The following is a 218,885-nucleotide window of genomic DNA, read 5'->3' on the forward strand; positions in this document are numbered from 1 at the left end:
AAATACAAGTGAACAAAAAAACCTCTCAAAGGCTTTACAATGACCGCCTAAAAGGCCGATGAATAGAGCGTTCTGGAAAGGTCGGTTTTTTCTCCTCAGAGAAATTTTGCTAACACAGGAGAAAAAGTTTGCTCTCACAGGAGAGAATTTTTGCTCGCTCCATAGAGAACAAAAAAAACAAGAGAAAAACAGACTCAATAATACCCCAATTTCAAGAAAAAAATACCAGAAAAAGAAAATGAAATTATAATATTCTTAGGAAAATTATATAGATACAAAAGAGATGCAAGAAGGAATAATCAGGAATGTATTAGTAGAGCGTTTTCCTACCCTTGGCAGGGATAGTCTGTATCGAACCGTGCAAATATTGACAACAAATCAAAATCTGCGATAAAAAATAACTTTGTATGCAGGAGGGGTGTTCGTTTTCAAAAGACAAGAGAATAAAAGAGGAGAGTCCCTATAAATATGGAGAGGGAATAGAACAAGAGAGCGTCACAAACATACCCTACCCCCACAAAGTAAAAAGACTGAAAGGGCAAACAAAAGTCCAACGTATTAAAAAGCATTTGATTATGAGCAAGAAAGACTATTTACGTACACTATTTGCAATAGCAGTACTGCTATTGGAGGGGTACTTGCCAAATGTGTCTTATGCGCAGACACAAGAAACTCCTGTCATAACAATGACTACGAGCAGGAAGGCCGGAGAAAAAATCAGACTAGGAATCAGAAGTGAAGGGGAAATCCGCATTGAAAAGGTGGAAGAAGAGGCAGAAACGATGGGACAAAAAGAATACACCCTGACTCAAACAAGCGTTTCCATATATGGCGATATCAGAGAATTAGGCTGCAATTCCAATCAGTTGGCCTCTTTGGACGTAAGTAAGAATACGGGCCTAAGAAAACTGTCCTGCGTCGACAGCCAACCGACAGAATTGGATGTAAGCATGAATACAAAGCTCAAAGAGCTATGGTGCTTCTCTAACCAAATCAAAGGAGAAGCTATGACAAAGCTCATCGAAGGATTGACAAATTAGGATGGGAGAAGAAAGGGTCGGAGTATTGATAGTGATCAATAGTCGGGATACAGAGGAACAAAACATTTGCCTCGAGAGCGATGTGACTATAGCCAAGGAAAAGAACTGGATACGTCTATGACTTTAATGGAGATTCTAAAAACAAAAAAGAATACGAAGGAAGTACCAATGTAAAGCGCATCGCTAAAAAACAGTCGATAAACCTTTTTCCTAATCCGGCCCGAGAGTTCGTGTACATAGAAGGCTTGATGCCAGAAGAAGAAGAAGAAGAAGTGAGACTCTTTTCTTCGGACGGGGTACGGATCTGGTCCGCCAAAGCAAGTGAGACCGGACAGTTGAAACTCTCTCTCGAATCCCTTGCAGCAGGTACCTATATCATAAGGGCAGGCAAACGATCAGCTCGTCTCTTGGTCAAATAAGTCTCCAAGACATATTCTTTTGCCTCGGCATAAAAAGAGTAGCCGAGGTGACACAAATAAGCCCGAAAGCGTTTGGATGCGACTTTCGGGCCTATTTCGTTTCTCGACTTAGAGTCTATTGGGATTGTAACAGCGATCTCTTGCTCTTCTTCAAGAAATTTATAAACCCGTGCAACGGCCTCCATTTGCGTTGCATTCGCTGCCAAACAGAGTAGAAACAGTACCTTCGCAGAACGAGAGACCATTGCACAATACAGCTCTTGCTGCATTATTATAGACATCAGGGTTTGGTCGCGTGCCCAAAATGCGATCTCTACACCCTCATTCTCAATGGCTTGCAATTACCGTATTCTGCAAAATCAACAAAATAGCAAGTCTAATTACCGTTTGGGAGTCCGTACAAAAGTCTTTATATGTGTAATACAGCCTCATTTATAGAGATATTCGCTAAATTTGGGGTCATTAGATCGAATTCGAATATTGGGACAAATGCAAGGAATGTCGGATTTTCCCCTCTTCTACGCACCGGATGTAGCATCGACAGCCTCTCTACCAGAAACTGAGGTTGCTCACTGTTGCCGTGTACTGCGCCTTTCGGCCGGAGAAGAAATAGAGGTTACGGATGGACAAGGACATTTCTATCACGCACGACTGACACAAGTAGACAAACGAGGCTGCTCCCTGGAGCTTCTGCAAAAAAATCACTGGCAACCCTATTGGGGTGGACGAATTACCATAGCCATTGCTCCGACCAAGAATATGGATCGGATGGAATGGATGACAGAAAAGCTCGTTGAAATGGGGGTTGATACCATTGTTTTTATGCAAACGTCTCAATGCGAACGAAAACAGATACGTGCAGATAGGATAGAGCGTATCGCTGTCAGTGCCATGAAGCAATCGCTCAAAGCCTACCTTCCCCGGATAGAAGTAGGCCGACCATTCAGCGACTTTGTCCGAAGCCAGAGCTCATCTGACTCTTGTAGACTCATTGCCCACTGCTCATCACAGAAGGACTTACCCCAACGACTTCCGTTCCACAAACTATATAAGGGGCAAGAAGATGTAGTAGTCATGATTGGCCCGGAGGGAGACTTTTCCCTACAGGAAGTGCAAGAAGCCATTTCATTCGGCTTTGCTCCGCTCAGTTTGGGAGAAGCTCGCTTACGAACAGAAACAGCAGCCCTCTCTGCTTTGTCCTGGATACACGCAATACAACAAATGCGACAATAACCAAGCTAAAGACAACCAATCTCGTTTAGGATAAATAAAACAAAATGGAATCTAAGAAAGAAATTAAATTTAGCCTGATCTACCGCGATATGTGGCAATCGTCAGGCAAGTTTCAGCCACGAGCCGATCAATTGGCTCAAATAGCACCCCTGATTATTGAAATGGGGTGTTTCGCACGGGTCGAGACCAATGGAGGAGCATTCGAGCAAGTATGCCTCTTGGCCGGTAACAACCCTAACGAAGCTGTGCGAGCTTTTACCAAAGCATTCAACGAAGCCGGAATACAAACGCATATGCTGGACCGCGGTCTCAATGCCTTACGTATGTATCCAGTACCGGCCGACGTTCGCCGACTGATGTACAAGGTGAAGAAAGCGCAAGGAACTGATATTACTCGCATCTTCGACGGACTTAACGATGAACGGAACATCATCCCGTCTATCAAATATGCCTTGGAAGCGGGCATGATCCCACAGGCGACTCTGTGTATCACATACTCGCCTGTGCATACAGTAGAGTATTACACTGCTCTTGCCGATAAACTAATCGCAGCCGGAGCTCCCGAAATATGTCTCAAAGACATGGCTGGTATCGGTCGTCCTGCTTTCTTGGGTCGTCTGGTGAAAGAAATCAAAGCAAAACACCCTGATGTAATCATCGAATACCATGGCCACTCCGGGCCGGGCTTCTCTGTAGCCTCCATGCTCGAAGTTTGTGAAAACGGAGCCGACATCATCGATGTAGCCATGGAGCCAATCTCGTGGGGAAAGATCCATCCGGATGTTATCACCATACAGCAAATGCTGCGCGATGCAGGCTTCAAGGTGGCAGATATCAACATGAGTGCATATATGAAAGCTCGAGCTCTGACACAAAGCTTCATTGATGAATGGCTCGGATATTTCCAAGATTCAACGAACAAACATACATCCTCACTGCTCGTTGGTTGTGGTTTGCCAGGAGGTATGATGGGATCAATGATGGCTGACCTGAAAGGGGTGCATGCCGGTATCAATATGTATTTGCGCCAAAACAATCAGCCGGAACTAAGTGTAGACGACTTGCTTGTCCGTCTCTTTGAGGAGGTTGAATATGTTTGGCCTCGTCTGGGCTATCCTCCGCTGGTTACTCCATTTAGCCAGTATGTCAAAAACGTAGCATTGATGAATGTCTACAATATGATTCGAGGTGAAGGCCGTTGGCAGGCTATCGACCAAAACATCTGGGGTATGATCCTCGGAAAAAGTGGAAGACTACCGGGCAAGCTCGATCCGGAAATCATTGCTTTGGCAAAAGAAAAAGGATATGAGTTTACAGACGAAGATCCCCAAACCAACTACCCGGACGCCCTTGATGAATATCGCAAGGAAATGGATGAGAATGGTTGGGACTACGGCCGTGATGATGAAGAATTGTTCGAGCTTGCTATGCATGATCGTCAATACCGTGACTACAGAAGTGGCGTAGCAAAAGAACGCTTCGAGAATGATCTGGCCAAAGCCAAAGCCGATGCATTGGCAAAGAAAGGTTACAATGACGAGGATGTAAAGAAAGCCATGCGTGCCGGTGCACACCCCATTTGCGCCACAGCAAATGGATTCCTGCGTTGGGAAGTAGACCCCGCAGGTTCTATGGCACCTAATCCCGGTACTCGTTTCTTGACCAACCAGCCAATCTGCATTATCGAAACATCTGTGGGGTACATCGAAGAGATGCGTAGCAACTTCACGGGTAAGTTGATCGAAGTATGTGTTCCACAAGGGGCTGTTGTAAAGAAAGGTCAGGAGATTGCCTACATCAAGCCGGATGATAAAGAAGAGACCTACCGTGAGGAGGCTCCGAAATTCAAAAGAGTGGAGGAAATGGCCACTCCTCGCAAGCGTGTAGCTGCTCCGCCTAAGCATTATTGATACAGGTCTCATTTCAGTCAGACAACCTGAATAGAGATCGGCATCCATAAAAAAGGGAAGAGCCACAGACCGAAATTCGGTCTGTGGCTCTTCCCTTTTTTTGCTATATGAAGTCTCCTATTGCTCCAGTAACCCGATAAGTCCTGAGACTAAACCGACCAAAGAGACCAAGGCAAATATAATGGCAACAATGCGGTTAAACCAACGCAAACCTATAACGGAAATTCGATCTCTCAGTTTGCTTACCAAATGTGTAATGGCGTACCACCAACTCAAGGCTCCAATGGCAATCCCCAACATCACTATACAATAGCCCAAGAAAGCACTTAAGCCCTCAGGAACGATATTGAACCGAGTAAAAAGGGCAATGAAGAAGAGAATAATAAGGGGATTACTAAAAGTGAGAAAGAAAGAACTCACTATCGTACGCATATAATTGGGACTGGTATGCTCCTCTGTCTCCAGAATATCCAATGACGCACGAGAGCGATATAAATAGAAAGCGAAGCCCAGCATCAGGAAACTCCCCAAGAGCGTAAAAATGGGATTGTTGTCTTTCACAAAGCTCACCACGAAGCCTACTCCAAGGTAGGTGAGAGTAGCATACACCAAGTCACTCACAGCAGCACCGACTCCCGTCATTAAGCCTTCCTTGTAGCCCTTGTGCAGGGTTCGCTTAATACAAAGCACCCCTATCGGCCCCATGGGAGCGGATACAAGTATTCCAATTATGATGGCTTTAACTACCGTTGTAAGTATCATGCCGTCTCTGTCTCCTCGTCTTTCTTATTTAGACACTGATATTTGATAACCCAAACGCTTCTTCTTGTAATGTATGGAGAGTATATAATTGCCTTCTACGAACAAATCACCCAATTCCAAAACAGCCAACTGTGAGTGATAATGATTTTCATAGCAAAGCTCTCCCGCATAGTTATAAACACGTACTTGCATTTCGGGCTGTTTATCCGAAGAAGGGAGCTGTATCAAAGCTCTGGTTCCATCCCAGCGCACCTGCACATGTTCGGGATCTTTCAGTCCGCCTTCCTGACCGATAGGTTGTACCAGCAAATCAACCCAATAGCTCCCTTGATAGGGAGATTCGGTGTCTGTAGCCGGTATCCAGAGAGCTTCACTATTCTTGTGAAAAGCAGCCGAAGCACTGGTTGTCTGAGTTTTCAAGCGCAACACTGGCAGATCCATCGGTCTCATATCTGTAGTATTAAGACCACAGACAATCTCCAGGTTTCCATTCAAATCGAGATAATTTCCTCCATCAGAAGTCTCAATGGGGATAAAAAAGTCTATTGTATCAGTTACAGTGCGAGCACGAGGAGAGAACTCCTCCTGATTGGCATTGTAGCGAAGGTATTGCGGTTCCTTTACCTTATTGAAATACACCAACTGCTTGGGCTTACCCGGCTCTCCTGCATAAATACTCAGGTTGTAATCTTTGAAATCTCCCCAATTTTTGATCGGCTTCATTGGGGCTAATACAGCATAAGCTCCCAATATCCTCACTTTTGACGGGAAAGAGTAGACTGTACCCACCCCGAATATGGAAGTTCCCTCGAAAGCTGCATGCTCCAACTGGTCGCTGTGCAACGAATTGATAACTCGACTGATACGCACAGCCGGATGAGGAGCATAAGGATCATATCCCTGACAGTAAATAGCACCACTACCACTCTTGTCCAACTTATCCCTAAGGGAATGCAAAGGATTGCCCGTATCCGCATCCCAGCTTTTGTTCAAAGCCCAGAAAAAGTCGTTGTAAGGAGTTGGGCAATAAGAGCGACCACCCGAAAGGGCTCCAATGATCAAACCATTTCCATCGAACAGAGGAGCACCACTCGAACCGGGAGCAGTAGTGCCCATCTGCCATTGTTTGATATGCCAATGCACATCCCTCCAAGTATACTTCCCTGCATTGAAACTCTTCAGACTGATTGGGCTATCACTCCGACTATATCGCTTAACTGCTGCGAGAGGGTGATGAATAGTAGTATAAGGAGCAGGCGGTGTACCACTGATATTCCACCCGGCAAAATAAGGCTTATAAGCCGCAGGGATAGGCAAATCTTTTCCCTCTCTATCTTTGGGCAGACCTGTAATTCGCAGCAAACACATATCTCGCTTCTCATTAAAAGCGATCAGCTCTGCTCCACTAAGAGTGAGCTCTTCGGAGCCTCGGATAAACGATTTGGCCAAGGGGCTTTCAAAACCGAAGAAAAAGACTGTAGTACGAGCAATACGCGCTGACTCTCCCTCGATCCCAGTAAATGCAAAATTTCTATTATAGCAATGAGAGGCTGTCAAGACATAAGGAGTACCATCAGAAGCAGTGTTGTTGATCAAAGCACCACTACAAACGACACGCCCCTCCACAACCATTAGCAAAACAGAGCGTGATTGTTCGTTCACTTCCGGGTGGCCAGCTACATTCGGAGCACAATCCAGCCCCGAGAGTGTATGCCACGGCTCTCCGACATCATGGACCCTCAGCTGACTCAAATCCTTATATGCATGATTTAATTCAGTGATTTTCAGACGCATATTATCCGGCAACAACTTATCTGGGTTAGTTGGCCAACTACACTCAATTGTTATTTCATCCCCGGCGAGAGGTGCAACGGCCAATATACCGGAAGGATTGTTGTTCTGATCGGTATAAGCACCTTTAACACCAAAGGGAGTATAGACATACAATTCCGCTTCGGGAGGGAGTTGATACTCTCCAAAAAGGACATTCAGGCTATAAGCTCCATGACTCTTTAGCCTAAGGGTCCATACACTGCGATCTCCCACTTGCACTATACGCCCACTATTATCAGGGCTATAATCCAAAGACCTCCCAACAGCAAAAGGATAAGCTCCTCTCAACACGGAAGAGCTATAAGCTTCCTCCTGACGATAGATAGCAGCACTATCTATAGGAGGCAACTCTACACAAAAATCCGAAAAGCCGGTAGAGCGAAGCCTGAAAAACTGCTCAGACAAGCCCATGGGCATGCCTGCTCTCTCGATCTGCCCCCAAGCCCGGGGAATCGACAGAAAAGCGAGCCCCAACAGAATGGAGAAAAAGTATCGGTATAGTTTAGACATACGATTCCACTTGATTAACACAGCAAAGATACAAAATCCACCCCGAGGGCTTCAGGGTAACACAGCCCAAGTAAGAACATGGTTTTCAGGCAAATCGACATGTACCTCTATCTCTTGTGGCAAGTCCATACTCGGACAGTGTACAAAAAAAGGGAGAACTTGGCCTTGAAAAGCAGCTCTCAAAAAATCCACTCCTGTCAAATCTTTAAGGATAAAAGATTGAGACAAAGAGGCAGAAGCAGGGGCAATCAGCTTATACAAAGTCTCCTTGGCCGACCACAACATACAAGCAGCCAAATCAGGCGAAAAAGATTGGTGTACCGACTGTATCTCTCTGACAGAAGCGAACTTCGATATCACTTGCAAGCATTTGGAAGAAACGGGCTCGATGTCTATTCCATTCTGCGAAGGAGAGAGAGACAAAATCGCAGCTATAGCAGCACCCGTATGACTCAGACTGATATTCAGATTGGGGAAAAGAGGGAGGTAAGGAGCTCCATTCGGCTTGTGTGCCACTTCCAATTCTGAAGGTGGAACCCTCAAAACCGAAGACAGAAGAACCCGTAACTCTCGACGCTGATACGCCAATCGCTCAGGTCTTCGTATGGAACAAGTATCGATCCAACCCAATAAGGGAGTATCAAGAGGACAGTCGGAGAAGCACTGCCTCATACTGCACTCTCCAAGGATTGTTGAGATTTGCGATGTAACTTGACTTCTAATATGCGACGCTTATCCATGGATACAACCACAAAATGCCAGCCATTATAAGTCACTTCATCACCCGGAAGGGGCAAATCCTGTTTTATCTCCAGAACCAAGCCCCCGAGAGTATCGACCTCTTCGCCCAACTCACCAAAGGCATCCTCATCCAGCTGCAAGTAACGACGGACATCGCTCAGAGAGGTCTTTGCCTCAAACAGACAACTACCATCCGGATAGCGTGTATAGGGTAACTCCTCTTCATCATATTCATCGGTAATCTCTCCGACTATTTCTTCCAAAATATCTTCCATTGTGATGATTCCACTCGTGCCGCCAAATTCATCTACAACGATAGACATATGCACCTTGTTGGCACGAAGTTCCTCCAGCAAATCATCAATGCGCTTATTTTCCGGAACAAAATAGGCCGGCCGCATCAAGTTCTGCCATGCAAAAGAGGCATCCTTCTGACGATGCGGTATCAAGTCTTTGAGGTAAATGATTCCCTTGATATTATCCTCTGATTCTTCATAAACAGGGATACGTGAATAACCGGAAGAAACAGCAAATTCGAGCATTTTCTCAAAGTCCCAACTAATATCAATGTCTACCATGTCGATGCGCGGAACCATTACCTCGCTTGCTGTTTTGCTATAGAATTTGATAATCTCGCTGATCATAGCCTTCTCTTCTACGGCTGCGCTTCCGGTTGTCAGCTGCACAGCTTTAGACAGATCATCTACCGACAGATCATGCTGCGGACGGCCTTTTCGAGCATCAACGAGCTTTGCCGTAGAGCGTACCAGCAACCAACTTATCGGGTTAAGTATTTTGCGCACGATTCTCATCTTGGGGGCAGAAAAGCGAGAGAAATCCAATGGAGAACGTTGAGCATATACTTTAGGGATAATCTCTCCAAAAAGCAGCAATACAAGGGTAAGAGCAATTGTCTGCAGGATAAAACCAGCCATTGGGGAACGACTGAAATCGAATATGTTATTGACAGCATAAGTGCTGAGCATTACTACAGCCACATTGACGATATTATTCCCGATCAAGATACAAGCCAATAGTTCTTCGGGGTTACTCAAAAGCTGCTTCAACACTCTGTCTGCATCGGTTTTCTCTGCTTTGACTTCTGCTAAGTCGGCCGGTTTGATCGAAAAGAAAGCCACCTCCGAAGAAGACATATAGCCAGAAGCGATCAACAGCAAGACGACCAAGACCAATGCTATAGCCACCGGCACACTGATTGGAGAAACTTGTACTTGCGAAAAGATCTCGCCAAGCGATGAAAAAGAATCCAAAATATTCCTACTTAATAATATTTACAGCAAAGATATATAATTACGCCACCGTTCACTGTTCACTCCCTTTGGGGATCCGTGGGCTACTTTCGTTCTTCCGAGGATCATCGAAGAAACGTATTCTGTCTGCCACAATCTCAGTGACATAACGCTGCACCCCTCCCCTATCGACATAAGTCCGATAACGCAGCTTCCCCTCTACGTAGAGCATCGCACCGCGACGCACCCATTGCTCTACAAATCGAGCTGTATCTTGGTATGCCACGATGTTGTGCCATTCTGTACGCTCGGGCAATTGTGTCCCATCTGGGAGTTTAACCTCTCTCTCGGATGTTGCTAAAGAGAAATGAGCTACACAGGATTCTCTGTCGAAATACCTCACCTCCGGATCTTTTCCGACCAATCCCAAAAGAATCACCTTATTGATGGACATAGACCTTTTCTACCGAAAAAGATTTACAAAAAAAGATTGTCACATAGGCCAATACACAGAGCATGACCTATGAGACAACCTTCTATAAAAGCTCCGAATGGAGGATATCAATTTTGCTCTTTTTTGTAGGAAGAATTGAGAAACTTCACTACATCTTCGGTGATATCGTATGCGCTATCAGCATACAAAATACTTTCAACCCCTACTTTGGTGAGGATAAACTGATATTTTTTCGTCTTGTTGTACTCCGCCAAAGCCTCATTGAGCTGCTTATGCAGTTTTTCATTCGACTGCTGCTGCTTGAGTAAAAACTCCTGCGTCAATTTCGCTTCAAGGGTCTCTCCTTGCTGTTGCATAGCAAGGAGTTTCTGCTGCTCAGCCTCTATCGAAGCCTGACTGAGAAAAGCATTGGTACGACGCTTGCGGTCGAAATCTTCGGCTGCCTTTCGCAATGCATTGGCTTTTGACGTAAGCTGTTTACGATTGGCTTCAGCCTCTTTGGTCAGCTCTTCAGTGATATCCTTGTAGTACTGATATCGGGCATAGAGAGTATCCAAGCGGACGTATGCAATCCGAAGATCGGCCATCTTAGCGGTATCGTCCATCGGAGCTGCGGACGTCTGACATCCTCCCCGCGATCCACCACAGCCAAGAAGAGACAAAACGAAAGCCGCACACGCTGCTGACGAAATGAAATAATAAAGAAGTTTCTTAGTCATATATCGCAATCTGTTTTTTATTCCTGATTTATACGCTGTTGCAGACTCATACGCTCTTCTGCCTGCTGCATTTGGGAGCGGTGACATTGGATACCCTTTCGTCTCAGAGCCGGTACATCGCTTACGTGTCCGGTCGGGAAACTCCCTCCTTTCACAAAAAAGACCTTGACAGCCATCAGAAAAACCCCCAAGACTAACAAGAGTAAGGTAATAACAAGGACTATCAAGGTCGTCTTCATTCAAAATCCTATATTTGTACACTGCAAAGGTAGAACATAATACAATACGAAATCATACATCCTAAATCAGCATTGAAAATGAAGATGACAGATCTAAAGCCCACTATCCTGTGGCAATGCTTCGACGAGATTACCAAAGTACCTCGCCCCTCGAAGAAAGAAGAAAAAATAATCGCCTATCTGGAAGAGTTTGCCCGCAAACACAATATCGATTATTCCAAAGACCAAATCGGGAATATCGTGATGCGTAAGCCGGCTACTAAAGGGTACGAACATCTGGAAACCGTGATACTGCAGAGCCATATGGATATGGTTTGTGAGAAGAACTCCGACGTAGTACATGACTTTGAAAAAGACCCCATCCGCACAGTTGTAGACGGAGATTGGCTCAGAGCAGAAGGAACGACATTGGGAGCAGATAACGGCATAGGCTGTGCAGCTCAAATGGCTGTTCTTATCAGCAACGATATAGAGCATGGGCCTCTGGAATGTCTTTTCACCGTGGATGAAGAAACAGGACTTACCGGAGCACAAAATATCCAACCCGGATTCCTCTCAGGGAAAATCCTGCTCAACCTCGATAGTGAAGACGAAGGCGAAATGTTTATCGGATGTGCTGGAGGGAAAGACACTCAAGGGCTGTTTACGTACAAAAAGGAAGAGCTGCCTCAGGGCTATATCTTCCTAAAAGTGTCCGTAAGTGGCTTGCGTGGCGGCCACTCCGGAGGGGATATCCATCTGGGGTTGGGCAATGCCAACAAGCTACTGGCTCGCTTCCTGATGGAAGTAGACAAAGAAATGTCTTGGGTATTAAGTGAGATCAAGGGAGGGAACCTGCGCAATGCTATTGCTCGTGAGGCCTATGCTATAATCGGAATTGAGGCTGCCAAGAAAGAAACCGTACGAGTATTGCTCAATGAATTTTCCGCTGCGGTGGAAAACGAATTGTCAGCTGTAGAGCCGTCTGTCAAATTCTCTCTGGAAACTGCTGAAACTCCGGATTTCAAAATAGACTGTACAACCAAGCACAATCTACTATTGGCCCTCATTGTGTGCCCTCACGGAGTGTTGGGTATGAGTCACGAAATAGAAGGATTGGTAGAAACTTCGACCAACTTAGCCTCTGTGAAGATGATCGAAGACAATGGCATCTTGATTGGCACCAGCCAGAGAAGCTCTACCGAGAGTCTCAAAATAGCTGCCTGTGATCAGGTTGCTTCTACTTTCAGATTGGCAGGAGCCGAAGTGCGTCATTCCGATGGGTATCCCGGGTGGAAACCCAACCCCAACAGCAAGATCTTGCAAGCTGCGTCAGACACCTATGAAGAGATATTTGGCAAAAAACCGGCAATCAAAGCCATCCATGCTGGTCTGGAGTGTGGGCTCTTTCTGGATAAATACCCCTACTTAGATATGGTTTCTTTCGGCCCTACTCTGAGAGATGTGCACTCTCCGGCCGAACGCATCGAAATCAAAACCGTACAAATGTGGTGGGACCACCTGCTCCTACTGTTGAAGCGCATCCCATCTGCCAAGGCTTAATAAGCAGTTGAAACCTTAAAGCAGCGACAGCCCCATCGGATTAGAAAATACCGGTGGGGCTGTCATTTTTTCTTCCTCCATACTCCTCTTTCGGAGGTAGTAGCATATCGAGCAGTTGGATGACTTGACCAAGATCTGCAACCCAAGCACCAGAGGACTATTTTATGCCCCCAATAGACATGTTTTGTAAAATTTCGACCACAGAAAAACTCGGAAAAATAGTGAGAAAACAAGGCATATGTACAGGTGGATGTAATTCCTTTTTATATGTCTTATATGGGTCTCTCAAAACACCGATGAATAGGGCGTTCTGAAGGGGTCAAATTTTCCTCCTGAGAGAATTTTTGCTAACACAGGAGAGAGCAAATTTTTCCTCAGGAGAGAATTTTCGTTCTCTCCCGTGTTAGCAAAAAACCGCTCCAATCAGCGTCAAAAAAGAATAGGAAAACCTGGCAAAAAAGTCCTTGATCTGAGCAGAAAAGAAGCTCCAAGCAGAAAACACAAAAACATAAAAGCAAACAATATAATACACTATAAACTTTTGCTCTAAAGAGCCTTCCTTAAGGATTTAACAATGTTCGTACAACAGTCCCTCTCAGAGATTTGCTGCGGTCGTTTTGACAAAACAAAGAAACGACATACGGCAAAGAGATAAATTCTTTATCTTTGTCCTTTCCAAGGGTTTAGCTTGACTGGGTGTGTAAAAGCAGTTGGATAACCGCAGGATGTAATACAGAATAAATATTAATTACTAACCAGACTTCGATGGACAAAAAAAGAGTCTACACCTTCGGTAATGGGAAAGCCGAAGGAAAAGCAGATATGCGAAATCTGCTTGGTGGCAAAGGGGCCAACCTTGCCGAAATGAACCTTATAGGAGTGCCCGTACCTCCGGGATTTACTATTACGACAGAGGTATGTCAGGAATACTACGATCTGGGACGGGACCGTGTAGTAGAACTACTCAAGCCGGAAGTAGGAGAAGCAATCAAAAATATAGAGAGCCTGGTTAATGCCAAATTTGGTGATGTAGAAAACCCATTGCTGGTCTCTGTTCGTTCTGGTGCTCGCGCGTCTATGCCGGGTATGATGGATACCATTCTCAACCTCGGTCTGAACGACGAGGTCGTAGAGGGACTAATACGGAAGACAGGCAATGAGCGTTTCGTATGGGACTCTTACCGCCGCTTCGTACAAATGTACGGCGATGTGGTATTGGGAATGAAACCTGTGAACAAAGAAGATATAGATCCATTCGAGGAAATCATCGAGAAAGTGAAAGCCGAGAATGGAGTGAAGATGGACAACGAACTGACGGTAGAGAACCTCAAGGACTTGGTACGTCGTTTCAAGGCAGCCGTAAAAGCCCAGACCGGTCTTGACTTCCCCTCTTGTGCCTATGAGCAACTGTGGGGAGCCGTTATGGCCGTATTCAATTCATGGATGAACGAGCGTGCCATCCTCTATCGCAAAATGGAAGGAATCCCCGCAGAGTGGGGTACGGCCGTGAACGTGCAAGCAATGGTATTCGGAAATATGGGCGACACCTCCGCCACGGGAGTATGCTTCTCTCGTGACGCTGGTAATGGAGAAAACCTGTTCAACGGAGAATACCTGATCAATGCTCAGGGGGAAGACGTGGTAGCCGGTGTACGCACCCCACAAGAAATCACCGTGATAGGATCACGTCGTTGGGCAGAACGTGCCGGCATAAGCGAAGAAGAACGCAAGGCCAACTATCCTTCAATGGAAGAAGCAATGCCGGAAATCTATGCCGAGCTGAACCGCCTGCAACAAAAGCTTGAAGATCACTACCGTGATATGCAAGACATGGAGTTCACAGTACAAGAAGGTAAGCTGTGGTTCCTGCAAACACGTAACGGAAAACGTACGGGACGTGCCATGGTAAAGATTGCCATGGACTTGCTCAACGAAGGTGTCATCACGGAGCAGGAAGCTCTTCTCCGTGTAGAGCCTAACAAGCTGGATGAACTGCTGCACCCCGTATTTGACAAGAAAGCCCAATCCATGGCCAGAGTTCTGACCAAAGGTTTGCCGGCTTCTCCGGGAGCAGCCACCGGCCGTATTACATTCTTCGCAGAAGATGCAGCCAAGATGCACGAAGCAGGGAACCCTGTTATCCTCGTTCGTTTGGAAACCTCTCCGGAAGACTTGGCCGGTATGGCTGTTTCCGAAGGAATTCTCACAGCCAGAGGAGGTATGACTTCTCACGCAGCTGTGGTGGCTCGAGGTATGGGCAAATGCTGTGTATCAGGAGCTGGAGCTTTGATTGTAGACTACAAAGCTCGCACCGTAGAAGTGGATGGCACCGTGCTCAAGGAAGGCGACTGGCTCTCTCTTAATGGATCTACCGGTGAGGTGTACGAAGGCAAAGTAGAAACTAAGGCTGCCGACATGGACGATGACTTCGCTCGTCTGATGGAACTGGCTGATAAGTATTCACGACTGAAAGTGCGTACCAACGCCGATACACCTCAAGATGCAGCCGTAGCTCGCAAGTTCGGTGCTGTGGGTATCGGTCTGTGCCGTACAGAGCACATGTTCTTCGAAGGCGAAAAGATCAAAGCCATGCGCGAAATGATCCTCTCGGAAGATGCAGAGGGCCGCGTAAAAGCTTTGTCAAAAATCCTGCCGTATCAAAAAGAAGACTTCAAGGGTATATTCAAGGCTATGGATGGCTTCCCTGTTACCGTACGTTTGCTTGACCCTCCTTTGCATGAGTTTGTACCTCATGATCTGGCAGGGCAACAAGCTATGGCGGATCAAATGGGGGTTTCCATACAAAAGATACAACAACGTGTGGAGGCTCTCTGCGAAGCCAATCCTATGCTTGGGCATCGTGGTTGCCGTTTGGGGAACACCTACCCTGAAATTACCGAGATGCAGACTCGTGCTATCTTGACGGCTTGTCTGGAGCTCAAGCACGAGGGTGTGGTATGTCTGCCGGAAATCATGGTTCCACTCACTGGTATTCTGTATGAATTCCAAGAACAGGAAACTGTAATCCGCAACACGGCCGAAAAAGTGTTTACCGAAATGAATGATAGGATAGACTTCAAGGTAGGTACCATGATCGAGATTCCTCGTGCCGCCCTGACAGCCAACCGTATCGCTTCTCGTGCAGAGTTCTTCTCTTTCGGTACGAACGACCTCACTCAAATGACATTCGGCTATTCTCGCGATGACATTGCTTCGTTCCTGCCTATATATTTGGATAAGAAAATACTCAAGGTGGACCCCTTCCAAGTTCTCGACCAAAATGGAGTAGGCCAATTGGTACGTATGGCAACTGAGAAAGGACGCGATGTACGCCCCGATCTCAAGTGCGGTATCTGCGGTGAGCACGGAGGTGAACCCAGCTCTGTAAAATTCTGCCACAGAGTGGGTCTGAACTACGTATCCTGCTCTCCTTACCGTGTGCCTATCGCTCGCTTGGCTGCCGCACAGGCCGTATTGGAAGAAAGCAAATAAGAACTTTCTCTATCTAAACAAGAGGTAAAAGGGTATGCCGCAACTGATTTTGCGGTGTACCCTTTCTTCTTTTTCTGCTCAAATATCATCATCGAGGGCATCGCACAATATGACCAGGTATCGCCATGTGGGAACAGTTGAGCGAAATGGCTAACTTTCCGCTGCAATACGCAAGTCTGCACAAAATGATCATCAGAACAAAATTCAGCCCCCTGACAATAAGAATCGGGGTTCTATTCGTAGGGATACTCCAGCTTATGCTACTATGGAGCTACCCTCTCCGTCTCAAATCGCAGAATAGCCCAAAAGCCATCTCTATACTACAAGCAGAAGAAAGGAAACAACATTGCAGAATAGCCATGTTGGTCACCGAGCTAAGCAGTGGCAAGCGAATTGTAGATTATAGGCGCAATTGCCGTATGATACCCGCTTCTCTGACCAAACTCATCACAACAGCTTCGGCATTGCGTATCCATGGCCCCGAGGCTTGCTTCCGAACCGAAATAGGTTATACAGGCAGTATTCACAACAAAGAACTGTATGGAGACTTAGTCGTTCTCGGATCTGGAGACCCATCCATAGACAGCCACTATATAGCAGAGGACTCTATCCGCTTCAAAACTTTCGTATGCGAGACTGTATCTCGAGCCGGCATCACACGTATACGAGGCAAAATAATAGTGGATGCCTCTGTCTTCCGGCCGGCAGACAGCTCCTCATCCTGGTTGTACGAAGACTTGGGCGAATACTACGGAGCCTCTCTCTATGGCTTCAATATTCACGACAACCGAATAGATATATATCTGAGAAATGAGGGAAACAAGATACTCCTACACCATATGCAGCCGTCGGAAGTAGAGATCGAACTGATCAATGAGCTAAAACCGGGAGAAAAAAACAGCTGGCACATCAACGGAGCTCCGGGAGAAAAAAAACGCAGACTAAGGGGAACCTTATTGACGAAAGGGCGTCGGGAAATGCGCTGTATGATGGACATACCCGATCCCGCAGGCTATATAGCTACAGCTATCCGAAAGCAATTGCAAAAGGAGGGGGTAAAGATAGAGGGCCCCTCCGAAGCCAGGTATGATTATTTACCCGAATGGCATGGGTCGGTAAAGTCTTTGAGTTTCTACCACTCACGCTCATTAGAACAATTGGTGAGGGAGACAAACAGAAGAAGTATCAATCTCTGGGCCGAAGCCTTTATGAACTGTCTGGACGAAAATATCCCGAAAAGCTTTGACGGAGGCTATAATCGCCTCTTGCAATATTGGGAAACTGTAGACCAATTCGATCCCAAGCAAATAAGCCTTTTCGATGGTAGTGGTTTATCTCCCAAAAATCGCATCACTCCTAATTTGCTGGAAGTGGTCTTATTGGAAATGGGCAATCGCAAAAAAGCTGACAATGCAGTTTTCTACAACTCCCTCCCATTAGCCGGACAGGAAGGCTCCGTGCAACATTTCACAACACCTCAAAGCATGAAAGCCCGACTGAAGAGCGGCAGTATGTTCGGGGTACAAGGCTATGCCGGATATGCACAAATAGGCGGCAAAGATGTTACGATCGTTCTTCTTGCCAACGACTTTGTGAATGTTCAATCTATGAGAAAAACAATGCTGGAGGCTCTGCAAACACTGTCCGGAGAAACCGAGCAGCATAAAAAAAGCGACTCTTACCATAAAAGGAAGAGTCGCTCTACTAAGCAAAAGAAGTCTTGATCGGCGAATACTTGATATAGAGTATCAATTACTGGCTGATCTCATTCAGCTCAACCAGCTTATTGACAATAGCATAGATTGTCAAGCCACTGGTACTGTGTATCTCCAGTTTCTTCGCAATATTTCTCCGATGGGTAATGACCGTATGAATTGAAAGAAAGAGCGAATCGGCTATTTGTTTGTTGGTCATACCCTTCACGACACAAACAACAATCTCTTTCTCTCGAGTCGTAAGTGCTTGAGACTCCAGACCGGCCTCTCCAGATTCTACACTAAGTAGCTTATCAAGTATTTCGGACAATCGTTCCATACTATCGGAGATCAGAATCGAATCATCGTAGCCTTTGAGGAAAGAGCTATCGATATGAAAATCCAGCAAAGCCACCACCCGGATATGTCTGTCCGGTGTATAGCTGGGAGAAAGAGAAAGGCCAGATATAAGAGGATTGACAAACAAAATATCCACCCCTTGCAAAGAAAGTTGATCTATCACCTGGTCAATAGAATCAGTAATATCCAAGGTCTGTACCTTGTATCCCGACAATTTCTTCAGCATTGCCTCCAGACCCAATCGCAGCATTATATTAGGCTCGGCTATCGCAACTTTTAGGATAATAGGATTCATACATTCAGCCTTTCTTTGTCTGTTGCTCCATTATCTCCATAAGTGGTATGAAGATGTGGTCTTCGATAAAGTTGTGAGAAGCCAAATCTTCTTCACAAGAAAAGATATCGTGTAGCACACTGTTGAGTTCGTAACCACTCGGAGCTGGGTAGTATTTTATGATGATGGCCTTGAGTTCGGATATCTTGGCCTCTATCTGATCGTGTTTGCGACGGAAAATAGAGATTTTGTAGTGATCATCCCTCTCTCCTTTAGCCAAATGCTCGGCATAGGGGAATACAGTCTTCTCCTCGTAACTCATATGCTTGTTCACTTCCTCTACATAGTCGTCAAAAAACTTCCGAATCGCGAAAGCGACCTCTTGAGGACAATTGGATATCGCACTTACCAATTGCTGTCTGAGCAAAGGCAAACGGAAATTGAGGAAATAGTCATGCGCATTACGCAAATACGTAAGCAAGTCATTCATCGATATACTCTTAAGCTCCTCTTTCTTGGGCTTCTGTGGGATATTCGCCACTGCATTCAATATCGTGAGCAATGTAGGAGTATCGACATTGCTGCTCTGGCAAACCTCCCCTATTGTCTTTTCCCCAAATCCAAGATGTATACCGAAACGAGTAATAACAAGCAGTAAGTTGTAATGTGCACAAATCAAGTCGCTCATTTTGGTCTGTGCACTAAAAACTCGGGATAAAGGTTTGTTGGTCATCATTATTATGTTGTCAATGTTATTTGGCTGAAAACAAAAGTAAAGCCTTCTGCAGAAGCATCCTATCCCTCATTATGGGTATTTCCGTCTATCCTGTCGGAAGGCACTAACTCATTCTTACACATCACGTCCGGGGCGCAGAGCCTCGGCGTCATCGAAGCAAAGGATACTATTAACAATCGTTGCGGCCAGGTTGCTTCCTCCCTTTCGTCCTTCGACAATCACCTTCGGCACATCTCGGAAAGTCTTACACATATACTTCGACTCACAAACATGCACGAAACCGACAGGAGCTGCAACAATACCAGCCGGTTTGGCTTTTCCCTTTCGGATGATGGTACAAAGTTCGATCAAAGCAGTCGGAGCATTTCCAAAAACGAAAAGGGCATCAGGGTGCTCCTGTACAGCCAAACGAATACCTGCCTGTGTGCGAGTGATCCCTTCGGACTCGGCCATTTCCTTTACGGCCGGATCAGATAGATAACAGTGTACCTGCACCCCCAGCCTGTCCAAAGCTCCTTTACGTATACCACTCTGGACCATAGACACATCGGTAACGATATGCTTTATTGTCCCATCCGAAAACCCTCTATAGAGATGCTCTACTGCTCCAGGATCTGTATAGAGGACATCCTCCATGGCGAAGTCAGCTGTCGTATGAATACAGTGCAACAGAGGCCATTTGCGATCAATAGGGATATTAGGGTCTTTCAACTCAGCCTCAATGGTCCGGAAACTCTTGATCATAATATCCTGCCCTATCCCCTTGCTTTCGGTCTTGCTCTGCTGAGCAAAATAGCCTCTGGGAGTGATCATCTTGCCCGAAGAAGCGTAGGTCTGGCTATTGCCAATGATCACAACCGTAAACATATCCAATTCTTCCGGGTCAAGTTCGCCAAGAGTAGTGAGCACGACCGTCTCTTCCTCCCTTCCGGCCTGGCGCACATATCCCACTGGAGTAGAGGCAGAACGACTCGTGAGGAATATTTCTTGCAAACGATAGAATTGCCAGTAACGATCATGGCTCTTGGGGTTGTATATACAGGTCACAAAATCGGCTTCAGCTGCAGCCTTGATACGTTTCTCTATGGTGAGCCAGGGAGTGAGCAAGTCCGAGAGAGAGATAAGGCATAAGTCGTGCCCTATGGGGGCACCCAAGAGAGCTGCGGCCTTCTGGAAAGCAGAAATACCCGGCAGTGTCTCTATCTCGACCTGACAATCCATCTCCTCTCGCATCTCATACATCAACGGAGCCATGCCATAAATGCCGGAATCTCCCGAACTAATCACACAGACTTTTTTCCCTTCACGAGCTTTCTCCAGTGCAATTCGTGCACGCTCTCGCTCTTTCTTCATACCGGTATCGATGCATTCTCCACTCGACTTGAGGTGTTGCTGCACGAAACGGAAATAATACTTGTATCCGATCACCACATCGGCCTCGGCTATGGCCTGCATCACAGCCGGAGTCATATCTTCCACTCCTCCTGGACCCAGACCTACCACTAATATCTTGCTCATTATTATCCTATTGCTTTTCCTTTGTTTTTCCTATCAATACACAAATACTTCTCAAGCTGGGAAAGTATCATTCGACTTTGGCCCCAACTGCTATTCCATCTCGTTCCATCATGGCTTCGATAGAAGGTTTACGACCACGGAATGTTTCGTACAGCTCCATTGCATCACGCATATCTCCTTGCTCCAATATGCTGTGTCGGAAACGTTCGGCGACTTCCCTACTAAACAAGCCTTCCTCCTTGAATGCAGCAAAGGCATCTGCATCCAAGACTTCACTCCATTTATAGCCGTAATAACCGGCAGCATAGCCTCCGGAAAAGATGTGTCCGAACGAAGGACTCATCATTGTTTCCGGCGGAGAGGGGGGCAAGACAAGAGCCTTACTCCAGGCATCCTCCTCGTAGGTTTTGATGTCTAAATCACTCGGCAAATCCTGCTCAATAGTATGCCAAGCCATATCAAGATAACCGAATGAAAGCTGACGACAACAAGCATAAGCTGTGAGGAAATGACGTGAAGCCCTAAGTTTATCAAGCAACTCTATAGGGATTGGCTCTCCGGTTTGGTAATGCGCAGCAAAGCTATTGAGCCATTCGGGTTGAATAGCCCAATTCTCCATAAGTTGGGAGGGGAGTTCGACAAAATCTCTCACCACAGATGTACCGGAAAGAGAGCCAAAACGACAACGAGAGAACAGACCGTGCAGTGCATGTCCAAATTCATGCAAAAAGGTATTCACCTCACCTATCGTAAGCAATGAAGGCTTGTCCGGTGCAGGGGGAGTAAAGTTCATGACCAGTACGATGTGTGGACGATGGTCTTCTCCTTCGGCTGTGCGATACTGTTCTTGAAAATTATTCATCCAGGCTCCACTCTGCTTGCCTGCTCTTGGGAAGAAATCCGTATAAAAAAGGCCCAAATAAGAACCGTCAAAATCCTTTACCTCATAGGCTTTCACATCAGGGTGATAAACACTCACCGAAGAGGGACAGAAGCTAATACCATAGAGACGTTCGGCCAAGCCAAATACTCCTTCGATCACACGATTGAGGGGGAAATATGGGCGCAGCATCTCATCATCCAGCTCATAATATTTCTGCTTATATCTCTCTGCCCAGTAGGCCCAATCCCAGATATGGAGGCTCCCTTTTTCTATACCAGACTCTGCCGCCAGTTCCTCAATCTTTGCCACTTCTTCCCGAGCCGTGGGTTTATAGGCTGTAAGCAGTCGGTCCAGCAGAGCATATACATTGGCAGGCGTCTCAGCCATGCGATCCTTTAGCACCATTTGAGCAAAAGAGGGATAGCCCATGATCTGAGCTGTTCGACGCCTCAAATTGGCAATAGATATAATATGTGGCCTGTTGTCATATTCGTTGTCAGTGGCTCCCACAGTCATCCGTGCTATATACATTTGTCGCCTCAGTTCCGAGTTTGGGCAATGTTGCATAAATGGGCTGTAGGAGGGAGCAGTGAGATCGAATAGCCAACCTCCCTCGTTGCCCTTCTCCTTAGCCTTGTGATGTGCCGCGTCAAGCACGGTTTGTGGCATACCGGCCACATCTTCCGGATTAGTAATAAGGAGAGTAAAACGCTTCTCGTCTCTCAACGCATTCTGCCCGACTTGCAAGGTAAGCTTGCTCAATTCCTGAGCAATATCCCGCAACTCTTGTTTTTTCTCCTCCGGCAACAAGGCTCCGCTGTCTACAAAACCTTCGTAGCAACGTGTAAGCAACCTGTTCTCCTCATCCGTAAGCCCAAGACTTTCTCTCTGCTTGTAAATGGCCTCTATCCGGCGGAAAAGAAGTTCATTCAAGCTGATATAAGTGCTCAACTCTGTGAGTTTCGGCAGGATCTCCTCAGAAATGGCCATCAGATTGTCATTACTATCGGAGTGCAACAGATTGAAAAAGACCCCAGCTACACGCTCCATATCTTCACCACAGTTCTCCAATGCCAAAAGAGTATTGGCAAAAGTTGGTGGTTCCGGGTTTGTTATTATCCGGTCTATCTCAGCTCGCTTAAAACGAATTGCCTGTTCAAAAGCCGGCAAATAGTCCTCCTCTTGTATCCGATCAAACGGATACGATCCGTGCAATGTATCGAATGGAGCCAGAAGGATCGCTCCGGCCTTCTTTGCTCCGCAGTATGATTCTTTCAGATAATTCATCTGTTACCGTGTTTTTTATAATCGTAACACACTAGCCCCAAAGGTAGGTTGTTTGATCGAAGGGGCTATCTTTGCAATACTGAAATTTGAGCTGCGATTCCGTCCCGATGTAATTAAGAAAGCTTCGCTGCTCTAAGCAATCTAACTGAAAACAACCCTTCTTAGTTCGACAAAAGAACATCAACACAATAATTATAGTAGCTTAAGACATGACTTCAAGAGCAATTATCGACACGTATTCATTCGAAGATCAGACCGTTTTTGTCCGTGTAGACTTCAATGTCCCTCTGGACGAGAAATTCCGAATCACAGATGACACTCGTATGAGGGCCGCCCTCCCTACCCTCAACCGCATCCTGAAAGACAACGGTCGCGTCATTATCGCCTCGCATATGGGACGCCCCAAAGCTGTGGAAGAGAAATACTCCCTTGAGCACATTCGTCCGCATTTGGAAGAGCTTCTGGGCCGAGACGTGAAATTTGCAGCCTCAGCCGTTGGCGATGCCACCAAACAAATGGCTCATAGTCTGAAAAAAGGAGAAGTGCTGCTACTGGAGAATTTGCGCTTCTTTGAGGAAGAAGAAGGCAAACCTCGCAATCTGTCTACCGAAGTAACAGAAGAAGAAAAGAAACAAGCCAAGGCAATACTGAAAGAACGACAACTCCTCTTTGCCAAACAACTGGCAGACTTGGCTGATTGTTATGTCAATGATGCTTTCGGAACAGCGCACAGAGCGCATGCCTCTACTGCTGTAATGGCACAATACTTCGATGCTCAGCACAAAATGTTCGGCCTGCTCATGGAAAAAGAAGTGCAAGCCGTAGATCGTATTCTAAATCAAATAGAAAGACCTTTTACCGCAATCATGGGAGGCAGCAAAGTCTCCAGCAAAATCGAAATCATAGAAAACCTGCTTGGCAAAGTTGATTATCTGGTTCTCACCGGAGGGATGACCTATACTTTTTCCAAAGCTTTCGGAGGCAAAATAGGTAATTCGATTTGTGAAGATGACAAGTTGGATTTAGCCGTGGAAATAGTAGAGGAAGCCAAACAAAAAGGCGTAACATTGGTGCTGTCGGAAGATGCCAAAATTGCCGATGCCTTTGACAACAACGCCAATGTGGGGTATGCCGATAACAATAACATCCCAGACGGTTGGCAGGGTATGGACATAGGCCCGAAAACAACAGAACGAATAAAAGAGGTCATTGCTCAGTCGAAGACTATTCTTTGGAATGGTCCGACAGGAGTATTTGAATTTGACAACTTCTCCGGTGGTTCCAAAGCTGTAGCCGAGGCCATAGCACAGGCAACTCAAGCAGGAGCTTACTCTTTGGTTGGGGGAGGAGATAGCGTTGCCTGCGTAAACAAATTTGGACTGGCAAATCGCATGAGTTATGTTTCTACCGGTGGAGGGGCCCTTCTAGAAGCTATCGAAGGGAAAACTTTGCCCGGTGTTGCTGCCATCGAGAGTTAAGAAGAAAAGCCCCACTTTCAAATACATTCATTCCCTTCCAATCGTCATTTTGCTGTAATCCTACAAGACAAATACAACAACCATTCATACAAATTCTTTAGTCCCAATGAAAAAATTACCAATCAGTTTGCTATACCTCGGGATCATATTTTTGTACAGTTTGTGCATGGTACCGATGCAAACCCAAGCCCAAGTCAGTCTGGGTGGAACTCCAAAAAGCTTTGTAATGCAAAGAATAGCCTCGGCGGGCTTTAGCAACTCCGGAGAAGCCCAAGTAAGGTTGCTTCCCCTAAATAAAAATATTGAAGACCTTATCGAGCAAGGGAGCTGGGATGGGGAAAATATCTCCGCTCGCCCCTACGTGATCGGAGACTGTGTGCGCACAGATATTGACATGGCCAGTCAGGCTGAACAGTTCAGGCTGGAAGATGGGACATTGGTATATCGTCTCAAAATGAAATCTCCAGAAGCCAAGGCTGTCTACCCTACCTACAGCCGTTTCCTGATACCGAAAGGAGCCAAATTGTATGTCTATAACCCGGACAAATCTGTGTTGCATGGGGCTTATACCCACGAGAGCAACCCCCTAGGAGGATCTTTTGCCTCTATGCCCGTGAGTGGGGAAGATATCATACTGGAGTATGAGTCTAATGAAAGAGGTGATGCTCCCGAAATCATCGTTGATGGCCTTGTGCATATCTTCCGCGAACAAGTTGCCAAGATGATGGATGTAAACCCCGGGGAAGACACATCAGAGTATCCCACTTGCATGATAAATGCCAATTGTCCCGAAGGAGACGACTGGAGAGATCAGAAAGCCGGAATTGTACAGATCTTTATCGTGTATGACAATGGTTCAACGACTTCTTGCTCGGGAGCTCTTGTAAACAATACAAACCAAGACTTCACACCCTATATCCTTACAGCTTCGCACTGTGCCGGATCCGGCTCACACTTCCCAGTAAGTCAAGAATCATTGAACAAATGGATATTCACATTCCACTATGTCAAGCCGGATTGCTCCAATGCCTCCTCGGCCACATCTTATGGCAAAAGTATGGTGGGATGCTCCAAAGTGGCCTATTTACCTTCTGTGGGTCATTCCGATGGATTACTATTGAAACTCAATCAGGATATTCCGCTTGATTACCGCGTTTACTATAACGGTTGGGATCGCAGACGCACTCCTCCTGCGAAAGGAGTGAGTCTGCATCACCCAATGGCGGATGCCATGAAGATCTCTATCTTCTCTCAGAGACCCAACATTACCTATTTCCGAGATTTCTTCGGCGATGGTGCATCCAAGGCTCATTTTGAAGTGACTTTCAATACAGGTACTGAAGGGGGATCTTCCGGCTCATCTCTCTTTAATGAGAAAAAGTTGATTGTCGGCACACTCACCGGAGGAGGTGAGCCTTGTAAAAATCCGGCCCGGCAGGATTACTATGGACGATTACATGCTCATTGGGATTGGTTCAAAGAAGAAGGGAATGATGTGCAAATGGCAACATTCCTCGATCCCAAAGAGAATGGTAAGACAGAAATGCTGGAGGGCACTTATCGAGAGAACAAACAGTATTACGAGCCTGTCGCCAGAGTAATGGCTATACCGTCTGACAACAAAGGTAATAGGGTGAAAGTAATTTGGACGGCCCCTGTAGGCATGGATAAAAAGACAGTTGCGGAATACCAAATCAAGCGTAATGGCCAGAATCTGAACATCAAAGTTCCCCACGTACACGGCACAGAATATTACCAGTTTGAAGATCAATTCAATGCAAATGATGTGATCAATGGGATGACGGACTACCAAGTGAGGGCATTATACAAAGAAGGTGACAGCCCTGTAGAGACAGCTTGGTCTCCCATCGTAGCTGCATACACCTTGGCAAACAGAAAAGTTGCAGGAGTGAAAGTCTCGAAAGAGGGTGATAAAGTACATCTCAGTTGGAACAAGCCTATTCTCTGCGCTGAATGGTCAAAAATAGGATCTGGAAACGATATTGAGTTTAAGCCCTTGCCCGTAGAGTACAGACCGCAGGGAACTCACGACACTTGGCCTCTAACACAACTCACTTATCGTGAGAGCTGGCCTTTCAAGGGGATGCCGTTCCGTGCAGTAGGGAATCACAACCAACTATATGTAAACCAAGTAAGCATGCTGCCAACAAAGGCCGGTACGAATATCTACGCCTACCTATCAGCCTATGACCCTGCCTACGAAGAAGGCTACAAGCCTACTATCATCAAAACACGAGTACCTAATGACTGGCAACCCGGCCAATGGGTACCGATTATTCTTCCCGAACCTTTCGTTGTTGATCCCCTGGGAACCTTCTTTGTAGGCTTTGTTACCGACAATGAGCTGCCAACTCCTGCAGGCATCGCTTATGCCGAAGGCAGTCGAGATGAGTATGCCACAAGTGAATCAGCCCTATTCTGGAATCCGGACACAAATGATAAGGGGAAAGGATTTTATTCATTGGAGCATTCCAAAGTAAAAACTTTCGGAAAAAACTATATGGCTATTCGTTTGCTCATTACAAATAGCAGCAAAAAGTTGCAGCAACCCATTACCGATGTCGCTGCCGGTAGCAAGGGTCTGGCTGTTCTACCCATCATAAAAGGCTATCAGATAAGGCGAAATGGAGAAGTTGTGGCCGAAGTAAAGGAACTTACCTACACTTCCGACATCGCAGCCAAAGAGGAAGATAAATATGAAGTCTTTGCCATATACGAAACCGATCCGGCTGTTTATCTAAATCAAGCTCAGGCGCAAAACACATTTGTAGTCAGTGGAATCTGCCAAGGAGAAGGTAGTTTGGAGATAACAGGCTTCGAGAATCTTAACGAGGTGCCATACGGAACAACTCTCTCCGTAAAGGCCCAACCAAACAAAAGCAAAGGCTATACATTGGAATCTATCAAAGCCGGTAATGAAGATATTACACGCAAAAAATCTTTTGTGGTAAAGTCGGATGTTGTTGTGAAAGCAATTTTTGTCCAAAAAGGACATCAAGTGAAACTTCGCAGCAATGCTCTGGGGAAAATTGAAATTGCTGGCTACACAAACGATCAGCTCAAATCAGTTCCTACAGGTACAGAACTCACGGTACTCGCCAAGCCTCAAGCAGACAATATCAAGCTCTCAAAACTGACTGCCAATGGCGAAGACATAATGCAGAGCATGAAGTTTGTAGTCACTACAGATACAGAAATCATTGCAGAGTTTGCCAAGACTGAGGGAATCAATGATGTTAGGAAAACAGGAATACAACTCTATCCCAATCCGGCAGACGACTATGTGGAAATTTCCGGAGCCGACAAGAATGCAGAACTGTTGCTGATGGAGCTAAATGGACAGGTACTGCTCCGAAGCATGACAGATGCCAACGGAGCTGCACGTATCGACCTCACACAATTTGCTCCAGGCAGCTACTTGCTACAAGTCGGCAAGTTGTCTCACAAACTGGTCGTTCAGTGAGCTGACTTTGGAAAAACAAATTCAGTTGTGATTGAGGGGGCTTTCTTCTCCATCGCAAAAAGATAAGCAAACAACACGAGGGTACCGTCAAATATATTTTGGCGGTACTCTTTCTTTTTTGAAGATACACACGATAGGTCTCAAACGAATTCCCAGAGGGGTATTTCTCTTCGCTAAAACTAACACATTTTGTAAAAATACAGTCGCAGACAAAACGACAAAAAAGAAAAGAAAAGAGACTGTTGCAGACTAACAGATATACCCCTTTTTATACGTCTTGTATAGGTCTATCAAAACACCGATGAACAGGGCATTCTAAAGGGGTCAAAATTCTCTCAGGAGAGAATTTTTGCTAACACAGGAGAGAGCAATTTTTTTCTCAGGAGAGAATTTTCATTCTCTCCCGTGTTAATCAAAATCGGCTCCCATCAGCATCAAAAAAAGATCGGAAAAACCCAATAAAAAGCCCCCGATCCGAGCAGAAAATGCACCGCAAACAGAACACAATAAAACACAGAAAAAAGCACAAAGAAACACTCAAGGAAATATATCATAGGTTCCGGACAAGTCCGAAAAACGAAGTGGAAAACTTATGCATGATATAAAGAAGGTATTAACAACACGACAGCCTCATGATTGTGCAACTCTACCTATTATATAATAGGTGTATAAACACGAGCTCTTTCGTCCCTATTGTGATTGATTTATGGAAAGATTCTGGATTGAGAACAAAGCAAGTCTTCTTGATATGAGACTTTTTCCTGCTTTGAGGGAGAAGGTTTGGTCTTTTGAATATAATACATACCTTTGTGTCGCTTTGGTGAGCGTAGCGGTAACCACTGTTGCGTTGTAATAGGGAATCCGGTGAAAGTCCGGGACTGTCCCCTCAGCTGTAAGTTCGAAAAACAAGAAGCAGCAATCTCACCGGCCACTTCCGCGCCCCGGGTGTTTTTATCCCAGGCTCCGCTTTCAAGGAAGGAGGGAAGGCCGTTGCTATCTCGAACAAGTCAGAAAACCTGCCAAGGCAAGCAGCTCTCAGCAACTCGGGGTGAAGGGTAACGAGAGTGATGTTTTTTTAGTCAATACAAGACAAGAGTAGTCTATGCGCTTGGATACAAGTCGCAGTTGCGTTATGGCCGTTTGGGGCATAATGCGCTGTGGGATGTCGCAGCCTATAGAGAGTTTGAGGACAAGGTTAATGGCTGTCCGAAACTCTATCCCTTTTGAGGAAGAATCATTTTTCCTCACAGGTAGATTGTCCTTGTCACCCGGTCTCGATCGAACGATCTAAATCACTTTGTAATACGAATCAACAAAAAACAGTGCTATTATGATGACAAGTCAAGAGTACATTGAGAGCATGCGCAAACTCAACCTGAAGGTGTATTTCATGGGAGAGCGCATTGAGAACCCTGTTGATCACCCCATGATTCGTCCTTCACTCAACTCTGTGGCCATGACCTATGAGTTGGCTGAGAAGCCTGAATATCAAGAGGTGATGACCGCCATTTCCAATCTTACTGGCAAGCGTATCAATCGCTTTTGTCACTTGCATCAGTCTACCGAAGACCTCAAGAATAAGGTAAAGATGCAGCGTCTGCTCGGTCAGAAGACTGCTTCTTGCTTCCAACGCTGCGTAGGGATGGATGCTTTCAATGCAATCTACTCTACTACATATGAAATGGATCAGGAGCTTGGAACAAGCTACCACGCTCGTTTCGTAGAATATCTCAAATATGTTCAGGACAACGACCTCGTAGTAGACGGGGCAATGACTGACCCCAAAGGGGACCGTGGCCTATCTCCTTCTCAACAGGAAGACCCGGATATGTATCTGCATATCGTGGAAGTGCGCGAAGACGGTATTGTCGTACGTGGAGCCAAGGCTCACCAGACTGGAGCTGTCAATTCTCATGAGCACTTGATCATGCCTACTGTTGCCATGAAAGAAGGTGACAAGGATTATGCTGTTTCATTTGCCGTTCCCGGTGACACGGAAGGTCTGTTTATGATCTATGGTCGCCAGAGCTGTGACACTCGTAAGACAGAAGCCGGAGCCGAAATAGACCTCGGTAACCCCACATTCGGAGGACACGAAGCTTTGGTAGTATTCGACAATGTGTTTGTACCCAACGAACGCGTCTTCATGTGTAAGGAATACCAATATGCAGGTATGATGGTAGAACGATTTGCCGGCTATCATCGTCAAAGCTACGGAGGCTGCAAAGTGGGTGTGGGAGACGTGCTCATTGGAGCTGCTGCTTTGGCCGCCGAATACAACGGTGTGCCTAAAGTATCTCACATCAAGGACAAGTTGATAGAGATGATACATCTGAATGAAACACTCTACGCTTGCGGTATTGCTTGTTCTTCCGAAGGTAAACCTACTGCATCCGGTAACTATCTGATCGACTTGCTTCTGGCGAATGTTTGTAAGCAGAATGTTACACGTCTGCCATATGAGATTGCTCGCCTGGCCGAAGATATCGCTGGAGGTCTGATGGTAACCATGCCATCTGAGCAAGACCTGCGTGATCCGGAGCTTGGCCCAGTGGTGAAAAAGTATCTCAAGGGAGCTGTAGGAAAAGATACAACCAATAGAATGCGTATCCTGCGACTGATCGAGAATATGACATTGGGTACTGCAGCTGTCGGCTACCGTACGGAGTCTATGCACGGAGCCGGTTCTCCTCAAGCCCAACGCATCATGATTTCTCGTCAAGGCAACTTGGAAGCCAAGAAACAAATGGCAAGAGAGATTGCTCGCATTGATACCTCTTTGGATAAGTAATAATATTCAAAAACTCTTAAGATAGAAGACGATGACCCGAAAACTACCGACCGAATCGGAGATCAAGGAGGTGTTGGACCGTGATGTCCGGCCATCTCTGATGAATCATAGCGGAGACGTTCAGCTAAAATCTATCCGCCCAGATGGTACGGTAGTTGTGGAGTTTTTAGGTTCGTGTCGCTTTTGCCCCGCTGCCCTGGATACGTTGGAGTCCTTGATAGGGGGAGCCTTTGCCAATTCTTTTCCTCAGTCCAATCTCCGAGTCGTATTAGGCGGGGGGGTAAGCGATAGTCTTTTGAGTGAAGCCAAACGCCTGATGGGTAAGACGCATTGAAAAGTATGAAGAACTCGTATCAATCGAAAGTTGTTAGTGCCCTGGAGGCTGTAAAACACATCCCTAACGACAGCTTGGTAGTTATGGGACATGCTGCAGCCGTGCCTCAGCTTTGTTCACAAGCTATAGCCGATAATTATCAGCAATATTCCAATGTGCGCATTTACCACATGCTTTGCTTGGGCAATGCGCCATATACAGCCCCTGAGATGCAGGGGCATATCACTCATGTGACCAACTTTGTAGGAGGGAATACTCGCCAGGCCGTAGCCGAGGGTAGAGCAGACTTTTTCCCGGCCTTCTTCTATGATGTTCCTCGTTATTTCCGAAATGGTCTGTTGCCAGTGGATGTAGCGGTAATACAGGTCTCCGAACCTAATGAAGAAGGATACTGTAGCTTTGGTCTTTCTTGCGACTATACCAAGCCGGCTGCCGAGTGCGCCAAAATGGTTATTGCAGAGGTAAATAAGCAGATGCCTTTTGTCGGAGGGGACAACTTTATACACGTAGATCAGATAGATTACATCGTAGAGGCCGATTATCCTCTCTACGAAATTCCTTTGCCCAAAATAGGAGAGGTAGAGCAAGCTATCGGAGCCAATGTCGCTTCCTTGATTCCCGATGGAGCCACATTGCAGCTTGGTATAGGGGCAATCCCCGATGCCGTATTAGGTTTTTTGGGCGAAAAGAAAGATTTGGGTATTCACACAGAAATGTTTTCCGACGGGGTATTGCAGTTGGTAAAGGATGGTGTGATTACCAACCAGGTCAAGCCTATCCACAAGGGAAAGCTCACTGCTACATTCTTGATGGGGACAAAAGCCCTGTACGATTTTGTAGACCACAATCCCGATGTAGATCTTGCACCTGTAGATTGGGTGAACAACCCGACCACTGTCATGCAGCTCGACAAGATTATCAGCATCAATAGCTGTATTGAGGTAGACCTCATGGGGCAAGTAGCCAGTGAAACCATCGGTCTCACACAGTTCAGCGGTACCGGAGGTCAAGTCGATTACGTACGTGGCGCAGCAATGGCCGATCATGGGGTAAGCATTATGGCTATGCCTTCAACGGCAAAAAAAGGGACCACTTCCCGCATCGTTTCTCTTCTGGCTGCGGGTTCTGCTGTCACGACATCTCGCTGTGATGTAGACTACGTGGTTACCGAATACGGCATAGCACATCTGCGAGGAAAATCACTAAAAGAAAGAGCTAAAGCCCTCATTGCGGTGGCTCATCCCCAGTTCCGCTCGGATCTGGAAGCAGAGTTTGCCAAACGTTTCCCGATGGCCTGATGCAGATTTTAGATTCATGATATAAACCACATATTGATATGCAACTATTCAAGTTAGGTACAGTCATTCACGAATTTGACAATTTTGCCGAATTTGCCAAGGGGTTCAATCTCGGTGAGCGTGACTTGGTTATTACCAATGCTTTCCTCCACGAACCTTTCATGGCCAATCTCGGTCTGAAATGCAAGTTTGTGATGCAGGAGAAGTATGGTTTGGGTGAGCCAAACGACGAAATGATGAATGCCATCCTGCGGGATACCAAGGGTACTGACTTCGACCGTGTAATCGCTGTTGGCGGTGGTACGGTGATCGACATATCCAAATTGTTTGTGCTGAAAGGTTTGGGCGAAGACGTCCTCCCTGCTTTCGACAAGAAAATTCCTCTGGTGAAAGAGAAAGAATTGGTAATCATTCCTACAACCTCTGGTACAGGTAGTGAAGTAACCAATATCTCCATCGCCGAGATCAAGAGCCGTCATACCAAGATGGGCTTGGCTGATGATGCCATATTGGCCGATCATGCTGTGATCATTCCCGAATTGCTACGCGGTTTGCCTTTCAAGTTCTGGGCCGCCAGCTCTATCGATGCCCTCATTCATGCTGTGGAATCATATGTATCTCCTAAGGCTAACGTTTACACTCGTATGTGCAGCCTTACAGCCATGAATACCATATTAGATGTGTTCAAGGGCGTTGCTGCCAAAGGCGAAGAATACCGCTATGAAAGAATGGGAGATATGCTCATGGCTGCCAACATTGCCGGAATCGCATTTGGCAATGCCGGAGTAGGAGCCGTGCATGCTCTTTCTTACCCTCTGGGAGGTAACTACCATGTGCCACACGGAGAATCCAACTACCAGTTCTTTACGACTGTGTTCAAGGCCTATCAAGCCAAAAAACCTCAAGGATCAATTGTTGAGCTCAACGAAAAACTGGCTGCAGCATTAGGCTGTGAGGCTTCGGTTGTGTATGAGCGCATGGATGACTTGCTAGGTCGTTTGATTGCCAAGAAACCTCTTCGTGAGTATGGCATGAAGGACGAAGAAGTACGAGGATTTGCCGAAAGTGTTTTGCAAACTCAACAAAGATTGCTCAACAACAACTATGTGGAGCTGTCTGTAGATGAGATAGAGGCAATTTACCGCAGCCTGTTTTAAGTAAAAAATACGTATAAGATAGGAAAGAAAGCAAAGAGGGAAGGGAAACCTCCACCTCTTTGCTCCCCAAACCACGAAAGACTGGGGAGGAGTTCCTGGTGAACCTCTCCAAAGCATCTGAAAAAACCACACAGATGTGCTACCCGATGCTTGCGCCGGTGCAACGGTGTGAGTAAGAGTTCGCACCGGCCAAGCTCAGGTACAAAAGTCTGGATTTTATCATTGATCATCGATAAACCCAATACAAAAATCCTATTATGGAAATTCGTGAAATGATTGAGGCCGCACGTAAGGCCCAACAACTTTATCAAGCTCGCTTCGATCAGCAAGCTGTAGACTTGGTAGTACGCGCTGCCGCCAAAACAATTTATGACAATGCCGAGCTCTTGGCTCGTGAAGCCGTAGACGAAACTCAGATGGGTGTTTACGAGCACAAGGTCGCCAAAAACAGAAACAAATCTAAGGGAGTATGGTACAACCTTAGAGACAAAAAATCCATGGGCGTTCTCTCTATAGATGAGCGTACAGGGATGATAGAAATAGCCAAACCAATAGGCGTGGTTGCCGGTATAACGCCGATGACAAATCCGATCGTTACACCTATGAGCAAGATTATCTTTGCCCTGAAAACACGCAACGCGATAATCATCGCACCACACCCAAAGTCGAAGCGTTGTTCGGCCCACGCCATTGATTTAATACTTGAGGCAATAGCTCCTTTTGGTGTACCCGAAGGTATGGTACAGGTAATCCGTGAGCCGAGCATTGAGAAAACTCAAGAACTGATGTCCTTGGCCGACGTAGTAGTAGCTACTGGTGGTATGGCCATGGTACACTCTGCGTACTCTTCTGGTAAGCCTTCATTCGGTGTGGGAGCCGGTAACGTACAGGTTATCCTCGACCGTTTCATCGATTTCGATGACGCTGCAGAGAAAGTTATCACTGGTCGTTCTTTCGACAATGGTATCATTTGCTCAGGAGAGCAGTCTTTCATCTATCATAAAGATGACAAAGAAGAGGTGTTCCGTGCATTCCGTGCTCATGGAGCTTACTTCGTACCGGAAGAAGATAGAGACAAAGTGATCAACGCTATTTTCGAAAACGGCTCTATCGCTCGCGACATCGTAGGTAAGGGAGTGCAGGTGATCGCGAAAAAGGCAGGCATCACATGCCCCGAAGATACACGTGTGTTGGTTGTTGAAAGCCACGGATATGGTAAGGACGATATGGTGAGCAAAGAGAAGATGTGTCCGGTAATGGGAGCTTTCCCTTACAGCAACTTCGAAGAGGCTCTCAAGATCGCAAAAACCAACCTCTTCCTCGAAGGGAATGGTCACACAGCCGGTATTCACTCCAATAACCAAGCCAATATCATCAAGGCTGGTAGTGAAATCTCTGTAAGCCGTGTCATCGTGAATGCTCCTTGTGCAACTACTGCCGGAGGTTCTATCCAGAACGGTTTGGCCGTAACCAACACATTGGGCTGCGGATCTTGGGGTAACAACAGTATCTCTGAGAACTTCACATACAAGCATTTGCTGAATATCACACGTATAGCACCGATTTCCGCTCGAATCAAGGTGCCTACTGATCAAGATATCTGGGAGTACTAAAAACAGTTTCGCTCAGACTATAGATTTAATCCTAAACGAGAAGAGAGGGGTGATGAGAGATAAGCTCCACCCCCTCTCTATATTTTTAAGCTAATGGACTTTGGGTTGGGTGTACCGAGTCTTACACATCGGATTTTGAGCAAAAAATCTATCTATCCTGATAGTTGTTGTTGATCTTGGGTTCGTTTTTCTTGTGAAAACGTACCTTTGTCTACATACCGCTGTCGGGCTTTTTTGTTTCATTGCTATCCAGCTCGGATAATCCCTGCTCTTTGCGATATATTATTACTTCTCTACAACCTATCGAACGAGAAAGCCCTCTGAGTGGTTATGTAGAAAACCTCCTTGTATTCCGTCCCTGTTTTGAGGAATGACGCGGAACAGGTAGAGAATCGGGGAGTCATGTAAGCAAGCGACAATTACAATCTAAAACAACACAAATAGTAATGACGAAGAAAGTAGAAGTGAAGGATCTCCCCTATGTGGTGGTTCGCTTCAGCGGAGACTCCGGTGATGGGATGCAGCTCACTGGAACAATCTTCTCCGATCTCTCTGCCGTTTTGGGGAATACCATCTCGACCTTCCCCGATTTTCCAGCCGAGATACGAGCTCCTCAGGGTTCACTTGGAGGGGTATCTGGCTTTCAGGTGCAGATCGGTACCAACCAGGTAATGACTCCCGGAGACTTGGCCGATGTGCTCGTGGCAATGAATCCCGCAGCTCTCAAGGTTAATAGGAATCACCTCAAGGAACGCTCTATCATTATTATAGATAGCGACTCCTTTACTTCTAAAGACCTGGAAAAGGCTGAATACAAGACAGATGAGCCTTTTGAAGAAATCGGGCTGAATACACAGCAAGTAATCTCTGCTCCTATTTCGTCAATGGTTAAGGAGGGACTTGCAGAGTTTGGCTTGGATAATAAATCGGCCCTGCGATGCAAGAATATGTTTGCCTTGGGTCTGGTTTGTTGGTTGTTCAATCGTCCAATGGATCATGCTTTTGAGTATCTCAACAACAAATTCAAGAAAAAGGACGATATCCGTAAAGCCAACATTAAGGCTCTTACAGATGGTTTCAATTATGGAGCCAACACACATGCCTCTGTATCGACCTATCGCATCGAAGGGAAAAAACAACAAGCTGGTAGATACCTCGATGTCAATGGGAACAAGGCTACATCCTATGGTTTGATAGCAGCTTCCGAACGAGCTGGACTGAACCTCTTTTTAGGATCCTACCCTATCACCCCCGCTACAGATATTCTCCATGAGTTGGCTAAGCACAAGGCTCTTGGGGTAAAAACGGTTCAAGCCGAAGACGAGATTGCCGGTATTTGTACGGCTGTCGGAGCCTCTTTCGCAGGAAATTTGGCAGTAACCACAACTTCCGGTCCCGGTTTGGCTCTCAAGAGTGAGGCTATAGGTTTGGCTGTCATGGCCGAACTCCCATTGGTGATTGTGGATGTGATGCGCGGAGGACCTTCCACTGGTTTGCCCACCAAGAGTGAGCAAACCGACTTGCTACAAGCCCTGTACGGTCGCAATGGAGAGAGCCCTCTGCCTGTAGTTGCGGCTTCCACTCCTGCACAATGTTTTGAAGCAGCCTTCTGGGCTGCTAAGCTGGCTGTAGAACACATGACTCCGGTCATATTGCTGACGGACTCTTTTGTAGCAAACGGCTCTACAGCATGGCGTATACCGGACATGAGCTCCCTACCCTCTATCGAACCTAATTACGTGTCTAACTATAAGGAAGATCGGCCTTGGAAAGCTTATCGCCGTGATTCTGAATCGCAGGTTCGCTATTGGGCTATCCCAGGACAAGACGGTTACCAGCATCGTTTGGGTGGATTGGAAAAAGACTTTGATACAAGTGCCATCAGCACGCATCCAATGAACCACCAACTTATGGTACGCACCCGTCAGGCTAAGGTGGATTACATATCTAACAAAATCCCTGAATTGGAGGTACTGGGAGATGTTGAGGATGCCGATCTGCTCATCGTAGGCTGGGGAGGTACATATGGTCACCTCTATGCCGCCATGGAAGAGATGCGTCTTAATGGCAAGAAAGTTGCCTTGGCTCACTTCAACTTCATCAACCCCCTGCCTCGCAATGCAGCAGAGGTACTGCTCAAGTATAAGAAAGTTGTCGTAGCTGAACAGAATTTGGGTCAGTTTGCCATGTATCTGCGTTCTAAGGTGCCCGGCTTCAACCCAATGCAATTCAACAGAGTGAAAGGCCAGCCCTTCATTGTGGCTCGCTTAGTGGAGGAGTTTTCTAAGATGATAAATGAATAAAGCCATGCAAGAGAATACAAATCATACTGCTTGCCCTGTGTACGAAGCAAAGAATTTCAAAAATGAGCAGCTCGTGCGCTGGTGTCCCGGCTGTGGCGACCATGCCGTATTAGCGACTCTGCACAAAGCAATGGCTGAGGTTGGCATTGCCCCGCATAATACCGCCGTAATTTCGGGTATTGGCTGTTCTTCTCGTCTGCCATACTACATGAATACGTACGGATTCCATACAATTCATGGTCGTGGTGCAGCTATCGCCACCGGTGTTAAGACTGCAAATCCCGAGTTGAGTGTTTGGCTCACCACGGGAGACGGAGATAGTTTGGCAATCGGAGGTAACCATTTTATACATGCCATCCGTAGGAATATAGATATCAATATTGTCCTCTTCAACAACCGTATCTATGGTTTGACCAAGGGACAGTACTCTCCGACATCGGCCAGAGGCTTTGTTTCAAAAAGCTCACCCTACGGCACTGTGGAAGATCCTTTTATTCCGGCAGAGTTGGCCATGGGAGCCAGAGGTAACTTCTTTGCTCGAGGCATAGATGTGGATATGCGCAATCTTCAGGACTGCATGGTAGCTTCTGCCAAGCATAAGGGAGCAGCTGTTACAGAGGTCTTGGTAAACTGCGTCATCTTCAACAATGGAATCCACAAGACCATCACCGACAAAGATGTAAGAGACGACAGAACAATCTTACTGAAACATGGTGAGAAAATGATCTACGGAAAAGACAAGAACAAAGGGATTGTTCTTGATGGTCTAAAGCTCAAATCCGTGACCATGGGACAAGATGGCTATACTATGGATGATGTGTTGGTACACGACGCTCACGAGCCTTCCAACACGCTACATATGATGTTAGCCATGATGAATGGTGAGGAGTTGCCAATTGCTCTCGGAGTAATACGAGATGTAGAAGCTCCTACTTATGACGAATCGGTGACTAAGCAAATCGAAGAGGTTCGTGCAACCAATCCGGCACGCTGCCTGTTGGACGTATTGAATCGTGAATCTCACTGGGATGTCGCCGATTGAGCTTTTATAGAGAATCTCTCCGGCAAGAATTTTTGTCGGTCTGATATACTTTGGGAAGGGCTGTCTCATCAACTTGAGACAGCCTTTTTCGCTCTCCCTTCTTCCTCTCTTTCCTTCTTCCTCCCTCTTTCTTCATCCTGTTATCCTCCAAAAACACTAAAGCAGACTTTACAAAGACTAATCAAGGCTATTTGATTAGTCGCACGATTGGAATACTATGATGGAAACTTATTCAGCAAAAGGGATTACTTCGTAACCCCTCCAAAAGGCTCTTGAAATAGTTTTTTAGTTGGACTTTGCAGAATAAAACTATTGAGATTTAAGAGAAAATGAAGTATCGAGTATGCATCCTAAAAATCCGAATGTCGATAACAATGCAGCAAATGCTGTATTGTGCAGTGGCATGAAAAAACTTCGGAGAAGAAATCCTTGTAAGGATTTCTTCTCCGAAGTTTTTTATTCCCTCCGCTGATAGGGAAGGATGGTTTGTTCCTTTTTTATCTTACCAAAGCAAAAATAGAGTATTACAAACCATGCTCTCCCAAATAGCGCTCGGCCTCGATAGCGGCTTTACATCCCGACCCAGCAGCTGTGATAGCCTGCCTGTAAAGAGGGTCAGCCACATCTCCCGCAGCAAAAACCCCTGGAATATTGGTTCGGGGAGTAGCACCCAAAGTTTTGATGTAGCCTTGTTCGTCAAGCTCTATATAGTCTTTGAATACACTCACATTAGGAGTGTGTCCGATAGCAAGGAAGAATCCATCAATATTGATATCAACCATCTGTTCATCCGCTTCACCTTTACGCTTTACGAGATGAGCGCCTTCCACTCCATTTTCACCAAATAAGCCAACAGTATTATGCTCGAACAGAACTGTGATATTTTCTTTGTTCATCACTCTTTCCTGCATCACTTTGGATGCTCTCAAGAAAGGTTTGCGAACAATCAAGTATACATGTTCAGCGAGGGAAGACAGGTAGAGGGCTTCTTCGCAAGCTGTATCACCACCACCTACCACTGCTACTTTCTTCTTACGATAGAAGAAGCCATCGCAAGTTGCACAGGCAGAAACACCCATACCGGCATATTTGGCCTCATCTGGTAACCCCAAATATTTTGCCGAAGCTCCAGTGGCTATGATGAGCGTATCGCACTCTATTTCCTTTTCTCCATCTATTGTAAGCGAATACGGAGCTTTGGATAGATCGGTAGATGTCACAATCCCGGTTCTGAGATCGGCCCCAAAGCGAGCAGCCTGCTTGCGCAAATCTTCCATCAACTCCGTTCCCTGAGTTCCTTCGGGATAGCCGGGAAAGTTTTCTACCTCAGTGGTAGTTGTCAACTGCCCTCCGGGCTGAATTCCTTCGTAAAGCACAGGGTTGAGATTTGCTCTTGAAGCGTAAATGGCTGCCGTATATCCGGCCGGACCGGAACCTATAATAAGGCAGCGTACATGCTCTTTGCTCATATGATTATTGTTTTCTGTTATGTGATTATAAACTACGCTACTATAACCGGATAAAGGGAGGAAAAGTTATGCATCCCTCTCCTTTTGTTGGACTTAATTACTCCGATCAATCTATTATATCAAATCCGGTGTAGGGTCTGAGGACTTGAGGAATCACAATTCCTTCCGGAGTCTGGTTGTTCTCAAGCAATGCTGCAACAATACGAGGAAGCGCAAGAGCCGATCCATTCAATGTATGACACAGTACGGTACGCTTGTTTGCCTCATCCTTGTAGCGACACTTTAAGCGATTGGCCTGATAGCTTTCGAAGTTCGATACAGAGCTAACTTCTAACCAGCGATCTTGAGCAGCAGAATAGACCTCAAAGTCATAGGTCAGGGCGGATGTAAAACTCATATCTCCACCACATAATCGCAGAATACGCCAAGGTAACTCAAGAGCCTCCACCAAGGTCTGCACATAGGCTACCATTTCATCAAGACGCAGATAAGAACGCTCCGGATGCTCAATACAAACGATCTCTACCTTATCGAACTGATGCAGACGGTTAAGCCCTCTCACATCCTTACCATAAGAACCTGCCTCACGACGAAAACAAGCCGAGTAAGCCGTATTGCGAATAGGTAAATCACTCTCCTTGAGTATGACATCCCGGTAGATATTAGTCACAGGCACTTCTGCTGTCGGAATCAAGTACAAATTATCAATCCCGACATGATACATCTGCCCCTCTTTGTCTGGCAATTGTCCTGTACCATAGCCCGAAGCCTCATTAACTGCCAATGGAGGTTGTACCTCCAAGAAGCCTGCTTCGCGTGCCCGGTCGAGGAAAAAATTGATCAAGGCACGTTGCAACCGTGCTCCTTTTCCTTTGTAAACAGGGAAACCAGCTCCTGTTATTTTGACTCCCAATTCAAAATCGATAAGGTCATATTCTTTGCAAAGCTCCCAATGTGGTAACTTTTTCTTGGAAAGATCCGGCATTTGGCCTCCCGTTGCCACACAAAGATTATCTTCAGCTGAAGTTCCTTCGGGTACCAGATCACAGGGTAAGTTAGGTATTGTGAGCAAGATATCTGTTATCTGCGTCTCTATATGTACCAGCTCCTGCTCATTCTCTTTACATTCGGCTTTGAGTGTCGCCACGATAGATTTGGCGTCCTCGGCAGCTTGCTTGTTCCCTTGTTTAATCAAAAGACCGATCTCTGCAGCTTTCTTCTTCTGCAGCTGCAGAGAATCATCTACCTTCCTTTGGATACTCTTCCTTTTCTCATCGAGCTGCAAGACTGTACTAATCTGTTTTTGGGCATCAAATCGTTTGATAGCCAAACGTCTGATTACTTCTTCGGGCTGCTCGCTTATTTGCTTCAAGGTTAGCATATTACACTGATATTTTTACTTGCAAATTACATATTCGTCACAGCCAATCATCGAACTATGACAAAAGACAAAAGCGAACATCCGGAGGAGTATGAGCCTCGGAGGTTCGCTTTTCTTCTAATGAGATATGAGTCGCTCTCTGCTTATGCCTCCGCTTTCACAGAGACATATGAGCGGTTGTTTTTCTTGCGTGTAAATACCACAACTCCATCCACCAAGGCATAAAGAGTATGATCTTTACCCATACCTACATTTACACCCGGGTGATGCTGTGTACCACGCTGACGAACGAGGATATTACCTGCCTTTGCAAACTCGCCACCGAATAGTTTTACACCGAGGCGTTTGCTTTCTGATTCACGGCCGTTCTTAGAACTACCTACACCTTTTTTGTGTGCCATTGTCTGTTCGTTTCTTTGTGGTTAAAGTTATGCTACGACTTCTTTCACTCTCACTTCGGTAAATTGCTGACGGTGACCATTCAGCTTACGGTAGCCTTTTCTACGCTTTTTGTGGAATACCAACACCTTGTCTCCCTTCACAAGAGGAGAAAGGACTTCACATACCACCTTGGCGCCCTCAATCAGAGGAGTACCCACCTTCACAGCTCCGTCATTGTCTACCAACAGCACCTTGTCAAACTCAACTTCGGCTCCCAATTCAACACCTTTGATGTGATGAACAAAGAGACGACGTCCCTGCTCTACCTTAAACTGCTGTCCTTGCATTTCTACGATAACGTACATCTTTGCTTGTTATTCTGTAAGTTTTGCCCCGTAAGGTGAGACCCATTCGATCTACTTATCCTACCCTACACAGGATTTCGGGCACAAAGGTAGTATATAATTCTCGTCCTGCAATCTCGTTTCGGTAACGCTATCTTATTGAGCTTGCCAGCCCATTGCTGCTGCTCCAAGGATTGCAGCTTCATTCTCAGGAAGAGAAGAGCACAGGAGCTGCACCCCATCCTCATATATATGCAGCAGATTATCCTGCATCGCCTTGCGCATGGGAGCAAAGAGCAATTCTCCAGCTTTAGTCAGTCCTCCGAAAAGGATTATCGCTTCAGGATTAGAGTAGGCAACAAAGTTGGCAAGTGCTTCCCCCAATATGGTACCTGCTTCCTCAAAAACACGGTTTCCTAACTCATCTCCTTTCATTGCAGCTTCGTAGACATCCTTGGCCGTCAGCTGGCTAGTCTGTTGTAGAGACAGAAGGCTTCTCTCCTTGTAGCGAGAACTCTGTAAATATTCCCTTGCAGACATGGCCACAGCCGAGGCTGAGACATAGGCTTCAAGGCAGCCCCTACGACCGCAAGCACAAGGACGTCCCCCCGGACGCACAATCACATGCCCCAGCTCTCCCGCCAAAGCCTCTTTGCCATAGACTAATTCGCCATTAGAAACAATACCACTCCCAACACCTGTACCGAGGGTGATGAGGATAAAATCCTTCATTCCTCGAGCCGCTCCATAGATCATTTCTCCAATAGTCGCAGCATTGGCATCATTATTGAGCACCACAGGTATATCAGTCAACTTACGGGTAGCAACCGAAAGAGGAATACCATTAAGCCATGGCAAATTAGAGGCCTTATGAATCTTGCCTGTAAAGTAATTGGCGTTGGGGGCTCCGATACCTATACCACGAATGGCTGTCCGATCGACATTGGCATCTATAACTCTGTGGATGACATTCGACAAATCTTGAATATAAGTCTCTGCATGCTGATAGCTATTTGTCGCCAGTTGTTCTGTCTGCAGAATATGACCGTCTCGATCCACCAAGCCTATCGTAGTAGTAGTACCACCAATATCTACACCCACAACATATTGGGATGTCCGAGAGACAATTTCTGTATTACTCATAGTTTGTGCTTGTCTGAAACTGGGTTATCGAATATTGCCTTTATTCACGACTTTCCTCGTGCGCACACGTGGAGAAAAAATCTTGTTGTAAATCCAATTGATAAGGAGCCACAGACCTATTCCACTCAGTACCCCGGCTATTACATCTATTAGATAATGTGCCTGAATGTATACAGTGGCAATACAAAGACATATGTATATAGGCAAAAAGGCCCAAAAGAGCTTCCGTCCTCCTTTAGCACGATAAAAGAAAATCATCACAATGGTTGTAATACCCACATGACTAGAAGGGAAAGCGGCTGTTGGCCGTTCTCCAACATGTTGAGACATACTCACCAATCGGTAGAATATACCCTCTTTGTGCCCAGGCCCTGGCAATAATTCCGGGTGTGTGGCAAAGTAATTACCCACAGAAGGAAAAACACCATCATTTACTTGCTCCAATCCAATGGCAGGGAAGTAGTATTGTGGACCAGCTACAGGCAAGAATATATACACCAGATAGTAAATGAAGAAAGAGGCTATTATGACGAATGCGACTCTGTCTGCATTGGGATAGTCTACCGCTGTATAGAAAAGGGTAACCCCCACGAAAAGAGCAAAATAAAAGAAGTAGGAGAAGTGAATAATCTCGCTGAACCACCATTGAGGAAGGAGCTCATGAAGATAGAGTGCCGGCTGAGAATGGAAAAGGAACTGCTCTATCTCAGCAAAAATATGGTCATAATTACCGAAAAGAATGTGGAACTCATAGGTCTCCGGGTACCAGAAAGAAAGTAATAGCAGTTGAAAAAAGATACGCATCATCCAAGCCAGTTTGGATCGGGTACGCCGATAAACAAGGTATAAAAAGCTCATCCCCAGAATGATTTCACCCCTGTTAATGAGCATAAACTTAGCCTTGGGCAGCTGATCAAAAGAACAAAAGATGAGTATCGAAGTCACAAGGATATAAAAAAGACAGGCAATCTCTATGGATGCCAAAGCCCTGTGACTTTCGTTGATTGGCCTAAAGCAGGCCCGAAAAAAGGAGAGCAAAGGTTCCATGCTGTAGTTATCCGATGAAATTAGCTTTTCTATTTATCCCTTCTATTGTTCTTCAGGAGGTCTACCTATGCTTCTTTTTCTCGAAACTGCATCTTATACAATCCGGCATAGTAGCCATTAAGAGCCATCAAATCTCGGTGTGTGCCTTGCTCCACAATTTGTCCGTCACGCAGGGCGCAAATGATGTCAGCTCGCTGTACAGTGGAGAGTCTGTGGGCAATTACAATGGCGGTACGACCATTCATAAGCTTCTCCAAGGCTCCCTGTACAACCAGTTCTGAACTCGAATCCAAAGCAGAGGTCGCCTCGTCTAAAATTAGTATCGGAGGATTTTTGAGCACGGCTCTGGCAATACTTAGTCTTTGTCTTTGCCCTCCCGAGAGTTTAGAGCCTCGATCGCCAATATTGCTGTCGTACCTTTCCGGCATCTTTTCTACAAACTCTTGTACATTGGCTATCCGTGCTGCCTCTTCTATATCCCGCAGGTTCGCACTTGTCTGCCCAAAAGAGATATTGGCCTTTACGGAATCGTTGAAAAGAATTGCCTCTTGATTTACATTCCCCATCAGCTCCCTCAAGTCGTGGAGCTCAAACTTACGAATATCAGTATCATCTATGCAGATACTCCCCTTCTCGACATCATAAAAACGAGGCAATAGATCAACCAAAGTACTTTTGCCCGAGCCACTTTGACCCACCAATGCAACAGTCTTTCCTTTGGGTATCTCCAAGTTAATACCTCGTAGCACCCAATCTCCCTCAACAGAATATCTAAACCACACATCACGATAAGAGATCGATTGTGTGAATATGGGTTTTACCGGACATTCTGGTTCTGTGATTTCTGTTTTTGCCAATAAAATTTTGTCTATACGATCGAGAGAAGCCATCCCCTTCTGCACTGTATAAGCCGAACGACTCAAGTCTTTTGCAGGATTGATGAGTGAATAAAAAATAACCAAATAATAGATGAATACTGCTGCGTCTATTTCAGAACGATCTGCCAAGATGAGCGACCCTCCGTACCACAGCACAACGGCTATGGTAGCCGTCCCTAAAAACTCGCTCATCGGATGCGCCAACTGCTGACGGCTATACACCCGTATCAGAAGTGAACGGTAAGCATTATTAGCCTTGCGAAATCTTTCTCGAATTAGTGATTCCGCATTGAAAGCTTTCACAATCCGCAAACCGCTCAGAGTCTCCTCCACCATACTCATGAGCTGCCCCCAACGCTCTTGTCCTTCGTAACTTTTTCGCTTGAGGCTCTTCCCCACACGCCCCATCACAAAGCCTGCAATTGGCAATAAGACAAAGACAAAGCAAGTCAACTGCCAACTAATAGCGAGCATAGCAATAAGATATATGATGATGAGTATTGGATTTTTGAGTAAAGCATCAATGGAACTGATTACAGAACTCTCTATCTCACTCACATCTCCTGAAATACGAGCCAATATATCTCCCTTTCGCTCCTCCGAAAAGAAAGAAAGATCAAGCTGAGTAATTTTGTCATTGATCTGATCTCGAATATCGCGCACAACGCCTGTACGAAGAGGAATCACCGCATAGAGAGCCATGTAGGAGACACCTACTTTCAGCCCCGTCATGAGTACTAAACCGATAGCCAAGAAGACAAGTGTAGAAGAGGCTCCTTCGGTTCGTATCAATTCGCTCACATAATAAGAGAAGTTGTGTGAGAGCGCAGCTGTCCATTCTCTCCACCAAGCCAAAGACAAAGGACTGAACTCCGGTACTTGCTGCAAAGTTGTTACCTCTGCCTCTATGCGAAAAAGGATCTTAAGTATCGGCATAATCAGAGAAAAAGACAACAGGCTCAACACTGCTGCCAGAATATTGGAGATAACACTCCAAAGCACATACCATTTGTATGCCGGTACAAATCGCTTGATAAGTTGTATAAACTGCTTCACGGCTTTCCTGCTTGCTGTGTTATACTAAATGATGTGTATAAATGTCGAAGTAGGGTTGGATAATTCACATCAGCGATGTTTACGAAAAAAACCTTGCATCAGGGCGGCACAGTCCTGGGCCAAAATACCACTTTGGACTTGACAAGTCTTATGCAACAGTGGGGCTCGTCCAATCCGATTATACCCAAACTTATCCTCTGTCGCTCCATAAACCAACTTCCCGACCCTTGCCCATCCAATAGCCGCAGCACACATGGGGCAAGGTTCGACAGTTACATACAGGATGCAATTTGTAAGATATTTGCTACCAAGGTATTCACTCGCTGAAGTGATAGCCAACATCTCGGCATGGGCTGTCACATCTTTCAAAGCCTCCACTCGATTGTGTGCCCGACCAATTACTTTACCATTGCACACGACAATGGCTCCAATCGGGACTTCTTCTTCCCGAAGGGCCATATCGGCTTCCTCCAAGGCAAGCCGCATATACTGCTCATCGATGTTGTACTCTATCATTCTCTACTTCATCTCTTCCTCGCTGAACAGCATTGGGGCATTTTGTACAAAGCGAGAGAAAACCTCTTTCATGATAGTCTCTCTGAACCAACGCGCACGGTTGCTAACTCCAAAATCGGAACAATACTGACCTATGGCCTTCCATTCTTTGTCATTGAATAGCAGTCGTACTGCATGTTCACGCTTCATATATACCCTGTTTTTTCTTATCCTTTGCCTCCACGAGACCCGAGTCCTGCAAAAGTACTTAAATACTGCCATGGGAAAGAGACCGTACTGTTTGGGATAAACCTATACAGGAAAAGAGATTTTCTTGATTCATCCAGAATAGTTACGAATGAGGGAGGGGACGATCAGTGTTTTAGTTGTAATAAAAATAAAAGGGCGGCTTCTCATATTCCAGTAACAACTGATACAGATGCTCTCAAACGGAGATAACAAATGTGCATGCATTAGAGTAAAACAAAACTTGTTTGTAAATCAATTCTCCTTATATTCGCACCCAAATCGCCGTAGACAGGACGAAAAGCGAAGTTTTTGCTCAAAGCTTGCAATTCGGTACTGAGTAAAGGTTAAATCTTACTTCCTGATAGAATAGATTAGAAATGGAGATATTGACGATCGAGATTACTGATAGCAGTTTTGCTCTGTTTTTGAAATCTTCGGAAGAATTGACGCTTGGGTGATTGTGTTTGTTTTTTGAAGATGTCAAGCGAAAAGGATACTGAAAAAAGGAGTTTTCTCTTTCATTTTCTCTATCTTCGCAGTAGCAGCGGTATGCAAATCTCTCAGTTGAGCCAAACAGGGAAGACAGAATGGTGAGTGCATCCTCTGGGTATGAGTGTTTTATATAGAATCAAGTAAGTAATCAAGAAAGTTATAGTTTAAGTTAAACGCAAAAGGAAAGTCTATGAAAAGATTGACTCTATTCATCTTGTGCTTATGTATGAGCATAGGTTGGGCAGTAGCCCAGAATAGGACGGTGAAAGGTACCGTTATCTCTTCGGAAGATAACTTGCCGGTCATCGGGGCCAACGTGGTAGTAGTAGGCCAGACGACAATCGGTACAGTGACCGATTACGATGGCAACTTCACCCTCAGTGTTCCAGCTTCTGCAAAGCAGTTGCAAGTGTCCTACACCGGTCTGAAGACCGAAATTGTTGCCATTACCAACGACATGAAGATCACTCTGCACTCAGATGCTAAGGCCTTGGGTGATGTAGTAGTGGTTGGTTATGGTACGGGGCGTAAGATCAAGTCAGTAGCCGGGTCTATCGCCCGTGTATCAAGTGAGCAGCTCCAAGAAAAGCCAGTGGCAAACATCATGGATGCTTTGCAGGGACAAGTAGCCGGTATGAACATCGAAACCGGATCTGGGGACCCCAATGCTATTGCTAACGTACAGATCCACGGTACAGGTTCACTTGGAGCAAGCTCCTCACCTCTCTACATCGTAGATGGTGTGCAAACGACTCCTAGTGTGATTGCTTCTATGAATCCGAATGACTTCGAAAGCATCACGGTTCTTAAGGATGCCAATGCTACAGCAATCTTCGGTGCTCGTGCTGCTAACGGAGTTATTGTAATCACCACCAAGCGTGGTAAAAGTGGAGAAGCTTCTCGCCTGTCTGTAAGTACCCAGTATGGCATCTCTCAGTTGATCAACCGCGGTAATGTTGACGATGTAATGACAGGTCGAGAGTTGCTGACTTGGCAGGCTCGCCACGAACTATTCCGCGGAATTAAAGATCCAGACAAGTTGTTCCAACAGCTGAAGGCTGAAGGCTATGATGTCACCGAAACAGACTTTGATTGGCTAGATTTCTTCATGGGGAAAAACGCTCCTACAGTGCAAGCTGATGTTTCTATGGCTGGAGGTAGCGAAAAATCCAATTACTTCATCTCCCTCTCCTACTTTGACCAAGAAGGTATCTCTAGAGAGAGAGCTCGTTTTACAAAGTACAATGCTCGTATCAACTTCGAGTCTCGCATGAAGGACTGGCTCAAGATCGGTTTGAATGTAACCGGAGCTAACAACAAGTCAGAACAGAGTACTGGGTTCGGAAACGCTTTCTACAATGCTGGTACCTACGGAGCTATGCGTATGCCTCGTTATTATACTCCGTTAGATGAGAATGGGAATGTGAAGGTAGATCGATATACCCATACCTTCATGGCCCCCCTCTATTTTGCAGATTATTTCAATCTAAATGCTCCAGCTCACGGTGATGGCTATATCCTTGCGGCTAGTGGCTTTGCCCAATTGAATCCGATTAAGGGGCTAACCATAAAGTCTCTTGCAGGTGTGGATTTCAATGTAGATCGCTCCTCTGCATTCAATCTAGCTTCTGCTCGCTTAGGAGATGGTCTCGGTGGTAGGCGAGAAACCGTATCTCGTTCACGTCGCTATACACTAACCAATACAGCTGAATATAAACTCGACTTTGCTGAAAAGAACTTCTTGACGTTCTTGGCAGGACAAGAGTTTTTAGATTTCTGGGGAGATGCTTTCAGTGCAAGATCCAATGGTATGCTTGATGACCGTTTCATGCGTCTCGATCATGGCCAGCTCGGTGATTTCCTTTCTCGCCCATCTTCCAGTGAAGCTGCTTATGCCTATAACTCATACTTCGGTCGTGTCAACTATGATTACGAACACTTCTTCTACTTGGATGGATCTATTCGAAATGATGCCTCTTCTCGCTTTGGTAGCAAACATAGAAATGGTTGGTTCTACTCAGTAGGCTCAATGTTCGACTTCCATACCAAGTTTATGCCCAACAACGAGAAGGTATCCACCTTGCAACTCAAAGCAAGCTATGGTACTACTGGTAACTCTGAAATTGGCAACTATGCTCATCAGGCGTTACTGGGTGCTAACACCTACGATGGGAAATTGGGGTTGACTGTTGTCACAGCTGGCAATCCAGATTTAACATGGGAAACGCAAGAGAAGCTCAACGTGGGGGTTAATCTTGGTTTTATCCGTGATCGTATCACAGCAGAGGTAGATTTCTACATCCGTAATACTAAAGATATGCTCATGGATGTCCCCATGCCTTACGCCACTGGCTTTGGTTATCGCTACGAAAATGTGGGAGCTATGCGCAATATGGGTATAGACGTAACCTTCAACGCTAATTTGATTCAGACAAAGGATTGGCGCATTCACTTCAAGAAGACATTCAACTACAATCAGGAAGAAATTACAAGCCTATTTTATGGACTCCATGAGTATGAGATCCCTGGTTCTGGTATTCTCTACGAAGTAGGTAAACCCTCAGTGTTCTATACAGCCAAGTTTGCAGGCATAGACCCTGAAGATGGTCTTCCTATGTGGTACAAACCCGGCACGAACGAAAAAGTTAAGGAGTTTAATGATGTTCTCCTTAATCAAGCTACGGACTACCGAATTACCGCTCCTATCAATGGAGGGTTCTCTCTCAATGTTGCATGGCTCAAGACTGGTCTTAGTCTCCAAGCAGACTTCTCTTATGTACTGGGTAAATATTTGCTCAACAATGATAGATACTTCTTGGAAAACAACTCTGGTAGTGTTGCAACGAACCGTTCTCGTAAGTTGCTAAACGAATGGACTACAGAAAACAGACACACTGATGTACCTAAATTCGGGGCTCCTATGCAGTTTGATGATAGACTAGTTGAGAATGCTTCTTACTTGCGCATGAAGAACTTGCAGCTTTCTTATGCACTACCCAAATCTATTTTCTCAGAAAAGACAGTTCTCTCAGGTGCAAAGGTGTACGCAATGGCTCGTAACCTCTTTACAGTGACTAGCTTCACAGGGATGGATCCAGAGTCTCCTTCTCACATCACAAGGAACCAATTCCCTAACACCCGTCAATTTATGGCTGGCATGCAGCTCCAGTTCTAATCTCTCAAACAAATGAATAACACAATGAAAAAGATACTTTCAACCATAAGCGCAGGCTTGCTGTTGTTCGCTCTGTCTTCCTGTGACTTGACTCGCGATCCAGACGGTCGGATAGAACAAGGGCCGTTGGAGTCTTTCAAAGAAGTGACATTCTTGAGTGATGGTCTGTATTCGCACCTTCGCACAGCTGAGGTACCATTGAACACATCGTACAGTGATTATCAGACCGAGTATTATTACCGTACAAAATGGGATGGTGGTCAGCTCTTGGGTATCACTGAATGGGAAGAGTCTCGTATGCTTACAGACGATCACATCACCAACTATTTCGCTGTATATAGTGTGTTAAATATGCAGGCAAATTACTTCATTATGCGTGCACAGGAAGCTCTTGACAACACTGTAATAGCAAAAGCAGAAGAAATTCAGAAGACAAAGACTCTAATTGCGGAAGCCAAGGTAATGAAGGCCTTGGCTCTCTACCGACTAATGCTTCGTTTTGCAAAAGGTCCGTACAACCCAGCCACAGCTGCCCAGGAGATGGGCGTGTTCATCATGGATGGGTTCTCTCCTTTGGAAAAACCTGCGAGAGCAAGTAAGCTGGACAGCTACAATCATGCCATAAAACTTATTGATGAGGCCATTGCACTTGGTTTGAATGAAAAAGAGGATGCTCCCTACCATATCAATTTAGACTATGCCTATGCCCTCAAGGCACGTATCTATCTCCAGATGCGAGAATGGCAAAAAGCGGTTGATGCTGTAGGCAAATTCATTGACAAATATCCTCTGGTAGATACCCAAAAGATGAAGACTACGGGGGAAAAAGTAGAAGCACTTAGATCTACTTATGCCAAGGGTAGTTCAGAAAATGTGGTAACACTTTATGCTGATCCCAAGGTGGGTAGCTTCGGTCAATTCTATGGCTGGCTTTCAGGCTCTTGGCAACCAGTTGACGAACAAAACCCCGATCCTACAGATTTGCAGGAGTTCATTGTTCCAAATGCAGCTTTGTCTCAGTGGACAGTGGCTCTATACAAGGATGAAGACCTACGCAAGATTGCTTATGTAGGTGAGTATAAGATTTTGGCTCAATTACCGATCCACCTACTCACAAAGTATATGGGAGACCCTGCTCTTGACATAGACAAAAAACATACGTCACACCGTTGTCCTGTTAATCTATTCAACATTGCAGAGGCTTACCTGATTCGTGCAGAAGCTTATTTGGAAATGAATGATAAGTCAAAAGGAGAAACAGACCTCGAGACTTTGATGCTTTCTCGAGGTATAAATGAGGAGTTTGGCAGTCTCGAAAACTGCAAGCGCATCTTACGCGAAGAGCGTGCACGCGAATTGATCGGTGAGGGAATGCGTCTGAATGATATGCTTCGCTGGGGTGTTGATTTCAAAAGATCTGTTCCTCAAGACAAGATTGCGACTTATTCTCCGGAATCGTTGGTTAATGAGATAGCTGTTAGTGACAAGCGTTTCACTTGGGAATTCCCAAGGAATGACCGTCAGGCTAACCCGAACCTCCATGGCAAAGGAAACTGGGATTAAGTATAGGCCGTTTCTTTATCTCCATCTCTACCCGATAGAGAAGAAATAAAGTAACAATAAGGGGAGAGGGTGTTGCAATATTTTTTGCAACACCCTCTTTCTATCTTTTAGAAATCCTTCTACCCTCCTAAGTGATTATTATAGCAGGAATATACAGAAATATCTCTCCTTTTTCCAAGAATAGGGGGCCCTTCCTATCCAAAATATTTCGTAATATTGCGCCTGCGAATAAATTTTAAGTCTATAATACTATTACAATGAACAAGTTTTCAAAATCGTTAGTCGCTCTCGCTGCCGCTGCCGGACTGTTTCTGGCTCGACCATTGGATGCAATAGCCCAACGGGAGTTTGGAGGAAAGCCTCTGAGTTTGAGTCAGACCTCTCAAACAGGCTCCACCCTTCGGTCAATATCAGCCGAAGAGCAGGTGATAGATGTACCTCTAACTGTGAATTTGGATGATTATAAAGAATCAGCCAACTGGGAATCTGAAAATCATGGTACACCTCTTCGGGTAGGTATTGTCCTTGATATAGATATAGATTTTGCACGTGATGCACAGCGTGTAACCTTGGCAGATGGCTCCGTAATCTACAAGCTACATCTTCGTTCAGAAGGAGCAGTAGAACTCAGCCCCACGTATAAAGACTTTTTTATTCCCGAAGGAGGTAAGCTATACACCTACGATCCACAAGGTTTGCTGGTAAGAGGTGCCTATACGTACGAAACACACAAGAGAGGAGGGTATTTTGCCTCTGCCAATGTCCCCGGAGACGAGATTGTATTCGAGTATCAACCCAATGAAAAAGGAGAGATGCCCCGTATAGAGATAGAGGGGTTGATACACTATTTCCGCCACACGATGGATCTCAGGATTGGAGATTTAGAAGACCGATCTACTCCAGCTGAAGAAATAAATGTGAATTGTCCTCAAGGAGATGACTGGAAAGATCAAAAAGCAGGTGTATGCCAGATATTGATGGGAGGCTCGATTTGTACAGGAAACCTAATGAATAATACAAAGGGAGACTTCAAACCTCTTATTCTTTCTGCTGCGCACTGTGCCTCTATTACCGAAAATTTGGATATATCCGAATCTAAATTTGCACAATGGAAGTTTACTTTTCATTATGAGAAGCCTAGCTGTACCAATGCTCAATACAGCCAGACAGCTCTTACAAAATCTGTTGTCGGCTGCAAGAAACCTCTCGCCTTCCTGCCTCTCGTAGGGATGTCTGATGGTTTGTTACTTGAGCTTTTAGACGAAATACCAGAAGACTACCGTGTCTATTATAATGGTTGGAACAGACAAACAGGAATACCCTCTTCTGTGGTTGGCATTCATCATCCGGCCGGAGATGCTATGAAAATATCTCTGTTAGGGGAATCAGGAACAGAGCCTTCCTATACCACTTGGCACGAAGGGCTGAATGATGCCGGTGCCCCCAAAGCACACTTCTATTTCTCTTTTCAAGAAGGAAATACAGAAGGAGGCTCATCCGGATCTTCCCTATTCAACCAAAATAAGCTAGTAATAGGTACCCTCACCGGAGGTGGAGAACGAACTCAATTCTATGGGCGTCTGGATTTCCACTGGGATAAGTTTAAAGACAAAGGAACTTCTTACCAAATGGGTACTTTCTTGGATCCCATAAAGCAAGGAAAAGAAAGGTCTTTGGCAGGAACATTCCGAAATGATATGCAACCTCTTTATCCTATATCCAAGGTACAAGCTATGCCGACAAAGGAACCTGGGGAGTTCGTAATCGTTTGGAATGCCCCTTCCAGCGCCCAATATGCTGCAAGAAAATATGGAAACGAGAACGTTGTGTACAAATTATACCGAAATGGAGCGCGTGTACCAGGCCTTGAAGTACAAGAATCGGGGAAAAGCTCTTATTTCCTCAAGGATAAGCCAAAAGAATCCGACTTCAAAAATGGGAAAGTCTCTTACCATGTTCGTGTAGTATATTCTGGTCTTTCTGAGAACTCTGGTATCGTATACTTCGACTCAGACCCAGTGGCAGCAATGGCTATAACCCCCATTACATCTGTTACCCCAAATGTTGCAAAAGCTACAGGAGGAACCGAGGTTACATGGTCAGCTCCGGCTTTCAATCAGGAATGGACGAAGGTGGACTATACTCTTGGAGAAGATAACTTCAAATATCAAGAAGTACCAATGCCCTTTCTACGAAGGATAGATAACCAGCAATCTCAGCAAAAGAGATGTATTTTTGTCGAAAAATGGATGCCAGGTTATTTACCTGAATCTCTTGACGGACAAGGAGCTACGCCTCTGTATATCAAACAAATAAACTTCGTTCCGGCAAAAGCTGATCAAGACTTCGGTTTGTTTGTTGGCTACAATTACTCCCTCAGGAAAGACTCTGACCACAAAACAGTGGAAGAGAAGATTGAGAGTACCCCGGAGAATGTAGGAAAGTGGCAGAGTGTTATCCTAAAGAAACCTATGAAATTGGACTTGATGCAAACTCTATTAGTAGGTTTCACCACACATAACTTCCAGACTACCCAGCGTCCCTTGGTTAATCTGTTCCAAGGGAGTGGGGGCGATGGCATTTCAAAGATTAATTCCCCTCAAGCTCTTTACACGGGTTACAAAGTCTATGGTACGAACCATTATCAAGGCGAGCTTTTGGGGGGTGCCCTGTCTTCTACATACAATTATTTTGCACTAAAGTTGATTGTATCTTCGGATCCTACTCCTTTGACAGAGCCAATCACAGAGGTACAATATGGAGGATCTTTGCTGGCACATGTACCTGTGATAAAGGAGTATGTGGTGAAAAAGGATGGACAAGTACTTGAGACTTTGAAACCTAACCGATTCTCATATCTCGACAATAACAATCAGACCGGAACCGGAAACTATACAGTAGAAGTTGTGTACCACGACCTTTTCAAAAATGTTCCGAATCAGGAGATTACGAAGCAAAGTGAAACTTTTGTCTATCCAACAGAAGCGGATAATACCCTTTGGGTGAAGGGAGGCAATGCAATCTCCGTGATAGAGGTATTTTCTGCCAACGGAGTTCGGATACGTCAATGGATGGATGTTCGTTCAGATGTATCACTCGATATTTCTGACTTGTCCGCCGGCTCTTACATTGTTGTTTTGCATACCGATCAGGGTAAGCGCCAACAAAAGGTTACTAAGAAATAATCAGTACAACCTCTTTTTGTGAGGTAGAATTTTCTGGGTCAGCCTTGCTTCTCAACAAAAGAAGTAAGGCTGATCCTTTTTTATTATCTCTCTTTCAAAAGAAAGAAGGCTGTTGCATAACACAGCACTCACTGCACTATTCCCGACATTCGGGCTTGGTCATATACAACCCTCAGATCTCAATGTCTTCAAGATTACTGCATTCTGCAGAGTCAACAAAATGATAGGTTTAGTTGACATTTCGGAGCCCGTCCAAAGAGCTCTCAAGGCATATGCCTTGAGAGTGTTGCATGATATTATTATGAGATCCTTGCACAATAGAGCTCGCTATATTATCATCAATATTTAGCTTCGCTTGGATACCTAAAACGCAGGCTTTTCCTCAATTCTCAATCCCTTTCGATTGCCATATTCTTCAAATCCCGGCAAAAAGTCTATCTCAAAAGGACTTTTGATACTCATATAACAGTCTTGACTTGGGAAAGCAAGGCTTTTCGTATATTTTTGTGTCCGCAAGAGGAGTAGACCTCCTTGGGGTGGCTACAATTTAGCCTCAAGCAGTATTTTGCAATGAATGAGTAAAAACAATACCTAAAACAAACAATAAACTAACAAAAGCAGACATGAAGAAAATCTTCTTTGCGGTAGCCTTGTTTGCGAGCAGCATGACTTGCTTGCTGCATGCACAAGAGCCCGTATCCAGCAAGCCCGCCTCGAATGACGAGAATGTATTCACTACAGTGAAAGTACTGCCCTACACTTCCATCAAGGATCAAGCGAACTCCGGCACCTGCTGGTCTTATTCGGCTTTGGCCTTTGTTGAAAGCGAACTCCAGAGAATGGGTAAGGGAGAGTACGATCTGTCGGAAATGTTTGTAGTAAATCGCTCATACAAAGACAAAGGAGACAAGTATGTGCGTATGCACGGCAAGCTCAATTTTGGCCAAGGAGGTTCTTTCTATGATGTGATTTATGTGCTCAAACACTATGGCATCGTGCCGGAAGAGGCTATGCGTGGTCTCAACTACGGAACCACAAAGAATATGCACGGTGAAATATCTGCCACAGCACAAGCTTACCTGGATGCAATCATCAAAAATCCAAACGGCAAACTCTCTACGGCTTGGCGTAAGGGATACGATGCCATTATAGACACATATTTGGGTGAAGAGCCCGAAGAGTTTAGCTACAAAGGCAAGAAATATACCCCGAAGAGCTTTGCTCAATCCCTGGGCTTCAATGCCGATGATTACGTATCGCTGACCAGCTACACGCATCATCCGTTCTATTCACAGTTTCCTCTTGAGATAGAAGACAACTGGCGTTGGTCCTCCTGCTACAACCTTCCTATCAACGAATTCATGGAAGTAATGGATTATGCCATTGACAAGGGGTACTCAATCGCATGGGGTACAGACGTGAGCGAAGTAGGTTTCACCAGAGATGGTATCGGAGTTTTGGCCGATGTAGAAGCTATAGAAACGAAAGGATCCGATCAAGATCGCTGGGTAGGCCTGAGCCGTTCCGCCAAAAGAGAAGAGATAGCCAAGCTCGTGCGTCAAGCCGATTGTCCTGAAATAGAGCCTACTCAAGAATTCCGTCAGCAGGGCTATGACAACTATACCCTCACAGACGACCATGGGATGCAGATTGTAGGAAAGGCCGTAAATCAAAATGGTCGTCCTTTCTTCATCGTGAAAAACTCTTGGGGCGAATCCGGCAAGTACAATGGTATTTGGTATGCCAGTCGCAACTTTGTGGCCGGTCGTACAATGAATATCGTATTGCACAAAGATGCTTTGCCCAAAGCTATCGCCAAGAAACTTGGTATCAAGTAAAAGAGGATAGGTATTACCTCTCAAATAAGAAAGCCGTCTTGGAGTCTTCAACGATTCTCCGAGACGGCTTTTTTCTTAAATCGTGCTTACGAGAGAAAAGATCAAATCTGAGTAGCTCTCGATAATGCAGTGAGTGCTTATGGCTCCAGATTATGTATTATTTTGTTTATATTCACGCATTTCAATTTTCTTTCGTAAAGAGTGTTTCCGATCAAATTAAGAGCTTTTTGGCTGTGTTTCTCCTCTCCTTTTTGTCTCAATAGGAGTCATTTTTAATTGACACGGGAGAGAGCAAAAATTCTCTCCTGTGAGAAAAATATTTTTCTCCTGTGTTAGCAAAAATTCTCTCAGGAGAGAAATTCGGCCCTCTCAAAACGCCCTATTCATCGGCATTCTAAGAGTCTCCAAAAAGCTCCCAAAAAGCAGGTATATCCTCCAATCCATATGGCCACTCTTCCTTCTCTTTTTCCGCTTTTTTTTGCGAGTATATATTTACAAAACATATCTGTTCTAGGAGAAGGAGAAAAAAGCTTTTTAGAGACTGTGGGCTGAATAGGCCAAACCTCTTTCGATGCTGTTGTCTCGAAATAAGAGCATAGGCCTTTGCCAACATCAAAAATTTAGTTACCTTTGCGTCCGTAAATCAAGAACGGTATCTTGGCCGAGTGGTTAGGCAACGGTCTGCAAAACCGTCTACGGCGGTTCGAATCCGCCAGGTACCTCCAAATAAACTCCCGAAGCGCATAAATCAGCGGTTTTGGGAGTTTGTTCGTTTTTTGAAGAAGGCAAGTCCTCTTGATTAGCACTTGCTTTTTAATCCCATATTATGATGAATAAGCATATCAATTCACTCTTCCGTCCCAAGCTATTGGATGTATTTTCCTCCTATTCAGGGTCGCTTTTTGCCTCTGACTTGATGTCTGGACTTATTGTAGGAGTTGTAGCCCTACCCTTAGCTATTGCTTTCGGTATTGCCTCAGGGGTTTCGCCCGAAATAGGGCTACTGACAGCTGTTATCGGAGGGCTCTTGGTATCTCTGCTGGGTGGCTCCTCCGTACAGATCGGGGGGCCGACAGGAGCCTTTGTTGTGATTGTCTATGGCATCATACAACAACATGGCATAGACGGATTGATCTTGGCAACACTGATGGCTGGAGTAATGCTCTTACTAATGGGTTTGCTCAGGTTGGGTAACCTGATTAAGTTCATTCCTTACCCCATTGTGGTAGGATTTACGGCCGGCATCGCACTTACTATCTTCTCTACACAAATCAACGACCTTCTGGGCTTAGGCATAACATCCGTACCCGGAGACTTTTTAGGCAAATGGGCTGTCTATTTCCAGCACATAGGAGCTACAACTCCTATTGCCGTGGGTTTTAGTTTGGCAGCGATTATCTTGATAGTCTTCACTCCGAAGGTGACAAAGAAAATTCCAGGATCTCTTGTAGCTATCATACTCCTTACAATCATTGCTTATCTGCTTCGCTCCAAAGGCATCGGACAGATGGAAACGATCGGAGACCGCTTCGAGATCACGGCCTCTATCCCCAGTCCACATCTGCCACAGTTCTCTCTGGAAACTCTCAAAGAGCTTTTCCCCTCTGCCTTCACCATAGCTCTACTCGGAGCCATAGAGAGCTTATTATCCGCCAGCGTGGCAGATGGAATTACCGGAGACAGACACCGTTCCAACACCGAGTTGATAGCTCAGGGCGCAGCAAATATCGTGGTGCCATTTTTCGGAGGGATACCGGTAACAGGAGCCATTGCTCGTACAATGACTAATATCAACAATGGTGGGCGTACTCCCATTGCCGGAATTGTACATGCTGTGGTACTCCTCCTGATATTGCTTTTTTTGAGCCCTCTCATGGATTACATTCCCATGGCAGTACTAGCCGGGGTTCTGGTAATTGTTTCCTACAACATGAGTGGGTGGAGATCAGTCTGGAGTATCCTCAAGGGAGATCGTGGAGGCCGCATAGTGATGCTAACAACTTTCCTACTGACGGTACTGCTTGACCTCACCATAGCCATAGAGGTGGGTATACTACTCTCGATGCTTCTTCTGATGAAGCGTATCACCGAGACCACCAATATAGTGGTAAGCAAAGACAAAGTGCCCGTTGATCAAGACGGAGAATGGCCACAACATTTACAGGCAGAATCCGAACTGCACCTCCCCAAAGGAGTGGAGGTATACGAAATCAATGGCCCTTACTTTTTCGGGATAGCAAACCGGTTTGAAGAAGCCATGAATACCATTAAAGACACTCCTACAGTACGGATTGTACGTATGCGAAAAGTTCCTTTCATGGATAGCACGGCTGTACACAATCTACAGGGATTGATACGCAACTCTCAGAGCAAAGGAGTGGATGTAATACTGAGCGGAGTGCGTCCGGAAGTGCGAGAAACACTCAATGCAGCTGAAATAAGCCAACTGATCAAACCCGAATATATTTGCAGAGACATACATCAGGCCATACAGGTCGCTACCCAATTGGTAGAAGAAAAAAAGGTCTGAAGAAAGTTTCAAACATGAATATTTCGGAGCAGCACATAGATTTATTTCCTCTGGCAGAGCTGAAAGGGAAGGAGCATCCTCAACCGATCAGGCAACTCTGTGGCCTCTACCATGCGGCATTCGTGCGTGAAGAGCAGCGTCCGTGGGGGATGCTCCTCTCTCCCTCCAAGAAGCCATCTTCTTTCCGCCCCATGGCCATCTATCATGGAGATGAATTAGCAGGGCTTTGCAGTTATTGGGAGTTACCCTCCGGATGGCTATTTGTGGAACATATTGCCATATTTGCTCGTCACCGGAACAGAGGCCTTGGCAGCCTACTGCTATCCAAACTCCGATCCTTGGGTGAGCTTATCTTAGAAATAGAACCTCCAACTCTCTCTTCGCAGGCGAGACGCAGGCTGGAGTTCTATCAAAGAAACGGCTTCAAAACGATAGACAAATACTACCAACAACCCCCATACAGAGAAGGAGATGCCCCCACTCCTCTATGGCTACTCTCAACAGAGGCAATCGATCCGGAGTATATCAAGCAAGATCTCTACTCTCTGGTCTACGGACTGGCCCCCGACCGGCAAAAACAAGCATGAAAATAGGCAATATAGACTTGGGAGAAAAGCCTCTTCTGCTGGCTCCCATGGAGGATGTAACAGATTTGGCTTTCAGACATATGGCCAAAGAGTTTGGAGCAGATTTGGTGTACACAGAGTTCGTTGCAGCCGATGCTCTCATAAGAGATGTAGCCGGCAGTATACGCAAGATGCAAGTAGACGAAACAGAGCGTCCCGTAGCTATACAGATCTACGGACGGGATGTAGAGACTATGCGTCAGGCAGCTGAAATAGCAGCCACAGCTAAGCCGGATCTCATTGATATAAATTTCGGTTGTCCGGTAAAACGAGTAGCAGGCAAGGGAGCCGGGAGCGGTATACTCCGTACACCAGAGCTTATGCTGGATATAACTCGAGCTGTGGTGAAAGCTGTAAATCTCCCTGTCACTGTCAAGACCCGTCTGGGCTGGGATGCCTCTTCTATCATCATTGAGACGCTGGCCGAAGCCCTCCAAGACTGCGGTATTGCCGCACTCACCATTCATGGTCGAACGCGAGCACAGATGTATACCGGTTCGGCCGATTGGGCCCCTATCGGCCGGGTGAAAGCAAACAACAGGATACATATCCCAATCATCGGAAATGGAGACATCACCACTGCCGAAGAAGCAGCTGAAGCCTTTGATCACTATGGGGTAGATGCTGTAATGGTGGGTCGAGCTTCGATAGGTTGTCCTTGGATATTCTCCCAAATGAAGCACTATCTCAAGCACGGATGCCTACCGCCTCCTCTGCCTATGCAACAGGCTATCGAGATACTCAAGCAGTTGGTCAAAAACAATATCGCCAAACTGGGAGAAACCAAAGGTATTTTGCACTCCCGACGCCATATAGCCGTAAGTCCGATATTCAAGGGTATACCCAACTTCCGTCCGACACGTATTGCCATGCTGCGTGCAAGCACGGCCACAGAGCTTTTTGATCTTATGGATGGAATAGACATCGGTTAGAGGATCGTATTTAGCAGAATATATAGAGAGAAACAAAAGCGTGCAGTATTTCATTCAGACTATCATTTAGGGTGTAGAAAAGAAAAAATAAATCTATCCACCCTAAAAAGAATACCTGTCATGAAATCATTTATTTACCATCTGTTCGCCCTACCTATACTCCTAATAGGCCTGGCAGCCTGTAACAAAGACGATAATACGGAACTGGGGAAGGAACCAAACTCTCGTACCGTCTTGTCTCCCTGCAAGAAAACTATCGGAGAAAAACCGAAGAGCAATAATTACGATTTTCCGCAAGAGCTAATCACATTCTCCCCCCTCTCGTCCAAGCCTCAGCAAGAGTATTTCGTATACAATCATTTTGAACTTATGACACCCTGCGACTTAACTCGCCTTGACGTGAAAATACACACCAAAGGCAATAAGCTCTGGATTGAAGAAAAGATGCTGGACGGAGGGAATGTCAATTGTCTTTGCCCGAGAGATGTGGCCAAGATAGTACGCATCCCTGCCGGTGAGTATGAAATAATCCTCAATGAAAAAAGCCTGGGCACTCATCAATTGAGTAACACAGCCTCTACAATAATCAAGCTGGAAGATGTACAGCCCGTATTCGACATCAAATACATCCTGGGGGAACTCCCCTATCTCGGATTGACTGATAGGCCTTGGGTATTGGAGCATGTACGCATGGCAGAAAACATCATAGGAACCAGAGTCGAGTCGCCAAAAGAGAAAGATGGAGCACTAACTTTCGTAAACAAAACGGGCAAGTTTTTCTCCAAAGTGCACTATCTGACTACAGAAAAGGGAATCATACAAGCCAGACTCAAGGAAGATTTGTCTAAAGAGATGAAAGATGAGCTTATCCAGTTTATGCTTGGGAAAGGCTTCTCAATCTCGCCTACCACCCTCGAGGGGTACGACAAAACTTACATACACAATGCCTTCAAGGTTGCCATGCACTTCAAGAAGGATGGAGAAATACTTATCAATAAAAAGATCAGGATAGAGGGGACTCCGACAGAAAATTCTCAGCCAGTCTCCTTAGGGTTCGACAATCAACAAGCAAGGTATACAGAAGCTTGCAATGCAAAAGCCTGGAAGGACTTAGCCTCTTTGGCCGAGCTTTCTCCCAATGACAAAAACCTCATCTATAGCTACTACTCGATGATGCAACCTTGGGCAATGCTGCACAACGCGGCCAGCAATGATGGGATCCCGGAGATAGATTGCATCACAGCTATTCATCCTCCTCTGAACGAACAGTGGTACAATGAATATTGGGATTTGCTGAAAAGGAACTTCAATATCACCGATAGTGAGACAAGAATGAGTACAGCCAATACAATCTTCTCCTCTCATCTGGTCTCTCCCCTCCCCTCTTTCTTAGATGTATTGAAAGCCTACTACGACTGTGATCCACAGGTCGTGGACTTCTCTCAAAAGGAACAAACTGCGACACTCATCAACGAATGGGTCAAAGAGCATACTATGGAAATGATTCCCTCTTTCATATTGCCGGAAGAGCTCCAAGAGAATATGGTATCACTTCTCGTAAATGCTATCTACTTGAAAGCAAGTTGGAGTAAGGGATTGCACTTCGACGTTCAAAAGACTCAAGCCCGGCCTTTTGCCTCTCTCGGCAATATCCCGACAATGAATCAAAAAGCAGAGATGTGCTACTACCACTCTCAGCAAGGCTTTTCGTCTGTCTCCTTACCTCTCGGGAACGGCTCTTTCGAAGCTATATTCATCCTCCCAGACAATGGAGAATCCCCTCTTTCCATAGCTAAACAAATCGCAAATACCCCTCATCTTTCTCTATCCGGACACATGACGGAAGTAGATCTATATCTGCCTAAGTTCAAGGTGATAGCCTCATCTCCTCTAAATAAGATGTACAAAAGAGACCATGGCAAACTCTATAAGAAAGAGGGTTTATTCTTGCGAGGCTGGAATAACCCTAGATTTGTGGTATCGCAGGTGACTCAGAAGTGTATCGTATCAGTGGATGAAAAGGGGGCAGAAGCTGCTGCTGCAAGCGCAATAACAATAGAACCGACAGCTGTCGAACCACAAGATCCCATTACATTGCACTTCGACAGACCTTTCCTCTTTCTTATCAGGCATACGGAAAGTCAAATGCACCTCTTCTCTGGTATTATTTACAGACCAGAGTGGAAGTAACAGAAACCTGTTTTCAGTCCTTACTAACACACCAACTTTGCCAAGGGGTTATGTCATAAATGATTTTATGGCATAGCCTCTTTTTTGTCGAAACAGGTAAGTATAAGTTGAAGAAAGAGGTTTTACAGAAAAAAAGAAGAAAGGCAAGTGGAGATCAATCCATAAGAATGATATTCCGAATCCCATTGGCAATCACAAGCAGAATCAAGAAGGCTAATCCCCATGGAGGTATTCTCCTGCGATTCGGATGCCAGAACTCCGATCCTGAGAGCAGATAGAAAAGATAGAAAAGAGAAGAGAATAGTAAGTAAAAAGCAAAGAGCACAGCCAAGGGATTCATCTCTACAGCAGCAAACCAATCACCTTGGAGCAACAAGCGTAATGCACGCAAGGTACCACAACCGGGGCAAGGATAGCCCGTAAGCTGTCGGATGGGACAATGTAAAGGTTGGGACTCCCAAAAAAATATAACCGGCAACAGGCCTATGGGTAAAAACAAAAACCACCGCCTCCCCATGCGATGACATAGAGAAGCGATGGTCGAAAAAAATCTACCAGATCTGACGAACTTAGACATAAGACAAACAAAGCCCAGTGGTCAGAAATCCCGAATACCCTTTAGAGTAAGTTTATGGCCTCATGAATTCTCTTCATATTGGCTTCACGGGTAGCATCAGTAATCAAGAACAAATCGATAATAGCCCAAATACCACAGCCACCGAAAGTAAGCAGCTTAGCTACGCCGAGCCCCACTTGTCCGAGCATAAAACGATCTATACCGAGGGTTCCAGCAAAGATTGATACAATCAGCAACGTAGTAGGGTCTTTCATCTCTACTGCCTGAAGTTGAATGATCTGAGAATCACTCATATCTTCCAACCGCTTTCTCAAAGAAGGAATTTCATGTGAGGGTAAATACTTCGATACAGAAATGATGTACGCATTGAGCATATCAGAACTCATAATTTTTGTCATATTTGTGTCTTCCGGCTCCGGCGAAGACTTTTTACTATTGAGCTAAGAGAGTCGCGAAGCCACCTTCATATCAGCCGACCCTAATACTACACGAATGGAGGAAAGACCAATGCAATAGGACGCTCCCTTTTTTACTTCTTATCGGGAAAATACTTTTTAATTTCTGTTTGAGAGGCGGAGGTGATAATTATTTGACATCTCCATGGGGAGCGAAATTATACGATCCGATCTAAAGATACAAGTCTTTTAATACTTTCCCTTCGGAGTACACAAGAGACTACTGAAACAACATGCCCGAAGCAACTTCTTTGGCTCTTGCTTCTCCAGCCAACCGCTTCACGATAGCCAAAGCAAATGAGGCCGCAAAAGCTGGCCCCTTACCTGTGATGACATGGCCGTCTTCTGCCACTCCCTGTGTAGAAATACGAGCATCTATAAGACGCTCCTCAAAGCCGGGATAACAAGTCATCTCTCGTCCTTTCGAGATACCCAATGCCCCCAAAACCATGGGAGCAGCGCAGATTGCAGCCAAGAGACGACCTGCTTCATGCTGCCTAACCAGTGCTTCTCTCAATTTTACACAATCCATCAGATTGGCAGCTCCTGGCATTCCTCCAGGAAGAACAAGGCAGGCGGCATCGTCGAGAGTAACATCATTGATAAGAGTGTCGGCCTCAACAGCAACTTCATGTGCTCCAATCACCTTACGATCCGCATGTACAGATACTGTACATACGGGCAATTCTGCACGACGAAGGATGTCGATCACGGAGAGGGCTTCAATCTCTTCAAACCCGTTGGCTAAGAATACGAATACTTGATTCATGGCTAAATGTATTTTGTGGTTTTGTCTTTTTCTTTCTGCATCTCGGTTCCTCTATTCGGAACAAATCTCAACGCAAATCATAACGATAGGTAATAGTTCCTCGCTGATTCGGAGCATTCGATACGGCATTGAAGCGTGTACGCCTGGCTGCATCTCTGGCAGAAGAACGCATCCCTGCATCGGCAATATTCGTTCCAGCGGGATCAATCCATGCATTTACTACACCCCCCGAAGCATCCACTTCTATACCAACTCGAATGGTTCCTCGTATGGCACTGGCATAGGTGGGACGGACCGGTTGCCCTCCATTGCCAGCAATGGTGCGCCCACTGAGGGCATAGGAGTCACCACTACCATGTATACTGCCCTGGTTACCTATTCCCTTAACATCGGCTCCCTGACTTTCACTCTTATTTCGACCTCGTCCAAAAGCTCCTGCTACATCCTGCCCTATCTGCCGTTCGGCTCGTTTGCGAGCCTCTTCTGCCTGTTGGGCTCTTATGGCTTCTTGGCGAGCCTCTCGACGTCTGCGCTCAGCCTCCTCGGCAGCTCGCCTTCGTTCTACCTCGGCAGCATCAATCTTTGGGGCCTCATTCCGAGTCATTGTATTGATAGGAGGTTGCTTAACTCTGGCCCTTCGATGGCTCTTAGGTGATGTATTCTTGGAGGCAGATGGTGGCATAGGGGTTTCTTTCTCCTGCACATTCCCTCGTGCAGGCTCCTCTTGCCCCTGTGTCATCTCTGATGTTGTGCCATAATTGATGAGCACCAGCTCTACCAACTCGGTACGAGGAGGAGTGGAGGAAATATGTATCAACATCAGCACCCCCAAAGCCAAGGCATGCAACCCCAGCGTGACAAGAAGAGATACGATTCGCTGTCGATCAATGGATTTCATGGTGTTCCAACTTAATCACACTCCCTCGACTAAATGTCCGCGACCTTGGTTGCCAACATGATGCGCACGTTGGCTCTCGAAGCCAGCGTTACCACCTTTATCACCTCTTTGTATGGTACAGATTCATCTGCATAAATTGCCATATACACATCCGGATCTACAGCCTGATATTCGGCCAGTTTGGCCGGTATATCTTCGAACAAGATCTCTTCCTCTTGATGCTGACCGTAGGCTAAAAAATAGTGCAGGTCGGGTGTGAGGGTAAGGCGAAGCACCTCCTTACTTGCAGAAGCCTGCTTGTCAGAAGCCGGTAGATTAACCTTGATGATGTTGGGAACAACGAAAGTGGAGGTAATCATAAAAAAGATAAGCAGCAGGAAGATCACGTCTGTCATAGAAGCCATGCTGAAAGACGGGCTGCTGCCAGAACGTCTGCGCAGACTCATACTCGCTCATTGATTAAATCCATAAACTCCAAAGTCTTTGTCTCCATTTTGTTCACAACCTTGTCCGTGAGGGCAACTAAATAGTTATAGCCAAAAAGGACAATGATCCCCACAATAAGTCCTCCAACAGTCGTGACCAAAGCTTGGTAAATACCACCGGCTAACATGCTTATATCTGCCCCTCCGGCAGCAGCACTGGACATATTGTAGAAAGACTCTATCATACCCGTTACGGTACCCAAAAAGCCTATCATGGGAGCTACAGCAGCTATCGATGCTAGTACAGGCATTCCGTTCTCCAACTTACCAACCTCGATGTTCCCGACATTCTCTATCGCAACGAGAATATCGTTCATCGGACGCCCCAGTCGGCTCAATCCCTTCTCGATCATACGCGCAGAAGGAGTATTCGTACTCTGGCAAAGGTTAATAGCGGAGTCTAACTTCCCATCGTGGAGGTAGTCCTTTATACGTTCCATAAAGGCATCTCCCTCCTTACCGGCAGCATGTATCTGCAGCAACTTACGAACAAAGAGATAAATGGCTATTACAGACAGCGCAAGCAGGATATATATAATGGGACCTCCATATTGAGCCAACTCCCAGAAAGAGGGAGGCGATACGGGTTCTGCTGTGGCAGGAGAGGAAATTGTACGTACAATGGTATCTGTTACCGGGTTTTCTATTTGAAGCAATGGTATCATATGCCGTATATTCTGCGTTTAGGTGATATAATTTTCTTAAATGGCAAACAAGGAAGGGGATATGCCTTAGGCTTTCGCTTTCAGGCAGCTTAGATAAGCAGCAATTGTCCTCTCCAGCCCCATGTAGAGGGCATCGGCTATCAAAGCATGCCCTATGGAGACCTCTTCGAGCTGCCCGAGGGATTGGGCAAAGAAGGCAAGATTATCCAAATTCAAATCGTGACCGGCATTGACAGCCAACCCCAATTTGTGAGCATGGGCTGCGGCCTGCACAAAAGGAGCCACAGCAGTGTCTCTGTCTTGATGATAGGCCGAAGCATATGGCTCCGTATATAGCTCGATGCGATCCGTACCGGTCTCTCTGGCTGCAGAGATTGTAGGCAAAGAAGTGCCCACAAAGATTGATGTACGTACCCCTAAGCCATGAAAATGATCAATCAAAGATTTCAGGTGATCGAAATGTTTCTCCACATCCCAACCGGCATTACTTGTCAGCACTCCGGGTGCATCGGGCACCAGAGTTACCTGCGTGGGGTGTGCTCTCTCTATCAACTTGATAAAACGATCATCAGGATTTCCCTCGATATTAAATTCGGTAGTAAGATGTTCATTCAGCTCCAACACATCGCTATAACGAATATGTCTCTCGTCCGGTCTGGGGTGTACCGTGATTCCCTCCGCTCCGAACCGCTCGCAATCGAGCGCGACTTGTAACACATTGGGGACATCCCCTCCCCTGGCATTACGCAGTGTAGCTATTTTATTGACGTTTACACTCAGTCTTGTCATCGGTTTGATATATATTTGCTTGTCGCAAAGGTAGTTTATTATCGATACAAGATAAAACAGTTGGTATAGGCCTTATGGAAATAGCAGTTTTTGGGAGCCAACATAAAGTAGATCAGGCAGAAAACATCGTACACTTCATCTGTCAACTGTCCCAAATAGCCAAACTCAGTGTGGAGAGACAGTTCTATGGCTTCATCCGTCGTAGTCTGGGGCTCAAAATAGAATGCAATATCTTGGACGAAGAGACACTTCCTACAGCCAACTATGTGGTATCCATAGGAGGAGACGGCACATTCCTAAGAGCGGCCCGTTATATCGGAGCTACAGAAATACCTATCTGGGGGATCAACTCCGGCAGGCTGGGTTTCCTAACTGATGCCGACTGCTCAGAAGCTATTGGGCTTATTGATAAACTAGTAGAAGGTATATTTGAGTTGGAGAGCCGCTCCATTTTGCAGATCGAGGTAGGAGACCATTACATCGGCCATGCCCTCAACGAAGCTGCTATCATGAAACGGGAAACCGGCTCTATCATTACCATTGACACCTATCTCGGGGATGACTATCTGGCAGCCTACGATGCCGATGGCTTGATCATAGCCACACCAACCGGATCTACAGCCTATTCTCTCTCTGTCAATGGTCCTCTTATCATGCCTCACTCTCAAGATTTTGTTCTCTCCCCCATTGCTCCGCATACACTAAATATGCGTCCACTGGTAGTACCGGACAACACAATCATATCCATGACGGTGAGCTCTCGCAGCGACAGTTTCCTACTCTCTTTGGACGGCAAAGCTTCCCCTTTCGACTGTGGAGAGCCAATACGCATACGAAAAGCAGACTATAGTATCCGCCTGATGAAAGTTGCCAACCACTCCTTTGCCGACACCTTGCGCAAAAAATTGATGTGGGGAGCTGCCGTGCGCAGTTGAGCTATTGGCCCCAAGAGAGAGAGAGAGAGAGAGAAGAAAGAGAGCTTTCAATCCTTCTCGGATAGGCTCTTGTTCTTGCCCTGCATGGCCTTTTCTACAACAGGCTCAAGCTCCTTGAGTATCAAACGCCCCTGACGCTGATAACCCTCAACGGTAAAGTGCACCTTGTCAGCTCCATACAAACCTTCTTCGGTCCAGCGCAAAGCCCCATCATTTCCTCCCATCATTTCATGCAGATCAATGCACACGATGCCACGCTCCTGACAATAGCTGCGCATAGCTTTGGCCGCTTTGAGAGTATTGTCATTAGGCTCTACTTGAGTGCGGTAGACCGGCACACGGCGATAGCGAGCCTTCTTACCACGACCTCGACGCACTCTCTTACTACCAGCCTTGAGCCGAGTCGTCCGGAAGAAAGGAGGAGGAGTTGTGAATACAATTTGAGCCTGAGGACAATACTCCTGCAATAGTGTGACTAAGCGATCTAAAGAGGATAAGTAAACCTCCTCGTTGAAATTTCGCCCTGTACACTCATTGGTTCCCAAAGAAACGAGTACGATGTTTGGCCTAAGAGAGGCGAGCCCTTGCATATACACATCACTGGCATACTGATCCATCACAGCTCCATTAAGCCCAATTTCGTGGTAAAAGATTTTCCTTTTCTTGGTCTCTGTCAGCTCCAAGACAAAGCCACTGTAGCCGGTATCCTCTCCAAAGACCACTGTGGAGTTGGGGATGAGACGCAGAGAAGAAGTCGGGATGTCCAAGAGCAGCGTATCTACAACCATATCGCTCCGTTGCTGGGATGGCAGCAGGGTATAGCCGGTATTGCTTCCCGGTTTGAGAGGAGTCGCATGATAACTCCGATGCACATATACTCGATCGAACTGCTCCGTATTTTTCAGAGACAGAGAGAGATTGAAGTTTTGGGCAGCAGGACGCAGTAAAATACCGGATGGTCCCACGGCCTGTGGAGTTCTGTTCTGCTGTGTAATGAGTTTGTAGTGCCAACGAGACGGGCTAGCCTGCACACTGTAATCGGTTGGCTGATTGCTCCCATACAATTTGTAAGGGCTAATCCACCCACGTCCTGCCGATCCGAAGCGTTGTTGCAACTCTTTGCGTAAGAGCCCACTCATATGCCCGGCCTGCACATGACTATCTCCTATATGTACCAACACAAAGGCTTGATTACGAGAAGCTCCTATATCGAGTCTTGTGGTCGTATCATCAGACAGCATAGCAGCCTCGGATCTGCCGGCCCACAAACGAAGCCAACACTCCGGTAGGGCAAGAAGCCCTACAAGAAGACAAGAGATGATAAGTTTCCATCTATTCGATAGCATCATAGTATTTCTTCTCCAGTTCAAACGCACGTACAAAAGCTTCAGCAATCTTCTTGCCTCCGGCAAAACTGATATGCGTATAATCTTTGGCAGCCTGCCCCTGCGCAACCATGCGTACCATACTGCCATCCCCTCCCATTGCCAAAAAGGTATTCCAGAATACAATACCGCTGTCCATGGCGATACGCCGTTGGGCTGCGAGCAAACGATGAATGGCAGGCATTGTCACAAAACCCTCGGTACTCCTCTGTGCCCTATCCGATACCCCCATGAGCATAATGTCGGATCCGGGAAAACATTTCCTCAGATGTGCTACAACAGAGAGCATCTGCTTGTAATAATTGTCGTAATTGAGCTGTTTGGCATTAGCTACGTTAAGACCATATTGCAGCACAATCAGGTCATAAGGTCTGAGAGAACAAAGAGAAGATGAAGTAGCAACATCTATTTTACTTAAAGCCAAACCGCTATTTCCTCTGAGGGAGAAGTTATCTACGCTGATCCCATCGGAATGCTCTAAACTCATTCCCAAAATACTCAAGCCATCGGAGGCCGGCACCGAGAGGCGTACACGTTTGGTGTTCCCCTGCCAACGGTATTCACCTACTCCTCCTTCGGTGGGGCGCAGATCGACTACAACTGTACTATCCCCTACAGTTTTGAGAGAAACAGTAGAGCCTCTCTCTGCCTGATAATACAAAGAAATACGGGTAGCCATATGGATAGAAGAGCTATCACCCGGCAATTTGTAGCTCACGGAAGATCCTCCTTGCTGTGGCAAAAAGTAATATCCGGATAAATTGTGCTTTCCCTTGGAATGGAGCATATTCATCGTTTTCCAGCCGGAGAACTGGTGGGAGATAGTACTCCTAAAACCAGCTACCTGACTTGTAATAGGCATCCAGCCAACTCCTCCTCCTCCGTATTTGCGCTGGAGCATCTTCCTCAAATGAGCTGTAAATATGTCTCCCTCAATGAAAGAATCCCCAAGCACAGCTATACGTACAGGTCTGCCCAAAGAGCTACCGGATCTGAGTGAGGAGAAGAGTCTCTTAAGCCCCGTATGCGAAGGGCTGTAATCCTCAAACAAAGCCAGGGTAGAATCCGACGGATTTTGCTTCCGCAGATGCTGATAAACAGAATCTCTCATCGCCAAACTGTCTCGAACCGGAAAGCCGGCTTCTTCCTGCGGTTGACGTTCGGACTGCTTTCTGCGTCTCTCCATGAAATCTGCAGAAAGCATACTCTGCCGAGCCAATTCAGTTTGACTGCTATCATCCTCGACTCGTAAGTCGGACAATAAATCAACCTTTTTGATTTGCCATGAGCCGACTTGCTCGGGAAGGAAATACAACGCTACAGTGGCTAAGGCTACTACCAACAAGAGAAGCCAAAGGCGGAGCATATAGTTTTTTCTACGCATCTGTATATCCTACAACAAGAATGAAGTCCTGCGAATGTACACACAATCAAGAGAATAAATTCTCCTTAACGGGCAGCAATATACCCCTCTAAATGAAAGGAACTATTATCATGGTGTAGCATAGTCGCTACTCCATCTTCCGGTTTGTTCATATACCTTAAGTACATACTCTCCGCCCTCTAAGTCTCAAAGGTTTCGCATGGTTATTGCTTTCTGCGAAATCTCGCAAAGAAGACTATCCGCACCTCTTCCTTCCTCTGTTTTTATTGATAAAAAACTGCGCCGTCAGGAGAAAAAGCCCGAACGACGCAGCCAAACACATTAACAACAATCTTTTAGCCAAGAGCCGAAAGCCGGACTCGAACCGGCGACCTATTCATTACGAATGAATTGCTCTACCAACTGAGCTATTTCGGCAGCCACCCACAAAAAGGGGCACAAAAGGTACCCTCCCTGCAAGGCGGTTGCAAAGGTATTAACTATATTCTAATCTGCAAGCAATTCTGATATAAACTTGTCCAGCTCTTCACTATAGCCCTTGAGCAAGGGGTCATCTATACGTACGATAGCACCATCTATGAAAAGAAGCTCCTCTATCAAACTAAAATCATCATGGACCAACTGCACCGAGAAAGGCTGATCGAAACAAGATTGTTCAAAATACTCCTCCTGCTGCAAATCCTGCACAATACCTCTAAGTTGGCCTATAATCCGCTCATCCGGTTCAGTAGCTCCTTCCTCGATCCAGCTGAAAATCACCTTTGAGGCCAAGAGGCTGTCGCCATCGCCATACACTTGCAACTCCCCAGTGGCACGATCCACCTGCAAGAAGAGGTCGTGCAGCACCAAGGCTGACTGCTTGCTCTCCAGCATACTGGGGATTTGCCTAAAAAGATCCTTGATGATAGAGATTTCTTTTCCTTGTTCCATGCTTATTTCTGCCTTTTAGATATTTTTCAGTGCCTGTATGCTTTGCTCTATCGTGCGAATACGGGCTTCTGCATCGGCCTTTTTCTTGTTCTCCAACTCCACGACTGCCGCAGGGGCATTCTGCACAAATCGCTCATTGCTCAGCTTCTTCATCACCGAAGAAAGGAATTTTTGTTGATATTCCAAGTCGGCTTGGAGCTTAGCCAGCTCACCCTCTACATCCACAGACTTGGTGATGGGCAAAGCGTAATTCAACGTACCGACCAGAAAACTCACAGCTCCCTCCGAAGGATGCTCCATCGGACGTATTTCCGATAGATTAGCGAGCTTAGCGACAATACTATCCAAACAGCTGTCGTGTGCAGGCTCGACCTCCAATACCAATAATTCTTTTGGGGGGATATTCTTGCCAAGTCTCACAGAGCGTATGCCAGCTACAACCTCCAGCATATGGGCGAAGGAAACCAAAAAGGCTTCGTCCGGCTCGATTGGATCTGCGATCACGGCCTTCATAATGCTAATTTCTTTTGCCGAGGTATTGCCTTCGGAATTCAAATGCTGCCACACTTCCTCGGTAATGAAAGGCATAAATGGATGGAGCAACTCCAGAAGTTCTACAAAGAAAACTTTTGTTTCGGCCAATGTAGCCGAGTCGATCGGACTACCGTACGCCGGCTTCACAATCTCCAGGAAACGACCGGAGAAGTCATCCCAAAACAGCTTGTACAGCAGGGTCAAAGCCTCACTCAATCGGTACTTGGCAAACAGGTCTTCCAACTCTATTTTCACTGCATCGATACGCATCCGCATCCAACGGCAGCCCAGTAAAGCATATTCGGGCCTCGGTGTCTCATCCGATGATTGCCAAAGAGAAACCAGACGGAAAGCATTCCAAATCTTATTGCAAAAGTTTCGTCCCTGTTCACAAAGAGCCTCATCGAAGAAAATATCATTACCGGCCGGAGCTGCCATCATCATTCCCATGCGGACGCCATCCGCTCCATACTTGTCTATCAAATCCAGAGGATCGGGGGAGTTGCCCAAAGTTTTGGACATCTTACGTCCCTTATCATCCCGCACAATGCCCGTAAGATATACGTGTCTGAAAGGCATATCCCCCATGTATTCGTATCCGGCCATGATCATGCGAGCAACCCAGAAGAAGAGTATATCCGGGCCTGTTACCAAACAAGAGGTAGGATAGTAGTAGCGCAACTCTTCATTGGGTTCGCCGGGGACATGTCCGAAAACGGATATTGGCCAAAGCCACGAAGAAAACCATGTGTCGAGACTGTCTTCTTCCTGTCTCAAGTCAGAGATCTGCAAATCGGCCTTTCCTTGCTCACGGCGAGCCAACTCCAGAGCTTCCTCTGCCGTGGCAGCCACAACAAAGCTACCGTCCGGCAAATAATAGGCTGGGATACGATGTCCCCACCATAGCTGTCGACTGATACACCAATCCTTGATATTCTCCATCCAGTGGCGATAGGTGTTTTTGAACTTTGCCGGATGCAGCTGTATCTTATCGCTCATGACAGCCTCCAAAGCAGGGACAGCCATTTTTTGCATAGAGAGAAACCATTGCATGGAGAGCTTGGGTTCTATAGCCACATCGGTACGTTCGCTGTACCCTACCTTATTAGTGTAATCCTCTACTTTCTCCACCAAGCCCTCCGCTTGCAGATCTTCCACGATCTGCCGGCGCACGGCAAAGCGATCCATCCCTGCATACTTACCTCCGTATTCGTTGAGGGTGCCATTGTCATTGAATATGTCTATAGATGCCAGCCGGTGTTTTTGTCCAAGGTTGTAGTCATTGATATCATGGGCTGGCGTAACCTTGAGACAACCCGTCCCGAAGCTAATATCTACATATTCATCCTCGATAATGGGCACAGCTCTCCCTTGCCCTGGGACAATGACTTCTTTGCCTTTCAACCAACCGTATCGCTCATCGGTCGGGTTGATACACACAGCCGTATCGCCCATGATCGTTTCCGGTCTGGTAGTAGCCACCACAATGTATTTCTGAGGATCATCTTGCAAATGATAACGCAGGTAGTAGAGTTTGCCATGTGTCTCTTTGTAGACAACCTCTTCGTCGCTCAGAGCCGTAAGGGCTTGCGGATCCCAATTCACCACACGAACACCTCTATATATGAGTCCCTTGCGGTAGAGGTCTACAAAAACGTCTATTACCGATTGTGAACGCTCCTCATCCATAGTAAAAGCAGTACGGCTCCAATCGCAGGATGCTCCGAGACGCTTGAGTTGCTCCAAAATAATACCTCCGTGCGTGTGTGTCCAATCCCATACATGCTCCAGAAACTCCTCCCTGGTCAAGTCGGTTTTCTTGATACCCTGTGCAGCCAACTTGGCCACGACCTTGGCTTCCGTGGCAATTGAGGCATGATCTGTACCGGGTACCCACAGGGCATTGTAGCCTTTCATCCGAGCCCGGCGTACCAATATATCTTGTATGGTATTGTTCAACATATGCCCCATGTGCAAGACGCCTGTTACGTTGGGGGGAGGGATCACCAGGGAGAAGGCTGGCCGAGTATCCGGTTTAGACCCAAACAAATGATGCTCTTGCCAAAACTTATACCACTTATCCTCCACCTCTCGCGGTGTGTATTTAGAAGCTAATTCCATTGTTGATATGCCTTATATTAATGTAGACCCAGCCCGATCGTAGAGCTTTTCCGAGCAAAGGTAAGAACAAATGCAAAATGAGACAGTTACACGCCCCGGTAAAAAGCTGTTTCAGTAGCCTTCTGCCGGACTTTACAGAATGCAGCAATCAGGGAAAGACACTGATATGGAGAGTGAAGGGAACGTATTCCGGATAAGAATTCAAAATCCGAATGTCAACAACAGTGTAGTCAATGTGGCATGGAGCGAGGAGTTCATCTACTTTATTCTCGGTAGGTACAACCACAAAACAGTTACCACGGCTTTCACGGAGCATGACATGTAATGAATCGGCACAATGAAAGTATTAACACAAACACCACACAATTAAGGCGAGAACATTCTTTTATAAAGATCTAAGTGTCTCCTCTTTTTGATGCCAATAAACACCATTGAGGAGCAAAATAAAATTGTCTGGGGAGAGAGCGAAAATTCTCTCCTGAGAAAAAAATCGCTAGCTCCTGTGTTAGCAAAATTTCTCTCAGGAGAGAATTTCGACCCCTCCAGAACGCCCTATTCATCGGCATTTTGAGGAGAGGTAAAAAAGCTCTCAAAAAGCAATTTTATCTCTGTCTACCACTACAACTTTTTGTAATACTTATAGGCCAACCACGGACCAATCAGACGTGGAGCTTCCTTGGGTAAAGCAGCCCCTTGTGGCAGGTCGGTAAAATACTTGTCGATCACGACAGGTGCCGTAGAGTCGAACTCTCCTCTCTCTTTGGCGTTGCGCAGCAGGTGTTTCTTATTCTCCTTCAGCCACTGCCATTCAGAAAGAGTAAAACCAAATAGCTCGGCTTCACTACGCCAGGGAAAAGCCTTGTGCATCAGGGTATAGATCTTTCCCCAATAAAGGAACTTGTCTCTCAAGCTAAGGGCTTGCTCTCGTGGCTCAGGATACTCGGATATCAACCATCCCAATACAGCATCCACTGCTACATGCTCAATATCGGAGCGTCCCTGTTGCCAAGGAGAAAAATAAGTCCGGTAGAGCGAATAGTTTTTGCCTAAATAGAAGTCCAGAGCTACTGAGAGAAAACCCTCCGCTACTACTATTCGCTGATGAAAGCCGGAAACATGGGTATACAGCACTTCCGGCAAAGGCATTTGCGGACGTATCTTATGCAATCGTCTCATGGCCGACACAATCTCCTTGTGTACGAGCGTCAGTTGCTCGCGGGTATAGACTCTCTGCACATCTTCAGCCAAACGGAGCAATGCCGGGTGAGCATAACGCTCACCCACAGCGGGGAACAAGCCTGCACTGTCTATCTTCTCGCCTATCCCCAAGACTCCTCTGCCGATAAGCTCCACTACATGTCTATGTTGCTGCAACTCGGGTGAAATCTCATGGCCTCCCCCTCCCTGTCGGCTGAATTCGTACAGCAAACTATCCAAACGAAACAACGGTGGATTATACTTCGGGGCTGCCTGCAAAGCCAGAGAAGTGAGCCACAGCAAACTGACAAGCAAAAAGGGGAAAAAAAGTGATACTGCGTACTGCAATCGCTCGGGGAAATGATCTTTCACTGCTTTCATTCCAAAATCTTCATTTAGAGGTCTGGGATTCTTCTATCTCACAGTAGAGCCCGGCCGTTCTGCAAACTCAAGAGCCACCAGGCAAAGGACAATCCGTTGGCCGTTGTGGGTCTATAGTGAGTCTCGGCTTTCACCTGCTCCAAGATACGCCCCTTCATCAAGAGATCGAATCCGATACAATCACCTTTCCATAATCGGTTGCGCCTAAGCAACCAAGAGGACAGAAAAGGGCGTATGCGCCGCTTCAGTCTGGCTTCAAAGCGATTGAACAGCTCCAGAGAACGTGTATCCGAAGGCAGGGAGACATCACAGCGACGAAAATACTCATCTGTCACTTCTTCGTATAGACGTTTGCACCACCTGTATTCAAGGGGAAGACTATGCATCAAATTGATCAGGTCACGATCAAGAAAGGGCATCCAGACCGGGAAACCAAAATACTGCCAAGATCGGGAAGAGTTGATATAGTATTTTGCGGCAATCTCTCTATTTCGGAACATTTCAAAATACTCGACTGTGTCAAGGCCCTCCGGATAGGTAGCAATTATAGATTCCAAACGTGACAGCAAAAGGCGGTTTTCCTGTCTGCTTAGTAGGCGGTTGCCACTTTCGTGACGAGATAGGAAACGTATGAACTCTGCTTTGTTTGCTGCTCGCAAGAATATCGAATAAAAAAGATTGTCCCCCCCCAATATATCGCCATTATGACCGGGCAAAACGGTAGGCAACCTACCTTCATTCTCTTGAGACAGGAGAAGAGCCGGATAATACTCGGCAAAGAAATAGCCCGAACCCAAGCCACTTACATAGCGTAAGAAACGCATTGCTTCAGGATCTTCGGTGTAAGAGCTTTCTCCATATTCGGGTGGCAGACTGGAGAGGAAACGGTGCGGGAAGCCTAATCGACGTGCTACAACTCCAGCTTTGACTGCATCGGGGATACTGCAGTCACGACCATAGGAAAAACACTCGACCTCTTGTATTCCGTTCAGCTTCAGAGCAACGGCTATCATTCTGGAGTCTCGCCCTCCTGTCAATGGCAGAAGCAAATGTTCTCCTTCCACAACCCGGCACATTCGCTCCATTGCCTTGTCGATGGCTTGGGCGACCTCTCTCTTGGCCGAATTGTAGTCCAACAACTTCTTCTCCGGCAAAAGACAAAATCCCGTATCGTAGCGAGACACGAATTCCTCTCCGGAAGAAGAGATACAAACAGCACAGCCAGCCTCCACTCGCTTGATGTGCGGATGGAGCGTATTGGAGAAAGAAGTAAATCCCCAGCGAGAGAAGAAAACTTCTTCCTCCCAGTCGGGACAAACAGTGGTCTCCTGCGGTAGAAGCAAATCGAAACCATTATCGCTGACAAACAACTCTCCGCCTACCAGACGATAATAAAGAGAATAGGTTGTCCTATGATCTACAGCCAAATAAACTCCACAAGGACGGTTCAAAACGGCTCGCCAAGAACCATTGAGCCGATTACAACACTCGGCAAACCCTTCGAGATCGCAAAAAGAGGAGAAGTGCTTGCTCAGAGTTTGCCCTCTGAGTAGGCAATCCTTAGTATCGAAAGCAACGCCCTCGACCCAATCTTCGGTCTGCAACTGTCGTTTATAGAAGAGCTTCATATCGGTAGACCAGTCTCAGCAGGACAAGGAGATAGAGCAGTTGTTCCACAGCCATGCAAAGAAAATAGAAAGGAACAAAGGAATGAAAATCAAAGAAGGAGAGACCAACCAAGAGAACTAACAACTCAAAACACAACATCAAGAGCTGTGCGTACATATTCAATCGCTGACGGCCAAAAATATCCGGTAAGACATTTAACACCGAAGCCGGGAAATTGAAGATCAGCATAGGCAGCATCCAGCAGATCACGTAGGCAGAGAGAGCCCATTTGTCTCCGACAAGCCATACCACCATCGGCTCCAATATCAGCGAAAGCAAAAAGGCACTTGGCAATGCGACTACAAACCATCTGCCGAGTAGCTCCTTCACCCTGTCTTTGATAGACGATCCTTGCGACACTTCGGACGACAAGTGCTGGAAATAGACACGGCTCAAATTATCCCCCACAATCTGGAGTGGTCTGCGTGCCAGCATCACAGCCATAGTAACAATACCGACCTCTGTAAAAGAGAAAGATAAGGGCATCAGCATCAACAACAGAGATCCCAACAGCGTATCGATACCTCCCTGGATGATCCCATAGCGGGGAAACTTGCAAAACTTGCGAGCCACGCATTTGAGATCTGCCCATTTGTCCCGAAGCGAAAGATCCACTCCCTTGCCTCTGCCCCTGAGAGACAGCAAGCCAAGCAACAAAGAGCCCAAAGAAGCAGCAAGAAGCCCCCACACAGAGGGAGAGAGCCAACCAAAGAAGACTTTCCCAAAGCTATTACCAAGCCCCAAAGTAGCCTGAGCCAGAGAAAGGCGTGTATAAGACTTAAGCCGCAATCTGTACATCGAATAACTGTTGTACAAAGACTGCAGCAAAACAAACAATGGGATCAGAAGAAGATAAGAGTGAAGCTCCCGGTAAGAGGTATGTCCAATGAACATATTGAGTATAAAAGCCGGCAACAGCAACAAAAGGTAAGAAGAAATATTGAGTAGCAGACTCAAACGAAAAAGAAGAGAGGCATCTCGATCTCCATCTGCCACTACGATAGCATGTTCGTATCTCCCTCCTGCGATAATAGATAGAAAGCCACCCCAGCTAAGGAAAAGTCCCAGAGTGCCCAACTGTACTTGACTATACTGTCGCCCCACAATCATGAGTAACAGCAAAGAGACTACTTGCACCAGCCCTCCCGAGAAAATGAGTTTGAGGCTGTCTCTGGCTATGCTATGCTGTGCGAACCACTTCCGAGACATCTCTATCTCTTTCTATTATTGAAACGAGGCAAACTACGACTCAAACGAGAAGGGAGTAAACTTGGGTCCAAATCTCGGTATACAAAAACGAGCAAAAAAAGCAGTAGGAATATCGTATTCAAAAGCATTGCCCACACAGGTCTGTACGAAAAGACATATTCGATCCCCTGCATTGCAGAGAAAAAAGCAATGGACAGAAGGGCGTACAGACCGGCATTACCCAATTGATACGGCACTCTATAGTAATGCCTACCTACCGCATAGCTCGCCAGCATCATTGTTCCATTGCTCACTACCGAAGCCCAGGCACAAGCCATAAAACCATATCGGGGTACTCCCCACACGATAATCAATACCGTAATCAGACACCCCAGCAGAGAAAAGATAGCTCCCCAGTAGGTACGGTCTGTGACTTTGTACCAAGTAGAGATATTGAAATAGATACCAAAAAAGATCTCCCCGATCATTACCCATGGCACCACGGCAAGCCCTCCGTGATAGCTCTGTGCCACGAAATTTTTCAGCAAGTCCATATAGGCGGTCACACCCAGAAAGACAAAGAGGGTAAAGATGATGTAGTACTTCATGACTTCGGCATAGGCCTTGCGCTCACGCTCGTCTTCACCCTTCTTCTTGTTGAAGATAAAAGGCTCATAAGCGTAGCGAAACGCCTGTGTACACATCACCATCACCACGGCTATTTTGAAACAGGCTCCATAGATCCCCAACTGAGCATCCGCCTCAGCTCGATTGGTAAGAATGAGAGGGAAGAGTATCTTGTCTGCCACCTTATTGAAATTGCCGGCTATCCCCAAGAGTAGTATGGGGAAAGCATAACCCAGCATACGCCGCAACAAGTCTTTCCGAAAAGCGAAACCCGTACGACAGTAAGGCAAGCTCAACAGTAAAACAATGCCGGAGGCTATCAGATTAGACACGAAAATATATCCGACCTGATAACTGGGTTCATACCACCAATCAAGCAAGGAGGGCGCAACCCTCAGCAGCCAAGGGCAAAGCAGCAGGAAGAAAAGATTCAGGCCGATATTTAGGCCAATAAATGTGAATTTGAGAGCGGCAAAACGCCATGGTCTATTGGCATAGCGCAAATAAGCAAAAGGAATAGCCATGAAGGCATCCATGGCGACTATCACTATCAACATTGCCACACAATCCCACCTATCCGGATACCCCAAAGCTGTACTGATAGGCCCGATGAAAAGTAGCCCTACCAGTACAAAGAGAGAAGAAGTAGAGCCAAGACTCCAAAGTGTGGTAGAGTAGACTGAGCGAGGATCGTCGTCCTTGTTCATATAACGGAAAAAGGCTGTCTCCATACCATAGGTGAGAATAATCAGCAACAAGGCTGTCCAGGCGTAAAGGTTGGTGACAATGCCGTATTCTGCCGTAGTAGACAAGACGCGGGTGTACATAGGCACCAGCATCCAGTTGAGAAAGCGACCGGCGATACTGGAAAGACCGTATACAGCCGTGTCTTTTACAAGGGAACGAATCGTGGCCATAGATGATTTTATTCCTCCTGTGAAGTTGCGGGATTCTCGATGCGATAGTTAATAACAGTCTTGTGTCCCTTTTTGTCTGTGATCATTACCAGCTCGTCCAGATTTACCGCATACATCCAAAAACGCCCATACTTGGAGTTGGCAAACAGCCCTGTAAATCCCATAAATCCTGCGGACCCAAACAAACGGACACAACTCCAAACACTATTGAACGGAGGTATCGGCTCAATTTTCACCTCATCTTTTTGGAACATCAGAGGCCATCCCACACGCTTGACCACAATCCGGTCGGCATAGTCTTCTACACAGAGAGGCATCAACAGAGCAAAATAGCCAAGAGATAAGAGAGATAGGGCTATTAGTATGGTGATCCAGATACTCTGATCAAAAGCAGCAGTTGCCAATAAAATGATAAAAACGACCCATATAACAATTGTAAGCAACACTTCCCAACGATAATGCTTAAAACGCATCCTCCGACAGTTTTCCTGCTTCATGACTGATAATCTTTAATTAACCTCCGGGATTTACCGGTTTTTCCGATCTGCTACAAAGGTAAATAAATCAAGGAGCCAAAGACGAGAGAGATGGCTAAGCTGCCTTATTGCAACTGTCCGGGCGACCTTTTTTCGGTAGAGAAATATGGGTGTATAGTTTTATGCAATAATCTCAAGGTTTTTCTACTTTTGCCTCGGGACAACCCTATGGAAGCACACCCAAAAAGACCTTGAGGGCATGGTCCTTTACCACAAATACGAATAGGAGTTGGACAAGCTGAGATATTTTTTCTTTTTTGTCGAAATTATCAAAATACAAATCAATGAATATCATCGTTATCTGTGTTATTTTGGGAGTCTTGCTCTTGACTCTGATCTATGGGGTTTCTATTTTCAACAAACTCGTCCGCAGCAAGATGCTTGTGGAAGAGGCTTGGAGTGCTATTGATGTCCAGCTAAAAAAACGCTACGACCTCGTCCCCAATCTGGTTAATACGGTCAAAGGCTATGCTACCCATGAGAAAAGTACTTTCGAAGCTGTAATCTCGGCCAGGAGTCAGGCTATGAGTGCTGACTCTCCGGAAGCCCATCAAGAAGCAGAAAATACCCTGAGTAGGACACTCAGGAGTCTTTTTGCTGTTGCTGAGAGCTATCCTGAACTGAAAGCCGATCGTGCATTCCTTTCTCTACAAGACTCTCTCAATCAAATCGAATTGGATCTGGAGAAATCTCGCCGCTATTACAATGGAACAGCCAGAGACCGCAATGTATTGATACAGTCTTTTCCCAGTAACATCATTGCCGGAATGTTTTCTCACAAACCGGCTCCTTTCTTCGAATTGGATACTCAAGAGGAAAGACATGCTCCTGTAGTGAGTTTCTGACAGGTCGGAGAAAAGCCGTCACGAATATGAAGGATGCAATGAGGAGGTACTCGCTTCTTCTGCTTCTTGCTCTGTTGTCTGTGTGGAGCATACAAGCGGCAGAAGAGTCCGAAATAAATGACATAGGAGGAGAAACAGAGCAGATCTACCGTTTCCACGCCGATCTGCATATAGATACCAAAGGGCATCTGACCGTAACGGAAACGATTCGGATTTATGCAAAAGGAGACACTTTCAAACGAGGAATAGTGCGATCTCTACCCACGATACGGAACATCAATGGGAGCACCATCCGTGTAGGCTACGACGTCCTCTCTGTGAAAAAGAATGGGCAGGAGGAAAATTACCTCACCAAATCTGGCAACATAGCAGAAACCTATGACATATATGTGGGGGAAGAAGATGTGTTGCTTTCACCAGGCGTGTATGAGTATGAAATTACCTACAAGACGACAAACCAAATTGGGTTCTTCGATCAATATGATGAGATATATTGGAACGTGAACGGCTTCGGCTGGTCATTGGGGATGGCACACGTAAGTGCAACAGTATTCCTGCCGAGAGGAGCTGAGGCTATGCAAAATAGCTGCTACACAGGGGAGTTAGGATCTACAGCCTCCGACTGCCGGTCTCAACTAATGGATAACGGAGCAATGTACTTCGAGGCCAATCATCTAAGAGAGGGGGAAAACCTCACTATTGCTGTAGGCTTCACCAAAGGGATCATCCAATATTCGCTATGGGACAAGATCATGGGGCCTTACAGAAACTATATCTTTTCTTCTTTATTTTCTCTGCTCTTCTTCCTCTTCTTGTTTATCAGCTGGCGGATCTATGGACGTGACCCCAAGAAAGGTACCGTCTACCCTCTGTACTCCCCTCCATATAACCTTTCTCCCGGAGCTATCAGCTGTGCCGTAGACAAAAGGAACCTCCCCAGAGCCATCTCTGCTGCTATCACCAACCTCTGCGTAAAGGGCTACATCAACATATCCGAAACACGGGAAGGAGGGCTTTTCAAGAAGAGACAGGTCATGCTACTGCGGACTGACAAAGAAGAAGAACTCAATTTACCGAAGGAGGAAAAGCTAATTCTGTCTTCTCTCTTTTTTTCAAGCGATTCTTTTTCTTTCTCTTCTAAGCCATCCTCCTCACTGTTCAAGATATTCACGTCCTTTGGAGAAAAGGTTTTCGAGAAGCAGAGATATCTTGTCGATGAGAATATGGGATCGGGTTGGCGTACAACAGCTATCTTCCTGTGGATTGTTTGGTTCTTTATTGATATCAGTTATTTATCACGCATTTCCTGGCCCTTTCTCTTCCATTCTATCTGCTTCAGTATCATCTTCCTGATCTTGGCATCCATTATCTCTCGCATCTTTGGGTACCGCTACACACCAAAGAAGTATGTCTATGATCGGATCTTTGTCTTTGGTTTGGTTCTATATTGTGGCATTGCTGCATATTGGTCGAACATCCCACTGTGGAATGTTGTCATCAACGAGATCAATATAGCAATGCTTTGTACTTACTGTCTTCTGATCGGACGACGCTCGAAAGAGTACAGAGAGCTGCTCACGCAGATAGAGGGGTTTAAGATGTATTTGGGTACCGCCGAGAGAAATCAATTGGAAGCATTCAACCCGCCAAAGGTCACTCCAGCCGTGTTTGAGCAATACCTCCCCTATGCCATAGCTCTCGATATAGCCGATGTTTGGGGCAAGCATTTCCAGTCTCTCCTCCAGAAAAGCAATATATCGGAGACTGACCAGCCCGCCTTCACATGGGCTATTAACGGACGCAGATTCTCCTCTGCCGATATCCCTTTGCTACTCTCTTTGGTCAGCAATATCAATTCATCTGTCTACAGTGCCTCTCTCTCATCCCCAAATAGCAGCGGTGGCAGAACCTATAGCAGGGGAATAGGAGGAGGTAGCAGTAGTAGCTACAGTGGCTCCGGAGGAGGTGGATTTTCCGGAGGGGGTGGTGGCGGAGGTGGCGGAGGTGGCTGGTAATCCCCAGCTGCTCAAGCCCGACAGAAACAGTTCCTCCTAATGGGCAAAGCTGACTCTTCGGATCCACCACTGCCTTGGAGTAAATGCCTATCTTTGCGGTATCGTCTTGTGGGATAAGACGCTATCGACATTTGTTTACTCTCCGAATAAAGATATGGAAGACAAAGAGCCTATTGTAAACCTCAAAGGGGTTTGTATATGCAGGGACGAGAATGTAATCCTTAGCAATTTTGACTTGCAAATAGAGCCTGGGGGATTCGTGTACATATCTGGGCCAGTAGGCTCAGGTAAAAGTTCGCTTCTGCGTTCTCTCTATGCAGAAATCCCTATCAGTGAAGGCCAGGCCCAAGTAGTAGGCTTCGATCTTAGACAAATTAAACGCTCCAGGCTCTGTCTGTTACGCAGGCAGATTGGGATTGTTTTTCAAGATTTTCAGCTACTGTACCACCTTACTGCCGAAGAAAACTTGGATATTGTCTTGCGAGCTATCAGCGTGAAACGAAAATCCGACCGCCAAAAACGCATCGCAGAGGTATTGGAGCAGGTAGGTATGGGCAACAAAGGGTACAAACGCCCACATGAATTATCCGGTGGAGAGCAACAGCGAATTGCTATCGCTCGTGCCCTACTCGGACATCCCAAACTGATCTTGGCAGATGAACCCACAGGTAATCTCGACGCTCAGACTGGCTTGGAGATCACTCGCCTGCTCCAACGAATGGCTGCCCGAGAAGGAGCTGCCGTACTGATGGCAACGCACAACAGACAGGTGATGGAGCAACTCCCTGCACGACACATCAGCCTTCAAACTCAAAGAGGAGCCTTCGGACTTACCTCCAATGAAGACAAGACAAAGACACCAGAAGAGTAAAGTTTATTTTTAAGATTGCAGATTGAAAGTACTCAAATTTGGAGGCACATCGGTAGCCTCGGCCGAAAGAATATCTAATGTAGCTCAGCTAATTAGTACCGGCAGTAAGCCTGTACTTGTGGTGCTATCGGCAATGGCTGGCACAACCAATACTCTCGTTGAGATAGCTCGCCTTTTGCTCCAACGCAAACCTCAAGAGGCAGCCGCTATCATAGAAAATCTCTACGAAAAATACCAGACTGAACTGCAGCTTCTCTTCCCTCGAGAGGGAAGCCGTCGCATAGCTCAAGCAGCAGTGGAATGTTCTTTTGCGCTGATGCGAGAGATGTGCGAGCGAGAGAACTTTTCTCTCTTTGAAGAAAAAAGAATCTTGGCACAGGGAGAGCTTATGAGTACAGCCATGATGCTTCGACATTTGCAAGATATGGGCAAAAAAGCAGTGATCATACCGGCTCTGGATTTCATGAAAACAGATAAGAATGCCGAACCAGATCTCCCCTATATCACTTCTCATCTGCGCCCTTTGGTACAAACAGCTCCCGGTGATACCGAAATATATATTACCGAAGGGTATATCTGCCTCAACGCTTACAATCGGGTAGACAACCTTCGACGAGGAGGGAGCGACTACACCGCTTCGCTAGCCGGAGTGGCTATTGGGGCAGAAGAAATACAGATATGGACAGATATAGATGGTCTGCACAACAATGACCCCAGGTTTGTAGATAAAACAGCTCCGGTACGCCGTCTACACTTCGATGAGGCTTCCGAACTGGCTTATTTCGGAGCCAAGATACTGCACCCAACCTGTATTCAACCAGCTCGAGAACACAATATCCCGGTACGACTGCTCGACACACTCAACCCTTCTCTCCCCGGCACCTTTATTTCCCTCGATACGGAAAAAGATGTAATCAAGGCTGTTTCTGCCAAGGATGGGATTATCGCCATAAAGGTGAAAAGCAACCATAAGCTGGTTTCCTGGCATTTTCTCAGACGTGTCTTTGAGGTCTTTGAGCGGTATGCAGTAGTGGTAGATATGGTGACGACCAGCGAAGTGGGTATATCCTTAACTATCGACAACGACGAAAAACTTCCTGAAATACAACGAGAGCTGGAAGAACTCGGCTCCATCTCCGTAGAGCGCGGACTAACTATCATCTGTGTCGTAGGAGATATGAAATCCGACAATATTGGCTTCGAAGCCCGTATAGTAGAAGCCATCAGGACATTCCCTGTGCGGATGATTTCCTATGGCGGAAGCGATTACAATATGACAGTCTTGATTCGTGAGAGCGACAAACGAGAAGTGTTGGTAGCCCTCTCGGAACACCTTTTTTCGACAACTAAATCATCTTAGGATGGTCCATCCAGCCCTTTCTTCTCACTTTTCTCCATGGCTGAAATTAATTCGACCATATACGCTAACTGCCTCACTCAGCCCTGTCCTACTAGCTGTAATCTACGCCATCAAAGAAGGGTACTTTCGTCCTACAGAGTCCCTACTTTGTTTGGCTGTCGCTGTGTTGGCACAAATAGCTAGTAATATAGCAAATGAATACTTCGATTATGTAAACGAATCCGACTCCAAAGAGAGCTTGGGCCCCAATCATCCTTTATCTCAGGGATGGCTCAACAAGACTCAAGTGCTTTGGGCCTTAGGGCTGAGCGTTCTGCTTACAATAGCAGCCGGTATAGTACTTGTTTTTATGCACGGTGCAATGTATATCTTGGTTGGCTTGAGTGTTTGTCTGGGCCTTTTTGCATACAGTGCAGGTCCTTGGCCACTATCTAAGCACGGGCTCGGAGATATAGCGGTGTTCATTTTCTATGGTTTGATACCTACATACTTTACCTACCATCTCCAATCGGGAAAATCCGATCCTGGCATCTGGTTACTATCTGGTGCCATGGGGTTTATGTCCACGTGTATTTTGGTGGTAAATAACTACCGCGACTACGAAGAAGACAAAGTCAAAGGCAAGCGTACCAGTATAGTCCTCATGGGCAAAAAGTCTGGTCCTAAACTTTACCTGTTTTGCTTTGTTTCAGCCATTGGCCTACTCTTCCCCTTCTACAGTTTGCCGGGGCTGGTTGTCCTATTCCCCTATGTACTCTTCTTTGCCAAAAATTATAGAGCTCTACTTCGTCTATCGGGACGAAAACTCAATATCGTACTCGCCCATACTGCTATCATGGTTTTTCTGTTTGTACCAGTATGCACTCTTCTACTCTTTTTATCTTAGGTCAGCAAACTTATCCACCCTCCTTTCTCCCATTAAATTACACTTAGGGTACACTCAGGACTGAAGTCTAAAAATCATCCTTTCAAGATAAAAAACGAGACAACGCCAGCAGCAAAATATCTCTGTATTCTTTGTGATAAAGGGTCTTGCAAAGAATCATTCAAAAAGGCCATCGCATATCAAACAAGTATCCTTGTTTTTGCAGCAAACTATTCTCCATCTATTTTTTTTTCTACCTTTGCCTCCGGTAGGCCTCTGTCAAGGCTTACTCCTTTGCTATTTCTCTTTCTTGCTCTCACTTTCACGTGTACAGGATAGGATCAGGGAATGCAAAGGATAATCAGTTTTAACTCAAACTAGACAACAAAAAAAATGAAAATTAGTATGCGACTTTCGTCAGTATTGAAGGTAGCAGCCGTTGCTACCGGAATGTTTATGCTCACACCACATTCTTCAGCCGTAGAATATGGTACGGAAGGGATGATAAGGGTAAAACTCGTATCAGACATGGGAGAGAAGGCCGAATGCCCTCGTGGAGTTGATCCAGAAAAGTTTGATGATACCCCAAAGTTTACCATCTGTACCGTGACAAAATTTGTGGGGAGTGGCAGTTATGATGGGACATGGATAGATTTGAATAACAATGGCAAATATGACAAGGGAGAAGAAATTTTTGCCAGTGCCAATCATGTCACGAAGAAAATGGTTCCCGGAGTGAGAGAGATGAGTATGTATGTAAAACCTGAAATAAGAATGCTAGAGGTACTCAGCTCAGCCTTAACGAGCATTGATGCAACTGGATGCCCAAACCTAACAACTTTAGGGTTGGAGAAGAACCACTTGTCTTTTATAGATATTTCCAATTGCCCAAATCTGCGCTTCTTGCGTTTAGCAATGAACAAGCTCACAGAAATCAAAGGTGCCATTGGTCATGAATACTCGTCAATGGAAGTTGTAGAGATATCCAGAAATCAATTAGGAGCTGAAGCCATCTATAGATTGGCAGCGGCCATAGGGGATCGTAGCAAAACAGTTGGGGGAGAAACCCTTACACCTGGGAAAATATACATCTCCGACCTATGTGAACTCGAAAAGAATCAAGTTAGCAAGGGTGCCTTGGCTCTTCTAAAAAAGAAAAATTGGGAGGTTATATTGCACGAACGATATGATGGCGTAGAAGTACAGACTCCTAACGGACCCACGATAGATGTAGGGGAAGATTATACAGAAGGAGAAGAGCAGTATGAGAACTGGGTTGCAACTAAGGTAATCGAAGATCCAGCGGACCTAAATTCAGAACAATTAGCGAATGATATGCTCAAGGTTTATCCTTCGGTAACAGCCTCGAACTTCAACGTGGAAGTTCCAGCTGGTCTATTAGGCAGTGACCTCCTCATGTACAACATGAATGGCAACCTCGTTTACACAGAGCGTCTCAATGGGCGCACCTCTATTGATGCGGCCAGATTGCCCGATGGAGTATACCTCATTAAGGTAAACAACCAGATCGTACGTGTGCAGGTAGCTCACTAAATAGTATAACACTGCACCTTTGGATTGAATAATATCTCCATCCATCGGTTGCATGATATATCTCCCTCCCCCAAAAAGGATGCATCATAAGTTCTAGGTTATGATGCATCCTTTTTGGGGGCTGCTTAAATCGGCCAAAATCAAACACAAAAAGAGAAGCGAATAAAAAAAAATACAAAGCTTATTCTAAGAAATGATCAGAAATGATCGGGAGACGGCTTAACAGGAAAATTCTTTGCCAAGCACAATTGACTAAAAATAGGAGGGGCTTCTATGCAAATTCTCTTACCTTTGTACTGCATCCTTTTGGAGATGTCGGTAGTCTTTGAAAGACAATTGTCATTTAGTAAAACCCTTAATAAAGAACCGTATGAATTTCCCCCAAGATCTCAAGTACACCAAAGATCACGAATGGGTACGTATCGAAGGTGACACAGCTACAATCGGCATTACAGACTTTGCTCAGAACGAATTAGGCGAAATTGTATTTGTAGATGTAACCACCTTGGATGAAGAACTCGAAACCGAAGAAGTGTTTGGCAGTGTCGATGCTGTGAAAACAACTAGTGACTTACTAATGCCTGTAGCAGGGACCGTGGTAGAGGCTAATTCGGATTTGGAAGCTCAGCCCGAGCTTGTGAACCAAGACCCTTATGGAAAAGGCTGGATTATCAAAGTTGCTATGAAATCACAAGGAGAACTACTCTCTGCTGATGAATACCGCACGCTTATTGGCAAATAAGCACTAAATAAGAGAAGTACTCGAAAGTCTTCGACCTACATGCAACCATTGGTAAGTATTATCATGGGGAGTACCTCTGATCTCCCCATAATGGAAAAAGCAGCAAAACGTCTTGAAGAGATGGAAATTCCTTTCGAGATGTTGGCGTTGTCGGCTCATCGTACCCCCATCGAAGTAGAGCAATATGCACGTTTGGCTCACGAGCGTGGAATCCGCATAATAGTAGCTGCAGCCGGCATGGCTGCGCATCTCTGTGGTGTAATAGCTGCCCAAACAGCTATCCCCATAATAGGAGTACCTATTGCTGCAACTCTGCAAGGTGTGGATGCTCTTTTGTCTATTATACAAATGCCTCCGGGCATACCTGTCGCCACTGTGGGAATCAATGCAGCCGATAATGCAGCTATCCTGGCTGTACAAATGATGGCTACAGGAGATGAGACTTTGTATGCTAAACTTGTAGAATACAAGGAAAGCCTCAAAGAAAAGGTAGTAAAGGCCAATCAAGAACTCGCATCTCTGCAGGGCTACAGATTCAAGGTAAACTGATCCACCGATGGCATATGTCTGAGGAAAATACTCCATACAATTACAGACGTCGCCACTCATCAACCGTACATATTGCAAGTACGATGATGGGTGGCGACTGTCCTATACGCCTGCAGTCCATGACGAATACGTCCACCATGGACACCACAGCCTCTACAGAGCAGTGTATGCGTCTGTCAGAAGCAGGAGCCGACTATGTGCGCCTGACAGCCCAGGGTGTACGTGAGGCCAAAAATATCGGAGAAATAGCAAAGCTCTTGAAACAAAAGGGATATCCAATCCCTTTGATAGCAGATATTCATTTCTCTCCCAAAGCAGCTCAGGCAGCCCTGCACACGGCTGACAAGGTGCGAATCAATCCAGGGAATTTCGTAGACTCCCCCCACAAAGGACTCTACTCGGAAGCAGAATTTGAGGAAGCAACTCAACGAGTAGAGGAAATATTCGGCACTTTCGTTGATGAGGCAAAACTCTTAGGGAAAGCTATCCGAATAGGAGTCAATCATGGTTCGTTATCCGAACGTATGATGCAGCGATACGGAGATAACCCATTGGGCATGGTAGAGAGCTGCATGGAATACCTGCGAGTATGCCACCATCGAGATTATCATGACGTGGTTATCTCGATGAAAAGCTCGAATGTACTGGTCATGACACAGGCTGTTCGTCTCTTGGTATCTCGTATGGAAGAGGAGGGCATGGCCTATCCTCTGCATTTGGGTGTTACAGAAGCAGGTAATGAGACAGATGGGCGTATTCGCTCAGCTTTGGGCATAGGGACATTGTTAGCAGATGGATATGGAGATACGATACGTGTTTCCCTCAGTGAAGATCCCGTAGCCGAATTGCCAGTAGCACGAATACTAATCGGACTGACAGAGCAATGGAGCCGTGCCCCTCAGATAGAGAGAGAAGAGTTGGGTACATATGAGAGAGAATATACCCAACGGAAAGACTGTCTGCCAGTGGGCGAGCTTCTGGGGCCAAATTATCCACCAATAGTATTGGCGGACCTAAGACAAGCCTGCTCCCGAGATCTTACAGGTCTGGCAACCCCTCCGGATGCCCTCCTGCAGAGTGAGGAGGACTACCAAACAGCCATACCGGGGGGCAAGATTATTCAATTGGATTGCTCCGAACTGAATGAAACTCGCATAGAAGAGATACGTTGCAGTCTCTCATCAATACTTCTTCTATCCTCTTCACATCTCAATCCCATAGGGGATTGGCGCAAAGCTTTCCAGAAAATGAGGAAAGCCAAGCTACATACTCCGGTCTTACTACATCGTAATTATGCAGACAACGATCTGGAGACTCTCATGGTAAAAGCCAGTACAGAGATGGGGGCATTACTCCTCGAAGGACGTGCCAATGGATTAGCAATATCGGCTCCTAAAATCTCTAACCAAGGAGAGATTGTACGAATTGCTTACAGCATACTACAAGCAGCCAGACTTCGTACTACAACAACAGAGTACATTAGTTGTCCCGGCTGTGGACGCACCCTATACGACTTGGGAAGTACGATCCGACAAATCAAAAAAGCAACAGCAGGTCTGGTTGGTCTGAAAATAGGAATCATGGGTTGCATCGTGAATGGCCCCGGAGAAATGGCCGATGCCGATTATGGTTATGTGGGAGCAGGCCCCGGACGAATTGACCTATACCGACATGGGAAATGTGTGGAAAAGGGTATTCCGGCAGATCAAGCTGTAACAAGATTGGTTGCACTGATCAAGTCCCATGGTGATTGGTCTCGTCCTAACGGCTAAAAACAAAAACAATGAAAGTAAGGATACTAAACCGCAGCCATCATCCACTACCAACCTATGCGACCTCAATGTCCGCAGGTATGGACATACGGGCTTTTCTCTCCCAACCTATTACCCTCTCTCCTTTGGAGCGATGCTTAATCCCCACCGGACTTTCGATAGAACTCCCTCCCGGCTACGAGGCTCAACTTCGGCCTCGCTCCGGCCTCGCTCTCAAACACGGTATCAGCCTGCTCAATACACCCGGGACCATTGATGCCGACTATCGTGGGGAGATTGGCGTGATACTAATCAACCTCTCCAACCAAGACTTTGTAATAGCTGATGGAGATCGTATTGCACAAATGGTCATCACCTCCTACGAACATGTATGCTGGGAACCTTGCCAAGGATTATCCACCAGCGAAAGAGGAGAGGGAGGATTTGGCCACAGCGGAAAAAACTGACGAGCCATATCAATTCTCTCTAAGGAATGTCCTCCTCGAAGAGATAAAAACTTTTGATTATCCAGATATATGACTATCCTCAAACCTTATCCTGAAATGAAAAAACTAAATCAACAACACAAGAAAGCTCAGAACCTACTCTTTCTCCCTCTCCTCCTACTCGCTCTCTTTTCTTGCAAATCTAAAGACAGTGAGCCAGAAAAATCTTTCATCATAGGACAAGATGAAAAGCGACCCAATGTAATCACTATTGTAACAGACAAAAAACCGGGCGAACAACTTGTACTAGGCTATGTCAGTGCCAATGGAGAGCCTGTTAGCTTTGAGGGAGCAGAAGGCAAACATCGCGATGGAGGCTACAGCTCTCTCACCATAAAAAGCCCGATTATCAAAATCGTAGGAGCGATTGCTCTTTTCGAATGCGGTGGAGTATATGATGCCAACGGAGTATTGGCCTCTAAACCAAACAAAATTAAATCACTCGTTGTAAGCCCTTCTCCCGCACTATCTCGGATAGCCTGTGCCGACAACATAATTGATCAAATAGACCTCCGCCAAGCAACTAATCTGGAGCGTTTTGCTGCAGGAAATAACCTCTTAAAAGAGATCGATTTCAGCCAAAACCGCAAATTGGAAATGGCATTTCTCTATCACAACAAACTAAAAACAATTGATTTCTCACAGAACCCCGATTTGGAAATTCTCAGTTGTTATGATAATGAACTGGAAAAGCTGGACCTCCGCAACAACAAAAGGTTGGGAGGAGTGTTTCTGCAAGGGAATAAACTGTCTTCTCTTGATTTCTCTGCTTGCGAACGACTGGTGAAGGTCATTTGCTTCTCCAATCGTCTTTTTGGTGCAGAAATGAGTAAAATGCTGGAGAGTCTTCGCTCCAATCCTCCAAAAGAAAATTCCCTAATACTGGTGGACAAAACGGACTCCGAAGAAGAGAATCAGGCGAATGGCGAAGATATTGCCCTGGTTAAGAAAAGAGGATGGAAACCAACATCCCTTGAAAAAGAAGCTGGAAAGATCGTGGAAAAAGACTACGAAGGCGAAAATGACTCGCCCTCCAAAGAAAGAAAGGGCCACGACAAATGGCGGACAGAACAAGAAAGGCTAACTCAGGCCGAAAGACAAAATTTCAGAATTTGATGGCAATCAATCCTCCTCTCTTCGGGTAGATAAAAAGATATCTCCCGAAGAGGAGGGTTATCGCCAATTAGACCCTCGCAAGGGAGAGCTGCTCTGCTGCCATTTGAGATCCTGCAACAAGCTACTCTTCACAGCAATCGTGATATTATAGGACTTATTAAAGCCGATAGGGATAAAACCTGCTGTCAGTGCCCAGCAGTGCATATCGCGAGTGAGATTGAACTGTAGATTAGTAACCCTTTTCAAATCGAAATTATAGTTCCCATGAAAATTGAATGACCATCCCGGTGTGGGGTTGAGCATTCCATTGAAGCTTAAGTTATGAGTGAGCTTATACTTAAAATCCTCACGAGCAAAGTCAAATTCAGCACGGCCGTAGTTCACGGAATAGTTTACAGAAAAATTCCAGCCAAACTTATTGATGACATAGCCACTATTATCCTGCTGTGGCACATCTTTCTTTCGTCCAAGCAAACCTCCGGAGGGGGAACTTTTCTCTCCATCCTTCTGATCATCTTTTTTACCAGCCGGATTCTTGTTACCTCCTTTCTCTGAGGAATTCTCCTCTCCAGCTGCGTCTTTCTTCTCTCTCGAAAAGAATTTAGCGAGCTTATCAAAGGTATCATTGTTAAATGTATAAGAGAATGCCGTACCGGTAGAGATCAGACTACCAATCCCTTTTCCATTCAAAATTTTCAAATCATTTGACTTATAGTAAGAGAAGCCACCCTCGGGAGTCTTAACAGTCTTGTAAACATAAGGATCGAAAGCTCCACTCAAAGACAGGTTGAAATTGCCGGGTAACTTTAAGCGCAAAGAAGTGTTGATATTACTCCAACGAAGAGAATCGGCAGCCATATTATAACTCGTTCCCCAAGTGAAGTCGTCGATAATACTCCATTTAGCAAAACCAGTAGAATCGGTTTTCGATTTCACTTTGGCTTCTATGTTGTTAGCAAAAGACAGACTAATCACCCCTTGCTTACCTCTCGGAGGAACACCTACAGACTGCCCCTCATAGGGCGAGTACCACTCTGTCTGAAGTTTCCCCTCCTTGTCCGGATAAGATATTTGCTTCCAAGCCTTGAAGAATGGATCAGAAAAGTCCGGCGCATAAGAAAGAGAAATAGTGGGATTCAGACGGTGCCTAATAACACTCAGTTTATCCCCAAAAAGGAATCTCCAAGGGGTAAAGAAACCATACAAAGTAGTAGAGAGAGAGAGGGAGGTATTGAAGTCCCAAGAACGATAGAAACCATAAACAGTATCAGAGACACTCAGCCTGCCAGCAGACGGATCAAAAGCCTTATTTATTTTATGAGAGTACCAGCGCTCATTATAATTGACAGAAGGAGTAAGATTAATATAGTCGAAGAGTGTAAATGTGGCATTGATGGGTATATTGTGAGAAGCTCCATTTTGCCAGTCACGCAGCAAGTCGGACTTCAATAACTTGTCCTCCTTTGTTGTAATACGATTTCGAATACTTCCACTATAAGACATCTTGATCTTCTCATACCAACGCTCGGAGCCCACGCGCTTTTTGCGTTTGAATGGGAATATAGAACTCATAGAGATGTTCATATCCGGCAAAGTGAGAGCAATAGTACTGTCTTGTGTCCTCTGTGTCACATTCATCGATGTCGAAATGGAAAAAGGAGTTCCAGGGAAAGTCCGCCTATAATTGACATTGGAGCTCTTGGTATTCTGAGCATACCTCTGCCCCCCTCCATAGAGGCTGGAGAGAGCATTACGGTCATAACTACTGGTCGAAAAATTGACACTGGCCGAAAAATTTCGATTGGGATCGGCCTTAGGATCTTGTGTATGCGACCAATTGATATGGAAATCCTTATTTTTTTGATACCCCTGCGGATCAAACTTATACCCATGTACAGTCACTAAATAACCAGCATCGACAGAGCCGGAAAATTTGTAACGCTTACGGTACTGGCTGGCAGCAGATACTCCCCACGAGCCTTTGCTATAGATCTCTCCGGTCAGGGCCAAATCGACATAGTCATTGAAAGCAAAATAGTAGCCTCCATTGCGCAGATAAAAACCCTTCTCCAATTCTTCTCCATAGCTTGGAGGAAGAATGCCCGAAGAATAGGTACTATTGAAAGGAAAAAAACCAAAGGGAAGACCCAGCGCATAAATAGGTACATCGGCAATCACCAAGTAAGCAGGGCCCGTGACAATATTTTTTTGTGGTCTTACCTTGGCCCTTGTCAAGTGTATATAAAAGTGAGGATGATCGACCCTATCACAAGTGGAATACTTGCCATCGCACATATAGAGTGTATTATCCTCCAATTTTTTTGTCTGTGTCGCTGTCACATAGCCTTCTCCCTGACGTGTAACAACCCCACTGATAAATCCTTTCCCGGTTTTGATGTTGTAGTTCATTGTACGAGCCTGATACTCCATCTCTCCATCTTTGAATATCGGGAAATGGTCAGCACGCCCCATACTGTCGGTGATGTAGCGGGAGAAGACGACAGAGCTATCAACATTCAAGCGCATAAAATTGGCCTGAAGACCTTTGTTTTGAAAATTGACACTACTCTCTCCAAAGAGATAAATCAAGTTACTCTTGAGCATCACCATAGAATCAGCAGCCTGATAGTCCACAATCTCTGCGAAAGCAGGATCATCTACGATAGTAGGAAAATCCTTGAGAGAATCTACTGTGGCCAAAGAAGAAAGAGAGTCTGCAAGCAAGCTGTCTCTACCAGACAGAGAATCTGGAGTACTACGCAGATCTCGACGAATAGTATCGGCTAAGCGAGTACTGTCAATCTTCTTCGATTGAGCTGAGCCGAAAAGCTTACCAAGAGAATCCGGGAGAAGAGAGGGAATTTTCGCAGCTGTATCCGAGAGAGTTAAGGAAGGAGGCTCTGACTGCAATATCGGAGATGGTTGGGTCCGCTTACGACCGACACAAGCAGAGAACAACAAGACCATACATGCCAACCACGGCAAGGCCTCTCTCAGCCATGTTCTTCCAGCACTTTTATTTGGTACCACTCCCGTATCTGCTATCTGCGGTCTTCTTAGATTTCGCCTCCATATCACAACTCATAGGCCAATCAACCTAACAAGTGATCGGACAGCGCAGAGCAAAGGTAAGTGGATTTTGGCATTTATCGGAGACTCTCGTGCGACACAACACTCGCCTCATCATCATTGACATTCAAAATTGGTTATATATCCAAAGTACACTCTATTCTCTTTGATCTTTCAAAGTTCTGCGACTATAGTATTCCGGAGAGTTCTGCAAAAGGCTATACTTGAAATCGTTTTTCCGAGAGTTCTCACAACGATTTCTATCATAGCATTTTACCTAAATAATAAAAGCCGGATACACCCTTCTATCAGGTGTCCGACTTTTTATTTCTTACTCTAACAAGGTTTCTTGAGGAAAGAGCAAAACTCAGCCCCCTGCTTCTCCGAGAGGAGGGTTATCTCTTACTTCGACTAAACTTCCTTCTAATCCTTTTTTTCAAGAAGCCTAAAACGGCTGTCAACAAGATCGGAGTGGCCATACTGGCAGCCTGCCTCACAATAGGCGAAAGTCCATCGCTCTCACACGTTATTTCTACACCCGGACGAGCCTTGCCAACTGCACGCCTTCTCTGTGACGAGGGGGAAGGTCTATGTTCGGGTCCAGAAATCAAATCACGAATCTTCCCCAAAAAGCTATCTCTGGGAATAAGGATTGATCCAATTTCGGAATACAGAATATGTCGATAGTTATTCTTGAAATGATCATAGTCAGCCTGCAGGGAAGACAAAGCCCGCACTCGGTGTCTCTCTGCCATAATCTTCCTCTCAAGCATTGTTTCGTAAGCGTTCTTCTTCATCTATCACCTCCTTCCTCGGCATAACCTCTACAGGACGATTTCTCCTCACAAGACAAATCCTCATAAGTCTTGCGCAACTCCTCAATCTGGTCCAGCATACTCGCAGCAAAGAAATCACGAATCCGGCTACGACGCTTCTTGAAAAGAATCCATACCAGCAGCATTACCAATAGCAGTATGGCACACACACAGAAAAAGCCTGCATATATCGGAATGGAAAGCCAACGAGAAAAGCCAAAAGCGAGCCCGATAAGTGCAAGCAACGAAAACATGAAGCCAAGGGAGAATATCAAGAGCAAGGACACAGCCTTAGCTTCGAGTTTGGCCAGCATATCCCCCAAGCCATAGAGAAAGGCATCCAACGAAGCTTTCACATATGCACGTAGCCCGGAAAATAAGCTGTCGAGACTAAAATCTTTGTTTTGCATGAAACTGTGTTTTTAGTTGAAAGAGAGAAAGTCGCCTCTCCGAAAAAAGAAGGAAGTTCTCAGACTGACCAAGAGCAAAAAGCGAGAGAGCCACACGAGCATCACTGCCTCACTCTCGGTTAGAGAACCCACCCCAAGAGCGCCCCCCGTGGAAACGGGAGACTAATAGGCTTCTAAAAAATCGCCTCACAAAACATTGACAAGTGTTTTGTGAGGCGACAATCTCAATGCTCCAGCTTCTCCTCGATAAACTCTTCTACCTCCTCGGCTTTCTCTTCCACCCGACTCTTCAAGTCCCGGGTTGCACGAGCAAGCTTATCGCGGTATTTCTGGTAGCGGTCTTTGGCTTCATAATAGCCTTCCACCACGCTGTCCTGCACCTTTTCTGCGGTTGCCGATACTCCCTCTACGAAACGCACACGCTTAGTTTCGTCCAAGAAATAGGCTATTGCGGCACCTGCGGCGGCCCCCAAGATGAGACCCAATGTGAATTTACCTTGATTCTGCATAGAAGATTCTCCTTTAATGGTTAGTCATTATTTTTCTGAAGTGCCTCACTCTCTGTGGGCGAAGTAAAGATAAGACTTTTTGGGCATTATAACAAGTTCGATACAAGTCTATCAAGCATAAGCTCAGCTACACAGGCTAAGATCAAAAACGCCACTTCTGGCTGGTGCGGGCAGGACGTCTCTTGCCTCCAATCTTGTTGTGTCCTTTTTTCATAGACTTATCTCCACCCTTTTTTGCTGATGGGGCATATTGCCGAGCTTGTGGAAGAAACTCCTCCAATGCCTTAATACGATTGACATCGCTGGGGTGTGTGCTAAGTATTTCCCAGTTTTGTCCTCCTTGACCGGAGCGTGCCATCTTACGCCAAAAAGAGATCGCAGCCTGTGGATCGTATCCAGAGATAGTCATGAATACCTGCCCCATCTTATCCGCCTCATACTCTTGCTTACGACTATACGGCAGAGCAACCAGCAGTTGTGACCCTAACCCATAAGCCTGCCCTACAACAGCCTGAAGCAATTGGCTTTGTTTCGAAGCAGCAACCCCAATGATCTGTCCTCCCAATTGTCTCAACATTTCCTGACTAATGCGTTCATTGGAATGCTTAGCCACAGCGTGACTTACCTCGTGACCTACTACTGCTGCCAACTCATCGTCCGAGCCAACAAGTTGTAACAATCCTGTATAGACAACAATCTTACCTCCTGGCATGCAAAAAGCATTCACTTGCTCGCTTTCTATGGTGTTGAACTCCCACTGCATAGCTGAAGCCAGATCTGCCATGCCATTCTGTCTCAAGTAAATATCTGTAGCTGCAGCTATACGCTTGCCGACTCTGGTAACTTGATCCACGTATCTCGAATTACCGGACTGTGTAGCAGATCGGACAAATTGACGATACTGAGCCGCACTGGTTTGGTTGATCTCACTATCCGATACAAGGTTTAGCTGACGTCGCCCTGTAAGTGGCACCGTGCTGCAGGAGGGCAGCATCAAGAGGAAGACAAAAAGAGCCAAGAAGATCAGGCTTTTTCCATTTTTCATATAAACAAACTTGCGTTCTAAATTCATCAATGAGATTCCTTAAACAGCTGCTAAGTTAAATTTTTAGCCAATAAGAGCTTTCTCGGCTCTTGATTTACGAATCCTCAAGTAGAGTCTTTCGATAGGTACAACCGTTCGGAGAGTCTTATAGTAGACACGCATATATTTGTATATTTGTGGGCTAAACGAACGAATTACGAATAAAACATAGATCTAATGGCAACACTCGAAAAAATTCGAAACAGGGCCGGGCTACTCATTCTCATTGTAGGTCTCGCCCTTTTAGCTTTCATTCTGGGCGACTTCCTGCGCTCAGGCTCCACATTCTTCCAGCAGAGTAAAAATGTGGTACTCAATATAGACGGTGAAAAAATCTCCGCCCAAGAGTATCAACAAATGCTCCAAAGCATTGAGCAGATGGAAGAGCGGTTCGGTGAGGTCGACAATGACACAAAAATGTCGCTGAACAATGGTTTGGCATCTCACTACGTAGGGAAATACGCCATGAACAAAGAAGCCGAAGAGGTGGGCATATCGGTATCACCACAGGAACTGGGTGGGATGTTGTATGGTAATGATGGCAGACAACAAGCTGCCTTGCTCGGCAACTTCCTAAAGAGCTTGGGGGTAAATAGTGAAGATCCGAAAGCTTTGTCCGAATTTCTCGAAATGATTAGTGACAAAGGGATTAAGTCCAAGCCCAAGGAAGAACAAAGCTTCTTATACAGCATACGTGCACAGTGGGAAGTCATGCAAGACAGAACTGTAAGCGATCGCAAAAGAGAAAAGTTGTTTGCCCTGGTGGAACGCTCCGTGGTACTCAACAAGATTGATGCACAATATCAGGGTGGAATACCAAGGCGAGAAGTGGCTGTAGTACGCACCAACTCGTCTTCGATACCCGAAGAGAAAGTAAAAATAGAGGACACCGATATTGCGAAATATTACGAATCTCATAAGGAACTATATAAGCAAAAGTACCCTCAAGTGGAGATGCAATATATCAGTTCGGAGATACGCCCCAGTGCAGAAGACTACCAAGCTGCAGAGAAAGAAATGGCGGAAATCTACAACTCTCTGGAACACGGGGGGAATATAGAAGATGCGCTCCGGAACTGCAGCGAAAAAACTATTACACCGAGCTTCCTTACAACTCAGGAGTTGCAGACCCTACGTCTTAGTCAAGATGTAATAGATTTCATCACCTCTGCACAACCGGGACAGGTAAACACACCCGAGTTAGTGAATGACAAATACACACTCATCAAGCTGATCGACAAGAAGAAGTCTACCGAGGGGGTTCACTTGCAGATCATCGCATTAGACTCAACCGGAACAAAGCAGATAGACAGCATACGGATGCAGTTTGCAGCCGGGACTTCTTTTGCCGAGTTGGCTCGGAAGTACAATAAAAACGGAGGAGCAGAGCCTACTGATGGCTATGTGCTGATGCCCAATCGATTTGGAGGAGCCGACAGCGTGATTACCGAAAACATGGCACATCAAATGCAGCTCGACACCATCTTTCAGGTACCTGTAGGGCAAATTTTCGACTTCAACGTCAATGGGGTAAGCTTTGTAGGCTTGACTACAAAGGCTCGACCAGCTGTGGATAAATATAAGTTTGCTCTTGCTTACCTGCATGCTACATTCTCAGAAGACACCTACAACAAAACCTACTCTATCTTGAATAATATCCTACTGAATGGAGAAGGGAAATTCGACTCAATGGCTAAGGCAGCCAAAGAGCAAGGCTTGCAGGTGGTAGAAAGAGAAATCATTCCTCACGATGCGCCTATGCTCGGACGTATCAAATCCTCTCGTGAAATCATTCATTGGGGGCTTAATGCCAAAGCTGGGGCCGTAAATGACAGGGTTTTCCGCTGCGGACAAGACAAATTAGTGATCGCTGCTGTCAAGAACCTCTACGAGCCGGGGTACAAACCTCTCGAAATGGTAAAAGACGAAATTCGTACCAAACTCTTAGTAGATAAAAGAAGCGAAATGTTGGCACAAGAGCTCAAAGCTAAAAACCTCTCTTCTCTGGAAGGTTATGCTACTGCCATGAATAGCTCAATAGATACTCTCAGTGGTATTAGCTACTTGGTACGCGGTGCTCACCCAGCGGAGCTGAATGGCTATGCCATGGCAACTCAACTACAACAAGTATCAGCTCCGTTTGCAGCTGGCAGTGAAGTGATTGTAGTAAAACCAATGAGCCAAACAGAGACCTCTGCCGGGCAAACTCAAGAAGCAGCACTGGCACAAAGACGCATGTCCTTGAAATACGAAATGAGCAACCGTGCTTATATGTATCTCATGGATGCGATCAAAGTAGTAGACAATAGAGGTCAATTCTTCTAAGAAAACAGAGTTTTCTTATCTCCCTCACGGCAGGGAGATCCCTTCCAAAGGGGAGTTTATAGCATAAATTCACAAGAGTTGCGCATCGGAGAAAAATCCGGTGCACAACTTTTTTTATTCAAGTATTCAAGATAACACTCCTCAATAGGGGAAGTAGCATTGTGCAACAAAGGGCACTCGTTGCTCTTTATCGATGTCCGAATTTGGTCGCTTGAGTCTAATGTATACCCTCTGAAACGCTCCTCTCAATAGCTTTCCTAATTACCTTCTTACGAAAGTGGGCCAAAAGACTGTTTTGAAGAGTCTTTTGGCCCACGTACAACTGGTCTCAGAAAAGTCTAAGACAGAGCAATGAGGCTTTACTTCATAAGAGTCAAGACTGTCTGGCCAACCAATTTCCCTCGTTTGTCATAAGACTCACTCTTGACCATACCAACCCCCTCGGCAATCCATTCTGTCCCTCTCATTTTTTGGGATAAAAGAGCCTTCACTTGTATTTCATAGCCAATCTTGTAGCACTCGAATGTACCTGCTGGGGTCGTGACACTTTCAATGGCAAGGACTTTCCTATCCATAGCTCGTATACTGATAGGAGGGAGAGACACCCCCGACATGGTAGCTCTGACTGACACCTGTGCTTCGGGAAACAATTGGCCAACATACATCTTCGAGGGATAGATAATATCAACACTTTCGACCTGCACATCCATATTCTTGAATGGTCCCATTGTATTAGGATCAAGCAAGAGTTTGGCATCGGCATGAAATTCATTATCCTGACATTGCATTGCAATCTCCCCGGATGATATGACCTCTCCTTTCTTATCATACATGGTATTAAATACAGAAACTCTCACCCCTTGTGGAGTCTTGCTCACTTGCTTTACTTCTTGACGAACACTACCAGTTACCTTGCCCTTGGCATTATAATTGGTCACCTCACGGATATTGCCAACCTCCATGGGGAAAAATACCCGGCATTGATTTTCTCGCAAATTGGTCTCACCTTCGACCTCTTGCACGGAACCACTCTGTGCAGCATGACTCAAATTCTGAATTTTGGTCTCTCCAACAGATGCTGTAATTGCTACAAAAAAGGAATAGCAACAGCGATCGATAGTCGTTTCATTGTTCTCATAACATCGTATTTTTTAGGTTTCCAAATAAAAGAGGAAAAATGAAACAATCCTGAGATTTTTCAAATCAATAACAACAAATTCTTATTATCCCCCTTACTAACAACTTTGCTCCCTCCATCTCCTTCTCTAAAAAACAAGGAGTCAGAGTTTCTGGAGCAACTGGACAACATCACTGCCTCCTTCCACAAAAGAACAGCAAATCCAATTCATCCGATTAAGACAAATTGCGCATTCTTCGGTACAAATCAGGCTTTTTACACAAACTTCTATCTACAAAGAAAAGCAAACAAATAGACTACTCCCAGATCTCCGAAATACCGGACAAAGACAATGCAATAAATAAGCATAGAGAGTAATAAATTAAAGTAAACCAAAGTTGTCTTTTGGATATATTCCATCCTGCATAAAAATGGCTACCGAGAGACGAAAAAATATCTCCTGTGAGAGCAAACTTTTTCTCCTGTGTTAGCAAAAATTCTCTCAGGAGAGAAATTTCATTCTCTCCTGTGTTATTTTGACTGCAGCATAAGATACAGATACAGAGGATGTTCCAAGCGAGCAAAAAGAGCTATTTTCGGCTGTTTTCTCTAAGGAAAAGGGAGACTCGGAAAGAACATTTTTTAACTCTATTCCGAATATACAAGAGAGGACTTCAAGACATGATTTGACCTCCGATTGTACCATCGTTTCTCTTTCACACACTTTAATAGAGCACTATGACTAAGGCAAAGCTTTGTTGTCAAATCTACAAGGTTACTCAGTATAGGCATAGAACGAGTTACTAAGAGCAGGAATACAACTAATCGAGAGTTTACTTGGAAGAAAGGCTAAATCACATCTTACAAAATAAAGAGGCGATGTGCAGCTTATGCAACATCCTCCGCATAATAGAAATTCAATAGGATAAGTTTTATGGAGGTTTTACAGAGAAAGTGCAAGGCTCTCATATATAAATAAGAGTTACTTTTGCCCCCGATACGATTTTTCGTCAGGCGATATGAAGGTGTTCGATTATATGGTAGTAGGGGCAGGTCTGGCAGGTTTGTACACAGCTTACCGCTTGTCTCGAAAAGGGCGGGTTGCTCTGATCGCCCGAGCCTCGCTGGAAGACAGCAATTCGTACTACGCTCAAGGAGGTATGGCAGCTGTAGTAGATGTTGGGGATACTCCCTACGAACACTACCGGGATACGATAGAGGCAGGCCGTGGGCTATGTAAGCCCGAAGCTGTAAGAATGCTGGCCGAAGAAGCTCCGGAACGAATAGAAGAGCTTATCTCCTTAGGTATGGCTTTCGATACCGAATCTCCCGGCCATTTAGCTTTGGGTTTGGAAGGAGGTCATCACCACAAACGAATTTTACACGCTGGAGGAGATGCCACAGGACGTCTGGTAACGACCTTCATGATTGGCGAAGTGCATCGCAGCAAGCAGATTGAGATTTTCGACCACCACTTCGTGGCCGAATTGATCATCCGATCTGCCCACTGTATCGGCTGTTGGGTCTATCGGGAGGGAGACTGTTCGCCCGAAGCTTTCTACGCTTCAGCTGTTGTTTTGGCCACAGGTGGAGCTGCAGCACTTTATCGGCCTACCACCAATCCCCCCACCACATTGGGGGATGGTTTGGCTCTCGCCCTGTATGCCGGGGCTTCATTGGCTGACATGGAGTTTGTGCAATTTCATCCGACAGCACTCTACCTCCCCGACAAGCCCTCTTTTCTTATCAGCGAAGCTGTACGTGGAGAGGGAGCTTATCTGCTGAACAAAGAAGGGAAGAGGTTCATGCTCGAAAAACACCCTCTCGCCGAACTTGCCCCAAGAGACATCGTCGCAAGATCTATCTTCCGACAAATGGAGCAAGACAAAACACCCTGTGTTACTCTTTCTCTCAATCATCTCGATCCGAATCTCATTCGCTCCCGCTTCCCTTCTATAGCACAGCATTGCAAGGATGTGGGCCTGAATATTACCCAACAAATACCGGTAGCTCCGGCAGCTCACTACACTGTAGGAGGGATTGTTGTCGATCCGGATGGCGCAACCTCTGTGTCCAACTTGTATGCAGTGGGAGAGGTAGCCTCCACAGGTGTGATGGGGGCAAATCGGCTGGCGTCCAATTCTCTCGTCGAATGTTTGGTTTTCGGTCGTCGTATTACCGATGCTATCACATCGCTTGCCAAGACCCTCCCTCGCGACTTAGGTACAGACAAGCCTTCGTTTTCAGTTGCATCTCCCCAAGTCGAAGAACATTGGCAGACCCGGCAAGGAGCTACCCTAATGTCAGCTCTTGGCAATTTGCTCATGCGCCATGTCGGGATTATTAGAGACGAAACCTCTCTGAAAAAAGCTATCGTACAGATAGAGGAGCAAATGCAACTTATCGAACCCGATACAAGTAACCTCCTGTCCGCCAGGATGATTTACCACCGCCATAGAATAGCTCTATCCATAGCTCAGGCTGCTCTGGAAAGGAAAGAGAGCCGTGGTGGACATTACCGTAGCGATTACCCTACTACCCTACCACCCGAACAGACATATAGAAGTGTCATCAACCAAACTACTATATCTCAAGTAGCTGTAAACTATGCAACAGAATAGTTCGATCCTTCAGGAAAGACTCGATGATCTGATCAAGTTAGCTTTTCGTGAAGATATTTTCACCGGGGATGTGGCAACCGAGGCCATTATTCCCATCCAAGAAGAGGCTACAGCCATTATTTCGGCCAAAGCCGAAGGAATCATTTCCGGGATAGAAGTTGCCCATCGGGTACTAAATTATCTGGGAGAGAATGAATTTACCCCATTAGTAAACGATGGGGACCGGGTACATCCCGGCCAGGAGTTGATCCGGATGAAAGCCAAATACAACGTATTGCTCTCCGCAGAACGAACCATGCTGAATTTCATGCAACGTATGTCCGGAATAGCGACTGCAACCAACCAATTGGTGGCAGCCATAGAAGGGACAGGAACTCGTCTGCTCGACACCCGAAAGACATTGCCCGGACACCGATACACAGACAAAATGGCTGTAAGACATGGGGGAGGGCTTAACCACCGTATGGGGTTATATGATATGGCAATGCTCAAGGACAATCATATCAAGATCTCTGGAGGTATTACCGCTGCTGTCCGCAACGCCCGCAAGCAACTGCCTATATCTATCCTTATCGAAGTGGAAACTTCGACACTCGAAGAGGTAAAGGAGGCTGTAGCCGTGGGAGCAGATATTATCATGCTTGACAATATGAGTTGTGAAATGATGAAGCAGGCCGTAGACATCATAGGACATAAGGCCAAGACAGAGGCTTCGGGGAACATTACTCTGGAGCGCATCGCTCAAGTTGCTGCAACCGGTGTGGACTACATCAGTGTAGGAGCCATTACCCACACCGTAAAGGCCTTGGACATCAGTATGAACTTTGTACAGAACAATTGAGACATGACATCTACCCCTCTCCACAGCGGGCAACACGAGGCTTTGTACCGTGAGATCGAAGAACTAAAGGCGAAGCGTAATGCCGTGATCCTGGCGCATTACTATCAACGCCCCGAGATACAACAGATAGCGGACTATTTGGGCGATTCGCTGGGCTTATCGCAACAGGCAGCCAACACAAAAGCCGATGTAATCGTTTTCTGCGGTGTACATTTCATGGCCGAGACGGCAGCAATCATCTCTCCCGAGAAAAAGGTGCTGATCCCCACACCCAATGCCGGCTGCACTCTGGCCGAGAGTGTGACGGCAGCAGGCTTAGCTACTTGGAAGAAATATCATCCCGGAGGACTGGTCGTGAGCTATGTAAATACGACCGCAGAGGTAAAAGCCGAAACCGACTACTGTGTCACTTCTGCCAATGCGCTGAAAGTGGTGGAAGCCTTGCCCAAAGATGTACCAATGCTCTTCGGGCCGGATAAGCATTTGGGAGAATATATCCGAAAGGTTACGGGTAGAGAAATGGATATTTGGCAAGGAGACTGCTATGTACATCGCTACATCACTTCAGAGCTGGTGCAGAAGTATCTACATGACTATCCGGCGGCGGATATGCTCATTCATCCCGAATCGGCTGCTTGTACCGATGAAGATATACTGAAGCATCCACGATGTTTTGTCGGATCGACAACCGGTATCATGAAGCATCCGGAACATTCGAGCAAAGACACCTTTGTCATTGCTACGGAGCCGGACACCCTGGCTGAACTTTGTCGCAAGTACCCGGACAAGACTTTCATTCCTATCAGCACCGAACATTGCTGCGAATACATGAAGCTGACAAGTCTGGAAGATCTCCGTAATGCCCTTCTCTACGAGCAACACGAAGTGCGCGTTCCCGAGAATATTCGCAGCAAGGCGATTTTACCGATCGAACGTATGCTACATTTTTCATAAGTATCGGTTCTCTCGCAGAGCAAGACAAAAAAGACTACCTTTGGCTTACACAATTTGCGGATGAGAAAACCGCACTACTGCAAGCCTCAGCTTGAGGAAGTTTTAATCAATACAAGTTTTTTGGATTATGTCCTGGATAGGAACAATCATTGTAAGCCTCCTGGCCGGCTGTATCGCCGGGCTGATCACACGAGGCAAAGGCTTAGGGTTTATTTGGAATTTAATCGTAGGCCTCATTGGTGGCTCCATAGGCGGAGCTCTTGTGGAGCTATTCGGGCTTCACAGAGGACATACATTCTGGCCACAGCTGATTGTCTCTACACTGGGAGCCGTAGTCCTTCTCTGGGTTTGGGGACTTATCACCAAGCGCAGGATGAGATAACTCGAAGCATAACACAAGTATAAAGCATTTCACCATGGCTAATTATTGCGTGATTATGGGCGGCGGCATTGGAAGTCGCTTTTGGCCCTTCAGCCGGGAGCAACAACCCAAGCAGTTCCTCGACTTCTTTGGTACCGGCCGCTCATTGCTGCAAATGACTTTCGACCGTTTCGCCAAGTTTATTCCTCAAGAAAATATCTTCGTAGTAACCAATGAGGCCTATGTAGACAAAGTGCAGGCCCAACTGCCGGAAATTCTGCCTTCTCGCATCTTGGGTGAGCCGTGCAGACGCAATACGGCTCCTTGCATTGCCTATGCCATGTATTATATCCGCTCGATAGATCCTCAGGCCAACGTAGTGGTAGCCCCCAGCGACCACCTCATACTCAAAGAGGAGGATTTTGCATTGGCTGCAAATCGAGCTTTGGATCATGTAGCTGCCCACCCCAGCCTTATAACCCTTGGTATCAAACCCTCCAGACCCGAAACAGGATACGGATACATCCAGGTTTCCGATCGGGCAAGTGATCACTTGTTCAAGGTAAAAACCTTCACTGAGAAGCCCGATCTGGAGATGGCTAAGATTTTCTATACCTCCGGTGAGTTTTTGTGGAACAGTGGTATGTTCGTGTGGAACATAGCCACTATCACAGAAGCCTTTGCACAGCATCTACCGGAAGTAGCCTCACAACTGGATAGGACAGATATATATGGCAGCGAAGAGGAAAAGACCTTTATCAAAGATCGTTTTCCACGTTGCCCAAGCATCTCTATCGACTACGGAGTAATGGAGAAAGCTGAGAACGTGCTCGTTATGCCGGTGGACTTCGGTTGGGCAGACTTGGGGACGTGGGGAGCTCTCTACGAATTGGGAAGTCCAGACAAGAATGCAAATGTGGCTCTCAAGAGCAAAGCTCTCTTTTACGAAGCCAAAGGGAACCTTGTGGCATTGGACAACCCCGATAGAGTGGTCGTAGTGCAAGGTATAGACAACTGCATCGTGGCAGAGAGCGACAACGTACTCTTGATATGTAAACAAGACCAAGAGCAACGAATCAAGCACTTCGTGGCTGACACGGCACTACAGTTCGGAGACGACTACAACTAGTCCTCTCTTTAGCCGAGAATATAGGAGACAAAGTGGAAGAGAAGCTCTTGCACTATGCTTTCAGGTACCGCCTGTACGACTCTCTTGTCTATGTAAATGGGACGGAGGCCGGACAGGCGGTGTCTGTTCTGTCTCCGGGAGAACTGAACATAGATGCCGGACCGGACTTTTTCAATGCCTCCATCAAGATAGGTGAGGCGGAGATGGTCGGATGTGTAGAGATACACAAGAAAAGCTCCGATTGGTACACACACAAACATGACAGAGATCCGGCGTACGACAACGTAATCCTACACATCGTGCTGCAAGACGATGTACCCGTCTACCATGCGAATGGCTCACCCCTACCTACAGCACGAATCTCTATACCGGGAGCCATGCAACGTCTGGCCGGCGAACTTCTCAGCCGCTCAAAAAGTCCGGCTTGCATAGCCGAAAAAGACCGGATACAAGAAGGGGAATGGCAACATTGGTTACTCCAGTTGGCAGGGGAACGCCTTGACCGAAAAGCCGAACAAATCAGCCAGATGCTCTTACCTCTGCAAACAGACTGGAATGAGCTAACCTATATCCTGCTCGCTCGCTACCTTGGTGGCAATGTAAATGCAGAAGCCTTTGAGCAACTGGCACGACACCTGCCCTATTCCTATATCCGCAAGCAACGCGGACAACTGCTGCAAATAGAAGCAATGCTGTACGGTATAGCCGGTCTGATACCCGATCCGTCTACTCTCGGGGAGGCGGACGAAGACACTATTCGCTATGTAGAGCAGCTTGACAGGGAATACTGCTTCCTGGCTCACAAATACGGATTGAGCCCTCTACCTGCGGGCTGTATACGTATGCTACGAATCCGCCCCGCTGCATTCCCAACCATTCGTATAGCTCAATTTGCAGCCTTGCTCCACAAACACGAATTTCTCTTTAGCCGTCTCATGTCAGCTTCCTGTGTAGAGGAGGCCGAAGCCGTATTCGACCAAGTGAGAGTATCACCTTATTGGCTCACCCATTATTCTTTCAGCACAACAAGGCCGGAGATAAAGGAGCAGGGAATAAGCCGCAACACTCGTCAGCTGATAATAGCCAATGTGCTCTGTCCCCTACTCTCTGCCTATGGGCATATCAGAAAAGATAACTCTTATCGAGAACGGGCAAAAAGACTCCTTGAGCAAATGCCAGCCGAACAAAATCGCTACACCCGGTTTTTTGTTCCCTCCGTTGTGAAGCCAACCAATATGCTACAAAGTCAAGGGCTGATACAGCTCTACAAAGTCTACTGCAGCGCAAGCCGCTGCCTGAGTTGCCATATCGGCTACTGTCTATTGAGCAACACTGCCCTAAGTTGAGCCAAACCGGTAGTCGCCTTTGCCTGTATGTGCTGTACTCCGGCTCTTGTGGCAGCTACAGGTTGGGGGTCAATCAGGTATATAGGACAGCCTCGTGGCACATAGTTGAGCAAGCCAGCTGCAGGATAAACCACAAGTGAAGTGCCGACCACCACGAATATATCGGCCGTTTGAGCAAGTTGTATCGCTGGCTCTATCATAGGCACAGGTTCTCCGAACCATACGATAAACGGACGTAACTGACTGCCATCAGGGGCCAAATCTCCTACATGGAGGTCGGGATTGTCGAGATCTACATCATAGAGTACCCGGTCTGTACGCACACTTCTGTTTTTCATCAGTTCTCCGTGTAGATGTATCACAGAACTACTCCCTGCACGCTCGTGCAGATCATCTACATTCTGAGTAATGATTTTCACTTCGTACTGCTCCTCCAACTGAGCCAATATGCGATGCCCCTCATTAGGATCACAGCCCTTGTATGCTCTGCGCCTGGCATTATAGAAGTCCAGAACTAATTCTGGATTTCGCTCAAATCCCTCTATCGAAGCAACATCCTCGACACGATGATTTTCCCACAGCCCATTGCTGTCTCTAAAAGTAGAGATCCCGCTCTCGGCACTCATGCCGGCTCCAGTAAGGACTACCAATCGGGCTTTCTTTTTTGTTTCCATAAGCTGTTTTAATCTATTGTATGATGTACTCCTCAAAGCTAATCAAATCTCAGTGTAGGCGGATGTATGTCGCTGCTTATAGGGGAGTTTTGTCGATGAGAAGTGAACTGCATTGGAATAATTTCTGAAATATTATTGTAGCTTTGCCCCGGTGTCGGAGACTTTTTTTCGTAGGCCGTTCCTAAACCCTGCGAGCCTCCTCCGCCAAACGAGAAGTTCTTTTTAGTTTAATCTATCTTAATGAGTAAGGAGTTTTTTGAAATGAAAAAGTTGGTATCCGTTGTAGCTATTGCAGCTACCCTCGTTGCTTGTGGCGGTAACAAGACAACTAACGACGCTACACAAGACAGTATCGCCGCAGCAGAGAGAGCTGCTTTCGTAGCAGACTCAACCGCAGTAGCTGCCCTCGTAGGCACCTATACAGATACAATACCCGGTGCTAATGCCAAGAGCGAGACCCAGGTGACTTTGACATTGAATCAGGACAAGTCTTGGAGCAAGTTAGTACACTATACTCAAAATGCCGAAATGGCTGATGAGACTACCAACGGTAGCTTTGTCCTCAATGCCGACACCCTGTTGCTCAACAACGAGACCAACGACATGTTCTTGGTAATGCCTGAAAAGGTACAGATGCTCAATCAGGACAAGACAATGCCCGAAAATCCTGATTTCTACGATCTGAAGAAGGAAATGGCAACCGAATAAGTTGCTGCTTGTCACGAAAGGGGAACTAAGAACACTTCCCTAAAACTAAATCAAAGGAAAGACCTTTGCTTCGGACAGAAATGTAGAGGCAGAGGTCTTTCCTCGTTCTCGATATATCTGCAAACCTTTCTACTATATCATATTGTTCTCGGCTCGAAAGCGGAATGGAATCCACAGCTCAACAAATAACCCGTCTGCGTGAGGAAATCAGGCAACACGAATACCTCTACTATGTACGCTCGGCACCACTTATCAGCGACCAGGCATACGATGCCTTGATGAAACAGCTGGAGGAACTCGAAACATCTCACCCGGAACTCATAACAGCAGATTCCCCCACGCAACGTGTCGGTGCCGATAGATCGGAAGGATTTCGCTTGGTCGCACATCGCTACCCAATGCTTTCGCTCAGCAATACCTATGAATACGGAGAAGTAGCAGCTTTCTACCACCGGGTATCTGAAGCCCTCGGTGGAGAAGCTTTCGTAATCACAGCCGAGTTGAAATTCGATGGGCTCTCCATCTCTCTCATCTATCGACAAGGTGTATTGAAGCAGGCTGTCACTCGGGGAGATGGTCTACAAGGTGATGATGTAACAGCCAACGTACGTACCATTCGCTCTATTCCTCTGCGGCTAAGGGGAGCAGGATATCCCGATGAATTAGAAGTCCGGGGAGAAATCCTACTTCCATTTGCTGAATTTGAGCGACTCAACCGTATTCGCATCGAGCAAGGAGAACCTCCTTTTGCCAATCCTCGCAATGCAGCCAGCGGTACACTAAAGCAGCTTGATCCAGCTATCGTAGCCGAACGGAACTTAGATGCATACTTCTACTACCTGCCGGGCAACACGGAGTTGGACGACAGTCACTACAGCCGACTACAGCATTGCAAAGAATGGGGGATCAAAGTATCGGAAGCAGTAGGATGTTGCCACTCATTGGAAGAAGTCTACGACTTTCTGTCGTATTGGGATATTCGTAGAAAAGACCTACCTGTGGCAACAGATGGAGTAGTACTCAAAGTAGACTCCAAAGAGCAGCAAGAGCGACTGGGCTACACCGCCAAAAGCCCTCGCTGGGCCATCGCCTATAAATACCAAGCCGAACGTGTGCGTACTCGCCTACTTTCGGTGGAATATCAGGTCGGACGTACCGGGGCCATCACACCGGTAGCCAATTTGGAGCCGGTACTGGTCAGTGGTACAGTAGTCAAGCGCGCCTCATTGCACAATGCCGACATTATACGTGCCCTCGACTTGCATAGCGGAGATTATGTATACATAGAGAAGGGGGGAGAGATTATCCCCAAGATCGTGAGTGTCGATACAGAAATCAGGAGTAGTGAGGGCAGCCCCATTACATTCATATCTCATTGCCCTGACTGTGGAAGCAAACTGATGCGCTTTGAAGGAGAGGCAGCCTATTATTGCCCCAATCGGCGCAATTGCCCTACACAACAAAAAGCCCGTATAGAGCACTACGCCTCACGAAAGGCTGCCGACATAAACATCGGTCCTGAAACGATCGAACGGCTATATGCTCTGGGCTTGGTCTGCGATGTGGCCGACCTCTACAACCTGCGCTCCGAAGATTTACTCCTACTCCCCGGTTTTGCCACCAAAGCCAGTAAAAAACTGGTTGCAGCCATAGAGACCTCCAAACACAGACCTCTCTCAGCTTTGATCTTCGGTTTGGGTATTCTTCATGTAGGAGAGACCGTTTCACGCCGTCTGGCTGCTACTTTCCGGTCTATAGATCGCCTTGCCCAAAGCAGCTTCGAGGAACTATGCCGCTTACCTGACATCGGAGAAGTCATTGCACGCTCCATCGTAGACTTCTTTGCTGACCCTCTCAACCGGGAGTTGATCGATCGGCTCTCAGCTGCCGGTGTTTGTCTCAACCCTCCTCAAGAGGATTTCGAGGAGACACGGGGGGAAACGCTCAAAGAAGGGCAATTACTGCAAGGGCGTACTGTAGTGATAAGTGGGGTTTTCGCTCGCCATAGTAGAGAAGAATATAAGACTCTGCTGGAGCGACTTGGAGCAAAAGTGTCTTCGAGTATATCCAGCAAAACCTTTTTTCTCTTGGCCGGAGAGAATATGGGACCTGCCAAGCAGGAAAAGGCTCTGGCTCTTGGAATAGAAATCATGGACGAAGAGACCTTTACTGCTCGGTATATTGATCGACCATAACCCCGGAAGATTGGCTTAACTTAGTGGCATGACTACCAATGTCCCATTGGCCGAGCGAATGCGGCCCAAAACTTTAGCCGACTACATCGGACAGGAGCACCTGATAGCTCCGGGGACTGCTCTGCGGAGCATGATAGAGCGCAAACAAATCCCATCGATGATTTTGTGGGGGCCTCCTGGTGTGGGCAAAACCTCTTTAGCCGAGATCATTGCCCATACAGCAGAAATACCCTTTTATACCCTGTCGGCAACCTCTTCGGGAGTAAAAGAGGTACGGCAGGTCATCGAAAGAATGCAGTCGGCCGGCTCCAATCTTTTTGCTTCTCCCCATCGGCCAATCCTTTTCATAGACGAGATACACCGCTTCAGCAAAAACCAACAAGACTCCTTACTCGCTGCTGTCGAACGCGGTGTTTTCACACTAATAGGAGCAACGACGGAGAATCCCGGATTTGAAGTGATCCGTCCTTTGATCTCACGATGCCAGGTATATGTACTCAAGCCTTTGCAAGACGAACATATCATACAGCTGACTAAACGGGCAATCGAGAATGATGCACAACTCAAGGCCAAACACTGCGAACTCCAAGAGACAGAAGCACTCATCCACTATGCCGGGGGAGATGCCCGCAAGCTGCTCAATATACTTGACCTGCTGCTATCCTCGGAAACAGGAGATCGGCTGATCATTACCAACGAGAGAGTACAAAAGAGCATACAGGCAAATCCCACCGCTTTTGACAAGGGAGGTGATTTGCACTATGACATAGCATCTGCCCTTATCAAAAGTATTCGAGGGAGTGATCCCGATGCTGCTATCTACTGGCTTGCAAGACTTATTGCTGGCGGAGAAGACCCCAAGTTCATCGCACGGAGACTGATCATATCGGCAGCCGAAGACATTGGCTTAGCCAATCCCAACGCACTATTATTGGCTGTCTCGGCAGCAGAAGCGGTAGAGCGTATTGGCTGGCCAGAAGGCCGAATCCCACTAGCTGAGGCGACTATCTATCTGGCGACAGCCGAGAAAAGCAATTCTGCTTATACAGCTATTGACAAAGCTCTCGACTATGTACAGCAAAGCGGAAATTTGCCTGTACCTCTCCACTTGCGAAATGCATCGAATCGGGTGATGCAGCAATTGGGATATGGTCAAGGATACAAGTATGCACATGACTTCCCAGGACACTATGTTTCCCAACAATACCTTCCGGATGCAGCCATCCGGGAGAAGTTCTGGCAAGGACAGAAGCACACGGCTATGGAAGCACGGATAGCAGAGCGAATAGAACAACTCCAGACGAGACAACACGAAGAGGAGAGATAGCAGCACTCTCACAGTATTTTTTATTTAGTCGTCCCTTAAAGAGCTTCTTTAAGCGAGAGAGCATTGGCAAATGGCACCTCGCTTATTATTTTGATAAGCACCCGATTCTCTCGATTGCGCCGTATCTTTTGCCCGATAATTCAATATCTTTTTGTCGATCGCTCGGCATCTTTTCCGGGAAGCTCCGAATGAGGACATCGAAAGCTTCTTAGCTTTCGGGAAAAAGCAATAAAGCTTTCTATCGAAAGCACCTAAGCTTTTCCAGAGAAACTCCTAAGCTCTTGCTCGATTGCTCAATGACTTTGGAAACTTCTTTCGCCATGGACAGATCTTTCGTTATTGAAATAGATTGATAGAGAATAGGTTGCTTGAGAAGAAACAAGCCACACATCAAACGAATCAGCTTACCGGAGCGACCATTGTTCTGACAATACAAAGACCCGAAAGTCGTATAGAATTGCTCCCTTTAATCATAAAAATCTGCATGTTTCCTACTATGAAGGGAAAGAAAACTTGCAGATTTATCAAAGGAGTTTTGTAGAATAATTTACTGAATATCAAGAAGTAAGAAGGATATTTAAGGGAAGAACGACTAATTTTCAAAAAAAAGAAAAAGCGTCGCACAGAAACCCATGCAACGCTTTATGGAATATAAATCTGGATTTAGCAAAGAAAGGAGACAGTCTGCTACAATTCGCCTCAGTCGAAGTACTTCTTTACCGAGGCATGGACAAAAGAATCCATTTCATTGACCATCCTCACAGCACTCTCCACGATTGGATAGGCACACACGGCCCCCGACCCTTCTCCCAATCTTAGACCCAAGTTAAGGATCGGCCGTGCCTGCATTTTGGCCAAAAGATGCTTGTGCCCCGATTCTTGACCGGTATGAGCAAAAATGGCATAAGCCAATACTTCCGGAGCAATAAAAGAGGCTGCCAGCATGCAGGCGGACATGATAAAGCCATCCACTAAAATCACCATATGCAACTCCGCCGCCCTAAGCATAGCCCCGACAGCCATCACCATTTCAAATCCTCCAAACTCACTCATCACAGCATAGACATCGTGACGATTTCCTTTGAAACGAGCGAGCGAACGAGTAAGGATATCCAATTTGTGTGCAACTCCCTTGTCATCGAGCCCGCTGCCTGCCCCGACACACACTGGTAGATCTATATCAGCCAGACACGACATCCAAAGAGAGGATGCAGAGGTATTGCCAATCCCCATCTCACCAATAGAGAGGATATTGCATCCACTCTGGCGTAGCTTATCCACTTCGGCAGCTCCGTCACGAAGACAACGCTCCATTTCTTCCCGACTCATAGCTGATTGGTAAAGATAATTATGTGTCCCTTTGCGCACTTTTCGATCAATAATGCTGCACTCTCGTGGGAAATCATAATCAACTCCAGCATCCACCAATACCAAACGGAAATTATGCTGGTTGCACAAAAAAGTAATGCCGGCTCCCTTGCCTCCCATGAAGTGTAGCATTTGCTGCCAAGTGACGCAACGAGGCGAAAGACTTACACCTTCAACCTCCACTCCGTGGTCTGCCCCGAAAAGGAGATTGGTAGGACAACTTAAATGGGGAGACAGACTGTGCTGAATCATACAAATCTGCTCAGCCAACGATTCGAGTAAGCCGAGGGAACCTTTGGGCTTGGTCAGATTATTGATTTTGTCAATAACGGCCGGTCTAAGAGTCTCGTCCGGCAGTGTGGGATGAAAAGGTATCATAGCTGCATTTATGATGTGAGTAAAAAAGTATCGATCATGCAATTTCCCTACCTCGAATTTAGGGCAGAGGCAATTTATTTCAAGCGCAGTGGCAGGCCGGATACTATCAAGTAGGCCTCATCGCTTCTGGATGCCACATACTGATTGACCCAGCCCAGTAAATCGGCAAATTTGCGCTGCATCCGATTGGCAGAAGTTCCTCCCAACCCTATTTCATTGCTCACCAATACGAGCAGATCAGCCTGACTTTTGCTTAGCAAGCGATCAAGCTCTTCTTGCATTTGAGTCCATGCTTTGTCTATTCCCTCTGCTTCGTAATCAAAAAAGAGATTGCTTGCCCAGAGGGTTAAGCAGTCTACCAATACAACACGGCCGGCCAAACCAAGAGCCCCAATTTGTCTGGTTTCTTCAATATTGGTCCAGGAGCTTCCACGACGCTCCTGATGTTTTCTTACACGGTCAGCAAAATCTGCATCATGCACCTCGGCTGTCGCCACATAGACCGGACAGTCCGATTCAGCCAAGACCAGACGTTCGGCAAAAAGACTCTTACCGGAACGTTGCCCTCCGCTTACAAAGATTATTTTTCCCATAGATGCTTTTTCAATGCATATTGGAGCTAAGCCCCACGATAGCAGCACAAAGGTACAGTCTAATAGCCCGTCGTGCAAAGATATTCGTGGAGCAAGTTTAATAGCATTGTTAATGCTGCTTTCCCTCAGCATTCAAGACATCCAACCATTGTGATATGCAGACGAGTACGAAGGCAAACTGGATCAGCACTAAGAGGGAATGGGAAATTTGGTTCCAAGTAATATCTTTGCGCCCGAATTGAGTGGGGGCAAAGTAAAATGTCCCCCTCCGTGACTTGTGCAAATCTAACATCCAATGAAAGACAAATCCATAGCAGGCATAATGGGAGGAATACTCCTAATGATGCTTTTCTCCGTAGTCGCATTCGTACTATCCGCCCTTCCCCCTTTTCGTTCTCTACATATCAGTCCTCTGATTATAGGTATCCTTCTGGGAATGATATATGCCAATACTTTCCGCAGCAAACTACCGGCTTCCTGGGAACCTGGGCTCAGGATCACAGCAAAAAATATCCTGAGGATAGCAATTGTCTGCTTCGGATTTCGTCTTACTCTCAACGATGTGGCAGCCGTAGGGTGGCAAGGATTATTGGTGGATGGTCTGGTGGTAAGCTCTGTAATACTATTGGGAACGGGACTCGGACGCCTGTTCCGATTAGATCGTAATCTCAGTATCCTTACCGCTTCCGGCTCTGCTATCTGTGGAGCAGCAGCTGTGCTTGGCACAGAGCCAGTACTTGGTGACAAACCCTACAAAACGGTGATAGCCGTATCGACAGTAGTACTATTTGGTACCATGGGGATGTTCCTCTATCCGGCCTTGTACCACTCGGGATTGCTATCCTCTCTCAGCGAACATCAGCTGGCCATCTATACCGGCTCTACGCTGCACGAGGTAGCCCATGTGGCCGGAGCAGGGGCTGCGATGGACAACCCCATAATTGCCAACTTGGCCACTATTACGAAGATGATACGTGTCATTTTGTTGGCTCCATTTCTGCTTCTGCTCAGTTTTTTCACAGGTCGCCGAAAGCAAGAATATTCCGGTCGTCGTGAAATATCTATTCCCTGGTTTGCTATTTGGTTCTTATTAGTGATCATTCTTAACTCATGGCTGGGACAGATGGCACAGATGCACGACTTCTCAGACTCATTTCAGCAAATGGGCAAATACATCGAACAGGCTGATACCTTTGCTCTCACCATGGCTATGGCTGCTCTGGGTAGCGATGCCGGATTTCGCCGATTCCGTGAAACCGGATTCAAACCCTTCTTATTGGCCTTGCTTCTCTTCATTTGGCTCATCTTCTTTGGTTATACTGCCGTGAGACTCATTTGCTGACAGGCTTTCATTTCGCAGTCTCAATTATCTTTGTGTCTGTATGAAAGAATTTGTAATCTCCACCCTCAAGAGCGAAACAGCCGTGCTTGTGGGGCTAATCTCTCAGACCGAGACTGACGAACAGGTAAAGGAAAATCTTGATGAGCTGGAATTTCTGGCTGAAACAGCCGGATTGACCACCCTCCGACGCTTTACGCAAAAACTCGATCTACCTAACTCTACCACATTTGTTGGTAAAGGCAAATTGGAAGAGATTGCATCTTATATAGAGGAACACGAAGTCGGTGTCATTATATTTGATGATGAACTAAGCCCCAAACAGATTCGCAATATTGAGCTGGCACTCAAAATCAAGGTAATCGACCGTACAGGCTTGATTTTGGATATCTTCGCTACACGGGCACAGACGGCACACGCCAAGACCCAAGTGGAGCTGGCGCAGTATCAATATATGCTACCTCGTCTGACCCGTTTGTGGACCCACTTGGAGCGACAACGTGGAGGTGTAGGGATGAGAGGCCCCGGAGAAACGCAGTTGGAAACAGACCGCCGTATCGTGTTGGACAAGATAGCTCGCTTAAAAGAACAATTGCGAGATATTGACAAACAAAAGACCGTGCAGCGTAAAAACAGGGGTAAAATGGTACGTGTCGCATTGGTAGGCTACACCAATGTGGGAAAATCAACTTTGATGAATGTTCTCTCCAAAACTGATCTTTTTGCTGAAAACAAACTCTTTGCAACACTGGATACGACCGTGCGCAAAGTGGTCATACACAACCTCCCTTTCCTGCTATCCGATACAGTCGGTTTCATCCGCAAGCTGCCGACCCAATTGGTAGAGTCTTTCAAGAGCACATTGGACGAAGTCCGAGAAGCTGATTTATTGGTACACGTGGTGGATATTTCGCATCCCAATTTTGAGGAACAAATCCAAGTTGTGCAGCAGACTCTTAAAGAGATTTTAGATGGAGAAGACAAGCCCTCAATACTCGTATTCAATAAAATAGATGCTTTCACGTTTGTTCTCAAAGAGGAAGATGACCTTACGCCCATGACGAAAGAAAACATCAGCTTGGAACAACTCCGACAAACTTGGATGGCGCAAGCGGGGCCGGATTGTCTCTTTGTGTCTGCCAAGGACATGCGAGGGATGGATATGCTCAAATCGCTGCTCTACGAACGTGTGAAGCAAATACACGTAGAGAGGTATCCGTACAACGATTTTTTGTTTCAGGATTACAATGATGTACTGCAGGAAGATACCGAGTAGAGCAGTAGACATAAGATAACTTTATAAGATTTTAATTAATTGTTGATATGAAAAGGATTTCATTTCCCCTATTTATTGTCTCTACTCTTTTTCTCTTCTGGTCTCTTGTTAGCTTCGACAAGGCCGATGGATTTGAAACTGTATCAGCCGAAAAGTTTGCCAAACTACTGGCTGACACCACAGTGCAGATAGTAGACGTCCGGAGCGAAGCCGAATTTGCAGCCGGTCATCTGGAACGCGCAATAATGATTGATGTACGCCAGCCCGATTTTGAGAAAAAAGCCATTGCCTCTCTCGACAAAAACTGCCATTTAGCTGTCTACTGCCGCTCAGGAGCTCGCTCAGCCAAAGCTGCCAAAATACTTGTCAGTCTGGGTTATAAGAAAGTTTATAATCTGGAGGGTGGCTACAAAAATTACCCCTATAAGAAGTAAGCCCTATAGCCATCGATTCTTTTCTTAGTCGATAGGCAACCGCGCCCCATTTGCATGCACACGAAACTCATTCGACAACGCCATCGTATCCTCTCGGTCTTACTTGGAGTAAACCCGAGGGCATCTCTGGTTTTGCTTATCATTTTTATTCTCCTACTCTTGGGGTGTGCAAGCAAAAAGAATACAGCCTACAATCGGTTTTACCACAGCTTCACTACACGCTACAATGTCTATTTTAATGGCAAAAATGCCTACGAAGAAGCTTATAATCAGCTCATCGAACAAAGACGAGAGAGTTATTCGGAACTTATAGCTCTGGAGCCGATTGTCTACAACCCATCCGAACCCAAGAAAACAAGTGGAGGCCCCTTTGATGCGGCTATCATGAAAGCTCGTAAATCGATTAGCCTGCATAGTATACGAAGCAAACCGGAAAGAGAACCCTCCTCCAAAATATCTGCCAAAGAAAAAGCCTTCATGGAGCGTACCGAGTACAATCCATTCCTGCACAACGCATGGATGTTGCTCGGACAATCGCAGTACCACAATGGAGATTTTCTGGAAGCGATGGCAACGTTTGCCTATATCGCCCGTATATACAAAACACAGACAGAGCTGAGAGACACAGCAAGACTATGGCAACTGAGATGTTACATTGCCATGGGATGGATCAGCGAGGGGCAACGTGTTTTGGAGCTGATTCCAGAACAGTCTCCTGCCAGACGTCTCCCCGGCCTATACGACCAGTGCATGGCAGCAAACATGCTTGGGCAAAAGAGATGGAAAGAGGCCATTCCCTTCTTGCAACAAGCAGCAAAAGCAGAAAAGCACAAGCTGCAAAAAGCACGAATACACTACCTTCTGGGGCAATTGGCTCAACAAAGCGGAGACTACCTTTTAGCAGTCCGGGCCTATTCCAAGGTTATTAGATCAAATCCCCCTTTCGAGTTGGATTTGGCCGCACGTATTCGCAAGACGGAGCTACAAGGGCGCGACAATCCACGACCTGTGGCAACTCGGCTCGAACGGATGGCCAGACAATACAAATACACCGAAGTACAAGATCAAATCTATCTTGCTGTCGGACATGTGTACATGGGACTGCCGGATACCACCAAGGCTCTGGCTGCCTATCATCTGGCTGCTGACTCCAGCAAAGCCAAAGCAGCCGACTACGCTTTGGCCAATTTGCGTTTGGGGGATATCTATATGGCACGCAAGCTGTACACCAAGGCACAGCCAGCCTACTCGGCAGCCCTATCGAGCCTGGACAAGCTGCATCATGATTATGATCGCATAAACGATCTCTCGACCAAGCTGGATGCCTTGGTAGTGCACGTAGCAGCTCTCAACGAACAAGACAGTTTGCAACGTTTGGCAGCCATGCCCGAAAAAGAACGCATGGCAGTAATTGACAGTGCTATAGCAGCAGCAAAAAAAGCAGCACGAGAGGCGGAGAAAAGAGCTGAGCGGGAAGGACTTTTGGCTCAACAAGAGCAAAACGATTTCTTGTCACAACAAGACAATAGGCAAGGCAATAGAGGATCATCGGGCATGTCTCTCCAACAAGTTCCCGGTTCGACCAGCGGAGAGTTTTACTTCTACAATCCTCAATTGATCACCCAAGGAAAGGCTCTCTTTACACAAAAATGGGGACAGCGTTCTCTCGAAGACAATTGGCGCAGAAGACGCAAGGACATTGATTTTACTCCAAATGAGATAGAGTCCGACTCCAAAATGACTGATCGACTTTCTTCTGATGCCTCTAACACAGACAACTCCTCTGTTTCGCCTGATGGTGCCGATGCTCCGTCCAACGAAGCAGGCGCATCCGATCCTTTTGAGCCGGCCTATTATCTGCGTAATATTCCTCTGACACCAGAAGCGATGGAGGCCTCCAATCAAATTGTGGTAACTGCGTTAGAAGGCATGGGGCAGGTCTTTTCAGACCAGATGGAACTTCCGGATGAAGCAATACACTCCTACGAAGCCTTACTGAATCGGTTCCCCTCTGTCTCCAACAAAGTGGAGGTGCTATATAAACTGTATATGCTTTACAGCCAAATTGGACAGCCGAATCAAGCAGAGACATACCGCCAGCGTATTTTGTCCGAATACCCCAAGGATCCGCTTGCTCAAGCTCTAAGGGACCCGGAATACCTTAATAAACTCCGCAATATCCGGCAATACGAACAAAAGATCTACCAAGAGGCCTATGAAGCTTATATGCAAGGGAAGCCCGAAGAAGTACGTCGAAAACACAAGGAATTGCAAGAAAACTATCCAACAGCAGAATTACTGCCTCAAATGGCTTTCCTCGATGCACTATGCTATGTATTGGAAGGAGATAATGAAGGATTCAAACGCAGTCTGCAAGAAGTTGTACAACTGACACAAAAAAGCGATGTAGCAGAGCTGGCCCAAGCAATGCTTGCCCAACTGCTCAATGGGCGAAAGATCAGCAAAGGTGGGTACAAAGAATTGGATTGGGATCTACGACCGACAGCTACAGAGAAAGTCGACTCCATACTTCCTCCATTTTCTTTGCACAACGAACCCTATTGTACTATTCTGCTCTATCCCTCGGGCAGCATGGACAGGAATGCCATTGTCTTTGCTGTGAGTGCTTTTGACTATGCTCGTTTTACACGTTATACCTTGGATGCCATTCCCAGTCGCCGGGGAGAATATGAGCAGATTATGATACGCACATTCCCTTCGGCCTCTGTCGCTTGGTATTACATTAAACAGGCGTACGATACAGATGGCTATATGCCTAAATTAACTGATAGAGCTATTCTATTTCCTATTTCCGAAAGCAATGCCAGGCTTCTTGATGAAGGCCGAAGCTTAGCTGAGTACATGAACTTCCTTCAAGAGAATTTCCAAGGGAGAGACCCGGAGTTACTTCTCATGCGCTGGGCGACAGTCTCCGGCAGGAAATTAGGAGAAAAAACAGACGAAAAGCAATCGAGACAACAATCCGGAAAAATCGAATCAGACAGCATATTGCCAACTAATCCCCTCACGTTCGATATTGATCGCTCCATCAAGGAAGAGAACAACGACTCTATAGCTCTACCTGCCGCACAACCTTCTCTCTCAGCCGATACTGTCTCTACCAATCCTCTCCCAAGCCGAGATATAGCCAAGCCCGAACCTCTGACCTATGAAGACACACGCCATCTCTACAACTCCCGTAAAGAGCAAGAAAAGGCTGAGAAAAGGGCTGCCGAAAGGCTCAAAAAACAAAAAGAAAAAGAACGACGCAAAGAGCTTAAACAGAGAGAACGCGAAAGAAAAGAAAGGCTCAAGCAAAGAAAGCGCGAACAGCGTGAGCGTGCCAAGCAACGCAAACAGCAGCTCAAAGAGCGTCAAAAAGAACAGAAAGGACGAGAAAAAGAGCGTAAGTACCGACTCAAAGAGAAAGAGCAAGCAAAACGCAAGCAAAAGAGCTAGCAAGTTGCTCTTCTATATTGAATGGTCGTCCCCTTTTTTGGGGGAGATGAATATAGAGAGTATCTACAGAGAGAGCTCATGAACTAGCGAGGGAAAGCCTCTAACAATCAACCAAGAAAAGTTTGCAAGACTAACAAGACAATAAACACTGTACACAGACTTGTTATAATCCACGCCTGATAGCGCTTGGCTACAGTTTCTATAGCCTTCGCCAAAAGTACGGCTGAAGGCAAGAGCGAAAGGTAAAGCATACCGGCTGATTCTTTCGGCAAAAAGAGATAGAAAGGCAATAGGTAAAGAGGCCAAACAGTGAGGATTGCAAAAAAAGAGCGTATCCGAACTTTTTCTTTCCGAACAGTTAAATGAGTTGCAGATATAGCCCATAACAGAGAAGAAAGCAGTATCAAGGGATAAATCCAATGAGAAATCAGAGTGTAGGTATTGAAAGCCTCGCTGGGAAAAGCCCAATTGGACATTCGCATCCATCCCTCCAAGAGAAAAGCTCGCGCTTTAGAGAAAAAAAGTAGAGGTAAAGCCAACCACCAACTCAAAAACATCCCGAATAGAAAGGCAACGATCTGCCTGGGAGTCACTGATCGAAGGAGATACAAAAACAAAAACCAAAGAGGCAGAGTATATAGCACGGGAGGCCACAGCGGCACCGAGAAGCCGAATAACAAGCCACTGCTTGCGATCGTGATACTTCCCTCATCAGTATGATAGGCTCCTAATAGAATAATCAGAGAGAGAATAAATAGAGGAGCAGCATAAATATACATCCCCCCCCCTGACATCAATTCCGTATTGCTGCTATAAAGTAACAATGCCAAGAAAAGAAAGAGATTACTCCCTTTTTCGTCCAAAATCAATAGTTTCCGAAATGTCAGGTAACCCAATATAATCTGAACAACCATGGAAGAAATAGCAATAAAAACAGTTGAGGTCCCCCCCCTTCCGGACTCTTTTGAAAACAAAGCATATCCCAACCAAAGAAGATGTGCCAGCAATATCGCTAGCATATAATAGAGCTTACCGTTATTACCCCTCATGTGTTGTATTTGCTGTATTGATCTTACCACAAAAATAAAAAAGCCGATTGTCTCACGACAACCGACTTTTTCTCGTTAACCTTAAATCTAATACCATGAAAAACACGGCGCAAAGGTAGTAGTTTTTTTTATTTATGCAAGTTTTATTTATTCTGCTTGAAGGTAAATTTCGTCTCCCTCTTCCACTTCAATCGTCGAGAGAAACATTCCCTAAAATCTCCATAAATAAACTGTTAATAGGCGATTGGCATATCTCACTCTCTTGTCCTTTGCTCCAAAACACAATGACTCACAAGGTATTGAAAGGGTTTTACAGTCCTTCTATTTTTAACAAATACAAAAAAAACAAGAGTTGACACAAGCTCTTCGCATTGAGGATGCAAAGCATCTGCAGCAAAACTTTCGAAAACCATAGTTATAATGAGAATGATCTGACGAGGATCTTCTTTTCCAAGGGAAACGAAAGACATAGAAAGTTTTGCGCATAAAAAAACTCCCTCCGCAAATATGCAAAGGGAGTAAACGAAACAAGGGAGGGTGGACGATGGGATTCGAACCCACGACAACCAGAACCACAATCTGGGGCTCTACCACTGAACTACGTCCACCATTCAAACCAGCCGGAGAGAAACATGCCCTCTGACTTAGCGATGCAAAGGTAGCATATCTTTTTCAAAGCTACAAGAGGGAACTTCTCAAATCAGATGTAAAAAATCCAGCAGCAAAAATTCGCAAAAACAAAACCAAAGTCTCACTCCCTATTTTTCTGAAAACAAAAAATATAGAGCAATATCACTGTTAATATATATGTATCCATACGTAACAAAAACCTATCCTAAAACAAAACAAAATTGGTACATCGTCTGAATTACTCATTCTTTTTGAAAGTCTATAATATCATTCATAAACGCCTATATTTCGGGTATTTACAGAGACTACTACAATAGCTGTTCATAACTCTTGTATCTATAGTAATCAACGACACAAACATCTTATATACAATCAATTGCCACACCATTACCAACTGTTCATAAGGCATATTTTGTAACTAGCTTACTATCAACAGTTACACCTTTCTTCTCCACGTATAGAATGGCGATAAAGGCTTGTAAGTTCAGTTGGAAAATTCAATCTTTGCAGCATAAAGACGGCACATGAGAGGCCGTAACAAAAATTTCATATTCGTATGGATCGAAGCTCCAATTATACTACAGTCTGGCAGGACTGTCTCGCTTGTTTGCGCTCCTTGCTCAACGAAGAAGAATACACCACTTGGTTTACCCCTTTGGTACCAGTAGACTTCGACGGGCATACAATCAAGGTGCGCGCGCCGAGTGTCTTTGTCTTCGAACATATTGAGGCCAACTATGTAAAGCAGTTGGGACAAGCACTTCAGCAAGTAATTGGAGCTGATGGACGTTTGGTGTATGATGCCTTGGTAGACAGTACTTCCGGCAGCCCTTCTGCAGCCAGTATCCACTCTCCATCTCGCTCCAGAGCCAGCGCACAGTTACCTATTACTATGCCCGGGACTCCTCAACCTGCGGCAGTACAATCGGGGTTCAACTCCAATCTTAATCCTCGATTTTCTTTCGAACACTTTTTTGAGAGTAGTTGCAACAAAATTGCTGTAACGGTAGGTCAGACAATTGCATCTGTGCCGGGGACACCGTCTTCCAATCCTTTCTTCCTCTATGGGCCGAGTGGAGTTGGGAAGACTCATCTCTGCCAGGCAATAGGCCTTAAAGTCAAAGAGTTGCATCCGGAAATGAGAGTCTTGTATGTGTCCTCTCATCTTTTTGAGTTGCAATACACAACGGCCTCTCGCTCATCGCAATACAACAACTTCATCAATTTCTATCAGCAGATAGATGTTTTGATCATTGACGATATACAGGGATTGATCGGAAAAACCGGTACACAAAAGGCCTTCTTTGAGATATTCAATCACCTCTACATGCTTGGCAAGCAGCTAATCCTCACCTCGGATAAGCCACCAGTAGAGCTCAAGGGGATGCACGATAGACTTATCACTCGTATCAGCGGTGCCTTGGTGGTTCCTATCGACAGACCGGACATCGAGCTCAGGCACATGATCCTACACCATCGAATGGAGCAGGAAGGTGTCCACCTAAAAGAAGAAGTGATCAACTATTTGGCAGATAACTTGCGAGGGAATGTCCGTGAGTTGGAGGGTACACTGATTTCACTCATCACCAATAGTGTAATTCAAGGGAAAGAAATAGACTTGAATTTTGTCGAGTGCATCGTGAAACGCTCGGTAGAGGTAGAGAATGCGGAAATCACAATGGAGCTGATTCTGGAGAAAGTGAGTGTGCAATGTGCCGTTTCTATAGAGAAGATACGGAGTAAGAGTCGCCTGCAAGATATTGTACAAGCCAGACATCTCTGCATGTATCTGGCGAAGAAATATACTCCTCTATCTCTCAATGCCATTGGGCAAATGTTAGGAGGGAAAAATCATACAACAGTATTGCATGGGCACAATACGATATGTGATCGAATGTGCACAGAGTCGGATTTGAAACACCTTGTCGAAAATCTGGAAAGATCTATCGGGGTACATTCCTAAGAAGTAGGGGTATACCCCCAAAAAAGAAAGAAAAAAAGAGAACATATTGGCTGTGTAGGGGGCTGCTTCAAAACTCGCATTTTGAGGCAGCCCCCGATTGTTTTTTGTCTATTCTCACAATACACTGTTCCAACTTGTCGGGACTCAGTACCCTCTGGACATATGAAAGGCTTTCATTAAAGAGGAACAAAAGACAAGACCGTGACTCCGACAAAATAGTGCACCTTTGCAAACAGATACGATACAGCAGGATATAAATAGATGATCAGCAGAGCCGAAATGAAATGGATTCGTTCGCTTGACCGAAAAAGCGTACGAGATAAAGAGGGGGTATTTGTCGCCGAAGGAGCCAAAGTGGTGAATGAGCTAATGCCACACTTCCGCTGCTTCTTGCTGATAGCAACAGAGTCGGCTCTATCCTGCATTGACAATCAGCAAGCCGAACGAACAGAAGTTGTTCCCGAATCCTTCCCTTTTGACAAAGTAAGCCAATTAGAGTCTCCCCAGCCCATCATAGCAATCTTTTACCGACCTCAATACTCCGCTCCTTCACTCGAATACCTCCGTGGACTGACACTACTCCTCGACACAGTGCAAGATCCCGGCAATGTGGGCAGCATCATCCGTTCAGCAGCATGGTTTGGTGTTGGCACAATCTTTCTGACTCCCGGCACAGCCGATCCTTTCGGTAGCAAAGTAGTTCGAGCGACGATGGGGGCCCTGGGGCAAACCAGGATTATTACACTGGAAGAACCCGGCAAGTTGCTTCAGGAGGCTCGTCAGGCTGGACTTAATATCTATGGCACATTCCTGCATGGTCCTTCTATCCGAGAAATACAATTCCCCTCACCTCAAGAAAAAGCTCTTCTGTTGATGGGAAATGAAGGACAAGGCATCAGCAGCGATCTGGCTGCGTATTGCAACAAACCAGTACATATCCCTCCTGCTGCAAATCCCAAAGGACATCCGGAGAGCCTCAATGTGGCCGTGGCTACAGCTATTATGCTCTTCCATTGGCAGGGAACCAAATCCTGAAAAAAAGGGAACGAGGAACACACAGGGAGGGAAACACCTCGAAATAAGTTCTTGAACGGATTTTATGCCGGACTATATTTTGACCATCTCAAGAGAAACACAACGAAATAAATTCTTGAATCTCATGTTGAAATTCCTCGAGCATACTTGACTATTTGGATTTGTCCGACTCGACAAAAGAGTGTACAAAGCTCTCATCATCGTATCTTTGCACCCATGCTAACAAATCAAGAGCTCTACGAAGCTATAGACAAACCTATTTTTCGCCTCATTGGTAGTACAGCAGATGAATTGAAGTTGGAGACCTATGTCGTAGGAGGATATGTACGAGACCTTATGCTCCACAGACCATCGAAAGACATTGATGTCGTGACTGTAGGCAAAGGGATTGATCTGGCTAAAGCTGTAGCACGTAAACTGGGGCGCGAAGCTCATGTGTCAGTCTTTGCCCGTTTTGGGACAGCTCAGGTCAAATACAAGGAATACGAAATAGAGTTTGTAGGAGCCAGACGGGAGAGCTACTCTCCAGACAGCAGAAAGCCGGTTGTTGAAGATGGGACATTGGAAGATGATCAAAGACGTCGAGACTTTACGATCAATGCGCTGGCCCTATCTCTCAATACTGAGACATACGCCCGTCTGACAGATCCGTTCGACGGAGTAGCCGACCTCTACGAATACACAATCTGCACCCCTCTGGATCCAGAAGTCACGTTTAGCGATGATCCTTTGCGCATGATGCGTGCAATTCGCTTTGCTTCCCAGTTAGGTTTTATAATCGAAGAATTTACTTGGGATGCGATTTGTAAGATGGCCGAGCGAATCCGTATTGTCTCTCAAGAACGGATTGCAGACGAGTTCAACAAAATAATGCGTTCACCCAAGCCTTCAGTGGGGTTGGAGCTTTTTGCTCTGAGTGGACTGATGGAGATCGTAATGCCTGAGGTTTATGCTCTCAAAGGAGCTGAAACGAAAGAAGGGATCGGACACAAAGACAATCTGACTCATACATTCAAAGTTGTAGACAACATCGCCAAGCACACCGATGACCTATGGCTTCGCTGGGCTGCCCTATTGCACGATGTGGGTAAGCCCAAAACAAAGAAGTTCGTCCCCGGGGCAGGCTGGACTTTCTACAATCACAATTTTGTAGGGGCCAAGATCGTACCTCCTCTTTTCAGGCGGCTAAGGCTACCCATGGATCACAAGATGAAGTATGTGCAGAAGTTGGTGGACCTGCATATGCGTCCTCAATCACTTGTAGATGAAGGTGTGACAGACTCGGCTGTGAGGCGTCTACTCTTTGAAGCCGGAGACGATATAGATGATCTAATGATGCTTTGTGAAGCTGACATCACAAGCAAAAATCCAGCTAAAGTGAAGCGTTATTTGGATAACTACGGTCTGGTAAGACACAAACTGAAAGAAATAGAGGAGAAAGATCGTATACGCAACTTCCAGCCTCCTATAGATGGGCAGGATATCATGCGCATATTCGGCCTACCTCCCTCTCTTCCCGTAGGACAAATCAAAGATGCCATAAAAGATGCTATCCTTGATGGCCTGATCCCCAACGAATACGAAGCTGCCTACCATTTTATGCTCAAACGAGCAGCCCAATTGGGTTTACAACCGACAAATGGGATTGAAGACCCTAACCCGAAGTGATAAGCAAGACAATCTATTTTCGTAGACCGGCACAAGCGGATAGTCCCATACCGTTACGGTTGCCTTTCTCCAAAAGCATCTGCTCCAGAGAGATAGTCATATCAGCACTCTCTACGAAGAGCCAAACCTTCGTTAATGGATTTACCGAGTCTCTCTCGGATGATCTCGCTGTACTGCAGCACGCTCTCAGCGCAAGTCTACATCAAGAAGCTACAATTGACCTGCAGGCCTCCGGTACAGCCTTACGTTTCCTCACAGCTTATTTTGCACTGCAAACCTCAGTTCCCATTCTCCTTACTGGCATATCCAGGCTCTGCAACAGACCAATCGCACCATTGATCGATGCTCTGCGTATGCTTGGTGCTCGTATCACCTGCATGGAGCATGAAGGTTTTGCTCCTTTGTACATAGAACCGGCAAAGCTGGAAGGGGGCAAGATAATCGATTTAGATGCTTCGCTGAGTTCTCAATTCGTATCAGCTTTGCTCTTAATTGCCCCCTGTCTACCGGATGGCCTATGTCTGCAATTGTCTACACCTCCGGCTTCAGTCTCGTACATAGCAATGACGATAGAGGTGATGAAACGAGCCGGAGTTTCAGTGCAAGTGTCACCTGACTATCGCTCCTATACGGTTGCTGCCGGCAGTTATACGCCTCTCCCCTTACCAATGATTGAGAGAGACTGGAGCGCAGCAGCTTTTTTCTACACCTTATTGGCTATTCATCGTTCCCCTTCCTTACAATTACAGCTGGAAGGAATCTACCAAGACTCAATACAAGGAGATAAAAAGGCCACTGAATACTTTGCTGCGCTGGGCGTGGAAAGCCGACAAAGGAAGAATGGTATTATTATCGAGTATAACTCGATGTCGAAAAATCAAGAGACTATCCTTCGCCCGGACTTCTCTTCCTGCCCCGATATGCTTCCGGCATGGGTTGTAGCTGCAACACTGCAAGAGAGACCTTTTGTCGCCACAGGTATTGCTACCCTGCGGCACAAGGAAAGTGACCGAATAGCTGCCGTAACAGAGGGACTGCTCCGTCTTGGATACAAAGGCTTAGAAATTCACTCTGATAGTCTCGTTTACCATAGTACTCCTGTTCAGCAAATGAGAGAGACAATCCCTACAATAGATAGCTACGACGATCATCGTATTGCTATGGCTTTTGCCATGGCTTCTGCAGACAGACGGTTTACAAACGGACTTTGTATTCGTGGGATAGAAGCTGTATCCAAATCTTTTCCCAACTTTGAGTCGGTAGCAGAGCATTGCGGACTCCTATTTACTTCCAATGGAAATGCTTATTAGTTCTCAAACCATATGACTAATACCATACTCATCTTTATTATCTCAATTACCCTGTTAGCTCTGATTGCTTTATTAGCTTCTCGAAGAGAAAAACGCAATCGGATTGCTCGAGGACTGCCCGCAGAGGAACCTTCAAGCTATCGACGCCCCGAAGGTTGCTGTGGCAAACATGAAGTCTGCGAACATGATCCGGCTCTAAGACATAAACAGGCGAAACCGACCTATTTCGATGACGAAGAACTCGATCGCTATTGTGGTACTCCTCCCAACAAATACAACGAAGAGGATAAGACTCTTTTCTACGAAGTCCTTTACACCCTTCTGCCCGAAGACATAAAGCCATGGATACTCAGCCTCGGACAAAGAGGAATCACTCTGCCCGATGACGTCAGACAACAAGCACATAGACTGTATAAAGAGCAAGAAAAGCCACGCTCTTAAACGACTCTCTATATTTTCTCCCTCTTTGAGAAAGAAAACCGCCTCACAGTTCCTAAAAGAACCATGAGGCGGTCGTTTTATTTAGCCCTCCTTGCAAAAGAGGAGGGAATAGACACCTCGTCAGATCTTATTATCCGAACCAAGCACCTTCTCTATTTTGTGCATATACAATTCCTTCAGGCTGTCACGAGCCGGGCCGAGGTATTTACGTGGGTCAAACTCGGCTGGCTTAGTAGCCATTACTTCTCGGATAGCAGCTGTCATGGCCAAGCGACCATCAGAGTCAATATTGATCTTGCACACCGAACTGCCGGCTGCACGACGAAGCTGTTCCTCGGGTACTCCTACGGCATCTTTCAGTGCTCCTCCATACTTGTTAATGGTCGTCACCTTATCTTGAGGTACAGAGCTGGAGCCATGCAACACAATTGGGAAGCCAGGGATACGACGCTCAATCTCTTCCAGAATATCAAAGCGCAGGGGAGGAGGCTGCAATATTCCATTCTCATCACGAGTACACTGCTCTGGAGTAAATTTGTAAGCACCATGGGATGTTCCTACTGAGATAGCCAAAGAGTCTACACCGGTACGCTTGACGAAGTCTTCCACTTCTTCCGGGCGTGTGTAGGTGTGAGACTCATGCTGCACATCATCCTCGATACCGGCCAATACTCCCAATTCGCCCTCCACAGTAACATCATATTGGTGAGCGTATTCCACCACACGACGAGTCAGCTCTACATTTTCATCATAGGGCAAAGCTGATCCATCTATCATCACCGAAGAGAAGCCCATTTCGATACAACTCTTACACAGCTCAAAAGTATCGCCATGATCCAAATGCAAACAAATTTGCGGATTGGCACAACCTAATTCTTTAGCATACTCTACTGCTCCTTGAGCCATGTAACGCAACAGAGTTTGGTTGGCATACTTACGTGCGCCACTCGAAACTTGCAAGATAACCGGAGAATTGGTAGCCACTACAGCCTGAATGATAGCCTGCATTTGCTCCATGTTGTTGAAGTTGAAAGCCGGTATGGCATAACCACCTTTCACTGCCTTGGCAAACATCTCCCTGGTGTTCACCAAGCCCAAATCTTTGTAACTTACCATATGATTGTTGTTTACACTTGTAATGAATGATCAGATAAAGAAAATGCCGGGCTATAATCACCACGACCACTACCGACAAAGATAGCCCTTGTATTTGGATTTATCCCCACTACTACTCGGTATAAAAGCCTCTTCTGGGCCAAGCCCTCTGAGGCATATTTTTAGGGAATAGAGGGAGCATTCACAGCCTTGTTTATTTTGAGAAGGAAAGAAATAAGCCCTTGCTATCCTCAAATGGATGACAAGGGCTTTTCTCTTCAGCTGAACCTGTTTACATCAGAATCCTCGAGCTTCGATGGCTTTGTACTGATCCATCATCTTGAGGTTGTAGTATACATTTTTCAGCATATACAAAATCTTGCTGTCATCCGGGCGAAGGGCATCAGCCTTCTCCAACAGAGGTAGAGATTGCTTGAGGAGTTCGTTGGCCTTCGCTTCCATTGCTGGGTTGTAGTTTGTAGCACTCTTGAGTTCGGCAGCCTCATTGAACAGAGCATTAGCATACTTGAAGTTCACCTCTGCATCATCAGGCTTGATCTGCAAAGCCTTGCTATACCACTTGATAGAAGTCTCAATGTCATTCTTCTGGACATGAAAGAGGTCTCCCATCACCAGATACAGCTGAGCATTATTGGGGGCGATAGTAATCGCATCTTCGAGATACTTGATAGCCTCATCGGTCTGTCCCTTACTACCATAGAAGTCTACCAAAGAAGCATAAAAGAAAAAGTCATTGGCACACTCCTTGGCTCCCTTCTGCAGAAGATTCAGATATTCTACAGAGTCTTGTTTGGCCAAATAAGCAGAGGCTTTTCCGCGAAGTACTTGACAGCCTTGGTCTCCTCGAGCAGCACCTTCTACGATAGAGAGGATATTCAATGCACGGTCAGGCTGATTGGTGCGAGTTGCCATTTCGGCCACAATCACAGCAACGCCAACCGAAGAGGAGTCCTGTGTGGAAACCTCCGGATCCGAAGCAAACATCCCCAGGCTCTTGATCTTGTAGTACTGCTCAAAAGCATCGAGAGATTTGTTCATGTCATTGGCCTGAGAATATACCACACCTGCATTATATACATAGGTCAAGTCTCGCTTCAGAAGTTCGGCCAACTTTTTAGCATAACGGGGTTTTATCTTTCCTTTCTCATTGGGCATATTATCCAATTCTCCAGCCTTCATTGCCTCGGGAAAAATCCTCAAAACAGCAGCATACATCTTATCCACATCCACTTCCTCTCCTTTTTGCTGTTTATCCAGCCAGTAGCGAAATTCAGTCTCAGCGATGTGGGCAGCCGTGTAGTAAGTCTTGGCATCATTAGCTGTCTCAGGATTTTCCTTGGCAGCATTGATAAGGGTACGCGCCTCTTCAAAATCAGGCTTACTCTGCTCTGCTCGTTTCTCGGCAGCACTCACGTTGCTTTTCTGAGCCATAGCACCGGCAGTTGCACAGAGGGCCAGTGCCAATATAAATGCGATCCTTTTCATTCTCTTCGTTTATTGGTTGAGATTTATACTTAAGAAATCCTACAATCTATTATTCTTTCAAAGGTGAAGCAAAGATAAATCAGGATTCGACAATTATGTCATCCTCGGCCGTTGTATCTGCATCAGTAGTGGAGAGACTCGTGACCCCTTCTCCTTTCGGAGTCTCTGCTTCGGCCATTTCCTCCTCCGAAATGACACTGCAGACGGAAGCTATATCATCACCTCGCTTATCCAAATTAATCAGCCTTACACCTTGCGTAGCACGACCGATCACGGCTATATCCTTCACACTTATACGAATAGCAACACCGCTTTTGTTGATAATCATCAAATCATTATCCTCCTCTACAGCACGAATGTCGATCAAATGACCGGTCTTATCCGTTACCTGCATGGTTTTGACACCCTTACCTCCTCGGTTGGTTGTGCGATAGTCTTCTATCGAAGATCGCTTGCCATAGCCATGTTCGCTCACCACCAATACAGTCTGCTCCTCGGGGTGTTTGATGGCAATCATACCTATCACTTCGTCCTGCCCATCCTCATCCAGACGCATACCACGCACCCCTATCGAGTTGCGACCGACTGTACGAACTGTAGACTCGTCGAAACGCACAGCTCGTCCGTTTCGATTGGCAATCAGGATCTGGTTTCGGCCATTGGTCAAACGCACACTTACGACCTCATCTCCCTCATTGAGATTGATAGCGATCACTCCATTGGTGCGAGGGCGAGAATAGGCCTCCAGCAAGGTCTTCTTCACCATACCCGTCTTTGTGGCAAACATCAGGTAATGAGAATTGACAAAGGCCTCGTCTTTAGTCAGGTCTTTAATTCGGATGAACGCAGTCACCTTGTCGTCAGGATCTATGTTGAGCAAGTTCTGTATAGCTCTACCCTTGGCATTTTTGGCCCCCTCAGGGATCTCGTACACCTTGAGCCAATAGCATTTACCTTTGGCTGTAAAGAGCAAAATCGTTGCGTGCATCGAGGCCGAATAGATATATTCCACGAAGTCTTCGCTTCGGGTATCCGACCCCTTGGCCCCTACTCCCCCTCTTGACTGAGTGCGGAACTCTGTGAGAGGCGTGCGCTTGATGTACCCCATGTGAGAGAGTGTGATTATCATCTCATCATCGGCATAGAAGTCCTCTGGGTTAAATTCTTCACTGGCGTAAATAATCTCGGAGCGTCTGTCATCGGCATACTTCTCTCGTACCTCCAGCAGTTCCTGTTTGACCACCTTCATTCGCTCTTCTTTGCTACCGAGGAGCATCTCGAGGTAGGCAATCTGTCTGGCAATCTCTTCATATTCGTTCCGCAGCTTTTCACGCTCCAGACCAGTGAGGGCTCTGAGCCTCATATCTACGATAGCCCGGGCCTGTATTTCGCTCAACTCAAAGCGAGCGATCAAGTTTGCCATTGCTTCGTTTGGATCCTTGGCAGCACGGATAATAGCTATTACCTCATCTATGTGATCTACGGCGATGAGCAGTCCTTCCAGGATGTGCGCACGCTCTTTGGCTTTTCTCAACTCATATATGCAGCGGCGAGTCACCACATCGTGCCTGTGATCGACAAATTCTCGAATGAGATCTTTGAGGTTTAACAGCATAGGACGTCCGTTCACCAGCGCAATGTTGTTTACACTGAAAGAGCTTTGGAGGGCCGTCTGCTTGTAAAGTTTGTTGAGCACAACAGAAGCATTGGCATCTCTCTTAATCTCTATCACAACACGTATACCCTGCCGGTTCGATTCGTCTCGAATATCTGAGATTCCGTCTATTTTCTTTTCGTTTACCAGTTGAGCTATCGAAGCGACTAAGTCGGATTTGACTACCTGGTAGGGGATCTCTGTCACTATGATACGCTCATGATTGGCATGCTGCTCGATCTCGCAACGAGAGCGAATAACAATCCGTCCTCGTCCTGTCTCGAAAGCTTCCTTTACTCCGGCATAGCCGTATATCAGTCCTCCGGTCGGGAAATCGGGAGCCTTGACATACTTCATCAATTCAGAAATCTCTATCTCGCCATCGGCATCGATATAAGCTACACAGCCATCTATACTTTCGCCCAAGTTGTGAGGGGGCATATTGGTTGCCATCCCCACCGCAATACCAGCTGCTCCATTGACAAGCAGATTAGGGATACGAGTCGGTAAGACAACCGGCTCTTGCAATGTATCGTCGAAGTTATTTTGGAAGTCTACGGTTTCTTTGTCTATGTCACGCAGCATTTCGGCTGCTATGCGACTTAGCCTGGCCTCCGTATAACGCATAGCTGCGGGGGAGTCGCCATCGATAGAGCCAAAGTTACCTTGCCCATCTACCATCGTGTAGCGCAAATTCCAAGGCTGGGCCAATCTCACCAGAGTGAAATACACCGAGCTGTCCCCGTGTGGGTGATACTTAGCAATCACTTCACCGACGGTTTTTGCACTTTTCTTGTGTGGTGACGAGTGTACATTGCCGGTATCATTCATGGCATACAACACACGTCTGTGCACGGGCTTGAATCCGTCGCGCACATCAGGCAAAGCACGAGACACTATCACAGACATAGCATAGTCTATGTAGGCCGTGCGCATCTCTTTGTCGATATCAATATTGATAATCTTATCCTCTGAATCTATCATATTACAAACCAATACCACGCCGACAACGCGTGATTTATGAATTTAATGCCACTAAGGTACGTCTTTTCGATGAGACGACAGCTAAAAAAAGAAAGCCAAAAGCAAGTTTTTTACACTTGGAGAGAGTCAGCCTTTACGGTCGATCAAAGGGGACGAACAAATGATACTCAATGATCAAAAATCACCATCCTCAAAAAGCTCTCCGACGGAGGGACGCAAAGAGCGTCCGAGGTGTCGATAAGCCAAATGGGTAGCTTCTCTACCTCTTGGAGTTCTCTTGAGAAACCCCTCCTGTATAAGGAAAGGCTCATAGACCTCTTCGATAGTGCCAGGATCTTCTCCCAAAGCTGTCGCAATGGTCGTGAGCCCCACTGGCCCTCCGCCAAACTTATCAATGAGAGTACAAAGCAGTTTGTTGTCGGTCTGATCCAGACCATAGGTGTCTATATTGAGGGCTTCGAGGGCAAAGTTCGCTATCTCCAGGTCGATCCTTCCAGATCCTTTGACTTGCGCAAAATCTCTCACTCGCCTCAACAAAGCATTGGCAATACGAGGAGTCCCCCGACTACGTCCGGCAATCTCCCGAGCAGCCTCCGGTTCACACACAACTCCCAATATCCGTGCCGACCGGGCCACGATATTGGCGATCGTGTTCGTATCATAGTACTCCAGATGCAGATTGATACCAAAGCGAGCTCGGAGAGGAGCCGTAAGAAGCCCGGAACGAGTTGTAGCTCCAATCAGGGTAAAAGGGCTGAGATCAATCTGTATAGATCGAGCCGAAGGCCCTTTATCAAGCATAATATCAATGCGATAATCCTCCATTGCAGAATACAAATACTCCTCTACAACAGGGCTAAGCCGGTGAATCTCATCTATAAATAAGACTTCGTTCGGCTCAAGTGATGTGAGCAGACCCGCCAAATCCCCAGGCTTATCCAGTACTGGCCCCGAACTGATCTTAATATCGACCCCTAACTCGTTGGCGATAATATGAGAAAGGGTCGTTTTGCCCAAACCCGGGGGGCCATACAATAGCACATGATCCAGAGCCTCCCCCCGCATCTTGGCAGCACGAACAAAGACTGCAAGATTTTCGACTACCTTGTCTTGCCCACTGAAATCCTCAAAACGATGAGGCCGAAGCGCACGATCCAAATCGCGCTCCTCGGGAGCAATGGGTATATTCCGTTCGTTGTGAATATTAAAATCCGAACTCATTTGCTGCAAAGATAATGAGACAGGGCGAGAAAAATACACCACCGAAAGCCCCAATGCCGGGAATGACGTACAAAAAGAACGACCATGCAGCAGTCTCTGAAGAAAGCTCCTGCTTCGACCATCAAAACCAACAAGTTTTGTTAATTTCCTATCATGACAAAAACCGGGAAAAGAGGGGAGAAAAGAGACTGTTGTAGACAAGTAGACATGCCTTTTTTTATGTTTTATATCGCCTTCTCAAAACATTGATGAACAGGGCGTTTCAAAGGGATCATTTTTTCTCCTGAGAGAATTTTTGCTAACACAGGAGAGAGCAAATTTTTTCTCAGGAGAGAAATTTCATTCTCTCCCTTTGCAGAAAAAAACGACTCCTATCGACATCAAAAAAGGAAGTGAAAGTACGATCAAAAAGCTCCCAATCTGAGCAGAAAATGCACAGCAAATGGAAATAGAAAAACATACAAACAAACAAATAAATATACACACTCTAAAGAAGAGACTCGAGGACTTGTATTCAGGGACTGTTGCACAACACGGCACTCACTGTATCATTTTCGACATTCGGGCTTGGTCATGCACAACAAGTATACCTCCTGCACCTTCATTCTCAGTCTCAATACCGTCAAAAGGTCACCGCATTCTGCAAAATCAACAAAACGGCAATTAAAACTTGTCATTTTGTAGTCTGTGCAAAGATCTCTTGAAGGACTTTTTCAGTATACATCAGTATATATGCAAGGGCCGTACACAACGGTCTCTCCAAAGAATTTAATGCGATTGATCTGCTGCGAGAGAGCAGGTTTGCTCAAAAGAACTATTTTTGTGCAGTTTTCGAGTTCTACATATATAGACAATTGCCCAACTTAGGGTATATTTGCCAGATGTAGATAGGCTTTCTTCTTATCAGGATAAATAAGGGGATTGATCGAAACAAAACAGAAATAAAGAATATGCAATCGAAGGAAGGAATATTGCTTATCGAGACTGCAACCCGAGTCTGCTCCGTAGCCTATAGCCTCAAAGGAGAGCTACTCGCACAACGTATCAGCTCGGAAGCAGGAGCCAATCACGCTGTACAGCTGGCACCTTTCGTACAGGAAGTGCTAACCGAAGCACAAGCACAAGGTTTTGCTCCGGAAGCTATAGCCGTAAGTGCAGGGCCAGGATCCTATACCGGACTTCGGATAGGCGCATCGACAGCCAAAGGACTTGCATTCGGCTTCGAGATACCTCTCATAGTCGTACCCACGCTGCAAATCGTGGCAGCAGCTGCTATACCATACAACACACAAAACTTACGCATTCGCTGCATGATCGATGCCAGACGAATGGAGGTCTACACAGCGATGTACGACACCGATCTTCGCCCTCTCTCAGACGAACGGGCAGAGGTGCTGACCCCAAAGTCTTTTGAATCGGACTTTGCGCTCGGTCCCGTCTTGTTGGTGGGAGATGGAGCAGCCAAAAGCAAAGAAATATTCACCCATCCCCATGCTGTATTCTGCGACCAGGAGATTGCTCCGACCGCCATGGCTATGGCTCGATTGGCTCAATCTAAGATGGAACAAAGAGATTTTGCAGATCTCGCTTATTGGGAACCGGATTATCTGAAAGAATATGTGGCCGTAGTTGGTCAGAACAAAGTGCTAAACAACATAACCAAGACAGTATGAAAATAATCGTATTAGCCAAACAAGTACCCGATACCCGCTCTGTGGGGAAAGATGCCATGAAGGCAGACGGTACAGTCAATAGGGCTGCGCTGGAAGCAATCTTCAACCCTGAAGACCTCAATGCTTTGGAGCAAGCTCTCCGCATCAAAGATGCTACCCCGGGTAGTAGTGTACATATCCTCACCATGGGTCCTCTGAGAGCTTCCGATGTGATACGGGAAGCTATGTACCGCGGGGCAGACGGTGGATACTTGCTCACAGACAGAGCCTTTGCCGGGGCAGATACTTTGGCCACAAGCTATGCTCTCTCTACTGCCATCAAGCACTTGGGAGGAGCCGACCTGATACTCTCCGGCAGACAAGCCATAGACGGAGATACAGCTCAAGTAGGTCCACAAGTAGCCGACAAACTCGGATACTTGCAGGTAACCTATGCCGAAGAGATAAAAATGCAGGATGGCAAACTGACCATCAAACGCAGACTTGACAATGGGGTGGAAACCGTGCGTTGCCCCCTACCCTGTCTGGTCACAGTAAATGGATCGGCAGCTCCTTGTCGCCCTCGCAATGCCAAGCTACTGCAACAATACAAACACGCCAAGACTCCTACGGAGCTGCAAGAATGTGACGAACGTATACAGACATTGGTAGCAGCACGCCCGGACCTCAACATCACGGAACTGAGTGCTCAGGCAGTAGGTGCCGACCCCAACCAATGCGGTTTGCCCGGGTCTCCCACCAAAGTAAAGACAATCGTGAATGTAGTATTTCAGGCCAAAGAGGCCCGCACAATAGAGCCGACCGACAAGGCTATAGAAGAGCTGGTGGTCGAATTGATTGCTAACCATACCATAGGCTAAGGAGGTGCCAAGAACAATGAACAATCTATTTGTATATCTGGAAATAGAAGACGCCCAAGTACAGGAAGTAAGTTTGGAACTGCTTACCAAAGGGCGCAGCTTGGCAGACATTTTGGGCTGTGAACTGGAGGCTATCGCTATCTCCGGTTCCGAACAAGGTATTGCCGAGCAGGTGATGCCGTATGGAGTAGATCGTCTGCACATTTTTGCAGATCCCAGATTGGCCCACTACAGCACAATGCCTCACACGGCCATCCTCTGCAAACTCTTTGAGGCAGAGAAACCACAAATCGCTCTCATGGGTGCTACATCGGTCGGACGTGATCTTGGCCCCAGAGTATCTTCTACACTCGGCAGCGGTCTTACAGCTGACTGCACCGCTCTGGAGATAGGCACACATGAGGACAAGAAGGCAGGCAAGACCTATGAGCAGCTGCTCTACCAAATTCGTCCCGCTTTCGGCGGTAACATCGTGGCAACAATCATCAACCCCGACTGTCGCCCTCAAATGGCAACCGTCCGTCCCGGTGTGATGAAAAAAGAGGTTGCTGCAAAGGCCGGGAAGGGAGAGATAGTTAAGCACAACATGGGCAACTATGTATCGGACACCGACTTTGCCGTAGAAATCATCGAGAGACATATAGAAAAAAGCCAACTCAACCTGGGTGGAGCCCCCATCATCGTATCCGGAGGTTATGGCGTTGGCTCAAAAGAGAACTTCGAGCTTCTGCACAAGCTGGCCAAACTGCTGGGAGCTGAGGTCGGAGCTACTCGTGCAGCTGTCGATGCAGGCTTCACCGAGCATGAAAGACAAATAGGACAGACCGGCGTAACTGTGCGACCAAAACTCTATATTGCTTGTGGTATCAGCGGACAGATACAGCACATCGCTGGTATGCAGGAAAGTTCGATGATCATATCTATCAACAGCGATCCCGAGGCTCCTATCAATACAATTGCCGACTATGTGATCACCGGCAATCTGGAGGAAGTGCTGCCCAAGATGATTGCTTCCTATAAGAAAAACAGTAAGTAAGACAAACAGACTTGTAATCGGGAAAAAGAAATATTATGGCAAACTTTTATACAGATACTCCTCAACTCAAATATCACTTGAATCACCCACTGATGAAGCGTATCGTGGAGCTCAAGGAGAGAGGATATACCGACAAAGATAAATACAGCTATGCCCCCATCGATTTTGAAGATGCGATGGATAGCTACGATAAAGTATTGGAAGTCATTGGTGAGATCTGTGCAGACATCATTGCGCCCAACGCCGAAAGCGTAGACCACGAGGGCCCCACTCTGGAGAACAATCGCGTGGCCTATGCCAAAGGGACTCAACAGAACCTCAAAGCAGTGGTAGATGCCGGCCTCATGGGGATCTCTATGCCTCGCCGATTCGGAGGGCTGAACTTCCCTATCCTACCATACATTATGGCTGCGGATATGGTCAGCCGTGCCGATGCCGGATTTGTAAATATCTGGGGCTTGCAAGACTGTGCTGAGACCATATATGAATTCGGGAATGAGGATCAGCTGCAACGGTTTATTCCTCGTGTATGTGCTGGAGAAACTCTCTCTATGGACCTCACAGAACCGGATGCAGGAAGTGACCTCCAGGCAGTTCGACTCAAAGCGACCTATCACGAAGAAGATGGCACTTGGCGTTTGAACGGGGTGAAGCGTTTCATCACCAATGGAGACTCTGACATTCACCTTGTATTGGCGAGAAGTGAAGAAGGGACCAATGACGGTCGTGGTCTATCTATGTTCGTCTATCAGAAAAAAGATGGAGGGGTGGATGTACGCCGAATTGAGAACAAAATGGGTATCAAAGGTTCTCCCACCTGCGAATTGGTATTCAAAGATGCCAAGGCCGAACTGGTAGGAGATCGCAAGCTGGGTCTGATCAAATACGTAATGGCTCTGATGAATGGAGCACGTCTCGGGATCATGGCCCAAAGTGTTGGGATATGCGATGCAGCTTTGAGAGAGGGAGAAGCCTACGCCAAAGATCGCAAACAGTTCGGGCAGACAATAGATCGTTTCCCTGCTGTCTACGAAATGCTCGCTATGATGAAAGCCAAGACCGATGCTGCCAGAGCTCTGCTATATGAGACTTGCCGTTTTGTAGATATGTACAAACTCTACGATGACATATCTCGCGAACGCAAATTGACTCCGGAAGAGCGCAAAGAGCAAAAGCACTACAACCGTCTGGCCGATGCCTACACACCCTTGGGCAAGGGTATGTGTAGCGAATATGCCAATCAAAATGCCTACGATGCCATCCAAATACACGGAGGCTCGGGCTTTATGAAAGACTACACCTGCGAACGCCTTTATCGTGATGTAAGAATCGCAAGCATATACGAAGGTACCACGCAGCTGCAGGTTGTAGCAGCCATCAGGCATATCACCACCGGCACCTATCATGCCCAATTGGATGCTTATCAGCAAACAGAAGTCATCGAAGCCTTGCGCCCGATGAAAGAAGAGCTAGCCAAGCTGAACGCACGTAGTCGAGACCTGATAGAGTTTGTAGTCGAGCAAAAAGACCAAGAACTTCTTGACTTCCATGCCAGAAGATTGGTAGAAGCGACTGGCCACTGTGTGTTCGGCCACTTGTTGATGTTGGCAGCCAATGACGAAGAAAGCTTCCGCAACTCCGCGGAGGTCTATCTACGCTATGCCAAAGCCGAAATACAAAAGATAGAGACCTATATCAGAGAGTTCAATCCTTCTGACTTGGCCTACTATCGAGTAGCCAAAACTGATCAGGACTAAGCAATTCCAGAAAGAGACTGCTGCCTTATCCTTATGCAGCAGTCTCTCAAGAAATAAAAAAGCTCGGAGAGGAATCCTCTCCGAGCTTTTTTGTTGTTGATAAATATAGCTTACTAAGGCAAGTATTATTTGATTCCCAACTTCGCTTTCAACTGTGCAGTACAGTCTACTGCAGAAGCTCCTGTATAGTGGAAAAGCTGCGCTTCCATGATATAAGCATAGCCATTCTCATCACCGACTTTTTTCAAAGCATCATAAACTTTCTGCTGTATGGGAGCCATGAGCATCTGCTGTTGCTTCTGCAAATCTTCGCTCATCAATCTTTCGCTCTGTCCCAAACGAGATACCATGTCCTGTATCTCCTGTTGGCGAGTCTTCTTTAGAACTTCGCTCAGGCTGTCTTTTTCCTTGTCGAAAGCTTCTGCCTTTTTCTCAATCTCCTGTTGCATAGCCTTATAATCGGCATCATACTTTTTGCCCAGTTCGTTAAGCTTGTTTTGAGCCTCCTTAAATTCGGGCATCTGTGCCATTACTTCCTGTGTATTGACAATGGCAATCTTTTGCTGGGCTCCGGCCACAAAGGGCAAGCAAAGCAGCAGAGTAAGAACAATTTTTTTCATCATCATTTCTTATTAGTTAGACTTTATGATCATTCTCATCGGGTGGAAAAACCGAGTTTGGCCAAAACATCCGTACTGATGTCTATTGCAGGATTGGCGAATATAATTCCGGACGAACCACGATCCAATACCATTTGGTAACCTTTGGCTTTGGCCAGATCTCGGATGGCGTTCCAGATCTCATCCTGAATAGGCTTCATCAGCTCCATACGCTTATTGAAAAGCTCTCCTTCCGGGCCAAAGTATTTGCGCTTGAGTTCGGCAGCCTCTTTCTCCATTGTCACAATCTGATCCTCTCGGCTTTTCTTTTGATCGGCTGAAAGAAACACCAAATCGCTCTGATACTTTTTGTAGAGGGTTTGTGCCTTGTTTTCGAGAGCCTCTATTTCATTTTGCCACTTCTTAGACACTTCTTCCAACTGTTGGTTCATCATCTCATAGTCTGGAATATTTTTTAGGATATACTCCATATCTACCAAAGCATACTTCTGTGCTGAGGCAAAACCGATTGCCACCAGAGCGAGAATGAGGGATAGAAAGATTCGTTTCATGATGTTTGTTGTGTTTGAGTTTTTATTAATGTGCTATTACTCCTTGTGGGGAACTTGGCCTAAAATTCCTGCCCAAGGACAAAATGGATATTACTTCCCCCTCTGTCCGACATACCATTGGGACGATCGAAGCCATAACCCCAATCTATACCAAGGATCCCAAGCATGGGCAAAGTAATACGAAATCCGACACCGGCCGAACGCTTCAAGTTAAAAGGATCATAATCGGAAAAATTACTCCAGGCATTACCGGCCTCCAAAAATCCCAATACCCAAATATTCGTTTGTCCTTCCAACATCAGGGGATAGCGTAGCTCCATGGACATACGCATATAGGCATAGGCATAGTTATAATTACTACCAGCTATAGAACCATTTTTATACCCTCGAAGACCTATCGTCTCGTTCATGTATCCACCCATATATGAGCTCATCCCATCACCTCCCATGTAGTATGTACCAAAAGGAGAGCGCTTGTGGCTGTTGTAGTAGCCGATCAACCCTGTCTCCACACGTCCCATCAACACCGGAGTTCGTTTGACGGTGGCGGGATTGAGCAGAGGCAAGAAGATACGATTGCGGTACATCCATTTGTGATATTCCACAAAACGATAACGATCAGCCATCGAGAGCTTGGGATTGGAGTAATCGTTCCCATCCCAAAGCGAATAAGGCGGAGTTGCTTTTACCGAAATTGTAAACTCCGAACCTGAGCGAGTATAGATAGGATTGTCTATAGAATTTCTTTGCAAACGAAGCTCCATATTAACGTCATTGGAATAACCCTCATGGAAATTTTGGAAAGTCTCATAAACCCAGTTGCGAAGTCTGTAGTGGGTGTAATTGAGTGAGGCATAAATCTGGAACCAGTTGTCCGGCCAACTGAGACGTTTTCCATAGCCGACTGACAAGCCAAACATCTGCAAGGACTTGTCCGGGTCTTGTGCCTTCTCGTACAACTCTCCACCTATGTTGTATCCGCCACCCATATTATCGTATCCTCCCATTCCATAGGAGCTACCACCATATATAGGATTATAGAATCCATTGTAATAGGGATTGTAATAGGAACTAATACGATTGTTGTAATACTTGGTGTCAATAGCTGTCATCTTGGAATAAAAAGCACTTACACTCAACAAGTTGGGTCGCTTACCACCAAACCATGGATCCATAAAAGAGATGCCATACGATTGGTAGAACTTACCATTCGTCTGCATATTGATCGAGAACGTCTGCCCCTGTCCTTGTGGCACAAAGTTCTTGTACATCGAAGGTCTGAAGATATTGCTCATGGCAAAGTTGGAGAACCTCAATCCGGTACGGAATATCACCCCCGTCTGGCTCCAACCTGCAGACAACTCAAATTGGTCATTACTCTTAGGAGAGAGGTTGTATTCCAAATCGACTGTTCCTGAAGCTGGGTTTGGGATCGTGTTCGGAATCATCTTTTCCGGATCGAAGTGCCCCAGCTGGGCAATCATACGGAGAGAATTGAGGACATCATCGCGCGAGAAGACAGCTCCGGGTTTGGTAAACAGCTCACGACGGATCACCTCATCATAGACAATATTGTTTCCCTTAATCGAAACCTTGTTGATAGTAGCCTGCATACCCTCCACGATACGTATATCAAGCGAAACCGAATCTCCATCCACCTTAGTCTCCACCGGATCTACATGAGCAAACATATAGCCGTTGTTGTAGTAAAGCATGGAAAGGGCATCCTCCTCTGTGAAGATGCGGGCATTGAGTTTTTTCTGGTTATAGACATCTCCTCGTTTCATGCCGAGCATCTTCTCCAAATTCTTCGTCTCGAACTTGGTATTACCCACAAAACGAATATCATCTATGTAATATTTGCGCCCCTCATTCAGTTTGATGCGAATATCAACTCTATTTTTCTTACCAGAAGGCATGATCGTGTCGGAAAGAATCTCTACATCACGGTAGCCTAACTCTTGATACCGCTCAATAATCCTATCCAAATCCTCCCGATACTCTTTATCTACCAATTTCTTGGAGCTAAAAATCTTGCGTATGCTATACCAAAGACGTCCATCAGTCAAACGAAAACGCTCATTGGTTTTCTTCATCGCCATACGTATCTGGTCATCGGAAAGAGCTGTATTCCCTTCTATACTGATCTCGTTTACCGAAGTCTTGTCTTTCCGATCAATTCGGATAGTAAGATTGACGAAGCCTTCTTCGCTCAAATTATCTTCCTGACGGATCTCCACATCCATGTCTCGGTAACCTTTCTCGGCATAGTATTTCCGGATGAGCTGTTTGGTGCGATCCGCCACATTGGGAGTCATTTGCAACCCCTTACGTAGGTTCGTACGTTTCTCCAATTCCTCTCGGTCACTTTTCTTGATTCCGACAAATTTGGCCTCATATATGCGAGGTCTCTCAGTCAGACGTATCTCTATCCATGCTTTGTTGCCCTGATATTTGGTAACCAGTATCTGAGCATTGGAGAAAAGACCATGGCGCATAAAACGCTCCACCGCATTGGTGAATGCCACTCCCGGAATAGTTACTTCCTCTCCTACGGCCAAACCGGAGAGATTGAGCAAAACTTCAGGGTCGTAGGACTTTGCCCCCACAATCCGTATATCCGCTATCACCTTATGTATAGGACGGGCATAGTTGATCTCTGGCAGACTATCTACGGGCAACTCTGCCTGTGGAGACTGCGGAGTCGGCAAACTGTCTGCCAGTACCTGAGCTTTGAGACCAACTGAGGCAAAAGCCACAGCTAGGCCGAGAGTAAAAAGTTTATGCATCATGGGTCGTAGCTAAATCTGTATCTTCTGCTTGTTGTATAGGTTTGTTTATCTGTTCTCTCGTGAGTCCGTAACGACGTTCGCGACCGCTGTAGTCAGAGATAGCCTCCAACAAAGCATCACCATCGAAGTCCGGCCAATAAATGGGAGAGAAGTAAAGTTCGGCGTAGGCAGTCTGCCAGAGAAGAAAGTTGCTAATGCGTTGCTCTCCTCCGGTACGTATCAGCAGGTCCGGATCAGGCAATCCGGCTGTACATAGTCGTTGAGAGATAACTGCCTCATCTATCTCCTCGGGGAGATACAATCCCCGCTGAATTTCTGTGGCTATTCGACGCATACAATGAGAAAGCTCCCAACGAGCCGAATAACTTAACGCAAGAGTGAGAGTGAGTTTATCGTTATGCTGAGTTTTCTCTATTGCCTCGGCAAGTGCAGTACGAGAGATCGAGGGAAGTCGATCCAAATCTCCTATGGCCAGAAGTCGTACTCCATGCTCTTGCATACCGGGAGTTTGTTCTCTGATCGTCTCCACCAACAAAGACATCAAAGCTTCGACCTCTCCTTGTGGCCGCCCCCAGTTCTCTGTACTGAAAGCATAAACCGTAAGGTAAGGTATACCAAGAGCCACAGCAGCACGCATCACCTTGTCCAGTGCTTTTGCTCCAGCTGCATGCCCCTGTTCGCGAGCCTGACCACGCTGCTGAGCCCAGCGTCCATTGCCATCCATGATGATAGCAATATGCCGAGGCAACTTAGGTGCAGTTTCGAGAAAGGCCTGATATTTATCTTTGGTTTGAGACATAGATCTTTTGTGCAGCTTACTTTATTTCAATTTGAGTTCCGGGATTTTCTTCTTTCTCATTTTTCTCTTTTCGGTACGACAATCACGCTTGTCTCTCGTCCCCAAACTGTAGGTAAAGGAGAAGGTAAGACTTCCCAATCCATCACCATTTCTCAGCATTGTCTGACTGATCCGAAAGGGATTATCCAAATGCTTTGTCTGCTCATTCGGAGCATCAAAAGCATCGGACAAAAGCCAACGATATATGTACTGTACACTCACACCCAAGCGAGAGTTGATTTTGTATTTGAAACCTCCACCTATCTGTAAAGAAGGGGCTACCACAGTTCCTTGATAGGAAGGCCCCAAAGCAAGCCCTCCTCCAAAGCCTACATAGGGAGAAAAGCGAGAAGTACGAAGGTAAGAGAACTTATCACTCAGAGGAACAAAGTTAAACTCGCCCATAACTCCCCAATGGTAAAGGTGACTATCGAAATCGACTTCCTTTCTCTCTGGGAATATATTGTCGGCATATCGATACCGCCCCTTGAGGCCATAATAGCCAATCTGTGAAGAGAGAGCAAAACGGAAATTTATATTGTACCTCCCTTCGGCAGAAAAGGTATAACTCGTTGCCGAGAATGGAGCCCTGCGCCCTATATCACCGACATACTGAGACAAGCCCACCTGCCCTCCAAACTCGAAGAGATACTCCTGCGCCTCCAACCCTACGGGGATCAGCAGAAAGCTCAGCAAGAAGAGATATGGGAATCGTCTTTGCATACCGGATATTTCTAAGAGATGTGCATTTTGTAAAGATTTGTCTGACTCGTAGTATCAGAGATACAACTTCAGACGCCCTCGAAAGAGTCTTACATTGGTGTCTGCGCCCTCACCTTTAGTGGCTACCCCGAGATAGATGTAATTCTGTTCGTCAGAAAAGGCAAAACAAATTTCATAGGGTTTGGCAACCGAAGGCAACATCAACTGCTCCACCCCTGCTTTCCACGTATAGCCTCTGTCAGAAGAATGGTAAACGGTATTCCTAACCTCGCCACTGCGCTCCGAAGTACCGAAGAAAAAGAGCTGCTTGTCACTCCTTACCATTTGCCCTGCTCGGTAAGAAGAAAGAGGCAAATTGGATGCAGCTATCTCTCCCGGTTTGAGCCAGTCTTGAGCATTAGTACTGAGCCAATACTGGCCTTCTGCAGATGCTTTTGACTTGCCACCCAATAGGCGAATTACAGGTTTGAGGTAATTGTTGTCTGCAACTATACACAAATGTTCCATCGGAAAATCCTCTGGCAAGGGGTCATGGTAATTAAGCCCCCCCCCTGACCAACTCGCAGCTCGTTTGAGATTGCCATCCATATAAGCCAAAGCCACCATATACGGCTTGCCGGCATCCTCCACACAGCCGAGGAAAGAAAAGCGATTGAGCCCAACAGGAGAATCCTCGGTCCACAAAATACCATCTGAAGACTTATATAGTCGATCTCGCTCTCCATCCGAAGTCTGAATGAATCTCTGAGTTCCCTGAGAATTGAGCTGCATGGCTACTACTTGCCCAGACAAAGACATCTCTTGTCGTTTCCAATCTTTTGGATTGCCCAAATTTCCGGAATACATCACAACCTTATCAGCCTCATTGGTATATATCCTTACATCGGACTTTTCCTGGATGGCGTAATATGAAGAGGCCAAATTCACGGATAGACTACTCGTCCCCAAGTCTTCCCAAAGGATTGTCCTCGGATCGAAGCTATAGATACGAATTTCCACCTGATATTCCTTGGTCATCTTTCCTGCCTGATCCTTTACCTGAAAGCGGATACGATCTGCTCCATTCAATGCGATGGAGTCCTTCCCACTCCACGGGACCCACTCGGCATTATCTCCCACCGCATAGCTAAGCTTATTGAGTTTGAAGGTTCCTACAGATGGCAAGACCTTACCTATCCTCGTTTTATAAGCAATGGGAATAGCATTGTATATCTTACCCTGTCGCTGATCTATCGAAAAAAATACTTTCCCCAATTCAGGAGTGTCTTTAGACTGCATCACCAATGTATGGATTTGCACGCTAGTCAGATCTACTTTCTCCACCGCAGAATCATCCCTGTTGCAGGCACTGCTGATGAAAGTAAACACCAAGGCCAGACAGGCCGCTGTCAAGTATATGCTGATATTGCTACGATTCATAACGATACAAATATATTAGGTAGCAAAGGTAACTTTTTCCTTCTTATCCCTAATCGTCCTCCATTCGGCTCACATCCGAACAATTGAGGGTATTCATCCAAGAGCTATTTAGGCAACAGACACTTCGCAAAACTCTATTAGCCTTCTTTTCTCGGAATCAGAGAAACTACTAAGTTCTTTGTCACAAATAACTGTAAGCAAATATTCTCGTTCTCCTCCATCCGACAAGTTGTAAAAAAGGGCTTTTTGGCAAAGGAGTGAGAGATCATCATTGAATGAATGCGGGCTTTCCGAAAGACAATTTGAAATCAAAAAAATAAGAACCAATAAGCAAACGACAGAAAAACAACTACAATACGAGAATAAAGAAGCAAAACTTCCTTTCATCGACAATCTGTGTAATCACAAAATTATTCTTACCTTTGCTCCGTGGTTTTTTCATAATAGTATTAAATTTAAGGTTAACAATGTTGGTTGGGGCATGTCGGGAGACATTCCCCAATCTTTTTATCCCCTCATATTCCTTTGCTCCAAGCCCTTTTAGTACATTTGTTTCCAAATGTGCAATCCAATGAGATTTGACGAATTCGATTTAAGCGACGAAGTATTGGACGGGCTGGATGCCATGAACTTCTTCGAAGCAACCCCTATACAAGAAGCAACTATCCCACTCATATTGGAGGGACATGATCTGATAGCTTGTGCACAGACCGGAACAGGCAAAACAGCGGCCTATGTACTACCGATCATTAGCGAACTCAATAGTGGGAAGTACCCTTCTGATGCTGTCAATGCCGTGATCATGGCTCCTACTCGGGAATTAGCTCAACAGATCGATCAACAAATCGAGGCCTTCTCTTACTTCCTCTCCGTATCGGCTGTAGCCATATATGGAGGTACAGACGGTATTGCTTGGGAGCAACAACGCAAAGGGATGGAGATGGGAGCCGATGTGCTGATTGCCACTCCGGGAAGGTTGATATCACATATCAATATGAAGTCGGCCGATCTCTCCCAGGTATCATTCTTTGTATTGGACGAGGCAGACCGAATGCTCGACATGGGTTTCTACGATGACATCATGCAGGTTTACAAGCAATTGCCCAAAACCTGCCAAACACTGATGTTCTCGGCCACCATGCCAAAGAAAATCAGAGAACTGGCTGCCGGAATTCTAAAAAATCCGAAGCAAGTAGAGATCGCTATCAGCCGTCCGCCCGAAGCTATCACACAGACCTGCTGTATATGCTATGACGAACAGAAATTACCCATTTTGCTCGATCTGTTTGCTGCCACACCTCCCTCTCGCACAATTATCTTTTCCAGCTCAAAACAGAAAGTCAAAGATCTGACACAAGCTCTCAAGCAAAGGCGATACAATGCAACAGCAATGCATTCAGACCTTGACCAAAGTGTACGAGAGCAAGTGATCCGAGACTTTAAGAACAGGAGTATAGACATATTGGTCGCCACCGACATTGTGGCAAGAGGAATAGACGTGGATAATGTGACTGTGGTAATCAACTATGATATACCCAGAGATCCCGAAGACTATGTACACCGCATCGGGCGTACTGCCCGAAACAATGAGTCCGGCTTGGCTATTACCCTTGTTGGAGAAAGCGAGCAATATGAGTTTAGTCGCATCGAAGAGTTCTTGGGCAAAAAGCTCTATCAACTACCCATACCGACACATATCGGAGCCACACCAGCATATGAGCCAAACAAGCTAAAAAGAGGACGTTTCTCCTCCGGGCGTGGACATGGGGGTAATCGGGTGAGAAAACCGGACACAAACTCTGCTCGGAAAGAATATAAACGAGACGAAAAGTCTCAAGCAAGAGATTCGAAAAGACAGCCTTCAGAACACCGGAAAGCGAATACCAAACCCTCAGGGAGAAAGGATGGGCAACACCTCCGACAACACAACAAACAAAGGTTGGCCAACAAGAAACAAACCCCAAGAGAACAATAATGGGAGCAGCGTATCACACGCCTGCATACAGCACTCTGCACAAAAGACTACCAGACAAACAATTGCAACGACACTCGGGACAGGTATGGAGATACAAAGCCGCTCGCAGAAAGCAATTAAGAATGCTTCCATAGGCATTCTGAGCTACCTGCTCCCCGTTTTGGCAACCTTCATTTTCCGTCGCTACTTCATCCTGCACCTCGGAGGAGAACTCTTGGGGCTCAATAACATTGTAGTAAATATCCTCGGCTTTCTGAATGCTTCTGAATTAGGACTTGCATCCGCTATTGCCTACGCTCTCTACAAACCGCTCTACGAGGGAAACAAACAAGAAGTAATCGACATTGTATCGATACAAGCCGTATTCTACCGCTGGATTGCCCGATTTATCCTCCTTGCCAGCATCATTATCTTTTTCTTTTTCCCAAAGATCTTTGCAAAAGTAGACCTACCTCTGTGGTATGCCTATGCGACCTACTTTGTGCTTCTTTCAGGGACACTGCTGAGTTATTACTTCAATTACAGACAAGTTGTATTCATCTCCGACCAGAAAGGTTACATCCCCAATCTCTGCATCCATATTCCCCGCTTTATAAAGCTCATACTGCAAACGCTCTGCATCATCTATCTGTCACATGGTTATATCTGGTGGTTAAGTTTAGAGCTGATCTGGTATATAACTACAACAGTAAGCATAGAGTACTTTGTAAGAAAAAGCTACCCGTGGCTAAGAGTAGACCGCAAGCAATTCGGGCAGCTTATAAAGACATATCCCGAAATTCTCATCCGGACTAAACAGCTCATCGTACACCGTTTGGCAGCCGTCGTATTGGACCAAGGTTCCCCTCTGGTACTTTTTGGAGTAACGGCTGCAGCTTATGCTGTCACAGTCTATAATAACTATTTGCTGGTGTACGCCAGCATAGCAGCCACCCTACGCATACTGTTCGGAGCTCTCACCAGTTCTCTGGGACACAAAATCGTCGAAGAGAAGAAACAAACGAGTGGGACAGAGTCCATGGCCTCCCTTTTTGGTCGTATCTATAGTCTGCGCAATTTCTTTTCCACAGCCGTTGTAGGTATCCTGCTCATTTTTATGCCCTCTTTCATTGAGCTATGGCTTGGGAAGGAGATGCTTTTCGACACTGGTACTTTCTATATTTCTCTCGGATATATCTACTATGCCTCCAATCGTTCGACCGATGATTTCCTGGCCGCCTATGGTTTGTACCAGGATGTGTGGGCTCCTTTTGTCGAACTATCTCTCAATCTCGGTCTCTCTATCCTGTTGGGGATGCAGTTCGGCATAGCCGGTATCTGGAGTGGTATTATCATCAGCCAAATAGTGATAGTTTATCTGTGGAAGCCCTATTTCCTGTATCAACAAGGATTGCACACCCCTCTCCGGCATTATTTGCTTCTGCTGACACACAATCGACTGATGAGTTTAGTCGCCATTGTCTTGATCTATCAAGTAATGATACCAAGCTATCCAATAGAGAGTTGGGGGCAATTCATACCCGAATTTCTGTGGCGTGGAGGATCAGTCACCCTTATTACGGGAGTAATATTCATCGGGCTCTCGGCTTTCTTCCGCCAAATAGTGATGCAAACGCTGCGACAGCTACACTTGCATTAACAAGATTGAAGCCCAAACAACAATATCCATCGATACAAACTAAAAACTGACAGCCGGGAATAAGAAAACCCTCACACCTTGAGTTGGCAGAGGGTTAGCGATTGTCGGGATAAAGCAGATAGCGGTTTCTCAATTTCCTGTACAGGGAGAGATCCTCCTGCCAAGTCGCACGAATGGCCTCCTCCCTAAGTCCTGATTCAAGTTGTTGAGACAAGTGTTTGTTTCCTGCCAGCAGCTCAAAAGTTCGACGACGGTTAATGAGTTTCAGCCCATGCTTGCGAGCCAGTCGATAATAATGAATAAGAGGAGCCAGAGACAGCCCCCTATCAAACAAAGGAGAGAGAGAATCTGCGGCATTGCTCTCTCCTTGAGCAGACAAGTCTACCCCATAACAAGCTCGTCCACTATAGAGCGGTTTGGAGGCACCCTGCATCGGATGTGGCACGAAGCGATATGAGCCAAACCGTTTATCCGGATAGCCCAGTACCTCAAAAGGACGATCTGTGCCACGTCCTACACTCATGATCGTTGCTTCAAAAAAGCAAAGCGAAGGATAAAGCCTGACCGCTGCATCGGTTTTCAGATTGGGACTCGGGGAAACAGGCAATTGGTAAGGTTGGCCGTGCTCCCAGCCTGAAAGAGGGATGACCGTCAAGTGACATTTCTTGCCGGATTGCAACCACCCTTCGGAATTGATCATTATGGCCAATTCTCCCATTGTAAGTCCATGCAACACCGGTATAGGGTGCATTCCCACGAAAGAGCGACAATCGGACTCAAGCAAAGGACCATCCACATAATCGTTCGGGTTGGGCCTATCACAAACTACAATTTCCTTCCCCTCCTCTGCTGCTGCTTCCATGGCATAGTGCATCGAACTGATATAAGTATAGAAACGAGCTCCCACATCCTGCATATCAAAGACAATCACATCTACATCGGCCAAATCTTTTGGAGAAGGCTTCTTGCGAGAGCTATAAAGAGAAGTGATATACAAACCCGTCTTCGGATCTCTCTCATGTGCTACCTTGGCTCCGGCATCATCGGTGCCGCGAAATCCATGTTCGGGAACAAATATCTTAGACAGGTGTACACCCTGAGAGAGAAGTGTATCAACCAAATGTCTTCGCTCACTACCAACAACGGAAGTTTGATTAACAAAGAGGGCTACTCGCTTGCCCTTGATCAGGGGAAGGAGTAGCTCCATTCGTTCAGCTCCACAGAGCAGAGCCGTATCCTTAGCAGATGCGACCCGGAGAGTATTGGGGGCGGAAGGATTGTTCGAATGGCCAGAACCGGAATGCCCGGTGACACAGGACAGCAACAAAGAAAGAAGCAGCAACAATCCGACCGGTTTATCGATCATTTCACAGCATTTACTTATTCACAGAGCGGTAATCAGCCATGAATTTTTCCAACCCGATATCGGTGAGAGGGTGCTTGAGCAAGCCCTTAATCGCAGACAATGGACAAGTAGCCACATCGGCTCCAACTTCCAGACAATCAATGATATGACGAGTATGACGAATGCTGGCTGCAAGAACTTCTGTCTTAAACTCATAATAGTTGTACATCTCCACAATGTCAGAAACAAGCTGCATACCATCCTCGGAAATATCGTCCAAGCGACCAACAAAAGGAGACACATAAGTAGCTCCAGCTTTGGCAGCCAAAAGAGCCTGTCCTACAGAAAAGACCAGTGTACAATTGGTACGATAACCCTCTGTCGTGAGTTGCTTCACAGCCTTAATACCATCAGCCGTGCAAGGCACCTTTATCACGATCTGAGGGTGCAGGGCAGCTAATTCACGACCCTCCTTCAGCATCCCTTCGTAATCTGTGGCGATCACCTCGGCACTAATGTCACCTCCTTCCACTATGTTGCAAATCTCCACATAGTGACGGTGACAAGCCTCCTTTCCACTGATACCCTCTTTTGCCATCAAGGAAGGATTGGTAGTTACTCCATCCAACACCCCCATTGCATTTGCCTCACGGATTTGATCCAGATTGGCTGTGTCTAAAAAAAACTTCATTGCTATATGTCTAATTTATTATGTCCTAATCTCCCACAAACGCCCCTTGACAAGCATCAGTAGCTCACAAAGAGCGACACGCAAAGGTATGAAAATTCACTACCTCGTCATTTTCTTTCGCCCATCCTCTTCTTCCTAAGAAGAAGACTCTCCAGGGCTCACAAAGAGTACTCAGAGATCCGATCCATCAAAGGGAAATGGCAAAGCATCCCGGTTATCCTCTATGCAAATCACCTCCTCCGGGCCGGCCAAGTAAACCGGATAGGGATGAAAGCGCACCGATGTCTCCAACATTACCTGACGACATGCACCACAAGGGCTGGCTACTCTCACGCGACCGTGGGGAGAAAAAGCAACTATCAAGAGCTTCTCTACAGCTTCATTGGGATACTTAGCTCCGGCATAAAACAAAGCCGTACGTTCGGCACAAATCCCCGAAGGATAAGCCGAATTTTCCTGATTGCTTCCACTCACAATCTCTCCATTGGAAAGCAATACGGCAGCTCCCACCCGAAAGTTGCTATACTTGGCATAAGCATCCTCCGCTGCTGCCACTGCAGCCTGCTCCAATGCGCGTAACTCGTTACTCATATCCTCTCTTCGAACAATCGAATAGGGAATCTCCAATATCTTATGCTCACACTTCATTTTCTACTACACTAAATCTTTAGCCAAAGGCCATGACGCAGCTCGAAAACCTCTGCTTTTCCTTTATGTGTTGCCCTCAATCTCTCTTTCTTCCCAGCAACGACTCCACCAAGAGAGTAAAGAAAGGGTGGACTTCACAAGACAAGAGGAGAAAAGCATACTCAAGCCTCCTCGCAAACATACGAAATAAGCCCCAATTGCAGGCCATGGTCTCCTTTTCAGGACTATCCTAAAATTTCAAATAGCAGGATAGCCATGCGCACACAAATAGTAAGCGTAGCAGCCCAAGTCGTTATCCAAATAGGCAATAGCCAAAACCTTCGAGAGGAATGAGGCTTACGCATGGCAAACAGAGGCAGTGCAATGGAGAGTAGGCCTAAAATCAAAGCTGCTATAGGCATCCAAAGAGGGATTTGCTCGGCAGCATAAGACTCGTCCCAGAAGTCAGAAGTGGAGAAAAGCCAATTCACCCAGTCTAAGAAAAGTTTGCCCAAAACGAGAAAGAAAGAAATGGCAGCAAACAGCATAGCTGAGAGGATTGCCAACTTGAACAGACAACCCAAGAACTTCGATAATGGATGTTCCTTGGGAGAAGAGATCGCAGCCGACTCGGCTATCGAATGAGACAGGTTCTCTTCCGTAGGGGGCAGTCCTCGCAACTCCAGACGTTGAGTAGCCGTAACTGCCGATGGGACAATCATCCAGACTAGCAAGTAAGAGAGTGGCACAATCCAGCCAACCCCTAACAACCAGGCAAAACCGACAAAAAGAGATACAGCAAGAACACGCAGAGCAATTACATTCCACCCTTTGTATATAGCCAAGCCACTCAGCACTCCACACAACCGCCCATGTTCAAGATCTCGATAATATCTCTTTATCGGCTGTCGGTATGAGACATGTTTTTTTTCGTGGAGCTTATCATTATCTACGCGAGGAGGAATGAAAGAATGATCTAACAACCTTATCGCCTCAATAGCCATGGAACGATCCACAACTATGCAAGCTTTTTCCTGCAATTGAGCAGAAAATTTCCCAGCCAGCAAAGAAAAAAGCCCGTCAAGCTCCGCTCCCTTGCCTAAAGCCTTTTCACGAGATTCGATAAAGGACGACACCACATCATAGGCATCATAATCTATATGGTAGATCTGCCCAGCAAGACTTACACTATAAACTCGCTTCATCGACGACAAAGACTTATGATTGCAATATACGCTGCTGCCAAAGCCAAGCTGAGCGCAAGGTCTCAGCCAAAGGAGTCTCGGCTCTCCACCTCAGCACTTTGGCAGCCTTGGACGGATCCGCCCAAATCTGCTCTATATCCCCAGCTCTACGATCGGCAAAAACGTAGCGAAGCTTAAGGTTATTGACCTGTTCAAAAGTTTTCACCAATTCCAGCACAGATACACCATGTCCCGTCCCTATATTAAAGGCTTCACAAGGCGGAACTTCTTCCCTCAAATCAGGCGACAACAGATGATCAATAGCGGCAACATGAGCTTTAGCCAGATCATTTATGTCAATGTAATCTCTAATACAGGTTCCATCCGGAGTACTGTAATCTCGCCCAAAAATGCTTAACTGAGGGCGTATCCCAGCTGCGGTTTGACACACATAGGGAAGTAGATTCTGTGGGACTCCCTGGGGTAACTCTCCGATAGCAGCCGATGGGTGAGCCCCTATGGGATTAAAATAACGAAGCAATATAGCCTTATACGAAGTCCCGGCCTTCACCACATCCTGAATAATCTCCTCAGCAATCTGCTTGGTATTGCCATAAGGAGAAGTAGCGGGCAAAATAGGGGACTTCTCCGTTACCGGCTGAACTTCCGCCTCGCCATATACGGTACAGGACGAAGAAAAGACAAAAGCACGAAGACCGCATCTATCGGAAAATTCGAGCAATGACAACAAAACATCTATATTGTTGCGATAATAACGCAAAGGTTGCAATACGGACTCGCCAACGGCTTTATGTGCAGCAAAATTGATAATACCATCAATAGTTCCCTCTGTGGCAAATATCCGATCAAGAGCTACCCCATCCCTGCAATCTTGCTCATAAAAAACAGGACGATAACCCAGTATTTGTTGCAACCCGTCGAGGACAGACAAATCACTATTAGCCAGATTGTCTACCACAATCGGCTCATAGCCGGCCAGAGCCAGGGTGACAGTAGTATGCGACCCTATATAACCAAGCCCTCCGGCAACCAATATCTTCTTGTGTTGAGACTGTTTCATTACTGCTTGGATATATCTCGATTGAGTTTATCTATGTAGCTTAGCAGTTCGGCACGCCCATCAGCTTTGGCAGAGGAGGTTACAAAAATAGGAGGTAACTCCTCCCAGTCTTCCGATAGGCGTTGCTTATACTTGCCAACCATTTCTTCGGCTTTACCTCGGCTCAGCTTGTCACTCTTGGTAAAAACAATTGCAAAGGGGACGCCAGCCTGCCCCATTTTATTGATAAACTCCAAATCTATTGCCTGTGCCTCGTGCCGTATGTCTATCAGGATAAAGAGATTTACAAGCTGCTCTCTCTTGGCAATATAACTTCCTATAATCCGCCCCAGCTCCTCACGTTGCTGTTTGGAACGCTGGGCATAGCCATAACCAGGCAAATCTACGAGATACCACGAATTATTGATAAGAAAATGATTAATGAGCAAGGTTTTACCGGGCTTCTGCGAAGTATTGGCCAGCTGTTTCTGCCTAACAAGCATATTGATGAGAGAGGACTTCCCCACATTGGAGCGACCGATGAAAGCGTACTCCGGCAAATCTCCCTGCGGACATTTGCTCACATCACTGTTGCTTATTACGAAAGTCGCTGATTTGATTTCCATAATCTTGAGATAAAATATGTAGGTGCAAAGATAAAGGCAATAGCCAACATAAACCTTTCTCTAAAGGAGTCCTTGGGAGCGAGCCTCCTCTATGGTACGCCTGAGCCCCTCTGTCAATCCCACCTTGGGAGTAAAGCCCAATTGCCGTATCGGAGTATCATCGCAAAGCCAGGACCTCTGCCTGAAGATCCGATATTTGTCCAGATTGAGCGGTGTGATCTTCCCACAAAGACGACCAACACACTCCCCGACAAAGCAGGCCAGAAAAACAAACGGAAGAGGAATGCCCAAATGAAAGACCCGAGATTTACCCAAGAGAGACTGTACCAAACGGCCAAATTCGGCATCGGTATATACACCACCATCGGTAAGCATGTAGCGTTTCCCTTCGGCTCGCGGATTGGTCAGAACAAAGAGAGTAGCTTCCGCCACATCAGAAGCATAGACGAAGGTCAAAATCTGCTTACTCAACCCGGCCGTCAGGTCCCACCCCTTATTAATAGCCTGTATAGCCATCAGATAATCTCTGTCTCCGGGACCATAAACACCGGTCAAGTGCATGATAGAATAAGGGATGCCTCCTTGTAATACATACCGTTCCCCCAACAGCTTGGATTTGCCATAATCAGTGTTAGGCTGCTGTCTATCGCTTTCTTTGGTAGGATGTCCAGAGACGATGGGTGGGCCATAGGTCCCCAAGCTACTCATCAGCACAAAACGTTCAGGCCGGCATTCGGCGGTGGACAATCCCTCTACCAAACAGTGCGTTTGCAGGGCATTCACTTCATAAAAAACAGATCGTTTGGCTGTCTTCGTGACACCGGCATTGTGAATCACGTAATGCCAAGCCGGCTCTCCCGGAGGAGCCAATCGATTGGCCAAGTTCCGTATGGCATCGCTGGAGCTGTAATCCACCTCCACAAATCGAATACGAGGATCTGTAAGTCTCGATCTCGAGCTGTGAGTGCGCACTGCTGCCCAGACCTCAAAACCCTGTTTGAGGGCTTCCTCCACCAAATATCCACCAATAAAGCCCGAAGCTCCCGTGATGAGCAAACGCTTCCGTATCTGCTGTTCCATAATCTTGGACGAAGATAGCCAAATGAGAGGCTACCGCACAACACGGCTCGCGCTGTATTATTTTCGACGATATTCAGGCTTGACCATGTACTACAAGCACTTCCAGTCTCAATGCCCCAGATTACCCTGTTCTGCAAAGTCAACAAAATGACAAGTTTTAATTGCCATTTTGGAGTCCGCACAAAGGTTTCTTCATGATTGCTACATCATTCATCGGAGTCGGGCAAAATAAAAAAGCCGCCGCTTCTCCTTTCTGAAGAAAACGGCGGACACAAAAAATATCACTAAAAAAGAGAGAGCAAAAAGCCTTAACCCAAATATCCCTTGAGTAATTTACAACGGTTACTTTGTCTCAGTCTACGAATTGCTTTTTCCTTGATTTGACGCACACGCTCACGAGTCAGACCAAAGGTATCACCTATCTCTTCGAGTGTCATCTCCTGCCTTTCCCCAATTCCAAAGAACAGTTTTACGATTTCGGCTTCACGTTCGGTAAGCGTAGAGAGCGCACGATCTATCTCCTGCGCCAAGGACTCATTCATCAGAGAGGTATCCGTATTGGGCGTATCATCATTGACCAAAACATCAAGCAAGCTGTTGTCTTCTCCCTCCACGAAAGGAGCATCCACAGAAATGTGGCGGCCGGAGACTTTCAACGTATCGGTAATTTTATCCTCGGGCAAATCTAATTCCTTGGCCAGCTCGGAAGAGGAAGGACGTCGTTCATTCTCCTGCTCAAAACGTTGAAGAGCCTTGGTAATCTTATTGAGCGTACCAACCTGGTTCAATGGCAGGCGCACAATACGCGACTGCTCGGCCAAAGCCTGCAATATGGACTGACGAATCCACCACACAGCATAGGATATGAACTTAAACCCGCGCGTCTCATCGAATTTTTCGGCAGCTTTGATCAACCCGAGATTACCCTCGTTGATCAAGTCGGGCAGGCTCAATCCTTGATTCTGATACTGCTTGGCTACGGAAACCACAAAGCGCAGATTGGCCCTGGTGAGTTTTTCGAGAGCTCGGCGATCTCCTCGTCTGATCGCTTGAGCCAACTCCACCTCTTCTTCCACTGAAATAAGCTCCTCACGGCCTATTTCCTGCAAATACTTGTCCAGAGATGCACTCTCACGGTTGGTAATGGACTTCGATATCTTTAACTGCCTCATCTATCCTCTATACTTGTATCTACTTGTTACGACTAAAACTCTCCCAAAGGAGCTCTAATATGCACGTGCAGCCGAAGCCACAGCCGATTTTACCGATCAGAGCCAAATAACCAAATAAGCGAGAAGTGTGCCAGCATGGCCGAACCCTCATCCGCCGGCACCACAATGTGCGCCGACGGGCAAAGGTACGACTTTTTTCTCATCAGGGCTTTTTGTCGAGTTCTATGGTATAGTACTTTATATTCCCTTCGGAAGGATAGAAACCCTTTATCACGAGAGTTCTATCCCGCCCTTTGCTATTGGAGACTTCCGATACGATACGTCTGACATCCTCCGGGCTACGCATCGGTTCATTGTTGATCGAAAGAAGGATATAGCCGGGACGAACTCCGACTTGACGCATCTTACCGGCACTCAAATTCTCCACCCGAATACCATAAGAAATCCCATAACTGATACGCGTCTCTTCATCGATTTGCTCAAAAGAAGCTCCAAGCACATCAATATCCTGTGGTTTGAGAATATTGACTCCTCCTTGAGTATTCTTGAGTGTCACGAACATCTTCTTGACAGAGCCTCCCCGGTTCACTCCGATCTCGACTTTATCTCCCGGGCGGTGACGAGCCAACAAATCAAGCATAGAAGCCATATTCACAACTTTCTGCCCACCTATCGAGGTGATGACGTCACCCTCTTTTATTCCGGCAGCCAGAGCCGAACTGACATCGGCAAAACCTACAACGACGGCTCCGTTGTGTACTTTCAGGTTGTACTTCTCAGTCAAGGACTCTTCTATATCGGAGCACTGGATACCCATCACGGCACGCTGCACAGTCCCATATTCTTTGAGATCGGCAACAACCTTAGAGGCTATGCTGATAGGCACAGCGAAAGAGTAACCAGCATAATTACCTGTCTGCGAATACAACATCGTATTGATACCAACCAATTCCCCTTTTCCATTTACCAAGGCACCGCCACTATTACCAGGATTGACAGCCGCATCGGTTTGAATAAAAGATTCTACCTGCAAGCGCGACCCTTGGGCGATGGTAGACCGAGCTTTGGCACTGACAATACCGGCTGTGACTGTGGAAGTCAAATTGAAGGGATTACCAACAGCAAGGACCCACTCTCCTAAACGCAAATCATCCGAATTACCAAAAGGTATTGTGGGCAAATTTTTGGCCTCTACTTTGATCAAAGCAATATCGGTGGCAGGATCACTTCCCACCAGTTTAGCCTTGAAAGAGCGGTTATCATTCAAGCGAACCGTAATTTCATTAGCCTTCTCTATCACGTGGTTGTTCGTAATGATATAACCATCTGTACTTATGATTACACCTGAGCCATATCCTACGACCGGCCGTGTCTGTGGACGCTGAAAACTGCGACTTCCTCCTCCGAAGAAAAATTCAAACGGATCGACATATTGTTGATCGACTTGCTGACGCCCCTCTATCTTAATATGCACCACAGCATGAACCGAAGATTCGGCTGCGGCTGTAAGGTCGGGTAATCCACCGATACCTTCGGCCACCTGCCTGTACCGAGCCTGCTTGAATCCGTAAACTTCTTCAGTAGGAATATCTTCTCCTGCTGTATCGGAGGAAAGCACCCGATGAGTAACGACTGTAGTGGTGGCACTCAAGGCTACCACAGAGAGCGAAAGAACTGCATACTTCCAATACTTCTTCATCTTTACTTCTTACAATTATTTTGAGTTTTACTTCCAAAAAGGACAACCGAGAGATGACAATCCCTGCCATTCACAGCTGCCAACAGACACAACGCCACTCCTTCTCCTCTTATTATATTCCAGCTGTAGGCCAGAGACAGGCCTGGCCATTCATTTCGGAGAATGAGCCCACGAGAAGCGAAAAATCAGGACAAAAAAGCACAGACACACCATCCCTCACAGCCTTGTGCCAGAGACCGGTGTGTCTGTCCCGCTAAACCCGAAAGGGAATAGAATCAGCAACAGCCGGGCGACTGCTGTCTGTAGAGTTTTTTCACGCTTATGCCTGACGAGTGCCCAATGCCTGATCAATAAGTGTCAGATGTACGCCTCCGGCCAATCTAATGTCGTTCACGATCCCGGCTGCGGTATCTTCTTCTTCCACCTGCTCACGGATAAACTTCCAGAAAAAGTCCTGACTGGCCATATCACGAGCTTCACTGGCTACACGAACAACCCCTTCGATCAACTGTGTCACATGGCATTCATGCTCATAGACCTGCTCGAAAACGTCCAAGGGAGTCCCAAACTTCACAGGTACTTCAGCAATAGCTCCGATCTCTACCTTTCCTCCTCTTTTGTTAAGGTAGTCTGCCATTTCGTAGGCATGCTCCAATTCCTCACGGCTTTGGGCAAAAAGCCACTTGGCAAAACCATTGTAACCTTCGTTCTTGAAGTGCATAGACATGGACAAGTAAAGGTTGGAAGACCACATTTCGGCATTGATCTGGTCGTTGATGGCACGACAAACGTTTTCTGAAATTCTCATAAGTCGATATTCTTCTAATTTTTCACCGACGGACAAGCCGACGGCCTGATTTTATTACTCAATTTGCTTTGTTTCCGGAACAAACGACTTGAGCGAAAAGTTCAAAGTTCCAAGGAAAAGAAAAACCAATGGCAGGAGCCCCTATCCTACGATCTCAAACTCTCGAGCCACCCCTTTGAAATACATAAAAAACGCATTAGAATGTTTATCTATATATTATTATATTTTCTTTCTACCGAGCTATTTCTACTCGAATCGGGGTCATTTTGGCAGTATTTTTCCTCTCTTTTTTGAAGCTCATGGGAGGCACTCTTTGCTGACACGGGAGAAAACAAAAATTCTCTCCTGAGAGAATTTTCGCTAACACAGGAGAGAGCAAATTTTTTCTCAGGAGAGAATTTCGACCTTCCTGAAACGCCCTATTCATCGACATTCTGGAAGGGCGACAAAAAGCCTATAAGAAGGGTTGTATTTGCTCACCTACAGCAGCCCCTTTTCTCTCTATTTTTTTGCTTTTCTCTGCGAATGGAAATTTACAGAACAAAACAGTCAGTGAAAGTTAGATCCGAGGGCAACAAACCCGGTATTCGTTCCTCTTCCCCTATCTGAACCATACCCGATTGCAAATACACACGAGATTGTAGGATCTCATGTACATTCCCAACATCCGAGGGTTTGATATACCTCTTATCACTTAGCTTTGCTACATGAAAACAAGCGAAGATGTGTTTTGCTTCCGTCGCTTTGCTCTCTCTCAGAGCAACTGCGCTATGCGAATTGGCACAGATGGCGTCTTACTGGGTGCATGGGTCGGCCGTCATGTCTCTGAGTCCTTGACCAGCATACTTGACGTTGGCTGCGGATCGGGACTTATCGGTATGATGTTGGCTCAAGCTCTACCTACTGCACAGATACATGGGCTGGAGATAGACTCGGCAGCTTCTCTCACTGCCACAAGAAATGCCGAATTGTCTCCCTTTGCCGATCGGGTGAAAATCGTCGAAGGGGACATCATCTCTCTTCCTGCAGAGCTCAGCAATTATTCGTACGATCTGATCGTAAGCAACCCACCATACTTCTCAAATAGCCTGAAGTCTGCACAGACAACTCGTAATCTGGCTCGACATCAGGGAGAAGGTTTCACCTTGGCACAACTACTACATTCTGTAGGCCCTCTCTTGTCAGCAAAAGGATTGGTCGGTATCGTGTGCCCCACTGACAGAATGGAGCAGCTACGACTATGTGCCACCTCGGAGCGGTTGGGATTGGTACGCCTTTGCCATATTCACACGGTTGAAGGAAAGGCAGCCAAACGAACTTTGAGCCTGTGGCAAAATCTACGTATCAACAAAGAGCCTCTTCCATCTCCTTATATCGAGTCTCTTGTCATACGGAACAGAGATGGGTGCTATCATCCCCAATATATAGCTCTAACAAGAGAATACTATCTGCCCGAGCATTTTAATACAACCGATTGATATGGCAGAGATTTGCAAAATCAAACACTATTGCTACCTTGGCTCACGCTACAACCGTCAGGAGTTCTCTGAGAAACCATCATCAGGGGAGAGAGGGGGGGGGATTTGCCCGACTCGATTTCATTATGACTCCAAAGCGTAGTCTCCGGCTTCCTTTTGCCAGGAGAGCGAAGAGAGGGGAGCTTTGCGTGTAGACAGTATCTCCAAAGGACTCTTTCGGTTTCATATTATCTATATAATAGAATAAAGGAGGTAACGACCATGGCAGAACAAAAAAGTTATTTCTTTCAAAATCTCGTTTTCGAGGGAGGTGGGATGAAAGGGCTTGCCTACGTGGGAGCTCTGGAAGTATTGGAACAGGAACAGATATACCCAAATATCAAGAGAGTGGCCGGAACATCGGCCGGAGCGATTATGGCAGTACTCTTGGGGGTGGGCTATACTCTGGAAGAAGTCAAAGAGATTGTGTGGGGGTTGGACTTCAAAAAATTCCTTGATGACTCTTGGGGCTTAATTCAGGACTGTCATCGTTTATTGAATGAATATGGTTGGTATAAGGGGGATTTCTTTCGTTCATGGATCGCAGACCTTATAGCCCGCAAGCTGGGAAACACAGAGGCAACATTCGATGACTTGAAACACTCATCGTGTGGTCTCAACACCAAAGAGATCTATTTGGTGGGCACCAATCTATCTACTGGCTATTCCGAGGTATTCTCCCATGAGCATTCTCCTCGTTTCTGCATAGCTGATGCAGCCCGTATATCGATGTCCATACCTCTGTTCTTCTCTGCCAAACGGAATTTTCGTGGTGACTTATATGTAGATGGAGGGGTACTAGACAACTATCCAGTGAAAATCTTCGACAGACGCAAATACGTAACCTCTGATTGGAGACGGACAGATTATTACGAGGAGATCAATCGGAGTATCAGACTCAAAAGCCGGAAGATAACTGACTACGTGTATAACAAACAGACGTTAGGTTTCAGGCTCGATTCAAAGGAGGAGATAGCTTCTTTTCGCGATCAGTCCGAAGCTCCTATAAGGCGAATAGAGAATTTCTGGGATTACACTTTTTCTCTGATCAAGACTCTTATCAGCGTACAGGATAATACCCATCTGCACAGCGATGATTGGCAACGGACAATTTATATCGATACTCTTGGCGTCAAATCAACGGATTTCCATATCGGAGACGATATCAAAAGAGCCCTGTTGGAATCCGGGAGGAACCATACTAAACAGTATTTCGAGTGGTATAACAACTCCGAGAAGAAGGCCAATCGCTAAAATTTTCTTCGGATTTCTCAAGATCTCAATGCAAAGAAGGCTGTCTCTCTTTCGTTCCTTATAACATATGTAAGGGAGAGATAGCCATTCTTTTCCTTGAGAATGAACTTGTAGTTCTTTTTTTCAGATCATCTCGGGAACATTTCTTTCGGATTGAGGAAGTGGCATTATACTGCACCCATTGTACTGTTATCGACATCTAAAGGCTCAGGCTCATACCTCTCCCAAAGAGTCGCCCTAAAAACCAACTTTCTTTGAAGTCCATGCAGCGTCTCTTATTACCTTTGCCGATGATCCGATCGTTTTCGGAGTATGCTACATGATTTTGCCTAATGGAAGAAGTACGTATAGATAAATGGCTGTGGGCCGTGCGAATATTCAAAACTCGCAGCATAGCCACCCAAGCTTGCAAGATGGGGCGTGTGACAATCGGAGGACAATTGGCCAAGCCGGGGCGTAATGTAAAAATAGGCGATGTCGTTGCCGTGCGCAAACCTCCGGTCACTTACAGCTTCGAGGTATTGGGACTTAGCACCAACCGCATGGGAGCAAAACTGGTTCCCGATTATATGCGCAACGTTACACCGGCGTCTGAATATGAAATTCTGGAGATGAACAAGATTTCCGGGTTTGTGGATCGAGCCAAGGGGTTAGGTAGGCCAACCAAACGAGACAGACGCGAACTGGAACAATTCGGGCAAAACTTCCTAAGCGGAGAGAGCCAGTTCAACTATCTGGCAGCAGAAGACGCAAAGGAACTTACCGGCACAACGGATTTCGATTGGGACGAAGATGATTTGTTCGACGAATAAATATCCAATCAAAATTTCAAGACTATAGTTCTTACGTAATAGTAGAGACATGGGATTACAAATTGTGGCAGAGGCTTCCGTGCCTTACCTCCGTGGGGTGGCAGAAAAGCTCGGGGATGTTCATTACCTCCCCAACGAGGATTTCTCCCCTGAAAACATTGCCGGAGCCGATGCGCTGATAGTGCGCTCAGTGACCCGTTGTACAGAGGAGCTGCTCCGGGGGAGTGCAGTAAAACTGATTTGCACGGCCACTGCCGGTTACGACCACATAGACGTCGACTATTGTCGTAGAGCCAACATTGCTTGGCGTACGGCAACCGGCTGCAATGCCTCAGCGGTTGCTCAGTACGTAATTTCGGTTTTATCCTCTCTGATTCTAAAGGGGCATTTGTCGGAGCTTTCTGGGCGAACAATAGGCATCATAGGGGTCGGACATGTTGGCAAAGAGGTGGACCGACTTTGCTCGGCCTTGGGAATGCGTGTTCTGCGCAACGACCCACCCAGAGCTGAGCAAGAAGGGGCCCAAGGATTTGCCTCTATCGAACAGATTTGGGCAGAGAGCCACATTATTACCCTACACACCCCTCTCACAAAACAAACGACCCACCCTACTCACCATTTAGTAAACACTCCTTTCCTGGATCATCTGGAGCAGAATCCTCTCCTCATCAATGCAGCCAGAGGGGGGATCTGTGACACCCCTGCTTTGATCAGAGCTATCCACAATGGTCAAATCTCCGGTTTAGTATGTGATTGTTGGGAAGGGGAACCACAAATAGACCGCGAGCTGGTACAGCTCTGCAACATTGCTACCCCCCATATTGCCGGCTTTTCCGCAGATGGGAAAAGCAACGGAGCACGTCTTTGTCTCGAAGCAATAGCTGACTTTTTTGGTGTTTCTTTTCCTGCCAAAGAAAGTATGCAACCACCAGCACCCCAAAATTCCGTGATAGATCTTGATCTTTGGAGCCAGAGTGTTCCTCAATCCGAACTTGTGTACAGAGCTATTTTGCATACACTCGACACGGAACGCACCGACTGCGCTTTGCGAAAAATGCCGGAGCAGTTCGAGCAGATGCGCAAGAGCTATATTTATCCTCGAGAGCCACAGGCTTATCACATCCGTGGTGGAGAGGCAGGTATAAGAGAGATTTTACGAAAGATAGGATTCCAACTGAGCTAAGAAGGATAGCCAGACAACAATCATACCTCTGTGAACAATGAAACAGACAGTAACAACAACCGACGAATACATCAGTCTCAAAGGTGTACGAGTAAACAACCTCAAAGAGATTGACCTGGAGATACCCAGAGGTCGTCTGGTAGTGGTGAGTGGCTTGTCGGGATCCGGCAAAAGTTCTCTGGCCTTCGATACGCTCTATGCTGAAGGACAGAGAAGGTATGTAGAAAGTCTTTCGGCTTATGCTCGCCAGTTTCTGGGACGCATGCCCAAGCCTGAGTGTACCTATATCAAGGGTATCCCTCCAGCTATTGCTATCGAGCAACATGTCTCGGCCAGAAGTCCACGCTCTACCGTAGCCACATCAACCGAACTATACGAATACTTCCGCTTGCTTTTCGCTCGCATAGGCAAGACGATCTCGCCTATCAGTGGAGAGGAAGTCAAGCGAGAGGGGATCAAAGATGTGGTAGAAGCCGCAATGAATTTGGCCGAAGGCAGTCGCTGCTACTTACTGGTTGATTTGTCGTTACCGGCCAAACGGAGGAAAAACGACTACAGTGCCTTAGATCTGCTTCTTCGGCAGGGCTACAGTCGCATGATGTGGCATCAGAAGATTTTGCGCATAAGTGATTATTTGCAAGATCCCTCGCAAGCTCCGGTAGAGGAACTTAAATTGATGATAGACAGGCTGCTCATCGACCACTCCGACTCGGCAAATTTGCGGAGCCGGTTGGCAGATTCGGCCGAAAATGCCTTTTATGAAGGGCATGGTCACTGCCTCCTGCGTGTAGAGCAACCTGATGGACAATGGCAGGAGCTCCTCTTCAGCAAAAGCTTTGAACGGGATGGTTTGGAGTTCAAAGACCCAACACCTCAACTTTTCAGTTTTAACACCCCTATAGGAGCCTGCCCTACATGCAATGGATTCGGTGCCGTAATGGGGATAGACGAACAATTGGTAATCCCCGATCCCACCCTCTCCGTCTACGAGGGGGCAGTAAGCTGTTGGTCAGGTGTAAAAAGCCGAGAATGGCTTGAAGCTTTCATGCAAAATGCCTCGGCCTACTCGTTCCCTATCCATAAGCCTTACCGCGAATTGGCAACAAGCGAACGAGAGTTGCTTTGGAAAGGAGTAAAAGCTCAGAACGGCTACCCCAAAATAGAAGGTATAGACGACTACTTTGCCATGCTCCAGGCCGGAATGCACAAGATCCAAAACAGAGTACGTCTGGCTCATTTCAGAGGGCGTACTATCTGCCCCGACTGCAAAGGAGCACGCCTATCGCCCGAAGCTCTCTGTGTACGTATCGGAGGGCTCAACATAGCCGAGCTATGCGACAAGACCATCGCCGAGGCAACAGACTTCTTTATGCGCTTGAATCTATCCGAGCAAGACCAGTATATCGCCAAGAGGCTCTTGAATGAGATCAATCAGAGACTATACTATCTGGTAGAGGTCGGGTTGGGTTATTTAGGATTGTCTCGCAAAATGGATACCCTCTCCGGAGGAGAAAGCCAACGTATCAGTCTGGCAACTCAACTGGGGAGCAATCTGGTTGGCTCGCTCTATGTCTTGGACGAGCCAACGGTTGGGCTTCACCAAAGAGATACAGCCAGATTGATAGCCGTGATGGAGCAATTGAGAGATGCTGGCAATACTGTTGTGGTCGTAGAGCATGACGAAGAAGTAATTCGCAAAGCCGATTTCCTGATAGATATGGGACCCGAAGCAGGAAGTGGAGGGGGTAGAGTTGTATATAGCGGTGATCCTCGGAAAATCGACAGACAAACACCGGGCTATACAGCTGCTTTCCTAAGCGGTCGCGAACAAATATGCATACCGGCACACACCCGACCCGTGAATCGATACATAGAAGTGAAGGGGGCATACCTGAATAATCTGAAAAATTTGGATGTACGCTTCCCTCTGAATTGCCTCACTGTCGTATCAGGGGTGAGTGGATCTGGCAAGACAACCCTTGTCCGGGATATTTTCTACGAAAATGTTCGCACTCATTTCTATGAGCCGGGAGGAGCTATCAAGGGATGCAAGTCTATCCTCGGGGATCTCAACTTGATAGACGATGTGCAGTATGTAGATCAATACAGCATTGGCAGGTCTACTCGCTCCAATCCGGTCACCTACATAGGAGCATACAATCACATCCGAGAGCTGTATGCACGACAGCCTCTCTCGGATCAAATGGGCTATATGCCTTACTTCTTTAGCTTCAACAAAGAGGGCGGACGCTGCGAAAGCTGCAAAGGAGAGGGAGTTGTGACCGTAGAGATGCAATTTATGGCAGATCTGACTTTGGAATGTGAGGAATGCCATGGCAAAAGATTTAGGAAGGAAATTCTCGATGTGGAGTATCGCGGAGTGAATATCTACCAACTACTCAATATGAGTGTAGATGAAGCAATCGAATTTTTCTCTCAAGATCGAGATGTAAGTATTTGCAAGACGATCGTAAACAAGCTAAACTCCCTTCGGCAAGTTGGTCTGGGTTACATCAAACTGGGACAAAGCAGCTCCAGCCTCTCGGGTGGAGAGAACCAAAGGGTGAAACTGGCCTCCTATCTGGGAGTAGAGCTACTGAAACCCACCCTGTTCATTTTCGACGAACCGACTACCGGACTTCATCTCAAGGACATCAGTACTCTGCTGGATGCTTTCCATGCTCTTATTGACAAGGGGCATTCCATCGTGGTTGTTGAGCATAATATCGAAGTGATCAAGTCAGCCGATTATCTGATAGATCTGGGGCCGGAAGGAGGAGAAAATGGTGGTCATCTGTTGGTTGCCGGTTCTCCCCAGGAGGCCTCTCTATGTGGAGAATCGATGACAGCAAAATATCTCCGCCCCTACTTTCCTCAAGGTTAATGAGTAAGAGGAATCGATCACTCCTTCTATTATTACCCCTCATCCTTGGGGTATCGTATGTATTTGCCGTTCATGGAGAAGCCCCTCTTCGGTCGTACAAGCGCATTCGCCTGATGCAGTGGAATGTGGAAAACCTTTTCGATTGCCAACACGATCCCGAGAAAAACGATTATGACTATCTCCCCGATGGACGCTTGCAGTGGACAAGGGAGCGATTGTTTCGCAAACTCGATCGGATAACGGAGGTAATATCTCATGTAGGGGAAAGCGACTGGCCGACTCTTGTTGGTTTATGCGAAGTAGAGAACGACAGCGTAATGGAGATGCTGGTATCTCGCCCTCCACTCGCTGAACAAGGCTATCGTTATGTAATTTCACACAGTCCTGACAAAAGAGGAATAGACGTGGCTCTACTCTATCGTCCCGACTGCTTTGCCCTACAATACAAAAATGAGATAGAAGTTTGCCTACCGGAAGAGCCACAATTCTCCACTCGAAATATCTTGTATGCCAAGGGATTATTACCATCCTGGCGTAGCCTGCATATTCTTTTGTGTCACTTTCCCTCACGTCGTGGCGGAGTTATGACCACCAGCAAGTACAGGCGAGCTGCTGCCACGCAACTCCTTGCTGCGATAGATAGCATCCGCCAAAAAGAGCCAAGGCCCTTGATAGTGGTAATGGGTGATTTCAACTCCGAACCGTCGGAATTGAATTCGACCGATATGTTGGGATGTAGGAACGTGCAAGAATACCTCTCATCCACAGATACGATTTCCCATTCTTTCGCCCTGATCAATGCCTCCACCTTATCCCCACAGCCCAAAGATCCGCCTGGTAGCTATTTGTATAGATCAGTTTGGAGCAAAATAGATCAGATATTGTATTCTTCTTTTGCACTGCAAGACACAGCCCTGCGTATCCTACCTCAGAGTTTTCGTGTTGTGGCAGCACCGATAGCCGTAGAGCCACGTTCTTTCGGCTCGGTACAAATCCGCCCTCGGCGGACCTACCGAGGGAGTTACTATCACGGAGGAGTGTCCGATCACTTCCCTGTTATGGTAGAGGCCGAAATGCTTATCCCGAAGGGAGGTAAATAATGCAAATCGGATATTTAGCTGTTTGAGGACTACAATCTCCTATTTTGCTTCAGCTCGTCAGCCAAAAGGCCTCTTGTGTTACATAACACCCCCATCATTGCCAAACTTCATATTTTTGCAAAACTTTCATATACAACCTTGATGACAATGCAAGAACTCCAGGCTGTATTTGGGAAAAAAAGGGGGACGGATACACAATAAATGTAATACCTTTGCGTTCCGGAAGGTGAAACTTTCTACTAATTCACATAATCAACTTAGTGTTTTGATCAGTAGCCGGATACCTCATGACTCAAAACCTCTCAATGAGGGGGCAGACCAAGGTTCGGACACCAATGGGACAGCATCGACCCTTTCTGAGGCACCATATGCTTCGGACTGTTTTTCGGTTTTGATGTCTGTCTACTACAAGGAAAATCCCAACTTTTTGCATGACAGTTTGCAGTCGATATTCGAACAGAGCTTGCCGGCACCGGAGGTTGTGATCGTCTGGGATGGGCCATTAACGAAGGAATTAGAGACAATCTTGTGCGACTATAAGCAGCATCACCCTCAAGAGATCAAATACATACGTCTGCCTCAAAACAAAGGTTTAGGGAATGCCCTCAATATAGGCCTTCGACATTGTTCGCACGAGTTGATTGTCCGCATGGATACGGATGACATAGCTCATCGCAATCGCTTTGAACAACAGGTTGCCTACCTGCAGGCTCATCCCGAAGTCGATGTGATCAGTAGTGCCATAGACGAGTTTACAGATTCGCCCGAGGATATTGTCGCCGTTCGTCGATTGCCTGAGCAACATCAAGAATTGGTACGCTTTGCCAAACATCGCAGTCCGATGAATCATCCGGCTGTAGCTTTTCGCAAAAGCAGTGTGCAGCGAGCCGGAGGTTATGTGCACTTTCCCTATTTCGAGGATTACTATCTCTGGGCACGTATTATCCAGCAGGGAGGACGGCTCTATTGTTCGCCAGACTCACTGCTCTCCTTCCGAATGAATCGGGACACCTACGGCCGGCGTAAAGGCTGGCGATACGCCCTGAGTGAAGTTCATTTGCAAAACACTTTCCTCAAAATGGGCTTTATCAACAAAGGGCAGTATGTACGCAATCTGTGCCTTCGTGTCCCCCCTCGCTTCATGCCACGTTCGTTGCTATCGATAATCTACAAACACTGTTTGCGAAAAAAGAGAAAAGCCTGACTTTTCGGATTTTCTTTGTGGTGAAACTCTTCTCGTTCCACCCTTTCAAGCTCCACGTTTGATATTTTGATATATGTCTTGTTCTCTCTCTATAGTCGTGCCCGTGTACAATGAATGTGCAGTGTTGCCAGAGTTGTACGAGAGACTCTCGATAGCAGCCCGTCAGACCTGCTCCGATTACGAATTGATAATGGTGAATGACGGTAGCACAGACAAATCTCTAGGTCTTATCAAACAATTAGCTGAAGCGGACCCACATCTTTTTTACATTGACCTGAGTCGCAATTTTGGTCAACAAGTAGCGATCTCTGCTGGCTTGGACTATTGTCGAGGCAAAGCCGTTGTCATTATAGACGGAGATTTGCAAGATCCTCCCGAGCTGATCCCTCAGCTCTACCAAAAACACATGGAAGGATACGAAGTGGTCTACGCCCAACGCCGGCACAGATCGGGAGAAGGGTGGATCAAAAGAACTACAGCAAAGTTGTTCTATCGATTCCTGCACTCAACGTCCCCTGTACATATTCCTCTCGACACCGGGGACTTTAGACTCATAGATCGTAAGATCGTGGATTGCTTAAAACGTATGCCTGAGCGGAACAAATTCCTTCGGGCTCAAATTTCCTGGATAGGCTACCGCCAGACAGCAGTCCTTTTCGACAGAGATCCACGTCGACATGGTAGGAGTGGTTACTCCTTCGGCAAAATGTTCACATTGGCAATAGATGGGATCACAGGCTTCACGACAAAACCCTTGGAATGGGTTGTTCGTTTAGGTTTTTTTGTGTCAATCGTCTCTTTTCTGTTGATTTTGTACGCCCTTGCCTCCTACTTCTTCGTCGGTCAAACGATGAGTGGTTGGACCTCTCTTTTAGTCAGTACAATGTTTATCGGGGGGGTACAGTTGCTGGCTATCGGCACAATCGGCAGCTACATTAGTCGCATTAATCAAAATGTTGTAAATCGGCCTCTCTACTTGGTGGCAGAGTCTAACTGTAGCCTCGGTAGTGAGTTGCCAAATCAATGTGATCTGACAACAGCAAATTAGGTTTTAGTATCTTTCTCCAAGTATTACAGAAGTTGCTTCATTGCCTCTCTCGCAGTTTGCGACATTTGCACTTTCGCAAAGACTCATTATCTTTGACGCGAGTAAAAAGAACTTTGAAAACTCAACGATTATGAAAATTAAGTATTTCGTTTCTTTGGCAGTCGCCACATTGGCTATATTGATTTCTTCAACCTCTTGTGTTAATGAAACTTGCCAAGGTCCAATGGACTATCCTTTCTTGGCTCACTCGGATGTCATAGACTCTCCGATACCACAAGAAGGCAAGGTCGTTAATGTGTATGTTACACCGGAACGCTATGCCGCCGCTTGGGAAATTTTAGTGGTAGAGGGAGATGAAAGCCATGTAATTGCTGCTTCTGCTAGCCCTACGGCTGTAACAATTTCTGCTAATGCCACCGGTAAGGAACGTATGGTAGAGATCAAAGCCAGACCAAATGGTCAAGAACGCTGGCTCTTTATCACCAACGCCATTCAGCAGAAATAAGAAGAGATCAGTCCTCGTTGCAGGTACTGCAAAGAAGTATCCCCTAAAAGGCTGTCATCCCCTTGCATTAGAGGTTGGGGATGACAGTTTTTTTGTGCACAACACATTTCCTCGAGCTAAATACAAAACAACATTAAATCAGAATAAAGGACTTATGGGATTTTTCCGTAATCTGTTCGGTACAGCCAAACAATCGACTACAGAAACAAGCAAGTCAGGACAAAGAAGCGATGAAAACACCTCTATCGAAGGCTCTATTTTATCAGAGAAAGAGAAAAGTCGACAAGAAAAACAATCTGAACGGCAAGCTGATACACTTAAGTTCGATGCCATACGTGCCATGCGTGTTGGAGAACTACGATTTGCCCTATCAGCACTGGAGAAGTCACTGGAGCTGAGCACTCAGTTCGAGACACGCTACTATTATTCGGAAGCTCTGCTTATGGCTGGAAACAAAGATGAAGCCCTCCGGCAAATGGGGCTCTTGCTGGATGAAGAACCGAACCACCTACCTACCCTATTAAGTCGTGGCCGATTGTTGTTAGAAATGGATCACTATGCCGAAAGCTTGTCTGATGTGGACAAAGCATTGGCAATTGAAGCCACTCTTGAACCGGACAAAGAAGATCTAAGTCACTACCAACTCTCCATGATCAAGGCTCGTGCACTCAGAAGCCTGGAACGCTACGAAGAAGCAATCTCTCTCTTGAATTCTCTGTTCGACCTGTACCTGGAAAGGGGACAAATCCTCCTATTAAAAGCAGAGATAGAGATTTCCGCCAATCTCCCCACTGAGGCAGACAAGAGTCTGCAGCAAGCTGTGGAGTTATTGCCAGAAGAAGAACGCGTTCCTTTACTCATGGCACAGTTGGCCCAATCAAGCTACAATCATGAAGCAGCAATCAGATATTACGAACAAGCTTTGAATCTGAATCCTTTTTGTATCGAAGCTCTTGTTGCCAAAGCCAGGCTTCGCAGTGAACTTGGAAATACCGATGCAGCTATTCGAGATCTATTAGAAGCTAAGGAGGGAATGGCTCCTTCCAGAGATCTATTGCAGGCTCTCATCGAACTATACAACTCTCTGGGCAATATCGAAGAGGTTCAGAATTTGGAGAAAGAGCTTTCTGACGAAAAATTTGTCGACACAGAGAGTGGCAAAAACAATTTCGATAATCTTTACAGCGGAGGGATATATTAGACAATGAATCGCAAGCAGAAATGCTATGTTGTTTGGAAAGGACACAACCCCGGTGTGTACGATGATTGGCTTGAATGCAAAGCTCAAGTAGAGGGATACAATAATTCCAAATACAGAGCCTACCCCAACCGAGAAGAAGCAATCGCAGCATACGAAGCTGGCTATCATGCTGCTTCGAAAAGCTCCCGAACAGAGGAAAAAGGAGGGGAGCATAAGCCAATTTGGCGAAGTCTGTCTGTTGATGCTGCTTGTAGTGGTAACCCCGGAGATATGGAGTATAGAGGTGTGTTCACGTGGAGTAAAGAGCTTGTCTTTCATGTGGGGCCTCTCCCAGGAGGGACTAACAACATTGGTGAGTTTCTTGCCTTGGTGCATGGTCTGGCTCTGTGCAAACAGAAAGGATGGGATCTACCCATCTATACAGATAGCCGTACCGCGATGGCTTGGGTGCGAGAGAAGAAGTGTAAGACATTGCTTTTGCCTACAAAACAAAATGCGAAGATCTTCGATCTCATCAAACGGGCAGAGAACTGGCTTCAGCATAATACATACACAACTCCCATATACAAATGGGATACGGGAAGCTGGTCAGAAATCCCGGCGGATTTCGGGCGCAAATGAATCAGTTATTTCTCTTTAACCCGGGAAATGAAGCCAGCTATATGTTCCCTAAAGCATCGGCCTATACTCCTCCCTCCATAGTACGACGCATGGAGCAGGATCTCTCATCTGTATTTGCCGCACTAGGGACAGAGAGGGATGCTGTTTTTTGCCCTTCCTCCAAAGGAGATTTATTGCTTTGTGCTGGACAACCGGCCATTGCCTATGCCAAGGAGAGGGACCTTCCACGACATCGGATTTCCAATGAAGCAATGCTCTTGTGTCCATGGGGACCACAAGCTTTCGGCTTTGCAAACTACCAAAAAAGAATAGAGAAGCTGGGGCAAAAATTACTTCCTCTTGCTCCTGAACATCCCCATGTTCGTAATTTGATCGATCGCACAACCGCTGCACGATTGATGAGGGAACTATCTCAAAACCTTGATTATCCTGCCGAACTCGTTGCTATCCCGTTCCACTCGTCTTCCGAGATAACCAATTTGCCACCCTCCTTTTCCGGTCATGCTTTGGCCAAACAACCCTATTCTTCTTCCGGGAGAGGGATTATTCCTCTTTCCATTCCTCTGTCAACAGCAAATCGCCAGGCTATAGACAATGCTCTTCTCCGATCCGGACATCTCATGCTTGAGCGACGACTTGATAGAGTGGCCGACTTAGCATCGGAGTGGGTGATAGAAAAGGAGGGGCAAGTGTACTTGTGTGGTTATTCGGCTTTTCGGACGACTGAGCGTGGCAGCTACATCGGAAATTGGCTCTATCCGCAAGAGGAGATTAGACAAAGGTTATCTGAACTGGTGGGAGGAAAGCTCCTGCGAGAGACGGAAAGAAGGACAAAAGAATTTATAGAGAGGGAATTAGCTCCTTTCTATCATGGTCTTGTGGGGATCGATCAACTTATTTATCGAAATAACGATCGACTCGCTTACTATCCGGCCGTGGAAATCAATCTGCGTATGACAATGGGGCATTTGGCAATTAAGCTCGCTGAGCGACTTCTATCCCCGGGAAGCCGAGGAGTCTTCCGATTAGGGATCGCTTCGGGGGAGGATCTACCTACTCCTTCATTTGATTCGGATGGCCTACTCCGTACGGGAGCTATCAAGCTCAGTTCACGAGCAGCAGATGCTCGTTTCGAAGCTATCATCGTAGCACAGCAAGAAAGCTCTGCACCCCCTTTTAACCAAGTATTCCCAGCTTAGTTTACCTTCCTTTCGTTTGGGATTATCAACTACCTTTGCGCCATATGGATTGGAATACTATATCAACTTTTCTACAAGAGAATGCCATAGAGCTTCTGGCCGCAGCAATAACTTTTCTCTGGATCTACTTCGAGATAAAGGCTTCCATGTGGATGTGGCCATTAGGTGTCATACTTCCTATTTTCTGGATCTATATCTCTATGGAATCTCGCTTCTATGGCAACGTAGTTGTCAATACCTACTACCTGATAACCACGATTATTGGCTGGGTCATGTGGGCCCGCAACCCCAAAGGGACAGAACAAGGCCAAATACGCACACTCTGGGGAAAACTTCTTGCTCTGAGTTTATTAGGTATGGTGCTCCTTGCTGTTCCTACCTATGGTTTGTTGAGCAACTGTTGGGGTTGGTTTGATATTCCGGCTGAGAATACTAGTTCTCTGCCTTGGGCTGATACTTTGGCCACATTGATTAGCTTCGTGGGGATGATATGGTTGGCTCTCAAAGTCAAGGAGCAGTGGTTGTGTTGGCTTTTTGCCAATATCTTCTCTTCTATTATATTCTTTCACACTAGATACTGGATCTCCGGGGTCGTATTTGTGGTTAATGTCTCCCTCTCCGTGATCGGTTACAGACAATGGATTAGAATGCAGAGAGCCCAGTCCCAATCACATTATTCGGCTACTTAGAGATATTTTGCCATGCAACAACACACACTGATAATCCCTGCTATTTCTGCGAGCAATGCACCATTAGTCTCTATTCTGGCTGCTGGAGAGTTTCCAGCCGAAGGAAGCCTGAGTGCTTCCATATTGTCAGCCTCTTATGTAAAGTCTGACCGACGTCTGGTATGTTGCGATGGAGCATTCGACAGATTGCAGAAAGCCGGGTATGGACTGCCGGATGCAGTGGTGGGAGATTTAGATTCTATTTCTGAAAAAAGTCTCAAAGCCTTGGGAGATCAGGTTCATCGTATGAACGATCAAGAGACCAATGATTTGACCAAGACAGTGCATTATGTGCAGAGTCGCTATGCTCCTTCCTCTCTGTGCATTCTGGGTCTTACCGGATTGAGAGAGGATCACACTTTAGGCAACATCGCCCTGCTTCCCTCCTATATACGCATGGGTTTCGAACTGATTGTGGCTCCTACGCCTTATGGATGCCTCTATGCTTTTGAGGGGAAAGCTCGCATTTTCGGTTCTCCCGGCCGGCAAGTATCTCTTTTTGATTTTTGTCATTCACCCCTCAGTACAAAAGGGCTCAAATGGGAGCTTCACCGGCAGGTTTTGTCTGAACTCTGGATGGGGACACTCAATGAGATGCAGGCAGAGAGCTTCGAGGTGAACAGTTCGGCCCCAATTGTTATATCTCTGCAAGACGAGACAAAAAAACGCAGCCGGTGAAAAAGACCCGACAGTCAGTCCAAAGCCGATGGTGGCAAACCCTTTTGTTTTGCCTGTTTTTTTCGGTCATCCCAGCTGTAGCTCAGCGGACCAACACTGGTATAGAGGGAGTTGTGGTAGATTCCATCAGTGGGGATCCACTCCCCTACGTAACAGTTGTTTTTGAAGAAAATAGCCAAGAAGGAACTAGTACGGATGAGAACGGCTACTTCAAACTAACCTCTTCTAAAGGATACCGCAAGGTCGTAGTGAGCTATGTAGGCTTTGCCTCTCAGCATATCACACTCAAACCCGGGGAGATGCGTCGAGGAGTAAAGGTGCGGCTCTCCTCCGAAAGCGTCCATCTATCCACCCTCTTTGTTCGCCCGAAACGGCAGAGATACAGACGCAAGAACAATCCGGCTGTGGATTTAATCAACAGAGCCATTGCGGCTAAGAAACGAAACCGTATTGAGTCTAAACAACGTTATCAGTACGACACTTACGAACGCTTAATTCTCTACAGCGATCACTACCAGCCCGGTCGGAAAATGTTCGGTCTGGATTCTGTCCGTTCGAGACAAATGGCCGACACATCTTCCTTTTCGGATAATCTGATTTTTCCTCTTTCTGTGCGAGAAAAGATCAGTCGAGATACGCACAATGAGGTTGATGGGCGATTGAGCAGAGGTATCGTACGCTATCACAGAGGGATAGAGGAAGAGGTGGATGAAGGTCCCCTATCAGCCAACATAGATGAGATTTTCCGTCCAATAGACATCTATGACGCAAATATCCCCATCCTGTTACAACGTATCCCTTCTCCTCTGAACACTGCCTTTGCCACGAGTTTCTACAAGTTTTTTATTCAGGATACATTACATATCGCTGGGGCCAAGTGTGTAGAACTCACCTTTGTGCCCTTTGAACCTCATGCACCGGGATTCTCGGGGCGTATTCGCTTGGCCCTCCCAGAGTGTGCCGTGCAACATGTAGAGCTGAATATGCCTGTTGCAGCTAATGTCAATTGGGTGCGCAAGCTACGTTTGAGACAAGATTTTCGCCCCATAGTCCTTCCCGAGACATCCGGCCAGGACAGTCTACCCAACCGCATATGGATACCCGACAGGCAAACAACTGAAGTTTTGATCACCGCGGATGATCTTTTCTTGCCCGGAGGCATAGAGGCACATCAGACACGTGTCTTCTATGACTTTCATTTCGATGATGAGGCCGAACCTATGCCAGCCGAATGGAAAGAACGACCTGAAGGATATGTACCGTTCCTTCCTGATACCAAACGTTGGGAAGAACTCCGCCCTGAGCCGATGCCCAACGGAGGATTGGCTGTCTACGAATTGATGAATGTCCTGCAAAAAACCAACAACTATCGTTTCCTGACTTTCCTCACTCGTTCTGTCATGTCCGGCTATGCCTCTTTGCCCGCCGGCACTCTGGATGGAAAAAAGCTAAGCAAGGTAGATATAGGCCCGGTTGAAACTTTTCTCAGCGGAAATGCTGTAGAAGGTTTTCGAGCTCGAATAGGAGGAGGAACCACAGCTAACTTGTCACAACACTTTTTCCTGGATGGCTATCTGGCATACGGATTCAAGGATGAGAAGCTGAAGTATCGTGCCAATCTGACCTATACACCCTTGAAGAAAGAGTACTTTGTGGACGAGTACCCTCGCCGTAATTTGTACCTGACCGCTCAGTCCGACATACTCATCCCAGGAGAAGTTTCCGATGCCGTCTATCGAGGCAATGTATTGGATATACTCGGAACGAGAAAAAATACTAATCGCACTTATGTAGACAATTATCGTCTGGGATTTGCAGCTGATTGGACCCGCAGCGTTTCTACTCAAATCTATGCCGATTACCGTCAGGTAACACCTACCGGCACACTTGTATATGAATCGGTAGATGAGAACGGCAACCTGCATCGTATCGACAATTATCGAACCACAGAGTTCGGGTTTTCTCTGCGGTGGGAACCGATGAGAGTGATCTACAATGGGCGTCGAGGAGCCGAATCCGGCTTCAATCTGACAAAGCGTGGCCCCATATTCAGACTAAGTCATCGTATGGCTTTTGCCGGTCTGTTCGGCAGCGATTATGGATTCCAACGTACGGATTTGTCCTACTATCAGACTTTGCGAATGTCCTTCCTTGGCTTTATAGATATGCGATTCAACGCAGGCATTCTATGGACGAAAGCTCCCTATCCCCTCCTAGCTATTGCTCCCTCCAACAGCAGCTATGTACGTCGGAACGACGCCTTCCAACTGCTATTGCCTTCTGAGTTTATCGCTGACCGATGGGCCGGGCTGCACGCCACCTATCACCTGAATGGATTGATATTGAACCGCATTCCTCTATTGCGAACATTAGGACTGCGCGAAATCGTTTCGGCTCATGTTCTTTGGGGAGATCTGACTTCTAAAAATCAACCACCTGCTCCCGGGCTTTTTATTTTCCCAGAAAATGTTGGTCCAATGCAGAATACATGGTACACAGAAGGAAGCGTCGGGTTGGAAAACATTCTCAAGTTCCTCCGCTTAGAGTATTTCTATCGCTTTTCACAACAAAATAAACCCGGAGTCCCTCGTCAAGGGCTTCGATTTGGATTTGCCTTACGTTTCTAAATAGGGAGTATTTACCCCGGTTTCATTGGAGGTAAGAATCTCTGATCTCCGATGGGTGGGAGTATGCATACCGAACATTACTCTCGAAGAGAAAGTGAAATCCTCTCCCAACCTCGACACAAGGCCAAAAGCCTCCCTACTCATTTAAGCGGGATTTCTCCCGATTTTCTTTTGCCAGTCTCTAAAAGTTGTACAGATCCGAAAGTGATACGATGGGGCATTTCAGCCCGTGCCAATCGAGGACGAAGCCATGCTCGCAATGCTTCTTCGCTCAGAGGATATTCCTTATTGCAACACTCCACATGGGCAGCCAATACCTGTCCGAAAGAAGGATGAGGGATAGGGAAAACCTTGGCGGTAAAGACCTCCGGGTGAGCAGCGATAGTGCGTTCCACCACTTCCGGATAGATATTTTCACCTCCGGAAACGATCATCTGATCGGCACGTCCTTGATAGAAGTAATACCCTTCTTGATTACAACGCATCAAATCGCCTGTGGCCTGCCATTGTTTATCTCGCCCTTGCATAGCCCAACCCGAACGAACCCATAAGACTCCTACCCCATCAGCACTGACCTGCTCCAATCGACAATGCACACCTCGTATGGGACGGCCAAGCGTGGTCTCTGTGTATCGCTCCAAATCATCAGGAGTGGCCAAAAGAAAGAAACCAGCCTCAGAGGTACCATAAAGATTGTAAACCACCTTACCTAACTTCTCGTGTGTCTCTTGAATAAGTTTTCTCTCAAGTCGATCCCCTCCACATATAATACAACGAAGAGAGGCCAGTTGCTCTGCCGAAGAAGATTTTTGAAGCATCCGGGAGAGCATGACAGGTACCAAGGGAGCCACTTCGATACCATGCCTGTGAATAGCTTGCAGAGCTTGCTCTGCGTCGAAATGACGAGTAAGTAAAATTTCCTTGCCCATAACAAGCGAAGTGATGAGCGTTGCCAAACCGAATCCATGGTAGAGAGGGAGGGCTATGTATACATTCCGATAGCGATGTATGCCAATCTGCCGGAGTAGAGCCAAAAGAGGCGGGAGGAATTGTGTGGCAGAAGGGCGTCGAGAAGCAGCCTTGTAATGACCGCTCGATCCTCCCGTGAGCACAGTTAGCTCGCCGCCTCTTCGTATGCGAGGTAGTTTTCCTTGTGGTACCAGATTCCGCGTCAACAGGCTTTCAACATTCTCTATAGTGACAAAAGCAATCGAAAGAGAGGAGGGAAGACTTTTCTCACGGAGATTTTCGTCGAGAATAAGCAAATCATACCTTCCTCCCTTATGAAGCAACTCATCCAACTTCTCTCCTCCCATCTCGGTATTGAGCAGATGCGTATGCACGCCAAGACGAGAGAGAGCGGGCAAAAGTAATACAGCCATGCTGTGATTGCGACAGAGAAGTCCGACTCGTTGCCCAGCCTTGAGCTCATAGTGCCCCTGAAGCAAGTAGGCTAACTGTGTTGCTCTTTGATACAACTCGCTATAAGACAAAGAAGCTCCGTCGGAGGGGAGAAGAGCTGTTTGATGCGGATAAGTCTGGGCAGAAAAACGCAAGAGAGCCATGAGGGTAGTACCCTCAGAAAGCAGGCTCTTTACCCAGCGATACAATCCCTTAGGAGTAATGAAATGCAGCTTAATAAGAGTCTGAAAGACAGAATATGTCTGGGATGTCTTCATAAGAAGTCGGAAGTGTGTGTTAGAAAATCTGCACAATGGTGTCTCCTTGCACTTGAATTTGTACCCTGTATAAGGGTATCTCGTCGTCTTAAAGGGGCTGCTTCAAAACATAGATTTTGAAGCAGCCCCTTTTTGTTGCTACCTAAGACTATCTAAGGTCTTTTACTTTTGATTTTCGTAATCAAATGCCATCATTAGCTTGACCAGTTTTTGCTCTGCTTTTTCGAGCGCATCAGCCCGTTCTCCAGTAGTTGGTACGTATCCCCCGGCCTGCAAAGTGATGAATGTATCCACATTGCTTAAAGTCTCATCGATGATAGGCATTGCTTTTTCTGGATCTTCCTCAGACAGTTTAGCCCTAATACTTCCCGCAATCAGGTTAGCATTATCTCCAATTGAGATAGCAAGTGTATCCATCAGACTGAATGTGCGTGACTGGTTAGAAGTAATTCTCCAGTTTACAATGGCTTTTGCCAAGCCTTTGATCCATTTCTCACGCAAGGCTTTGGGAGCGACCAGACATTCGCCAAAGACATTTTGAGAAGGAGTCCAACCCTCACTTATCAGTTTTTTGATGGTACTATTAGACATTTCAGGCTCAAGCTGGTTGGTAGAAACACAGAACAATCGTCTCAAATCAATAGCAATATCAGAAACGAATAAACCACTGGCACGGCTGTTACTCGGAATCCATTTTCTGCTCAAACTTCGATCTTCCCCTTCAAGAAAAAGCATAATTTCTTCTTCCGAAAGGACTCGCCCTGTTTCATCTCTTACAATAGCTCGATTATTGGGTCTGTCACTTCTATCAAACGAAATATCTTCCGTACTCAGCCCGGCTAAAAGGGGATGGAGACCTCTCATAGCTGAGATAGAGAGAGGACTTCTTCTTTTTAATGTTCTCCCTCTATCCTCTTGTTCTTGCCCCTCTCCTTCCTCCAAAGTCTTTTTCTTCTTTTTCTTGTCCTGAGATTTTTTTTCAGCTTTCATCCAGCCTCCGAAGAGTTGGTCTACATAGGAAGGGTCACAAGTAGCATAGACCTCACCCTCTTTAAGTTCCTTTTGCTTGGTCACATCAAAGAGAAAAGTCGTAGGGCTCGGGGTTTCTCCCAAGTACTCGCAAATCGCATCCAATATGGACCTTTTGACCTGTTGCCCACTTGAGAAAGGAATACGACGACTAAATTGAGGGTCGTAGTAGTATTTCTGACCATCTGCAACACAGAAAACAGTGTGCTCTGCTCTTTTGAGCGTACGGATATAAATGGTGTTCATAGTCTTGTATGTTTATTGTTTATGATTGTTTTTCCACAAAGGTGTAATCAAACTTGAGCAATGTATTGAAATAGACGAACTCCTCATTGGTCATCAAATGCACCTCGTCTTTCAAAGTTTTCAATTGTGCCAAATCGTCCTTGTCTACTCCTGCCAGCATCTCCGTAAGAGCTTCTATAAACTGCTTCTTGGTTTTTACATCAAAAAGTTTCTTTTCGATCAGATTCTTCCGTTCTGTCCCCGAAGCCCCTTGCCTATAGCGCAGAATTAGATTTGCCAATTCTGCAGTATAGTCCGTAATCTCTTGCTTATTCCTTGACAACATAGCAATTAACCAGGTTTTATATGATTGATAAATATTTATTTCTTCTTCTTTCTTGACTGTGAAAGTCTTTGCCTCCAGCATATATTTCTCCAAATTTTTCGGGCGCAATGCTTGTAATCCTATACTTCCTAATTCACAAGCCCTTTTGATATGTCTTCCGTACAAGGCTTGAAAATCTTTACTGTCGAAACGATCAGCCCCTTCGTAGAGCTGTCTGTAAACATCTCTTAGCCTCGTACCCGATTTCAAATAGATGGGAATAAATCCGATCGTTTTATTAGTCTGTCCAAAGCTGTAGACGTAGGAGGTCAATTCTCCGTTGGGATAATGCCGTGAAAGGCTAAAAAACAGATTGGACCAATCAACTGTATTGACCTCTATCTGACTCTCATTCACCGCAAATATGCCTTCATTTTCGAGGGTTGAGAAATCAAAGTCTTCGCGATAACTTTTCCCCAATCTGTAAGTGAGCCACTGCCCATTCCAGGAGTTTATCTGATTGCCTCGCAATTTCTCAAGAGTGGGGTCGTTCAGGTACTTGCGATAATATCCCCATCCTTCAAATACGAGTAGCAACAGTTCGGGGTCGTCGATCAAGAAGTTGTACCCTCCTGCTACTCCAATGCCCAGCCCCGAGCCAATCCAAGAACAATAGATATCCTCCTTGTCACTCTCTGTAACAATATCGGTTGTGAGCCCCGATGTACTCGCAAATTCTGTTTCTTCCGATGCAGGGTAGCCCAAAGCAAAACTGGCATCAGGAGATTCGTTCTCTATTTTGTCGTAAAGGTTTTCCAGCTTCTCCTTCCTTTCGTCGGGAGTCAAGAGGTGCACCTTCTGTCCCTTACTCATCTGGACAAAGGGGGAATTGGTCACCCACTGCATATACTTAGGATGATTAAAGAACAACTCGAAATAGACCTGACTAAAGAACTCTTTGGCAGATAACTTTGAGTTATTTTTCTCGTTAAAGGCTTTTAGGAACGTCTTTCCAATTACAGAGGTTATCATATTATCACTCCTACATTGTTGTTTATCATATCAATATCTAAGCCCATTTCGGAGGAATAGGCTTCGTCCGGCACAATGAAAGGGCGGTTTCCCTTTTCGAGTTGTCTCCTTTGTGCCACAGCGGAGAAATAAGAGGGTATTTCCAACTGAAGTCTTGTCTCCAAATCTCCTTTCTCATATTCGTACACATCACTCTCTGTTACGCAAACAACGCTATCGATATCCAGTAACTTGAATAGTATCGCCTTGCTGTTGTGCGTCAGACAGTCTATCGTAATTCTGCCGTCGGCCTTGAAAATCGAATGCTCTTCGATCTCCAAAAAGTCGATAGAAGTAAATACCTCATCTATTTTGGACTGCAATTCTCTTTCTCGTAAAGGTTGGGCGTCTTCCAATACCTCAAACGATTTTTGCAGGATGTCCACATCATAAGGTTTGGCCTCTTTCTTACTCTCAGACGGGGCTATCACATAAATATCTTTCAGCTGCCCAATACGCTCCTTACTTCTTTTGCGATTGATTCGCCCGAAACGCTGGATCATGGCATCCAGAGGGGCACACTCGGTAATCATCACATCAAAGCTTATATCCAAGCTAACCTCCACAATCTGTGTTGCTACCACAACGCAAGCCTCATCCGAGGTATTGAACTGATGCAATGACCTACCCTCTTCATCAAGACCAAGCAAAGCTCTCTCCTTTTCATTTCGGTCTTTTCTTTTGAAACGACTGTGCAACAACAAAGAAGGTATCCATGGATATATCTCCCGAATTTGCTCATAGACTTCCTGAGCCTTCTTCACCCGATTTTGTACAATGAGGATTTTCTCTCCTTTCTCGATGGCCTGCCCTATGAGGGAGAAAAGGGATTCAAAAGAGGTCGCTTTGTGAATGATGTGCCGGTCATACCTATCCAACTCTTCGGAAGAGAGTTTTATTTCCAAAACATCGTCTCCCAAAATCTCCCCTATTTTGCGATAGAGCAAAGAAGGCATTGTAGCAGTACCGATGTGTACTCTACAGCCTATTCTCTTTAGGATCTGGACCAACTTCAATACAATAGCCTGCGATATGCCCGAGTAGGTATGTACTTCATCCAGAATAACATCACAGTCCTTCAGGTCAAGCAGCATGGCCTCATATCCTTTCATCCCGAAAGCCAAAGCCGACAACTGATGGGGAGTCAGTATCTTGACGGCAGAACCGATGTGCGACTGGAGTACCGTCTCCTCGTCTCTTCCCCGACGTTTTACGACCTGCGAGGTGGAGTGAAGCAAACGTATGTCGAGCTCCTGATTATCTCTCTCGAGATCATTGGCCACTCTCTGATACATGGCATTGATCGAAGCCTGGTAAGGAAGGGTATAAAAGACACGTCCGCTACATCTGCGGAACAGGTAGTCCGTCTTGCCTGCTCCCGTAGGGGCAACTACAATAGTATGCTTCTGGGGAGCATTGGCATCCAACAGCGAAAGAGAATAGAGAGGGTGAGGACGATTGTAGAAAGACAAATCAGGGCTTCTGAAGAGACGGGGAAGAAATGTTTGCACTGCTCCCGAAACTGCGGATGCAAAATGATCTGCTCCCATCAAGAGCCCTCTCCATTCCGAAACAGCTCTTTCTCTTGTCCGTTCTTCGCAATAATCAATAGAGTACTGCAAATTGTCAATAGCCTCCTCTACGGATATGTGCCGGTAAGGAATGCCCAGAGCAAGCAATACTTTCCAAGCTCTCTCGGACCATTCTTGCCACCTACCCAAATGGTAATCTACATAGTCGCACTCCTCTTCCAAATCAAGTAATCCCAATCCTGAAATATCTCTCCTGACTGACTTATGATGGCCTACCACCATCTCTATGAGTGCATTCCACTGTTCCTTGGGAAAGGCAGAGAGGAAAAAGAGAGAGGCTATCTCGTGACGAAAAGAAGTACTGCTGGGTTGTGGAGCTTTTTCCAAACGATCCTGAAAAACATGATGTGCCTTGCCTATATCGTGCAGAATGGCTCCATTCCGAGCAATATTTATATCCACAGAAAGATGGTTCGCCATCTTTTCTGCGACCAAAGCAACCTGCTCTGTATGGGCAAGCAATGTAGCTCTCTCAGGACCCGATTTGGCAAACAAGTCGTCCATCAGTAACTCTTGACCGGAGAGCCCACTATTTTTAGCCAACCATACATCTGTTCCCCTGTTTTTCTGTTAACACCCACAGGGAAGGAGCGATCATTCCTCTCAAAAATAAGCTCGAAACCGGCCATCTGCTCTTCATCATCAAACTCACTTTCGGACAAGACCAGCATCTCTTGAGGAAACACAATGTCTTCGTTTCGTACAAGACAGATATGCTGAGAGAAGGCACGTTGGGCATCTTCCTGCTCTTTGAAAGCCAAGTAGAGCACAGGGTTGATGAGCACACCACGTATAATAATGGAGGTATCCCTCCGATACAAATAGTCACTTCCCTTCCTTGTCCTATTCCATCCCCTTGTTTGCATCATCTCCTGCTGTTGAGAGATTTGCTCATAAGAGAGCCTGTGTCTGACAATCTTCTGAATGCCGGAAACACTCAATAGCTCGGGAAAAAGTTTCCTCTCAATCCCCTCGACGATGCTGGGCGTTAGAAATTGTTGAGAGAAAGTCTCGCTATCTCTCACACTGGTCCACGGTTTGATGAAGCCGAAAGGGCCGGTATATTTCACAACATAAAGAGTTCTATCCATGGTCGTCTCTATTTTAGTGCCCCAAATCCTATTCCGGTGCTATTACCAATACCCACATTCCACGCAAAAGCAACCATTTCTGGACTCCCCTCCACGACTACGGGACAGAGATTAGCCTTGTTCTTTATGCCCTTGTAAGAGATGAGTTTGACCCTGGGATTGGGATAATCTCGGTCGAAGTAGACTTTCACATCCTCTGCTTCCAACCCTGCCATACGCGCCTTGGTCTTTAGCGTTTCGGTCATAAAAAGGTCTGCCTCCTTGTCCTGGTAGGTGTAATGCGTTTCTTTGACTTCGTTGTGTCTTTTTATAAGGACAGGACTGGCTAAGAAGAAACGCTCCTTTCGAGAAAAGTCCGGTGTAGGCTGAAGACGGATATCGACCACTCGTGTACCTGCAAACATTTCGGGTTGCTCCAAAATACTTTTGACCACTCTTCGTGCCGGCTCAGAATCATAAAAATTGAGAGTAAAGAAAGAGCCGTCCAGTAGCTTGATACCCTCTTTAGTCGTCTCGACATTCTGAAACCACGAAAATGAGTACAAACTCACTTGCCCATGCTCGCTATTCTCTCTTCCCAGCCATTTATGTACACAACCCGTGAGTAAGGATTGATAATTAAAATCGATCGGCCGATTAGAAGCCGATACCTTTATGTATAGTCTCATATCTTGATTGAATTATTTTCCAAACAGTCTTTAAGGAATACATTTCACAAATCTTTCTAATCCAAAATAGAACACAACGAACGGAGCAGACATAGCTGGCAGGTCTTTCTGTAGAAATGCACTACGAGACCTCAAGCCTACCCTATCACGCTCAAAAAAGCGAGATCAGCCCTTCGGGCTCTCCTATCAAAAACCGCAGCGATTTTATTCGGATAAGAAAACAGAAATATGTTTTGCAAACATACAAATTAGATTCTATTGTCCTCTGATATGGATAAATCGTAGATTTTTTGTTTAGGAAACTTTGCACGGACTCCTAAATGGCGATTAAATCTTGCCTTTTATTGGCTCTGTGGAATGCGTTGATCTTGAAGGCGTTGAGATGGAGCACACAAGGAGTATACTTACCATTATGAGCAAGCTCGAATATTGAAAATAAGGCAGCGAGTGCCAGAGGATAGAGGAATGCTCTCATCCACATATAATGTACAAGAGAAGGAGAAGTCTCCAGCTAAGAGCTAACGGAGCAGGCGATAGAGATAGAGCCAGCGTAGTAGAGGAGTGAAGAGGTGTGTCAGGGGAGCCGTAAGCCGAGCCCACCAAGGGACATAAAACAACCGTCTGCCGGTAGCCAAGCGAAGCAAAAGCATAGCTCCCTCGTCTGCGGTGTAGCAAGGTAAGTGCCTATAAGCCTTATTCGCCTGCGACATAGAGGTCGCCACTAATGGCATGTAGGCGATACGCACCTGAATGCCTTGTGGAGGGAGTTCCATTTGAGCTGTTCGGCACCAGAGATCAGCAGCTCCTTTCGAGGCATGGTAGGCTGACCAATGGGGAGTTTTCGGGTAGAGCAAACTCACCGAGGAAGTATAAATGATGCCCCCTTTAGCTCGCTTCAAACTGGGTATCAGCGCAAGAGCCAAGTGCACCATAGCTCTATAATTCAGGTCAATAGTGCGATCAAAGTCGTGTGCACGATCCAGACTCTCGAGAAGGGGCCTACATATAGATTTACCTGCATTGGCAAAGAAATAATCGACCGAAGGCAGCAGGCCGGGAAGCTCCTCACAAAGTTGCTCCAAATCATCTCTTCGACGCAAATCTACGGCTCGGTATATAGCATGGCAACCTGCTCGCTCCGCCTCCTGGCAAAGAGCTTTTAGCTCTGTCTCCCGGCGAGCAATGAGAAGCAAAGAGGCTCCACAGCGAATCAATCGTCGAGCCAATGCAGCTCCTATGCCTGATGACCCCCCCGTAATGACAACCCAACGCCCCTTGAAGTGCACCTTTAGACGGTGTTCGGAGCAGCGAGGGGTAGGATAAAGCAGATGCATAACTGTGGTCGAAGAGAGAGGATCGGCCGAAAGGTACTACAACTAACCGAAACCGTTGCATTTCTCCGGCTCTGTTTAGAGTCCAAAAGAATCCCTCTCGATATGCCTCATTCTATTTATTTCTATGTTTTTCCATTTACACAGAAAGGCACTTTTTTCTACTCGAATTAGGGCTATTTTGATCGTGTTTTTCCTCCTTTTTTGATCCCCATAGGAGATATTTTTTGCTATACACGGGGAAAAGGAAATTTCTCTCAGGAGAGAAAATCGACCCTCTCAGAACGCCCTATTCATCGGCATTCTGGAGGGTGGTAAAAAAAGAGAATAAGAAGGAGGTTGCATACACTTGTCCACAGACCCTTTTTCTCCTCTATTTTCCGGTTTCCGCCACGACCAAAATTTACAAAACACACCAACTTCAATAAATAGAAATAGGTAATACCTTCAAGATTTCTAGAACAGCCTTTTGATAATCCACGCAACAGTCCTTAGAAAAAGGGAGACCTTTGTGCACAGATTGCAAAATACAGTAATCTTGAAGGGATTGAGACTGAGAGTGGGGAGTATACCTATCGTTATAGCCACGAATGCCAAGACGACAAAGCAAGTAGCGTGTCATGCAACGGTTTCTTAAGAGCAAAAAATATCTCCTGATAGAACAGCACTCTATCAGGAGATATCTTTCAGTTTTCTCAGAAAGCAAAAAAACTACTTTCTAATGACGGGAATTGACCTTTCTCCGACCTTGACAAGGTAAGATCCCTGTGGCAAATGAGACACATCAAAATCGGCAGCTCCATCCTCATTGCACTTTGCATTCATAATTGCTACGCCTTCAACAGTAAACAGTATTACCTCAACAAAGGCCTCAGCTCCTCTTATCTGAAGATTACTGGACATTGGATTAGGATACAGCCGCACTTGCTCTGATTGTACAACCTCTGCTGCAATTGGCTTCGACCCCATGTAGCGTATGGGCTGACCTCCGTTGTAATCTTCACATAACCATCCCTTTTCCCAAGCCAATCTCACATCTTCCTCATAACAAACATTCTCCTCCTTGTCGGATTGAGTATCTATAATACACAGCTTATTGTTATTTATGGGATGCGGATAGCTATGATCTGGTAGTGATTGAATAAAACGGGAGGTTGCTTCCCCATCCATTTTGTTCCTTTCTAAGAAAATTGAAAATAATTTATCCAGACCCGTTACATCTAGTTCTCGAAGAGCATTACTCGATACATCCATTATTGCCAAATCCTCTGCTTTATGAAATTCCGTAGAAACTACCAAGGTTTCCAAATTTTGATTGTTATTTAGTATAACCCCATTGAGCTTCTTTGCACGAGAAAGATCCAAACTTGACAGGTTAGTCTGCGAACAAGTTATTCCCTCCAGTTCTGTAAGCATAGACAAGTCAAGATTTGAGAGCGGATTATTGGAGCATCTCAAAGTCTGAATTTTCGTATTTGCAGCAAGATTTAAGTCTCTCAGGTTGTTATACGAACAATCTAAAAATCTCAACTCTTTCAACTCCTTTAGCTCCAAAGATTGCAAATTAGATGCACTGCAGTCGACATACTGAAGTTTTTTATTGTTCACAAGTGATAGGTCTAGCACTTGTGTTGAGGAACAACGAAGGTACTCCAACTCTAAATTCTTACTGAGATCTATCGAGTTTAGAGGGATCATTGAGCAAGATAAAATTTTCAATTGTGGGCAATTCAAAACATCCACCTGTGTTACTAAAGCATCTGTTATCTTGAAGGATGTTACTGTTCCATAAATTTCCACATCAAAAGATGGTTGATCGAGGTCTTGCGACTTCAGCTCGTAAGATACCCATTCTCCATTTTTCCAATCTTGAAGATTTTCAATCCCATTACTTTTGATGACAACAGCATCCTCTGCAACAATTAACAACGGCAATACTCCTGTAAATTTGTACGGAGAACCGTCTTGAGCTACAGAAGGATCGAACTTAAAAGTAATACAAGGCTCTGTTTGAGCTCTCGCTGTAACGAGCGAGAGAAATGAGACAATAAACAATACTGTCATTCTACAAAATAGCTGCAATATTCTTTCCATAATTTTATTTTTCCTATTCCTTAAAACACTCATTCTAACGATGAACAATACCTAGAACTCCTCCTTTCTTCACCTGCTGAATCATTATCGCCGTCACCTCTCCAAACGAGTATTCCACATTCCAGCGCAATAATAAAAAAAAAGCTATTTCCACCCAATCTCTTTGAGCATAGCCTTCCCTAACGCACTCTTATCATTACCTTTGCAGACTAGGTCTGCATACAAGATGCATGGGGACATACAACTGCCCCGATAAATTCAGTCAGACCCAAGAGGATAATCATATATATATATATCAATATCAAGATGAATTGGTTTGAATGCAAAGTTTCTTACGAGAAAACAGCCGACACCGGCCTTACAAAAAAAGTTGTAGAAAGTTATCTGGTCGATGCGCTTAGCTTCACTGAAGCAGAAGCTCGTATCATCAAGGAAGTGACTCCTTTTGTGTCAATGGGGGAATTTAATGTGAACAATATCAAACGTGCTAAGATAGCAGAGCTATTTACCTCTGCCAATGAAACAGAGGATCGCTACTATCGAGCTAAGGTTTTATACATTACACTTGATGAAAAAACAGCCACCGAGAAAAAAACTCCTGCCACAATGGTGGTGCAAGCCTCTTCGCTCGAGACAGCGGTCAAACGCCTGATAGAAGAGATGAACAAAGGAATGGCAACTTATGAAATTGCCTCTATAACCGACACCAATATTATAGACATCTATCCATTCGAGGGAAACCTAAAGGAGGTCAGCCGATGATTGCAGAGCGATTGGATGCCGTGCGGAGTGGCCTGCCGAGCACAGTGCGGTTGGTAGCCGTCTCCAAGTTTCACCCGGCAGAAAGCGTAATAGAGGCCTACCGTGCCGGGCAACGTCATTTCGGAGAGAACAGAGTACAAGAAATGGTCGGTAAGGCCGAAGCTCTGCAAGATATTTGCCCCGAACTGCAATGGCATCAAATAGGAACATTGCAACGCAACAAGGTAAAATATATCGCCCCCTTTGTCTCATTGATAGAAAGTGTAGACTCGATCAAGCTGGTAGAAGAGATCGAACGGCAAGCCGAACGAGTGGGGCGTGTGATAGACATCTTGCTGCAGGTACATGTAGCAGCCGAAGAGACCAAGAGTGGATTTGCCTCGAACGAGCTTCTTGAGGCAGCCCGGCTACTGGCCACCCCGGGAGCCTATCCTCACATTCGCACTTGCGGACTGATGGGAATGGGCACTCTTACTTCCGATGAGGAGCGTATCCGCTCTGACTTCAGGCAAATACGTCATCTTTTCTCATCCCTCAAACAAGGCTGCTTTGCTACATCCCCACACTTCTGCCAGCTCTCCATGGGAATGAGTGGTGACTATCGCATTGCCATAGAGGAAGGCTCTACTTCCGTACGTATCGGCACGGCGATCTTCGGAGAGCGCAACTACATCTGAGACAGCAGTTTAGAGTCCAAGATTTAGCAACACTTTTGTTTGAGGCTTCCATTCGCTCCACAATCACAATACAGCAAATACAATACTCAAAAGGGAGACCGAAACAGATATTATGACAGAGACCAATCAGAATCAACAGTCGCAAAACCGCTGTCCTCGTTTGTGGCGGCGATATGGGGTACCGGTGGCAGTCATTCTTTTCTTCGCTGCCCTGTCCCTCGCATATTTTACCCCAGCAACATTCCAGGGGCGGGAGCTCTTCCAGCAAGATGTAGCCGGAGCCAGTGGCACGGCACAAGACGTGCGCGACCACGAAAAGGCTACCGGCGAACACTCCTACTGGACCAACAGTCTTTTCGGAGGAATGCCGATGTACCAAATCTCCCCCTCCTACCCCTCCACACAGGCCCTGCAGAAAGCACAATATGTAGGTACCCTTCGCCTGCCATTCGACCTGCTGGGGTCCTATGCTTGGCTGCTCTTTGCCATGCTTGGCGGATTCTACCTCTTTATGCGTTCCTTGCGACAAAAAATCCTGCCATCGATCATAGGAGCCGTGATGTGGACTTTTTCCAGCTACTTCCTTATCCTGATTGTAGCCGGACATATCTGGAAACTCACTGCTCTGTGTTTCATTCCTCCGACCATAGCCGGGATGGTTTGGTGCTACCGGGGCGAATATCTCAAAGGAGGCTTTGTGACAGCTCTCTTTGTAGCCTTGCAAATTCTGGCCAACCATGTGCAAATGAGCTACTACTTCCTCTTCGTGATGGCTACTCTCTTTGTGGCTTTTCTGGTCGAAGCCATTCAGCAAAAACAACTCAAACGCTTCGGGATAGCCTCGCTTACCTTGCTATTTGCAGGCATCGTAGGTGTAGCTATCAATCTCACCAATCTATACCACACCTACCAATACTCACAAGAGACCATGCGTGGTGGCTCTGAACTGACCCTCAAACAGCAAGAAGGCGGAAATAGTGCCTCTCACGAAAATAAGAGTGGACTGGACAAAGACTATATCACGCGCTGGAGCTACGGCAAAGGAGAGACTTGGAGCTTACTTGTCCCCAATGTAAAGGGGGGAGGCAGCGGATACATGGGAGCCAGCGAAAAAACAGCGGAGATCATAATAGACAAGGTCTCTCATCCCGAGATAAGGAGTTATGTAGCCAGTAGCAATCATTACTGGGGGGATCAGCCTTTTACGGCCGGCCCTGTGTATGTGGGGGCTTTCGTACTTACTCTTTTCATCTTTGGTTGCATTCGAGTCAAAGGACCCATCAAATGGGCTTTGCTTGCTGCCACCATACTCTCCGTACTGCTCTCTTGGGGGCACAACTTGATGTGGCTCACGGATTTGTTTATCGACTACTTCCCGATGTACAACAAGTTCCGCACAGTGTCGAGCATTTTGGTGATAGCAGAATTTACGATACCGGCCCTAGCTATACTGGGGTTGAGCGAGTTGCTTCGTCATCCGGAAGAGGCTCTCAAAGACAAGTGGGCCATAGGTCTTAGCTTGGGGCTTACTGCCGGAGCCGCTCTGCTATTTGCCCTCTCTCCTTCTCTCTTTTTCGATTTCCTTTCTGTGCAGGAGCAAAACCATTTTACTCAGGTAATGGCAAAAAATCCACAGGTTTATGGTCAAGTGATAGATAGTCTCACTTCCGTGCGTATGGCAATCTTCCAGGCTGATGCCTGGCGCAGCTCGCTGATCATCGTCTTGTCGGTTATTCCCATTGTCCTGTACCTGTATCGCAAGCTCTCGGCCATACCCACTCTGTTGCTGGTAGGTGCAATCACGTTGATCGATCTTTGGGTGGTTGACAAACGTTACCTTAATGATGTCCATTTCATCAGCTCGCAAATGGTCAAGGCACAGGCAGCCCCGAAGAGCATCGCTGACGAATTGATTTTGGCTGACAAAACACCTGGTTTCCGTGTACTAAATCTCTCCGTAGATACATTCAACGACGCAACAACTTCTCGCTGGCATCACAGTGTAGGAGGGTATCACGCAGCCAAGCTGCAGCGATACCAGGATCTGATCGACCATCAGCTATCCAAGCGCAATCCACGCGTATTGGCCATGCTCAACACTCGTTATCTACTCATACCCGACGAAAAGGGTCAACCTCAGGTAATCCCCAACGCAGCAACCTATGGACCAGCTTGGTTTGTCAGTGAGATAAAGTGGGTAGAAGATGCCAATGCAGAGATGAAAGCTCTCGATACACTCGATCTGAGAAATATTGCTGTGATAGACAAACGCTTCGACTCGCAAACTTTGCGTTCTATACCCAAACTAACTGACAGCACAGCCCGTATCGATATAGAAAGTCATACCCCCAACAAACTTGTGTATAGAACCGAGAGCAAAGAACCAGCTTTGGCGGTATTGAGCGAAATCTATTATCCTCACGGTTGGAAAGCCACGATAGACGGACAACGGGTAGACATTGTCAGAGCAAACTATGTACTTCGGGCTATCGCCATACCGGCCGGAGAACACCGATTGGAGCTTAGCTTCGAGCCGGACTCCATACATAGAACAGAGCGTATAGCATACGTCATGTTCTACCTCCTTGTAGCAGCCGCCATCGCTTTGGTCTTGAAGCAGTTTGTTCACTTGCGAGCAAAAAAGATGGATAATAAAGAAGAATAACGAGCAACCTAATCCGTATTTTCCGGGTTTTACTGTCGTAGTTTTCCTTTAGGGTAAAAGAGCTGTTTTTTTAGGAGTCTCACCCAAATAAAAATTTACAAGGAGAAGCAGTAAACACAGATAACCAGGAATAAAAAAGCGATGAAAATAATATCCTACAACGTCAATGGACTAAGGGCTGCCGTAAAAAAGGGGTTAGCCGAATGGTTAGCACAGGAGTCTCCAGATGTATTTTGCATACAAGAGACAAAGCTCCAACCGGATCAATTCGACCCGACTCCTTTTGTCGAAGCCGGATACCCCTATTCTTATCTCTATTCAGCCCAGAAGAAAGGCTATAGCGGAGTGGCTATCCTCTCCAAGATAGAGCCGGACAAGGTACAATCCGGCATGGGTATAGAGGCTTATGATAATGAAGGACGTTTTATCCGGGCCGACTTCGGCGACCTCAGCGTTATCTCTGCGTATCACCCCTCTGGACAAAGTGGAGATATACGTCAGGCTTTCAAGATGCAGTGGCTCTCGGACTTCCAAGACTATGTAGGCGAACTTCGTGCAAGCCGGCCAAAGCTGGTACTCTGCGGTGATTACAATATTTGCCATGAAGCTATAGACATACATGACCCGGTGCGCAATGCCACGGTAAGTGGGTTTCTGCCCGAAGAGCGTGCCTGGATGTCTCAATTCTTGGCCGATGGATACACAGACTCATTTCGCCACCTCTATCCCGAAGCAGTCAAATATTCGTGGTGGAGCTATCGAGCCGGAGCAAGAGCAAAAAACAAAGGATGGCGTATTGATTACTGTATGCTTACCGATAACCTTCGCTCCGAACTCAAAGAGGCCGAAATACTCAACGACGCTGTACATAGCGACCATTGCCCGGTAAGTGTTACACTTTGATGACTTCGTCTGAACAAAAGGATAAAGAATTGAGCCAGTAAGAAGCCTGAAACCTCATTGGGTCCCAATCCGACTTTATTGTTTTACTTTTGCCGGAGACTTGCTTGCGTGGCATGACTTAGCACAAAACAACGCTATTCTTAGATCAGCATGAAAAAAGTATTTCATCTACTCCTGCTCGGCTTGTTCCTCTGTACGGCAGCTTCAGCCCAGCAGCAATACATCAAGGTACCAGTAGCATTCTACAATCTGGAAAACCTCTTCGACACGGAAAAAGGGCCAAACCAAGACTCCGACTATCTTCCGGAAGGACGCAACAAATGGACGGAGGAGCGATACAAAGAAAAGCTCTCCAATATGGCCGATGTAATTAGTCGCATCGGGGGGAGAGGTCCGGCGGTGATCGGAGTATCGGAAATAGAAAATCGCCGTGTGCTGGAAGACTTGGTAGCTCAACCGCAACTGGCGCACTTGGGATACAGCATCGTTCATTATGATTCACCTGACTTGAGAGGGATTGACTGCGCACTGCTCTACAGACCAGAGATCTTTCGACTCACCAATAGCAGTGCACACCCGGTGAATATCCCTGGAGAGCCTCATATCAAAACACGAGACGTTGTTCTTGCTTCGGGTAAGATAGATGGGGAGAATTTCCACTTTCTGGTGGGGCACTGGCCTTCCAGAGCCGGAGGAGAGGCAGCATCCATACACAGACGTATGGCCGCAGCCCGTGTAATGCGCACCCTCACAGACTCCATCGTATCGGCCGATGAAACAGCCAAAGTGATTCTCATGGGAGACTTCAATGATGACCCCACATCTCCCTCTGTAGCGAAAGGTCTGGATCTAAAGGAAAAGGCTGATCCTTTAGCCTACAACGAGCTTTTTACCCCCATGCTTCGGTTGTACAAAAACGGGATAGGCACATTGGCCTATCGTGATGTTTGGAACCTTTTCGACATCATTTGCGTCAATGGCAACTTAACAGGGAACAACTACAGCAGTTTCCGGCTATATCAAGATCCTAATACGGAGCATCTGGCCTTTGTTTTCAACAAACCTTTCCTTCGTCAAAAAGAAGGGAAGTTCAGGGGATACCCTCTCCGCACAATGGTAGGAGGGGCCTATCAGGGCGGATACAGCGACCACTTCCCTGTGTATATCTATCTAGTGAAAGAGATAAAGCAGTAAGTTTCGGGTTGCCCGATTATCACTATTTTTGCTCCGTCTTCACTCATTTCTCCAAATGAGAAGAGAGAAGAAAGACCACGTTCAGCTATTATCCAGAAACAATACTACAGAATAAATGGCAACGACAGCAGACTTTAGAAATGGTATGTGCCTCGACATCGATGGCCAGTACTACTTCATCGTGGAATTTCTCCACGTAAAGCCCGGCAAAGGTCCGGCTTTTGTTCGCACCAAATTGCGCAACGTATCTACAGGCCGCATCCTTGATAAGACATGGAACAGCGGTGTGAAAGTAGAAGAGGTGCGTATCGAGCGTCGTCCTTATCAATTCCTGTATCAGGATGAGATGGGTTACAACTTCATGCACCCCGAAACATTCGACCAGATAAGCATCCCGGGAGAAGGGATCCAGGGAGTGCAGTTCCTGAAAGAGGGCGATATGGTAGAGGCAATGGTACATGCTGCCAGCGAAACAATCCTCACCTGCGAACTCCCCCCACACGTAACCCTACGTGTTACATACACCGAGCCGGGTCTCAAGGGAGACACTGCAACCAACGCTCTTAAACCGGCTACCTTGGAGACAGGAGCCGAAGTACGTGTACCTCTCTTCATCAGCGAAGGAGAATTGATCGAAGTCGATACACGAGATGGCTCTTATGTAGGTCGTGTGAAAGAATAATTGCCCCAAAATCCCGACAATCGCCTTGTTGGTATTTCGGGATATGTCAATTTGTCAGAATGCCAGCTCCGAAATTCGGAGCTGGCATTTCTTTTGCACGTAGATAGAGTGTAATAGCAAAACAAACTAAAATCAAAATATTTAACAATGAACAAAAAAGGGCGTATTGGGGTAACGAGCGACAATATATTCCCCGTCATCAAGAAGTTTCTCTACAGTGACCACGACATTTTCCTGCGTGAATTGGTTTCTAATGCTGTGGATGCGACCAATAAACTACGTACTTTGGCATCAAAGGGAGAAGCCAAAGGAGAGTTGGGAGAGCTCAGTGTACGCATACAAATAGATCCCGAGGCAAAGACTCTCACCGTATCGGACCGGGGGATAGGGATGACTGCCGAAGAGCTGGATCGCTACATCAACGAAATTGCCTTTTCCGGAGCTGAGGAGTTTCTCGAAAAATACAAAGACGACAAAGCGAACATCATCGGACACTTCGGTCTGGGATTCTATTCGGCTTTTATGGTAGCCAAAAAGGTAGAAGTATTCACAAAAAGTCACCAAACAGAAGCTCCAGCCGTCTACTGGAGCTGTACTGGCGATCCTGACTATGAAATGACAGTTGGGGACAAACAAGACAGAGGTACCGATATAGTACTGCATATAGATGAGGAAAACAAAGAATTCCTACAACCCGAACGCATATCGGAATTACTAAAGAAATATTGCCGTTTTCTGAATGTGCCAATCATTTTCGGCAAAGAACAGGAATGGAAAGATGGCAAGTATCAGGACACCGAGCGAGACAATCAGATCAACGACACTACCCCGGCCTGGACGAGACAGCCGGCCGAGCTGAAAGATGAGGATTACAAGACTTTCTACCACGACCTCTACCCAATGGGGGACGATCCGCTCTTTTGGATACACCTCAATGTGGACTACCCTTTCAACCTGACAGGTATTCTCTATTTCCCGAGGGTAACAAATCAGATAGAATTGCAACGAAACAAGATACAGCTCTACTGCAACCAAGTATTTGTAACTGACGAAGTAGAGGGTATTGTACCGGACTACCTGACTTTGTTGCATGGTGTGATAGACAGCCCGGACATCCCTCTCAATGTCTCACGCTCGTATCTGCAAAGTGATGCCCGCGTCAAGAAAATATCCTCGCACATCACCAAGAAAGTAGCAGATAGGCTGGAAGAACTTTTCAAAAAAGATCGCCAGACATACGAGGAGAAATGGGATAGTCTAAAAATCTTTATCGCTTATGGAATGCTCACCGATGAGAAGTTCTATGACCGAGCACTGAAATTTTATCTCTTCACCGATACCGAAGGCAAGCACTATACCTACGAAGAATATACCGAGCTGGTACGTGGCGAACAGACTGACAAGGACGAACGGTTGGTAATGCTTTACACAACATCGAAGGATGAGCAATACGTACATGTAAAACGCGCTACAGACAAAGGATACAGTGTGCTGGTAATGGATGGCCAATTGGACGTCCATACCATGAGCCGTTTGGAGCAAAAGCACGAAAAGACAGCTTTCGTACGCGTAGACAGTGCCACCTCAGACAAACTGATCAATAAGGAAGAAAAAGCGGGGGTCAGCCTAGGACAAGAGGATAGCGATATACTCAGGGAAGTATTCGGAGCATGTCTGCCTACAGTGGACAAAAAGAGCTTCCACATACAATTAGCCCCCATGGGTGCCACAGCCGATGCCGTAACAATCACACAGGATGAGTTTATGCGTCGTATGCAGGAGATGGCGAAATTGCAACCCGGAATGAATTTCTATGGTCAGCTACCGGACAGCTACAATATCGTACTCAATACCGACCACGAATTGATTGTGCGTATACTGAATGATACCAAAACGCAAACAGACAAAGAGCTAACAACAGTGCGCCAACAGCTGAACAAACAGAAAGAGGAAGTAGCCAAATTGAGTGCCGAACAACAAGGCAAAAAGGATGAAGAAATCCCTTCCGCAGAGAAAGAGGCCTTAGAAAAAGCTCGTAAGGAAGAAGAAAAAATCAAAGCTGAAATATCGGAAAAGCTCAGCCAATATGGGAAATCCAATGAACTCATAGGTCAACTTCTGGACTTGGCTCTGCTCTCCGGAGGACTGCTTACAGGAGAAGCACTGGCCAACTTCGTGAGCCGTTCGCAACGCCTGCTCTGAGATAAGTAGTTAAGCTTTCTCTCTCCTCTCTTAGTGGAGGTCTTCCTTTAGATCTCTATCTTTGGAGTGTCTCACAGTAAGTGAGGGTGTGCCGAGATAAATTCGACACGCCCTTACTTATTTTTTTCCATAACGAGGCCGAGGACAGCAGAGCATATTTTCCAGCTGTAAGTACACCTCAATAGCAAAAAGGAGCCGTGCCAAAATTGAATTCTAACACAACTCTGTTACTTGGGTAGATTAATTAGAGAGTCTTCTTGTGCATATTCCGGAAACAAAATGTTCCTAGAATGGTCAAAGCATAAACTATGCTCCCACCTACAGTAATCCAGAAAAAGAAATCATCCCTGTCGAATGTGAAATAGAGCGAGATCAAAAAGTACATCAAAAACAATATCGTCCTTACACACTCCAAAAGAAGTGTTTCTTTTCCATCCCTACTGGTGTGATTATTTGTGAATATCCTCATAACAAAGTTATCTCCTAATATTTGTTACCAGCATCATAAGGAAAGCACACTTTACTATTGATCTTTCCTTATTGCCGAAGGTATAAACAATGGGCCATTCGGTAAAATATCTTTATGAGAAACATCTAATAACACCCATGCGATAAGCATAAAACATCGTTTTGTTATTAGCATACCCTCACGAAATTTAGACTAAGTGTTGCTTTTTTTCGTAGAGTGTATAACCTCCGAAGGACAAAAAGCAGAGGGAAGAAGTTTCCACAAAAAAGACTACCTTTGTGGGGTTAATATGCGTATTGTATGCACAAAGCAGTATTTCGCCTCTTCTTGGTATTTGCCTCTCTGATCATGGGACTTAGCTCTTGTTCAGAGTTTGTGCGTGTACAGAAGTCGGCCAATAACAATCTGAAGTACGCCTACGCAAAGAAATACTACGAAAATGGGAAGTACAGCAAGGCTATTGACCTGCTACAGGAAGTTGTCCCCGTATTCAATGGATCGGCAGAAGGGCCGGAATCTCTCTATCTGCTTGCCGACTCGTATTACAAAGACAATCGCCCTATTGCCGCTTCGGACTTCTTCGTTCGCTACTACAGTTCTTACCCCAAAGCCCCCAAAGCTGAGGAAGCTCGTTACAAGGCAGCCATGGGATTTTACGAAGCCTCTCCCGAAGCCAGACTCGACCAATCAGCTACCTATGAAGCTATTCAGGAGATGCAAGCCTATTTGGATTTCTATCCCGAAGGAGTACATGTGGAAAAAATCAAGCAGATGCTCTTCGATTTGCAAGACAAATTGGCCTACAAAGAATATCTCCACGCAGAGTTGTACTACAATTTAGGGCTCTATATGGGTAATAACTACCGGGCTTGTATCATCACAGGCAAAGAGGCTCTCAAGGAGTTCCCCTATACGAAATATCGAGAGGATTTTCTCTATCTCATCCTCAGAGCCAGTTATAAAGAAGCTTCTTTTAGTGTGAACGAAAAAGTTCAGACCCGATACAGAGAGGTATTGGATCAGTATTATGCTTATATCAACGAATTTCCTGACGGTAAGTATCTGCGTCAGGTAAGACAGATCTATGAATTTGTGTCTAAGCATATATCCAAAAACGTATAAACATCGAACAATAATATATGGAACTGAAGAAAGTAAATGCCCCTACAAACACTGTCACAAGAGACACCTCTGTATTGAGTGCCGATACCGGTAATATCTACGAGACGGTGAGGATCATAGCCAGACGAGCCAATCAGATAGCTCAAGAGGTTAAAAAAGATTTGGAACAGCAGTTGCAGGAGGTAGCTTCGTATTCCGACACATTGGAGGAGGTGTACGAGAACCAAGAGCAGATAGAGATATCCAAAGCCTATGAGCGTATGCCTAAGCCCGTACTCATCGCAACAAAAGAGTACGAAGATGGGGTTCTGAGGTACTATATGCCGGGAGAGCAAGCCAAAGTATCCGGTCGTGTAGAAACCCCGGAAGCCACCGAAGGGTCTCAAGAAGCATAAACAAAGGAAAAGCTATGTGGCAACGAATACAAACCCTTTGGCTATTGTTGGCAGGAGTAGCAATGACTATGCTACTCTTTCTTCCTTTGGCAGTAGCCTATGGGGCCGATACTTATGAGATCACTACAGCCGGTATTCGCAGTATGAGTGCGCAGTTGGTAAAACCCACTTGGGGGCTATTTTTTGTAGACTTTCTCTCTGTATTGGTCTCTTTTATCACCATATTCTTATACAAGAGGCGCATCCTGCAGATCAGGCTGTGTGTATTCAACATCTTGCTCATCTTGGGCTTGTTGGTATACTTCGCCATGATCGCATACAGCTTTATCTCAGCCGAAGGGCTCAGCTTCAGCTTCAAACTATGGATGAGTTTACCATTTGTAAGTATCATCCTACTCTATCTGGCGATCCGAGGGATCGGAGCTGACGAAGCTAAGATTAGAGCTCTCAACCGCCTGAGGTAAGACAGAGAACAAGGCCTGACTGAGCAGACACATTTATTTGAATTTACTTTCGTAGTTACATCTACTAACAAAGAATAGAGAGCCGATTCGTCGGCTCTTGTTTCATAGCAATCAAAGATCGATATATGGACCGCAAAGTACGGGTGCGTTTTGCCCCAAGTCCCACAGGGGCTCTGCACATAGGTGGAGTACGCACGGCATTGTACAATTATCTCTTTGCCCGCAAGCACGAAGGAGAGATGATACTAAGAATAGAAGACACCGACAGCAATCGGTTTGTCCCAGGGGCTGAGGAATACATCATAGAGGCCTTGCATTGGCTGGGAATTCATTTTGATGAAGGGGTCGGATATGGAGGAGAGTATGGTCCGTACAGACAAAGTGAGCGAAGGGACATTTACAAAAAATATGTCGATCAGCTACTGCAAAATGGGAAAGCTTACATAGCTTTCGACAGCCCGGAAGAATTGGAAGCGAAACGCAAAAAGATAGAAAACTTCCAATACGATGCACATACCCGTATGCAGATGCGCAACTCCTTGGTGCTACCTGCAGAAGAAGTCTCCTCCCTTATTGAAGAAGGACATCAGTATGTTGTTCGTTTCAAGATAGAGCCCAACGAAGACATACACGTACAGGATATGATACGTGGGGAAGTGGTAATCAATAGCTCCGTGTTGGACGACAAAGTCCTCTACAAAAGCGCAGATAATCTCCCAACTTACCATTTGGCAAATATCGTGGATGACCACTTAATGGAGGTCTCTCATGTCATTCGTGGGGAAGAGTGGTTACCCTCAGCTCCTCTTCATGTTCTCCTCTATCGTGCTTTTGGCTGGGAAGACGCTATGCCTCGCTTTGCCCATCTCTCTCTTCTTCTCAAACCAGATGGCAATGGCAAACTAAGCAAACGCGATGGAGACCGACTCGGCTTCCCCGTTTTCCCATTAGACTGGATTGACCCAAAAACAGGAGACAAAAGCAGTGGATACCGCGAAGCCGGATATTATCCGGAAGCAGTGATCAATTTCCTTGCCTTGCTGGGGTGGAATCCCGGGGAGAATGCGGAAATTATGAGCATGGACGAGCTGATACAAAAATTTGAACTGGAGAAATGCAGTAAGAGTGGAGCCAAATTCGACTATGAAAAGGCTCGTTGGTTCAATCATCACTACCTACAGAAACAATCCGTTACGGAGTTGGCAAAGGCTTTCCTCCCTATTTTGAAAGCTCACGGCTGTGAGAAAAATGATATCCAATTGGTGGAAAAAGCGGTCTCTTTGACAAAAGAGCGAGTGAATTTCGTATCGGAATTGTGGGAGCAATCTTCTTTCTTCTTTGTGGCACCAGAAGTCTATGACGAGAAAACAGTAAAAAAACGCTGGAAAGAAGACTGTGGCACTTTGCTCTCTGAAATGTCGGAACAAATCGCAGCTCTTCCGAATGTAAAAGCCGAGCCGACAGAACAGGCTATCAAACAATGGATAGAAGAACATCAATATCCCTTAGGTAAGATCATGAATGCTTGTCGTCTGGCTCTTGTAGGAGAGGGAAAAGGACCTCATATCTTCGATATAATCGAACTCCTCGGACAAGAAGAAACTATCAAACGTATCCGACTTGCCATCGAAAGACTCGGATGAAATATTTCTACCACTTTATCGGGATTATCTATTCCTCCCTAATCAAGCTGGCGGTCTTCTTTAGCCCCAAAGCTCGGATGATGCAGCGAGGGCGTTGGAGATTATGGGCACGGCTACGCCAACGTATAGAACCGGGGACAGAGTACATTTGGGTTCATGCCGCTTCTCTGGGAGAGTTTGAGCAAGGACGTCCACTAATTGAACGTATAAAAGCGGAATACCCCGAAGAGCGAATACTGCTCACTTTTTTCAGTCCATCGGGTTATGAGGTACGCAAAAACTACGACTTAGCCGATGTTGTGTGCTATCTCCCTGGAGATAGTATCAATAACGCCCGACGCTTCATCCGGCAAGTCAATCCTAAAATGGCCATTTTCATCAAATATGACTTTTGGCCATGTTTTCTATTGGAACTTCGTCGTTTACGGATTCGCACCTATTTAGTTTCTGCAACATTCCGTCCATCCCAACTCTTCTTCAAATGGTATGGAGGAATATACAAGGCACTGTTGAAATGCTTCACCAAACTCTATGTGCAAGACGAAGCCTCCAAGATCCTGCTGGCTAAGCACGGGATCACAGAGGTCGAAATCACAGGTGATACGCGTCTTGACAGAGTTATTTCAGTCAGTAATAACCAGAAACCTCGCCCTCTATTCGAGGTTTTCCGAAACTCCACATCAAATCCGATCATTGTAGCAGGTAGTACATGGCCTCCCGATGAGGAAATCCTATTGAGATATTTTAATGCTCACCCCGAAGTTAAGTTGATCTTAGCTCCGCACGAGATAAATAAGCCTCACTTGTTGGGCATTATCTCACATATCAAGAGACCTTTTGTCCGACTCTCCGAGGCCCAATTAGATACAATAGCAGACCAGGATTGTATTATCATCGATAGTTTTGGGCTCCTCTCCTCCGTCTATCGCTTCGGCAACTTAGCATACATTGGGGGGGGCTTTGGCAAGGGGATCCACAACACACCCGAAGCCGCTGTTTATGGTCTTCCAGTATTGTTTGGGCCTCGTTATCACAAGTTCAAAGAAGCTATAGGCCTAATAGAATCTGGGGGAGCCTTCTGCATCAATAGCTTGGACGAATTTACTCAAAAGGTCAATCATCTCTTTTCCGATGCCAAATCACTCAACTCTTCAGGAAAAGCGTCTCACGATTATATCTTCCGTAATGCCGGAGCCACCGAAAGAATTTTGGCTGACATCTTTGATTCTTGATCCCAGAAAACTTTTGGCTTTCCGTCTCTTTCTCCCTTTGCTCCGACAAGCCCATGTATCCCCCTGAGAAAAATTGGATAGTAAAACTCTGGCTCTGTTGGAAATACGCCGGAGCCATATTACTCATTTGGACTATCATCCTCCCTCTCATAGCCACCTTTTCTTGTGGATTAAGCAAGAGAGCCGAGCTGCCACAGTTTGCCTCACACACTCCGATATACAGAGAATGGCCCCGGCTGTCTGTACAAGAATTAGATAGTCTCCGGGAGATATACGGAAGAAATAAGCTTTTTCTGGAAGAGTATATTGAGCCGACTTTGATCGCTCTCTCTTATTATCCCGAATTGAGAGACGTACCAATCGAGTTTAAGTATTCGTCCGAAGCCACTACCATGGCAGCCCGTCCGATCTCTGGTTTTCTCTTGGGAAAAAGAAAATATGGAGTACTGATCAACGGAGATAAAAATTTTGAGGGAGTTTTGCTACAAGATACCCCATTCAATGCCCAAATTGGAATCATCGGCCACGAATTGGCCCATATAGCAGACTACAATAGAAAAAACATTTGGGGGATTTTGGGCTGCCTTTTTCGTTATTTAGATCAAGACCGTAGGCCACTATTCGAAAAAGAGACCGATATGGCTACAATAGAGCGAGGGCTCGGTTGGCAACTTTACGACTGGACGGTCTATGCCATGTACCACAGTCCTAAAGCGACTGAGAGATACAAAGAATTTAAGCAGTACACTTACATGAAACCGGAGGAAATCTCCTATCTCATCAGACATTTCTCAGGCTACGCCTCCGTAAAAGACTCTATCTCAACTTTCTCCGAAGCAATAGGAAGACAGTAACATTGAACACTATTAAGAAGCCTCTATAGGGCAGAATTACTTCATCCAAATCTATCTCAAAGAAAAGAGGATGTATCATAATGATCCTGAAATGGATTTTCCAGCTATCAAAAGAAACTATAAAGACATCTTAATCATACAAGAAAACCGCTATCAAATAGGATTTCATCCTTTTGGTAGCGGTTTTTCTATATAAATGATGGTACCCTTAACTCTAAACTGAATTACAACACTCCCTCACTCTTCTTCTGTTTTTCCTTCTGATATGAGAGTCACAACTCCATCTCGGAGCTGATAAAGCTCGAGTGTCTCCGGGCAACTTGCAAACCCTTCCTCATCAAAATTCAATCTATGGGCCGCACGGCTAACCCAGCCGATTTGCCTGGAGGGATTGCCTACCACAAGGGCAAAGTCGGGTACGTCTCTTATCACTACTGCTCCAGCTCCTATCAACGCATACCGCCCAATTACGGTGCCACACAAAATCGTGGCATTGGCTCCGATACTCGAGCCCTCTTTCAGCAAAGTCTTTTTATATTCGGCCTTCCGGCTAATAAAAGCTCTGGGATTTAGCACATTGGTAAAAACACAGGATGGCCCCAAAAACACATTCTCTTCACATTCGACCCCGGTGTAGAGTGTTACATTGTTTTGCACACGGCATCCATCTGCCAAAACAGCATGAGGCATCATCACAACATTCTGCCCCAAGCTACAATTCTCACCAACCTTGGCCCCACGCATTAGATGACAAAAATGCCAAACATAGGTACCTCGTCCTACTTTACAGCCACGCTCTACAAGAGAGGAAGGATGAATGTAGATCATATCACTATCAACATAAAAAAGAGACCCCCTGCACACCTAAGCAGCCTAAAAAGACCGAGGGAGCATCCTGATTAAAAAAAGACACTCAACACTTTTAACGCCGACAAATGTAAGCAAATAATCCCTTATACAGGGCTTTTTGCACTTAGTCTATCCCTCTTATTGATCAAAATCCTCTTTTCAAAAAGAGAAAAGTATCCGAATTGTCCTTTTTTCTGTCCTACTCCTACAAACAGAGACTGTTGCATGAGCTCCTACCAAATCCTCCAAGAAAGCATTTTGTTATGTACTATTTTGTTTATTTAGTTCTTTGCTTGAGGTTTTTTTCTACTCTAATTCGAGGCTTTTGGCCTCGATTTTCCTGTGATTTTTTGATATCCATAGGAGTCGTTTTTTGCTGACACGGGAGAGAACGAAAATTCTCTCCTGAGAAAAAAAATATTCTCTCCTGTGTTAGCGAAATTTCTCTCAGGAGAGAATTTTGGCCCTCTCAGAACGTCCTATTCATCGGTATTTTGGAGAGTCATCATGAGCTAAAAAAAGAGGAATAAATTCGCTTGTCTATACAGCCCCTTTTTCCTCTATTTCTTCAGTTTTTGCAGCAAGCATGAATTTACAAAACATATCTATTTTAGCGACAGAAAACAGCCACTTGAGCCTCTTGCATGGACTCCAAAAAGGCAATCAAAACTCGCCTTTTTGTTGACTTCGCAGAATGCGGTAATCTTGAAGGCATCAAGACGAAAGGCACAGAGAATATACTTGTCGCATATGGCCAAGCCCGAATGTTGAAAATAACATACCAGTGCCACATTATGCCACAGTCTCAAGTAACGCTCCTCCCTCTTCCTTTCCAAACTTCTATTCTTCAACAAAAGGCCAATAGGATTTCCTGCCTCCTTTTGCCTCTCCTTTATCCATTCTCGCCTAAATTTGGGTTCTATAAGCATCTTTAGGCGAGCTTCTTTGTTCTCTACAGTAGAAAGGTTATCGACAAAACTCATGTTAAACATCGACGGACAAGACAAAGATCTTCTACAGTCTCCCTCTCTTCCGGGCAAAACAATGCGTAGGCATATCTATCGCTTGGCTTTGCCTAATATCATATCAAATGTAACCGTGCCACTGCTCTCCATGGTAGATGTTGGTCTGGCCGGCCATTTAGGTCGCCCAGAGGCAGTCGGAGCGATAGGGGTTGCCTCCGGAGTAATCTCGCTTGTCTATTGGTTGTTTGCTTTCCTTAGAATGGGGACTACTGGCTTCACTGCTCAGGCTTATGGGCGTAGCGATGTCACAGGCATTCTCATTCAGCTCTGTAGAGGTCTCTTGCTTGCCATAATACTGGGTATCATTATTTGGTTCGCCAGAGACCTCATGTATGCCGTTGGCATTTTTCTATCAGCCGGAAGCCAGTCCATAGCAGACGAGACAAAGACCTACCTACAATACGCCTTCGCGGGGGCCCCGGCGGCTCTGATGCTCTATGTCCTGAATGGTTGGTTTGTGGGCATGCAAGATACACGCATTCCCATGTGGGTAGCTATCGGACAGAATGTGCTCAATATTCTACTCAGTCTCATTTTGGTGAAATATGCAGGACTGGGGGTTGCCGGTTTGGCTATAGGAACAGTCTCAGCCCAATATGTGGGTGTATTGGCTTTACTGACAGCATTTGCAGTCAAATATACTCGACTCCTTGCCTTAATCTCCCAACGGCATTTTGTATCGACTCTCCATTTGGCTGTCTCAATGGGGATGGGAGGATTACTGCTGCTACGTACTCTTTTGCTGAGCGGAATCAGTCTATTTTTCACCTACGCTTCGGCTAAATTCGGAGCAAACACCTTAGCTGCCAATATTCTACTTATGCAGCTATTCACTCTCTTTTCGTATTTTCTCGATGGTTTGGCTTATGCCGGAGAGGCTCTTGCTGGCCGATATATAGGGCAACGCAATCCCTACCGATTTGCTCTAATGCGCAGACAGTTGTTCCGAATTGGTTTTTTTGTTGCTACTGCCATTGCTTTGCTTTATCTGCTATTCCCTTCTTTCCTACTAAGACTATTGACCAACGATGCGACTGTCTACAATGAAGCGATGAGCATGGTTTTCTGGATATCCTTAATTCCGCTGTGCAGTTTTGCAGCTTTCTTGTGGGATGGGATTATGGTGGGGGCCACAGCTTCGGGTATGATGTTGGCTACAATCTTGTTCGGAGCCATGTGTTTTTTCTCTTGCTATTTCATTTCGGTTGGCAACCTTGGCGTATGGGGTCTTTGGCTCTCTTTCGATCTCTATTTACTCTTTCGCTCCCTCGCTTCGTGGAAATTGGGTAAAAGACTGAGATGTAGCTACTAAGTTTCTCTCCTGCGCTACAAATCGACTATCTCTTATTACGAGGATGAAAAGTCTCTATCTGTACTCGTAGTTGCTCTCGATCTATGTGTGTATATATTTGGGTGGTAGAGATGTCCGCATGCCCCAACATAAGTTGTATAGCCTGCAAATTGGCACCTCCTTCCAATAAGTGTGTAGCAAAGCTGTGCCGAAAAGTATGAGGACTGATCACCTTGTCTATCCCTGCAGCCAAGGCAAGATCTTTGACAATCCGAAAGACCATGATTCGGGATATAGCCTTTCCCCTTCTGCTAAGAAACACATATTGCTCCTCTCCTTTCTTTGGCTGCGGAAGCTCTTCTATTCGAGACAAATAAGCCCGTATTGCAGCCACGGAGGGAGGGCTCATAGGCACTAATCGCTCTTTACGTCCCTTGCCGGGAATACGCAAAAAGCTCTCGTCGAGAAACATATTGGGGTAAGAAAGGGAGCATAACTCCGATACACGCAATCCACAGCTATACAAAAGTTCGATGATAGCACGGTTTCGCAGAGCAAAGGGAGTAGATGGGTCTATGACAGAGATCATCCGATCTATCTCATCCACACTGAGAACTTCAGGCAATTTGCTTCCTAAGCGGGGAGATTCGAGAAGTTCGGAAGGATCTTTTGGCAAATATTCATCCAAAACAAGAAATCGGCAGAAACTCCGAACTCCAGCTATAATGCGAGCAATGGAGCGAGGAGAAATCCCCAAATCGTAAAGCTCGGCCACAAATAGCTGCAGGTGCCCGTAGGTGAGGCCTCTCAATTGCAACCCCTCGGTCTCTATGTAAGAAAGCAATTTAGCTGCGTCACCGGTGTAGGCGGCACAGCTATTGTCAGTTAGATTTAACTCTAATCGAAGATAATCGGTATAACCGTCTAAGAGAAGTTGTTTGTCCGACATAAGTTCTCGCCTTCCTGCATCATAATTAGGGGGCAATGGCAGATCGTCCGGACTCCGATACATCATCGAAGTCAGAGAGAGTACAAAGTGAAAGGGTATGGCCATCCCACTCTGCCCAAGAATCGTAACGAATCCAATCCCCCAACAACAAAATACGTTTCTGTTCTGGCAAGGCTAAATCCACAAGCAAGTGTCTATGACCAAACATGAAAAAGTCTATCTCTGGATGCTTCTCCAAGTAGGCTTTGGCCTGTACTACAAGCCATTCATTTTCCAAATCGAAATAATCATTGTGGTAAGCATGAGGCACACGCCCCTCAGTTTGCTTCTCAAGCCCCTTACGACGTGAATGCAGCGAAAGCCCATAGGCCAGCCCGACAGTCCATCGAGGATGTATTGCTGCATAGAGTTTTCTCAATATCGGGTTGCGAAAAATACGGTATATCAGATCATTCCTCTTTTTCTGACAGCGATATTCACTATCTCCATGAGAGAGACGGAAGCGTTTGTTTCCGTCGGTGAACTCAATGGCAGTGTGGTGCACCTGTGCGCCCAGTTCTTTCTCGAAATAGTCTGTCATCCAAGGATCATGATTGCCGGCCAGAAAATGCAACTCCACACCATCATCCGCCATCATGGCACATTGCCCGAGGAAGCGCACAAATCCACGCGGAACAACATATTTGTACTCAAACCAATAGTCAAACATGTCACCCAAGAAATATATGGCCTTGGCTTCTGCTGATATGGAACTGAGCCAACGCACCAATTTGCGCTCTACAGCCATAGAATCAGCATGGTATTGCGACCCCATATGTACATCAGACAGGAAATAGATTTTTGTCCTCATACTTTTCCCTGGCGTCTATCGGACAGACTTACATAAAACCCAACTCAAGCAGAGCTTCTTCACTCATCATCTCTTTGCTCCACTCCGGCTCAAATGTAATATCGACCTGCACATCACGAATACCTTTCACACTGCCGACCTTCATTTTCACATCCTCGACGATAAAATCGGCAGCCGGACAGTTGGGAGCTGTAAGCGTCATCGTGATGTGAGCCAATCCGTCGTCTTTGATGTCTACCTTGTAGATCAATCCCAAATCATAGATATTCACGGGGATCTCCGGGTCGTAAACCGTTTTGAGCATCCCTACTATATCTTCTTCTATCTGCAAAAATTCATTATCCATACCTATGAGAGTTTTTCTAACGAAAGAACCATCTACTACACCTTTCGTTGCAACAGCTAAAGTAACACAAAGGATGCGAACCGGCTGTTTGGCTCCGATCGATAAGAAAAAGACAACCGGCCGTTCTTTTGACAAGAACGGCCGGCTGTCTTGGTTGTACCTCTGATTAGGTAGGGATCAAAGGAATAAAAACTGTTGGTTAGCGCACTCGGCGAAAACGTTGTCCAGGCAAAGAGAGCAAATCTCCGGAAATGCGGTAGTCGTATTCTGTTTGAGTTTGCTTTCCTTGCTTGGAAGTAGAAGATATATCGAGTGTATAGAGGACATTATCTTTTGTTCGATAATAAACCTCCCTGCCATCCTCTATAATCCTGTCTCCGACACGCTTGTATATACGGCCTTCGGCTGTGTACACATAAGTAAGTGTTTGATCGGAGGGGACAGTAGGCCCTCCTTCCAGATAAGGCATCCAACGTCCGATAATCTCCGGATCATGTTGTCCGCTGATATAAGCGTTCTTGTCATCTATATCCTTGTCACAAGAAGTCAAGCTCAATGAGCCGACCAAGACAAGAGTGAAACAGATGAACAGCAAACTTATTTTCTTCATAAACGATGGTATTATTCTCATGGTATTATTCTCTTTGTGATTGTTTGTGCCGGATGCAGAAAGAGTTCTCTCAAAAGTTTTCCGGGAAACGATCAAGGTATTTATGACAGAGAGCTATTTCCTCTGCAGTGAGGACCTGACTGAGGCGTTGTCGGTTACGTTTTGTGATCGTAGAGCAAATCATACGAAGGTCTGCAGAAAAAGATTGATCCTTCGCATCCTCCACATTAATACGAATCTTAGCCGGCATCAATACTTCGGAAAAGAACTCTTCCGGATGATTGGCCATACCCAACAATTCATCCTCATTACTAAAAAGGATAGAAGCTCGGCAGGTAATGCCCGGCTTAACCTCTAATACTTCTCTATAAGCATCAGGATAAATTTCCGTCTGTTGCCTGACAAGGGGTCTGGGCCCCACAATACTCATATCACCGACAAAGACATTGAATAGCTGTGGTAACTCGTCCAGCTTGTATTTGCGGAGAAAATAGCCGGCAGTGGTAATTCGCTTGTCTCGCTCTCCTATAGTAATCAACAGTCCTGGTTCCCACTCCTGACGAATCATAGAGCGAAATTTGTACAATCGAAAATCTCGTCCCTTGCATCCCACTCTTTTTTGGACAAAAAAAACTGTACCTGGAGAATCCAACTTGATCCAAACGGCTATCAACAACAACAACGGCGACAAGAGCAAGAGGCCCAAGCCCGATGCCATGAGGTCGAAAAGTCGCTTTCCTGTGTAAGCCATTTGATGCTCAACTACTGTATTGCTACCGATGTATGGAAGGCAAAGATAATTCAAAGCCTCCAAAGAGCAGTTCTAACCTTCCCTCGCCAATTCTTGCAAATTGACAATTCGACGTATCTGCCCATTGCTGATAATGAAAAACGTAGGCAAAGACTGCACGCCAAAACTATATAAAGACTCCTGCTTCGCATCATTGACTGTGATCCAAGGCAGAGTACGAACTGCATTTTGCCAGAAAAAGAGATCTCTATCAATACCTACCTCATATATCTCCAGTCCCTGTTTTCGATGCAGGCGACGAAGCTGCTGTACCAAATCGGGAGACCAATCAGCCTCATGAGAAGTAAAGACCAGAAGGAGCTTGCTGTGCGTCTTAGCAACATCAGCCAAGTCCTGAGCCTCCCCTCTCTTGTCTATGAGCTTTAGTGGAGGTAAGGCCGAGTGTTCTACACTATCAGACAGAGCCAGCTGCTGTCCGGTGTAGGCTCGCATTTGACGAATGGCTGCAATCCCGAGGAGAGTCAGTTGCCTAAGCTTGTCTGTATAGGGAGCTTGGGGGTAATATATTTCATAAGCAGTTGCTACAGCAGCAAAAGCTCTGGAGTCTTCAGGATTCTGCACATCGAAGTAGAGCAACCCTTCTTTGTCCTGAAACAAAGCGTAATAAGCCTCGGCCGATCTGGGATTGGGGAATATATACTTCTGAGAATACTGTTTTTTGAGGTAATCGACCTCTGCTGTCACCTTCTCTTTGTATTCAACTGGGGAAAGTTTCTTCTCTCGAAAAAGAGCTGCCAGACTATCTATACGAGCGGATGTTTCCACATTAAGCATACGTATTTGCCGTATTTTTCGGTTGCAGCTATCCGTTTCCTCAAGACTATAATCCCGTCCAAAATTTGAGGCTTTGGCACGTATATGAGTGCGACTAAGAGAATCCACAGCCAGATAGATATAGTCACTACCGAACCGTAAAGAATAGAAAGAAGGATAGTAATGCCCCTGCACTCCAAAAGCAAAACGACCATCGGCGGCAAGAGAAACCGAATCAATCATTTCACCTGCACTATCTCCCGTACGCAGCAGATAGACCATACTCCCTTCGGTAGCCCCGTCTATTTGTCCACTGATATTATATCGAGATTCTTCTTTGTTACAGCTCGCCAAAACAAACACAGCCAAGGCGATTGTCAGTATCTTCTTCATCATCCCTACAATAAAAACGTATGCTGAATCGGTATAATTATAATAGTTACCTTCCCCCACTGGAGTGAACGCCCAGAAGCACTCCTTTAGTATACAATCACAAATGACTGGCATACCCAAAAGAAACCTTCTCCGACCAAGAAGTAGAGGATAGTTGCAGTCACAATCATTCCTCCTCCAGCTCTCTACCACCCAAGTTAAGGATACGTTCGCAAAACTACGATAAAAGAAATACTCCCGCATAAAAACGATTCTATCTCCAGACTTCACAAGACAAAAACCTCTCGCAGAGGTCAATTTTGGGCCTTATAAACCAATGGGGCTGTATCATAAACTATGACACAACCCCACTGTTTTTCTCTTTACAGAAGTCCTATTCAACCAATATTTTTGCATAGCGATGGGGGTTATCCATTGACTTCAAGACATATATGCCAGTCGGAAGGCCCAAGGTAGAAACCTGACCATAACCCATACGGACCAATCGCCCATCCATGCCGTACAAATACAATTGTCCCGAAACTTCGCTGACTGCGACTCCAGACAGGCGATCATAGCGGTACCATCCCTCTGGGTTCTGAACAACCGGCAAAGCCAACGGACGATGATATACACCATCTATACCGATATCATGAAAAGGATTTCTCTTCCACCAATCAGTTTCGTAGACTGTACCGTCCGGAGCTACATAGCCTCGATACCCATCAATATTTGCATCCTTCAGTGGGACATCACACCATCCTATGCCAGTAAAAGTCCCGCCAATGGGATAGAGCTCATCTTCAAGTCTAAAAGGGTGATCTGCATAACAGTATACGAGAAGGGGACGGCTCTCTCCTGAAAGGAAAAGGCAATAGCAATGAACAATACTTCCATCCCTTTGTTTTGCAACAAAGGTTAACTCCAACTCAGCCTCTCGGGGAGTCCCATTGTCGTCTATCGTAACTGACCAACGCTCTCCTACCTTTTTGTTGGGAGAATGAAACAGGTTACGGACTGCCTTCTCTCCCTCATCTTGGCCCCAAATATC

Annotated in this window: 173 protein-coding genes, 3 tRNA genes, 1 pseudogene and 1 riboswitch; of the genes and pseudogenes, 92 read left to right on the plus strand and 85 right to left on the minus strand. The window is 46.1% G+C overall.

Going from position 1 to position 218,885, the window contains the following annotated elements; all coding sequences use genetic code 11:
- Positions 1 to 575 precede the first annotated feature (575 nt).
- Positions 576 to 1,040 (plus strand): hypothetical protein, encoded by a 465-nt coding sequence (locus B5D48_RS02195; protein WP_143742789.1) that lies wholly within the window; start codon positions 576 to 578, stop codon positions 1,038 to 1,040.
- A 248-nt stretch (positions 1,041 to 1,288) separates the two neighbouring features.
- Positions 1,289 to 1,459, plus strand: a complete 171-nt coding sequence (locus tag B5D48_RS09340) for a T9SS type A sorting domain-containing protein (protein WP_023936127.1) — start codon at positions 1,289 to 1,291, stop codon at positions 1,457 to 1,459.
- On the opposite strand, the gene B5D48_RS09020 is transcribed toward B5D48_RS09340, so the two are convergent.
- Positions 1,411 to 1,740, minus strand: coding sequence for a hypothetical protein (locus B5D48_RS09020; protein WP_143742790.1), 330 nt, complete (start codon positions 1,738 to 1,740; stop codon positions 1,411 to 1,413). The genes B5D48_RS09340 and B5D48_RS09020 overlap by 49 nt on opposite strands.
- A gap of 217 nt (positions 1,741 to 1,957) precedes the next feature.
- On the opposite strand from B5D48_RS09020, the gene B5D48_RS02205 reads away from it, so the two are divergent.
- Positions 1,958 to 2,692: a 16S rRNA (uracil(1498)-N(3))-methyltransferase gene (locus B5D48_RS02205; protein ID WP_042120620.1), complete on the plus strand. Its 735-nt coding sequence runs from the start codon at positions 1,958 to 1,960 to the stop codon at positions 2,690 to 2,692.
- A gap of 44 nt (positions 2,693 to 2,736) precedes the next feature.
- Entirely contained in the window at positions 2,737 to 4,602 is a 1,866-nt protein-coding gene (locus tag B5D48_RS02210; RefSeq protein ID WP_023938715.1) for a pyruvate carboxyltransferase, read from the plus strand.
- Positions 4,603 to 4,719: 117 nt separating this feature from the next.
- Here B5D48_RS02210 and B5D48_RS02215 read toward each other — a convergent pair whose 3' ends face one another.
- The 7 genes and pseudogenes from B5D48_RS02215 to B5D48_RS02245 form a co-directional block, all read right to left on the minus strand.
- Positions 4,720 to 5,364 (minus strand): LysE family translocator, encoded by a 645-nt coding sequence (locus B5D48_RS02215; protein ID WP_023940885.1) that lies wholly within the window; start codon positions 5,362 to 5,364, stop codon positions 4,720 to 4,722.
- 24 nt (positions 5,365 to 5,388) lie between these two features.
- On the minus strand, positions 5,389 to 7,707 hold the full coding sequence (locus tag B5D48_RS02220; RefSeq protein WP_023936472.1) for a trypsin-like serine peptidase: 2,319 nt from the start codon (positions 7,705 to 7,707) through the stop codon (positions 5,389 to 5,391).
- 51 nt (positions 7,708 to 7,758) lie between these two features.
- Positions 7,759 to 8,379: a 4'-phosphopantetheinyl transferase family protein gene (locus B5D48_RS02225; RefSeq protein WP_023936474.1), complete on the minus strand. Its 621-nt coding sequence runs from the start codon at positions 8,377 to 8,379 to the stop codon at positions 7,759 to 7,761.
- Complete coding sequence (gene gldE / locus B5D48_RS02230) at positions 8,376 to 9,719, minus strand: gliding motility-associated protein GldE (protein WP_023936475.1); 1,344 nt, start codon at positions 9,717 to 9,719, stop codon at positions 8,376 to 8,378. Before gldE ends, B5D48_RS02225 begins: the two co-directional genes overlap by 4 nt.
- A 94-nt stretch (positions 9,720 to 9,813) precedes the next feature.
- Positions 9,814 to 10,152 (minus strand): annotated as a pseudogene (locus B5D48_RS02235) (single-stranded DNA-binding protein); the annotation flags it as partial.
- Positions 10,153 to 10,259: 107 nt separating this feature from the next.
- On the minus strand, positions 10,260 to 10,871 hold the full coding sequence (locus B5D48_RS02240; protein WP_042120173.1) for an OmpH/Skp family outer membrane protein: 612 nt from the start codon (positions 10,869 to 10,871) through the stop codon (positions 10,260 to 10,262).
- 17 nt (positions 10,872 to 10,888) lie between these two features.
- A complete protein-coding gene (locus B5D48_RS02245) occupies positions 10,889 to 11,110 on the minus strand; it encodes a hypothetical protein (protein WP_023936481.1) in 222 nt (73 codons plus the stop codon).
- A gap of 78 nt (positions 11,111 to 11,188) precedes the next feature.
- On the opposite strand from B5D48_RS02245, the gene B5D48_RS02250 reads away from it, so the two are divergent.
- The 3 genes from B5D48_RS02250 (at position 11,189) to dacB (ending at position 17,868) form a co-directional block, all read left to right on the plus strand.
- Positions 11,189 to 12,652 (plus strand): aminoacyl-histidine dipeptidase, encoded by a 1,464-nt coding sequence (locus B5D48_RS02250; protein WP_023936483.1) that lies wholly within the window; start codon positions 11,189 to 11,191, stop codon positions 12,650 to 12,652.
- A 765-nt stretch (positions 12,653 to 13,417) separates the two neighbouring features.
- Positions 13,418 to 16,144, plus strand: a complete 2,727-nt coding sequence (gene ppdK, locus B5D48_RS02255) for a pyruvate, phosphate dikinase (protein ID WP_023936489.1) — start codon at positions 13,418 to 13,420, stop codon at positions 16,142 to 16,144.
- A gap of 146 nt (positions 16,145 to 16,290) precedes the next feature.
- A complete protein-coding gene (gene dacB, locus B5D48_RS02260) occupies positions 16,291 to 17,868 on the plus strand; it encodes a D-alanyl-D-alanine carboxypeptidase/D-alanyl-D-alanine endopeptidase (protein WP_158441709.1) in 1,578 nt (525 codons plus the stop codon).
- Between the two features lie 28 nt (positions 17,869 to 17,896).
- Here dacB and B5D48_RS02265 read toward each other — a convergent pair whose 3' ends face one another.
- From B5D48_RS02265 to B5D48_RS02280, 4 genes are all read right to left on the minus strand, one after another.
- Entirely contained in the window at positions 17,897 to 18,493 is a 597-nt protein-coding gene (locus B5D48_RS02265) for a response regulator transcription factor (RefSeq protein ID WP_023936492.1), read from the minus strand.
- A gap of 4 nt (positions 18,494 to 18,497) precedes the next feature.
- Positions 18,498 to 19,205: a hemerythrin domain-containing protein gene (locus B5D48_RS02270; protein WP_036888209.1), complete on the minus strand. Its 708-nt coding sequence runs from the start codon at positions 19,203 to 19,205 to the stop codon at positions 18,498 to 18,500.
- Between the two features lie 117 nt (positions 19,206 to 19,322).
- Positions 19,323 to 20,732 carry a precorrin-3B C(17)-methyltransferase gene (gene cobJ, locus B5D48_RS02275; protein WP_111759369.1) on the minus strand — a complete coding sequence of 470 codons (1,410 nt, stop codon included), beginning with the start codon at positions 20,730 to 20,732 and terminating at the stop codon, positions 19,323 to 19,325.
- 61 nt (positions 20,733 to 20,793) lie between these two features.
- Positions 20,794 to 22,896 carry a M3 family metallopeptidase gene (locus tag B5D48_RS02280; RefSeq protein ID WP_023936498.1) on the minus strand — a complete coding sequence of 701 codons (2,103 nt, stop codon included), beginning with the start codon at positions 22,894 to 22,896 and terminating at the stop codon, positions 20,794 to 20,796.
- 209 nt (positions 22,897 to 23,105) lie between these two features.
- On the opposite strand from B5D48_RS02280, the gene B5D48_RS02285 reads away from it, so the two are divergent.
- From B5D48_RS02285 to B5D48_RS02330, 9 genes are all read left to right on the plus strand, one after another.
- Complete coding sequence (locus tag B5D48_RS02285; protein ID WP_023936499.1) at positions 23,106 to 24,374, plus strand: phosphoglycerate kinase; 1,269 nt, start codon at positions 23,106 to 23,108, stop codon at positions 24,372 to 24,374.
- A gap of 106 nt (positions 24,375 to 24,480) precedes the next feature.
- Entirely contained in the window at positions 24,481 to 27,858 is a 3,378-nt protein-coding gene (locus B5D48_RS02290) for a T9SS type A sorting domain-containing protein (protein ID WP_042120175.1), read from the plus strand.
- 801 nt (positions 27,859 to 28,659) lie between these two features.
- Positions 28,660 to 28,896: riboswitch (cobalamin riboswitch) on the plus strand.
- A 292-nt stretch (positions 28,897 to 29,188) separates the two neighbouring features.
- Positions 29,189 to 30,649, plus strand: a complete 1,461-nt coding sequence (locus B5D48_RS02300) for a 4-hydroxyphenylacetate 3-hydroxylase family protein (protein WP_023936504.1) — start codon at positions 29,189 to 29,191, stop codon at positions 30,647 to 30,649.
- Positions 30,650 to 30,680: 31 nt separating this feature from the next.
- Positions 30,681 to 30,983, plus strand: a complete 303-nt coding sequence (locus B5D48_RS02305) for a NifU family protein (RefSeq protein WP_023936505.1) — start codon at positions 30,681 to 30,683, stop codon at positions 30,981 to 30,983.
- Between the two features lie 5 nt (positions 30,984 to 30,988).
- Positions 30,989 to 32,281: an acetyl-CoA hydrolase/transferase family protein gene (locus B5D48_RS02310; protein WP_036887937.1), complete on the plus strand. Its 1,293-nt coding sequence runs from the start codon at positions 30,989 to 30,991 to the stop codon at positions 32,279 to 32,281.
- A 38-nt stretch (positions 32,282 to 32,319) separates the two neighbouring features.
- On the plus strand, positions 32,320 to 33,438 hold the full coding sequence (locus tag B5D48_RS02315) for a 4-hydroxybutyrate dehydrogenase (RefSeq protein ID WP_023936509.1): 1,119 nt from the start codon (positions 32,320 to 32,322) through the stop codon (positions 33,436 to 33,438).
- Between the two features lie 257 nt (positions 33,439 to 33,695).
- Entirely contained in the window at positions 33,696 to 35,051 is a 1,356-nt protein-coding gene (locus B5D48_RS02320; protein ID WP_023936513.1) for an aldehyde dehydrogenase family protein, read from the plus strand.
- A 446-nt stretch (positions 35,052 to 35,497) separates the two neighbouring features.
- Complete coding sequence (locus B5D48_RS02325; RefSeq protein ID WP_023936516.1) at positions 35,498 to 37,354, plus strand: 2-oxoacid:acceptor oxidoreductase subunit alpha; 1,857 nt, start codon at positions 35,498 to 35,500, stop codon at positions 37,352 to 37,354.
- 4 nt (positions 37,355 to 37,358) lie between these two features.
- A complete protein-coding gene (locus tag B5D48_RS02330) occupies positions 37,359 to 38,396 on the plus strand; it encodes a 2-oxoacid:ferredoxin oxidoreductase subunit beta (protein WP_042120178.1) in 1,038 nt (345 codons plus the stop codon).
- 524 nt (positions 38,397 to 38,920) lie between these two features.
- Here B5D48_RS02330 and trxB read toward each other — a convergent pair.
- The 9 genes from trxB to B5D48_RS02375 form a co-directional block, all read right to left on the minus strand.
- Positions 38,921 to 39,865, minus strand: coding sequence for a thioredoxin-disulfide reductase (trxB, locus tag B5D48_RS02335; protein WP_023936353.1), 945 nt, complete (start codon positions 39,863 to 39,865; stop codon positions 38,921 to 38,923).
- 106 nt (positions 39,866 to 39,971) lie between these two features.
- Positions 39,972 to 41,246 (minus strand): serine--tRNA ligase, encoded by a 1,275-nt coding sequence (gene serS, locus B5D48_RS02340; protein WP_023936352.1) that lies wholly within the window; start codon positions 41,244 to 41,246, stop codon positions 39,972 to 39,974.
- A gap of 143 nt (positions 41,247 to 41,389) precedes the next feature.
- A complete protein-coding gene (gene rpmA, locus B5D48_RS02345; protein WP_023936351.1) occupies positions 41,390 to 41,647 on the minus strand; it encodes a 50S ribosomal protein L27 in 258 nt (85 codons plus the stop codon).
- A gap of 27 nt (positions 41,648 to 41,674) precedes the next feature.
- Positions 41,675 to 41,992 (minus strand): 50S ribosomal protein L21, encoded by a 318-nt coding sequence (gene rplU / locus B5D48_RS02350; RefSeq protein ID WP_023936350.1) that lies wholly within the window; start codon positions 41,990 to 41,992, stop codon positions 41,675 to 41,677.
- Positions 41,993 to 42,127: 135 nt separating this feature from the next.
- Positions 42,128 to 43,114: an ROK family protein gene (locus B5D48_RS02355; protein WP_023936349.1), complete on the minus strand. Its 987-nt coding sequence runs from the start codon at positions 43,112 to 43,114 to the stop codon at positions 42,128 to 42,130.
- A gap of 24 nt (positions 43,115 to 43,138) precedes the next feature.
- Positions 43,139 to 44,161 carry a phosphatase PAP2 family protein gene (locus tag B5D48_RS02360; protein ID WP_023936347.1) on the minus strand — a complete coding sequence of 341 codons (1,023 nt, stop codon included), beginning with the start codon at positions 44,159 to 44,161 and terminating at the stop codon, positions 43,139 to 43,141.
- A gap of 65 nt (positions 44,162 to 44,226) precedes the next feature.
- Entirely contained in the window at positions 44,227 to 46,095 is a 1,869-nt protein-coding gene (locus tag B5D48_RS02365; protein WP_023936345.1) for an ABC transporter ATP-binding protein, read from the minus strand.
- Between the two features lie 69 nt (positions 46,096 to 46,164).
- Positions 46,165 to 46,611: a nucleoside deaminase gene (locus tag B5D48_RS02370; protein ID WP_023936343.1), complete on the minus strand. Its 447-nt coding sequence runs from the start codon at positions 46,609 to 46,611 to the stop codon at positions 46,165 to 46,167.
- A gap of 3 nt (positions 46,612 to 46,614) precedes the next feature.
- Entirely contained in the window at positions 46,615 to 46,800 is a 186-nt protein-coding gene (locus B5D48_RS02375) for a hypothetical protein (RefSeq protein ID WP_023936342.1), read from the minus strand.
- 721 nt (positions 46,801 to 47,521) lie between these two features.
- Between B5D48_RS02375 and B5D48_RS02380 the strand changes: the two genes are divergently transcribed.
- From B5D48_RS02380 to B5D48_RS02430, 9 genes are all read left to right on the plus strand, one after another.
- Positions 47,522 to 50,506, plus strand: a complete 2,985-nt coding sequence (locus B5D48_RS02380; protein WP_023936339.1) for a SusC/RagA family TonB-linked outer membrane protein — start codon at positions 47,522 to 47,524, stop codon at positions 50,504 to 50,506.
- 24 nt (positions 50,507 to 50,530) lie between these two features.
- On the plus strand, positions 50,531 to 52,069 hold the full coding sequence (locus B5D48_RS02385) for a RagB/SusD family nutrient uptake outer membrane protein (protein ID WP_023936337.1): 1,539 nt from the start codon (positions 50,531 to 50,533) through the stop codon (positions 52,067 to 52,069).
- Between the two features lie 257 nt (positions 52,070 to 52,326).
- Complete coding sequence (locus B5D48_RS02390; RefSeq protein ID WP_023936335.1) at positions 52,327 to 55,254, plus strand: T9SS type A sorting domain-containing protein; 2,928 nt, start codon at positions 52,327 to 52,329, stop codon at positions 55,252 to 55,254.
- Positions 55,255 to 55,877: 623 nt separating this feature from the next.
- Positions 55,878 to 57,092, plus strand: a complete 1,215-nt coding sequence (locus B5D48_RS02400; RefSeq protein ID WP_023936329.1) for a C1 family peptidase — start codon at positions 55,878 to 55,880, stop codon at positions 57,090 to 57,092.
- A 651-nt stretch (positions 57,093 to 57,743) separates the two neighbouring features.
- A tRNA-Cys gene (locus tag B5D48_RS02410) sits at positions 57,744 to 57,817 on the plus strand.
- Positions 57,818 to 57,921: 104 nt separating this feature from the next.
- Positions 57,922 to 59,622 (plus strand): SulP family inorganic anion transporter, encoded by a 1,701-nt coding sequence (locus B5D48_RS02415; protein WP_052115844.1) that lies wholly within the window; start codon positions 57,922 to 57,924, stop codon positions 59,620 to 59,622.
- Positions 59,623 to 59,636: 14 nt separating this feature from the next.
- Positions 59,637 to 60,209, plus strand: coding sequence for a GNAT family N-acetyltransferase (locus B5D48_RS02420; RefSeq protein ID WP_023936323.1), 573 nt, complete (start codon positions 59,637 to 59,639; stop codon positions 60,207 to 60,209).
- On the plus strand, positions 60,206 to 61,180 hold the full coding sequence (gene dusB / locus B5D48_RS02425) for a tRNA dihydrouridine synthase DusB (protein ID WP_023936321.1): 975 nt from the start codon (positions 60,206 to 60,208) through the stop codon (positions 61,178 to 61,180). The genes B5D48_RS02420 and dusB overlap by 4 nt, the downstream gene beginning before the upstream one ends.
- A gap of 120 nt (positions 61,181 to 61,300) precedes the next feature.
- Complete coding sequence (locus B5D48_RS02430; RefSeq protein ID WP_023936319.1) at positions 61,301 to 63,370, plus strand: serpin family protein; 2,070 nt, start codon at positions 61,301 to 61,303, stop codon at positions 63,368 to 63,370.
- Positions 63,371 to 63,524: 154 nt separating this feature from the next.
- Here the strand turns inward: B5D48_RS02430 and B5D48_RS02435 are convergent, their stop codons facing one another.
- From B5D48_RS02435 to B5D48_RS02465, 7 genes are all read right to left on the minus strand, one after another.
- Positions 63,525 to 63,947, minus strand: a complete 423-nt coding sequence (locus tag B5D48_RS02435) for a DUF2752 domain-containing protein (protein WP_078801659.1) — start codon at positions 63,945 to 63,947, stop codon at positions 63,525 to 63,527.
- Between the two features lie 41 nt (positions 63,948 to 63,988).
- The gene (locus B5D48_RS02440; RefSeq protein WP_231968827.1) at positions 63,989 to 64,345 is read right to left on the minus strand and encodes a TM2 domain-containing protein; all 357 of its coding nucleotides are present in this window, start codon (positions 64,343 to 64,345) and stop codon (positions 63,989 to 63,991) included.
- A 277-nt stretch (positions 64,346 to 64,622) separates the two neighbouring features.
- Entirely contained in the window at positions 64,623 to 65,171 is a 549-nt protein-coding gene (locus B5D48_RS02445; protein ID WP_023936311.1) for a DJ-1 family glyoxalase III, read from the minus strand.
- A gap of 67 nt (positions 65,172 to 65,238) precedes the next feature.
- Positions 65,239 to 66,069 carry an energy transducer TonB family protein gene (locus B5D48_RS02450; RefSeq protein WP_023936309.1) on the minus strand — a complete coding sequence of 277 codons (831 nt, stop codon included), beginning with the start codon at positions 66,067 to 66,069 and terminating at the stop codon, positions 65,239 to 65,241.
- Positions 66,070 to 66,098: 29 nt separating this feature from the next.
- The gene (locus tag B5D48_RS02455) at positions 66,099 to 66,515 is read right to left on the minus strand and encodes an ExbD/TolR family protein (RefSeq protein ID WP_023936307.1); all 417 of its coding nucleotides are present in this window, start codon (positions 66,513 to 66,515) and stop codon (positions 66,099 to 66,101) included.
- Positions 66,512 to 67,219, minus strand: coding sequence for a MotA/TolQ/ExbB proton channel family protein (locus B5D48_RS02460; RefSeq protein ID WP_023936306.1), 708 nt, complete (start codon positions 67,217 to 67,219; stop codon positions 66,512 to 66,514). Before B5D48_RS02460 ends, B5D48_RS02455 begins: the two co-directional genes overlap by 4 nt.
- A gap of 66 nt (positions 67,220 to 67,285) precedes the next feature.
- Positions 67,286 to 68,008 carry a pyridoxine 5'-phosphate synthase gene (locus B5D48_RS02465; protein WP_023936304.1) on the minus strand — a complete coding sequence of 241 codons (723 nt, stop codon included), beginning with the start codon at positions 68,006 to 68,008 and terminating at the stop codon, positions 67,286 to 67,288.
- A 74-nt stretch (positions 68,009 to 68,082) separates the two neighbouring features.
- On the opposite strand from B5D48_RS02465, the gene B5D48_RS02470 reads away from it, so the two are divergent.
- Complete coding sequence (locus B5D48_RS02470; RefSeq protein WP_023936302.1) at positions 68,083 to 68,943, plus strand: NAD kinase; 861 nt, start codon at positions 68,083 to 68,085, stop codon at positions 68,941 to 68,943.
- 47 nt (positions 68,944 to 68,990) lie between these two features.
- Here B5D48_RS02470 and B5D48_RS02475 read toward each other — a convergent pair whose 3' ends face one another.
- The 5 genes from B5D48_RS02475 to B5D48_RS02490 form a co-directional block, all read right to left on the minus strand.
- Positions 68,991 to 70,292 (minus strand): GDSL-type esterase/lipase family protein, encoded by a 1,302-nt coding sequence (locus B5D48_RS02475; protein ID WP_036890028.1) that lies wholly within the window; start codon positions 70,290 to 70,292, stop codon positions 68,991 to 68,993.
- Positions 70,276 to 71,712 (minus strand): SGNH/GDSL hydrolase family protein, encoded by a 1,437-nt coding sequence (locus B5D48_RS09090; protein WP_042120152.1) that lies wholly within the window; start codon positions 71,710 to 71,712, stop codon positions 70,276 to 70,278. Before B5D48_RS09090 ends, B5D48_RS02475 begins: the two co-directional genes overlap by 17 nt.
- 344 nt (positions 71,713 to 72,056) lie before the next feature.
- A tRNA-Thr gene (locus tag B5D48_RS02480) sits at positions 72,057 to 72,129 on the minus strand.
- 69 nt (positions 72,130 to 72,198) lie between these two features.
- Positions 72,199 to 72,642, minus strand: a complete 444-nt coding sequence (locus B5D48_RS02485; protein ID WP_023936297.1) for a hypothetical protein — start codon at positions 72,640 to 72,642, stop codon at positions 72,199 to 72,201.
- 15 nt (positions 72,643 to 72,657) lie between these two features.
- Positions 72,658 to 75,297, minus strand: a complete 2,640-nt coding sequence (locus tag B5D48_RS02490; protein WP_023936296.1) for a valine--tRNA ligase — start codon at positions 75,295 to 75,297, stop codon at positions 72,658 to 72,660.
- 139 nt (positions 75,298 to 75,436) lie between these two features.
- Here B5D48_RS02490 and B5D48_RS02495 point away from each other — a divergent pair, with 139 nt between their 5' ends.
- Complete coding sequence (locus B5D48_RS02495) at positions 75,437 to 75,622, plus strand: hypothetical protein (RefSeq protein ID WP_023936295.1); 186 nt, start codon at positions 75,437 to 75,439, stop codon at positions 75,620 to 75,622.
- Between the two features lie 293 nt (positions 75,623 to 75,915).
- On the opposite strand, the gene B5D48_RS02500 is transcribed toward B5D48_RS02495, so the two are convergent.
- Genes B5D48_RS02500 through B5D48_RS02520 form a run of 5 tightly spaced genes read right to left on the minus strand, consistent with a single transcriptional unit; the run spans position 75,916 to position 81,772 of the window.
- Entirely contained in the window at positions 75,916 to 76,875 is a 960-nt protein-coding gene (locus B5D48_RS02500; RefSeq protein WP_023936293.1) for a gliding motility protein GldB-related protein, read from the minus strand.
- Positions 76,876 to 76,913: 38 nt separating this feature from the next.
- Positions 76,914 to 78,503, minus strand: coding sequence for an asparagine synthase-related protein (locus B5D48_RS02505; RefSeq protein ID WP_023936292.1), 1,590 nt, complete (start codon positions 78,501 to 78,503; stop codon positions 76,914 to 76,916).
- Positions 78,487 to 79,752: a lipopolysaccharide biosynthesis protein gene (locus B5D48_RS02510; RefSeq protein ID WP_023936291.1), complete on the minus strand. Its 1,266-nt coding sequence runs from the start codon at positions 79,750 to 79,752 to the stop codon at positions 78,487 to 78,489. The genes B5D48_RS02505 and B5D48_RS02510 overlap by 17 nt, the downstream gene beginning before the upstream one ends.
- Before the next feature lie 2 nt (positions 79,753 to 79,754).
- Complete coding sequence (locus tag B5D48_RS02515) at positions 79,755 to 81,275, minus strand: lipopolysaccharide biosynthesis protein (protein ID WP_023936290.1); 1,521 nt, start codon at positions 81,273 to 81,275, stop codon at positions 79,755 to 79,757.
- A gap of 8 nt (positions 81,276 to 81,283) precedes the next feature.
- Complete coding sequence (locus tag B5D48_RS02520) at positions 81,284 to 81,772, minus strand: hypothetical protein (protein WP_023936288.1); 489 nt, start codon at positions 81,770 to 81,772, stop codon at positions 81,284 to 81,286.
- A 323-nt stretch (positions 81,773 to 82,095) separates the two neighbouring features.
- Between B5D48_RS02520 and B5D48_RS02525 the strand changes: the two genes are divergently transcribed.
- From B5D48_RS02525 to B5D48_RS02575, 11 genes are all read left to right on the plus strand, one after another.
- A complete protein-coding gene (locus B5D48_RS02525; RefSeq protein ID WP_023936285.1) occupies positions 82,096 to 82,656 on the plus strand; it encodes a LemA family protein in 561 nt (186 codons plus the stop codon).
- 38 nt (positions 82,657 to 82,694) lie between these two features.
- Positions 82,695 to 84,671 carry a DUF2207 domain-containing protein gene (locus tag B5D48_RS02530; protein ID WP_262501281.1) on the plus strand — a complete coding sequence of 659 codons (1,977 nt, stop codon included), beginning with the start codon at positions 82,695 to 82,697 and terminating at the stop codon, positions 84,669 to 84,671.
- A gap of 154 nt (positions 84,672 to 84,825) precedes the next feature.
- On the plus strand, positions 84,826 to 85,542 hold the full coding sequence (locus B5D48_RS02535) for a cell division ATP-binding protein FtsE (RefSeq protein WP_023936281.1): 717 nt from the start codon (positions 84,826 to 84,828) through the stop codon (positions 85,540 to 85,542).
- Positions 85,543 to 85,564: 22 nt separating this feature from the next.
- A complete protein-coding gene (locus B5D48_RS02540; protein ID WP_023936279.1) occupies positions 85,565 to 86,902 on the plus strand; it encodes an aspartate kinase in 1,338 nt (445 codons plus the stop codon).
- A 1-nt stretch (position 86,903) separates the two neighbouring features.
- The gene (gene menA, locus B5D48_RS02545; protein WP_023936277.1) at positions 86,904 to 87,788 is read left to right on the plus strand and encodes a 1,4-dihydroxy-2-naphthoate octaprenyltransferase; all 885 of its coding nucleotides are present in this window, start codon (positions 86,904 to 86,906) and stop codon (positions 87,786 to 87,788) included.
- 372 nt (positions 87,789 to 88,160) lie between these two features.
- Complete coding sequence (locus B5D48_RS02550) at positions 88,161 to 89,321, plus strand: T9SS type A sorting domain-containing protein (protein WP_023936274.1); 1,161 nt, start codon at positions 88,161 to 88,163, stop codon at positions 89,319 to 89,321.
- Positions 89,322 to 89,691: 370 nt separating this feature from the next.
- Positions 89,692 to 90,063, plus strand: coding sequence for a glycine cleavage system protein GcvH (gcvH, locus tag B5D48_RS02555; RefSeq protein ID WP_023936272.1), 372 nt, complete (start codon positions 89,692 to 89,694; stop codon positions 90,061 to 90,063).
- 39 nt (positions 90,064 to 90,102) lie between these two features.
- Positions 90,103 to 90,612 (plus strand): 5-(carboxyamino)imidazole ribonucleotide mutase, encoded by a 510-nt coding sequence (gene purE / locus B5D48_RS02560; RefSeq protein WP_023936270.1) that lies wholly within the window; start codon positions 90,103 to 90,105, stop codon positions 90,610 to 90,612.
- A 14-nt stretch (positions 90,613 to 90,626) separates the two neighbouring features.
- Positions 90,627 to 92,384: a (E)-4-hydroxy-3-methylbut-2-enyl-diphosphate synthase gene (gene ispG / locus B5D48_RS02565; RefSeq protein WP_023936268.1), complete on the plus strand. Its 1,758-nt coding sequence runs from the start codon at positions 90,627 to 90,629 to the stop codon at positions 92,382 to 92,384.
- An 11-nt stretch (positions 92,385 to 92,395) separates the two neighbouring features.
- Entirely contained in the window at positions 92,396 to 92,830 is a 435-nt protein-coding gene (gene dut / locus B5D48_RS02570) for a dUTP diphosphatase (RefSeq protein WP_023936266.1), read from the plus strand.
- Positions 92,831 to 92,899: 69 nt separating this feature from the next.
- Positions 92,900 to 93,985, plus strand: coding sequence for a leucine-rich repeat domain-containing protein (locus B5D48_RS02575; protein WP_023936264.1), 1,086 nt, complete (start codon positions 92,900 to 92,902; stop codon positions 93,983 to 93,985).
- Positions 93,986 to 94,042: 57 nt separating this feature from the next.
- On the opposite strand, the gene B5D48_RS02580 is transcribed toward B5D48_RS02575, so the two are convergent.
- The 5 genes from B5D48_RS02580 to B5D48_RS02600 all read right to left on the minus strand — a co-directional run bounded on the left by B5D48_RS02580 (position 94,043) and on the right by B5D48_RS02600 (position 99,833).
- Positions 94,043 to 96,952 carry a putative LPS assembly protein LptD gene (locus B5D48_RS02580; protein ID WP_023936263.1) on the minus strand — a complete coding sequence of 970 codons (2,910 nt, stop codon included), beginning with the start codon at positions 96,950 to 96,952 and terminating at the stop codon, positions 94,043 to 94,045.
- 497 nt (positions 96,953 to 97,449) lie between these two features.
- The gene (locus B5D48_RS02585; protein WP_023936261.1) at positions 97,450 to 97,851 is read right to left on the minus strand and encodes a hypothetical protein; all 402 of its coding nucleotides are present in this window, start codon (positions 97,849 to 97,851) and stop codon (positions 97,450 to 97,452) included.
- Positions 97,848 to 98,279 carry an Asp23/Gls24 family envelope stress response protein gene (locus B5D48_RS02590; RefSeq protein ID WP_023936259.1) on the minus strand — a complete coding sequence of 144 codons (432 nt, stop codon included), beginning with the start codon at positions 98,277 to 98,279 and terminating at the stop codon, positions 97,848 to 97,850. Before B5D48_RS02590 ends, B5D48_RS02585 begins: the two co-directional genes overlap by 4 nt.
- Positions 98,280 to 98,503: 224 nt before the next feature.
- Entirely contained in the window at positions 98,504 to 98,788 is a 285-nt protein-coding gene (locus B5D48_RS02595; protein WP_023936255.1) for a YtxH domain-containing protein, read from the minus strand.
- A gap of 142 nt (positions 98,789 to 98,930) precedes the next feature.
- A complete protein-coding gene (locus B5D48_RS02600) occupies positions 98,931 to 99,833 on the minus strand; it encodes a M48 family metallopeptidase (protein ID WP_078801667.1) in 903 nt (300 codons plus the stop codon).
- Between the two features lie 216 nt (positions 99,834 to 100,049).
- Here B5D48_RS02600 and B5D48_RS02605 point away from each other — a divergent pair, with 216 nt between their 5' ends.
- Positions 100,050 to 102,197, plus strand: coding sequence for a peptidylprolyl isomerase (locus tag B5D48_RS02605; RefSeq protein ID WP_023936252.1), 2,148 nt, complete (start codon positions 100,050 to 100,052; stop codon positions 102,195 to 102,197).
- Positions 102,198 to 102,556: 359 nt separating this feature from the next.
- On the opposite strand, the gene B5D48_RS02610 is transcribed toward B5D48_RS02605, so the two are convergent.
- Positions 102,557 to 103,246: a TapB family protein gene (locus B5D48_RS02610; protein WP_023936248.1), complete on the minus strand. Its 690-nt coding sequence runs from the start codon at positions 103,244 to 103,246 to the stop codon at positions 102,557 to 102,559.
- 1,087 nt (positions 103,247 to 104,333) lie between these two features.
- Here B5D48_RS02610 and nadB point away from each other — a divergent pair.
- The 6 genes from nadB (at position 104,334) to B5D48_RS02650 (ending at position 110,566) form a co-directional block, all read left to right on the plus strand.
- Complete coding sequence (gene nadB, locus B5D48_RS02625; protein ID WP_023936239.1) at positions 104,334 to 105,935, plus strand: L-aspartate oxidase; 1,602 nt, start codon at positions 104,334 to 104,336, stop codon at positions 105,933 to 105,935.
- Positions 105,922 to 106,776: a carboxylating nicotinate-nucleotide diphosphorylase gene (gene nadC, locus B5D48_RS02630; protein WP_023936237.1), complete on the plus strand. Its 855-nt coding sequence runs from the start codon at positions 105,922 to 105,924 to the stop codon at positions 106,774 to 106,776. The genes nadB and nadC overlap by 14 nt, the downstream gene beginning before the upstream one ends.
- Positions 106,777 to 106,779: 3 nt before the next feature.
- Positions 106,780 to 107,730 (plus strand): quinolinate synthase NadA, encoded by a 951-nt coding sequence (nadA, locus tag B5D48_RS02635; RefSeq protein ID WP_023936235.1) that lies wholly within the window; start codon positions 106,780 to 106,782, stop codon positions 107,728 to 107,730.
- 127 nt (positions 107,731 to 107,857) lie between these two features.
- Positions 107,858 to 108,112, plus strand: coding sequence for a GlsB/YeaQ/YmgE family stress response membrane protein (locus B5D48_RS02640; protein WP_023936234.1), 255 nt, complete (start codon positions 107,858 to 107,860; stop codon positions 108,110 to 108,112).
- Between the two features lie 34 nt (positions 108,113 to 108,146).
- Complete coding sequence (locus tag B5D48_RS02645; protein WP_023936233.1) at positions 108,147 to 109,220, plus strand: mannose-1-phosphate guanylyltransferase; 1,074 nt, start codon at positions 108,147 to 108,149, stop codon at positions 109,218 to 109,220.
- Between the two features lie 32 nt (positions 109,221 to 109,252).
- Positions 109,253 to 110,566: a DUF2851 family protein gene (locus B5D48_RS02650; protein ID WP_023936232.1), complete on the plus strand. Its 1,314-nt coding sequence runs from the start codon at positions 109,253 to 109,255 to the stop codon at positions 110,564 to 110,566.
- On the opposite strand, the gene B5D48_RS02655 is transcribed toward B5D48_RS02650, so the two are convergent.
- On the minus strand, positions 110,533 to 111,240 hold the full coding sequence (locus B5D48_RS02655) for an SIR2 family NAD-dependent protein deacylase (protein WP_023936231.1): 708 nt from the start codon (positions 111,238 to 111,240) through the stop codon (positions 110,533 to 110,535). The two genes, B5D48_RS02650 and B5D48_RS02655, sit on opposite strands and share 34 nt — an antisense overlap.
- A gap of 261 nt (positions 111,241 to 111,501) precedes the next feature.
- On the opposite strand from B5D48_RS02655, the gene B5D48_RS02660 reads away from it, so the two are divergent.
- From B5D48_RS02660 to B5D48_RS02670, 3 genes are all read left to right on the plus strand, one after another.
- On the plus strand, positions 111,502 to 111,948 hold the full coding sequence (locus B5D48_RS02660) for a copper resistance protein NlpE N-terminal domain-containing protein (protein ID WP_023939722.1): 447 nt from the start codon (positions 111,502 to 111,504) through the stop codon (positions 111,946 to 111,948).
- A gap of 164 nt (positions 111,949 to 112,112) precedes the next feature.
- Complete coding sequence (gene ligA, locus B5D48_RS02665; RefSeq protein WP_023936229.1) at positions 112,113 to 114,143, plus strand: NAD-dependent DNA ligase LigA; 2,031 nt, start codon at positions 112,113 to 112,115, stop codon at positions 114,141 to 114,143.
- A gap of 28 nt (positions 114,144 to 114,171) precedes the next feature.
- Positions 114,172 to 115,470, plus strand: coding sequence for a replication-associated recombination protein A (locus B5D48_RS02670; protein WP_023936228.1), 1,299 nt, complete (start codon positions 114,172 to 114,174; stop codon positions 115,468 to 115,470).
- Between the two features lie 699 nt (positions 115,471 to 116,169).
- On the opposite strand, the gene cobT is transcribed toward B5D48_RS02670, so the two are convergent.
- Both cobT and B5D48_RS02680 read right to left on the minus strand, forming a co-directional pair.
- Positions 116,170 to 117,216, minus strand: a complete 1,047-nt coding sequence (cobT, locus tag B5D48_RS02675; RefSeq protein ID WP_023936221.1) for a nicotinate-nucleotide--dimethylbenzimidazole phosphoribosyltransferase — start codon at positions 117,214 to 117,216, stop codon at positions 116,170 to 116,172.
- A 74-nt stretch (positions 117,217 to 117,290) separates the two neighbouring features.
- Entirely contained in the window at positions 117,291 to 117,809 is a 519-nt protein-coding gene (locus tag B5D48_RS02680) for a bifunctional adenosylcobinamide kinase/adenosylcobinamide-phosphate guanylyltransferase (RefSeq protein WP_023936217.1), read from the minus strand.
- 295 nt (positions 117,810 to 118,104) lie between these two features.
- Between B5D48_RS02680 and B5D48_RS02685 the strand changes: the two genes are divergently transcribed.
- The 4 genes from B5D48_RS02685 to porW are packed head-to-tail and all read left to right on the plus strand — an operon-like array spanning position 118,105 to position 124,317.
- The gene (locus B5D48_RS02685) at positions 118,105 to 119,151 is read left to right on the plus strand and encodes a YeiH family protein (RefSeq protein ID WP_023936215.1); all 1,047 of its coding nucleotides are present in this window, start codon (positions 118,105 to 118,107) and stop codon (positions 119,149 to 119,151) included.
- A 40-nt stretch (positions 119,152 to 119,191) separates the two neighbouring features.
- Positions 119,192 to 120,424 (plus strand): GTPase HflX, encoded by a 1,233-nt coding sequence (gene hflX / locus B5D48_RS02690; RefSeq protein WP_023936213.1) that lies wholly within the window; start codon positions 119,192 to 119,194, stop codon positions 120,422 to 120,424.
- Positions 120,425 to 120,471: 47 nt separating this feature from the next.
- Entirely contained in the window at positions 120,472 to 120,858 is a 387-nt protein-coding gene (locus B5D48_RS02695; protein ID WP_023936211.1) for a rhodanese-like domain-containing protein, read from the plus strand.
- 54 nt (positions 120,859 to 120,912) lie between these two features.
- Positions 120,913 to 124,317, plus strand: coding sequence for a type IX secretion system periplasmic lipoprotein PorW/SprE (gene porW, locus B5D48_RS02700; RefSeq protein WP_023936210.1), 3,405 nt, complete (start codon positions 120,913 to 120,915; stop codon positions 124,315 to 124,317).
- Between the two features lie 107 nt (positions 124,318 to 124,424).
- On the opposite strand, the gene B5D48_RS02705 is transcribed toward porW, so the two are convergent.
- Positions 124,425 to 125,336, minus strand: a complete 912-nt coding sequence (locus tag B5D48_RS02705; RefSeq protein ID WP_036887982.1) for a hypothetical protein — start codon at positions 125,334 to 125,336, stop codon at positions 124,425 to 124,427.
- 566 nt (positions 125,337 to 125,902) lie between these two features.
- Positions 125,903 to 125,974: transfer RNA gene (locus tag B5D48_RS02715), tRNA-His, on the minus strand.
- Between the two features lie 578 nt (positions 125,975 to 126,552).
- Between B5D48_RS02715 and dnaA the strand changes: the two genes are divergently transcribed.
- The 5 genes from dnaA (at position 126,553) to B5D48_RS02740 (ending at position 132,413) form a co-directional block, all read left to right on the plus strand.
- Positions 126,553 to 127,959 (plus strand): chromosomal replication initiator protein DnaA, encoded by a 1,407-nt coding sequence (dnaA, locus tag B5D48_RS02720; protein ID WP_023936204.1) that lies wholly within the window; start codon positions 126,553 to 126,555, stop codon positions 127,957 to 127,959.
- A 261-nt stretch (positions 127,960 to 128,220) separates the two neighbouring features.
- Positions 128,221 to 128,994: a TrmH family RNA methyltransferase gene (locus tag B5D48_RS02725; RefSeq protein WP_023936203.1), complete on the plus strand. Its 774-nt coding sequence runs from the start codon at positions 128,221 to 128,223 to the stop codon at positions 128,992 to 128,994.
- Positions 128,995 to 129,210: 216 nt separating this feature from the next.
- Complete coding sequence (locus tag B5D48_RS02730) at positions 129,211 to 130,662, plus strand: CCA tRNA nucleotidyltransferase (RefSeq protein WP_042120151.1); 1,452 nt, start codon at positions 129,211 to 129,213, stop codon at positions 130,660 to 130,662.
- On the plus strand, positions 130,659 to 131,972 hold the full coding sequence (locus tag B5D48_RS02735; RefSeq protein WP_036887986.1) for a 3-phosphoshikimate 1-carboxyvinyltransferase: 1,314 nt from the start codon (positions 130,659 to 130,661) through the stop codon (positions 131,970 to 131,972). Before B5D48_RS02730 ends, B5D48_RS02735 begins: the two co-directional genes overlap by 4 nt.
- Positions 131,973 to 131,984: 12 nt before the next feature.
- Positions 131,985 to 132,413 carry a hypothetical protein gene (locus B5D48_RS02740; RefSeq protein ID WP_023936197.1) on the plus strand — a complete coding sequence of 143 codons (429 nt, stop codon included), beginning with the start codon at positions 131,985 to 131,987 and terminating at the stop codon, positions 132,411 to 132,413.
- Between the two features lie 120 nt (positions 132,414 to 132,533).
- Here B5D48_RS02740 and B5D48_RS02745 read toward each other — a convergent pair whose 3' ends face one another.
- The 4 genes from B5D48_RS02745 to ruvB all read right to left on the minus strand — a co-directional run bounded on the left by B5D48_RS02745 (position 132,534) and on the right by ruvB (position 138,873).
- A complete protein-coding gene (locus B5D48_RS02745; protein WP_023936195.1) occupies positions 132,534 to 133,529 on the minus strand; it encodes a class II fructose-bisphosphate aldolase in 996 nt (331 codons plus the stop codon).
- 276 nt (positions 133,530 to 133,805) lie between these two features.
- Entirely contained in the window at positions 133,806 to 135,014 is a 1,209-nt protein-coding gene (locus B5D48_RS02750; RefSeq protein ID WP_036890044.1) for a tetratricopeptide repeat protein, read from the minus strand.
- Between the two features lie 79 nt (positions 135,015 to 135,093).
- Positions 135,094 to 137,652 carry a DNA gyrase subunit A gene (gyrA, locus tag B5D48_RS02755; protein WP_036890045.1) on the minus strand — a complete coding sequence of 853 codons (2,559 nt, stop codon included), beginning with the start codon at positions 137,650 to 137,652 and terminating at the stop codon, positions 135,094 to 135,096.
- A 174-nt stretch (positions 137,653 to 137,826) separates the two neighbouring features.
- The gene (gene ruvB / locus B5D48_RS02760; RefSeq protein ID WP_036887990.1) at positions 137,827 to 138,873 is read right to left on the minus strand and encodes a Holliday junction branch migration DNA helicase RuvB; all 1,047 of its coding nucleotides are present in this window, start codon (positions 138,871 to 138,873) and stop codon (positions 137,827 to 137,829) included.
- Between the two features lie 950 nt (positions 138,874 to 139,823).
- Between ruvB and tsaB the strand changes: the two genes are divergently transcribed.
- Genes tsaB through B5D48_RS02785 form a run of 4 tightly spaced genes read left to right on the plus strand, consistent with a single transcriptional unit; the run spans position 139,824 to position 144,199 of the window.
- Positions 139,824 to 140,546 (plus strand): tRNA (adenosine(37)-N6)-threonylcarbamoyltransferase complex dimerization subunit type 1 TsaB, encoded by a 723-nt coding sequence (gene tsaB, locus B5D48_RS02770; RefSeq protein WP_023936183.1) that lies wholly within the window; start codon positions 139,824 to 139,826, stop codon positions 140,544 to 140,546.
- Complete coding sequence (locus B5D48_RS02775) at positions 140,543 to 141,406, plus strand: electron transfer flavoprotein subunit beta/FixA family protein (RefSeq protein ID WP_023936181.1); 864 nt, start codon at positions 140,543 to 140,545, stop codon at positions 141,404 to 141,406. The genes tsaB and B5D48_RS02775 overlap by 4 nt, the downstream gene beginning before the upstream one ends.
- Positions 141,407 to 141,422: 16 nt before the next feature.
- A complete protein-coding gene (locus B5D48_RS02780) occupies positions 141,423 to 142,442 on the plus strand; it encodes an electron transfer flavoprotein subunit alpha/FixB family protein (protein ID WP_023936179.1) in 1,020 nt (339 codons plus the stop codon).
- A 35-nt stretch (positions 142,443 to 142,477) separates the two neighbouring features.
- A complete protein-coding gene (locus tag B5D48_RS02785; RefSeq protein WP_023936177.1) occupies positions 142,478 to 144,199 on the plus strand; it encodes an acyl-CoA dehydrogenase family protein in 1,722 nt (573 codons plus the stop codon).
- Between the two features lie 125 nt (positions 144,200 to 144,324).
- Here B5D48_RS02785 and B5D48_RS02790 read toward each other — a convergent pair whose 3' ends face one another.
- Genes B5D48_RS02790 through B5D48_RS02815 form a run of 6 tightly spaced genes read right to left on the minus strand, consistent with a single transcriptional unit; the run spans position 144,325 to position 151,142 of the window.
- A complete protein-coding gene (locus tag B5D48_RS02790) occupies positions 144,325 to 144,825 on the minus strand; it encodes an OmpH/Skp family outer membrane protein (RefSeq protein WP_052115616.1) in 501 nt (166 codons plus the stop codon).
- Between the two features lie 29 nt (positions 144,826 to 144,854).
- Positions 144,855 to 145,370, minus strand: coding sequence for an OmpH/Skp family outer membrane protein (locus B5D48_RS02795; protein WP_023935875.1), 516 nt, complete (start codon positions 145,368 to 145,370; stop codon positions 144,855 to 144,857).
- A gap of 59 nt (positions 145,371 to 145,429) precedes the next feature.
- Positions 145,430 to 148,159, minus strand: coding sequence for a BamA/OMP85 family outer membrane protein (locus B5D48_RS02800; RefSeq protein ID WP_023935873.1), 2,730 nt, complete (start codon positions 148,157 to 148,159; stop codon positions 145,430 to 145,432).
- Positions 148,152 to 148,961, minus strand: coding sequence for an isoprenyl transferase (locus B5D48_RS02805; protein WP_023935872.1), 810 nt, complete (start codon positions 148,959 to 148,961; stop codon positions 148,152 to 148,154). Before B5D48_RS02805 ends, B5D48_RS02800 begins: the two co-directional genes overlap by 8 nt.
- Before the next feature lie 21 nt (positions 148,962 to 148,982).
- Positions 148,983 to 149,723, minus strand: a complete 741-nt coding sequence (locus B5D48_RS02810; RefSeq protein WP_023935870.1) for a porin family protein — start codon at positions 149,721 to 149,723, stop codon at positions 148,983 to 148,985.
- Positions 149,724 to 149,777: 54 nt separating this feature from the next.
- Positions 149,778 to 151,142 carry a DUF6242 domain-containing protein gene (locus B5D48_RS02815; protein ID WP_023935868.1) on the minus strand — a complete coding sequence of 455 codons (1,365 nt, stop codon included), beginning with the start codon at positions 151,140 to 151,142 and terminating at the stop codon, positions 149,778 to 149,780.
- A 571-nt stretch (positions 151,143 to 151,713) separates the two neighbouring features.
- On the opposite strand from B5D48_RS02815, the gene B5D48_RS02825 reads away from it, so the two are divergent.
- Positions 151,714 to 153,117 (plus strand): DEAD/DEAH box helicase, encoded by a 1,404-nt coding sequence (locus B5D48_RS02825; protein ID WP_023935865.1) that lies wholly within the window; start codon positions 151,714 to 151,716, stop codon positions 153,115 to 153,117.
- An 85-nt stretch (positions 153,118 to 153,202) separates the two neighbouring features.
- Positions 153,203 to 154,756: a hypothetical protein gene (locus B5D48_RS02830; RefSeq protein ID WP_023935864.1), complete on the plus strand. Its 1,554-nt coding sequence runs from the start codon at positions 153,203 to 153,205 to the stop codon at positions 154,754 to 154,756.
- Positions 154,757 to 154,850: 94 nt separating this feature from the next.
- On the opposite strand, the gene B5D48_RS02835 is transcribed toward B5D48_RS02830, so the two are convergent.
- The 10 genes from B5D48_RS02835 to B5D48_RS02880 all read right to left on the minus strand — a co-directional run bounded on the left by B5D48_RS02835 (position 154,851) and on the right by B5D48_RS02880 (position 165,048).
- Positions 154,851 to 155,963 (minus strand): exo-beta-N-acetylmuramidase NamZ family protein, encoded by a 1,113-nt coding sequence (locus B5D48_RS02835; RefSeq protein WP_036890090.1) that lies wholly within the window; start codon positions 155,961 to 155,963, stop codon positions 154,851 to 154,853.
- A 169-nt stretch (positions 155,964 to 156,132) separates the two neighbouring features.
- Positions 156,133 to 156,792, minus strand: coding sequence for a fructose-6-phosphate aldolase (gene fsa / locus B5D48_RS02840; protein ID WP_023935862.1), 660 nt, complete (start codon positions 156,790 to 156,792; stop codon positions 156,133 to 156,135).
- Between the two features lie 171 nt (positions 156,793 to 156,963).
- Positions 156,964 to 157,383 (minus strand): cytidine deaminase, encoded by a 420-nt coding sequence (gene cdd / locus B5D48_RS02845; protein WP_231968832.1) that lies wholly within the window; start codon positions 157,381 to 157,383, stop codon positions 156,964 to 156,966.
- A 281-nt stretch (positions 157,384 to 157,664) separates the two neighbouring features.
- Positions 157,665 to 158,624: a PspC domain-containing protein gene (locus B5D48_RS02850; protein ID WP_023935859.1), complete on the minus strand. Its 960-nt coding sequence runs from the start codon at positions 158,622 to 158,624 to the stop codon at positions 157,665 to 157,667.
- A 13-nt stretch (positions 158,625 to 158,637) separates the two neighbouring features.
- Complete coding sequence (gene galE / locus B5D48_RS02855) at positions 158,638 to 159,684, minus strand: UDP-glucose 4-epimerase GalE (RefSeq protein WP_023935858.1); 1,047 nt, start codon at positions 159,682 to 159,684, stop codon at positions 158,638 to 158,640.
- Positions 159,684 to 160,289: a ribosome biogenesis GTP-binding protein YihA/YsxC gene (gene yihA, locus B5D48_RS02860; RefSeq protein ID WP_023935857.1), complete on the minus strand. Its 606-nt coding sequence runs from the start codon at positions 160,287 to 160,289 to the stop codon at positions 159,684 to 159,686. Before yihA ends, galE begins: the two co-directional genes overlap by 1 nt.
- A gap of 60 nt (positions 160,290 to 160,349) precedes the next feature.
- Positions 160,350 to 161,369 (minus strand): NAD-dependent epimerase/dehydratase family protein, encoded by a 1,020-nt coding sequence (locus tag B5D48_RS02865; protein ID WP_023935856.1) that lies wholly within the window; start codon positions 161,367 to 161,369, stop codon positions 160,350 to 160,352.
- Positions 161,370 to 161,677: 308 nt separating this feature from the next.
- A complete protein-coding gene (locus B5D48_RS02870; protein ID WP_023935854.1) occupies positions 161,678 to 162,541 on the minus strand; it encodes a sigma-70 family RNA polymerase sigma factor in 864 nt (287 codons plus the stop codon).
- A 202-nt stretch (positions 162,542 to 162,743) separates the two neighbouring features.
- The gene (locus B5D48_RS02875; protein ID WP_023935851.1) at positions 162,744 to 164,240 is read right to left on the minus strand and encodes a Do family serine endopeptidase; all 1,497 of its coding nucleotides are present in this window, start codon (positions 164,238 to 164,240) and stop codon (positions 162,744 to 162,746) included.
- A 319-nt stretch (positions 164,241 to 164,559) separates the two neighbouring features.
- Positions 164,560 to 165,048, minus strand: a complete 489-nt coding sequence (locus B5D48_RS02880; RefSeq protein ID WP_023935849.1) for a ferritin — start codon at positions 165,046 to 165,048, stop codon at positions 164,560 to 164,562.
- Positions 165,049 to 165,755: 707 nt separating this feature from the next.
- On the opposite strand from B5D48_RS02880, the gene B5D48_RS02890 reads away from it, so the two are divergent.
- From B5D48_RS02890 to B5D48_RS02960, 15 genes are all read left to right on the plus strand, one after another.
- A complete protein-coding gene (locus B5D48_RS02890) occupies positions 165,756 to 166,526 on the plus strand; it encodes a tRNA1(Val) (adenine(37)-N6)-methyltransferase (protein ID WP_023935847.1) in 771 nt (256 codons plus the stop codon).
- A gap of 261 nt (positions 166,527 to 166,787) precedes the next feature.
- Positions 166,788 to 167,819 carry a patatin-like phospholipase family protein gene (locus B5D48_RS02895; RefSeq protein ID WP_023935843.1) on the plus strand — a complete coding sequence of 344 codons (1,032 nt, stop codon included), beginning with the start codon at positions 166,788 to 166,790 and terminating at the stop codon, positions 167,817 to 167,819.
- A 332-nt stretch (positions 167,820 to 168,151) separates the two neighbouring features.
- Positions 168,152 to 168,631, plus strand: coding sequence for an RNA-binding S4 domain-containing protein (locus B5D48_RS02900; protein ID WP_023939804.1), 480 nt, complete (start codon positions 168,152 to 168,154; stop codon positions 168,629 to 168,631).
- Between the two features lie 49 nt (positions 168,632 to 168,680).
- Positions 168,681 to 169,814 carry a 4-phosphoerythronate dehydrogenase gene (locus B5D48_RS02905; protein WP_023935838.1) on the plus strand — a complete coding sequence of 378 codons (1,134 nt, stop codon included), beginning with the start codon at positions 168,681 to 168,683 and terminating at the stop codon, positions 169,812 to 169,814.
- A 37-nt stretch (positions 169,815 to 169,851) separates the two neighbouring features.
- Positions 169,852 to 172,698, plus strand: a complete 2,847-nt coding sequence (gene uvrA, locus B5D48_RS02910; protein WP_023935837.1) for an excinuclease ABC subunit UvrA — start codon at positions 169,852 to 169,854, stop codon at positions 172,696 to 172,698.
- Complete coding sequence (locus B5D48_RS02915) at positions 172,698 to 173,798, plus strand: endonuclease/exonuclease/phosphatase family protein (RefSeq protein ID WP_023935836.1); 1,101 nt, start codon at positions 172,698 to 172,700, stop codon at positions 173,796 to 173,798. The genes uvrA and B5D48_RS02915 overlap by 1 nt, the downstream gene beginning before the upstream one ends.
- Positions 173,799 to 174,024: 226 nt before the next feature.
- Positions 174,025 to 175,002: a glycosyltransferase gene (locus B5D48_RS02920; protein ID WP_234985388.1), complete on the plus strand. Its 978-nt coding sequence runs from the start codon at positions 174,025 to 174,027 to the stop codon at positions 175,000 to 175,002.
- A gap of 73 nt (positions 175,003 to 175,075) precedes the next feature.
- Positions 175,076 to 176,050 (plus strand): glycosyltransferase family 2 protein, encoded by a 975-nt coding sequence (locus B5D48_RS02925; protein WP_023935830.1) that lies wholly within the window; start codon positions 175,076 to 175,078, stop codon positions 176,048 to 176,050.
- Between the two features lie 130 nt (positions 176,051 to 176,180).
- A complete protein-coding gene (locus tag B5D48_RS02930; protein ID WP_023935828.1) occupies positions 176,181 to 176,555 on the plus strand; it encodes a hypothetical protein in 375 nt (124 codons plus the stop codon).
- A 154-nt stretch (positions 176,556 to 176,709) separates the two neighbouring features.
- Positions 176,710 to 177,756, plus strand: coding sequence for a tetratricopeptide repeat protein (locus B5D48_RS02935; protein ID WP_023935825.1), 1,047 nt, complete (start codon positions 176,710 to 176,712; stop codon positions 177,754 to 177,756).
- A 3-nt stretch (positions 177,757 to 177,759) separates the two neighbouring features.
- Positions 177,760 to 178,377 carry a ribonuclease H1 domain-containing protein gene (locus B5D48_RS02940; protein ID WP_023935823.1) on the plus strand — a complete coding sequence of 206 codons (618 nt, stop codon included), beginning with the start codon at positions 177,760 to 177,762 and terminating at the stop codon, positions 178,375 to 178,377.
- Complete coding sequence (locus B5D48_RS02945) at positions 178,326 to 179,576, plus strand: hypothetical protein (protein ID WP_143742793.1); 1,251 nt, start codon at positions 178,326 to 178,328, stop codon at positions 179,574 to 179,576. Before B5D48_RS02940 ends, B5D48_RS02945 begins: the two co-directional genes overlap by 52 nt.
- Positions 179,577 to 179,620: 44 nt before the next feature.
- Positions 179,621 to 180,265 (plus strand): nicotinamide riboside transporter PnuC, encoded by a 645-nt coding sequence (gene pnuC / locus B5D48_RS02950; RefSeq protein WP_023935820.1) that lies wholly within the window; start codon positions 179,621 to 179,623, stop codon positions 180,263 to 180,265.
- A 12-nt stretch (positions 180,266 to 180,277) separates the two neighbouring features.
- Positions 180,278 to 180,982 carry a thiamine diphosphokinase gene (locus B5D48_RS02955; protein ID WP_023935818.1) on the plus strand — a complete coding sequence of 235 codons (705 nt, stop codon included), beginning with the start codon at positions 180,278 to 180,280 and terminating at the stop codon, positions 180,980 to 180,982.
- Complete coding sequence (locus tag B5D48_RS02960; RefSeq protein ID WP_052512511.1) at positions 180,979 to 183,609, plus strand: DUF5686 and carboxypeptidase-like regulatory domain-containing protein; 2,631 nt, start codon at positions 180,979 to 180,981, stop codon at positions 183,607 to 183,609. The genes B5D48_RS02955 and B5D48_RS02960 overlap by 4 nt, the downstream gene beginning before the upstream one ends.
- Positions 183,610 to 183,749: 140 nt before the next feature.
- On the opposite strand, the gene B5D48_RS02965 is transcribed toward B5D48_RS02960, so the two are convergent.
- From B5D48_RS02965 to B5D48_RS03005, 8 genes are all read right to left on the minus strand, one after another.
- Positions 183,750 to 185,288 (minus strand): AMP-binding protein, encoded by a 1,539-nt coding sequence (locus tag B5D48_RS02965; protein ID WP_023935812.1) that lies wholly within the window; start codon positions 185,286 to 185,288, stop codon positions 183,750 to 183,752.
- A 162-nt stretch (positions 185,289 to 185,450) separates the two neighbouring features.
- Positions 185,451 to 186,563 (minus strand): hypothetical protein, encoded by a 1,113-nt coding sequence (locus B5D48_RS02970; protein ID WP_023937044.1) that lies wholly within the window; start codon positions 186,561 to 186,563, stop codon positions 185,451 to 185,453.
- Positions 186,564 to 186,582: 19 nt separating this feature from the next.
- Complete coding sequence (locus tag B5D48_RS02975; protein WP_023937045.1) at positions 186,583 to 187,899, minus strand: hypothetical protein; 1,317 nt, start codon at positions 187,897 to 187,899, stop codon at positions 186,583 to 186,585.
- Positions 187,896 to 190,073, minus strand: coding sequence for a CRISPR-associated helicase Cas3' (gene cas3, locus B5D48_RS02980; protein WP_231968842.1), 2,178 nt, complete (start codon positions 190,071 to 190,073; stop codon positions 187,896 to 187,898). Before cas3 ends, B5D48_RS02975 begins: the two co-directional genes overlap by 4 nt.
- Positions 190,034 to 190,621, minus strand: a complete 588-nt coding sequence (locus B5D48_RS02985) for a hypothetical protein (RefSeq protein ID WP_023937047.1) — start codon at positions 190,619 to 190,621, stop codon at positions 190,034 to 190,036. The genes cas3 and B5D48_RS02985 overlap by 40 nt, the downstream gene beginning before the upstream one ends.
- Positions 190,622 to 190,629: 8 nt before the next feature.
- Positions 190,630 to 191,289, minus strand: coding sequence for a CRISPR-associated endoribonuclease Cas6 (gene cas6 / locus B5D48_RS02990; RefSeq protein WP_023937049.1), 660 nt, complete (start codon positions 191,287 to 191,289; stop codon positions 190,630 to 190,632).
- A 518-nt stretch (positions 191,290 to 191,807) separates the two neighbouring features.
- Positions 191,808 to 192,623, minus strand: a complete 816-nt coding sequence (locus B5D48_RS02995; protein ID WP_023937055.1) for an SDR family NAD(P)-dependent oxidoreductase — start codon at positions 192,621 to 192,623, stop codon at positions 191,808 to 191,810.
- 708 nt (positions 192,624 to 193,331) lie between these two features.
- Positions 193,332 to 194,714: a T9SS type A sorting domain-containing protein gene (locus tag B5D48_RS03005; protein ID WP_023937058.1), complete on the minus strand. Its 1,383-nt coding sequence runs from the start codon at positions 194,712 to 194,714 to the stop codon at positions 193,332 to 193,334.
- 300 nt (positions 194,715 to 195,014) lie between these two features.
- On the opposite strand from B5D48_RS03005, the gene B5D48_RS03010 reads away from it, so the two are divergent.
- From B5D48_RS03010 to B5D48_RS03075, 13 genes are all read left to right on the plus strand, one after another.
- Positions 195,015 to 195,476: a DUF4494 domain-containing protein gene (locus tag B5D48_RS03010; RefSeq protein ID WP_162831714.1), complete on the plus strand. Its 462-nt coding sequence runs from the start codon at positions 195,015 to 195,017 to the stop codon at positions 195,474 to 195,476.
- Complete coding sequence (locus B5D48_RS03015; protein WP_023937063.1) at positions 195,473 to 196,153, plus strand: YggS family pyridoxal phosphate-dependent enzyme; 681 nt, start codon at positions 195,473 to 195,475, stop codon at positions 196,151 to 196,153. The genes B5D48_RS03010 and B5D48_RS03015 overlap by 4 nt, the downstream gene beginning before the upstream one ends.
- Positions 196,154 to 196,265: 112 nt before the next feature.
- On the plus strand, positions 196,266 to 198,818 hold the full coding sequence (locus tag B5D48_RS03020; RefSeq protein ID WP_023937064.1) for a YfhO family protein: 2,553 nt from the start codon (positions 196,266 to 196,268) through the stop codon (positions 198,816 to 198,818).
- A 141-nt stretch (positions 198,819 to 198,959) separates the two neighbouring features.
- On the plus strand, positions 198,960 to 199,721 hold the full coding sequence (locus tag B5D48_RS03025) for an exodeoxyribonuclease III (protein WP_023937065.1): 762 nt from the start codon (positions 198,960 to 198,962) through the stop codon (positions 199,719 to 199,721).
- 150 nt (positions 199,722 to 199,871) lie between these two features.
- Entirely contained in the window at positions 199,872 to 200,915 is a 1,044-nt protein-coding gene (locus B5D48_RS03030; RefSeq protein ID WP_023937067.1) for an endonuclease/exonuclease/phosphatase family protein, read from the plus strand.
- Positions 200,916 to 201,030: 115 nt separating this feature from the next.
- On the plus strand, positions 201,031 to 201,597 hold the full coding sequence (efp, locus tag B5D48_RS03035; RefSeq protein WP_023937068.1) for an elongation factor P: 567 nt from the start codon (positions 201,031 to 201,033) through the stop codon (positions 201,595 to 201,597).
- Positions 201,598 to 201,744: 147 nt separating this feature from the next.
- On the plus strand, positions 201,745 to 203,799 hold the full coding sequence (gene htpG / locus B5D48_RS03040; RefSeq protein WP_023937072.1) for a molecular chaperone HtpG: 2,055 nt from the start codon (positions 201,745 to 201,747) through the stop codon (positions 203,797 to 203,799).
- 769 nt (positions 203,800 to 204,568) lie between these two features.
- Positions 204,569 to 205,390 (plus strand): outer membrane protein assembly factor BamD, encoded by an 822-nt coding sequence (locus B5D48_RS03050; RefSeq protein WP_023937078.1) that lies wholly within the window; start codon positions 204,569 to 204,571, stop codon positions 205,388 to 205,390.
- 17 nt (positions 205,391 to 205,407) lie between these two features.
- Positions 205,408 to 205,785, plus strand: a complete 378-nt coding sequence (locus B5D48_RS03055; RefSeq protein ID WP_023937080.1) for a DNA-directed RNA polymerase subunit omega — start codon at positions 205,408 to 205,410, stop codon at positions 205,783 to 205,785.
- A 14-nt stretch (positions 205,786 to 205,799) separates the two neighbouring features.
- Complete coding sequence (locus B5D48_RS03060; RefSeq protein ID WP_023937081.1) at positions 205,800 to 206,249, plus strand: DUF4293 domain-containing protein; 450 nt, start codon at positions 205,800 to 205,802, stop codon at positions 206,247 to 206,249.
- A gap of 125 nt (positions 206,250 to 206,374) precedes the next feature.
- Complete coding sequence (gene gltX / locus B5D48_RS03065; RefSeq protein ID WP_023937083.1) at positions 206,375 to 207,892, plus strand: glutamate--tRNA ligase; 1,518 nt, start codon at positions 206,375 to 206,377, stop codon at positions 207,890 to 207,892.
- On the plus strand, positions 207,889 to 209,124 hold the full coding sequence (locus tag B5D48_RS03070; protein WP_023939854.1) for a 3-deoxy-D-manno-octulosonic acid transferase: 1,236 nt from the start codon (positions 207,889 to 207,891) through the stop codon (positions 209,122 to 209,124). Before gltX ends, B5D48_RS03070 begins: the two co-directional genes overlap by 4 nt.
- A gap of 53 nt (positions 209,125 to 209,177) precedes the next feature.
- A complete protein-coding gene (locus B5D48_RS03075) occupies positions 209,178 to 209,978 on the plus strand; it encodes a hypothetical protein (protein ID WP_143742794.1) in 801 nt (266 codons plus the stop codon).
- A 237-nt stretch (positions 209,979 to 210,215) separates the two neighbouring features.
- Here the strand turns inward: B5D48_RS03075 and B5D48_RS03080 are convergent, their stop codons facing one another.
- Positions 210,216 to 210,806 (minus strand): acyltransferase, encoded by a 591-nt coding sequence (locus tag B5D48_RS03080; protein ID WP_023937091.1) that lies wholly within the window; start codon positions 210,804 to 210,806, stop codon positions 210,216 to 210,218.
- 1,065 nt (positions 210,807 to 211,871) lie between these two features.
- On the opposite strand from B5D48_RS03080, the gene B5D48_RS03090 reads away from it, so the two are divergent.
- A complete protein-coding gene (locus B5D48_RS03090; RefSeq protein WP_036890098.1) occupies positions 211,872 to 213,164 on the plus strand; it encodes an MATE family efflux transporter in 1,293 nt (430 codons plus the stop codon).
- A gap of 25 nt (positions 213,165 to 213,189) precedes the next feature.
- Here the strand turns inward: B5D48_RS03090 and B5D48_RS03095 are convergent, their stop codons facing one another.
- From B5D48_RS03095 to B5D48_RS09095, 7 genes are all read right to left on the minus strand, one after another.
- Positions 213,190 to 214,092, minus strand: a complete 903-nt coding sequence (locus B5D48_RS03095; RefSeq protein ID WP_023937095.1) for a site-specific tyrosine recombinase — start codon at positions 214,090 to 214,092, stop codon at positions 213,190 to 213,192.
- A 25-nt stretch (positions 214,093 to 214,117) separates the two neighbouring features.
- Positions 214,118 to 214,942 (minus strand): UDP-2,3-diacylglucosamine diphosphatase, encoded by an 825-nt coding sequence (locus B5D48_RS03100; RefSeq protein ID WP_023937096.1) that lies wholly within the window; start codon positions 214,940 to 214,942, stop codon positions 214,118 to 214,120.
- A gap of 28 nt (positions 214,943 to 214,970) precedes the next feature.
- Complete coding sequence (locus B5D48_RS03105) at positions 214,971 to 215,288, minus strand: iron-sulfur cluster assembly protein (protein ID WP_036888248.1); 318 nt, start codon at positions 215,286 to 215,288, stop codon at positions 214,971 to 214,973.
- A gap of 199 nt (positions 215,289 to 215,487) precedes the next feature.
- Entirely contained in the window at positions 215,488 to 215,898 is a 411-nt protein-coding gene (locus B5D48_RS03110) for a hypothetical protein (protein WP_023937098.1), read from the minus strand.
- 70 nt (positions 215,899 to 215,968) lie between these two features.
- Positions 215,969 to 216,649 (minus strand): sugar transferase, encoded by a 681-nt coding sequence (locus B5D48_RS03115; protein WP_078801666.1) that lies wholly within the window; start codon positions 216,647 to 216,649, stop codon positions 215,969 to 215,971.
- A gap of 72 nt (positions 216,650 to 216,721) precedes the next feature.
- Positions 216,722 to 217,858, minus strand: coding sequence for a lipoprotein (locus B5D48_RS03120; protein WP_023937100.1), 1,137 nt, complete (start codon positions 217,856 to 217,858; stop codon positions 216,722 to 216,724).
- A 370-nt stretch (positions 217,859 to 218,228) separates the two neighbouring features.
- On the minus strand, positions 218,229 to 218,885 hold a 657-nt coding region (locus B5D48_RS09095; protein ID WP_200805329.1), incomplete at its 5' end, for a hypothetical protein.

This window comes from Porphyromonas crevioricanis (assembly GCF_900167225.1).
GTDB lineage: Bacteria > Bacteroidota > Bacteroidia > Bacteroidales > Porphyromonadaceae > Porphyromonas > Porphyromonas crevioricanis.

What these genes read in the sequence shown, in the direction of transcription:
- B5D48_RS02195 (WP_143742789.1), top strand. Translation starts at nt 576, where the DNA reads ATGAGCAAGAAAGACTATTTACGTACACTATTTGCAATAGCAGTACTG.
- B5D48_RS09340 (WP_023936127.1), top strand. Translation starts at nt 1,289, where the DNA reads ATGCCAGAAGAAGAAGAAGAAGAAGTGAGACTCTTTTCTTCGGACGGG.
- B5D48_RS09020 (WP_143742790.1), bottom strand. Translation starts at nt 1,740, where the DNA reads ATGTCTATAATAATGCAGCAAGAGCTGTATTGTGCAATGGTCTCTCGT.
- B5D48_RS02205 (WP_042120620.1), top strand. Translation starts at nt 1,958, where the DNA reads ATGTCGGATTTTCCCCTCTTCTACGCACCGGATGTAGCATCGACAGCC.
- B5D48_RS02210 (WP_023938715.1), top strand. Translation starts at nt 2,737, where the DNA reads ATGGAATCTAAGAAAGAAATTAAATTTAGCCTGATCTACCGCGATATG.
- B5D48_RS02215 (WP_023940885.1), bottom strand. Translation starts at nt 5,364, where the DNA reads ATGATACTTACAACGGTAGTTAAAGCCATCATAATTGGAATACTTGTA.
- B5D48_RS02220 (WP_023936472.1), bottom strand. Translation starts at nt 7,707, where the DNA reads ATGTCTAAACTATACCGATACTTTTTCTCCATTCTGTTGGGGCTCGCT.
- B5D48_RS02225 (WP_023936474.1), bottom strand. Translation starts at nt 8,379, where the DNA reads ATGAGGCAGTGCTTCTCCGACTGTCCTCTTGATACTCCCTTATTGGGT.
- B5D48_RS02240 (WP_042120173.1), bottom strand. Translation starts at nt 10,871, where the DNA reads ATGACTAAGAAACTTCTTTATTATTTCATTTCGTCAGCAGCGTGTGCG.
- B5D48_RS02245 (WP_023936481.1), bottom strand. Translation starts at nt 11,110, where the DNA reads ATGAAGACGACCTTGATAGTCCTTGTTATTACCTTACTCTTGTTAGTC.
- B5D48_RS02250 (WP_023936483.1), top strand. Translation starts at nt 11,189, where the DNA reads ATGAAGATGACAGATCTAAAGCCCACTATCCTGTGGCAATGCTTCGAC.
- ppdK (WP_023936489.1), top strand. Translation starts at nt 13,418, where the DNA reads ATGGACAAAAAAAGAGTCTACACCTTCGGTAATGGGAAAGCCGAAGGA.
- dacB (WP_158441709.1), top strand. Translation starts at nt 16,291, where the DNA reads ATGGCTAACTTTCCGCTGCAATACGCAAGTCTGCACAAAATGATCATC.
- B5D48_RS02265 (WP_023936492.1), bottom strand. Translation starts at nt 18,493, where the DNA reads ATGAATCCTATTATCCTAAAAGTTGCGATAGCCGAGCCTAATATAATG.
- B5D48_RS02270 (WP_036888209.1), bottom strand. Translation starts at nt 19,205, where the DNA reads ATGACCAACAAACCTTTATCCCGAGTTTTTAGTGCACAGACCAAAATG.
- B5D48_RS02280 (WP_023936498.1), bottom strand. Translation starts at nt 22,896, where the DNA reads ATGAATTATCTGAAAGAATCATACTGCGGAGCAAAGAAGGCCGGAGCG.
- B5D48_RS02285 (WP_023936499.1), top strand. Translation starts at nt 23,106, where the DNA reads ATGACTTCAAGAGCAATTATCGACACGTATTCATTCGAAGATCAGACC.
- B5D48_RS02290 (WP_042120175.1), top strand. Translation starts at nt 24,481, where the DNA reads ATGAAAAAATTACCAATCAGTTTGCTATACCTCGGGATCATATTTTTG.
- B5D48_RS02300 (WP_023936504.1), top strand. Translation starts at nt 29,189, where the DNA reads ATGATGACAAGTCAAGAGTACATTGAGAGCATGCGCAAACTCAACCTG.
- B5D48_RS02305 (WP_023936505.1), top strand. Translation starts at nt 30,681, where the DNA reads ATGACCCGAAAACTACCGACCGAATCGGAGATCAAGGAGGTGTTGGAC.
- B5D48_RS02310 (WP_036887937.1), top strand. Translation starts at nt 30,989, where the DNA reads ATGAAGAACTCGTATCAATCGAAAGTTGTTAGTGCCCTGGAGGCTGTA.
- B5D48_RS02315 (WP_023936509.1), top strand. Translation starts at nt 32,320, where the DNA reads ATGCAACTATTCAAGTTAGGTACAGTCATTCACGAATTTGACAATTTT.
- B5D48_RS02320 (WP_023936513.1), top strand. Translation starts at nt 33,696, where the DNA reads ATGGAAATTCGTGAAATGATTGAGGCCGCACGTAAGGCCCAACAACTT.
- B5D48_RS02325 (WP_023936516.1), top strand. Translation starts at nt 35,498, where the DNA reads ATGACGAAGAAAGTAGAAGTGAAGGATCTCCCCTATGTGGTGGTTCGC.
- B5D48_RS02330 (WP_042120178.1), top strand. Translation starts at nt 37,359, where the DNA reads ATGCAAGAGAATACAAATCATACTGCTTGCCCTGTGTACGAAGCAAAG.
- trxB (WP_023936353.1), bottom strand. Translation starts at nt 39,865, where the DNA reads ATGAGCAAAGAGCATGTACGCTGCCTTATTATAGGTTCCGGTCCGGCC.
- serS (WP_023936352.1), bottom strand. Translation starts at nt 41,246, where the DNA reads ATGCTAACCTTGAAGCAAATAAGCGAGCAGCCCGAAGAAGTAATCAGA.
- rpmA (WP_023936351.1), bottom strand. Translation starts at nt 41,647, where the DNA reads ATGGCACACAAAAAAGGTGTAGGTAGTTCTAAGAACGGCCGTGAATCA.
- rplU (WP_023936350.1), bottom strand. Translation starts at nt 41,992, where the DNA reads ATGTACGTTATCGTAGAAATGCAAGGACAGCAGTTTAAGGTAGAGCAG.
- B5D48_RS02355 (WP_023936349.1), bottom strand. Translation starts at nt 43,114, where the DNA reads ATGAGTAATACAGAAATTGTCTCTCGGACATCCCAATATGTTGTGGGT.
- B5D48_RS02360 (WP_023936347.1), bottom strand. Translation starts at nt 44,161, where the DNA reads ATGGAACCTTTGCTCTCCTTTTTTCGGGCCTGCTTTAGGCCAATCAAC.
- B5D48_RS02370 (WP_023936343.1), bottom strand. Translation starts at nt 46,611, where the DNA reads ATGATAGAGTACAACATCGATGAGCAGTATATGCGGCTTGCCTTGGAG.
- B5D48_RS02375 (WP_023936342.1), bottom strand. Translation starts at nt 46,800, where the DNA reads ATGAAGCGTGAACATGCAGTACGACTGCTATTCAATGACAAAGAATGG.
- B5D48_RS02380 (WP_023936339.1), top strand. Translation starts at nt 47,522, where the DNA reads ATGAAAAGATTGACTCTATTCATCTTGTGCTTATGTATGAGCATAGGT.
- B5D48_RS02385 (WP_023936337.1), top strand. Translation starts at nt 50,531, where the DNA reads ATGAAAAAGATACTTTCAACCATAAGCGCAGGCTTGCTGTTGTTCGCT.
- B5D48_RS02390 (WP_023936335.1), top strand. Translation starts at nt 52,327, where the DNA reads ATGAACAAGTTTTCAAAATCGTTAGTCGCTCTCGCTGCCGCTGCCGGA.
- B5D48_RS02400 (WP_023936329.1), top strand. Translation starts at nt 55,878, where the DNA reads ATGAAGAAAATCTTCTTTGCGGTAGCCTTGTTTGCGAGCAGCATGACT.
- B5D48_RS02415 (WP_052115844.1), top strand. Translation starts at nt 57,922, where the DNA reads ATGAATAAGCATATCAATTCACTCTTCCGTCCCAAGCTATTGGATGTA.
- B5D48_RS02420 (WP_023936323.1), top strand. Translation starts at nt 59,637, where the DNA reads ATGAATATTTCGGAGCAGCACATAGATTTATTTCCTCTGGCAGAGCTG.
- dusB (WP_023936321.1), top strand. Translation starts at nt 60,206, where the DNA reads ATGAAAATAGGCAATATAGACTTGGGAGAAAAGCCTCTTCTGCTGGCT.
- B5D48_RS02430 (WP_023936319.1), top strand. Translation starts at nt 61,301, where the DNA reads ATGAAATCATTTATTTACCATCTGTTCGCCCTACCTATACTCCTAATA.
- B5D48_RS02435 (WP_078801659.1), bottom strand. Translation starts at nt 63,947, where the DNA reads ATGTCTAAGTTCGTCAGATCTGGTAGATTTTTTTCGACCATCGCTTCT.
- B5D48_RS02440 (WP_231968827.1), bottom strand. Translation starts at nt 64,345, where the DNA reads ATGACAAAAATTATGAGTTCTGATATGCTCAATGCGTACATCATTTCT.
- B5D48_RS02445 (WP_023936311.1), bottom strand. Translation starts at nt 65,171, where the DNA reads ATGAATCAAGTATTCGTATTCTTAGCCAACGGGTTTGAAGAGATTGAA.
- B5D48_RS02450 (WP_023936309.1), bottom strand. Translation starts at nt 66,069, where the DNA reads ATGAAATCCATTGATCGACAGCGAATCGTATCTCTTCTTGTCACGCTG.
- B5D48_RS02455 (WP_023936307.1), bottom strand. Translation starts at nt 66,515, where the DNA reads ATGAGTCTGCGCAGACGTTCTGGCAGCAGCCCGTCTTTCAGCATGGCT.
- B5D48_RS02460 (WP_023936306.1), bottom strand. Translation starts at nt 67,219, where the DNA reads ATGATACCATTGCTTCAAATAGAAAACCCGGTAACAGATACCATTGTA.
- B5D48_RS02465 (WP_023936304.1), bottom strand. Translation starts at nt 68,008, where the DNA reads ATGACAAGACTGAGTGTAAACGTCAATAAAATAGCTACACTGCGTAAT.
- B5D48_RS02470 (WP_023936302.1), top strand. Translation starts at nt 68,083, where the DNA reads ATGGAAATAGCAGTTTTTGGGAGCCAACATAAAGTAGATCAGGCAGAA.
- B5D48_RS02475 (WP_036890028.1), bottom strand. Translation starts at nt 70,292, where the DNA reads ATGATGCTATCGAATAGATGGAAACTTATCATCTCTTGTCTTCTTGTA.
- B5D48_RS09090 (WP_042120152.1), bottom strand. Translation starts at nt 71,712, where the DNA reads ATGCGTAGAAAAAACTATATGCTCCGCCTTTGGCTTCTCTTGTTGGTA.
- B5D48_RS02485 (WP_023936297.1), bottom strand. Translation starts at nt 72,642, where the DNA reads ATGGAACAAGGAAAAGAAATCTCTATCATCAAGGATCTTTTTAGGCAA.
- B5D48_RS02490 (WP_023936296.1), bottom strand. Translation starts at nt 75,297, where the DNA reads ATGGAATTAGCTTCTAAATACACACCGCGAGAGGTGGAGGATAAGTGG.
- B5D48_RS02495 (WP_023936295.1), top strand. Translation starts at nt 75,437, where the DNA reads ATGCAGCAATCAGGGAAAGACACTGATATGGAGAGTGAAGGGAACGTA.
- B5D48_RS02500 (WP_023936293.1), bottom strand. Translation starts at nt 76,875, where the DNA reads ATGAAAGCAGTGAAAGATCATTTCCCCGAGCGATTGCAGTACGCAGTA.
- B5D48_RS02505 (WP_023936292.1), bottom strand. Translation starts at nt 78,503, where the DNA reads ATGAAGCTCTTCTATAAACGACAGTTGCAGACCGAAGATTGGGTCGAG.
- B5D48_RS02510 (WP_023936291.1), bottom strand. Translation starts at nt 79,752, where the DNA reads ATGTCTCGGAAGTGGTTCGCACAGCATAGCATAGCCAGAGACAGCCTC.
- B5D48_RS02515 (WP_023936290.1), bottom strand. Translation starts at nt 81,275, where the DNA reads ATGGCCACGATTCGTTCCCTTGTAAAAGACACGGCTGTATACGGTCTT.
- B5D48_RS02520 (WP_023936288.1), bottom strand. Translation starts at nt 81,772, where the DNA reads ATGAAGCAGGAAAACTGTCGGAGGATGCGTTTTAAGCATTATCGTTGG.
- B5D48_RS02525 (WP_023936285.1), top strand. Translation starts at nt 82,096, where the DNA reads ATGAATATCATCGTTATCTGTGTTATTTTGGGAGTCTTGCTCTTGACT.
- B5D48_RS02530 (WP_262501281.1), top strand. Translation starts at nt 82,695, where the DNA reads ATGAGGAGGTACTCGCTTCTTCTGCTTCTTGCTCTGTTGTCTGTGTGG.
- B5D48_RS02535 (WP_023936281.1), top strand. Translation starts at nt 84,826, where the DNA reads ATGGAAGACAAAGAGCCTATTGTAAACCTCAAAGGGGTTTGTATATGC.
- menA (WP_023936277.1), top strand. Translation starts at nt 86,904, where the DNA reads ATGGTCCATCCAGCCCTTTCTTCTCACTTTTCTCCATGGCTGAAATTA.
- B5D48_RS02550 (WP_023936274.1), top strand. Translation starts at nt 88,161, where the DNA reads ATGAAAATTAGTATGCGACTTTCGTCAGTATTGAAGGTAGCAGCCGTT.
- gcvH (WP_023936272.1), top strand. Translation starts at nt 89,692, where the DNA reads ATGAATTTCCCCCAAGATCTCAAGTACACCAAAGATCACGAATGGGTA.
- purE (WP_023936270.1), top strand. Translation starts at nt 90,103, where the DNA reads ATGCAACCATTGGTAAGTATTATCATGGGGAGTACCTCTGATCTCCCC.
- ispG (WP_023936268.1), top strand. Translation starts at nt 90,627, where the DNA reads ATGTCTGAGGAAAATACTCCATACAATTACAGACGTCGCCACTCATCA.
- dut (WP_023936266.1), top strand. Translation starts at nt 92,396, where the DNA reads ATGAAAGTAAGGATACTAAACCGCAGCCATCATCCACTACCAACCTAT.
- B5D48_RS02575 (WP_023936264.1), top strand. Translation starts at nt 92,900, where the DNA reads ATGACTATCCTCAAACCTTATCCTGAAATGAAAAAACTAAATCAACAA.
- B5D48_RS02580 (WP_023936263.1), bottom strand. Translation starts at nt 96,952, where the DNA reads ATGGTCTTGTTGTTCTCTGCTTGTGTCGGTCGTAAGCGGACCCAACCA.
- B5D48_RS02585 (WP_023936261.1), bottom strand. Translation starts at nt 97,851, where the DNA reads ATGAAGAAGAACGCTTACGAAACAATGCTTGAGAGGAAGATTATGGCA.
- B5D48_RS02590 (WP_023936259.1), bottom strand. Translation starts at nt 98,279, where the DNA reads ATGCAAAACAAAGATTTTAGTCTCGACAGCTTATTTTCCGGGCTACGT.
- B5D48_RS02595 (WP_023936255.1), bottom strand. Translation starts at nt 98,788, where the DNA reads ATGCAGAATCAAGGTAAATTCACATTGGGTCTCATCTTGGGGGCCGCC.
- B5D48_RS02600 (WP_078801667.1), bottom strand. Translation starts at nt 99,833, where the DNA reads ATGAAAAATGGAAAAAGCCTGATCTTCTTGGCTCTTTTTGTCTTCCTC.
- B5D48_RS02605 (WP_023936252.1), top strand. Translation starts at nt 100,050, where the DNA reads ATGGCAACACTCGAAAAAATTCGAAACAGGGCCGGGCTACTCATTCTC.
- nadB (WP_023936239.1), top strand. Translation starts at nt 104,334, where the DNA reads ATGAAGGTGTTCGATTATATGGTAGTAGGGGCAGGTCTGGCAGGTTTG.
- nadC (WP_023936237.1), top strand. Translation starts at nt 105,922, where the DNA reads ATGCAACAGAATAGTTCGATCCTTCAGGAAAGACTCGATGATCTGATC.
- nadA (WP_023936235.1), top strand. Translation starts at nt 106,780, where the DNA reads ATGACATCTACCCCTCTCCACAGCGGGCAACACGAGGCTTTGTACCGT.
- B5D48_RS02640 (WP_023936234.1), top strand. Translation starts at nt 107,858, where the DNA reads ATGTCCTGGATAGGAACAATCATTGTAAGCCTCCTGGCCGGCTGTATC.
- B5D48_RS02645 (WP_023936233.1), top strand. Translation starts at nt 108,147, where the DNA reads ATGGCTAATTATTGCGTGATTATGGGCGGCGGCATTGGAAGTCGCTTT.
- B5D48_RS02655 (WP_023936231.1), bottom strand. Translation starts at nt 111,240, where the DNA reads ATGGAAACAAAAAAGAAAGCCCGATTGGTAGTCCTTACTGGAGCCGGC.
- B5D48_RS02660 (WP_023939722.1), top strand. Translation starts at nt 111,502, where the DNA reads ATGAAAAAGTTGGTATCCGTTGTAGCTATTGCAGCTACCCTCGTTGCT.
- ligA (WP_023936229.1), top strand. Translation starts at nt 112,113, where the DNA reads ATGGAATCCACAGCTCAACAAATAACCCGTCTGCGTGAGGAAATCAGG.
- B5D48_RS02670 (WP_023936228.1), top strand. Translation starts at nt 114,172, where the DNA reads ATGACTACCAATGTCCCATTGGCCGAGCGAATGCGGCCCAAAACTTTA.
- cobT (WP_023936221.1), bottom strand. Translation starts at nt 117,216, where the DNA reads ATGATACCTTTTCATCCCACACTGCCGGACGAGACTCTTAGACCGGCC.
- B5D48_RS02680 (WP_023936217.1), bottom strand. Translation starts at nt 117,809, where the DNA reads ATGGGAAAAATAATCTTTGTAAGCGGAGGGCAACGTTCCGGTAAGAGT.
- B5D48_RS02685 (WP_023936215.1), top strand. Translation starts at nt 118,105, where the DNA reads ATGAAAGACAAATCCATAGCAGGCATAATGGGAGGAATACTCCTAATG.
- hflX (WP_023936213.1), top strand. Translation starts at nt 119,192, where the DNA reads ATGAAAGAATTTGTAATCTCCACCCTCAAGAGCGAAACAGCCGTGCTT.
- B5D48_RS02695 (WP_023936211.1), top strand. Translation starts at nt 120,472, where the DNA reads ATGAAAAGGATTTCATTTCCCCTATTTATTGTCTCTACTCTTTTTCTC.
- porW (WP_023936210.1), top strand. Translation starts at nt 120,913, where the DNA reads ATGCACACGAAACTCATTCGACAACGCCATCGTATCCTCTCGGTCTTA.
- B5D48_RS02705 (WP_036887982.1), bottom strand. Translation starts at nt 125,336, where the DNA reads ATGCTAGCGATATTGCTGGCACATCTTCTTTGGTTGGGATATGCTTTG.
- dnaA (WP_023936204.1), top strand. Translation starts at nt 126,553, where the DNA reads ATGGATCGAAGCTCCAATTATACTACAGTCTGGCAGGACTGTCTCGCT.
- B5D48_RS02725 (WP_023936203.1), top strand. Translation starts at nt 128,221, where the DNA reads ATGATCAGCAGAGCCGAAATGAAATGGATTCGTTCGCTTGACCGAAAA.
- B5D48_RS02730 (WP_042120151.1), top strand. Translation starts at nt 129,211, where the DNA reads ATGCTAACAAATCAAGAGCTCTACGAAGCTATAGACAAACCTATTTTT.
- B5D48_RS02740 (WP_023936197.1), top strand. Translation starts at nt 131,985, where the DNA reads ATGACTAATACCATACTCATCTTTATTATCTCAATTACCCTGTTAGCT.
- B5D48_RS02745 (WP_023936195.1), bottom strand. Translation starts at nt 133,529, where the DNA reads ATGGTAAGTTACAAAGATTTGGGCTTGGTGAACACCAGGGAGATGTTT.
- B5D48_RS02750 (WP_036890044.1), bottom strand. Translation starts at nt 135,014, where the DNA reads ATGAAAAGGATCGCATTTATATTGGCACTGGCCCTCTGTGCAACTGCC.
- gyrA (WP_036890045.1), bottom strand. Translation starts at nt 137,652, where the DNA reads ATGATAGATTCAGAGGATAAGATTATCAATATTGATATCGACAAAGAG.
- ruvB (WP_036887990.1), bottom strand. Translation starts at nt 138,873, where the DNA reads ATGAGTTCGGATTTTAATATTCACAACGAACGGAATATACCCATTGCT.
- tsaB (WP_023936183.1), top strand. Translation starts at nt 139,824, where the DNA reads ATGCAATCGAAGGAAGGAATATTGCTTATCGAGACTGCAACCCGAGTC.
- B5D48_RS02775 (WP_023936181.1), top strand. Translation starts at nt 140,543, where the DNA reads ATGAAAATAATCGTATTAGCCAAACAAGTACCCGATACCCGCTCTGTG.
- B5D48_RS02780 (WP_023936179.1), top strand. Translation starts at nt 141,423, where the DNA reads ATGAACAATCTATTTGTATATCTGGAAATAGAAGACGCCCAAGTACAG.
- B5D48_RS02785 (WP_023936177.1), top strand. Translation starts at nt 142,478, where the DNA reads ATGGCAAACTTTTATACAGATACTCCTCAACTCAAATATCACTTGAAT.
- B5D48_RS02790 (WP_052115616.1), bottom strand. Translation starts at nt 144,825, where the DNA reads ATGATGATGAAAAAAATTGTTCTTACTCTGCTGCTTTGCTTGCCCTTT.
- B5D48_RS02795 (WP_023935875.1), bottom strand. Translation starts at nt 145,370, where the DNA reads ATGAAACGAATCTTTCTATCCCTCATTCTCGCTCTGGTGGCAATCGGT.
- B5D48_RS02800 (WP_023935873.1), bottom strand. Translation starts at nt 148,159, where the DNA reads ATGCATAAACTTTTTACTCTCGGCCTAGCTGTGGCTTTTGCCTCAGTT.
- B5D48_RS02805 (WP_023935872.1), bottom strand. Translation starts at nt 148,961, where the DNA reads ATGTCTCAAACCAAAGATAAATATCAGGCCTTTCTCGAAACTGCACCT.
- B5D48_RS02810 (WP_023935870.1), bottom strand. Translation starts at nt 149,723, where the DNA reads ATGCAAAGACGATTCCCATATCTCTTCTTGCTGAGCTTTCTGCTGATC.
- B5D48_RS02815 (WP_023935868.1), bottom strand. Translation starts at nt 151,142, where the DNA reads ATGAATCGTAGCAATATCAGCATATACTTGACAGCGGCCTGTCTGGCC.
- B5D48_RS02825 (WP_023935865.1), top strand. Translation starts at nt 151,714, where the DNA reads ATGAGATTTGACGAATTCGATTTAAGCGACGAAGTATTGGACGGGCTG.
- B5D48_RS02830 (WP_023935864.1), top strand. Translation starts at nt 153,203, where the DNA reads ATGGAGATACAAAGCCGCTCGCAGAAAGCAATTAAGAATGCTTCCATA.
- B5D48_RS02835 (WP_036890090.1), bottom strand. Translation starts at nt 155,963, where the DNA reads ATGGAGCTACTCCTTCCCCTGATCAAGGGCAAGCGAGTAGCCCTCTTT.
- fsa (WP_023935862.1), bottom strand. Translation starts at nt 156,792, where the DNA reads ATGAAGTTTTTTTTAGACACAGCCAATCTGGATCAAATCCGTGAGGCA.
- cdd (WP_231968832.1), bottom strand. Translation starts at nt 157,383, where the DNA reads ATGAGTAACGAGTTACGCGCATTGGAGCAGGCTGCAGTGGCAGCAGCG.
- B5D48_RS02850 (WP_023935859.1), bottom strand. Translation starts at nt 158,624, where the DNA reads ATGAAGCGAGTTTATAGTGTAAGTCTTGCTGGGCAGATCTACCATATA.
- galE (WP_023935858.1), bottom strand. Translation starts at nt 159,684, where the DNA reads ATGAAACAGTCTCAACACAAGAAGATATTGGTTGCCGGAGGGCTTGGT.
- yihA (WP_023935857.1), bottom strand. Translation starts at nt 160,289, where the DNA reads ATGGAAATCAAATCAGCGACTTTCGTAATAAGCAACAGTGATGTGAGC.
- B5D48_RS02865 (WP_023935856.1), bottom strand. Translation starts at nt 161,369, where the DNA reads ATGGAACAGCAGATACGGAAGCGTTTGCTCATCACGGGAGCTTCGGGC.
- B5D48_RS02870 (WP_023935854.1), bottom strand. Translation starts at nt 162,541, where the DNA reads ATGAGGCAGTTAAAGATATCGAAGTCCATTACCAACCGTGAGAGTGCA.
- B5D48_RS02875 (WP_023935851.1), bottom strand. Translation starts at nt 164,240, where the DNA reads ATGAAGAAGTATTGGAAGTATGCAGTTCTTTCGCTCTCTGTGGTAGCC.
- B5D48_RS02880 (WP_023935849.1), bottom strand. Translation starts at nt 165,048, where the DNA reads ATGAGAATTTCAGAAAACGTTTGTCGTGCCATCAACGACCAGATCAAT.
- B5D48_RS02890 (WP_023935847.1), top strand. Translation starts at nt 165,756, where the DNA reads ATGAAAACAAGCGAAGATGTGTTTTGCTTCCGTCGCTTTGCTCTCTCT.
- B5D48_RS02895 (WP_023935843.1), top strand. Translation starts at nt 166,788, where the DNA reads ATGGCAGAACAAAAAAGTTATTTCTTTCAAAATCTCGTTTTCGAGGGA.
- B5D48_RS02900 (WP_023939804.1), top strand. Translation starts at nt 168,152, where the DNA reads ATGGAAGAAGTACGTATAGATAAATGGCTGTGGGCCGTGCGAATATTC.
- B5D48_RS02905 (WP_023935838.1), top strand. Translation starts at nt 168,681, where the DNA reads ATGGGATTACAAATTGTGGCAGAGGCTTCCGTGCCTTACCTCCGTGGG.
- uvrA (WP_023935837.1), top strand. Translation starts at nt 169,852, where the DNA reads ATGAAACAGACAGTAACAACAACCGACGAATACATCAGTCTCAAAGGT.
- B5D48_RS02915 (WP_023935836.1), top strand. Translation starts at nt 172,698, where the DNA reads ATGAGTAAGAGGAATCGATCACTCCTTCTATTATTACCCCTCATCCTT.
- B5D48_RS02925 (WP_023935830.1), top strand. Translation starts at nt 175,076, where the DNA reads ATGTCTTGTTCTCTCTCTATAGTCGTGCCCGTGTACAATGAATGTGCA.
- B5D48_RS02930 (WP_023935828.1), top strand. Translation starts at nt 176,181, where the DNA reads ATGAAAATTAAGTATTTCGTTTCTTTGGCAGTCGCCACATTGGCTATA.
- B5D48_RS02935 (WP_023935825.1), top strand. Translation starts at nt 176,710, where the DNA reads ATGGGATTTTTCCGTAATCTGTTCGGTACAGCCAAACAATCGACTACA.
- B5D48_RS02940 (WP_023935823.1), top strand. Translation starts at nt 177,760, where the DNA reads ATGAATCGCAAGCAGAAATGCTATGTTGTTTGGAAAGGACACAACCCC.
- B5D48_RS02945 (WP_143742793.1), top strand. Translation starts at nt 178,326, where the DNA reads ATGGGATACGGGAAGCTGGTCAGAAATCCCGGCGGATTTCGGGCGCAA.
- pnuC (WP_023935820.1), top strand. Translation starts at nt 179,621, where the DNA reads ATGGATTGGAATACTATATCAACTTTTCTACAAGAGAATGCCATAGAG.
- B5D48_RS02955 (WP_023935818.1), top strand. Translation starts at nt 180,278, where the DNA reads ATGCAACAACACACACTGATAATCCCTGCTATTTCTGCGAGCAATGCA.
- B5D48_RS02965 (WP_023935812.1), bottom strand. Translation starts at nt 185,288, where the DNA reads ATGAAGACATCCCAGACATATTCTGTCTTTCAGACTCTTATTAAGCTG.
- B5D48_RS02970 (WP_023937044.1), bottom strand. Translation starts at nt 186,563, where the DNA reads ATGAACACCATTTATATCCGTACGCTCAAAAGAGCAGAGCACACTGTT.
- B5D48_RS02975 (WP_023937045.1), bottom strand. Translation starts at nt 187,899, where the DNA reads ATGATAACCTCTGTAATTGGAAAGACGTTCCTAAAAGCCTTTAACGAG.
- B5D48_RS02985 (WP_023937047.1), bottom strand. Translation starts at nt 190,621, where the DNA reads ATGGATAGAACTCTTTATGTTGTGAAATATACCGGCCCTTTCGGCTTC.
- cas6 (WP_023937049.1), bottom strand. Translation starts at nt 191,289, where the DNA reads ATGAGACTATACATAAAGGTATCGGCTTCTAATCGGCCGATCGATTTT.
- B5D48_RS02995 (WP_023937055.1), bottom strand. Translation starts at nt 192,623, where the DNA reads ATGCATCTGCTTTATCCTACCCCTCGCTGCTCCGAACACCGTCTAAAG.
- B5D48_RS03005 (WP_023937058.1), bottom strand. Translation starts at nt 194,714, where the DNA reads ATGGAAAGAATATTGCAGCTATTTTGTAGAATGACAGTATTGTTTATT.
- B5D48_RS03015 (WP_023937063.1), top strand. Translation starts at nt 195,473, where the DNA reads ATGATTGCAGAGCGATTGGATGCCGTGCGGAGTGGCCTGCCGAGCACA.
- B5D48_RS03020 (WP_023937064.1), top strand. Translation starts at nt 196,266, where the DNA reads ATGACAGAGACCAATCAGAATCAACAGTCGCAAAACCGCTGTCCTCGT.
- B5D48_RS03025 (WP_023937065.1), top strand. Translation starts at nt 198,960, where the DNA reads ATGAAAATAATATCCTACAACGTCAATGGACTAAGGGCTGCCGTAAAA.
- B5D48_RS03030 (WP_023937067.1), top strand. Translation starts at nt 199,872, where the DNA reads ATGAAAAAAGTATTTCATCTACTCCTGCTCGGCTTGTTCCTCTGTACG.
- efp (WP_023937068.1), top strand. Translation starts at nt 201,031, where the DNA reads ATGGCAACGACAGCAGACTTTAGAAATGGTATGTGCCTCGACATCGAT.
- htpG (WP_023937072.1), top strand. Translation starts at nt 201,745, where the DNA reads ATGAACAAAAAAGGGCGTATTGGGGTAACGAGCGACAATATATTCCCC.
- B5D48_RS03050 (WP_023937078.1), top strand. Translation starts at nt 204,569, where the DNA reads ATGCACAAAGCAGTATTTCGCCTCTTCTTGGTATTTGCCTCTCTGATC.
- B5D48_RS03055 (WP_023937080.1), top strand. Translation starts at nt 205,408, where the DNA reads ATGGAACTGAAGAAAGTAAATGCCCCTACAAACACTGTCACAAGAGAC.
- B5D48_RS03060 (WP_023937081.1), top strand. Translation starts at nt 205,800, where the DNA reads ATGTGGCAACGAATACAAACCCTTTGGCTATTGTTGGCAGGAGTAGCA.
- gltX (WP_023937083.1), top strand. Translation starts at nt 206,375, where the DNA reads ATGGACCGCAAAGTACGGGTGCGTTTTGCCCCAAGTCCCACAGGGGCT.
- B5D48_RS03070 (WP_023939854.1), top strand. Translation starts at nt 207,889, where the DNA reads ATGAAATATTTCTACCACTTTATCGGGATTATCTATTCCTCCCTAATC.
- B5D48_RS03075 (WP_143742794.1), top strand. Translation starts at nt 209,178, where the DNA reads ATGTATCCCCCTGAGAAAAATTGGATAGTAAAACTCTGGCTCTGTTGG.
- B5D48_RS03080 (WP_023937091.1), bottom strand. Translation starts at nt 210,806, where the DNA reads ATGATCTACATTCATCCTTCCTCTCTTGTAGAGCGTGGCTGTAAAGTA.
- B5D48_RS03090 (WP_036890098.1), top strand. Translation starts at nt 211,872, where the DNA reads ATGCGTAGGCATATCTATCGCTTGGCTTTGCCTAATATCATATCAAAT.
- B5D48_RS03095 (WP_023937095.1), bottom strand. Translation starts at nt 214,092, where the DNA reads ATGTCGGACAAACAACTTCTCTTAGACGGTTATACCGATTATCTTCGA.
- B5D48_RS03100 (WP_023937096.1), bottom strand. Translation starts at nt 214,942, where the DNA reads ATGAGGACAAAAATCTATTTCCTGTCTGATGTACATATGGGGTCGCAA.
- B5D48_RS03105 (WP_036888248.1), bottom strand. Translation starts at nt 215,288, where the DNA reads ATGGATAATGAATTTTTGCAGATAGAAGAAGATATAGTAGGGATGCTC.
- B5D48_RS03110 (WP_023937098.1), bottom strand. Translation starts at nt 215,898, where the DNA reads ATGAAGAAAATAAGTTTGCTGTTCATCTGTTTCACTCTTGTCTTGGTC.
- B5D48_RS03115 (WP_078801666.1), bottom strand. Translation starts at nt 216,649, where the DNA reads ATGGCTTACACAGGAAAGCGACTTTTCGACCTCATGGCATCGGGCTTG.
- B5D48_RS03120 (WP_023937100.1), bottom strand. Translation starts at nt 217,858, where the DNA reads ATGATGAAGAAGATACTGACAATCGCCTTGGCTGTGTTTGTTTTGGCG.